The following is a 225969-nucleotide window of genomic DNA, read 5'->3' on the forward strand; positions in this document are numbered from 1 at the left end:
AGCGCCGGGGTGATGGTTTTGTGGTTGTCCGGGTAAGTGACCACGTAGGTGTGCTTGAACACCAGGGCCTGACCGTTGGACAGACCCAGCACCACCAGGTTGTTACCGGCTTGCGCCTGGCCGATGGACGCCACCGTGGCACCAGCGGGCAGAGCCAGGGGCACGCGTTTGATTTCGTCACCCGACTTGGTGGCGAAGAAAATCACCTCACCCTTGTCGGAAACGCGCATGGCCACCTGGTTCTGCTCCTCGATGGCGAGCAGTAGCGGTTTGCCGGCGTCTTGTTGCAGCCAGGCCGGGCTTTGCACTTTCTTCTCGGTCAGCTCGGCACCCTGGAACAGGGGAAACACCACATAACCCAGATAGAAGAAGATCAGCGTGATCGCGCCGAGTACGGAAAGGCCGCCGATCATTACGTACCAGCGCGCCAGATGGTCTTTAAGCGCACGGATACGGCGCTTGCGTTGCAGCTCGGGCGTATTGAAATCAATGCGTCCGGAGGAGGAATTCGCAGTCATGGGGGAATTTGCCAGATCGTTCATGCGCACACCCTAGCGGCTCTGTATGACAGAAACATGACAAAGCAGTGACGCAAAAAACCCACTGACCAATGACACGAAGTGCGCATAGGAACAGCGGGCTTGCGAAATGCCTGGCCGAGGATCACCCAACCAGGCTTTTGTCGTTGCAAGGAGCGGCATGGGCCGCCCCGGCGGGTCTTACAGACCCAGGTCTTTCAGAGCTTTTTCGGCAACCTTGGCTGGCAGCGGGATGTAGCCGTCTTTCACGACAACTTGCTGGCCTTGCTGGGACAGAACCATCTTCACGAACTCAGCTTCCAGCGGAGCCAGAGGCTTGTTCGGTGCCTTGTTCACGTAGACGAACAGGAAGCGCGACAGCGGGTAGGAACCGTTCAGAGCGTTCTGCTCGTTGTCTTCGATAAACTCGCCGCCTTCTTTCTTGGCCAGAGCAACGGTACGGACGCTAGCGGTTTTGTAACCGATACCCGAGTAACCGATGCCGTTAACCGAGGAGCTGATCGACTGCACAACCGAAGCGGAACCCGGTTGTTCGTTGACGTTGGCTTTGTAGTCGCCTTTGCACAGGGCTTCTTCTTTGAAGTAGCCGTAGGTGCCGGATACCGAGTTACGGCCGAACAGTTGGATTGGCTTGTTGGCCAGGTCGCCGGTCAGGCCCAGGTCGCCCCAGGTCTTGATGTCTTTCGAGCCACCGCACAGGCGGGTAGCGGAGAAGATGGCGTCAACCTGGGCCATGGTCAGGCCTTTGATCGGGTTGTCTTTGTGCACGAATACGGCCAGGGCATCGACGGCTACCGGAACGGCGGTCGGCTTGTAGCCATATTTGGATTCGAACGCTTGCAGCTCAACGTCCTTCATCTTGCGGCTCATCGGGCCCAGGTTGGCGGTGCCTTCGGTCAGAGCGGGTGGCGCGGTGGAGGAACCGGCAGCCTGAATCTGGATGTTGACGTTAGGGTAGAGACGCTTGTATTCCTCAGCCCACAGAGTCATGAGGTTGGCGAGGGTGTCGGAACCAACGCTGGACAGGTTGCCGGATACGCCGGTGGTCTTGGTGTAGGCCGGGATCGACGGGTCAACAGCGGCAACCGCGCTTGCGGTGGCGACGCCAGCGGCGACAAAAGTCAGGGCCGCCATCAAACGCTTAAGTTTCATGCCTTGCTCCTAGCAGGATAGGGTTGTGATGGAACGGGCCTAAGTATCTGCAGGCCGTGTGAAGACTCTATGACCCAATTGTGACAATTGGATGAATGGCCATCATCGAAGACCACGCGCTTTCCTTTAATTGATCCCTTGGCAACGACCCGGAGACTGCCCCATGCAATTCGCTCGTTTACTGCCCTTTACCCTGCTCGCAGTAGCCTGCAGCAGCTGCGCCGAGAACAGCCCGCAAACCACCAGCGTGGGCTATGGCCCCAACCCGCAATTGCCAGCACCGGAATCCAGCCTGTTGCCCACGGTGAACATCGCCAAGGCGGTGGGCTGGCCGGCCGGTGCCAAACCGGTGGCCGCCGCCGGTACCCAGGTGAATGCCTTTGCCGAAGGTCTTGATCACCCGCGCTGGCTGTATGTGTTGCCCAATGGCGATGTACTGGTTGCCGAGAGCAACACCCCGCCGCCGGAAGAAGACCCGGGCTTCAGCATGAAGAATTTCGTTGCCGGCAAGATCATGGAAAAAGCCGGTGCCGGCGTGCCCAGCGCCAACCGCATCACCCTGCTGCGCGATGCCGACCACGATGGCGTGGCGGAAATCAAAAGTGCCTTTATCGAAGACCTGCACTCACCCTTCGGCATGGCGCTGATCGGCAACGACCTGTATATCGCCAATGCCAATGCTCTGGTGCGCGTGCCTTATGTCACCGGACAAACGCAGATCAGCGAGCCGCCGACCAAAGTCACGGCGTTGCCCGCCGGCCTGAACCATCACTGGACCAAGAATGTGATCGCCAGTGCCGACGGTAAAAGGCTCTACGTCACCGTCGGCTCCAACAGCAACGTTGGCGAAAACGGCCTGGATATAGAAGAAGGCCGCGCGGCGATCTGGGAGGTGAACCCCAGCAGCGGCGACAAACGCCTGTTCGCCAGCGGCCTGCGCAACCCCAACGGCCTGGCCTGGGAGCCGACCACCGGGGCGCTATGGACCGCCGTGAACGAGCGCGACGAGCTGGGCAACGACCTGGTGCCGGATTACATCACCTCGGTAAAGGACGGCGGCTTCTATGGCTGGCCCTACAGCTACTACGGCCAGCATGTGGATGAGCGGGTCAAACCGCAAAAGCCGGAACTGGTGGCCACGGCCCTGGTACCGGATTACGCGCTGGGCGCGCACACCGCCTCATTGGGCATCGTGTTTGGCCAGAAGAGCGCGCTGCCGGAGCGCAAGGACGGGCTGTTCGTCGCCCAACATGGCTCCTGGAACCGCGAGCCACGGGCCGGCTACAAGGTGATCTTCGTGCCGTTCAGCGCCGGTATGCCCAAGGGTCAGCCGCAGGATGTGCTGACCGGCTTCCTCAATGCCGAAGGTGAAGCCCAGGGCCGCCCGGTGGATGTCATCAATGACAACCAGGGCAACCTGCTGGTGACCGACGATGTCGGCAACAAGGTGTGGCGAGTCAGCGCTTCGAAGTAAGCAGGTACAGACCGGCCCATGGGGGTCGGTCCTCACCCGCGTCGGTATCAGCCCGCCGAAAATCGCGTAGGCCACGGTTGTAGGTTAACCGCCGCCTGAAGCAGCACGCCGCTGGCGAGAAGGAATACCACGACACGCACTGATCAGACTGATCAGCAAGCGGGGCAACGCCTACAGCGCAGCGTCCCGCCTGAGAGCGCCGAAGCGGCTATAGCCCCTTCAGGAACCGGCCTTCGACATGTACAGAAACAGGTGCCGCCCCCGCTGAAACGCTCGGCTGGTTAGCGCCAGCTCAGCGGTTTGACCCCAACAAGTGCCGGGAAATACCGTTGCGCCCAAGCCACGTTGAGCAGTGCGTTGATGCGCGCTATCGACGACTTCAAGTCATGGCTGCGCCAACCCAGAAAGGCACTTCACAACATGACGATATTGAGTAGCGCGCAAGAAGCGGTAGATACCGTTGCCAACCAATCCATTCTTGCCGCCCAGCAACAAACCTTTGCGGTAGGTGGCGCGATTATCGACAACGCATCCGGCGAAGTGATCGCGGCGCGGCACAACAACGCGCTGATGCCTTTTCCGGGTAGCAGCGCGGGCTACTTTCTATTCCACGACCCGACCGCCCATGGCGAGCGTCAATTGGTGGACTGGTATTACGCAAACCGCGGACCGTTGAAGCTTCCCCACCCCGAGCAACTGACCATCGTGACCAGCCTGGACCCCTGCGCCATGTGCGCGGGTGCCCTGTTGACCGCGGGATTCAATGTGGCGGTGAGTGCCCTTGATAGCTACGCCGGAATCAACCATACCGGCCAGTTCGACTTCCTGGCGCTGCCACCGAAGATGCGTCAGAAAGCCCAAGCAACCTGGGCGTATTACGCGGTCTCGGTACCCGTGAATCGTCCCGGCCAAGGGTCGAAAAGTGCGGTATTTGCAGCGCAGCCCATCAATGCCGCGACCTATTACCTGACCAGCTCGATTTTCGCTGCCAGCGTCATTGCCCTGCGCTCAGCGAGCAATCACAGCGGCGTGGACCCGTCGCAACTGCAAGACCCGGCCACGCTGCCGGCCAATAGCCCGGTGCGCCGCGCGTTAGCCCATCTCAGCCCTTATGCATTGACAGTGCAAAGCACCAATCCCCGCGATCCGGGCGCGGAATTGGCCGAACCACTGTTGGCCGCTGCGCAGCAAAGCTGCGTTTTCAACGCGGTCGCGCTAATCGATGCCTTCGGCAATCTGCTCGCCTGCCTGGGCGGTGCAGAGGGCAAGTCGCCGATTCGCACGGCCTTTATGGAGATCACCCGCCACTATGCGGTGATGCGCTGGACGCTGATGAATGACCCCCACCCAGCGGTACGTGCCGAGGCGGCGCAGTACCTGACGCACCCCAAATACGGGACTTATGTTTACCTGTATGCGCCGGACCCAGCCACGCCACAGGCCGTGATGGAGTTCGGTGCCTACGGTTCGACCATGGAAGGACCGGTGCCGCAGAACTACCCCTCCAACCTGCAATATGTGCTGCTGCCCGACACCACCACGGCACAGGCCGTGGCACAGCTGGCCCAGCGCTTACCGCCGTTCTATACCCAGAGTGTGCAGGTCGCACCCAGCCAGGTGCTGAGCGCTGACCTGATCAGCGCCGTTGAACAGGGCGTGGCCCGGATCAGCGCTTCGACATGAGCAGATAGAGGCCCACACAGAAGCCCAGGCCGCAAAGCGCCGCCACGTAGTAGGCCGGCCCGAGCGGGTCGGTCTTCAACAGCAGGGTCACCAGCATCGGGGTCAGCCCGCCGAAAATGGCGTAGGCCAGGTTGTAGGAGAACGACAGCCCGGAAAACCGCACCACCGGCGGGAAGGCATTGACCATCACAAAGGGCACGGCACCGATCATGCCGACGAACAGGCCGGTCAGGGCATAGAGCGGGAACAGCCACTCCGGGTGGCTGCTGATGCGGGTATAGAAGGTCCAGGAACTGGCCAGCAGCAACAGACTGCCGATGATAAACACCTTGCTGGCACCAAAACGGTCGGCCAGGGCCCCGGCACCGACACACCCCAGACTGAGAAACACGATGGCCAGGCTATTGGCCTGCAAGGCCGTGGCCGCATTGAAGCCGTAAACGGTTTGCAGCAGGGTCGGGGTCATCAGGATGACCACGATGATGCCAGCCGACAGCACCCAGGTAAGCAGCATCGATAGCAGAATCGCGCCACGGTGATCGCGTACCACCGCCTTCAGCGGCACTTCCTCGGCCAGCGCCTTGCGCTGTTGCAGCTCGGCAAACACCGGGGTTTCGTGCAGCCAGCGGCGCAGGTACACCGAGAGCAGCCCAAACACCCCACCCAGCAGGAAAGGCCCGCGCCAGCCGTAGGCCAGCAGCTCTTCGGGGGTGAACAGGCTGTTGAACAGGGTGGCGACCAGCGAGCCAAGCAGGATGCCGGCAGTCAGCCCCGAGGTCAGGGTGCCGCAGGCGTAGCCGATATGGCGCTGCGGTACATGCTCAGCAACAAACACCCAAGCACCCGGCACTTCACCACCGATGGCCGCGCCCTGGATCACCCGTAAAATCAGCAGGGCGATGGGTGCCCACATACCGATCTGTGCGTAGGTAGGCAGCAAGCCCATCAGCAAGGTCGGCACGGCCATCATGAAAATGCTCAGGGTGAACATCTTCTTACGCCCCAGCAGGTCACCGAAGTGAGCCATGACGATGCCGCCCAGGGGGCGGGCCAGATAACCGGCGGCAAAGATGCCGAACGTTTGCATCTGGCGCAGCCAGTCGGGCATCTCTGCGGGGAAGAACAGCTTGCCGACCACGGCGGCGAAGAACACGAAAATGATGAAGTCGTAAAACTCCAGGGCGCCGCCTAAGGCCGACAGCGACAGGGTTTTGTAATCGCTGCGGGTCAGCGGTCGAGTAGCGGCAGGGGTGGGCAAGGCGGCGGTGGGCATAAAGGTAGGCTTCTCATCGTCTGACAGCGCGGCCGCAGCGGGCTCGAGCCCCGCGCGGCAGGGGCGCACGATAGCAAATTGCAACAAAGAACCGTAGGTTGCGGTGGATATCGAAGTTTTCCGGTCAATTCCGAGACTGGGCAGTCGTCGTACGAGCGATCCCTATATATACTGCGGCCTGTCTGCGTCTGGCCCTGGCTAGAGCGGCCGGGTCTTCTGCGAACCCAACTTGCGGCCTGTTAGCCGAGTGAGCAGTCAAGCCCGAGACTGACCACATCCAATAAGAGTGACGGGTAAGAGGCTCCCTAGGCATGATCGAACTCGAACAAGAAGACCCAACGCCGCAGGGCGATCTGGCGCTGCAAATCACCGCGCTGCCCCGCGAAACCAACGGTTTCGGCGATATCTATGGCGGCTGGCTGGTGTCGCAGATGGACCTCGCCGGTACCGCGATGGCCAGCAAAGTGGCAGGCGGACGGGTTTCCACCGTGGCCATCGACCGCATGGCCTTTCTCGTGCCGGTTGCCGTCGGCGCGCAGCTGTCCTTCTATAGCCAGACCCTGGAAATCGGTCGCAGCTCGATTCAGATGCTGGTGGAAGTGTGGAGCGATGACCCGCTCTCCAGCGAATGGCGCAAGGTCACCGAGGCCGTATTCGTGTTTGTCGCCATCGATGGCAGCGGCCGCACCCGGCCGGTACCGCGCCGCTAAATTCCCCTTACCTCCGGATTCCGCCCTATGCCCAACAGCGCCCCACAAGTCGAACGTGTCGAGTTGGATGAACTGGTGTGCTGGCGCATTCGCACCGCCCAGGCCGAGTTGCTGGTGACGCAGCAAGGCGCGCAGGTGCTGCGCTATCAACCCCATGGCCAGCAGCCGGTGATCTGGCTTAGCGAACAGGCCGCGTATAAAAAAGGCCAATCGGTGCGCGGCGGCGTGCCGGTGTGCTGGCCCTGGTTTGGCGACCTGGCGCGCAACCCCGAGGCGGTTCAGCAGCTGCACGGCAGCGGTTCGGCACCCGCCCATGGCACGGTACGCGGCCTGGACTGGCAGCTGCAGGGCATCGATCAGGACGCCGATGGCGTCACCCTGCGCTTCACCTTCCCTACCAGCACCCTGGCCTTCTTGCCGAGTGGCGTCGAACTGAGCCTGGATGTGCGCCTTGATCAGCGCCTGACCCTGAGCCTGACCACCCGCAACGGTAGCGAACAGCCGCTGACCTTCAGCCAGGCGCTGCACACCTACTTTGCCGTCGCCGATATCCACCAGACCCACCTCGAAGGCTTCGACCAGACCCGCTATATCGAAACCCTGGAAGACTGGCAGGAACGCCAGCAGCAGGGCGCCATCACCTTTACCGGTGAAACCGACCGCATCTACCTGGATGTGCCGGCACAGGTCAGCATTGTCGATCCGCTCTGGCAGCGGCGCATTCACCTGGCCAGCAGCGGCTCACGCTCGGCCGTGGTGTGGAACCCCTGGATCGCCAAGGCCCAGCGCCTCAGCCAGTTCGCCGCCGATGCCTGGCCGGGCATGCTGTGCATCGAAACCGCCAATGTGCTCAACGATGTCGTCAGTCTGGTGCCGGGGGCGCAGCACAGCATGGCCGTTACGCTGTGGGCGGAGTCGCTGTAACGAGGGCGGCGAAAGCCTCTCTCACGGGAGTTCACCTATCCCGCTTTCCAGTGTCACGCCAGGCTTTGCCCAGTGCTCGCTTGCCAATAGCCCGGCGCTGTACTGCAATGCGATATCACTAAAACCTTTGCGTCCGGCGCCATGCCCATAAAATTCAGCGTTTCCGCCGGCAAGAACGGCCTGGAAGAAACCGGCAAGCGCTCGCTGATGCGCCTGATCCTGGTCAGCACCGGCGTGGTGCTCAGCAGCTTCTGCATCCTGCAATTTCTCGCCGGCAACCCGCTGACCGCCACCTTCGAGTTGCTGGCCAGCGCCGTGCTGATGTGGGGCGGCTGGAAGATCGTCGGCGTGCGCAACCTGACGCCGTGGATCTACCTGTACCTGATCCCGACCTTCGGTTTTCTGCTGTACATCATCGTCATGCCGGCCGCCTCCACCACCGCCTACGTGTGGATTTACATCATTCCCCTGCTGTCGTACCTGCTGCTTGGGCGCGTGCGCGGTTTCCTGCTGAGCACGCCCTATGCCCTGACGGCCATCGCGCTGTATTTCGACAAATACCCGTTGCCCGGCAACTCCGCGGGCATGATCGATGTGCTCAACGCCGTGCTGTGCGGGGTGATGATCATCATCTTCGTGCACCTCTACGAAGCCCGCCGCGCTGCCGCTTACGACGAGCTGGCGCGCCAGGCGCAAACCGACGCGCTGACCGGCGTGGCCAGCCGTGGCAGCTTTCAGCAAGCGCTGGAGCGCAGCCTTCAGGAGGCCGAACGTAGCAATGTGCCGCTGGTGCTGGTGATCATCGACATCGACCACTTCAAGCGGGTCAATGACTGCTTCGGCCATGACGCCGGCGATCAGGCGCTGATGCATATCTGCGACGGCCTGCTGCTACGCCTGCGGGTCACCGACAGCCTGGGCCGTCTGGGCGGCGAGGAGTTCGGCGTGATTCTGCGCAACACCGACCTGGCGGCCGCCACGCCATTGGTGGAAACCCTGCGCCAACAGATCGCCAGCAACCCACTGCTGTATGGCGAACACAGCATTGCCCTATCGGCTACCTTCGGCCTGGCCCAATGGCCCGCCGATGGCCACAGCGCCAGCGAGCTGTATCGCTGCGCCGACCAGCGTCTGTACCGCGGCAAAGAGCTTGGGCGCAATCGCCTGGTGCTGAGCAACGTTCAGCCCTAAGGCCTGCGCCCCCCTGCCAAAGGCGCATCGGCAGGACTGGGGTTTTGCCACAGACTAAGGGCACGCATGCGGCACCCACTCGAACAAGAAGCCTCTGATGCAGATCGATGAAGAACTGACCCTGAAGAAGCTGGAGACCTTTCTGGTCTTTATGCGCACCAGCAATCTGTCGCGCGCAGCGGCCGAGCTCAATACCAGCAATGTCAGCGTGCACCGGGCCATTCACTCGCTGGAGAGCGCGTTGCGCTGCCCGCTGTTCAAGCACGAAGGGCGCAATCTGACGCCACTGGAAAGCGCCTATGTGCTGGAAGAACGCGCTCAGAAACTGATTCAGGAGCTACTCGACACCGTACGCCTGACCCGCGAAGCCGCCGGCTTTTCCGCCGAACGTTTCAAGCTCGGTTCGTTGTATTCACTCACGGTGAAAACCGTGCCGCAGCTGATCATGGGCCTCAAGCTGCGGCGCAGCGAGCTGAATATCGACCTGACCCTGGGCTCCAATGTCGACCTGTTCTACCGTCTGAAGAATATGGAGCTCGATGCCATTCTGGTGTCGCTGGATGAAGGCGTCAGCGACCCCGACTGCTCGCAGCTGCCGCTGTTTGCCGACGATATCTTTCTTGCCGTACCCAATGACTCGCCCTTCGCCAACCAGGCGGAAGTGGACCTCGCCGACCTGCGCGAATCGACCTTTATTACCCTGACGCAAGGCTTTGCCACCCACCGCGACGGTGGCCGGGTGTTTGCGCAGGCGGGGTTCGAGCCCAAGGTGGCGATGCAGGTGAATGACATCTTCACCTTGCTCAGCATGGTCAGTTCCGGGGTGGGTTATGCCTTGCTGCCGGGGCGGATTGCCGCGGTCTATGAGAATCGCGTGAAGCTGATTGCGCTGCAGGCGCGCTACCGCCTGCAGCAGCATATCGGCGTGGTCTTTCTGAAAGCCAAAGAGCGCGACCCCAATCTGCTCGCGCTCCTTGCCGAATGCCGCATGTATAGCCTGAAACAGAACGCCTGAGCCTTAGCCGAGCAAACCCCGCACGCAGAAATACAGCAGCGATGGGCCGAGCAGACAGCCGAGGCCGGTATGGAAGGTGGCCGTCAGCGCACCGTAGGGCACCAGACGCCGGTCGGTCGCCGCCAGGCCCGCGGTAACCCCGCTGACGGTGCCCGCCAGGCCGCCAAAGACCATGGCCGAACGCGGGTTGTCCAGGCCGAGGAAACGCGCCGATACCGGGGTAAACACCATCACCAGAATCGCCTTGATCAGGCCGGCGGCAATGGACAAGGCCATCACATCGGAGCTTGCGCCGATTGCCGCGCCGGTAACCGGGCCAACGATATAGGTCACAGCGCCGGCACCAATGGTGGTCATGCTGATCGCATCCCGATAACCGAAGGCCCAGGCCACCGTGGCCCCGACAATAAACGGCAGCACGGTGCCCAGCAGCAGCGCCACCACACCAATCAGCCCGGCTTTGCGCGCCTCGGTGGCTTGCACTTCGAAGGCCGTGGCGACAATGGCGAAGTCCCGCAACATGGCACCGCCCATCAAACCGATACCGGAAAACAACGCCAGGTCGGCCAGGCCTTTCTGCCCGCCGGTGAGTGTGCCACCCACCCAGGCGAGGATCAGCCCGATGACAATGGCAATGGCCGAACCGTGTATGCGGCCAAACGTCAGGTGTTTGGAAAGAATGATCGACAGCCACATGATCGCGCCGACAGCGGCAAAGGCGGTGATCAGGCCGTTATGTTCCAGGGCGTTCGCGATGATATCCAACATGCTTAGCGCCCCCCTGCCGGGCTGGCGGCAATGCCGCTCAACTCGGGCTCATCGGGCAGCGGTTCACCCTTGTTGGTACGGCTGATAAGGGCAATGGTGCAGCCGCAGAGCAGCACCGAACCCACCGCAGCCAGCAGCGCCACGGGGCCGCCGTGCAGCGCGGCAACCACGTTCTGCTGGGCCGCCATGGCGACCACCACGGGAATGTACATGGCACCCCAGAAGCCGACACCCAGCTCGCAGTCTTTGCTCATGCCGCCGTGGCGCTGCATATACAGCCGCGCACAGATCAGCAGGAGCATGGCGATACCCACACCGCCGACATTGGATTTAACGCCCAGCAACACCCCCAGCAGGTCGCCGAGGATGACGCCGGCCAGGGTGCAGATGGCCAGTAGGGCCACGCCATAAATGATCATGTTGTTGTCCTCATTACATTAAGTCGAAGTTGTTGTTTTTGTGCTTCGAAACGCATGTGTTATGAGCGCCGGCCTACCTCCTGACGCAACAAGGCGCCCAGCGAATCCAAACGGTTGCCCTGGAAGGCCAGCACCGTTCCTTGAACAAAAACCCGCCGCGCCAGAACGCTGAGCACAGCGCCAGGCGGCAGTTCGATATGCAGCCGCACGCCGCGCTCGTAGGCGGTTTGCAGGGTGCTGTGCCAGTCGACGATACGGCCCATATTGCCGGCCAGATCGTCACGCAGGCGCTCGGGGTCGCTGAGCAGGCGGGCAGAGCTGCCACTCAGGTAGCCGATGGCGGGGCGCTGCATCGGTATATCGGCAAACGCCTGTTGCAGCTGCCGGGCCGGCTCCGCCAGCAACGGGCAATGGGACGGCACGCTCACCGCCAGAGCTTTGCACATGCCCGCCCCTTGGGCCCTGGCCAGCGCCGCGACCTGCCCCATGGCACTGTGGCTGCCGGCAATCACCAGCTGGTTGGCAGCATTGATATTGGCCAGATAAACCGGCTGATGCGGACGATGAACCCGGGCCAGTAATGCCTCCAGCGTTGTCAGGTCGAGGCCGACGATGGCGGTCATACCGAAGCCGCTGGGGTAGGCGTTCTGCATCAGTTCTGCGCGCAGCGCCACCAGGCGCACGGCATCGGCAAACTCCAGTGCCCCGGCCACCACGGCCGCGGCGTAAGCCCCAATGGACAGCCCGGCAACGTAATCCGGGGCGCAGCTGCGCTCGATCAACAACCGCGCGCAGGCCACGCCGGCAATCAGTAACGCCAGCTGCACCGCACGGGTCGAGCGCAGCGCTGCGGCGCTGTCGAGGGCCAGAACATCCTCGGCCAATACCTCGCTGGCCAGGGCAATGTGCGCCCGCACCTGGGGCTCGTCCGGCAACTGATGGAGCATGCCGACCTGCTGCGCGCCCTGACCTGGAAATACCATCAGGCTGCTCATACCAGTGGCTCCAGGGCCTGCCAGGGGTCTTCGACCAGCGCCGCGCCCGTCGCGCTTTTCAGCAATACCCGCGAGGCAGCCCCGGCCCATTCGCGCAGCGCCACGGCACCGTGCGGGGTCTCCAACTGCACATCGACACGGCAATCGACCGCATCGAATAGCTTCAGCCAATCGCGGGCGACACTGCGGCTCATGGCGGTTGGCGTACGCAGCAACAGATCAAGATCACTGGCGCTGTGCAGCACAGCAATACCGGTCGCCAGCGCAAAACCGACGCTGCCCGTAACGCCCCAGGAAAGCGGCTGACTATCGAGCCGCGGGCGCAGTGCAGCAAGGGCCAGCAGGGCTGGCCAAGATCCATGTGCCGGTTGGCGGGCCGCCTGTTCCGGAGTGATACAGGCACGCACCTGATGTTGGTGCAGCTCGGTGGCATAACGCTGTTCACGACGGGCACCGCGAATACCTACGGCCAGCCAGCCGCTGGCCAGGCGCTGACGGCGCACCACCACCGGCTGCCCCTGCGCCAATACCTGCCGGGCCCAGTCCGGAGCCTGCGCCGGTAGCAGGTGCGGGCCCATGCCCCAGAGCAGATCGTGAGGGACGGGTTGAGCGCTGTCTGTGGTCATCGTTTCACCCTCCTGCCCGGTGCTTTTGCGTATGTGTGGTGCCACTTTCCCCAACCCTCTCGTTGGCCATCCGGCGCAACCAACCCGTGCTGCTACGACCCTGACGGATCGCTTTGGTCGGCCTGACCGCCCCATCCCTGACGAGAGGGCTGGGGGAAGTGGCACCGGGTATTACCACTGCTGGTCGAGCAACTCGCGCACCCGCGATGAGGCCTGGCGATTGACCGCCCCGAGGCGACCCCGCAGATCGGTACTGCTGCCGATATCGACCAGGGCTTGTTGCAGGCACTCACGCACGCTGGCCAGGTCGGCCGTGCTCGGCTGCTCGATCTGCTGCACCGCCAGGCTGCGCCAGAGCAGACCCAACGAGGCGTAGCTATCCAGGTCGTAGGCCATCGGCGGCACGCTGGCGGCCAGCACTTCCAGCTCGTCAACGCTGCGCAAGGTAATCCGTGCGGCGGCGGCCTTGCCCATGGCGTGCACCATCACCCCGGGGTCGCGCAGGGCGATCAAGCGTTGCGCCTGGTAGCCATGGGCGAGGAAGGCACCGGACATCGCCTTGCCCACCAGCAGCGCCAGCGACGGGTGGCCGGCCAGACGTGCCCTGGCGTAACTGTCGACTGCCGCCGCCAACGCCTGGTGAATGCCCAGGGCCTCCTCGCGGCGTCCGTAGGCCTGACTGGGAACATCCACCACCGCCACCAGTGCACGCTTTTGCGCCAGGTCGCGATCAGCCTCGATGGCTTCGTCCACCGCCTTGGCCAGGGCCCAGCCCTCAAGCACGCCTACCTCACCGGAACGGGCGCGGGGGAAGGGGTTGTGCGGGTCTGGAACCACCGCGATAAAACGCGCGGCGCGGTTGCCCAATTCACCATCGATGACCATCAGCGAAGCCGGGAAACCGGCCAGTTCGATCCCACCGGCCAGGCCGCGCAGCCAGTTCACGCCACGGGTGCTGTTCATTGCATGACTCCTTGATAAAGGGCGCGAACGGCGGCGGCATCCAGTTGCTGACGGCCATCCACCTCGCTGAGGCGCTGCAGAAACCAGGCATGCCGGCGGCTGCGGGGCAACGCTGGATTGCCGCGGGCGAACAGCGTGCGCAATTGACTGCCGATGGCGTCGATATCGTCCGCCACATAGGCGTCCACCAGACCACTGGCAAAACGCTGCTCGCCGCCGGTCAGGCTCCAGATAAAGGGACGGTCGCGGGAGTCGTACTCCTCGATTCCGGCTTCCTGTTCGATCACCTGCGGACCATTGAGCCCCAGGCGCGCCTCCTGAGTGACCAGCAGGTAGCTGCATAAGGCCGCAGCAATCGACATCCCGCCAAAACAGCCCACCGGCCCGGCGACCACGCCGATCACCGGTTGGTAGTGGCGCAGCTCGACAATCGCCGCCTGAATCTCGGCAATGGCGGCCAGGCCCAGGTTGGCCTCCTGCAAGCGCACCCCGCCGGTTTCCAGCAGCAACACGGCCTGGGTGGCGATGCCGCGACGATTGTCTTGCGCCGCCAGCTCCAGCAGGCCGGCGATCTTGGCACCGCCGACCTCGCCCATGCTGCCGCCCTGAAAAGCCCCCTCGATGGCCGCAATCACCGTGGCTTTACCATCTACTCTGCCCTTGCCGATAACCACCCCATCGTCGGCCTGGGGCACGATGCCCTGCTTGGCCAACCAGGGCGAGTGCAGGCGGTCAAAGGGCCCGAGCAACTCGCGGAAACTACCAGCGTCGAGCAGGGCGCGGGCCCGTTGACGCGCACCCAGTTCGACGAAACTGCGGCCCGCGAGCAGGCGGCGGATGTTTTCTTCAGCAGTCATGGCCCAACTCCTCCAGCGCCTGTTCCAGACGCAAGCGCACCACGCCGGGTGAAGCGCCGAAATCGTGAATTTCAATCTGCAGTGCCGGCACTGTCCGCTCGTTGAACAGGCGCTCGAACAGGTGCTGCCAGCGCTGGGCGCTGCCGTTTACCGAGGTCACCACCTGGATCGACAACTTGCCCGCCAGGCCCGGTTCCAGCAGCACCTCCAGGTCACCGGAGCCGACACAACCCACCAATGCCCGGCCGCGCGCCGGTGGCCCGGCGGAAAACTCGAAAGACAGGGTTTCCATGGTTCACAGGCTCCCGGTTTGGCCGCTGACGCGGTCGATAAAAAGACAGGCAGCGAGCAAATCCGCCGCGCCACCCGGTGAGGCATTGAGCCCCAACAACTGTTGTTCCAGCAGGCGCAACTGACGACGCCCGTCGAGACTGGCGCTGCCGCCGGCATCCAGTACCGCCTGCGCGCCCTGCTGCATGGCCTGCAGACCGGGCCAGCCGGCGCGCCACAGCACGCAGGTATCAGTGAGGGTGGTCATGATCGCCAGCAACGCATCCAGGCGGGCGTTCTGCTCGCCGCTGCCGGCGGCGCGGCTGCGCTGCAACTGCGGCAACGCCTGCTGCATCACCGCCGGAAAGCCCAGCTGCGCCTGCTCGCGGGCACCTCGAACCCCGTAACGCTGCGCCACCTGGGCACCATGGCTGGCGCTGCGCGGCCCGAAGCGATCATCCAGCAGCGCCAGGCGCGCCGCCCGCAGGCTCAACTCGGCGGCACTGCAAGGCTCAGGCTGCAACGCCCGGGCGGCGACCAACAGCCCCAACGCCCAGATCGCCCCGCGGTGGGTATTCACCCCAGCGGTGGTGCGCAGCATGGCGGCCTCACCCTCGCGGCCGATGCGGCCCAGGGCTTCGCGCAGGGGCAGGCCGATTTCAGCGAATGCCAGGGCGGCATCGGCCATTTCCTTGAAGGTTGGCCACAGCGCCAGCGCCGAGGCATGCATCAGCCCCAGGTGCAGATCCTGATGCGCGCCATTGCCACGGCGGTCGACCAAGCCTGGCTTGGGCGACAGATCCGCTTCATCGATCAGTGCTTCCACCGCCTGGTCGGCCAGACGCTCGGCCAGGCTCAGGCGGCTGTGTTGCGCAACTAATGCGTTCATTTACCAGCTCCTGAATTTGCCCGGAGGGGTGTACAGACCGCCAGACCAGGCGACCAGCTCGGCGATGCTTTTCGCCGCGAGCAGCTCGCGACTGGCGTCGGTACGGCGGATGCCGAGGTCCTCGGGCAGCGCAATCAAGCCTTCACGGCGCATGCGCGCGGTGTCTTTGGGGTTGTGGCGCAAGCCGATGCTGGTGACCCCAGCCACGGCGGCGATCATCCCCCGGCGCTCTTCCAGGCTGCGGGCCTTGTACAGGTAGGCGATGCCTTCTTCGGTCAGCAGGTGGGTGACGTCATCGCCGTAAATCATGATCGGTGCCAGCGGCATGCCGCTTTTCTTCGCCACCTCGATGGCATCGAGGTTTTCCACAAAGGTTGGCTTGCCGCCTTCCTGGTAGGTTTCCACCATCTGCACCACCAGTTTCTTGCCGCGCTCGAGCATCGGCACGTCGCCTGCGCCATCGGCCTGGCGCATATCCAGCCAGGCCGGGGTTGGATGGCGACGGCCGCGGGGGTCGTGGCCCATGTTCGGCGCGCCGCCAAAACCGGCCAGACGGCCACGGGTGACGGTGGAGGAATGACCATCGCCATCGACCTGCAGGGTGGCACCGATAAACAGATCCACCGCGTACTGCCCGGCCAGCTGGCACATCATCCGGTTGGAACGCATGGAGCCGTCCCGCCCGGTAAAGAACACGTCCGGGCGCTGGGCGATATAGCCCTCCATACCCAGCTCGGTGCCGAAGCAGTGCACGCTCTGCACCCAGCCGGTTTCGATGGCGGGGATCAGGGTCGGGTGCGGGTTGAGGGTCCAGTTACGGCAGATCTTGCCCTTCAGTCCGAGGGATTCACCGTAGGTGGGCAGAATCAATTCGATGGCGGCGGTGTTGAAGCCGATACCGTGGTTCAACGACTGCACATTATGTTTTTCATAGATGCCACGGATCGCCATCATCGCCATCAACACATGCACGGGTTTGATATGGCGAGGGTCGCGGGTGAACAGCGGCTCGATATAGAAAGGTTGGTCGGCCACCACCACAAAATCGACCCAGGAGGCGGGGATATCCACCCGCGGCAAGTCGCTGACCTCATCCACCAGTTGGTTGACCTGGACGATGACGATGCCGTCACTGAACGCCGTCGGTTCCACCAGCGCGGGGGTGTCTTCGGTGCTGGGGCCGGTGTAGATATTGCCGTGGCGGTCAGCCATAAAGCCGGCCACCAACGCGACGTTGGGGATCAGGTCTACCAACAGGCGCGAATACAGTTCGATGTAGGTGTGGATCGCGCCCACTTCCAACAGACCGTCTTCGAGCAGCTGGCTGATGCGCAGGCTTTGTGGCCCGGCGAAGGAGAAATCGAGTTTGCGCGCAATGCCGCGCTCGAACAGATCCAGGTGCTCGGCGCGGCTGACGCTGGGCATGATCATATGCAGATCGTGCAAACGCTCGGGGTCGGCCTTGGCCAGGGAGCGTGAGAGGAAGTCCGCCTGCTTCTGGTTATTGCCCTCCAGCACCACCCGGTCGCCGGGAGCGATCAGGGCTTCAAGTGCCGCGACTATCTTGTCGCTGGGCAGAACCACGCCATCGGCGAGGGCGCGCACCGGATCGAGGCGTCGGGCTTTTTCAGCACGACGACGCGACCACTGCGGCGGTGGGGAGATTGTTGTTGTCATGATAGGTCCACGATTTCCGCTGTCGTGGCACTACCTTAGGGAGGGCTACCGGAGCCATCAATCAAGCCCGGCGACGCATCGTTACGCCCAGGTTAACGAATCAACCCAGGGCCGTATCGAGGAACATCATCACCGCAAAACCCGCCATCAAGCCCAGCGTTGCCGGGGTCTGATGGCCGTTGCGGTGGGTTTCCGGAATCACTTCGTGGGACACCACAAAGATCATCGCGCCCGCCGCCAGGCCCATGCTGATCGGATAGGCCAGGGCAAAGCCGCTGGATACGCCAATGCCGATCAGTGCGCCCAGGGGCTCCATGGCACCGCTGAGAATCGCCAGCACCGCCGACTTCAGCGACGACATGCCCGTGGCGCGCAGGGCCATGGCCACAGCCAGACCTTCGGGGATGTCCTGAATGGCGATGGCGGTGGTCAGCGGCAGGCCGACGTTCATATCGCCACCTGCAAAGCTGACGCCAATGGCCATGCCCTCGGGAATGTTATGCAGGGTCACCGCCAGCACGAACAACCACACCCGATTTATGCGCTCGGCTTCCGGGCCGCACGGGCCGGTGCTGTCGTGTTCATGGGGGGTGAAGCGGTCGAGGCCAAGCATCAACAGCACGCCAAGACCGAGACCGACCACCACGGTCAACGCCGCCATCGGGCCATTGCCGGTGATCTCTTTGGCCGCCGCCAGACCCGGCAGAATCAGCGAGAAGGAACTGGCGGCGAGCATCATGCCGGCGGCGAAGCCGAGCATGGTGTCCTGGGTACGGGCTTTGATCGAACCGAGGGTCAGGGCAAACACTGCACCCAGGGCCGTGGCAGCAAAGCCGGCGAGGCCGCCGAACAACGCGTACTGCAGATGACCTGAGCCATCGCCTTGAAAGGCGTTGTAGATGCTCGCCACCAGCAACACCAGCACGGCCAGGCCGGCGGCGGCGAAACCCACGGTGGTAAAGGGGTGGTTGTGGGCCTGGTTGAACCAGGCGTTACGCATGGCAATCATGGAAGTTGGCATCGCGGTGACCAGGGTTAAATGGACTGGTCGCCAGAGTAAAAGCTATCGCCGATTTATGGCCATAAGAAAAAATCTATTACGGCCTAACAGCCTCTATTTATAAGTCGGCTTCCGTCACCGCACGTACATTGCTGGCATCCAGAGCGTAGGCGGCATCGGCCAGGTCATTGCTGACCTTTTCCACCTTCAGCGTGCCGGTTACCCACAGCGGGTTGTAGATATCGTCGAGCTTCAGGCCCTTGGGGTAGCGCACCAGCACCATCTGGTTCGGTGGTGGTGGCGGTACGTGGATGCAGGCACCCGGGTAGGGCACCAGGAAGAACAGGGTGCTGCGGCCTTTGGCATCGGTTTCCAGCGGCACCGGGTAGCCGCCGATGCGGATGTTCTTGTTGTTCATGGCGGCGACCGTGTTGGTCGAATACATCACCGCCGGCAAGCCTTTCTCCTGCTTCAAGCCGCCCTTGCTGCTGAACGTGCCGTCACCTTCCGGGGTGTTGTGGCTGATCTCCGGCATCTCCTCCAGCGCCTTCTGATCGGACTTGGGCATCAGCGCCAGCCAGTCGGTTTCCGGGAGCTGCGCGTGGGCGAAACCACTGAGTAACAGCAGGCTGAACAGTAAGCGGCGCATGGACAAACTCGGCTGGGATAAAGAGGCGGCGAGTCTATCAGCCGCCTATCAGCAGGTGCAGACCCAGCAGGCCCAAGCCGATAAAGAACACCCGCTTGAACAGCACGGCGCTGATGCACTGCCGCAACCACTGACCCAACAGCATGCCGGCCAGGGCGGGTAGCAGCGCCAGCAGCGAAGCCCCCAGTTCGCCGCTGCCCACTTCGCCACGCCAGAACAGGCCGGCACCCAGTGCCAGGGTGGAGACGGTAAACGACAGACCCAGCGCCTGAACCAGCTGATTACGTTGCAGGCCGAGGGCTTGCAGATAGGGCACGGCAGGAATCACAAACACCCCCGTGGCCGCCGTGACGATGCCGGTTAGCAGGCCGCACAACGGCCCCAGCCAAACCTCGTGGCGTTCAGGCACACGCAGCGGCGGCAATAACAAACCACTGATGGCGTAGAGCAATAACGCACCGCCCAGGGCGCGGGTCATCTCCTCGCCCGCGCCCAAGCCCAGCCACCCACTGCCCAGCCCGGTACCGATCACTATCAACAGCAGCAGCGGCCAGAGCCGGCGCACCAGCGCTTTTAGCGCTCCGCCAAACGCCAGCTGCCAAAGGTTGGTGACGGTGGAAGGCACCAGCAATAGCGCCGCAGCCTGAGGCGGCAACATAGCCAGACCGAGCAGCCCCATGGCCACCGTAGGCAAGCCAAGGCCGATCACGCCCTTGACCGTACCGGCCAGCAAGAACGTCACCATCACCAGCAGTGACAGGACCGGGCCCAGGTTTTGGTAGAAATCGAGATATGTCGTCATGGCACCATCCTGCGCCCGCAGCCTGCCGGTGAAAATCTGCCAGTTACGCAGTCAGCCTCTGGCATAGACTGAGGCTAAGGAAGTTCCGGGGACGGCCATGCACTTTGATCTGATCGACCTGCGCCTGTTTGTGCGCATTCTTGAAGCCGGCAATATCACCGCCGGTGCCAGCCGTTGCCATTTGTCCCTGGCCTCGGCCAGTGCGCGGATCCGCGCCATGGAAAGCTCCCTGGGCAGCGCGTTGCTTGAGCGCGGTCGCCGTGGGGTCAGCGCCACCGCGGCCGGCGAGGCCTTGGCCCGGCATGGGCGCTTGATCCTGCAACAGGTCGAGCACTTGCAGTTCGACCTGGCCGACTACGCCAAAGGCTTCAAAGGCCAGGTGCGCCTGCTGTGCAATACCACGGCGCTGAGTGAGTACCTGCCAGAGCTATTGGCCGACTTTCTCGCCAGCCACCCCCATATCGATATCGACCTGCAGGAACAGCCGAGCCTGCGCATCCTCCATGGCATCCGCCAGGGCGCGGCGGATATCGGCATCATTTCCGATGCAGTAGACAGTAGCGGCCTGCAAACCCGGCCGTTTCGTCGTGACCCGCTGGCCCTGGCAATGCCAATGAACCATCCGCTGGCCGGGCGCGACGTCGTGCACTTCAGCGAGACGCTGGATCACGAATTTGTCGGCCTGGCACTGAACAGCGCTCTAGCGATTTATCTGGAAGAACAGGCACTGCATGCCGGCCGACGTTTGCGCATTCGGGTGCGGGCCGAGAGTTTTGATGGGGTGTTGCGGATGGTTGCGCGTGGCGCAGGACTGGGCGTGGTGCCACAGGCGGCAATCGAGCGCTGGCAAGGTGCGGCGGGTTTTATCAGCCTGCCGATAAGCGACTCGTGGGCACAGCGCAAGTTGCTGCTGTGCGCCACGGATTTCGCCGCCCTGCCGGGCTATGCGCGAACCTTGCTGGAAGCGCTTACTTCTTCTTGATCAGGCCGTAGATCACCAGCAACACGATGGCACCAACCACGGCCCCGACAAAGCTGGCACCTTCGCCAGCCTGGTACAGACCCAGGGCCTGACCGCCGTAAGTGGCCGCCATCGAGCCGGCGATACCCAGCAGGATGGTCATGATCCAGCCCATGCTGTCGTCGCCCGGCTTCAGAAAACGCGCCACCAGGCCCGCGAGAAAGCCGATAAAAATGGTGCCGATAATGCCCATGGGAAATCCTCTGTGAATGACAGGTGCCGACACTGGCACCCTGAGATCAGAGGGTAGGGGGCGGGGGAGGTTCCATGTTTGAAAGGCAGCGTTCGATCGGAAATTCTGGATCCCAGCCTGCGCTGGGATGACGGTGCATGAAGCACAAACTTCCGTCTCCCCAGCGCAGGCTGGGGCCCAGAATTCAAAGCCGGATGCTTACTTGCTCAGCGCCCGCACCTTGAAAAACCGCGCACGAATGACGGTGCATGAAGCACAAACTTCCGTCTCCCCAGCGCAGGCTGGGGCCCAGAATCCACAGCCGGATGCTTACTTGATCAGCGCCCGCACCCTGGAAAACCGCGCACGGATGGCGGTGCATGAAGCACAAATTTCCGTCACCCCAGCGCAGGCTGGGGCCCAGAATCCACAGCCGGACGCTATTTGATCAGCGCCCGCACCCTGGAAAACCGCGCACGGATGACGGTGCATGAAGCACAAACTTCCGTCGCCCCAGCGCAGGCTGGGGCCCAGAATTCAAAGCCGGATGCTTACTTGATCAGCGCCCGCACCCTGGAAAACCGCGCACGGATGACGGTGCATGAAGCACAAACTTCCGTCACCCCAGCGCAGGCTGGGGGCCAGAATCCACAGCCGGACGCTTACTTGATCAGCGCCCGCACCCTGGAAAACCGCGCACGGATGACGGTGCATGAAGCACAAACTTCCGTCACCCCAGCGCAGGCTGGGGCCCAGAATTCAAAGCCGGACGCTATTTGATCAGCGCCCGCACCCTGGAAAACCGCGCACGGATGACGGTGCATGAAGCACAAACTTCCGTCGCCCCTGCGCAGGCTGGGGCCCAGAATTCAAAGCCGGACGCTATTTGATCAGCGCCCGCACCCTGGAAAACCGCGCACGGATGGCGGTGCATGAAGCACAAACTTCCGTCTCCCCAGCGCAGGCTGGGGCCCAGAATCCACAGCCGAACGCTTATTTGATCAGCGCTTGAACCTTGGCTACCTGCGCATCCAGCGTGGCGCGGTCAGCGCTGCGCACGGTGGCATGGCCGACCTTGCGACCAACCTTGAACGCCTTGCCATAGTGGTGCAAATGGCAGTCATCAATGGCGATCACCTGCTCCACCGCCGGCACTTCGCCGATAAAGTTGAGCATCGCGCTTTCGCCCAGCTTGGCGGTCGAGCCCAGGGGCAAACCGGCCACAGCGCGCAGGTGGTTTTCGAACTGGCTGCACTCGGCACCTTCGATGGTCCAGTGCCCGGAGTTGTGCACACGCGGGGCAATTTCGTTGGCCTTGAGGCCACCATCGACTTCGAAGAATTCAAAGGCCAGCACGCCAACGTAATCGAGCTGCTTCAGCACCCGGCTGACGTAGTCTTCGGCCAGGCCTTGCAGCGGATGCGCGGTGCTGGCGATGGACAGGCAGAGAATGCCGTTCACATGGGTGTTGTGCACCAGCGGGTAGAAACGGGTTTCGCCATCACGGGCACGCACGGCCACCAGCGACACTTCGCCAGTGAAGGGCACAAAGCCCTCCAGCAAGCACGGCACACTGCCCAGCTCGGCAAAGGTGCCGACTACGTCTTCAGCTTTGCGCAGTACTTTCTGGCCCTTGCCGTCATAACCCAGGGTGCGGGTTTTCAGCACGGCCGGCAGGCCGATGGCGGCAACAGCGGCGTCCAGATCAGCCTGGGACTGGATATCTGCGAACTCGGGCGTAGGAATGCCGAGGTCTTTGAACATGCTCTTTTCGAACCAGCGATCACGGGCGATGCGCAGCGCTTCGGCGCTCGGATACACCGGCACGAACTGCGACAGAAAGGCCACGGTCTCGGCCGGTACGCTTTCGAATTCGAAGGTCACCAGGTCCACTTCATCGGCCAGTTGGCGCAGGTGTTCCTGGTCGCTGTAATCGGCGCGCAGGTGCTCGCCGAGGGCGGCGGCACAGGCGTCGGGCGCCGGATCGAGAAAGGCGAAGTGCATCCCCAGCGGGGTGCCTGCCAGCGCCAACATGCGACCCAGTTGGCCGCCACCGATTACACCGATTTTCATCTCAACAGCCCCATTCGAACTCAATCACAGCGGCGCCTGGCACCGCATAAAACCCGCCGCCAATCAGGCGATGCGCGGGTCCGGGTTATCCAGCACGCTGTCCGTCTGCTCGCTGCGAAATTGCTTCAGCGCGGCATGGAACTGCGGGTGTTGATGGCCAAGGATGCTGGCCGACAGCAGGGCGGCGTTCACCGCACCGGCCTTGCCGATAGCCAGGGTGGCGACCGGAATGCCAGCCGGCATCTGCACGATCGACAGCAGCGAGTCGACGCCCGAGAGCATCGACGACTGCACCGGCACGCCCAGCACCGGCAGGTGCGTTTTCGCCGCACACATACCTGGCAAATGGGCAGCACCGCCAGCACCGGCGATGATCACCTGAATGCCACGGCCTTCGGCTTCTTCTGCGTATTGAAAGAGCAAATCCGGGGTGCGGTGAGCGGAAACAACCTTCACTTCGTAAGGGATGCCCAGCTTCTCCAGCATATCGGCGGTGTGGCTAAGGGTGGACCAATCGGACTTGGAGCCCATGATCACGCCAACCAGTGCGCTCATCGTCGTGCCTCTTCTCATTGGCGCCTGGCGGCGCGGCAAAAACTAACAAGCCACGCTGGAAAACCAGGCGTGGCTTGTATGCGAAGACCGGAGCGAAGCCGGCCAAAGGCCGCGCAGTATAACGTAAAGGTTGGCGCTGGGAGTACCCGCGAAAAACGACCGTTTGGCAGGGCATTTTGGCCATGCGCAACCCGTAGGAGCGGCTTTAGCCGCGATGCTTTTCATCAGTGCCCAGTATCGCCGCTTTCAGGCCCGACCCTTCGCGGCTAAAGCTGCTCCTACGAACTTTCGGTGCCTGCGCCGGCACCCGCTTCGAGCTTGCGCCAGAGCAGGCGGATCGCGGCTTTGCGCACCAGGGCGCAGCGGTACAGGCGGATTTCCAATGGCAGTTGCCACTGCGGGCCGCCACATTCCACCAGTTCGCCGCGAGCCAGTTCGGCGCCGATGCTCAGCCGCGGCACCCAGGCCACGCCCAGCCCCTGCAACGCCATGCTCTTTAAACTGTCGGCCATCGCCGTTTCGTACACGGTGGTGGAGCGCAAGCCACGCTGACGCAGCAAAGCATTCACCGAGCGGCCGAGAAACGCGCCAGCGCTATACGCCAGCAGCGGCACACTCTGCCCGCTATCTAGGTCGAACAGCGCTTTGCCCTCAGCGTCCACGCCACACACCGGCAACATTTCGCTGCGCCCCAACAGCATCGAGGGGAAGATTTCCGGGTCCATCTGCAACGCCGCATCCGGGTCATAGAAGGCCAGAATCAAATCGCAGGCACCCTCGCGCAGGGCATGCACGGCCTCGCCGACGTTGGTCGCCACCAGGCGGCTGGCGATATTCAGCCCTTCATTGCGCAATCGCGCGATCCAGGCCGGAAAGTAACTGAGGGCCAGGGAGTGAGCGGCAGCGAATTGCAGCACCTCGCCCTGCTGGCCTTCCAGATGATGCAGATGGCGCACCACTTCACCCAGTTGCTCGATCACGCTGCGGGCGGTGACCAGAAACAGCTGGCCGGCTTCGGTCAGTTCAATCGGCGTGCGCGCGCGGTTCACCAGGGTCAGGCCAAGGGATTCTTCCAAACTGCGAATACGCCGACTGAAGGCTGGCTGGGTAACAAAGCGCTTCTGCGCCGCCTGGGAAAAACTGCGGGTGCCGGCCAGGGTCACGAAGTCTTCCAGCCATTTGCTTTCCAGGTTCATACAGGGGCTCGCATCGCGGGATCGGAGACAGGGTATTACGCTCGCCAACAAGCGGCGGTCACAGCGGCATTATGCCGATTGTGCATACCCCAGCGTTTAACAGCATTGGCCTAAAAATGCGCTCATCCCTAGTCTAGCCGGCATCGCGGCCTAGCCCGTGCCTACCCTGAGATGAACCTCATCATGTCTCCTGTTGCATCATCGCGCATCGAAAAAGATCTGCTTGGCACCCTCGAAGTTCCTTCCGACGCTTACTACGGCATTCAGACCCTGCGGGCTGTGCACAACTTCCGCCTGTCCGGCGTGACGCTGTCGCATTACCCGAAACTGGTGGTTGCCCTGGCGATGGTGAAACAGGCGGCCGCCGACGCCAACCAGCAACTGGGCCACCTCAGCCCGGCCAAACACGCGGCCATCAGCGAAGCCTGTGCCCGTCTGGTGCGCGGCGAGTTCCACGATCAGTTCGTGGTCGACATGATTCAAGGCGGTGCCGGCACCTCGACCAACATGAATGCCAACGAGGTGATCGCCAACATCGCCCTCGAAGCCATGGGCCACAACAAGGGCGAGTACCAGTACCTGCACCCCAACAATGACGTGAACATGGCGCAGTCCACCAACGACGCCTACCCCACCGCCATTCGCCTGGGTCTGCTGCTCGGCCACGACACCCTGCTGGCCAGCCTCGACAGCCTGATCCAGGCCTTTGCCGCCAAAGGTGAAGAGTTCAGCCATGTATTGAAGATGGGCCGCACCCAGTTGCAAGACGCCGTGCCGATGACCCTTGGCCAGGAATTCCGCGCCTTCGCCACCACCCTGGGTGAAGACCTGGCGCGTCTGCGCAGCCTGGCACCGGAGCTGCTTACCGAAGTGAACCTGGGCGGCACCGCCATCGGCACCGGCATCAACGCCGACCCGGGCTACCAGCACCTGGCGGTGGAACGCCTGGCGCTGATCAGCGGCCAACCGCTGGTACCGGCCGCCGACCTGATCGAAGCCACCTCGGACATGGGTGCCTTTGTGCTGTTCTCCGGCATGCTCAAACGCACCGCCGTGAAGCTGTCGAAGATCTGCAACGACCTGCGCCTGCTGTCCAGCGGCCCACGCACCGGCATCAATGAAATCAACCTGCCGGCGCGTCAGCCCGGTAGCTCGATCATGCCCGGCAAGGTCAACCCGGTGATTCCGGAAGCGGTCAACCAGGTGGCCTTCGAAGTGATCGGCAACGACTTGGCGCTGACCATGGCGGCCGAAGGCGGTCAGCTGCAACTGAACGTGATGGAGCCCTTGATCGCCTACAAGATCTTCGACTCGATCCGCCTGCTGCAACGGGCCATGGACATGCTGCGCGAGCACTGCATCGTCGGCATTACCGCCAACGAAGAACGCTGCCGTGAACTGGTGGAAAGCTCCATCGGCCTGATCACCGCGCTGAACCCCTATATCGGCTACGAAAACGCCACGCGCATTGCCAAGCAGGCGCTGGAAAGTGGTCGTGGCGTACTGGAATTGGTGCGTGAGGAACAACTGCTGGATGACGCCAGCCTGGCCGAGATCCTGCGCCCGGAAAACATGATTGCCCCGCGTCTGGTGCCGCTCAAAGCAGCGGTCTGACGCCACCCCGCTACACAGTCACCAGGCATTGGGGCCACTCATCCCAAGCCCTTCAGGGAGATACAGCGCAAGCTGTGTCTCCTTTTTTTATGCCGCTTGGAGTGCCCCGTAGGAGCGGCTTCAGCCGCGATGCTCTTGGCCATCAAAAGCATCGCGGCTGAAGCCGCTCCTACAGGATCGTGTCGCCAACAAAAACTAAAACACCGACCAACCAATGCGCTGGCTCAACAACTCCAACGCCGCCATCCCCACCAGCGAATTACCCGCCGCATTCAGCTCCGGCGACCACACGCACACGGTAAACCGCCCCGGCACCACCGCGACAATGCCGCCGCCCACCCCGCTTTTACCCGGCAAACCAACCCGATAGGCAAAGTTGCCCGCCTCGTCATACAGCCCGCTGGTGGCCATGATCGAATTCACTTGCTGGGTTTGCCGTGGCGTCAGAATCTGCTCGCCGCTGTGTTTGCAGAAGCCATCGTTGGCGAGAAAACAGAAGGCGCGGGCCAGGTCGATGCAATTCATACGCAGGGCGCAGTAGCTGAAATAACTACGCAGCACCGCCTCTACATCGTTATGGAAATTGCCAAAAGACTGCATCAGGTAGGCCATCGCCGCATTGCGCGCGCGGTGCTGATACTCCGACTCGGCCACATGGCGATCCACCGTCACTTCCAGGTTGCCCGACAGCCGCCGGACAAAATCACGCATCGACAACACCGGCGCAGCAAAGCGCGACTGGTTGATATCGCAGATCACCAGGGCCCCGGCATTGATAAAGGGGTTACGCGGAATGCCGCGCTCGAATTCCAGCTGCACCAGCGAATTGAACGGCTGCCCGGATGGCTCATGGCCAAGGCGCTGCCAGATCGCCTCCCCCGAATGCTCGATGGCCTGCACCAGGCTGAACACCTTGGAAATACTCTGCACCGAAAACGGCGTATGGGCATCGCCGGCGCAGAACAGCTCGCCGTCATTGCCATATACGGCGATGCCCAACTGCGCAGCGGGCACCTCAGCCAACGCGGGGATATAGCTGGCCACTTTGCCCTGGCCAATCAGCGGGCGGACTTCATCGAGAATTTCGGTTAGCAAGGCTTGCATGGAAAGGCTCCGTGGCGACCTTGGCTAGACGCTCATTTTCTGTCTGGCATCACCTACGAACCTAACGGCTAACCAGAGCGCCGGATCGGCCGCTCCCCCAGGTTGGGCGATCTCGTAGGAGCGGCTTCAGCCGCGATTCCTGGAAAAGGCGATTACGCCCTCCAAGCCTTTTTCAGCGCACTCAACGCCGTTGCGATGTGCTCCTCACTTACCCCGGCAAAACCCATCACCAGCCCGGCGCGTTCGTCTTCAGTGCCGGGTGAGTCGGGCAGCCAGTAGTCGCTCAGGGCATTCAGTTCGACGCCCACCGCCGCGGCCTTGGCCACCAACTCCAGCTCGCGCTTACTGCTGCTGACCCGCACGCTCAGGTGCAGCCCGGCATCCACTTGCGGCAAGGGTTGGCAACCCGCCACGTCGCCCGGCCAGCCTTTGAGCAGGGCGTCACGACGGGCCTGCGCCGCTCTACGCATACGGCGGATATGCCGCTGAAAGTGCCCGGCGGCAATAAATTCGGCCATCACCGCCTGGGTGCCGATTTCCGAGTGGCGCACCCCCAGGGCGCGGACCTGACTGAAGGCTTCGGTGAGCGTCGGCGGTACCACCAGATAGCCGAGGCGCAGGCCAGGGAAGGCGATCTTGGAAAAGGTCCCGACGTACAGCACCCGGCCATGCTGATCCAGCGCGGCCAGGGGCGACAGCGGCGTGCCGCGGTAGCGGTACTCGCCGTCGTAGTCGTCCTCGACGATCCAGGCCTGTTCCCGCGCCGCCCATTCCAGCAGCTGCAAACGGCGCGGCAGCGACAGGGTCACGCCGGTGGGGTATTGGTGCGAAGGGGTGACGTAGGCCAGGCGGCATTCTTTCAAGCTGGCCAACTGGCGAGTATCGAAGCCTTCTTCGTCCACAGCTACGCCGTGCAGGCGTGCGCCGGCCAGGGCGAAGGCTTTGCCGGCGGCGCGGTAGCCGGGGTTTTCCACCGCCACGCGATCACCGACGTTCACCAGCATTTGTGCACACAGGCTGATGGCTTGCTGCGCGCCGCTGGTGATGATCACCTGGCCTGGGTCGCAGAGCAGGCCGCGACTATTGCGCAGATAAGCGGCGATCAGCTCCCGCAACTGCGGATCGCCGGCGGCATCGGCATAACCCAGGCTGGCCATCGGCGGGCGGCGCCAGAAGTTGGCTTGCAGGCGCGCCCAGGTGTCGAAGGGAAACAGGTCGAAGGCCGGAATGCCCACCCGAAAAGCCCGGGGCGCATCCAGACGGGGCGGCGGCAGATGCTCGGTCTGCAAACGCTGGAGCAGATTGCTTTGCGCCGCTACGGCAGGTTTGGCCAGCGCTGGGTTTGCCTTGCCGCGAGCCTTGGTCGCCAGCTCGGCCACATAAGTACCATCGCCAATCCGCCCTTGCAGGTAGCCCTCGGCATACAGCTGGTCATAGGCACGCACCACGGTATTGCGCGACACGCCCAAGGCTTCGGCCAGATCGCGGGTAGCGGGCAGACGCACCAGGCTACCGAGCTGGCCGCCGAGAATGCGTTCGCGCAGGGCCTGATACAGCTGGCGCGACAAGCCTTGCTTGCGGTCCAAGTGGATGCCGGAAGGGTCGAAGGGTAAGGGCGTCGGTGACATAACGAGGATCTCGTAGGAGCGGCTTTAGCCGCGATGCTTTTGGTACCTGTGAGGGCCAATCGCGGCTGAAGCCGCGCCTACAGGGACCTGCAAAGCTCCACCCAACCTACATTGGCTCCATGAAATTTGCCATAAATGGCTCTTACAACAGACCAATAGCTGCCCTAGGATCACTCCATCTGCTGGAGAGCCACCATGTACACACCCGCTGCATTCCGTGAAGAAGACCTGCCCACCCTGCATGCACAGATGGTGCAGACACCCCTGGCGATTCTGGTCAGCCAGGATGAGAGCGGCATGCAGGCCAGCCATCTGCCCTTGCTGCTGGTGCCTGGCGAGGGCCGCTTCGGTACCCTCAAAGGCCACTTCGCCAAAGCCAACCCGCAATGGAAAAGTTTCCAGGCCGGTGCCGAGGTGTTGGTGATTTTCCCTGGCGAGCAGGCCTATATCAGCCCCGGTTACTACCCAAGCAAGGCCGAACACGGCAAAGCGGTGCCGACCTGGAACTACATCGCCATCCACGCTTATGGCCATGCCGAAACCTTCGACGACCCGCAGCGCCTGCGCCAGCTGCTCAGCGAGCTGACCCGGCACCACGAGCAGGGCCGCCCCCAACCCTGGACCCTCGAGGAAGCGCCGCCGGCCTATATCGACAGCATGCTGCGCGCCATCGTCGGTTTCGAACTGCCCATCGAACGCCTCGACGGCAAATGGAAGCTCGGCCAGAACCGCGACAAAACCGACTACGACAGCGTGCGCAGCAACCTTGCCAGCAGCGGCCTGAACAACGAAGCCGAACTGGCCGCCCGTATGCCACCCCATGCCTCCGCCTGAAGGATCGACCATGAGCACCCTGGAAATTCGCCCCATCAGCGCCGCCGACCACGCCGCCTGGCTGCCCTTGTGGCAGGGCTACCAGCGCTTCTACAACACCGTGATCGCCGATGAAACCAGCGCCATCACCTGGCAACGTTTTCTCGACGGTGGCGAACCGATCAACGCCGCGCTGGCCTGGCAGAACGGTAAGGCCGTGGGCTTGGTGCACTTTATCTACCACCGCTCCACCTGGACCGTCGGCAACTACTGCTACCTTCAGGACCTGTATGTGCAGGAAGGCATTCGCGGCGGCGGCATCGGTCGCCAGCTGATCGAACATGTGTACGCCGAGGCCAAAGCAGCCGGCGCTTCCCGCGTGCATTGGCTGACCCACGAGAGCAACACCGATGCCATGCACCTGTACGACAAAGTGGCCGACCGTTCCGGCTTCGTGCAGTACCGCAAACTCTTCGCCTAATTCGCCAGGAATCGCCCCATGAGCCTTACCCCGCCCCTCAATTGGAAGCCCGTCGCCGCCCCCAGCCGCGACGCCTTGCAAGGCCGCACCGTGCGTCTCGAAGCCCTCGACCCGGCGCGCCATGGCGACAACCTGTGGGTGGCCTTGCAAGGCCCCGGCTGCGACCCGCTGCTGTGGGATTACCTGCCCTACGGCCCCTTCACCGAGCGCGCCGCGTTCGACACCTGGCTGAGCAACAACGCCGCCAGCAAAGATCCGCTGTTCTTCGCTGTGGTCGAGCAAGCCAGCGGCCAGGTGCAAGGCCTGCTCAGCTACCTGAGCATTGCGCCGGCGCACGGCAGCATCGAGATCGGCCATATCTGCTATGGCCGCGTTATGCAGCGCAGCGTGCAAGCCACCGAGGTCATCTACCTGCTGGCCAGGAATGCCTTCGACCACGGCTACCGCCGCCTGGAATGGAAATGCAACAACGGCAACGCCCGCTCCAAACGCGCCGCCGAACGTTTCGGTTTCAGTTATGAAGGGCTGTTCCGTCAGCACCTGGTGGTCAAAGACCGCAACCGCGACACCGCCTGGTACTCCATCATCGACAGCGAATGGCCAGCGATTGCCAAGGGCTATGAGCGTTGGTTGGCGGTGGATAACTTTGATGCGCAGGGGCAGCAGATTCAGGATTTGAAGGCGTTGCGCGAGGAATAACTTTCGCCTCACACCGTCATTCCCGCGTACGCGAGAATCCAGAATCTCGTGTCGAACGTAGACATTCGTACAGTCTTCAACTCTGGGCCCCAGCCTGCGCTGGGGCGACGGTGGTGGGTGGCGATTCTGGCGTACCGCCTCGTCAACTGTTTGTAACAAGTCGCACGCATAGTCGCCGCACTTTTCTAATAAGAGCGGTGCGCGTTATGCCATTCCACACCTCCAGCTTCCGTCTGCTACCCCTGGTCATCGCCCTGCAAGCCGCCAGCATTGGCGTGGCGCAGGCCGCCGATTTCAGCGTGGCTCCGGGCACCACCGACACCAGCGCGAAAACCCTGACCACCGGCAATACCGGTAGTGTCGGCAGCGGCGCCAGCCTGAATGTCAGCACCGGCACCTCGGTGGACATCACCGGCACCAGCGGCACCGTGACCCTGAACAACAGTGGCACCATCAGCAATGCCGCCGGCCGCGCCATCGATAACAACACCAATGGCGTCAGCATTGTCATCAACAACAACGGCACGATCTCTACCGTCAGCAGCGATGCCCTGCGCCTGAACAAGGCCAACTCGTCGCTGGTGCTGAATAACAACGGCACCATCAAGGTCACCGGTAGCGGCACCAGCGGCGGCCAGGCGCTCGACCTGCGCGGTGCCGACGGCAGCGGCACCAAGGTGATCAACAACGGCTCGGCCACCAACAGCAGCGCCGTAATCTCCTCCAGCAACGACGACGCCCTGCGCCCAGGCAGCAACACCACCATCAACAACTACGGCACCATCATCAGCACCGGTGTGGTCAACACCAAATGCCCGGACTACATCAGCGCCTGCGGCAGCGCGGCCAGTGCCATGGACGCCATCGACTCGAAACTGGCTGTCACTGTCAACAACTGGGGCAGCATTTCCGGCCCCCGCCACGGCGTGACCTCCGATGCCGGCGTCACCGTGACCAACTACCAAGGCGGGCAGATCATCGGTCGCAACGGTTCGGGCGTGGGCAGCGATGGCGTCGGTACGGTGGTGAACTACGGTTTGATCAGCGGCCGTTATGCCGGCGCCGGCAAGGTCTATGAACACCTCGGCGGCAGCACCGGCTACAGCACCGCCAACAACGGTGATGGTGACGGCGTGGATATCGACGGTATCGCCAACATCAGCAACTACGGCCGCATCGAAGGCCTGGGTGCCGGCGGCGTCGACTCCAGCGGTTTCCCCAACGGTGCCGACGGTATCGCCGCCGGTGGCGGCAGCATCACCAACTACGCCGGTGGCGAGATCTTCGGCCAGTCCAAAGGCATCCTTATCGACGACGGTGCCAACGGCACCTCCATCGCCGCCCAACGCGGCACGGCATCAGCGGTCGGCGGCGTGGCGACCATCACCAACGGCGGCAGCATCATCGGTGCCGACAGCACGGCCATCGGCCTGGTCGGCAACTTCGCCGACAGCCTGACCAACCTCTCCGGCGGGGTGATTCGCGGCGGCACCCAGTCGGTGCGCGTCGACCAGTTGAATAGCACCACCGCCGCCGCAGCCGTGCAAATGGGCGCGGGCAACGACAGCCTGAGCAACGCCGGCTCCATCGTGGGCCTCAACGGCCTGGCGGTGGATATGGGCACCGGTGATGACAGCCTGACCGTGCTCAGCGGCGGCACCTTTGGCGGTCTGGTGGACGGCGGCGCGGGCACCGATACCCTGACCCTGGGTGGCAGCGGTAGCGGCACCTTCGGCAACAGCCAGAACTTTGAAACCCTGACGGTCTCCGCTGGCAAGTGGACGGTCAGCAGCACTGACTTCAGTGCCGGCGGCAGCGTCGCCAGTGGTGCCAGCCTGATCAACCAGGGCAGCATCGGCGGCACCCTCAGCGTGGCCAGTGGTGCCAGCTACGGTGGCAGCGGGCGGCTGGGCAGCCTGCAACTGAGCAGCGGCTCGACCTTCAACTACGCGCTCAACACCAGCGGTGCACCGGTGCAGTTAAGCGGCAGCGCCACCTTGGCCAACGCCACCCTCAACCTCACCGCCAATGGCAGTGGTTACGCCCAGCACAGCAGCCTGCTGACCGCGGCGGGCGGGGTGACAGGCCAGTTCGGCACGGTGACGAATAACTTCGCCTTCCTGACCCCGACCATCACCTACACCGCCAACTCGGTAGAGCTGGAACTGAAACGCAACGACACCGCCTTCGCCGCCCTGGCCACCACCGACAGCGCGCGCAACCTGGCCAACAGCCTGGCCAGCCAGAGCAACAACAGCCTGTACAACGCCCTGCTGACCAGCAACAGCGCCACCGCCAGCCAGGCCCTGGAACAACTCTCCGGTGCCAGCAACGCCAGCATGGCCGCCGCCACCCTGGCCGGCTCCAGCCAAGTGAGCACGGTGATGCAAGGTGCCATGAGGCAGCTTGGTGGCTTTGGTAGCAGTCTGCAGGCTTCGATCCTGCGGGATGACGGTCCGCAGCTGGTGGCCGTTGGCGTGCCCAATGAAGCCCGTGGCCTGCACGATCCGAAAGCCGCTGGCCGTCTGTGGGTACAAGCGCTCGGCAGCCATGGCACGGTGGATGGCGAACATGGCAGCAGCGATGTCGATCAGAACACCGGGGGCACGCTGTTCGGTGCGGACTGGGCACTGAACCAGGACTGGCGCCTGGGCGTGGTCGGTGGCTACTCGCGCACCGATATCGACGCAGGCCAGGGCGCTTCCGGGGATGTCGACAGCTACCACGTCGGCGTCTACGCCCTGACCCAGTTCGACCAATTGGCCCTGCGCCTGGGCGCGGCCTACAGCAGCCACGACGGCGAGAACAAACGCCGGGTCAGCTTCGCCGGCGTCGACGACAAACTGCATGGCAGCTACGACGCCGACAGCCAGCAAGCCTTCGCCGAACTGGCCTATCAATACGCCAGCGGACACCTACTGGCCGAGCCGTTCGCCAGCCTCGGTTACCAGCGTTACAGCCGCGATGCCTACAACGAAAAGGGTGGCGACTCGGCGCTGCACGTCGATGACCAGGACCAGGACAACCTCAGCAGCACCTTTGGTATCCGCATCGCCCGTCTCGACCAGTTCGCCAACGGCATGAGCTTTACCCCACGCATGAGCCTCGGCTGGCGCCATACCTATGGCGACGTGGATAGCCAGACCCGCCAGGCATTTATCAGCGGCGGCAGCGCCTTCAGCGCACAAGGTACGGCGCTGGATCGCAATACCATGCTGCTGGAAGCAGGCTTTGATGTGGGCATCACAGCCACCCAGAGTCTGGGCCTGGGTTATGCCGGGGAAATGGGCAGCAACGCGCAGAACCATGGCGTGATTGCGCAGTGGCAGTTGGCGTTTTAATCGACTTGCGATGAACTCGTAGGAGCGGCTTCAGCCGCGATGCTGTTGATTGTTCAAGAGCATCGCGGCTGAAGCCGCTCCTACGGGGAGTGTCGATTTACTCGATCTCGAACAGGCCATTGCTGATCGGCCCAACCGTGAGCCGCTGGCGGATATCTTCGTCAATCCGCGGATCATCCGGCCGGTACAGCATCACCTGGCGGTAGGCGTTAACCCGGTTGATCTCTTCCCCCAGGTACTCCCACACCACCCGGGTGCAGGCCGGAGTGCGGCGGTCGCCGCTGGACACGCCGGTCTTCAGCCCATTCAAGCGGGTAATCCGGCTCTTGTAGCTGGGAATCAGGATGGTCTGGCTCATCTCGTTAAGGGTCAGCGACTCGTAGTCGATGAGAAACACCCGGTCCTGCAGGTGAAACGCCGCGCCCAGATAACGGCAACGCACCCAGTCTTCAGCCTGCACATTGCTGCTGGCCGAGCGCTCCTGGCGTTCCTGGCGCTCGAACAGAAAGGTGCCGCGCTCTTCACGCAAATGCACCAGCGACAGCAGGATGGTGCCCGGCACCGACATGCAGTTGGAGTATTCGAAGTAGTAACCGCAGTAACGCGACAGGCTGGTGGAATGCTCGCGCAGCGGCTGCAGCAGATTGGCGAGCGGGTCGTTGCTCGGCGTATTGCTGGTATCGGCCAGACGTGCACCGATCAGCCGGGCGAACTGTTCCGGCGGCAGGCTCAGTTCGTATTCCTCGACGCCGAAGAAATCACCGATGCGTTTGCGGTTGTAGCTCGTCGGCTGGCTTTGCCCGCTGAGGTACTTGTTGAACTGCGCACGGTTGATCGACAGCAGCCGGCAAACCTCCGCAATAGAGCGGTAGTGGCTGCACAGCAGTTTCAGATTGATGCCCAGATTGTCCGACACAACGTCGCCCTCCCATGATGCTAGCGGCGCGACTATAGCATCAACTCGCATCACATCGAATCGACCCGCGAAATTGCCTACACGGCGAGCACTGGCCAACCATGCGCCCCACGAATTTTTCGAACAGTTTTATCTGCCAGCTGTACTGCCGTACCTGTTAGCTGCAACCCCACCGCTGCATTCGAACAATAAGAGTCGAGGAAACCTCCCATGCTTGAAATGCTCAATGACTTCCTGTCCGGCAAGCTGCTGATCGTGCTGATCGTCGGCCTGGGCAGCTACTTCACCATCCGTTCGCGCTTTGTGCAGTTCCGCCATTTCGGCCATATGTTCAGCGTGTTCAAGCAGTCGTTGCGTAGCAGTGGCGGCCAACTCAGTTCGTTCCAGGCGCTGATGCTGAGCCTGGCCGGCCGCGTTGGTGCGGGCAACATCGCTGGTGTCGGTATTGCCGTGACCCTCGGTGGTCCGGGTGCAGTGTTCTGGATGTGGGTCACCGCGCTGGTGGGCATGTCCAGCAGCTTCTTCGAATGCTCCCTGGCGCAGCTGTACAAGCGCGCCGACGGTGACGGCCTGTATCGCGGCGGTCCGGCTTACTACATTCAGCACGGCCTGAAGCTGCGCTGGATGGCCATGGTGTTCGCCGTGCTGTTGCTGGTGACCTACGGCTTCGCCTTCAACGGTCTGCAATCGTTCACTGTCACCCACTCGCTGCAGAACGCCTTCGGCTTCCCGGTGCAGTACACCGGTATCGGTCTGGCCGTGCTGCTGGGCCTGGTATTTGTTGGTGGCATCAAGCGCATCGCCTCGGTTTCCGACCTGCTGGTGCCGGTGAAAACCCTCGCCTATATCGGCGTGACCCTGTACGTGATCTTCACCCAGATCGACCTGGTGCCGGGCATGCTGATGACCATCGTCAAGAGCGCCTTCGGCCTTGAGCCTGCCTTCGCCGGCCTGCTCGGCAGCGCCATTGTGATGGGTGTAAAACGCGGCGTGTTTGCCAACGAAGCGGGCCTGGGCAGTGCGCCTAACGTTGCCGCCGTGGCCAGCGTTGAGCACCCGGTTGCACAAGGCGTGGTTCAGGCATTTAGCGTGTTCCTTGATACCTTCGTCATCTGCACCTGCACCGCGTTGCTGATCTTGCTCTCCGGTTTCTACACCCCAGGTTTTGAAGGCGACGGCATTGTCCTGACCCAGAACTCCCTGGCAGCGGTAGTCGGCGACTGGGGTCGTATTTTTGTCAGCGTGGCGCTGAGCCTGTTTGTGTTTACCTGCATCCTCTACAACTACTACCTCGGCGAAAACGCCCTGCAGTTCCTCCTCGGCAAAAGCCGCACGGCGCTGCTGACCTACCGTGGTCTGGTGCTGGCGCTGATCTGCTGGGGCTCGATGCAGAACCTCTCCACCGTGTTCGCCTTTGCCGACATCACCATGACCTGCCTGGCCTTCGTTAACCTGATCGCCCTGGCCATGCTGATTAAAGTGGGTCTGCGCCTGATGCGCGACTACGACGAGCAACGCAAAGCTGGCGTCGCCACCCCGGTGTTCGACGCCCGTAAATTCGCCGATCTGGACCTGGATCGCGATGCCTGGCCTACCACGCCACAAGCGCAGGCCAGCAGTGAAGCGGTAGATGGGCGGTTGGCTACCAGCCACCGATAAACCCACGCTTCACTTTTCAATGGATGCCGCTCCCGTTAACGCGGGCGCGGCATTCTCGTCTCTGGTGGCTGGGCATGTATGCTGACCCTGATCGCGGCTGAAGCCCCTCCCACAGGGACGTACGATCCCCTGTGGGAGGGGCTTCAGCCGCGATGCTCTTCTTCTAAAAACAAGGAATTCGCATGAAGCTCTTCGTGCTCTACACCGGCGGCACCATCGGCATGCTGCAAACCGCCCAGGGCCTGGCACCGGCTGGCGGTTTCGAAGCGCGTATGGGCGAGCACCTGCACAGCCTGTCGCCACGCGTGGCTATCGACTGGCAGTTCCACGAACTGCTGCCGCTACTCGACAGCGCCAATATGAGCCAGGCCAACTGGCTGGCGATGCGCGATGTGATTGTCGAGGCCGTGGCCCATGGTGCCTTCGATGGTGTGCTGGTACTGCATGGCACCGACACCCTGGCCTACAGCGCCGCCGCCTTGAGCTTTCTGCTGCTGGGTCTGGAGGTGCCGGTGGTACTGACCGGTTCCATGCTGCCGGCCGGTGCCGAGGGCAGCGATGCCTGGGGCAATCTGCTCGGCGCCATGCAGGCATTGCAGGCTGGCGTCAGCCCCGGCGTGCATCTGTATTTCAATGGCCAGCTGCTGCATGGCGCGCGGGTGAGCAAACTGCGCAGCGAAGCCTTCGATGCCTTTACCGTGCAACCGCGCCTGCGTGAAGGCGAACGTGCCGACGCTATTCCGGCGCAGCTCGACTACCGGGTAAAACGCCAGCCAGTGAATATCGCCGTGCTGCCGCTGTACCCCGGCGTACTCGCCAGCCATGCCGAAGCGCTGCTCAATACCGGCGCGCAGGCGTTGCTGCTGGAGTGTTATGGCGTGGGCACCGGGCCTTCGGATAACGCGCAATTACTGGCTGTGTTGAAAGACGCCCATGACCGTGGCGTGGTGCTCGCGGCCATCAGCCAGTGCCCGCAGGGGCATGTGGAGTTCGGGGTGTATGCAGCCGGTAGCGCGTTGCTCAGCACCGGGCTGATTTCGGCCGGTGGCATGACCCGTGAAGCGGCGCTGGGCAAGCTGTTTGGCTTGCTGGGGGCGGGGTTGAATCAGACGGATGTGGAGCAGTGGTTTGCGCTCGACCTGTGTGGTGAGCGGGTTTCGTAAAACAAACCTGGATGGCGTAGGAGCGGCCGGCCGGCCGCTCCTACAGAGACCGAAGTTTTTACGCCTCGATTTCCACTAGCACTTCACCCGGATTCACCCGGTCGCCCTTGGCCACGTGAATGGCTTTGACGGTACCGGCAATCGGTGCCTGCACTTCGGTTTCCATCTTCATGGCTTCGGTGATCAGCACGGCCTGGCCGGCTTTGACCACGTCGCCTTCTTTCACCAATACATCAACGATATTGCCCGGCATGGTGGTGCTGACATCGCCAGGGGCGCTGGCGTTTTTGCGTTTGCTGCCACCGGCACCGCCGACGAATTCGTTCAGCGGTTCGAACACCACCTCTTCCGGCATTCCATCGATGGACAGGTAGAAGTGCCGCTTGCCGTCGGTTTTCACCCCGACGCCAGTGATATCCACGCGGTAGCTTTCGCCGTGTACGTCGATGACGAACTCGGTCGGTACGCCTTCGCCGCCGGCGCTGGCCACCCGCCCGGCTTCGGGGATCGGCAACAGCACTTCCGGGGTCAGGGTGCCGGCCGCGCGCTCTTCGAGGAACTTGCGCCCGATGTCGGGGAACATGGCGTAGGTCAGTACGTCTTCAGCGGACTTGGCCACCGAGCCGATCTCGGCGCGCAGTTTGTCCATTTCCGGCTTGAGCAAATCGGCTGGGCGCACGTCGATCAGCTCTTCGTTACCGATGGCCTGACGCCGCAGTTTTTCGTCCACCTGACCCGGCGCCTTGCCGTAGCCGCCTTGTAGATACAGCTTCACTTCGTTGGTGATGGTTTTGTAGCGCTCGCCGGCCAGCACGTTGAAGAACGCCTGGGTGCCGACGATCTGCGAAGTCGGGGTTACCAACGGCGGATAGCCGAGGTCTTTGCGTACCCGCGGAATCTCGGCCAGCACTTCGTTCATGCGGTTCAGCGCGCCCTGCTCTTTGAGCTGGTTGGCCAGGTTGGAGATCATTCCGCCCGGTACCTGGTTGACCTGCACACGGGTGTCGACGCTGGTGAATTCGCTTTCGAACTGGTGGTACTTCTTGCGCACGGCGTAGAAGTACAAACCGATTTCCTGCAGCAGTTCCAGGTTCAGACCGGTATCGAATTCGCTGCCTTTAAGGGCCGCCACCATCGACTCGGTGCCCGGGTGGCTGGTGCCCCAGGCGAAGCTGGAAATGGCGGTGTCGATATGGTCGGCGCCGTTCTCGATGGCCTTCAATTGGCACATGGCGGCCAGGCCAGCCGTGTCATGGGAGTGGATAAACACCGGCAGCGATTGCTCGGCCTTCAGCGCTTTCACCAGCTCGCCGGTGGCGTAGGGGGTGAGCAGGCCGGCCATGTCCTTGATCGCCACCGAGTCGCAGCCCATGGCTTCCATCTGCTTGGCCTGGGTGACGAAGGCCTCGATGGTGTGCACCGGGCTGGTGGTGTAGGCGATGGTGCCCTGGGCGTGTTTGCCGGCGGCTTTCACCGCTTCGATGGCAACCCGCAGGTTACGCACGTCGTTCATGGCGTCGAAGATGCGGAACACGTCGATGCCATTCACCGCCGCCTTGGCGACAAAGGCTTTGACCACGTCGTCGCTGTAGTGGCGGTAGCCCAACAGGTTCTGGCCACGCAAAAGCATTTGCAGGCGGGTGTTGGGCAAGGCCGCGCGCAGTTGGCGCAGGCGTTCCCACGGGTCTTCCTTGAGGAAGCGCACGCAGGCGTCGAAGGTCGCGCCGCCCCAGACTTCCAGCGACCAGTAGCCGACTTTGTCGAGCTTGTCGCAGATCGGCAGCATGTCTTCAGTGCGCATACGGGTGGCCAGCAGCGACTGGTGGGCGTCACGCAGGATGGTGTCGGTTACATGGATCTTCTTGGACATTTACGTATTCCTCACAGGCCGGCGTGGGCGGCAATGGCGGCGGCGATGGCCAGGGCCAGCTCTTCGGGTTTGCGCTTGACCGAGTAGTTGGTCAGTTCCGGGTGGGCTTCAACAAAGCTGGTGTTGAATTGCCCGCTGCGAAATTCCGCGTTACGCAGAATCTCCTGGTAGTAGGCGGCGGTGGTTTTCACCCCTTGCAGGCGCATGTCGTCCAGCGCGCGCAGGCCGCGGTCCATGGCCTCTTCCCAGGTCAGCGCCCAGACCACCAGCTTCAGGCACATGGAGTCGTAGTAGGGCGGAATGGTGTAGCCGGTGTAGATCGCCGTGTCGGTGCGCACGCCGGGGCCGCCGGGGGCGTAGTAGCGGGTGATCTTGCCGAACGAGGGCAGGAAGTTGTTCTTCGGGTCCTCGGCGTTGATCCGAAATTGCAGGGCGAAGCCACGGTACTGAATGTCTTCCTGCTTCACCGACAACGGTAGGCCGGAGGCGATGCGGATCTGCTCGCGAACGATATCGATGCCGGTGATTTCTTCGGTGATGGTGTGTTCCACCTGCACCCGGGTATTCATCTCCATGAAGTACACCTCGCCCTCGGCGAGCAGGAACTCCACAGTACCGGCGTTCTCGTAACCCACGGCCTGGGCGGCGCGCACGGCGAGGTCGCCGATATAGGCGCGCTGTTCCGGGGTCAGCTGCGGGCTGGGGGCGATTTCGATCAGCTTCTGGTTGCGACGCTGGATCGAGCAGTCGCGCTCGTACAGATGCACGGTGTTGCCGAAACTGTCGGCGAGAATCTGCGCTTCGATGTGCTTGGGGTTGACGATGCACTTTTCCAGAAACACTTCGGCGGAACCGAAGGCCTTGGTGGCTTCCGAGATCACCCGTGGAAAGGCCTGCTCCAACTCTTCACGGCTGTTGCAACGACGGATACCACGGCCGCCGCCACCAGACGTGGCCTTGAGCATCACCGGGTAACCGATGCGGTCGCCTTCGGTGAGGGCTTCGTGGATATCCGCCACATTGCCTTCGGTACCCGGGGTCACCGGCACACCCGCCTTGATCATGCTGCGGCGCGCTTCGGTCTTGTCGCCCATACGGCGGATCACTTCAGCGGACGGGCCGATAAACTTGATCCCGCGCTCGGCGCAGATATCCGCCAGCTCGGCGTTTTCCGAGAGAAAACCATAGCCGGGGTGCAGGGCATCACAGCCGGTTTCTACCGCCAGGTTCACCAGCTTGCGCGGGTTGAGGTAACCGGCCAGCGGCTCCTCGCCAATGCTGTGGGCTTCGTCGGCGCGCTTGACGTGCAACGCCATGCGGTCGGCATCGGAATAAATCGCCACCGAGCGAATGCCCATTTCGGCGCAGGCGCGCACGATACGGACGGCAATCTCGCCACGGTTAGCGATCAGGATTTTCTTGATCACGGAAGCTGGCCCTCAGCCGGTTGAACGGGGCAACGCCAGAAGCGTCAACGTCCCGACACCGTAGCCCCATGTAACAATTACCTAAAATGATTAATTATTGGGATGACCATAAGTAAAGCCTTATAGTTGCCCGACCGGACAGCCAGACAAGGGCCGATAGCCATGCGTAAGTCATTGCTGCGTATGACATTACGTCAGCTGCAAGTTTTCCAGGCGGTATGCGAAAGCCGCTCGTACAGCCGCGCCGCCGAGGAAATTTCCCTGACGCAACCTGCGGTTTCCCTGCAAATTCGCCAGCTGGAAGCGCTGATCGGCCAGCCGTTGTTCGATTACATCGGCAAAAAGCTCTACCTCACCGAAGCCGCCGAAGCCTTGCTGCGGGCCAGCAGCGATATCTTCGGCCGCCTGGAAAGCCTGGATATGCAGCTCTCGGACTTGCAGGGTTCGCTGCAGGGCCAGCTCAACCTGGCGGTGGAATCCAGCGCCAAGTACTTCGTGCCGCACCTGTTCGCGGCATTCAAGCGCCAGTACCCGGAAGTGAATCTGCAACTGGTGGTGGTCAACCATGCGCAAACCATCCGCCGGCTAAGTGCCAATCGCGATGACTTGCTGATCATGTCCCAGGTGCCGCAGGACATGTCGCTGGAGTTTTTGCCGTTTCTGGATAACCCGATCATTGCTGTGGCACCGCCCGAACATCCGCTGCTGGCGCACAGCAACCTCAAGCTCGCCGACCTGTGCGCCTGGCCGCTACTGGTCCGTGAGCCCGGTTCAGGCACGCGCAAAGCCATCGAGGATTACTGCCACCAGAAGCGCGCGCACTTCCAGCAGACCATCGAGCTGGGGTCGATGGAGTCGCAACGCGAAGGGGTGATTGCCGGGCTCGGCATTGCTCTGCTGTCGCGCCACGCGGTGCGCCGCGAACTGGAAAGCGGCGCTCTGCGTGAGCTACCGGTGGCAGAACTGCCGTTGATGCGCAGCTGGTGCCTGGTGCACCCGCGCGGCAAATACCTGTCACCGGTGGCGCAAACCTTCTTCGCCTTTATCCGCGCCGAGCGCGCGCAGATCAGTGGGTTGGCGGCCCGCTTCGGCGCGGTGCCTGGCTAGCGGCGATGTAGTGGGCGGCGAGCAGATCGGGGAAGTCGGCCAGTTCCAGTTGCAGGCGGCGCTCTTCGGTGAAGTCTTCGATGGCGCGGCGGTAGGCCATGCGGCGTTGGTCTTCTTGCTGGCGTTTGGTTTTGGCGGCGCTGTTTGCGTAGGGTTGTGCTTCATCCAGATAACGAGTCATGTGTTTGCTCCCATCGTTGGATTCGGGAGTATCAGAGTGGGGGGTGAAGACGACAGTCGTGTGCCAGGTCGATGAACATCCGATGACTGTGGCTGAAAAGCATCGCGGCTAAAGCCGCTCCTACGGATTGCGCGCTCTGTAGGAACGGCTACAGCCGCGATGCTTTTGATCTGCACAAAAAAACCCGCTGGCGCGGGCTTTTTCATTCGAGCATCGAGTCAGTCGGCGCGGGCATCGTCCGCCGCTTTCAGCGACTTGGGCGACAAGCGCAAACTGCGCAAGCTGCGCTTCACACTCTTCAGGTGATTGACCAGAGTCGGCCCACGGGCCATGGCCACGCCCATCGCCAGCACGTCGATCACCACCAGGTGGGCGATGCGCGAGGTCAGCGGGGTGTAGATCTCGGTGTCTTCCTGCACGTCGATGGCCAGGTTGACGGTGGACAGTTCGGCCAGCGGCGTTTGGCTCGGGCACAGGGTGATCAGCGTGGCGCCGGTTTCACGCACCAGGTTGGCGGTGATCAGCAGGTCTTTCGAACGCCCCGACTGCGAGATGCAGATGGCCACGTCGGTGGGCTTCAGGGTAACCGCCGACATTGCCTGCATATGCGGGTCGGAGTAGGCCGCGGCGGTCAGCAGCAGGCGGAAGAATTTGTGCTGGGCATCGGCGGCCACTGCGCCGGACGCACCAAAGCCGTAGAACTCCACGCGCTGCGCTTGTGAGCAGGCGGCGATGGCGTGTTGCAGGGCTTTGGGGTCGAGCTTTTCGCGCACTTCGATCAGGGTGTGCAGGGTGGTGTCGAAAATCTTCAGGCTGAAGTCGGCGACCGAGTCATCTTCATGGATCGCGAACTGACCGAAGCTGGCACCGGCGGCCAGGCTTTGCGCCAGTTTCAACTTGAGGTCCTGGAATCCGGTGCAACCGATGGCTCGGCAGAAGCGCACGATGGTCGGCTCGCTGATGCCGACGCTGTGGGCCAGATCCGCCATGGAGCTGTGCATCACGGCCGCAGGGTCGAGCAGCACGTGATCGGCGACTTTCAGCTCCGACTTTCGTAACAGGTGACGCGACTGGGCAATGTGTTGCAAGAGGTTCAAGGGTTTGGCTCTTTTGATGAGTTATGATCGGCCGGGCCGGGTTGTAGCGCGCGTGTAGTTATACTACATGACCTCCCCGACGCCCAGCCAAACCACGCACTGCGGGCAAAAAGCCCTGTGTTACGCCGGAGGGCCCCCGTGTTAACGATTCCTTGCGACATGCTGGTGTTTGGCGGCACCGGTGACCTGGCGCTGCACAAACTGCTGCCAGCGCTCTACCACCTGCACCGCGACGGCCGCCTGCACGAGGGCACGCGTATTCTCGCCCTGGCCCGCAGCCCGATGGTCCGCTCGGCCTATCAGGCGCTGGCCGAACGCCGTTGCCGCGCGCAAGTGGCGCGTGCCGATTTCGATGCCGCCACCTGGGCGAGCTTCGCCGAACGCCTGGACTACTTCCCTATCGATGCCTCACAAAGCGCCGATTTCGGCCGTCTGGCCCGGCATCTCGGTCCGGCCGGCGAGCGGGTACAGGTGTTCTACCTGGCCACCGCGCCGAATCTGTTCGAAGACATAGCCCGCCACCTGCAAGTGGCAGGTCTGGCCGGCCCCAACGCGCGCATCGTGCTGGAAAAACCCATCGGCCATTCCCTGGATTCGGCCAAGGCGATCAATGCTGCGATTGGTGCGGTGTTCGATGAGTCGCGGGTGTTTCGTATCGACCACTATCTGGGCAAGGAGACGGTGCAGAACCTGATGGCCCTGCGCTTTGCCAATATGCTGTTCGAGCCGCTGTGGCGCAGCGGGCATATCGACCATGTGCAGATCAGCGTGTGCGAAACCCTCGGCGTGGAAAACCGTGGCACCTACTACGACCGCTCCGGGGCCATGCGCGACATGGTGCAAAACCACCTGCTGCAGCTGCTGTGCCTGGTGGCCATGGAAGCACCGGCACGCTTTGACGCCGAATCGGTGCGCGATGAAAAACTGAAAATCCTCCAGGCGCTGAAACCGATTCAGGGCATGGATGTGCACGACAAGACCGTGCGCGGCCAGTACACCGCCGGCAAGATCGGCGGTCAGGAAGTGCCGGCCTATTACTTCGAAAAAAACGTCGATAACGACAGCGACACCGAGACCTTCGTCGCCCTGCAAGTGGCGATCAACACCTGGCGCTGGGCCGGCGTACCGTTCTACCTGCGCACCGGCAAACGCCTGGCGAAAAAGACCTCGGAAATCGTCATCCACTTCAAGCAGGTGCCGCACCTGCTGTTCGACAACACCCAACCCAACCGCCTGATCATTCGCCTGCAACCGGAAGAGCGCATCAGCCTGCAACTGATGGGCAAGACCCCGGGCAAAGGCATGCGCCTGGCACCGGTGGAACTGGACCTCAACCTGGCCCAGGCCTTCCGCCAGAAACGCCGCTGGGACGCTTACGAGCGTTTGCTGCTGGATGTGATCGAAGGCGACTCGACGCTGTTTATGCGCCGCGACGAAGTGGAAGCGGCATGGAAATGGGTCGACCCGATTCTCAAGGGCTGGCAGGACAACTACCAGGACCCACGGCCCTATGCCGCTGGCAGCAATGGGCCGGAACAGGCGCAGAGTTTGTTGGAATTGCAGGGGCGTAAGTGGGCCGAATGAAGAAAGGCAATCGCGGCTAAAGCCGCTCCTACCGATTGTGCGTTCTCCTAGGAGCGGCTTTAGCCGCGATGCGGTTGATCTTATTGCTTCACCAACTCCGGAATCTGCACCGCCAGTTTGGCGTTGTTCAACGGCGCGCGAATAAACCCGCGCTGGGTGCCATCCGGGCCGATCACCACCAGATTGCCGCTGTGGTCGACGGTGTAATTCTCTTTGCTGGTATCACCCGGAATAAACGGAATGCTCACCGCATTGGCGAGTTTCTGGATATTCGCCAGCTCACCGGTCAGGCCCTGGAATTGCGGGTCGAAGTAGCCGAGGTATTTTTTCAGCTGCTCGGGGGTGTCGCGGTTGGGGTCGACGCTCACCAGCACCACCTGCAGGTTATCCACCGCCTCTTTGGGCAGCTTGGTTTTCAGCTCGCGCAGTTGCGCCAGGGTGGTGGGGCAGATATCCGGGCAGAAGGTGTAGCCGAAGAACAGCAGACTCCATTTGCCTTTCAGTTGATTCACCACCACGGGCTCGCCCGCCTGATTGGTCAGGGTCAGGTCCGGCAGGGTGCGGCTTTGCGGCAACAGAATGATGCCGGCATCGATCATCGCTGCCGGGTCGCCGTGGCCTTTGCCACTGAGCACGCGGTTGACGGTCAGGCCGAATACCAAGGCAACGATGGCGACAAGAATGGCGACGGTAATTTGCTTGCGGGTCATAGGCTGGGCAGCTCGACAGTTCGAAAGGCAGAAGAGACTTTAGCGGACAACGGCGGTCATGCAGTGTGACCGGCTGCCACGGTACCCCATCCACTGCGCCAACCCAATCTGCCATGTGTTTCAGCAACGCAATGCAAGAGCGGCGCTGTTCCGGCCGCGCCCCGTTCACTCCTGGCCGCACTCACCGAGCGCTCGTTAGCTGAGCAAAAAGTAGTGGTCCACCAGCAAGGCGATAAACAGCAGAAACAGGTAGTAGATGCTGTATTTGAAGGTCTTGATTGCCGCATGGGGTTTGCTGTCGAAATACAGCACCCAGCTCCATTGCAGAAAGCGCGCGCCGAGGGCCACGGCGCAGGCCAGGTAGAGTACGCCGCTCATATGGATGACATAGGGCATCAGGCTGACCGCCAGCAGCACCAGGGTGTAGAGCACGATATGCACCTTGGTGTAATGCTCGCCGTGGGTCACCGGCAACATGGGGATATCGGCCTTGGCGTATTCCTCTTTGCGGTGGATAGCCAGGGCCCAGAAATGCGGTGGGGTCCAGGCGAAGATGATCAGCACCAGCAACAGCGGCTCGGCGCTGATATGCCCGGTAACCGCCACCCAACCCAGCAGCGGCGGTGCCGCGCCGGCCAGGCCGCCGATCACGATGTTCTGCGGCGTGGCGCGTTTGAGAAAACCGGTGTAGAGCACGGCATAGCCGAGCAGGGAGGCGAGGGTCAGCCAGGCAGTGAGTTCGTTGGTAAAGGCCAGCAGTACCACCAGCCCCAGCACCGACAACGCCATGGCAAAGGTCAGCGCCGCCACCGGCGATACGCGCCCTTCGGCGAGCGGACGTTTATGGGTGCGCGCCATGACCGCATCGATGCGCCGATCCACCACATGGTTGACCGCCGCGGCACCGCCAGCACACAGGGCGATGCCCAGGTTGCCGAACACCAGCACCGTCCACGGCACCCCGGCACGCGTGGCGAGGAACATACCGACCAGCGAGGTGATCAGCATCAGCACCACCACCTTGGGCTTGGTCAGCTCCAGGTAGTCGCGCCAAAGCGCTTGGCTATGTCCAGCGCTGAGTAGAGTAGCCATGGCGTCTCTCCTTCTTGTTCTTATAGGTTCAGGTCGCCGACTGGCGAACCCAATTTTTTGCCGCTGCGGCCGCCGGATAAGCGACTGCCCGCAAGCGGTAATTCAGTAAAACCAGGGTCAGTAACAGCAGCGCACCACCGGCGTTGTGTGCGACAGCCACGGCCAGCGGCAGGTGCAGCAGCACGTTGCTGACCCCCAGGCTGATCTGCACCGCCAGGGCCAGCACCAGCAAGCCCGCCAGACGCCCGTGACCACCGCGTTGCAGCTGCCAGGCGAGGGCCAGCAACAGCAGGGTCACCAGCATGGCACCAAGCCGATGGGTGAAATGGATGGCGGTGCGCGCATCGCTATCGAGCTGGCCGCCCAGGTAGTTGGGGCCGATGTGTTGGCTCAGGTGAAAGCCATTGGCGAAATCCATCTCTGGCCACCATTGGCCATGGCAGGTGGGCAGGTCGATACAGGCGACCGCCGCGTAGTTGGAGCTGACCCAGCCACCGAGGGCGATCTGCCCGATCACCGCGAGCAAACCCACAGCCGCCAAGCGACGCAGCTGCAGCGGCACGCTGGGCAAACTCGCCAGGCGCCCGGATAGCCGCAAGCTCAGTAGAAACAACAACGACAAGGTGGTGAAGCCGCCGAGCAAATGGGCGGTGACCACCTGCGGCCAGAGCTTGAGAGTGACCGTCCACATACCGAACGCGGCCTGGGCCACCACCACGCCGAGCAGCAGCAGCGGCAGTTTCAGCGGTTGCCCTGGCTGGCCACGACGACGCACGGCCACTGCCGCCAAGGCCAGGATCAGCAGCCCGAGGCTGCCGGCGAAATAGCGGTGGATCATCTCGTTCCAGCCCTTGTGCGCCTCCACCGGAGCATGGGGGAAGTTGGCTTCGGCATGGGCCAGTTGCGCCTCGCTGGCCGGCACGCTGATAAAGCCATAGCAGCCCGGCCAGTCCGGGCAGCCGAGGCCGGCGTGGGTCAGGCGGGTATAGGCACCAAGCAGCACCACCACCATTGCCAGAACAGTGGCTAACAACGCTAGGCGGAATCCGGGTTTGGCCATCGTGTTCCCCTCAGCGTTTAGCCGATATTCGACAATTTCAGCAGCAGGCGCAGGTCGTTGAGGATCGCCTTGCCCTTGGTTTTCGCGTCGTAGCGCAGCACCAGGTTGCCGTGGGGGTCGATCAGCCACAGTTGCGGTTCGGCACCGGTGGCCGGGGTGGTTTTGCTGTAGGCCTGGGTGTCGAGGCCGTAGCGGTCCAGGCGCGGATAGTCGCGGGCCAGCTCGGCGTTATAGGCCTCGCTGACCGGTTGCGCAGTGGCCAGACCATGGGTAGCGCGGGAGGCTTCGCGGCCCAGGCCGATCTGGATCTGCCGGGCCAGGTACACCAGCTGACGGCAATCGTCGGCGCAGGCGGCGGGCGCAGTCACCACGATCTGCCAGGTGTTGCCTTCATCACCCTGAATACCCAGATCGGTGCGGCTCTGGCCGTTGCCGATCAGCTCGCCGCTGTAGTTGCGGCCCTCCGGCACCCAGAAGCGAAACTGGTACATGCAGGTGGCCAATACCATCGGGCCGATGGTCAGGGCCAGCAGCAGAATCAACTGCAAACGGCCCTGACGACGCGGCGGTACTTGCTGTTCTGGCGCATGGGACATAGGCATGGCTGGATTCATGGTTGCTGTTCTCCCAGAAGTGGCTCGCGCTTGGGCGCTGCGTGAAAACCGAAATAGATAAACAAACCGAGCAACGCTGCCGCCAGGGCAAACCACTGCACGGCATAGGCCTGGTGCCGCTCCGGCCCCATGGCCACTACCGGCCAGTCGGCCTGGTAGGCCGCCGCGCCGGGTTCCAGGCGCACTTCATAGGCCAGCCCGGCGCGGCCCAGTTGCTGCCACAGCACTTGCGGGTGCACGGCGTTGACCAGCAGCGGCCATTGGTTGCTCGGCCCATCGGCTTGCAGTTGAAAGGTGGTGCCGGGTGGCACATAGACCCAGGCATCGAGGTTCTGCAGCGCAGGCGGCGTACCGAACTGCACCGGGGTGCGGCGATCCGGCCAGGGCAGCCAGCCGCGATTGACCAGCAGCCAAAGGTCGCTGGCCTGGTCGTAGAAGGGTTGCAGCAGTTCGACACCGACCTTGCCCTCGCGGGTGCGGTTGTCCAGCAGCACGCTGTGTTGTTCGTCGAAATGGCCGCTCAGGTGTACCCGGCGATAAGCCGGATCAGTGCTCCGTTCAAGCTCGAGAATGCCCATCGGCTCGGCCGTGCGACGGGCTTCGTAACTGGCCAGCAACTGACGTTTTTCTTCGGCCCGCGCCAACTGCCAGAAACCCAACAGCACCAGCATCGGCAGCAGCACAGCCACCACCAGGGTCGGCAGCCAGCCGGGGCGAAACCGCCTCATCGGACGCGCCCGGACTGCGGCGGGTGACTGGCTATACTCCACGGCATTCCCCTTCCCCATTGGCGAGACTCACACCATGCTCAAAGCGGCAATCGTGTTCATGCTGTTGGCCACCATCGTCAGCCTGTTCAGCGGCTTGGTTTTTCTGGTCAAAGACCAGGGCAACTCGTCGCGCCTGGTCAATGCCCTTACCGTGCGGGTGGTACTGGCTGCTGCCACATTGGCGTTGGTGACCTGGGGCTTCTACAGCGGCCAATTGGTCACCCACGCGACCTGGTAACTCTTCCCCTAGGGCGAATACACCGAAGGTGTATCCGCCGCTACACAGTGTGTCGGGCCAATGCGGCCACCCTCTGCAACGCTGAATCGGCGGATACCGCCTGTGGCGGTATTCGCCCTACGACCTGCGCCGCCAGAGCAACGCGTTACAACACATAAACGAAGATAAACAGCCCCACCCACACCACATCGACGAAGTGCCAGTACCAGCTGGCCGCTTCGAAACCGAAGTGCTGTTTCTCATCGAAATGGCCACGCAGGATGCGGATCAGCATCACCGAGAGAATCAGCGTGCCGATGGTGACGTGGGCACCGTGGAAGCCGGTGAGCATAAAGAAGGTTGCGCCGTAGATGCCCGAGCCCAGGGTCAGCCCCAGCTCGTGGTAGGCCTCGACATACTCGGTAGCCTGCAGGGCCAGAAAGCACAGGCCGAGCAGAATGGTCAGCCCCAGCCAGGCCTTCAGTGCGCCGCGCTTGCCATGGCGCAGGGCGTGGTGCGCCAGGGTCACGGTAACGCTGGAGCTGACCAGCAAAATGGTGTTGATCAGCGGCAGATGCCAAGGGTTGATGATGTCTTTTGGCGCAGGGAACAATTTGGGGTCCGGGGTGTGCAGCAGCGGCCAGGTGTATTCGAAGTTCGGCCAGAGCATATGCGCGACACCCTTGGCACCTTCGCCGCCGAGCCATGGCCCGGCCCAGGTACGCACGTAGAACAGCGCGCCGAAGAAGGCGATAAAGAACATCACCTCGGAGAAGATGAACCAGCTCATGCCCCAGCGGAACGAGCGGTCCATCTGCTTGCTATACAGGCCTGAGCGGCTCTCTTTGACCACCGTGCTGAACCAGCCGAACAGCATGTAGGCGACCAGCAAACCACCGATGGAAAAAATCAGCGGGCCGTGGGATTCCGGGCGGGCGGCTTTCAGGTCGTTGAACCAGGTACCCAGGCCATACATGGTGGTCAGCATGCCGATGGTGGCAATGATCGGCCACTTGCTCTGGGCGGGAACGTAGTAGTGCTCGTAATCGGAGTTGGGGCTCTTTGGCAGGGCCTCGTCGTGCGTCGCCATCTTATTGTTCTCCTTGTTTTACACCGCTTACTTGGCCGCGATCGGCGCATGGCGAGCAGTGATGTCGAACAGCGTGTAACCGAGGGTCAGGTGGTAGACATCCTTGGGCAGATCACGGTCGACGATGAAGCGCACCTTCATTTCTACGCGTTCACCGGGTTGCAACACTTGCTGGTTGAAACAGAAGCAGGCGGTCTTGTGGAAATAGGCCGCTGCTTCCGACGGCACGATGCTCGGAATCGCCTGCGCCGCCATGGGTTTGTCGGTGGGGTTCTGGGCGATAAAGGTCATCTCGTTGACCGCACCCGGGTGCACCGTCAGGTCGGCGGCCACCGGGTGAAAGTCCCAGACCATATCGGCGGCGTTAGTGGCGAGAAACTGCACCTTCACCTGCCGCGCTTGGTCCACTTGTTGCTGGGCACCCGCGTACTGCCCGGCAGTTTTGCCGTTGATGCCGAAGGCCTTGCACATCACGTCGTAGATCGGCACCAGGGCAAAACCGAAGGCGAACATCACCACCACCAACAGCAGCAGGCGGGTAACCAGTTTCTTGGTGGCGATGCCTTCGCTCATGGCGGGCTCACTTCACTTCCGGTGGGGTGGAAAAGGTGTGGTAAGGCGCTGGCGATGGAATGGTCCACTCCAGACCATCGGCACCATCCCACGGCTTGGCCGGTGCGGGTTTGCCGCCACGGATGCACTTGATCACGATAAACAGAAAGAGGAACTGGGTGGCCCCGAAGCTGAAGGCACCAATCGACGACACCATGTTGAAGTCGGCGAACTGCAGGTTGTAGTCCGGAATCCGCCGCGGCATGCCGGCCAGACCGACAAAGTGCATGGGGAAGAAGGCCATGTTCATGCCCACGAACGACAGCCAGAAATGCAGCTTGCCGAGGGTTTCGTCGTACATGTGGCCGGTCCACTTCGGCAGCCAGAAATAGGCTGAGGCGAAGATACCGAAAATCGCCCCGGGCACCAGCACGTAGTGGAAGTGCGCCACCACAAAGTAGGTGTCGTGGTACTGGAAGTCCGCCGGGGCGATGGCCAGCATCAACCCGGAGAAGCCGCCGATGGTGAACAGAATCACGAAGGCCACGGCAAACAGCATCGGTGTTTCAAAGGTCAGCGAGCCCTGCCACATGGTGGTCACCCAGTTGAACACCTTGACCCCGGTGGGCACGGCGATCAGCAGGGTGGCGTACATAAAGAACAGCTCGCCCACCAGCGGAATACCCACCACGAACATATGGTGGGCCCAGACGATAAACGACAGGAAGGCAATCGACGCCGTGGCGTAGACCATCGAGGTGTAGCCGAACAGCGGCTTGCGCGAGAACGCCGGAATGATCGAGCTGACGGCACCGAAGGCCGGCAGAATCATGATGTACACCTCGGGGTGACCGAAGAACCAGAACACATGCTGGAACAGCACCGGGTCACCGCCACCGGCGGCACTGAAGAAGCTGGTGCCGAAGTGGATGTCCATCAGCATCATGGTCACGCAGCCGGCCAGTACCGGCATCACCGCAATCAGCAGGAAGGCGGTAATCAGCCAGGTCCAGACGAACAGCGGCATCTTCATCAGGGTCATGCCGGGAGCGCGCAGGTTGAGGATGGTGGCGATCACGTTGATCGCGCCCATGATCGAGCTGATGCCCATCAGGTGGATGGCGAAGATAAAGTAGGTGACGCTTTCCGGCGCGTAAGTGGTGGACAGCGGCGCGTAGAAGGTCCAGCCGAAGTTCGGGCCGCCACCGGCGGTGAACAGGGTGCTGATCAGCAGACCGAAGGCCGCCGGCAGCAGCCAGAAGCTGAAGTTGTTCATCCGCGGCAGGGCCATGTCCGGTGCCCCGACCATCAGCGGAATCATCCAGTTGGCCAGGCCGACGAAGGCCGGCATCACCGCGCCGAAGACCATCACCAGGCCGTGCATGGTGGTCATCTGGTTGAAGAACGCCGGTTCGACGATCTGCAGCCCTGGCTGGAACAGCTCGGCACGGATCACCATGGCGAACGAGCCGCCAATCAGAAACATGGCGAAGCTGAACCACAGGTACATGGTGCCGATGTCTTTATGGTTGGTGGTCAGTACCCAGCGCATCAGGCCCTTGGCGGGACCATGGTGGCCGTGGTCGTCTGCGTGCCCAGCATGGCCAGGCTCTATCACTGCACTCATGATGGGTCTCCTATTTCTGCGCCTGTTTCAGGGCCAGAACGTCTTTGGGGGTGACCATGTCACCGACGTTGTTGCCCCATGCATTGCGTTCGTAAGTGATCACCGCGGCGATATCGACTTCCGACAATTGCTTGCCAAAGGCGGCCATGGCGGTGCCCGGCCGGCCGAAGAACACGGTGTGCAGGTGGTCCTCTTTTGGCCCGGTGGCCACCTTGGAGCCCTTGAGTGCCGGGAACATCGGCGGCAGGCCCTGGCCCTCGGGCTGGTGACAGGCGGCGCAGGTGGTGTGGTAGATCTTGTCGCCGCGCTCAACCAGTTCTTCGCGGGTCCATTCCTTGCTGGTCAGCTCTTTCATGGCCAGCGCTTCCTGCTTGCGCTCATCCAGCCATTTGGCGAAATCCTCTTTGGATTTGACCTCGACCACGATGGGCATAAAGCCGTGGTCCTTGCCGCACAGCTCGGCGCATTGGCCACGGTAGATGCCGGGCTTCTCCACCTTGGTCCAGGCTTCGTTGACGAAACCGGGAATGGCGTCGCGCTTCACCGCCAGGGCCGGCACCCACCAGGAGTGGATCACGTCAGCGGCAGTGATCAGAAAGCGCACCTTGGTGTTGGCTGGAATCACCAACGGCTGGTCGACTTCCAGCAGGTAGTGCTCGTCTTTGGGTGCCTGGTTATGGATCTGCTCGGTGGGGGTGGCCAGGTTGCTGAAGAACTCCACCTCCTGACCGAGGTACTTGTAGTTCCACTTCCACTGGTAGCCGGTAACCTGGATATCCAGCTCCGACTCGCTGCTGTCGTAAATGTTGATCAGCGTCTTGGTTGCCGGAATGGCCATCACCACCAGAATCACGAAGGGTACGACGGTCCAGAGAATCTCTACCGTGGTGCTTTCATGGAAGTGGGAGGCAACCTGGCCAGTGGAGCGGCGATGCACCAGCATCGACCAGAACATCGCGCCAAACACCACGATGCCGATAACGGCGCAGATCAGAAAGATGGTCATGTGCAGATCGAACACGGCGTTACTGGTTGCCGTTGCGCCCTGCGTCATATTCACCGTCCAGGCAGCTTGCGCCTGACTGAATACCGACCACAGCAGGAGGCCCATCCAAACTCGTGGATGTCGCATCATTGCGGGTTCCCCTTATCGTTCTTGTTATCCCGCCGGCTGTGCCTGCGGCCAAGGGAGCGTCGAGCTAGAAAACTGACTTAGCTGTCGCACCCTCGCCTTGCCGTGGCTCAGTCCGGGTTCATCAGGTCATGTGTTTCGACTCGGAGTATAGCCAGCGACTTCCACCTCGCAACGTCGAAGCAAAAATCGCCACGGGCAGCCAGAGCTTGAGCTAAAGCCCCCGGTTCTATTGGCTTGGGCAAAGGTGTAACGCTGGCGTTATAACGGCTTTGCTTGTAAGAAATATGTAATTATGACGATCTCGTCTGAGCACCATCCGACCGCCAGCTAATGTGTGAGTCTTCGATCTGTTTCATCCGTGAGCAGATTCGCCGCTCACCCCATGTCCTTTGTTCGGGAGCAGTCATGAAAACCGCCGCATTGCGCGAGCTGATTCAGCGCGCACAGCAACACGAAGCTGAGAGCGCCCAACTGGCCAACCAGCTCGAAGGAAAGATCGCCGCCTTGCACCGTGCCATTCGCCTGCCGGCGGCTGATGAAAAAGCGGCGCTGGTGCGTTTTGTCGCCGCTTATATCGATCAGGTGCCGGATATTCTCGACGCTGCCAATCAGGTAGCGCGTGACGCTGGCATCGAAGAACAGATCAAGCCAGTGCTGAGGGTCGCCGAGGAATTCTTCCTCCACCCACCGGCGCTGATGGCCGGCCATGAAGGCCTGGACGGCATGCTCGACGAAGCCTACCTGGCCCATCGCCTGGTGGAAGAGGTGAATGACCGCTATATCACCCACTTGGGCCAGCCGTTGATCCCGCTGGATACCACCGTGGCCAACCTGATCGCTCACCAGCTGATCGGCGAGCCCTTCGCCAATGAGCTGGACGAGGCCGTACACCACGCGGTGGATGGCATGCTCGAGGCGAGCATCTTCGAACAGGAATCGGTGCAGGCGTATCGCGACCGCCTGAGCAGCCCCAATACCCACGCGGCATGGCAGCAATGGCCGTGCCTGTCGCGGCAGCTGGGGGTGGAGTTGCAGTTGCAGGACGCGGTGTAGGTTGGGTTGAGCGCAGCGAAGCCCAACCTACACCGCAGCCCGCCGCCCAAATCTTTCCAACAGGACGCTGTCAGCCCTCACGCGTTCTGGCTTGCAGGTGTGGGGGGCGAACCCTTGTGTATCGTTGGGCTTCGCCTTTGGCTCAACCCAACCTATGCGATGCTTTTATTGCGGCGAATAGCGCGGCCGCGGTGTGGCCATCGGAATCGGGCTGCTGCCATCCAGCGGCAGAAACTCGGCCCGCTCGGCGTCATAGGCGCGGATTTCGCTGGTGTCGATGCTGTACACCCAACCGTGAATAAACAGCTGCCCGCTGGCCATGCGCGAAGCTACCGAAGGGTGGGTGCGCAGATGCTGCAGTTGCGCCACCACGTTCTCTTCAGTGAGCACGCCGAGGGTTTCGTGCTCGGTGCCGCAGCTGCAGTTGTCCGCCACCATGATCTTCGCCACCTCGGCATGACGCAGCCAGGCTTTTACCGTGGGCATCTTTTCCAGGGTGTCGGGGTTCATCACCGCGCGCATGGCACCGCAATCGGAATGACCGCAAACAATGATGTGGTGGACGCCGAGCGCCAGCACCGCGTACTCGATGGCGGTGGAAACCCCACCGTTCATTTGCCCATAGGGCGGCACCACGTTGCCGACGTTGCGGGTGACGAACAGGTCGCCCGGCGAGCTTTGCGTGATCAGTTCAGGAACGATGCGCGAGTCGGCGCAGGTGATAAACATCGCCCGTGGGCGCTGGGCAGTGGCGAGCTTCTGAAACAGCTCCTGCTGGTCAGGAAACACCTCAGTGCGAAAACGCTGAAAGCCGGCAACGATCTGCTGCAACGCCTCATCGGCGCCCTCACCTTGGGCCTGGTCGAGACGGTCGAGATTCTGTTGGTCGCGCGTGTTCATGAAGGACTCCTGAGCGAGAAACGGACCTGAAAGACTATAGGCCGACATTGTTCCAGCTCAGCGGGGCTTTCTCAACGCGTGCAATCGTCACCGCCGGTATCGGCGGGCATCCCCCCCCGTCTTTGCTTTTCATGCCATCAAGCCAGCTGTCCGCTGCGGCGTTGCTGCCGTCCACCTGGGCCATGATGCTGTTCTCAATGCCCTGGGTGAATGTCAGGTTGGTCAGCAGCTTCGCCACGTTACGGGCACGCCTGTGCATAACCTTTGCGGATCAGGGTGTAAACACTGCCGCTGGCAGCGAAGTATTTCTCACCGCCGGTAAGATATTTCAGCTTGAATTGCACGTTCATCGGGTGCGGGGTCCAGCCCAGGAAGGTGATAAAACGCTCGCGTTTCACCGCCGGGACAACCTCGGACAACATCGCCGGTTCACTGGGCTCCACCAGCTTCCATTGGCGCAGGTCGAACTCGTTTTTCGTGATGATTCCTGCAGCGACTGGTTGGCCGATGCGCCGGCACCGATGCCGTAGATGTTGTGGTCGAACTTGTCGGCAAACTTGGCCAGATCGGCGTAGTCATGCACGCCGGCGGCATACACGTAATCCGCTACAGCCAGCGGGAACTCTGCGCCTTCGAGGTTTTTCCGCAGTTGCTCGACGGTAGCGGTTTTCCCGAGCTGGACGTAGTGCGCCTGCTGCGCCGGCATCCAGTTGCCGAGAAATACCTTCACCAAAGCCTCTTTCAAACCACCGAAAATGATCGGCTGGGGCCAGGGTGTCGACCTTGGCTTGGTAGCCCATGCCGTCGAGCAGAAAACCGGCGGTCGCGGTGGTGACGGCGACGTCCCTCCAACCCGGATCGGCCAGGCGCGCGGTGTCACAGCGTTGCGCCGCCTGGGCGCTGGCCAGACCGCGGGCCAATAGGCCGACCCCGATGCTCAGGTGTGTGCACAAAGCTGTGGATAACTTGGTGGATAAGCGCAGCGAAACCCATCGATTTGGGTAACGATGGGTTTCGCTGCTCTACCCATCCTACGAGGCGTTTCCTATACTGCGCGGGCCGGCAAGGACTGCTCTGGCACCCTTATCCTCTGCCTTGTGGACCGTCCTTGTGAATATTCGCCCTGCCCTCGCCCGTTTGCTGTTTTGCAGTCTGTTCGCCATCAGCGCCGTGTCGGTCGCGGCAGAGAAGGTCTCAGTCAAAACTCAGCCTCTCAAGGTTCAGGAGCTGGCCTCCGGCAGCGCCCTGCTGGTGGATCTGAAAACCAATGAAGTGCTGTATTCCAGCAACCCTGACAAAGTCGTGCCCATCGCCTCGGTAACCAAGCTGATGACCGCCATGGTCACCCTGGATGCCAAGTTGCCGATGGACGAAGTGCTGCCGGTGCAGATTCAGGACGTGAAAGAGATGCGCGGGGTGTTCTCGCGGGTCAAGGTCGGCAGCCTGGCCAGCCGCCATGAAATGCTCTTGCTGGCGCTGATGTCCTCGGAAAACCGTATGGCCGCCAGCCTGGCCCACCACTACCCGGGCGGCGTGCCAGCATTCGTTGCCGCCATGAATGCCAAGGCCAAAGCCCTGGGCATGGCCCATACCCGTTATGTGGAACCCACCGGCCTTTCAGAACTGAACGTATCCAGCGCCAACGACCTGGTCAAACTGCTCAAGGCCAGCCAGCAATACCCGCTACTGGGCCAGCTCAGCACCACCCAGGAAACCACCGCCAGCTTCAAGAAACCCAACTACAGCCTGGGTTTTCGCAACACCAACCACCTGATCTACAAAGCCAACTGGAGCATCCAGTTGACCAAGACCGGCTTTACCAACGAGGCCGGCCACTGCCTGGTGATGCGCACCATGATGAACAACCGTCCGGTGGCCTTTGTGGTGCTGGATGCCTTTGGCAAATACACCCATATCGCCGATGCCGGGCGCTTGAAGACCTGGGTGGAGACGGGCCGGGTGTCGCCGGTGTCGGCGGCGGCGCTGGCGTACAAGCGTTCCAAGCAAGGGGCGCATCAGCTCGCGGCTGAGTAATTCGGTTGCAGGAAATCGCGGCTGAAGCCGCTCCTACAGGGAAAACTCGATCTGTAGGAGCGGCTTCAGCCGCGATACTTTTTTAGCCCTTCATCTTCTCGCTGACATAGTCCAGAAAGCAGGTAATCCGCGAAGCCAGCGCCGTGTTGCGGTAGTACACCGCATGAATCGGCTGCTGCACCTCTACGGTGTGCGCTTCCAGCACCTGCACCAGCGTCCCGTCGTCGCGGTCCTGGCGTGTCATAAAGTCCGCCAAACACACCAACCCCGTACCTTCCAACGCCAACTGCCGCAGCGTTTCGCCGCTGGAGGCCTTGATGGTCGGCGTTGCCTGCCAGTACTGGCCGAGGGCATGGCGCAATGGCCACTGGTTGAGGGTTTCCGGCTGGGTAAAACCCAACAGGCTGCGCTCGCTCAACTCTTCCACCGTTTGCGGTGTGCCGAACTGCTGCAGATAACCGGGACTGGCCAGCACCCGCAGGCGATTGCTGCCCAGCGGCCGGGCATGCAGGGTCGAGTCGCGCAGCGGGCCGATGCGAATGGCCAGGTCGGTGCGCTGTTCGATCAGATCGATGATCTGGTCGCTGCTATGCAGCTCCAACTCGATCTCCGGATATAGCGCGCGAAAGCCGGCCACCAGCGGCACTATCACATGCAGCATAAAAGGCGACGCCGCGTTCACCCGCAGACGCCCGGCCGGCCGTTGGCGGCGCAGGGCCATCTGTTCCTCGGCATCTTCGACGCTGGCCACGATCCGCCGCGCCTGCTGGACAAAGGCGCGACCTTCTTCCGTCAGCTCCAGACGCCGCGTAGTGCGGTGCAACAGGGTGACGTCGAGCTTTTCTTCCAGACGACTGAGAGCACGGCTGACCCCCGAGGCGGTTTGCCCCAGATGCTCGGCCGCAGCGGTGATGGAGCCACTGTCGACCACGGTGGCGAGGGCGAGCAATTCGTCGAGGGTGGTTTTCATTGTTGACCCTGAGTCAATAAGCACGCCCGAACGCAGGCGATTTGTGCACAAGTGTGGCGCGAAATTAATGTCCGGAACCAGACGGTCGACATAAAAGAGTGGCTTGAACGGCTTATTCAGCGTCGATGAACCCGAGAACTGGCTCAAGAACAACAAAACCTCCAGGTTTTCTTCAACCCACTAGCCCCCTTTGCATGCCCCTTGGGTTATCCAAGGAACTGGAGTGTTCATGAACGAATGGTTTGGCAATATCAGCGTAAATCGCAAACTTGGCCTGGGCTTCGGCCTGGTCTTGGTACTCACCGTGATCCTTGCCGTCACCGGCTGGAGCAGCCTGGGCAGCCTGATCAACCGCAGCATGTGGATGGGCGACATCGCCAAGCTGGATGCCGCGCTCACCAAGCTGCGCATCACCCGCCTGCAATACATGATCGCCAACGGCGACGAAGCCATCGCGGCGACGGTGCAAACCACCCTCGAAGGTTTTGCCAGCCAGCAGAAGAGTCTGCTGAATACCTTCAAGAGCCCGGAAAACCTCAAGCTGCTCAACGAGCAGACCGCGCAGATCGAGGCCTACCAGAAGTCCCTGAACGCCATGCGCGCCGGCTATATCGCTAACAACAGCGCCCGCACCGAAATGGGCAGCAATGCCGAAGACGGCCTCAAGCTGCTCGACGGCCTGCAACAAAGCGCGCTGCAGATGCCTGGCGATGACCCGACGCGTTTCGACGCCTTTGTGACCATTACCAAGGCCCGTGAGCAGCTGATCCTGGCGCGCTATGAAGTGCGCGGCTACACCGCCAACCCGACCACCGACACCGAACAGAAAGCCATCAAGCAGCTGGACGCTGCTGTCGCCGGGCTGGAAAGCCTGAAAGGCCCGTTCGGCGCCAGCCATGCGGCCGACCTGCAGAAGCTGGAAACCGATCTGGAAACCTACCGCGCCGCCTTGGGCCGCTTCAAAACAGCCACCGACAACATCGCCCAGGCCCGTAAGGAAATGACCGATCAGGGTGCGGCGATCGTCAAGCTCAGCGAAGAGCTGAACAAAATCCAGATCTCCCGCCGCGATGAAGAAAGCGCCGCTGCCCGCCAGATGCAACTGGGTGCCACCCTGCTGGCGCTGCTGTTCGGTGTACTGGCCGCCGTACTGATCACCCGCCAGATCACCCGCCCGCTCGCCGACACCCTGGCGGTGGTGCGGCGCATTGCCGACGGCGACCTGACGCAGAATCTGCAGGTCACCCGCCGCGATGAACTGGGCGTGCTGCAGCAAGGTATCCAGCGCATGGGCGCGACCTTGCGCGATCTGATTGGCGGCATCCGCGACGGGGTTACGCAAATTGCCAGCGCTGCCGAAGAGCTGTCCGCCGTAACCGAGCAGACCAGCGCCGGGGTCAACAGCCAGAAGATCGAAACCGATCAGGTGGCCACCGCCATGCACGAAATGTCGGCCACTGTGCAGGAGGTGGCGCGCAACGCCGAAAACGCCTCGCAAGCCGCCAGCCTCGCCGACCAAGAAGCCCGCGAAGGTGACCGCGTAGTGGCTGAAGCCATTGCCCAGATCGAACGCCTGGCCGATGAAGTCGCGCGCTCCACCGACGCCATGCTGGTGCTGCAACAGGAAAGCGACAAGATCGGCAGCGTGATGGACGTGATCAAAGCCGTGGCTGACCAGACCAACTTGCTGGCCCTCAACGCCGCCATCGAAGCTGCCCGTGCCGGGGAAGCCGGTCGTGGTTTTGCCGTGGTCGCCGACGAAGTGCGCAGCCTGGCCCAGCGCACGCAGAAATCCACCGAAGAAATTGCCGGCTTGGTGTCCGGTCTGCAAAGCGGCACCCAGCAAGTTACCAACGTGATGAACAACAGCCGTACCCTGACCGACAGCAGCGTGCTGCTGACCCGCAAAGCCGGCACCGCCCTGGAAAGCATCACGGCCACGGTGAGCAACATCCAGTCGATGAACCAACAGATCGCCGCCGCCGCCGAAGAGCAAAGCGCGGTGGCCGAAGAGATCAGCCGCAGCATCCTCAACGTGCGCGACGTGTCGGAACAGACCGCCGCCGCCAGCGACGAAACTGCCGCTTCCAGCGTTGAGTTGGCGCGGTTGGGCGGGCAGTTGCAGGAGTTGGTGAGCCACTTCCGGGTGTAATGCGCAGACCGCATAACGGCTATCGCGGCTGAAGCCCCTCCCACAGAAAACGCGGTCCTTGTGGGAGAGGCTTTCGCCTCGATTCCTGGAAAAGGTAAAACCGAAAAAACAAAAAACCGCCATGTCCTTTCGGGCATGGCGGTTTTTTATTGAGCGAAGCGGCGGTTATTTACGCGCGCCACGTACCCCTTCGGCCAATTCGGCGCACAGGCCCAGTACGCCTTTGACGGCCTCCTGCGAGCTGCCGGCGTTGGCGATATGGTCGATCAACGCCGAACCTACCACCACACCATCGGCCAGACGGGCGATGGTCGCCGCGTGTTCGGCGGTGCGGATGCCGAAGCCGATGCTGATCGGCAGATCGGTGTGGCGACGCAAGCGGGCCACGGCCTGTTCAACATGCTCCAGGGTGGCGGAACCCGCCCCGGTCACCCCGGCCACCGACACGTAGTACACGAAGCCCGAGCTGCCGTTGAGTACGGTAGGCAGGCGCTTGTCGTCGGTGGTCGGCGTGGTCAGGCGGATAAAATCCAGGCCGGCGGCTTGCGCCGGATCGGCCAGGTCGAGGTTATGTTCCGGTGGCAGGTCGACGACGATCAGACCATCCACACCGGCTTCTTTGGCGTCAGCGATAAACGCCGGTACGCCGTATTTGTGAATGGGGTTGAAGTAACCCATCAGCACCAGCGGGGTATCGCTGTTGCCGGCGCGGAATTCGCGAACCATCTGCAGGGTCTTTTTCAGGTTCTGCTTGGCGGCCAGGGCGCGAATATTCGCGAGCTGGATAGCCGGGCCGTCGGCCATCGGGTCGGTGAACGGCATGCCCAGTTCGATCACATCGGCGCCGGCATCCGGCAGGCCTTTGAGAATTTCCAGGGAGGTTTCGTAGCCCGGGTCGCCGGCGGTAATAAAGGTCACCAGGGCGGCACGGTTCTGTTGTTTCAGTTCGGCGAAACGGCTTTGCAGACGGCTCATATGTGTTCTTCCTGTTCGTCGAAGTGGTGCATGACGGTTTGCATATCCTTGTCGCCACGACCGGACAGGTTCACCACCATCAGGTGATCTTTGGGCAGCTTGGGTGCGCGCTTGAACACTTCAGCCAGGGCATGGGCGCTTTCCAGCGCCGGGATGATGCCTTCCAGACGGCAGCATTTATGGAATGCGGCGAGGGCTTCGTTATCGGTGATCGAGGTGTATTCGACGCGGCCGATATCGTGCAACCAGGCGTGTTCAGGGCCGATACCGGGGTAGTCGAGCCCGGCGGAAATCGAGTGGGCGTCGATGATCTGGCCATCGTCGTCTTGCAGCAGAAAGGTGCGGTTGCCGTGCAGCACGCCGGGTACGCCGCCGTTCAGGCTGGCTGCGTGTTTGCCGGTTTCGATGCCGTGACCAGCGGCTTCAACGCCGATGATCTGCACGTCTTTGTCATCGAGGAACGGGTGGAACAGGCCCATGGCGTTGGAGCCGCCACCGATGCACGCCACCAGGGAGTCCGGCAGGCGGCCTTCCTGGTCTTGCAGCTGGGTGCGGGTTTCCTTGCCGATCACGGCCTGGAAGTCACGAACCATCGCCGGGTAAGGGTGCGGGCCGGCCACGGTGCCGATCAGGTAAAAGGTGCTGTCGACGTTGGTGACCCAATCGCGCAGGGCTTCGTTCATCGCATCTTTCAGGGTGCCGGTGCCGGCGGTGACCGGAATCACTTCGGCACCCAGCAGCTTCATGCGGAACACGTTGGCCTGCTGGCGATCGATGTCGGTGGTGCCCATGTAGATCACGCAGTCCAGGCCGAAACGTGCAGCGACGGTGGCAGTGGCCACGCCATGCATGCCGGCGCCGGTCTCGGCGATGATGCGTTTTTTGCCCATGCGCCGCGCCAGCAGGATCTGCCCGATGCAGTTGTTGATCTTGTGCGCGCCGGTGTGGTTCAGCTCTTCACGCTTGAGGTAGATCTTCGCGCCGCCGCAGAACTCGGTCAGGCGCTCGGCGAAATACAGCGGGCTAGGGCGGCCAACGTAGTCACGCTGGAAGTAGGCCAGTTCCTTGAGGAAGGCAGGGTCTTCCTTGGCTTTTTCGTATTCGGCGGCCAGATCGTGGATCAGCGGCATCAGGGTTTCGGCAACGTACTGGCCGCCGAACGAACCGAACAGGCCGGTGGCGTCGGGGCCGGTGCGGTAGGAAGTCTGGGTCATGGTGGGCTCCTGCTGGAAGCTGGATTTCGATGGCGTTCACTGTAGGCGCGACTTTTCCGCGAATAAAGCGATAAGATCGCCGCCACCTGTTAGAAAAACTCACAGATCAAGCCTGCAGGTTTTTAGCCATGGCCCGCGACCTCCCCCCCCTTAACGCCTTGCGCGCCTTTGAAGCGGCGGCGCGCCTGCTTAGCATCAGCAAAGCGGCACAGGAGCTGAACGTCACCCACGGTGCGGTCAGCCGGCAGATACGCGTGCTTGAAGACGACCTGGGGCTGGCCTTGTTCGGCAAAGACGGGCGCGGCTTAAAACTCACAGATGCCGGTAGTCGATTGCGCGACGCCAGCGGCGAAGCCTTCGAGCGTTTGCGCAGCGCCTGCGCCGAACTGAAGCAGCAGACGGCAGATGCGCCGTTGGTTCTGGCCTGCCCGGGCAGCCTGTTGGCGCGCTGGTTTATTCCGCGTCTGGATCGGCTTAACCGCGCGTTGCCCGAACTGCGCCTGCAACTGTCTGCCAGCGATGGCGAGCTGGACCCGCGCCGGCCGGGCATCGACGCCACCCTATGGTTTGCCGAGCCGCCGTGGCCGGCGGATATGCAGGTGTTCGAACTGGCGGTGGAGCGCATCGGGCCGGTGCTAAGCCCGCGTTACGCAGGGTATGCCGCGCTTGAACAGGCACCCTCGCAGCGCCTGATCGGGCAGGCGTTGTTGCACACCACCTCGCGTCCCCAGGCCTGGCCGCAATGGGCGCAGAGCCAAGGCATCAATCGTGGCGAGTTGCAGCTGGGACAGGGCTTCGAGCATTTGTATTACTTGCTGGAAGCAGCGGTGGCCGGATTGGGTGTGGCGATTGCGCCACAACAATTGGTGGCCGATGAACTGGCAGCGGGCCGACTGGTAGCGCCTTGGGGCTTTGTAGAAACCACGGCGCGCCTGGCGCTGTGGGTGCCGGCGCGCACGCCGTCGGCACGGGCTGCCAAATTGGCGCAGTGGTTGGCTCAGGAGCTGTCCGTAGGAGCGGCTTCAGCCGCGATTCCTGGAAAAGCCAATCGCGACTGAAGCCGCTCCTACGGGGAAACCGGCGGAGCCACTCAATCAGTCGTTATTACGGAACAGCAAGTAACCCGCCAACGCCACCACACCCAGGGCCAGGCTGGCCGAAGCTACTGGGTGCTCACGAGTCAGATCACGGGTGACAACGCCCGCCTGGTAGGTCTTTTCCTTTACATCCGCGTAGGTGTCGCTGAGCAGATCGCGGGAGTGGCCCAGCACACGCTCGGCACTGGAGCGCAGGCTCTTCAGGGACTTCTGCGACTCTTCGCTGACTTCACTTTTCAGGCTGTCGAGGCTGGAGATCAAGTGTTCGATCTCGGTTTCGATGCTGTGCAGGGATTTGTTGCGCGACGCAAAAATAGCCATGGTCAGTCTCTCCGTTCGTTCATAGGGGCGTACGAGGTGTGACTGCGCTCAACTTGGAAAGTGCAGCTAATCTGAACTTATCCGGCGCCACGCGGGACTCACTCAGTAAGCGCACTAGCCCATAAGAGAGGACAACAGCATGTCGGATCATCGCACCTACAAACTGATTGAAATCGTTGGTTCTTCGCCCTCCAGCATCGAAGAAGCAATCCAGAGCGCCCTGGCCGAAGCGGCCAAAACCGTGCGCAATCTGGACTGGTTCGAAGTGCTGGAAACCCGCGGTCACATAGTTGACGGAAAAGTCGGCCATTATCAGGTCACCTTGAAAGTCGGTTTCCGCATCAGCGATAGCTGATCCGCTGTATTTCTGCATGGCGACTCACCGGTCGCCGGCACTCACCGGGGCTGGCCCGGTGTTGCTTTTGGCGGCCGACGGTCGTCAATTTTGCTGCTCGAGGTTTGGCGTGCTGTTCGAGCATTTGTCGTTACCAACGAGGGAGCGTTACCCATGAAGAAAGTGATCCTGGCCCTAGGCCTGTTAGCTATGGCCGGCTCGGCCTTCGCGGCGCCAAAACCCTGCGAAGAACTGAAGTCGGAAATCGATGCAAAAATCCAAGCCAAGGGCGCCAAGTCCTACAGCCTGGAAATCGTTGAGAAAGGCAGCGCTGGCGACAAGCAAGTGGTTGGCAGCTGCGATGCAGGTAGCAAAGAGATCGTCTACCAGCGCAATTGATCGCGCCTAGACACTGTCCAGCCGGCGCCCTTGTGGCGCCGGTTTTTTTGTAGATTGGGTTGAGCGCTGCGAAGCCCAACGTGGCAACCGCAGATTAAGATTACCAACCCCTCACACGTCGTCTTCGTTGGGCTTCGCCGTTGGCTCAACCGAACCCGCGTTTGCCCCCGGCAGCATTCGCGCAGTAGAGTAAGCCCCACTGAAACAGTCGGGTATTACTGTTTTTCTCTCTTCCGATTCTCTTGTCCCGGCTGGGGAAATCGCGCTCGGAGTGCTGTATGAAGTCCCTTTCCGATATCAAAATTTCCGTTCTCGACCTGGCACCGATTCGCGCCGATGGCGGCCCGCAACAAGCGCTGCGCAACTCCCTGGCGCTGGCCCAGCATGCAGAAAAACTCGGCTTCACCCGCTTCTGGGTGGCCGAGCACCACAATATGGATGGCATCGCCAGCTCGGCCACTTCGGTGTTGATCGGCTATCTGGCCGCCGGCACCAGCACCATTCGCCTTGGTGCCGGCGGCGTGATGCTGCCCAACCACGCGCCACTGGTGATCGCCGAGCAGTTCGGCACCCTGGCCACCCTCTATCCCGGCCGGATCGACCTGGGGCTGGGCCGCGCCCCCGGTGCCGATCAATACACCGCCCATGCCCTGCGCCGCGAGCGCTCCGGCAGTGCCGACGATTTCCCCGAAGACCTCAGCGAACTGCAGGCCTACCTCGGCCCACTGACGCCCAATCAACGGGTTATCGCCATGCCAGGCTCGGGCACCCAAGTGCCGATCTGGTTGCTCGGTTCCAGTCTGTTCAGCGCCCAGCTGGCCGGTATCCGTGGCCTGCCCTATGCCTTTGCCTCGCACTTTGCTCCGCGGCTGATGCATGAGGCGATTCGCGTGTACCGCAATCACTTCAAGCCCTCGGCGGTGTTGGACAAGCCCTATGTGATGCTGGGCGTGCCCTTGCTCGCCGCCGACACCGACGAGCAGGCGCAGTACCTGGCCACCAGCGCCTATCAGCGCATCCTGGCCTTGCTGCGCGGCCAGAGCCTGGTGCAGAAGCCGCCGGTGCAGAGCATGGAAGGCCTGTGGCTGCCCCATGAGCGCCAGGCCGTGGGCGAGTTCTTTGGCTTGGCGATGGTGGGCGGGCCGGAGAAGATCCGCAGCCATATCAACCAGCTGCTGGAACAGACCGACGCCGACGAGCTGATCTTCACCAGCGATATGTACGACTTTGTCGACCGTCTGCATTCCTACGAAGTGCTGGCCAACCTGCGTTAAGCGCGGAAAAAATCCGAACCACTGCCGCGCCAGTGCCTCTGAACCCTATACCCCAAGGCAAGGAGAACCCAGATGAAAAAGACAGCATCGGCCCACTGGCAAGGCGGCATCAAAGACGGCAAAGGCACCATCTCCACCCAGAGCGGGGTGTTGAACAAAAGCCCTTATGGCTTCAACACCCGCTTTGAAGACAAGCCGGGCACCAACCCGGAAGAACTGATCGGTGCAGCCCACGCGGGGTGTTTTTCCATGGCCCTGTCCAAAGAGCTGGGCGATGCCGGGATGACCGCCGAAAGTATCGATACCCAGGCCGAAGTCACCCTCGATAAAGCCGACGGTGGTTTTGCCATCACCGCTGTGCACCTCAAGCTCAATGCGAAAATTCCCGGTGCCGACCGTGAAGCCTTTGAGAAAGCAGTGGAAAGCGCCAAAACCGGCTGCCCGGTTTCCAAGGTGTTGAATGCGCAGATCACCCTGGAAGCAACGTTAGAGAACTAAACGACCAACACACTGAGTAAAAACCATCGCGGCTAAAGCCCCTCCCACAGGAAATCGAGACTCCCTGTGGGAGGGGCTTTAGCCGCGAGCTTTTGATTCTGCCGTTCCGGCTTTAAGCCGCTCATAGCGATCCAACAGCGGCTGTGTGGTCAAGCCATGCACGGCAATGCTCAAGGCCACCACCGACAGCGTCAGGCCAATCGCCTCTTGCGCCGCCGGCCCTTCCAGCCCGTGGTTAAGCACATAGGCCAGGTAGTACAGGCTGCCGATACCGCGAATGCCAAACCAGCCCATCAGCCAGCGCTGGCCGTTATCCAAGGCTTGCCCGCGCACCAGGGCGACCACGCTCAAGGGGCGGATCACGCAGAACAACGCCAGGCCCAGGGGCAGCGCACGCCAATCCCAGTGAAAAGCCAGCAACGCCCCCAGCAAGGTGACCAACAGCACCTCCAGCACCCGCTCGACGATATCGCCAAAGGACAGAATCTCGCCCATCAGCAGGCCGGCGACCACCTTGGGTTCGTTGGTGTCGCTGACCTGTTCCTTGATCTGCTCCAGGTTGCCGCCCTCCTTGGGGATGGCCGATGCCACTTCCTCGGCAGGCACGCTGGAGTGGTCCGAGGACAGCACTTCGGCATGGCGCAGGCCGATCCCCGCCGCGAAGGCCGCGAGAAAACCCAGCGCACCCACCGTTTCCGCCAGCCAGTACGACAGGGCAATCAGGGCCATGGCGAGAAAGTCATTGGGCGAGATGGCCGCATCCTTGTGCCGGGTGCGCAGGTAGATAGCGGCGCGGCCAACGCTACGACCGAGCAGAAAGCCGATCAGCAGCCCCGCCGGTATGGCCCACAGCAAGCGCTGCAGCGCCCAACCGCCAAGCCAGTCAGCGCTGCTGCCGTCATGCTGAATCCACAGCAAGGCAAACAGCACAAAGGGGAAGGCCACCCCATCATTGAAGCCCGCCTCGCCAGACAGGCCGTAGCGCACGCGGTCGAGATCGCCGGCGTGGTTGACCTGCACCAGGCTGGCCAGCACCGGGTCGGTGGGTGCCAGAATCGCGCCGATCAGCATCGCCAGGCCCACGCTCAGCCCCAGGCCGTAATGCCCCAGCAACGCCACGCCGGCAATACAGGCGAGCATCACCGGCCCGGCCAACAGATAGGCACTGCGCCAGGCTGGATCGGCAAAGCTCAGGCGCAGTTTCATCCCGCCACTGAACAGAGAAAACAACACGGCGATTTCGGTGAGGTGTTCAAGCCAGCCGGCCACCTCGGCAAACTTCATATGCCAGAGCCCCAGGCCCAACGGGCCGATGGCCAGGCCGAATGCCAGGTACAGGGTCGAGGTGGTAACGGGTAACCAGCGCAGGTAGGCCGAGGCCAGGGTGAGAATCAGCAAAATGCTGCCAAGCACCGCCATCCAGTGCAGAAAGCTCATAAGCCGACGTGCCCCAGGGTGCTTGGCGAGTCGGAATGACGGCGCGCTACCTAGGTTCGAGGCAGGGTGAGGGGTTAGGTTCAGCAAGATCAACGGCATCGCGGCCAACGCCGCTCCTACAAACCGCTCACCGTCGCAGGAGCGGCTTCAGCCGCGATCCCTGGAAACGAAGATCGTGGCTCACAGCGGCCCGCACTTATCCACCGTCACTTGCTTGAGCGGCTTGCGCGGCAGCGCATACAGCCAGGCCTGGGTGCTCATGGCCACCGGCCGGGCTTCCAGACGATAACGCTGGCCGGCAACAAAGTCGTACTTCACCTTGAGATGACAGGTGATGGTGCGGGGGTTGCCCATGGTGCCGCCGCCACCGCCGTTATCCACATCGAACTGAAAACGCGCCCGCAGTTCGTGAGCGCCCGGGGTGACCTGGAAAAAGCGCCCATCGCTGACTTTTTTGCCATCCAGTTTTTGCGCCATCAAGGTGTTGCCCGGCGTGCTGTACAGCTCGATCCAGGCCTGCTGCGGATCAGCCTGCGGCAAGGCGGCCGCGCAGGCGCTAAGGGGCAGGGCGCAACACAGAAAAGGCATCAGGCGCATGGCGATCTCGTGGCTAACGGTGAGGGGCAATCATGCTGTCATTCATAGTTGCCCGCAACGGCCTCTACACCTCGCCGCAGCGGCTTTCCCTGGCTCGTGCCAGCAACTGGTGCTGCTGGTCATACAGCTTGGCCCAGGGGCGAAAGCCAATGCTGCCGGCCACCAGCTTGTAGCGCTGGCCGGCAGCAAATTGAGGGTAGTCGAGCTTGAGCACGCAGGTGCGTTCCAGGCCCTGGCTGGCGGGACCGATATTGCTCGGCGCTACGGCGAACTGCAGGCGCATATGCAGTTCGTGCTGACCGGGGCTGACCTGGAAATAGCGATCATCTTCCAGCTCGTTGGCATCCACCTTGGCGGCCTGCAGGGTGTTGCTTTCGCTGGTGCGCAGATCGACCCAGGCCTGGCTGGGGTCGGGTGTGGGCAGCATGGCGCAACCGCCGAGGCTGAGCAGGCTGGTGGCGAGCAGAAGAGGGCGCATGGTCGGGCTCCGTGGTCGGTCTGGTTTTTATTGCTTTCGCGGCAAGCTGGCTGGAGCGCGCTGCCGGGATGGGGTAGGTTCTGCGGCGTGCTGCCATGTTTCCTTCCAGCCCCTGCCCGGATCGCCCGATGCCGCCCTGCTTATCCTGGTTACTCGACCTGCCGCGTTGGCGCTGGGTTCCGCTGCCCCTGGTTTTGCTGCTGAACGGTTGCGGCTATTACGGCCAATTGCTTAGCGGTCAGGTCGACCTGTTGGCCCGCCGTGAACCCATCAGCGAACTGCTGGCGCAGCCCGATCTCGACCCACAACTGCGCAAACGCCTGGTGCTCGCCGAAGATGCCCGCGCCTTCGCCAGCCGTGAACTGGCTTTGCCGGATAACCAGAGCTACCGCCTGTACGCCGACCTGGGGCGGCCCTATGTGGTGTGGAATCTGTTCGCTACCGCGGAGTTTTCCCTGGAGCCACAAACCCATTGTTTCCCGATTGCCGGCTGCGTGGCCTATCGCGGTTTCTATGAGCAGAACCGCGCCCGCGGTGCGGCGGCCTTGCTCAAACAGGAGGGGCTGGATACCTATGTGGCCGGCATCGAGGCCTATTCCACCCTGGGCTGGTTTGCCGACCCGCTGCTCAACACCATGCTGCGCTGGGACGACCAGCGCTGGGTGGCGGTGATCTTCCATGAGCTGGCCCATCAGCAGTTCTACTTGCCGGGGGACACCGCCTTCAATGAGTCCTATGCCAGCTTTGTCGAGACCGAAGGGCTGCGCCAATGGCGCCGGGCCCGTGATCTGCACGCCCCGGAAAACGGCATGCGCGAGCGCCAACGGGAGCAATTCAGCGCCTTGGTGCTGGCCAGCCGCGAGCGCCTGCAAGCCTTGTATGCCAGCGGTAAAACCGCGCAGCAGATGCGCGCCGGCAAAGCCGCCGAGTTCGACCGTCTGCGGGCTGAATACCAGGTGCTGCGCACCCGCCAATGGGCCGGCGATGGCCGTTACGACGCCTGGATATACAGCCCGCTGAACAACGCCAAGCTGTTGCCCTTTGGCCTGTATGACCAATGGCAGCCGGCGTTTGCCGCGCTGTTCAGGGAGCAGCAGGGCGACTGGCCGCGCTTTTATGCCGCGGTGAAAACCCTCGGCCAGCTGCCGGAAAGCGCGCGGCAAACCCGGCTGGCGCAGCTGCAACGGGAACAAACCGAAGCGGCCAACTGAGCAAGCGCCGCTTAGCGCTGAAAGGCCGCGTGCAGTTCGGCCAGGGTACGGAAATGGTAAGTCGGCTTGGCCGCCTGGATTTCCTCCTCGCTGCCAAAGCCATAACCCACTGCCACCGACTCCAGGCCATTGCTGTGGGCACCGATCAGATCGTGCTTGCGGTCGCCGATCATCAGGGTCTGGCTAGGGTCCAGTTGCTCCTGCTGCAGCAAGTGGGCAATCAGCTCGACCTTGTTGGTGCGGGTGCCATCCAGCTCGCTGCCGTAGATCACCTTGAAGTGCTTGGCGAAGTCGAAATGGCGGGCGATTTCGTGGGCGAATACGTGAGGTTTGGAGGTGGCGATATACAGGGTGCGGCCCTGGGCATTGAGCTCGCTCAGCAGTTCATTGACGCCGTCGAACACCAAGTTCTCGTAGAGCCCGGTGACCTTGAAGCGCTCGCGATAGAAGTTCACCGCCTGCCAGGCCTTGGCCTCGTCGAAGGCGTAGAACTGCATAAAGGCTTGCAGCAGCGGCGGGCCGATAAAGTGCTCGAGCTTGGTCAGATCCGGCTCATCGATACCGAGCTGGGCGAGGGCGAACTGAATGGAACGGGTGATGCCTTCACGCGGGTCGGTGAGGGTGCCATCAAGGTCGAAGAGGATGGTTTGCTGGTGCATAGAGAGGCGCGGCCCGAGGTTCAGGGGGCGACATGATAACCCACGTGATGCCGGCGATCTCCGTAGGAGCGGGCTGCGCCGCGAGTGGCCGGGCCTGGCAACTCAGCTCGCGTATTCAAAAGCATCGCGGCTAAAGCCGCTCCTACGGGGAAGGGGTTATGCATTCAGCTGCGGCTGCAAGGTCACCGCCAACCAATCCATAAACACCTTCACCCGTTGCGGCAGATTGCGCCGGTGGGCGTAGAGCAGGGTGACGCTCATCGGCGCCGCCACCCATTCCGGCAACACTTCCACCAATTCGCCGCGGGCCAGGCTCTCGCGTTTGCCCGCCACCGGTGCCTGGATAATGCCAAAGCCGGCCAGGCAGGCGGCGTTGTAGCAGTCGGTGTTGTTTACCGTCACCGTGCCGGCCATGGGCAGGCCGTGGCGCTTGCCGTCCTGCTGGTATTCAAAGCCCGCCGAGCGCGAGCCGAAGTTGGACACGTAATGCACCAGCCGGTGGTTGGCCAGATCGGCCAATGTGCGCGGCGTGCCATAGCGTTCGAGGTAGGCCGGGCTGGCGTAGTTGGCCTGACGCAGAGCCCCAAGCGGGCGCGCCACCAGGGTGGCATCGGGCAGTTCGCCCACCCGCAGCACACAGTCGAAACCCTCGCGCACCAGGTCGACACGGCGGTCGGTGGCGCTGAGTTCCAGTTCGATATACGGATGCAGGTCGCTGAATTCCGCCAGATGGGGCAGCACATATTCACGCGCGGTCACGGTCGGCAGGTCGATGCGCAGCCGTCCGCGCAACACGCTCTGGTCCTGGCGAAACAGGCTTTCCAGTTCGTCCACCTGATCGAGCATGTCCTTGCAGCGTTCGTACAGCACCAGGCCGTCCTGGGTCGCCTGCACCTTGCGCGTGGTGCGCTGCAGCAGGCGTGCGCCAAGCAACTCTTCCAGCAAGCGCACATGTTCGGAGACCGTGGATTTGGGCAAGCCAAGGCTTTCGCTGGCCTGGGTAAAGCTGGCCAGTTCAGTGACACGGGCAAAGGTTTTGTACAGGTCGAGCTTGTTCATGGTGCCGCCTATTGTTCGGCTGAACCGCATGGTTTGTGCAGATTCTTCGTCTTTATCGACTTATAGCCAAACCCTACAGTGGCCTGGACCTCACCGCCAGCCACTTCCGGAGATACCCACCATGACCCGTAAAATCGCACTGATCACCGGCGCCAGCCGCGGCCTTGGCAAAAACGCCGCTCTACACCTGGCTGCCCAGGGCGTCGACATTATCGGCACCTACCACAGCCGCCAGGACGAAGCGCAGGCGCTGCTGCGCCAGATCGAAGAGGCCGGCGGCCGCGCCGTAATGCTGCAACTGGATGTCGGCGACAGCGCCAGCTTCGCCGCCTTTGCCGACAGGGTGCGCAGCGCCCTGGCCAGCCACTTCGAACGCGACACCTTCGATTTTCTGCTTAACAACGCCGGCATCGGCATTCACGCCAGCTTTACCGAAACCAGCGAAGCGCAGTTCGACCAGCTGGTTAATATCCAGCTCAAGGGCCCGTTCTTTCTGACCCAGCGCCTGCTGCCGCTGCTCGCCGATGGCGGGCGCATCCTCAATGTGTCGTCCGGGCTGGCGCGTTTTGCGCTGCCGGGTTACGCGGCCTATGCGGTGATGAAGGGCGGCATCGAAGTGCTGACCCGTTATCAGGCCAAAGAGCTGGGCGCGCGTGGCATCAGCGTCAACACCATCGCCCCGGGTGCCATCGAGACCGATTTTGGCGGCGGCGCAGTGCGTGACAATGCAGCCCTGAATGCCATGGTTGCCAGCAATACCGCCCTGGGCCGCGTGGGCCTGCCAGACGATATCGGCGCCGCGATTGCCCTGCTGTTCAGCGAGGGCAGCCGCTGGATCAATGCGCAGCGGATTGAGGCGTCGGGTGGGATGTTTTTGTAACGCTTTTGCTCTGGGTAGGAGCGGCTTCAGCCGCGATGCTCTTGATCTCAAAGCATCGCGGTTGAAGCCGCTCCTAATCACTCGACCCTACTGGTCATACCCTTCGGCCAAGTGCTGGTCCTTCAACCGCACATAATTCGCCGCGCTGTAGGTAAAAAACGCCCGCTCCTTATCGGTCAGCGGGCGGGCTTGTTTGGCCGGGCTGCCGACATACAGAAAGCCGCTCTCCAACACGCGCCCCGGCGGCACCAGGCTGCCGGCACCGAGGATCACATCGTCCTCGATCACTGCGCCATCCATCACTGTCGAGCCCATGCCGATCAGAATCCGGTTGCCCAGGGTGCAGCCGTGCAGCATCACCTTGTGGCCGATGGTCACGTCATCGCCAATCAGCAGCGCAAAGCCATCGGGGTTGAACGGCCCGGCATGGGTGATATGCAGCACGCTGCCATCCTGCACGCTGGTCCGCGCGCCGATGCGGATGCGGTGCATATCGCCGCGGATCACCGTCAGCGGCCAGACCGAGCTGTCCTCGCCCAGTTGTACGTCGCCAATCACCACCGCCGAAGCGTCGACAAAAACCTTTGCGCCCAGCTGCGGCGTCACGCCCTGGTAAGTTCGAATTGCCACGATAGAAACCTCTGAGGCTGCGTTGAGGGTTGATTGTAATTAAGATGGCGCCATATCTGCTGGATAGAACCCTTAACGGGCCAGCCTGAATTCATTGCCTCAAAGGTGACCGTCGTGAGCGAGACCAACCCTCTACTGCAAGCCTTCGACCTCCCACCCTATTCCTCCATCCGCCCCGAGCATGTCGAACCCGCCGTCGACACCTTGCTGCGTGAAGGCCGCGAAGCGCTGGCCAAGTTGCTCGCCGAACAGCCACAAACCCCGAGTTGGGACGGTCTGGTGCTGGCCCTCGATGAACAAGGCGAGCGCCTGGGCCGTGCCTGGAGCCCGGTCAGTCACCTGAACGCAGTATGCAATAACGCCGAACTGCGCCAGGCCTACGAGGCCTGCTTGCCCAAGCTGTCGGAATACTGGACCGAGCTGGGCCAGAACCGCGCCCTGTTCCAGGCTTATGAAGCCCTGGCCAACAGCCCGGCCGCCACCAACTTCGATGTGGCGCAAAGCACCATCCTGCAAAACGCCCTGCGCGATTTCCGCTTGTCCGGTATCGACCTGCCGGCGGCCGAGCAGCAGCGCTACGGTGCCATCCAGATGAAACTGTCCGAGCTGGGCAGCCGTTTCTCCAACCAATTGCTCGACGCCACCCAGGCATGGACCAAGCACATCCTCGATGAAGACGCCCTGGATGGCCTGCCGGATTCGGCCAAGGCGCAAATGGCCCAGGCCGCTGCCGGCAAAGAACTGGACGGCTGGCTGATCAGCCTGGAATTCCCCAGCTACTACGCGGTGATGACCTACGCCAACGATCGTGCCCTGCGCGAAGAGCTATACGCCGCCTACTGCACCCGCGCCTCCGACCAGGGCCCGAATGCCGGCAACAACGACAATGGTCCGGTGATGGCCGAGATCCTCGACCTGCGTCAGGAGCTGGCCAAGCTGCTGGGTTTTGCCAACTACTCCGAGCTGAGCCTGGCCACCAAAATGGCCGAGAACAACGAGCAGGTGCTGACCTTCCTGCGCGACCTGGCGCAGCGCAGCAAGCCGTTTGCCGCCCAGGACCTGAGCGAGCTGAAAGCCTATGCCGCCGAACAAGGCTGTGCCGATCTGCAAAGCTGGGACGTGGGCTACTACAGCGAGAAACTGCGCGAGCAGCGCTACAGCATTTCCCAGGAAACCCTGCGCGCCTACTTCCCCATCGACAAGGTGCTGACCGGTCTGTTCGCCATTGTGCAGAAGCTGTATGGCATCGAAATCGCCGAGCTGAAAGGCTTCGATACCTGGCACCCGGATGTGCGCCTGTTCGAAATCAAGGAAAACGGCCAGCACGTCGGCCGCTTCTTCTTCGACCTCTATGCCCGCGCCAACAAGCGCGGCGGTGCCTGGATGGATGGCGCGCGCGACAAGCGCCGTACCGCCGCCGGCAAGGTGGTCAGCCCGGTGGCCAACCTGGTGTGCAACTTCACCCCGGCGGTGGGTGATCAGCCGGCGCTGCTGACCCACGATGAAGTCACCACCTTGTTCCACGAATTCGGCCACGGCCTGCATCACTTGCTGACCCGCGTCGAACACGCCGGTGCCTCGGGCATCAATGGCGTGGCCTGGGACGCAGTGGAGCTGCCAAGCCAATTTATGGAGAACTGGTGCTGGGAGCCGGAAGGCCTGGCGCTGATTTCCGGTCACTATAAAACCGGCGAAGCGCTGCCCCAGGACCTGCTGGAAAAAATGCTCGCGGCAAAGAACTTCCAGTCCGGGCTGATGATGGCCCGCCAGGTGGAGTTCTCCCTGTTCGACTTCGAACTGCACGCCACCCATGGTGACGGGCGTTCGGTGCTGGACGTACTGGAAGGCATCCGCGCCGAGGTGTCGGTGATGCGTCCGCCGGCCTATAACCGCTTCCCCAACAGCTTTGCGCATATCTTTGCCGGCGGTTATGCAGCCGGTTACTACAGCTACAAGTGGGCCGAAGTACTGTCTGCCGACGCCTTCTCCAAATTCGAAGAAGACGGCGTACTGAATGCCGAAACCGGCCGCGCCTTCCGCGAGGCGATTCTCGCCCGCGGCGGTTCGCAGGCACCGATGGTGCTGTTCGTCGACTTCCGTGGCCGCGAGCCGAGCATCGATGCCTTGCTGCGTCACCTCGGCCTTAGCGCGGAGGCAGCGTAATGGCGATCGGCAAAAAACGTTTTATCGCCGGTGCCGTGTGCCCGGCGTGCAGCGAGAGCGACAAGATCCAGATGTGGGACGTGGACGGCACGCCGCACCGCGAATGTGTGGCCTGCGGCTACGCTGATACTTTGAACGAACAGGGCCAGTCGGTACCCAGGGAACTGGGCACGCGGGTCAATAAGATCGCGGTGAAGCAGGCTGATCCCAAGGTGCAGGGCGTGCAGTTTTTCCCTAATCCAAAGCTGAAGAAACCCACCGAGTAAAAAGGACAAGCCCGCCATGTGGCATGTGGTCTGTGGTGACAACGCGGTACCCGGGGTCACCCAGGTGGCGGGCACGGAGCTGTCGCTACAGGTGCTGCGTGATGACCTGGCCGTCGGCCCGCTGGCGGATATCGACCGCCCACCCTGCACCCAGCGGGTGGCGTTCTGGCAAGCGCTGTGGCCCGCGGCGGTGCAGCCGGTGCCGGACTTCAGCGGCGGCCTAAGTGATGACCTGGCCTGGCTGAACGGGCTGGCCACGCATGCCGAGCCGGTCACGCTCTGGCATGGCGACAGTGCCGCCGAACAACTGATGCTTTGCCGGGTGGCCGCCGCCCTGCGCCACAGCCATCTACCCTTTTTTGAAGTGCCCTGCGGCACCGGCGATAGCCGCGTGGCCTGGCGCAAGGCGGTGGCCATGCATGCGCCGGATGAATTGCTGAAGCTCTATGAGCCGCGCCTGGTAAGCCCGGCGCGGCGTCAGCAGCTGGCGGCGCAGTGGCAGCAGGCCGTGGCTGAAACCGCGGTAGTGCGGCGCTGGTTCAATGGCGAGTTTCACGGCGAAGACTACCGGGCCATCGACAACGCCCTACTGAATGCCTGCGGTGCCCAATGGCAACCGCTGGCGCGGGCGATGGCGGAGGTGATGGGACACTGCGACGGGTTTTTTGCTACGGACTTTTTTCTGTTCTGGCGCGCGCGGGAATTGGCCAGGGCGGGGCGGTTGCAGCTGTCGGATGATGCCGAGGTTCACCCCTATACCGAGTTGAGTATCCGCAAACCTTCCTGAACCCACCGCCGTCCCAGCGCAGGCCGGGACCCATAAATTCGGCTGGGACGCGCATTTGCGCAAGACGCAGCATTCTGGATCCCAGCCTTCGCTGGGATGACGCGGACAGGGCCAAAACCGCCGCCGCCCCCAGCGGCTTCTGGAATAAAGCTGATGGACGCAAATACCTCCGTCGTCCCAGCGCAGGCTGGGACCCAGAATTTCGGCTGGGACGCGCATTTGCGCAGGACGCAGCATTCTGGATCCCAGCCTTCGCTGGGATGACGCGGACAGGGCCAAAAACCGCCGCCCCCAGCGGCTTCTGGAATAAAGCTGATGGAGGCAAAAACCTCCGTCGTCCCAGCGCAGGCTGGGACCCAGAATTTCGGCTGGGACGCGCATTTGCGCAAGACGCAGCATTCTGGATCCCAGCCTTCGCTGGGATGACGCGGATAGGGCCAAAACCGCCGCCGCCCCCAGCGGCTTCTGGAATAAAGCTGATGGAGGCAAAAACCTCCGTCGTCCCAGCGCAGGCCGGGACCCAGAATTTCGGCTGGGACGCACAGTTGCGCAAGACGCAGCACTCTGGATCCAGCCTTCGCTGGGATGACGCGGATAGGGCCAAAAACCGCCGCCCCCAGCGGCTTCTGGAATAAAGCTGATGGAGGCAAAAACCTCCGTCGTCCCAGCGCAGGCTGGGACGACGCGGATAGGATCAAAAACCCCCGCCGCCCCAGCGGCTTCCGGGATGACGGTGTGTGGATCTACCCGCGGCGAAAAAACTCCCCCGGCGTGCATTCGAACTGCTGGCGAAACGCGGCAATAAACGCGGACGTCGAGTCATACCCACAGCCCAGCGCCACATCCGTTACCCGCGCACCCTGTTCCAGTGGCGATAGCGCACCGAGCAAACGCAAGCGCTGCCGCCAGGCGCGAAAGGTCAGGCCGGTGTCGCGCAAAAACAGGCGGCTCAAGGTTTTCTCCGAAGCACCCAATTGCCCGCTCCATTCGCTCAGGCTGCGGCCATCGTCGGGATGCGCCTGCAGATGCCGACACAGCTGCTGCAGGCGCGGATCGGTGGGCAGCGGCAGCGACAGCCGTACTTCTTCGGCGCTGCGCAATTGGTCCAGTAGCACCTGCACCAGCCGGCCATCGGCACCGTCTTGCTCATACTCCACCGGTAAGGCGGAAAAGCGGCTGATCAATTCGCGGGTCAGCGGGCTGACGCTCAGCACCCGGCAATGCGCCGGTGCCCAGGCGGTGACGGCGCAATCCAGATACAGGCCGCGCAGTTCGGTATGCGGCGAGCTGATCACTTCATGTTCCAGGCCGGCGGGAATCCAGATCGCCCGCTGGGGCGGTGCGACAAAACTGCCGGCGTCGGTGTGCACATGCAGCACGCCCTGAATCGCATAGGAAAGTTGCACCCAGGGATGGCTATGCCGCGGCGTACTGACCTGCAGCGGCAGGGATTCGGCGCGGGCGAACACCGGCCGCGGCAAGCCAGCCATATCGGGAACCCGGCGCTGGCCGAGAGGTTGGGAAGGAATCTGTCCGTTTGCCGGCATATTCTGACTTTCTGGCGTTAGTCGGTAATTGCCTGCCACGGTAAAGTCCCCGCCTATTCTTTGGCAACCCGCTCGGTACCACGCCTATGGCCCGCTCCCGCCTGCTTCCGGACAACTTCACCCTGACCCTGATCGCCGTCGTCGCCACCGCCAGCCTGCTGCCATGCAGCGGCCAGACCGCAGTGGCCTTTGGCTGGATCACCAACATCGCCATCGCCCTGCTGTTTTTTCTGCACGGTGCCAAGCTGTCCCGCGAGGCGATCATTGCCGGCGCCGGGCATTGGCGTCTGCATCTGCTGGTATTCAGCTGCACATTTATCCTTTTCCCGCTGCTCGGTCTGGCGCTGAAGCCGGTGCTGTCGCCGGTGGTGGGCAAAGAGCTGTATATGGGCATCCTCTACCTCTGCGCGCTGCCCGCTACCGTGCAGTCGGCGATTGCCTTCACCTCGCTGGCGCGCGGCAATATCCCGGCGGCCATTTGCAGTGCGGCGGCTTCCAGCCTGTTCGGGATTTTTCTTACGCCGCTGCTGGTGGCCCTGCTGCTGAATGTGCACGGCGATGGCGGCTCCACCGTCGACGCCATTGTGAAGATCAGCGTGCAATTGCTGCTGCCGTTTATTGCCGGGCAGATCGCTCGCCGCTGGATCGGCAGCTGGGTGGCGGCCAATAAGAACTGGCTGCGCTATGTCGATCAGGGCTCGATTCTGCTGGTGGTTTACACCGCTTTCAGCGAAGCGGTAATCGAAGGTCTCTGGCACCAGGTGCCATTGCCCAAGCTGCTGGGCCTGGTGCTGGCCTGCTGTGTATTGCTGGCGCTGGCCCTGACCATCGTGCACCTGCTGGGCAAATGGCTGGGCTTCAATATGGAAGACCGCATCACCATTCTGTTCTGCGGCTCGAAAAAGAGCCTGGCCACCGGCGTGCCGATGGCCCAAGTGCTGTTTGCCGGCGGTTCCATCGGCCTGCTGATTCTGCCGCTGATGTTGTTCCATCAGATTCAGCTGATGGTCTGCGCGGTGCTCGCCCAGCGCTTTTCCGAGCGCAGCGAGACAGATGAAACGCAGATTGCCGAGAGCCGCTGAGCGGAAAATTCTTAACAGCGGCTGGCGTGTGTTCGCTGGATAAATTACTGTACATACATCCAGTAATCTATCCGCGGATACGCCCATGTCGCAGTTTCTCCCGCCACGCGGCCGTGGCACGGCCAGCAACCCGCACAACCGTTTTGCCGCCACCCGCTCGGTGCGCGAAGACGATGGCTGGTATCAGGAAGAAACCCCGCTGACCTTTACCACCGAGGTCCGCGCGGAATTCGCCAAAAGCGTGATCACCCGCAACAACTCCCCGGATGTCGGCTTCGACCGCTCGGTAAACCCCTATCGCGGCTGCGAACATGGCTGCATCTACTGCTTCGCCCGGCCCAGCCATGCCTACTGGGACCTGTCCCCGGGCATCGACTTTGAAACCAAGCTGATCGCCAAAACCAACCTCGCCAGCCGCCTGGAAGAACAGCTGCAAAAGCCCGGCTATGTGCCGGCCCCCATTGCCCTGGGCATCAATACCGACGCCTATCAGCCCATCGAACGCGAACACCAGCTAACCCGCCGCAGCCTGGAAATCCTCCTGCGTTACCGCCACCCCGTGCATATCATCACCAAGAGCTCGCTGATCCTGCGCGACCTCGACCTGCTCAGCGAACTGGCCAGCTGCAACCTGGTGAGCGTGGCCTTCAGCATGACCACCCTGGACGACGAGCTGAAACGCATCATGGAGCCGCGCACCGCCTCACCCAAGGCACGGCTGCGGGCGATGAAAGAACTGCATGAAGCCGGAGTACCGGTCAGCGCCCTGGTGGCACCGGTTATTCCGATGATCAATGACATGGAACTGGAACAGATCCTCGCCGCCGCCAAGGAAGCCGGGGCGCGCTCAGCCGGTTATGTCCTGCTGCGCCTGCCGCTGGAAATCGCCGAACTGTTCGAAGAGTGGCTCAACAGCCATTTCCCCGACCGCGCCGCCCATGTGATGAGCCTGATTCGCCAGTCCCGCGGCGGCAAAAACTACGACAGCCGCTTTGGCGTGCGGATGAAGGGCGAGGGCATTTTTGCCGAGCTGCTCAACCAGCGCTTCAAGCTGGCGATCAAGCGCCTGGACCTCAACCGGCGAGGCGATATTGGTTTGGATTGCAGCCAGTTTTGTCCGCCGGGGGCGCAGCTGAATTTGTTGTAGCGGTAGCGCTGAGCGATAAGGGAGTCAGGTTGAAATTTGCGAAAATAAATCCGGAAAAAAGTTTGGGTAACGCACGCATACGGCCACGAGAGCCAGGCAACAAGCAGTCTTTATTGAATTTTTACCCGCATACATATCCGAAATAGGAACCGACGCAAGGAGGTTACCCTTGTGCCAGGTGCATCACTGAATCTGCTGCTAATACTGGGCAGCGGCCAAACTCACGCGTTATGGTTAGCCGCTCCAGCCCCTCCGTTTCTGGTAGCCCAGCATGGCCCGTACATCGCGAATCACCGACCCGTCCTACGAGTTGATGGATGACCACGAAGGCCATTCGCTGATCTATCGCCAGCATGGTTTTCCCAGTCCCCTGGTGCGCTGGCACTTCCATAAGGAATACGAGCTGCACCTGATCGTCGCCAGCTCCGGCAAGGTGTTTATTGGCGACTACATCGGCAACTTCGCCCCCGACACGCTGTTTCTCACCGGCCCCAATCTGCCGCATAACTGGATCAGCCAGGTGGCCGCCGATGAGGTGTATCCGCAGCGCGACATGCTGGTGAACTTTACCGATGAGGTACTCGATAACGGCAGCGCGGTTTTTTCCGAGTTGCAGGGCCTGGCACCGTTATTGGGCCGCGCCCAGTACGGCATCGAGTTCCGCTGCCCGCGACTGATCACCGAAGCCCGCGGCCTGATGCAACGGATTGCCGATTCCAGTGGCATGACCCGACTGGGCCACTTTCTGATTCTGATGGAGCTGCTGGCCGCCACCGAGGACTACCAGTTGCTCTCCGGCGTACGAGCCGCCGGGCTGGCCGATGAAAGCAATGTCGAGCGTATCAACCGCGCGGTGGACTTTATCTTTCAGCACTACGTGCAGGAGCTGTCTCAGGAGCAGGTGGCCGAGCAGTTGGGAATGACCCCGACCTACTTCTCGCGGTTCTTTAAACAGGCCACCGGGCGGGGCTTTGTCGAGTTCGTCAATCGCTTGCGGGTGAGCAAGTCCTGCGAGCTGCTGAGCACCAGCGACAAGCCGGTGACCGATGTGTGTTTCGAGTCGGGGTTCAGCAATGTGTCGAACTTCAACCGCCGCTTTCAGCAGCTCAAAGGTATGACTCCATCCGGTTACCGCCGCCTGGTAACGCAACGGATGACCGAGCAAAACCTGTACTGATTCACAGCCTGCGCAACTCCGCACCCACCGATAAGCCCCGTACTGAAGCGCCTGAGCGCGCTTTTCGGTATGAATTCGCCTACGACACAAGTGCAAAAAAGTATTGGTATAGGTGCAGGCGAGGCGTTGTTCGTCCTGGCCAGCACGCGTGTAATCGGTCCCGGTCAAACAAAAACAATAATGTCTTGCGCAGCCGACCTGGCCGCCAAGAGGAGTTCAACACCATGAACCACACGCTCAAGGCACTGGTTGCCGCCCTCTGCTTGTCTTCGTCCGCCGCGACCCTGGCGGCCGAAACCCTGACCATCGCCACGGTCAACAACAGCGACATGATCCGTATGCAAAAGCTCTCGAAGACCTTCGAAGAGCAGCATCCCGATATCAAACTGAAGTGGGTGGTTCTTGAAGAGAACGTCCTGCGCCAACGCCTGACCACCGATATCGCCACCCAGGGCGGGCAATTCGATGTGCTGACCATCGGCATGTACGAAGCCTCGTTGTGGGGGGCCAAGGGTTGGCTGGAACCGATGAACAATCTGCCGGCCACGTACGACCTCGACGACGTATTCCCCTCGGTGCGTGAAGGGCTGTCCGCCAAGGGCCAGCTATACGCCCTGCCGTTTTATGCCGAAGCCTCTATTACCTATTACCGCACCGATCTGTTCAAGGCCGCCGGCCTGGAAATGCCCGAGCATCCCACCTGGGAACAGATCGCCGGTTTCGCGGCCAAGCTGAACAAGCCCGAGCAGGACCAATACGGCATCTGCCTGCGCGGCAAAGCCGGCTGGGGCGAGAACATGGCCCTGGTGACCACTGTCGGCAATGCCTTTGGCGCGCGCTGGTTCGATGAAAAATGGCAGCCGGAATTCAGTGGCAACGAATGGAAAAACGCGCTGAGCTTCTACGTCGAGACCATGAACAAATACGGTCCGCCGGGCGCTTCCAGCAACGGCTTCAACGAGAACCTGGCGCTGTTCAACAGCGGCAAGTGCGGTATGTGGGTGGACGCCAGCGTCGCTGGCTCGTTCGTTACCGACAAGTCGCAGAGCAAGGTCGCCGACCACGTCGGCTTTACCTACGCGCCCAAGCAGGTCACTGACAAAGGTGCCTCATGGTTGTACTCGTGGGCACTGGCCATCCCCACCAGCTCCAAGGCCAAAGATGCGGCGAAAACCTTTAGTGCCTGGGCCACCTCGAAAGAGTACGGCGCTCTGGTGGCGGAAAAAGATGGCGTCGCCAACGTGCCGCCAGGCACCCGCGCGTCCACCTACAGCGACACCTACATGAGCGCGGCACCATTCGCCAAGGTCACCCTGGAATCGCTGAAAGCCGCCGACCCGACTCACCCCGGCGTACGCCCAGTGCCCTATGTGGGCATCCAGTTGGTGACCATTGCGGAGTTCCAGGCGATTGGCACACAGGTGGGCAAGTTGTTCGCCGCCGCTCTCACCGGGCAGATGCCGGTGGACCAGGCGTTGGCCGCTGCGCAGACCAGCACCGAGCGCGAGATGAAGCGCGCCGGTTATCCGAAGTAGTAAGCCTCACCTGTAGAAGCACCTCCTTCGGCCACGCTCCCCCGTGTGCCGAAGGCCTTTGCTACCCATGGAGTTAGCCATGCATTCCTCGGCTCTCGACACCGCCGCCGGCACACCTGTCGCCGCCCCTCAGGCAAAGCGCCGGGCGTTGAAGCCTGGCTGGTTTCTGGTCAGCCCTTCGGTCGCCCTGCTGTTGTTATGGATGATCGTGCCCCTAGGCATGACCCTGTATTTCTCGCTGATCCGCTACAACCTGTTGTCGCCCGGCGAGAACGAATTTGTCGGCCTGGAGAACTTCGAGTTCTTCGTCACCGACCCAGGTTTTATGCCCGGTGCCCTGCACACCCTCACGCTGGTGGGCAGCGTGTTGGCCATCAGCGTGATCCTCGGCGTGCTGATCAGCGCCTTGCTCGAGGCCTGCGAATTCTGGGGTCGTGGCATTGTGCGGGTGCTGCTGATCTCGCCGTTTTTCATCATGCCAACCGTCAGCGCGCTGCTGTGGAAGAACCTGATTTTCCACCCGGTGTCGGGCATTCTCGCCGCCATCTGGAAGTTCTTCGGTGCCCAGCCGGTGGACTGGTTGGCGCATCACCCACTGCTGTCGATCATCGTCATCGTGTCCTGGCAGTGGCTGCCGTTCGCCATCCTGATTCTGATGACCGCCATGCAGTCACTCGACCAGGACCAGAAGGAAGCCGCGCGCCTGGATGGTGCCGGCCCCATCGCGATTTTCTGGCACCTGACCCTGCCGCATCTGGCGCGACCGATTGCCGTGGTGGTGATGATCGAGACGATTTTTCTGCTCTCGGTATTTGCCGAAATCTTCACCACCACCAGCGGTGGCCCAGGTTACGAATCCACCAACCTGGCGTACCTGATCTACAACCAGGCACTACTGCAATTCGATGTGGGCATGGCCTCGGCGGGCGGCCTGATCGCCGTGCTGATCGCCAATATCGCCGCCATCATCCTGGTCCGGATGATTGGCAAAAACCTCACCGACCAACCGTAACAGGAGCCTGACGATGCTGACCCTCAAGCAATCCCGGCGCCTGCACAGTGTGGTGGTGGGCACCTTGTCCTGGGCTGTGGCGCTGCTGATTTTCTTCCCGATCTTCTGGATGATCCTCACCAGCTTCAAAACCGAGATGGATGCCATTGCCACGCCGCCGCAGCTGTTCTTCGTGCCAACGCTGGAGAACTATCTGCATATCAACGAACGCAGCGACTACTTCAGCTTTGCCTGGAACTCGGTGCTGATCTCATTCTCCGCCACCCTGCTGTGCATGCTGATTGCGGTACCGGCGGCCTACTCCATGGCCTTCCATGAAAGCCGCCACACCAAGCGCACCTTGCTGTGGATGCTGTCGACCAAGATGCTGCCGCCGGTGGGCGTGCTGATGCCCATCTACCTGCTGTGCAAAAGCATGGGCCTGCTCGATTCGCGCATCGCGTTGATCGCGATCTACACCCTGATCAACCTGCCGATTGTGGTGTGGATGGTTTACACCTACTTCAAAGATATCCCCGTGGATATCCTCGAAGCCGCGCGCCTGGATGGCGCCACCACCTTCCAGGAAATCGGTCGCGTGCTGTTGCCGATTGCCCGTGGCGGGCTGGCCTCGACCATGTTGCTGTCGCTGATCCTGTGCTGGAACGAAGCGTTCTGGTCGCTCAACCTGACGTCCTCGGCCGCCGCCCCCCTCACTGCTCTGGTGGCTTCCTACTCAAGCCCGGAGGGGCTGTTCTGGGCCAAGTTGTCCGCCGTCTCCACCCTCGCCTGCGCGCCCATTCTGATTTTTGGCTGGATCAGCCAGAAGCAGCTGGTGCGTGGCCTGTCTTTTGGTGCCGTGAAATGACCGGCCTGGTTTCCAAGGAGTGCTTTTATGGCTGATCTCAGCATTCGCAATTTGCAGAAAGGCTTCGATGGCCACGCCATCATTCAGGGCATCGACCTTGATGTGCGCGACCGTGAATTCGTGGTGTTTGTCGGCCCCTCGGGCTGCGGCAAGTCCACGTTGCTGCGCTTGATCGCAGGGCTGGAGGAAGTCACCAGCGGCAGCATCGCCCTGGACGGCAAGGACATCACCGACCTCGCCCCCGCCAAACGCGACCTGGCCATGGTGTTCCAGACCTACGCGCTGTACCCGCATATGACCGTGCGCAAAAACCTGTCCTTCGCCCTCGATCTGGCGCGGGTGGACAAGGCGACCGTAAAGGCCAAGGTCGACAACGCCGCGCGCATTCTGGAGCTTGAGCGCCTGCTAGAACGCAAACCCAAGCAGCTCTCTGGTGGCCAGCGCCAGCGCGTGGCGATTGGTCGGGCGATTGTGCGTAACCCGAAAATCTTTCTCTTCGACGAACCGCTGTCCAACCTCGATGCCGCCCTGCGGGTACAAACGCGCCTGGAGTTGGCGCGCCTGCATAAAGAGCTGAAGGCGACGATGATTTACGTCACCCACGATCAGGTCGAGGCCATGACCCTGGCCGACAAGGTGGTGGTACTCAATGGCGGGCGCGTGGAGCAGGTCGGCTCGCCGCTGGAGCTGTACAACCATCCGGCCAATCTGTTTGTCGCGGGTTTTCTCGGCACGCCAAAGATGGGTTTTTTGCGTGGCACGGTGGGCAGCGTGGATGGCGGCAGCTGCGAGGTGCAGCTCGACGCCGGCGCCAACCTGCACCTGCCGCGTGTGGCGTGTGGGCAGCGCGCCGGTGGCAGCGTGACCCTGGGCGTGCGCCCGGAACATTTCAATATCGTGCCGGCCGGTCAGGGCCAGCTGCAGGTGATTGCTGACGTCAGCGAGCGCCTGGGTAGCGACACCTATTGCCATGTGCGCACAGCGTCTGGCGAAAACCTGACCATCCGCGTGCGCGGCGATTTTTCGCCCACCTACGGCCAGCCGTTGGAGCTGGCCTTCGACACCGCCCACTGCCATCTCTTTGATGCCACTGGCGCTGCCATCGACAAACGCAGCGCTGCCGAGCAGGCCGCGTAAGGATTTTTTATGAAACTCAGCCGTTCCAATCTGCGCCGCTTGGTGCCCTATATTGCCTTGCCCGCTTATGACCTCGGCGCGCGCCGGCAAGGCATCGCCCATATCGGCGTGGGCGGCTTTCACCGCGCGCACCAGGCGATCTATACCGAAGCCTTGCAGAACCAGGGCAAAGACCTCGATTGGGGCATCTGTGGCGTTGGCCTGCGTGCCGAAGACCGGCCGATGCGCGATGCGCTCGCCAGCCAGGATTACCTCTACACCCAGGTTGAATTGGGCGATACGCCAAACCTGGAAGTGCGCGTCGTCGGCGTGATCGGCACCATGCTGTTGGCCGAGGATTCGACCCAGGCGCTGATCGACAAACTGGCCGAGCCGGCGATCCGTATCGTCTCGCTGACCATCACCGAAGGCGGCTACTGCATCGATGACGCCAGCGGCGAATTTCTCGCCGACCTGCCGGCCATTCAGCACGACCTGGCCAACCCGCAGGTGCCGACCACCGTGTTCGGTTTTCTCTGCGCCGCCCTGGCCAAACGTCGCGCCAATGGCACGCCGGCATTCACCCTGATGTCCTGCGATAACCTGCCGCACAACGGCGCGGTCACCCGCAAAGCGTTGCTTAGTTATGCGCGTCTGGCCGATGCCGAGTTGGCCGAGTGGATCGCCGCCAATGTCAGCTTTCCCAATGCCATGGTCGATCGTATTACGCCGATGACCAGCGATGCCCATCGTCAGCAACTGGCCCGCGAACATGGCATCGACGACGCCTGGCCGGTGGTCTGCGAACCGTTCCTGCAATGGGTGCTGGAAGATCAGTTCGTCAATGGCCGGCCGGCCTGGGAAGAGGTGGGCGTACAGTTCACCGACGATGTGTCGCCCTATGAAGAGATGAAGATCAAGCTGCTCAACGGCAGCCATCTGGCCCTGACCTACCTGGGTTTTCTCAAGGGCTATCGGTTTGTCCACGAGACCATGAACGACCCGCTGTTCCGTGGTTATGTGCGGCGCTTTATGGACCTCGACGTAACGCCACAACTGGCACCGGTACCGGGCATCGATCTGAGCGATTACAAAGACACCCTGATCGAACGCTTTTCCAACCAGGCCATTGCCGATCAGTTGGAGCGCGTGTGTTCCGACGGCAGTTCGAAATTCCCCAAATTTATTGTGCCGACCCTCAATCGCCTGATTGCCGATGGTGCCGAGCTGGATCGCGCCGCATTGGTGGTGGCGGCCTGGGCCTTGTATCTGGACGGCGTGGACGAGCAGGGCACCCGGTACCGCATTGCCGATCCGCGTGCCGACTGGGCGCAAGGGTTGGTCGCCGACAAGGCCAGCCTCACCGCGCGCTTGCTGGGTGCGGAGCTGGTGTTCGGGCCGGCGATCCCGGCCTCAGCAGCATTTGTCGCCGCCTTTGAACGGCAGCTGCATAACCTGCGCACCCTGGGGGTCAGCGGCACCTTGCAGACACTGCTGGACGGCGCTGTTCAACGCGATTCGCTGCACCACCAGCGCTGAGGGTTGGCCATGGCTTTTTACCTCGGCATCGATTGCGGCACCCAAGGCACTAAAGCCCTGGTGCTCGACGCCGCCACCGGCCAGGTGCTGGGTGCCGGTGGCGCGCCCCATCGACTGATCAGCGGGCCCAATGGCCATCGCGAACAGCAGCCAGTGGACTGGCTGCATGCCTTGGAGCAGGCCACCCGTGCGGCGCTGGCCGAGGCCGGGATATCCGGCCAGGCCATCGCCGGCCTTGGCGTTTCCGGCCAGCAGCATGGGCTGGTACTACTCGATGCCCAGGGCCAGGTGCTGCGTCCGGCCAAGCTCTGGTGTGACACCGAGTCGGCGGCCGAAAACCAGCGCCTGCTGGATTACCTTGGCGGCGAGCAAGGCTCACTGGAGCGCCTGGGCGTGGCCATCGCGCCGGGCTATACAGTGTCGAAGCTGCTGTGGACCAAGGACCATCATCCCGCCATCTACAGCCGCATCGCCCATATTCTGCTGCCCCACGATTACCTGAATTTCTGCCTGACCGGCCGCTACTGCAGCGAATATGGCGACGCTTCCGGGACCGGCTATTTCAATGTGCGCACTCGCCAGTGGGACCACGACCTGCTGCGCCATATCGACCCCAGCGGCCGCCTGAACAATGCCCTGCCGACCTTGATTGAAGCCGGTGAAAACCTGGGCAGCTTACTGCCGGAAATCGCCCAGCGCCTGGGCCTCAATCCGCAGGCGCTGGTCGCCAGTGGAGGCGGCGACAATATGATGGGAGCCATCGGCACCGGCAATATCAGTCCAGGTGCCATCACCATGAGCCTGGGCACCTCAGGCACGCTGTACGCCTATGCCGAACAGCCGCAGATCAGCCCACATGCCTCGGTAGCGACCTTCTGCTCCTCATCCGGCGGCTGGCTGCCGCTGATTTGCACCATGAACCTGACCAACGCCACGGGCGCCATCCAGCAGTTATTGGAACTGGATCTGGCCAGTTTTGGCTGCCTGGTTAGCCAGGCACCGATTGGCGCGGAAGGTGTGCTGATGCTGCCCTTTCTCAATGGCGAACGGGTGCCAGCCTTGCCCACTGCCAGCGCCAGCCTGTTGGGCCTGACCAGCGAGAACCTCAACCGCGCCAACCTCTGCCGCGCGGTGCTGGAGGGGAGCTGCTTCGGCCTGCGTTATGGCCTGGATTTACTCCGCGCCAGTGGCATACAAGGCCGCGAAATCCGCCTGATTGGCGGTGCGGCGAAAAGCTCGGTGTGGCGACAGATAGTCGCCGATATCATGGCCACGCCCCTGGTGTGTCCCCAACACACCGAAGCAGCGGCCCTGGGTGCGGCAATTCAAGCGGCCTGGAGTGCGGGCGAGGGCAGCCTGGCGGCGCTCTGCCAGCGCTGCGTCAGCCTCGATCCGCGCACCATCACCCGCCCGGACCCGGCCGCCAGCGCCGCCTACGAGCCGGTGTACCAGCGTTACCGGCAGCAGGTTATGCAGCTGCAATAAGCTATCCACACTTTTTTGCGTTTCAGGAGTTCGATATGTACCTGGTTTGCGGTGAAGCCCTGTTCGACTTTTTCACCCAGGCGGCCGGCACGCGCAGCAGCGAGCTGGACTACAAAGCCATCGCCGGTGGGTCGCCCTTCAACGTCGCGGTCGGCCTGCGCCGGCTGGGGGTGGAATCGGCCTTGTTTGGCGGACTGTCCAATGACTTTCTCGGCGCTCGTTTGCGCCAGGTGCTGGAGGAAGAGGGCGTAAGTGAGCAGTTTCTGCACGCCTTCGATTTGCCCTCCACCATGGCCATGGTGGCGGTGGATGGCAACGGCCAGCCGCATTACTCCTTCCGCGGCGAAGGCTGCGCCGACCGCGCCCTGCGCAGCGAGCACCTGCCGGTGCTTGGCAGCGAGGTGCGCGGCCTGCACGTGGGCTCGTTCTCGCTGGTGGTGCAGCCGATTGGCGACACCCTGCTGGAACTGGTGCGGCGTGAAAGTGGCCAGCGTCTGATCAGCCTCGACCCCAACGTACGTCTGAACCCGCAGCCGGATGCCGCGCTGTGGCGCGAGCGGGTGGAAGAGCTGGCGTTACTGGCCGATCTGATCAAGGTCAGCGATGAAGACCTGAGCTTGCTGTACCCCGATACTGCGCCCGAGCAGATCATCGAGCGATGGCAGCAAGGCCGTTGCCAGTTGCTGGTGATGACCCGCGGGGGCCAGGGCGCGACGGCCTTCAGTCGTCAGCACGGGGTGGTGTCGGTGCCCTCGCGGCACGTGCAGGTGCGCGATACCGTGGGTGCGGGCGATACCTTTCAGGCGGCGCTACTGGCCTGGTTGACCCGCGCCGAGCTGGACAGCCCCGAGGGTCTTGCCCGCTTGAGCCGGGAACAGCTGGATAGCTTGCTGAATTACGCGATGGCAGCGGCGGCGATGACCTGTTCGCGTACGGGGCCAGACCTGCCGTTTCACCATGAGCTGACGGTGTGACAGAGACGCACTGAGCGCTGCCTACAGCTCGAACTGAGTAGGTGCCTGGTCGGCGCCAAACACGGCAAGGTTCATCCGCATCGGCTGGCCGATCCACAGCCCGTGGTCACGGTGATCCACCAGGTCATCGCCGGTGATGGGATGAACAAAGATCGACAGGCCCTGGCGGTGTAACACCAGCCAGGGCAGCAGTTGCGCAAACACCGCCGGGCGCAGCGCCAGTTGGCAGCTCCAGGCGGGATGGGGGCCAAAGATCTTTTCGTGCACACGGCCCATTTTCACCTCGAACAAACGCGCGGCTGCTTCGCAAAGGCTGCGCGCTTGCTCAAGGGTGGCCGCGTCGAAGTAGACATGCGCATGCCAGCCGCGGATACGCTCGGCGCTGTCTTCGTCGTGGGCCATGCTTGCCTCCCCTCAGGCCAATTGGCGGCGTAGTTCGGCCAGCACGCTGGCACTGCCCGGACGCACCCCGCGCCAAAGGAAAAACGCCTCCGCCGCCTGCTCCACCAACATGCCCAGACCATCGACGGTACGCGCTGCACCCTGGTCGCTGGCCCACTGGTTGAAGGCGGTCAGGCCTTTGCCATACATCATGTCGTAGCACAGGGTGTGGCCCGCTTTGATCAGGCTGGGCGAGATCGGCGGCAACTCACCGGCAAGGCTTGCAGAGGTGCCGTTGATGATCAGGTCCACCGGCGCTTCCAGCCAATCGAAACCGCATGCCGCCACCGGACCGAGATCGGCAAACAGGCGGGCCAGCGCTTCGGCCTTTTCCACGGTGCGGTTGGCGATCACCACGGAATGCGGCTGCTCGGCCAGCAGCGGCGCCAGCACACCGCGCACAGCACCGCCGGCACCCAGCACCAGAATGCGTTGGCCCTTGAGGTCGACCCCGGCATTTACCGTCAGATCACGCACCAGGCCGGCACCATCGGTGTTGTCGCCGAGCAGGCCGCCATCGTTCTGTTTGCTCAGCGTATTTACCGCGCCGGCCCGCTGCGCACGGGGCGTCAGGCTGTCGGCCAGTTGGTAGGCCTGCTCCTTGAAAGGCACGGTGACGTTGCCCCCGCAGCCATTGGCAAAGAAGTCGCGGGCAAATGCCGTGAAGCCGTCCAACGGTGCCAACAAGGCTTCATAGCTCAGCTGCTGGCCGGTCTGCTCGGCGAACAGGCGGTGAATCAGCGGCGATTTGCTGTGGCCAATAGGGTTGCCGAATACGCCATAACGATCCATCAGTTCGCTGCCTCACCCAGCCAGTCACGGTCCTGCAGGAAATACTCGGTCAGCCGCGCTTCGGCGCTGCCGGCCTCGGGCTTCCAGTCATAGCCCCAGCGTACGTGCGGTGGCAGCGACATCAGGATCGATTCGGTACGCCCGCCCGATTGCAGACCGAACAGGGTGCCGCGGTCGTAGACCAGGTTGAATTCGACATAGCGGCCGCGGCGGAAGGCCTGGAATTCACGTTGCTGTTCGGTGAACGCGGTGCCTTTGCGCCGTTGCACGATAGGCAGGTAGGCGTCGATATAGGCGTCGCCGATGGCGCGGATAAAGGCGAAGCAGGTGTCGAAGTCCCACTCGTTGAGGTCATCGAAAAACAACCCGCCTATACCGCGTGGCTCGTTGCGATGCTTGATATGGAAGTAGGTGTCACACCAGGCTTTGTAGCGTGGGTAGACATCGGCACCAAAGGGCGCGCAGGCCTGTTCGGCGACGCGGTGCCAGTGCTGGCAGTCTTCGTCGTTGCCGTAGTAGGGGGTCAGGTCGAAACCGCCGCCAAACCACCACACGGCTTCTTCACCTTCTTTCTCGGCAATAAAGAAACGCACGTTGGCATGGGAGGTGGGGATATGCGGGTTTTCCGGGTGCATCACCAGCGACACGCCCATGGCCTCGAAACCACGCCCGGCGAGTTCCGGACGGTGGGCGCTGGCGGAGGGCGGCAGGCCGCTGCCGAAGACGTGGGAGAAGTTGACGCCGCCCTTTTCCAGCACTGCGCCGTTCTCGATCACGCGGGTGCGGCCACCGCCACCGGCCGGACGCTCCCAGGCATCCTCAACGAACCGCGCGCGGCCGTCTTCGGCTTCGAGGGCGGCACAGATACGGTCTTGCAGGTCGAGCAGATAGGCCTTTACGGCCGCGCTACGTTCACTCACGCCATCACCTTCACACACAGATAACCAAGAAGTTTTGCCGCCCCAAGCCACAGGGGGCGGGGCTCGCAGCCCTGACAGGGGCGCAAGCATACCACCGCAGCTGCGCCCTTCGCTGTTGACGCCCGTCAAGCACAGGCGTTGCATAGAGCCCTTTCGTTGCCACAGACCCAGCCAGAGTCAAAGCCATAGGAGGCTCCATGCCCAAGCGCATTCAGTTCGCCAGCCACGGCGGTCCCGAGGTTCTTCAGTATGTCGACTACCAGCCAGCCGCCCCGGGCCCACAGGAGGTGCGTGTGGCCAACCAGGCCATCGGCCTGAACTTTATCGACACCTATTACCGCAGCGGCCTGTATTCGCCGGCCGCGCTGCCTTCCGGGCTGGGTGCCGAGGGCGCGGGGGTGGTCGAGACGGTGGGCAGTGGGGTAAGCCATCTCAAGGTCGGCGACCGTGTGGCCTACGGCACCGGCCCGCTGGGTGCCTACAGCGAGTTGCATGTGCTGCCGGCAGCGCACTTGGTGAAACTGCCGGACAGCATCAGCTTCGAGCTGGCCGCCAGCGTCATGCTCAAGGGCCTGACCGTGCAGTACCTGCTGCGCCAGACCTACCCGCTGCAGGGCGGCGAAACCATTCTGTTCCACGCCGCCGCAGGGGGTGTCGGCAGCATCGCCTGCCAATGGGCCAAGGCCCTGGGGGTGAAGCTGATCGGCACCGTCGGCTCGGCGGCCAAAGCCGAACGCGCCAAGGCCCTGGGTGCCTGGGCGACCATCGATTACAGCCATGAAGATGTGGCAGCCCGCGTGCTGGAGCTGACCGAGGGCAAGAAGTGCCCGGTGGTGTATGACTCGATCGGCAAGGACACCTGGGACACCTCACTGAACTGCACCGCCCCGCGCGGCCTGCTGGTGAGCTTCGGCAATTCGTCCGGACCGGTCAGCGGGGTCAATCTGGGCGTGTTGGCGCAGAAGGGCTCGCTGTTCGTCACCCGTCCGACCCTGGGCACCTATGCCAACACCCCGGAGAATCTGCAGGCCATGGCCGATGAACTGTTCGCCTTGCTCGCCAGCGGCCAGATCCAGGTGGATATCAACCAACGGTTCGTCCTGCAGGATGCCGCTGCCGCCCATATCGCCCTGTCCGGCCGGCAAACCACTGGCTCCACTGTATTGCTGCCGTGAGCCTCAGCTGGCGCGCAGCACCTTGCCGGTGGCCAGGTCGCGAATCACGCTGGGGTTTTTGCGCCCGCCAAGGGCACCGGTAAGCACGGCGTCGAGCTGGTCCGGAAAGTACTGCTGGATGCGTAGGCTGTTGCGCGCCGGCAGCTTGCCGGCCGGGTTGGCCGAAGTGGAAACCAGCGGGCCGACCATGGCACACAGGTCGCGCACCAACGGGTGGTCGCTGACCCGCAATGCCACAGTTTCATGTTCGCCGGTGATCCACGTCGGCAGCATGTTCTGGTGCGGCACCAGCCAGGTGTTCGGCCCCGGCCAGGTGCTGGCCAGACGGTCGATCCACAGTTCCGGGAAGTCTTCGAACAGAAAGTCGAACTGGTGGATGCTGTCGGCCACCAGAATCAGGCCCTTTTCCACCGGGCGCTGCTTGAGCGCCAGCAGACGCTCGACCGCCCGCGCATCCCAGGGATCGCAACCCAACCCCCACACGGCTTCTGTGGGATAGGCGATCACGCCGCCATCGCGCACTACGCGCGCTACCTGTTTGACACGCCAACTGCTGATCATCGCCACCTCGGTGTATGTCGAACTGCCGGCAGTGTACCCAACCGCCGCTTAACGGCCCACCCAGACGCCACCCTCACTGGCCACCCGACCCTCCAGCTCGAGTTCGGTCAGCGCTGCCAATACCTTGGGCAAGGCCCAGCCACTGGCGACGGCCAGCGCCTCACTGCTGTGGGGTGCGGCAAATAGCAGTTGCAACAGCGGGTGCTTGGTCGCCGCTGGCTTGGGTGTGGGTGTGGGTGCCAGGTTCTGCCAGCCGCGCAGGCCTTCAAGGATATGTTCGACACACTCCACCAGCGCCGCGCCATCGCGAATCAGCTGGTGACAACCACGGGCCCCGGGGTGGTGAATAGAACCGGGAATGGCGTACACCTCCCGGCCCTGCTCCAACGCCAGGCGTGCAGTGATCAGCGACCCGCTGGAAGGGCTGGCTTCCACCACCAGCACGCCCAGCGACAGGCCGCTGATAATGCGATTACGCAGCGGAAAGTTGGCGGCCAGGGGCGGGCTGTCCAGGGGCAGTTCGGAAACCAGTGCGCCGCCTTCGGCAATGATCCTGGTCGCCAGCTGGCGGTGACGTGGCGGATACACCTGCTCAAGGCCGGTGCCCACCACCGCAATGGTTCTGCCCCCCGCAGCAAGGGCACCCTGGTGGGCGGCACCGTCGATGCCCAGGGCCATGCCGCTGGTAATCACAAAACCACCGGCCGCCAGGCTGCGGGCAAAGGCGCTGGCGGTGTCCATCCCCGGTTTGGATGCGCGGCGGCTGCCGACGATGGCCAGTTGCGGTTGCTGCAGCAGCACCGGGTTGCCGGCGATAAACAGCATGGGCGGCGCGTCCGGCAAGTCGGCGAGCAGGGCGGGGTAGTCGGGATCGTCCCACATCAACAGATGCTGATCGGGCTGTTGCAGCCAGTGCAGGCTGGCGTTTACCCGTTGGCGCACGGCTTCGTCGCGCCGCGCCGCGGCGCATGCCGGCGGCAGCTTCAATGCACGCCAGGCAGCAGCCGGCGCACTGAGGGCCGAGGAGGCATTACCAAAGGCATTGATCAAGGTGCGAAAACGTCGGCCACCCAGCTCGGGCAAGCAGTGCAAACGCAGACGGGCTTCCAGTTCAGCGGGAGAGGTTTCTGACATCTTGATCATCCTTGATCGAGTTAAGGGATTTTTCCTACATGAGCCCAGAAACAAAAACCCCCGCATTTGCGGGGGTTCGTGTGATTACGGGTTACGTATCTTGTCCATCGTTTCAAGCTGCCTGGTGGCCTGAAGCACCAGACCGTAGCTGAGCTTTTCGTAGGTATGGAACACCATCAGCAGACCGGCGCGTTCGTCCGGGATCTTCACCTGCTCACCGGTGACGCGGTCACGTACGGTTTCGCCAGTCTTGTAGACCGCCAGCACGTTGCCTTCCACCAGACCGTCGCGCTTGCCCTTGTTCAGGGTAACCACGTCGAACTGACCGATCTGCGACACACCACGTGGAACGTCGAGGATCAGGCCACGGATTTCAGTGGTCGGCGCACTCGGCATAAAGGTGGAGTTGACGTGACGCTCTTCGGTGGGGAACAGACGGTCACCGTTGCGCACTTCCTGGGTAGTGCGGCTCAAGGTGAGTGTGGCGACGCCATCTTCCTCGGCGACCACTTGGCCAGAGCCCACGTCATCGGCGTTGATACCAAGGAACTCCTTGGTATCCGGGTCGGTGTAGGTACGGCCCTGACGGAAGATGCCATAAACCGGATGCTGCTCGTCGAAGGTACCGCGAGCGTAGACGCGGTCACCGGCGCCGCTGACTACGCGCTCGGCCGTGCCGGCAACCACGTAGTTGGCTTTGATGAAGTCTTCGTCGCTATCGACAATGCGGTTTTTCAGCAGGAAGCTGTCGATGGCTTCCAGCGGAATGGTTGGAATGGCCTGGGCCATCGGAGTGGTACGAACCTGCGGTGACAGTTTGATGGTGCCGCGCGACTCGCCACGGTTAAGCATCAGACGCGGTTGACCATCGACGTACACCAGGGAGAGCTGGTCGCCCGGGTAGATCAGATGGGGGTTTTCAACCTGTGGATTGGCGTGCCAGATCTCTGGCCACTTCCACGGTTCACTGAGGAACTTGCCGGAAATATCCCAGAGGGTGTCACCCTTGACCACGGTATAGCGGTCCGGATGGCCTTCCTTGAGCTGCACTTCGGCCTGAGCCAAGCCAGTGGCGGCTAGGAGTAGCAGGGCGAGTAGTGATTTCCTCATGCGGTGAATCCCTTTATTATGTGTCTTCACGTAGAACGCCCAAGGGCTGCTCCGAAAGCCTCGGAAGCCGCGGCCTGAAGCCGTTTTTCAATGCTGCTCAGCATATTAGCAGCGGATTTTGACTTTATTCCACAAGTGCATCACACAACGCATATGGCAATCTTAAACATCCTCGAGTTTCCCGACCCGCGCCTGCGAACCATCGCCAAGCCCGTAGACGTGGTTGACGACGCTTTGCGTCAGTTGATCGACGACATGTTTGAAACCATGTACGACGCACCGGGCATTGGTTTGGCGGCCACCCAGGTGAATGTGCACAAGCGCGTGGTGGTGATGGACCTCAGCGAAGAGAAAAACGAACCGCGGGTTTTTATCAATCCCGAGTTCGAATCGCTGACCGAAGAAATGGATCAGTACCAGGAAGGCTGCCTCTCGGTGCCAGGCTTCTACGAGAACGTCGACCGTCCGCAGAAGGTCAGGATCAAGGCGCTGGACCGCGATGGCCAGCCCTATGAACTGATCGCCGAAGGCCTGCTCGCAGTGTGCATCCAGCACGAGTGCGACCACCTCAACGGCAAGCTGTTCGTCGACTACCTGTCTACGCTCAAGCGCGACCGGATCAAGAAGAAGCTGGAAAAAGCGCACCGCCAGCAGGCCTGAGATGCCTCTTCATAAAGGCTTGCTACGGCAAGCCTTTTTTATTTTCGAGACCCAAGTGAGCCCCACATGAGCCAAGCACTGCGCCTCGTTTTCGCCGGCACCCCCGAGTTTGCCGCCGAACACCTCAAAGCCCTGCTCGCCAGCCAGCACGAGATTGTGGCGGTGTACACCCAGCCGGATCGTCCGGCCGGCCGTGGGCAAAAACTGATGCCCAGCCCGGTCAAGCAGTTGGCCCTGGAGAACAATATTCCGGTACTGCAGCCGCCAACCTTGCGTGACCCCGCCGCCCAGGCCGAGCTGGCCGCTCTGAATGCGGATCTGCTGGTGGTGGTCGCCTATGGCCTGATCCTGCCGCAGGTGGTGCTCGATACCCCGCGCCTGGGTTGCATCAATAGCCACGCCTCGCTGCTGCCACGCTGGCGCGGCGCAGCGCCGATCCAGCGCGCCGTGCAAGCCGGCGACGCCGAGAGCGGCGTCACCGTGATGCAGATGGAAGCCGGTCTGGACACCGGTCCGATGTTGCTCAAGGTCAGCACAGCCATTACCCACGAAGACACCGGCGGCAGCCTGCACGACCGCCTCGCCGAACTCGGCCCACCGGCCGTATTGCAGGCCATCGCCAGCCTGGCCGCCGGCACCCTGCAGGGCGAAGTGCAGAACAACGACCTGGCTACCTACGCGCACAAGCTCAACAAGGACGAAGCCCGTCTGGATTGGAGCCGCCCGGCCGATGAGCTGGAGCGCCTGATCCGTGCCTTCAATCCCTGGCCGATCTGCCATAGCACCCTGAATGGCGAGGCGTTGAAAGTGCTGGCTGCGCAACCGGCCGAGGGCCACGGTGCGCCCGGAGAGATCCTGCAAGCCAGCCGCGACGGTTTGCTGGTTGCCTGTGGTGCCGGCGCTTTGCGTCTGACCCGCCTGCAACTACCCGGCGGCAAAGCGTTGAATTTCGCCGACCTGTTCAATAGCCGCCGCGAGCAGTTCGCCGTCGGCACTCTGCTGGGAGCCGGCGCATGAACCCGCGTCTGGCGGCGGCCAATGCCCTGGCTACGGTGCTCGCGGGCAAGGCCTCGCTGAACAGCTCGCTGCCCAAGCAACTGGATAAGGTCGAGGCACGCGACAAGGGCCTGACCCAGGATCTGGCCTTTGGCACCGCCCGCTGGCAACCGCGCCTCAGTGCCCTGGCCGAACGCCTGCTGCAAAAACCCTTCAAGGCGGCCGATCGCGATGTCGAAGCGCTGCTGCTGGTGGGCCTGTACCAACTGCTCTACACCCGCATTCCCGCCCACGCGGCCATCGGTGAAACGGTTGGCGCCGCCGAGAAGCTGAAAAAACCCTGGGCCAAGGGTCTGCTCAATGCCGTGCTGCGCCGCGCCCAGCGCGAAGCGGAAGCCTTGCTGGTGGAAATCGACCACGACCCGATGGCCCGTACCGCCCACCCGCGCTGGCTGCAGAAGGCGCTCAAGGGGTTCTGGCCCGAGCAGTGGGAAGCCATCTGCGCTGCCAACAACGCGCACCCGCCGCTGATTCTGCGGGTCAACCGCCGCCTCGGTAGCCGCGACGAGTACCTCGCCGAACTGCAACGCGTGGGCTTCGAGGCCAGCGCCTGCCCATTCAGTCGCGATGGCATCGTGCTCGCCGAAGCCTGCGACGTCACCACCCTGCCGGGCTTTGCCGAAGGGCGGGTGAGCGTGCAGGACGAAGCGGCACAACTGGCAGCCGATCTGCTCGAACTGGCCCCAGGCCAACGGGTGCTGGACGCCTGCTGCGCCCCCGGCGGCAAGACCTGCCATCTGCTTGAGGCTGAGCCAGCCCTGGGTGGCGTGGTGGCCATCGATCTGGAAGCCAAGCGCCTGGTGCGGGTAAAGGAAAACCTTGCACGCCTGGGGTTGAGCGCCGAATTGATCGCCGCCGATGCGCGGCAGACCGAGGTCTGGTGGGACGGCAAACCCTTCCAGCGCATTCTGCTCGATGCCCCCTGCTCGGCCACCGGGGTGATCCGTCGTCACCCGGATATCAAACTGACCCGCCAGGCCGACGACATTCCCGCCCTGGCCACGCTGCAAGGCGAGCTGCTCGACGCCCTGTGGCCGACCCTCGAAGTCGGCGGCATGCTGGTGTACGCCACCTGCTCGACCTTGCCCACGGAAAACAGCGAAGTGGTCGGTGCCTTTCTCGCCCGCACCCCCGGTGCCCGCGAGCTGGATATCGCCGGCCAATTGGGCCAGCAGCCTCCCGGCCTGAAGCAACCCCACGGTCGCCAGCTGCTGGCGCAAGAGGGCGGTCACGATGGGTTCTATTACGCCAAACTGATCAAGATCGCCGCCTCGGCACGCGGCTAGCGGCAGCCTGTGCAGCCGCTGCCCAGGTCTGCTATTTTCGGGGCCGCTCACTGTAGGTCTAGGGATACACACGGATGAAGATCATTATTCTCGGCGCTGGTCAGGTCGGTGGCACCCTGGCTGAACACCTCGCCAGTGAGCACAACGACATCACCGTGATCGACACCGATGGCGACCGTCTGCGTGACCTCGGTGATCGCCTGGATATCCGCACCATCCAGGGCAAGGGTTCATTTCCTACCGTGCTGCGCCAGGCCGGCGCTGATGACGCCGACATGCTGGTGGCAGTGACCAACAGCGATGAAGTGAATATGGTCGCCTGCCAGGTGGCCTACACCCTGTTCCACACCCCGACGAAAATTGCCCGCGTGCGCGAAGCGGCGTACCTGACCCGTTCCGGTCTGTTCGATAACGACGCCATTCCGGTGGACGTGCTGATCAGCCCGGAACAGGTGGTGACCAATTACATCAAGCGCCTGATCGAGCATCCCGGCGCGCTGCAGGTGATCGACTTTGCCGAAGGCAAGGCGCAACTGGTGGCGGTCAAGGCCTACTACGGCGGCCCGCTGGTGGGCCAGCAACTGCGCCAGTTGCGTGAGCACATGCCCAACGTCGATACCCGCGTCGCCGCGATTTTCCGCCGCGACCGGCCGATCCTGCCCCGTGGCGACACGGTGATCGAAGCCGATGACGAGGTGTTCTTTATCGCGGCCAAAGCGCATATCCGCGCAGTGATGAGCGAAATGCGCCGCCTGGAAGACAACAACAAACGCATCGTCATCGCCGGCGGCGGCCATATCGGCGAGCGCCTGGCGGAGGCCATCGAAAGCCGTTACCAGGTCAAAATCATCGAGATGAATCCGGCGCGCTGCCGTTATCTGTCCGAGACCCTGGACAGCACCATCGTGCTGCAGGGCAGCGCCTCGGATCGCGATCTGCTGGTGGAAGAGAACATCAGTGACGCCGATATCTTTCTGTCGCTGACCAATGATGACGAAGCGAACATCATGTCCTCGTTGCTGGCCAAACGGCTGGGCGCGCGCAAGGTGATGACGCTGATCAACAACCCGGCCTATGTCGACCTGGTGCAGGGCGGCGAGATCGACATCGCCATCAGCCCGCAGCTGGCCACCATCGGCACCTTGCTCGCCCACGTGCGCCGTGGCGATATCGTCAGCGTGCACTCCTTGCGGCGCGGCGCGGCGGAAGCCATCGAGGCGATTGCCCATGGCGATGCCAAATCGAGCAAGGTGATCGGGCGCGCCATCGAAGACATCGCCTTGCCACCGGGCACCACCATCGGCGCCCTGGTGCGTGATGAGGAAGTGCTGATCGCCCACGACGATACGGTGATCGAGTCGGGCGACCATGTGATTCTGTTTCTGGTGGACAAGAAGTACATCCGCGACGTCGAGCGCCTGTTCCAGGTCGGCCTGACGTTCTTCTAAAGGAGCACCCTGATGCTCGACTCGCTGGAAAAAATGCTCGGCAAAGGCGTCGACAACGCCTTGCTGCGCTTCGGCCTGGGCAAGGGCTATCTGGATCTCAACGAGCACGCCACGGCAGCAGAACACCTGCAGCGCTGCGTCGAATTCGACCCCGCCTATTCGGCGGCGTGGAAGTTATTGGGCAAAGCCCATCTGGCGCTGGGTGACTTAGCCGCCGCGCGAACCGCCTGGGAGCAGGGCATCAGCGCCGCGCAAGGGAAGGGCGACAAGCAGGCGGAAAAGGAAATGACGGTGTTCTTGCGCAAGCTCGACAAACTCAGGTGATCCGCAGGTTGGGCTGAGCGCCGCAAACCCTAACGCTGCAACGCTCACGCCCTGCTGGGCTTCGCCTTCGGCTCACGCTGGCTACGCATCGTGCTGAAAGATCAGGCCAACGCCGCTGGGTTCGAAGCGCACCACTTCCAGGCGCACCACGGGGGCTTCTACGGGCAGCCCCTGAACCTGACCGGTGAACACTTCGCCGATGTTCAGCAGGCTCCGCGCATCATCGATCACCACAAATACGCCACTTTCGGAAATATCGCGGGTAGTCACCATCATTTGGCCGTGCACCGGATGGTCAATGCGCAACTGAACCTTGAGGGGGCTGCGGCGGAACTCGCGCTTGTTATCCATGCTTATCCTGTCATGTCCGGGCGTCGGTGCTCAGACAGTAATAGCTATCCGGCGGCGCATCAATACCACTTCTTCTCGCCTTCCGGACGCTTCTTGAAACGCTTCATGGTCCACATGTACTGGCTGGGGTAGGCGCGCACATAACGCTCGACCACCTGGCTCATGGCGGCCACGGCTTCCTGGGTGTCTTCGCTGTACATACCCTCGGGGGCAGCCTCCAGGATCACCTTATAGCCCGAGCCATCCTCCAGGCGCAGGGCATGCAGAAATACGCCGACGGCCTTGCCACCGGCCAGCATGCCGGGGACGAATTTGCTGGTGAGCGCCTGAATGGCCAGGAAGGGCACAAACAGACCGGCCGACAGGCTCGGCTCCGGATCCGCCGGAATACCCACCGAACCGCCTTTGCGCACTTCCTTGATAACGCTGAGGATGCCTTCCTTGGTGGAAGGTGCCACACGGTTGCCCAGTTGCACCCGCTGTTTGCGCAGCAGGTCGTCAACGGCTTTGAGTTTCGGCGGACGGTAGAAAATGATCGGTTTGCACTGGTTGCAGTAGAAGTGGTTGAGCACTTCCCAGTTGCCCAGGTGGCTGGTGATGCCGACCACCCCTTTGCCCGAGGCCAGGGCCGCCTGGAGCACCTCCAGACCTTCCACCTGGCGCACCAGCTTCAGCGATTTTTCTGCCGGCCAGACCCAGGCGCAGGCACTTTCGGTAAGGGTCCTGCCGATATCCATCAGGCTCTTTTTCAGCAGGCGCTCATGGGCGGCGGCGTCCAGCTCGGGGAAGCACTTGCGCAGATTGATATCCGCGACGTTGCGCGAACCATTGGGAAAGCGCCACATCAGCCACCCGATAACCCCGCCCAGGCCTTGTACCGCGCGCCATGGCAACAAGGCGAACAGGCGCAGAAAGCCCACGATCAACGCACCTTTGAACTTCTCCACCGGACATTCCCCGAATTCGAACAGGGGCGCATTGTAACCACCTTGAGGCGGTTCGGTTATCACCGGGAAGGCCGGAGCTCTTTGTAGGAGCGGCTTTAGCCGCGATGCTTTTATAAACAAGAGCATCGCGGCTGAAGCCGCTCCTACAGGAGTTCGTTAGCTGCTCAACTCGGCGTAGCGGCTGCAATCCTGGGTATGGTCCATCACCATGCCGGTGGCCTGCATAAAGGCGTAGCAGATGGTCGGCCCCACGAAGGTGAAGCCGGCCTTTTTCAGCGCCTTGCTCATGGCTTCGGCTTCGGGAGTTACCGCCGGCACATGGCTGCGACCGGCGAAGTGATTGACCTTGGGCACGCCGCCGACAAACGACCAGAGTAACCCTGCCGGGTCCGCCAGCCGCAGCCAGGCCTGCGCATTCTTGCGCGCGGCCTTGAGCTTCAGGCGATTGCGAATGATGCCGGGATCTTGCATCAGCCCTTCTATTTCTTCGTCGCTAAGCGCTGCCAGCCGCTGCGGGTCAAAGCCGAACAACACCTGGCGATAGCGTTCGCGCTTCTTCAATACGGTGATCCACGACAGCCCGGCCTGGAACCCTTCGAGCAGCAGCATTTCGAACAGGTGCGCAGGGTCGCGTTGTGGAACGCCCCATTCCTGGTCGTGGTAGGTGATGTACAGCGGGTCGTCATTGCACCAGAAGCAGCGTGGCATAGGGCTCCTAGGGGAGGGTGAGGGTGGTTTGCGGGGTGAATCGGGTATACTCCCGCCCTTTCTGTCGCAGCCTCAGTACAGGTGAATTTAGTGAGCCAGCCTACGCCTGCCGTGCGCACCTTCCAAGACTTGATCCTCGCCCTCCAACAGTACTGGGCCGAACAAGGTTGTGTGGTGCTTCAGCCCTACGATATGGAAGTCGGCGCCGGCACCTTCCACACCGCCACGTTTCTTCGCGCCGTCGGCCCGGAAACCTGGAACGCCGCCTATGTGCAACCCAGCCGCCGTCCCGGTGACGGCCGTTACGGCGAAAACCCTAACCGCCTGCAGCACTACTACCAGTTCCAGGTGGTGCTCAAGCCGAACCCGGATAACTTCCAGGAGCTGTACTTAGGCTCGCTGAAACGCATCGGTCTCGATCCGCTGGTACACGACATCCGTTTCGTTGAAGACAACTGGGAATCGCCGACCCTCGGTGCCTGGGGTCTGGGCTGGGAAATCTGGCTCAACGGCATGGAAGTCACGCAGTTCACCTACTTCCAGCAAGTAGGCGGCATCGAGTGCTACCCGGTGACCGGTGAGATCACCTACGGTCTCGAGCGTCTGGCCATGTACCTGCAGGGTGTGGACTCGGTCTACGACCTGGTGTGGACCGACGGCCCGTTCGGCAAGGTCACCTACGGCGACGTGTTCCATCAGAACGAGGTGGAACAGTCCACCTACAACTTCGAACACGCCAACGTCGAGAAACTGTTCGAGCTGTTCGATTTCTATGAAAGCGAAGCCAACCGTCTGATCGAGCTGCAACTGCCGCTGCCGACTTACGAAATGGTGCTCAAGGCCTCGCACACCTTCAACCTGCTGGATGCTCGCCGCGCGATTTCGGTGACTGCCCGTCAGCAATACATCCTCCGCGTTCGGGCCCTGGCCCGTTCGGTAGCGCAGAGCTACCTGCAAGCTCGCGCGCGCCTTGGTTTCCCGATGGCGGCGCCGGATCTGCGCGATGAAGTATTGGCCAAGCTGGAGGCAGCAGAATGAGTGCACAAGATTTTCTGGTAGAGCTGGGCACTGAAGAGCTGCCACCCAAAGCCCTGAAAACCCTCGGTGACGCCTTTCTGGCCGGCATCGAGAAAGGCCTGAAAAGCGCAGGCCTGAGCTACAGCGGCAGCCGCGTGTATGCAGCGCCCCGTCGTCTGGCCGTGATCATCGATCAACTGGCCGTGCAGCAGCCGGATCGCAGCGTGAATCTGGACGGCCCGCCCGTACAGGCCGCCTTCGACGCCGACGGCAACCCGACGCAGGCCGCCCTCGGTTTCGCGAAAAAATGCGGGGTGGATATCTCCGCCATCGACCGCAGTGGCGCCAAGCTGAAGTTCAGCCAGAGCATTCCCGGCCAGGCGGCTGTGGGCTTGCTGGCCGGTATCGTCAGCGCCTCGCTGAACGACCTGCCGATTCCCAAGCGCATGCGCTGGGGCGCGCGCAAAGAAGAATTTGTCCGTCCAACCCAGTGGCTGGTGATGCTGTTTGGCAACGACGTGGTCGACTGCGAGATCCTCGCGCAGAAGGCCGGCCGCGAATCCCGTGGTCACCGTTTCCATCACCCGGACAGCGTGCGCATCAGCTCGCCGGCCAATTACCTCGAAGATCTGCGCAGCGCCTATGTGCTCGCCGACTTCGCCGAGCGCCGCAGCCTGATCAGCAAGCGCGTCGACACCCTGGCCGCCGAGCAAAACGGCAGCGCCATCGTGCCGCCGGCTTTGCTCGATGAAGTGACCGCTCTGGTGGAGTGGCCGGTGCCGCTGGTGTGCTCGTTCGAGGAACGCTTCCTCGCCGTGCCCCAGGAAGCCCTGATCACCACCATGCAGGACAACCAGAAGTACTTCTGCCTGCTGGATGGCAATGGCAAGTTGCTGCCGCGCTTTATCACCGTGGCCAACGTGGAAAGCAAAGACCCGGCGCAGATCATTTCCGGCAACGAGAAGGTGGTTCGCCCACGCCTGACCGACGCCGAGTTCTTCTTCAAGCAGGACAAGAAGCAGAAGCTCGATAGCTTCAATGCCCGTCTGGCCAATGTGGTCTTCCAGGCCCAGCTGGGCTCGGTTTTCGACAAGGCCGAACGTGTATCGCTGCTGGCGGCATTTATTGCTGCACGCATCGGCGGCGATAGCCATCGCGCTGCCCGTGCCGGCCTGCTGAGCAAGTGCGACCTGGCTACCGAAATGGTTGGCGAGTTTCCGGAGATGCAAGGCATCGCCGGCTACTACTACGCCCTCAATGACGGCGAGCCGGAAGACGTCGCTCTGGCCCTCAACGAGCAATACATGCCCCGCGGTGCCGGTGCCGAGCTGCCAAGCACCCTGACCGGTTCGGCCGTGGCCATCGCCGACAAGCTGGATACCCTGGTGGGCATCTTCGGCATCGGCATGCTGCCTACCGGCAGCAAAGACCCCTACGCACTGCGCCGCGCAGCACTGGGCATTCTGCGCATCCTGATCGAGAAGAAGCTCGACCTCGATCTGGTCGCCACCATCGGCTTCGCCATCGAGCAGTTCGGCGCCAAGGTCAAGGCCGATGGCCTGGCTGCTCAGGTGCAGGACTTTATCTTCGACCGCCTGCGTGCGCGTTATGAAGACGAAGGCGTGGAAGTGGCGGTGTACCAGGCCGTGCGTGCGGTAAACCCGGTGTCGCCACTGGACTTCGACCAGCGCGTACAAGCGGTGCAGACCTTCCGTGCGCTGCCGGAAGCGCAAGCCCTGGCAGCGGCCAACAAGCGCGTTTCCAACCTGCTGAGCAAGGCCGAGGGCAACGTGGCGGCGAACATCGAAGCGCACTACTTCGATTCACCCAGCGAGTTCTCCCTGAATGCCGCGATTCAGCAAGCCGACCATGCCGTACAGCCGTTGGCGCAAGCCCGTCTGTATAGCGAGGCACTGGCGCAACTGGCCGCCCTTCGTGAGCCGGTGGACGCGTTCTTCGCCGCGGTGATGGTAAATGCCGACGACCCGTCGGTACGTGCCAACCGTTATGCCCTGTTGGCCAAACTGCGTAGCCTGTTCCTGGGCGTCGCCGATATCTCGCTGCTGGGGTAAGCCGTGAAGTTGCTGATACTCGACCGTGATGGGGTGATCAACTACGACTCCGACGCCTACATCAAAACGCTGGAGGAGTGGATTCCGCTCCCCGGTGCCGTCGAGGCCATTGCGCAATTGAGCAAGGCTGGCTGGACGGTGGCAGTGGCCACCAACCAGTCCGGCCTGGCGCGCGGTTATTACTCGGCAGCCGTCCTGGATTCGATGCACGCGCGTTTGCGTGAGCTGGTGGCAGAGCAGGGCGGCGAACTGGGGCTGGTGGTGCACTGTCCGCATGGGCCGAATGACGGCTGCGACTGCCGCAAACCCAAACCCGGCATGCTGAGAACCATCGCTACGCATTACCAGACAGATCTTGCAGACGTTTGGTTTGTCGGCGACAGTCGAGGTGACCTGGAAGCGGCATTGGCCGTCGATTGTCAGCCTGTGTTGGTGAAGACCGGCAAAGGCGAAAAAACCCTGGGCACGGAATTGCCGCAGGGGACGTTGATATTTGACGATTTGGCGGCGGTTGCCGCGCAGTTACTCCACACCCAATAGGCGGGGATTGCCCGCGACGGATAACGCTAAATGTCGATCGTGCTGGCCATCAGAATCTTCCTCTTCTATATCCTCCTCGGCGTCAGCGCCTTGCTCTGGTGCAGCCTGAGTTTCTTTATCGCACCGTTCCAATCCTTTGAAGCGCGCTATCGGTTTATCAACGTCAACTGGTGCCGTTTTGCGGTCACGCTGACCGAAGTGATGCTCGGCATCCGCTACCAAGTGCACGGCGCAGAAAACGTGCCGGCTCAGCCTTGCGTGATCCTCTCCAAACACCAGAGCACCTGGGAAACCTTTTTCCTCTCCTGCTATTTCGCGCCGCTGAGCCAGGTGCTGAAACGTGAGTTGCTGTACGTGCCGTTCTTCGGCTGGGCCATGGCCATGCTCAAGCCCATCGCCATCGACCGCAACAACCCCAAAGCCGCATTGAAAGAACTGGCAAAGCAGGGCCATGAGCGCCTGCAGCAAAAGATCTGGGTGCTGATTTTCCCTGAGGGCACCCGCGTGCCGGCCGGGCAGATTGGCAAGTTCTCCCGCGGCGGCGCTGCACTGGCGGTGAACGCCAACCTGCCGGTACTGCCGATTGCTCACAACGCCGGCGAGTTCTGGCCCAAGCAAGGCTGGGGCAAAACCCCCGGCACCATTCAGGTGAAAATCGGCCCGGTGATGTACGCCGAAGGCACCGGCCCGCGGGCCATCGCTGAACTCAATGAGCGTGCGTTTAACTGGGTAGAGCAAGCTCAGCGCGACATGGGCGCCTTGTATGGCGACAATCCCATCCGCGAAACGCCGGTTCAGCTCTAGCAACCAATTGATTTAAAAAGAAAAGCCCCGGCCAGTGTGCCGGGGCTTTTACGTTAGGCCGATCACTTCACAGATTTTCATCACCCGCCAAGGCTGTAACGCCACGTTAATCAAGCATCCCTACTCTCGGTGTGCTTGAGTATCTCGTCGGTTCAGCGCTGCTGGCAGTAGTCGCGAGAAGCAAATCCTCTTCCTGCCCATCTGCATAAGGATTCTTCAGATGACTACTGCCTTACCTTTGGCGCTGTCCCTCGCCGTGTCCGCGGCACTGCTATCTTTCTCCGCTACCAGCTCGGCCCATGATCAGGACGAGAAAGTCAGCAAGAGTCTGTACAACCGCGAAGCTCGCGGCGATATCACTGAATACGCCGGCGCTCGCCGCGTAGGTCGCGACCTGACCGACTCGATCAAAGCCTCGCTGTCCAATCGCAAGGCCAAGAATGTGATTCTGCTGATCGGCGATGGCATGGGCGATTCGGAGATCACCCTGGCACGGAATTACGCCGAAGGCGCTGGCGGTTACTTCAAAGGCATCGACGCCCTGCCACTGACCGGCCAATACACCCATTACGCTCTGCACAAAGACACCGGTAAACCGGATTACGTGACCGACTCGGCGGCGTCCGCCACCGCGTGGTCCACCGGGGTTAAAACCTACAACGGTGCTCTGGGGGTGGATATCCACGAGAAGCCGCACCAGACCATCCTCGAACTCGCGAAGCTGCGCGGCATGGCCACCGGCAACGTTTCCACCGCAGAGCTGCAGGACGCGACCCCAGCGGCTTTGTTCTCCCACGTCACCGGGCGCAAATGCTACGGCCCGGTGGCCACCTCCGTGCAATGCCCAAGCAACGCCTTGGAGAAGGGCGGTGCCGGCTCGATCACCGAGCAGCTGCTCAATGTGCGTCCTGACGTCACCCTGGGTGGCGGCGCCGCCACCTTCGCGGAAGTGGCCAAGGCTGGTAAATGGTCCGGCAAAACTTTGCGCGACCAGGCTGCTGCCCGTGGCTTCGTACTGGTTGAAGACGCTGCCGCGCTGAAGAAAGTCCGTGTCGCTAACCAGAAGCAGCCGGTGATTGGTCTGTTCTCGCCAGGCAATATGCCCACCCGCTGGACCGGCCCGACAGCTACCTACCACGGCAATCTGACCCAAGCCCCGGTGACTTGCCAGCCAAACACCGCGCGTACTGCCAGCACACCAACCCTGGCAGAAATGACCGTCAAAGCCATCGACCTGCTCAAAGACAACCGCAACGGTTTCTTCCTGCAGATTGAAGGAGCGTCCATCGACAAACAGGACCACGCCGCCAACCCATGCGGCCAGATAGGCGAAACCGTTGACCTCGACGAAGCCGTGCAAATGGCTCTGGCCTTCGCCAAAGCCGACGGCAACACCTTGGTGATCGTTACCGCGGACCACGCGCACTCCAGCCAGATCGTTGCCCTGGAAACCTCGGCCCCAGGTTTGACCCAAGCGCTGAACACCAAAGACGGCGCGGTGATGGCGGTGAGCTACGGCAACTCGGAAGGATCTTCGCAGGAGCACACCGGTACCCAATTACGGGTGGCGGCTTATGGCCCGCACGCGGCTAACGTGACTGGGCTGACGGACCAGACGGACTTGTACTTCACCATGCGTAACGCGCTGGGTCTGAAGTAAGCCGGGTTTAAACGGCCACGGCTGGCCGTTATTCGCGCTTAAAACAAAAACCCCAGCTCACGGCTGGGGTTTTTGTTTATACGGTGTAAACCGGGGCTTAGAAGTCCAGGTTCGACACCGCCAAGGCGTTGGCTTCGATGAAGTCGCGGCGCGGTTCCACTTCATCACCCATCAGGGTGTTGAAGATCTGGTCGGCGCTGATGGCGTCTTCAATAGTCACTTTCAGCATGCGGCGTGCATCCGGGTCCATGGTGGTTTCCCACAGTTGGTCCGGGTTCATTTCGCCCAGCCCTTTATAGCGCTGGATGCTGTGACGCTTGGTGCTCTCGGCCAGAAGCCAGGTGAGCGCTTCTTTGAAGGTGGTAACCGGCTTCTTGCGTTCGCCACGTTTCACGTAGGCACCTTCTTCCAACAGACTGTTCAACTGGTCGCCGAGCGTGGTGACGGTCTTGTAGTCGTTACTGGCGAAGAAATCGCGGTTGAAGGTGACGAAGTTGGAGACGCCGTGGGAAATCAACTCGACTTCCGGCAGCCACAGGTGACGTTCCTGGTCTTCACGCAGGTTGGTTTTGTACACCAGCCCGGATTTCTCCATGGTGCGCAGACGCTCGTTGAGCTTCTCCAACCAGGCTTGCATGCCGGCTTGGTCGCTCAGATTGTCCAGGCTTACGGCCGGCAGGTACACGAAGTGCTCGGTGAGCTCTTGCGGGTAGATGCGCGACAGGCGCTTGAGGGTCTTCATCACCATGCGGTAGTTGTTGACCAGCTTCTCCAACGGCTCGCCGCCGATGCCAGGATCGTTTTCGTTGACGTGCAGGCTGGCATCTTCGAGGGCCGACTGGGTCATGTATTCCTCCATGGCCTCGTCGTCCTTGATGTATTGCTCTTGCTTGCCTTTCTTCACTTTGTACAGCGGCGGCTGAGCGATATAGATGTAGCCACGCTCGACCAGCTCAGGCAGTTGGCGAAAGAAGAAGGTCAACAGCAGCGTACGGATGTGCGAGCCGTCGACGTCGGCGTCCGTCATGATGATGATGTTGTGGTAGCGCAGTTTGTCGATGTTGTACTCGTCACGACCGATACCGCACCCGAGGGCGGTGATCAGCGTGCCGACTTCCTGCGAGGAAATCATGCGGTCGAAACGTGCGCGTTCCACGTTCAGAATCTTCCCTTTGAGGGGCAGAATCGCTTGGGTCTTGCGGTTACGTCCCTGCTTGGCGGAGCCGCCAGCAGAGTCCCCTTCCACCAGGTACAGTTCGGAGAGGGCAGGGTCTTTCTCTTGGCAGTCGGCCAGTTTGCCCGGCAGGCCGGCGATATCCAGCGCACCTTTGCGACGGGTCATTTCCCGCGCTTTACGAGCCGCTTCACGGGCACGCGCGGCGTCGATCATCTTGCCGACCACTGCCTTGGCTTCGTTGGGATTTTCCAACAGGAAGTCGGAGAAGTACTTGCCCATTTCCTGCTCGACCGCGGTTTTCACTTCGGAGGAGACCAGCTTGTCTTTGGTCTGCGAGCTGAATTTCGGGTCCGGTACTTTTACCGAAATGATCGCGGTCAGGCCTTCACGGGCATCGTCACCAGTGGTGGCGATCTTGTGTTTCTTGGCCAGACCTTCCTGTTCGATGTAGGCGTTCAGGTTACGGGTCAGGGCCGAGCGGAAGCCAGCCAGGTGAGTACCGCCGTCACGCTGAGGAATGTTGTTGGTGAAGCAGAGCAGGTTCTCGTTGAAGCTGTCGTTCCACTGCAGAGCGACTTCCACACCCACACCGTCATCACGCTGGACGTTGAAGTGGAACACCTGGTTGACCGCAGTCTTGTTGGTATTCAGGTATTCAACGAATGCACGCAGACCACCTTCGTACTTGAACAGCTCTTCCTTGCCGCTGCGCTCGTCCTTAAGGACGATGCCGACACCGGAGTTCAGAAAGGAGAGTTCACGTAGACGCTTGGCCAGAATATCCCAGCTGAAATGGATGTTCTGGAAGGTTTCGGCGGACGGTTTGAAGTGGATTTCAGTACCGGTTTTATCGGTATCGCCTACGGTGCGCATCGGAGCCTGAGGCACACCGTGCACATAAGTTTGCTCCCAGACTTTGCCGCTTCGACGGACCGTCAGCAGCAGCAATTCGGAGAGCGCGTTCACCACGGATACACCTACACCGTGCAAGCCGCCAGACACCTTATAGGAGTTGTCGTCGAACTTACCGCCGGCGTGCAGCACGGTCATGATGACTTCAGCTGCGGAAACGCCTTCTTCTTTATGCACATCAACCGGGATACCGCGACCGTTGTCGCGCACGGTGATGGATTCGTCCGGATGGATGATGATGCTGATATCGTCGCAATGCCCAGCTAAGGCTTCGTCGATGGAGTTATCGACCACCTCAAAAACCATATGGTGCAGACCGCTACCATCGTCGGTGTCCCCGATATACATACCAGGCCGCTTGCGTACGGCGTCCAGGCCTTTCAGCACTTTAATACTGGACGAGTCGTACGTTTGATTTTCGCTCATGCCTTCACTCCCGATGGTCGTGGGTCTGGGTGATACAACCATGTTCCACGTGGAACATGGCTACCGGCGTATCCGTGCGCCAGCTACCCCGCAACAATTCATGGTCTACACAGGTGATAAATACCTGGCAGTTCAAATCTTCTAATAAACGACACAACGCGTTTCGGTGCTGCTCATCCAATTCGGATGGCAAGTCATCCACCAGGTAAACGCACTGGCCGCGTCGCGCCTGGCTAACCAGATGCCCTTGAGCAATTCGCAGGGCACATACCACTAACTTCTGTTGGCCCCGCGAAAGAATTTCAGCGGCGTTATGACCGCCCAACCGCAACCGCAGATCCGCGCGTTGAGGACCAGCCTGGGTATGACCGAGCTGCTGGTCGCGCTGAAGTGTAGTGTTCAGTACAGTCTGCAAATCTCGGTCTTTATCCCATCCGCGGTAGTAACTGAGGGTCAATCCCTCAAGCTCCACCAGCTCCCGCAAAACCCTTTCGAAAACCGGCTTAAGCGCCTGAATATAACTGCGGCGATATCCATCGATCTCATCGCTGGAAATGCACAACTCGCGGTCCCAGGCGGCCTGCGAAGCGGCGTCAAGTGTACCATGCCGAAGCCATGAGTTTCGCTGCCGCAGGGCCTTCTGGAGCCTTTGCCAGGCCGGCAAAAAGCGAGGTTCCACGTGGAACACTCCCCAATCGAGAAATTGCCGGCGAATCTTCGGTGCCCCTTCCAACAAACGAAAGCTATCCGGGTTGATTACTTGAAGCGGTAAGGCTTCGGCCAACTGCGCGGCACTCTTGGCATTCTGACCATCGATACGAATCTGGAATTCGCCCTGACGATCTCGCGACACACCAAGATTGCTGTGCCCCCCTTCAGCCAAATCGACCTGACCGAAAACCGTGCACGCGTCCTGCTGGTATTGGATAACCGGCAATAAGCGGGCACTGCGAAAAGAACGAGCAAGGCCAAGTAAATGGATGGCTTCCAGCAGGCTGGTTTTACCACTGCCGTTAGCGCCAGAAAGGATATTGATGCGGGGGGAGGGGGAGAGGGTCACCGGGTGCAAATTGCGCACCGCGGTGACCGTGACGCGACTGAGGGACATCTAGGCTCAATTCAGGATCAGAGGCGCATCGGCATGACAACATAAGCGGAGTCGTCGTTGTCCGACTCTTGAACCAGCGCACTGCTGTTGGAATCCGACAGAATCAGGCGAACCTGTTCGGTGGTCATCACACCCAACACGTCGAGCAGATAGCTCACGTTGAAACCGATCTCCAGCGAGCCACCGTTGTAGTTAACGGCCACTTCTTCTTCCGCTTCTTCCTGCTCGGGGTTGTTCGCCTGGATCTTCAGCAAGCTGTTAGCCAACTGCAGACGGATACCACGGTACTTCTCGTTGGACAGAATCGCGGTGCGGCTGAACGCTTCGCGCAGGGCCTGACGGTCACCCAACACCAACTTGTCGCCACCTTTTGGCAGCACGCGTTCGTAATCAGGGAACTTGCCGTCGACCAGTTTCGAGGTAAAGGTGAACTCACCCGTAGTGGCGCGGATGTGGTGCTGGCCAAGAACGATATCGACAGTGCCATCTTGCTCAGTGAGCAGACGCGCCAGTTCGAGAATACCTTTACGCGGCACGATGACCTGATGACGATCGGCCTGTTCAATACCGGCTTCCATCGAGCACATCGCCAGTCGGTGACCGTCGGTGGCGACGGCGCGCAAAATGCCGGTTTGTACTTCGATCAGCATACCGTTCAGGTAATAACGAACGTCTTGCTGAGCCATGGCAAAACTGGTTCGTTCGATCAAACGACGCAGTTTGCTCTGGACCAGGGTAAAGGTGAACGAGCCTGGGCCTTCTTCCACAGTTGGGAAGTCGTTGGCAGGCAGGGTCGAAAGGGTGAAGCGGCTGCGGCCGGCCTTGACCACCAGCTTGGTCTCATCGACGCGGATATCGATCAACGCATCGTTCGGCAAGCTCTTGCAGATATCCATCAGCTTGCGTGCCGGCACGGTGATTTCGCCAGGCTCAGCCGGCTCTTCCAACGTCACCCGACCAACCAGCTCAACCTCAAGGTCGGTACCGGTCAGCGAAAGCTGTTGGCCATCGACCACCAGCAGCACGTTAGACAGCACCGGCAGCGTCTGCCGGCGTTCAACCACGCCAGCGACCAGTTGCAACGGTTTCAACAGGGCTTCGCGTTGAATAGTGAAATGCATGGTCTAGTCCCTTTGCCTCGTGGGCTGCGTAATGGGTCAGGTGGTCAGCGTGCGCAGCAGGTTCTTGTAGTCCTCGCGGATGTCCGCGTCGGATTCCCTAAGTTCAGCAATCTTACGGCATGCGTGCAACACAGTGGTGTGATCACGCCCGCCGAAAGCATCGCCGATTTCCGGCAGGCTATGGTTGGTCAATTCTTTGGATAACGCCATAGCGACTTGTCGCGGGCGCGCCACCGAACGAGAGCGGCGCTTGGACAACAAGTCTGAAATTTTGATTTTGTAGTACTCAGCCACGGTGCGCTGAATGTTGTCGACGCTCACCAGTTTGTCCTGGAGCGCCAACAGATCTTTCAGCGACTCGCGAATCAACTCGATGGTGATATCGCGGCCCATAAAGTGTGCATGGGCGATTACCCGCTTCAACGCACCCTCAAGCTCGCGAACGTTGGAACGAATGCGTTGGGCAATAAAGAAGGCGGCATCGTGAGGCAGATCGACTTTGGCCTGATCGGCCTTTTTCATCAGAATCGCCACGCGGGTTTCCAGCTCAGGAGGCTCGACCGCAACGGTCAGGCCCCAGCCAAAACGCGACTTCAAGCGCTCTTCCAAACCTTCGATTTCTTTCGGGTAACGATCGCTGGTGAGAATCACCTGCTGACCGCCCTCCAGCAAGGCGTTGAACGTGTGAAAGAACTCCTCCTGTGAGCGTTCCTTCTTGGCAAAGAACTGGATGTCATCGATTAGCAACGCATCCACCGAACGATAGAAACGCTTGAACTCGTTGATCGCATTCAGCTGCAACGCCTTGACCATATCGGCCACGAAACGCTCCGAATGCAGGTACACCACTTTGGCGTTGGGATTCTTCTTTAATAGATGGTTACCCACCGCATGCATCAAGTGGGTTTTACCCAAGCCCACGCCGCCGTAAAGGAACAACGGGTTGTAGCCATGCTTGGGGTTATCCGCCACCTGCCAGGCTGCAGCCCGCGCCAGCTGGTTCGATTTACCTTCGACGAAGTTCTCGAAGGTAAAGGTTCGATTGAGATAGCTGGTGTGCTTAAGCGCGCCTTCGACCTGCACGGTACGTTCGGTACGGATCGGAGCGGTCTGCGAACTGGCACCAGCCATCGGGTCGAAACTGGCTCGTGACGGCTCGCTGGAGCCTGCCAACGCAACGGGCTCTTCGCGTGCCGGCGTGCTGACGCTTGCAGCACTCGGCTGCGCAGGTGCCGAAACCGGTATCGGCGTACGTGCTACTGCAGCACGCTTGCTACCTATTAATAAGGAGATCGCCGGTGCCATACCGTCGCTACGCTCATGCAGCAGCTCCAGCAACCGACTCATGTACTTTTCATTGACCCAATCAAGTACAAAACGATTGGGCGCAAATACGCGCAGCTCATCACTGGAGGCTTCAACCTGCAGTGGACGAATCCAGGTATTGAATTGCTGGGCCGGCAGCTCATCGCGTAGAAGCTCTACACACTGCTGCCAAAGTTCCACAGACACAGAAATCCCCTAAGCCAAATAGACCACAAGGGCCAAAACTGCCGGCATTGTACCCACACCAGCGACTAGTTATCCACACGCTGGAACAAGTTTTCCGTGCGTAAAATCAAGGTGTTATTCAATTTTAACCAGTGTAGCAGCGCCGCAAATAAACCCTGTGGATAACAGTGCGTAAACTGGGGGGGGAAAGCCTGGGGAGAACCCGTGGGATAACTGGCCTGTGGATAAAACCCTATTCCATCCCCAGCTTATGCGCAGCTCCGGCACAGCCTGCACACCTGTTCTGGACAGGGTTATCATTCGGCGAAGCCCCCGGTTCTAGTAGGTCTCAGAACCTTATCCACAGAATATTGCTGGCTAAGAGTAGTTAATATTTCAAAAAAGATTTAAATCTCTCTTTCTTATATTCTTTATCTACCAAACTATTCATATCGACAGAATGCTGGTTGGAAATTGACCTGACCGCCTGGTTTCTCTAGAATTGCCGGTCTCTTAAAACGGGGGCCATTCCGGCCCGTTGTCGACCACCCAGGTAACGCACCATGAAACGCACTTTCCAACCAAGCACTATCAAGCGCGCTCGCACCCACGGCTTCCGTGCCCGTATGGCCACCAAGAACGGTCGTGCTGTTCTGTCCCGTCGTCGCGCCAAAGGCCGTAAGCGTCTGGCAGTCTGATAATTCGGCATCGGTGGTGAGTCAAGACTTCGGTCGGGAAAAGCGCCTGCTGACCCCTCGACAATTCAAGACAGTCTTTGACTCCCCCAGCGGTAAGGTTCCGGGTAAGAACGTCCTGCTGTTAGCGCGCAACAACGATCTCGATCATCCCCGCCTGGGTCTGGTCATCGGCAAGAAGAGCGTCAAGCTCTCTGTTGAGCGCAATCGCCTGAAACGCGTAATTCGCGATTCATTCCGCCTAAATCAGGACAACCTGGTGGGCTGGGATATCGTAGTGGTTGCGCGTAAAGGCCTAGGTGATCTGGAGAACACCGAGTTGGCTCACCAATTCGGCAAACTCTGGAAACGCTTGGCACGCAGCAAGCCAAGCCCGGAAGTCCTTCCCGCAGCGGGGGTTACCGACAGTCCCCATGCGTAAACTGGCACTCGCTTCAATCCAAGTTTATCGCTACGCCATCAGCCCATTGATGGCCAGCCACTGTCGTTTTTATCCCAGCTGTTCCTGCTACGCGTATGAAGCCATTGAACACCATGGCTTCATACGTGGCGGCTGGCTGACCCTGCGTCGGTTAGGTCGCTGTCACCCATGGAATCCCGGTGGTTACGATCCGGTTCCAGTCGCCCCCATTTCCCGACCCCCTTCGATGGCCGAGTAATCATGGATATTAAACGCTCGATCCTGATCGCCGCGCTCGCAATCGTGTCCTATGTCATGGTTCTCAAGTGGAACGAAGACTACGGGCAAACGTCCTTGCCGACTGCGAGTACCAACGCCGCGACCAACACCAGCCCGGCGCAGTCCGATGTACCCAGTGCCAACGGTGCAACCGCCAGCGACGTGCCTAGCGCGCCTTCCGCTCAACCCGCCAGCACACCTGCCGCGACTACCGTCGCCAGCAAAGACTTGATCCGGGTTAAGACCGACGTACTTGAGCTGGCCATCGACCCGGCTGGTGGCGACATTGTTCAACTGACGCTGCCGCAATACCCGCGCCGTCAGGACCGCCCGGATGTTCCGTTTCAACTGTTCGATAACGGCAACGAGCGCATCTACCTGGCACAAAGCGGCCTGATCGGTGGTGCCAACGCCCCTGACTCTGCTGCTGACGTTCGCCCGGTTTGGCAAAGCGCGCAACGCAGCTACCAACTGGCTGACGGTCAGAACAGCCTGGCGGTGGATCTCACCTACAGCCTGAACGGCGTCAACTACATCAAGCGTTTTAGCTTCAAACGCGGTTTGAACCCGGAATGCTCGGCCAAAGAACAAGAGCTGAAAAAACCGGGTTGTGTCGATCCTTCGTCCTATCAGGTTGAAGTGCGTTATCTGATCGACAACCAGGGCACCGCCGCCTGGGCCGGCAACATGTTTGCCCAGCTCAAACGCGATAACAGCGACGATCCGTCGAAAACCGCCGCCACCAGCACCGCCACCTATCTCGGCGCGGCAATGGCCACCCACGACTCCGCGTACAAGAAAGTGTCGATGAAAGATATCGACAAGACGCCAGTCAAAGACACCGTGAAAGGCGGCTGGGTTGCCTGGTTGCAGCACTACTTTGTGACCGCATGGATCCCGGGCCAGGATGGTGAGAACACCGTTCAAACCCGCAAAGACTCCAAAGGCAACTACATCATCGGCTACACCAGCCCGACCGTAAGCGTCGCGCCAGGCAGCAAAGGTGAAGTGTCAGCCATTCTTTATGCCGGTCCGAAAATCCAGAAACACCTGGGTTCGCTCGCACCTGGCCTGGAACTGACCGTCGATTACGGCATTCTGTGGTTTATCGCTCAGCCGATCTTCTGGCTGCTGCAACATATCCACAGCATCCTGGGTAACTGGGGCTGGTCGATCATCGTGTTGACCATGGTGATCAAAGGCTTCTTCTTCCCGCTCTCCGCCGCCAGCTACAAGTCGATGGCGCGCATGCGTGCCGTTGCACCTAAACTGGCTGCCCTGAAAGAGCAACATGGCGATGACCGGCAAAAAATGTCGCAAGCCATGATGGAGCTGTACAAGAAAGAGAAGATCAACCCCTTGGGTGGCTGCCTGCCGATTCTGGTGCAGATGCCGGTCTTCCTGGCCTTGTACTGGGTACTGCTGGAAAGTGTTGAGATGCGCCAGGCACCATGGATGTTCTGGATCACCGACCTGTCGATCAAAGACCCGTTCTTCATTCTGCCGTTGATCATGGGCGCTACCATGTTCATCCAGCAGCAGCTGAACCCGGCTCCGCCAGATCCGATGCAGGCCAAGGTGATGAAAATGATGCCAATCATCTTCACCTTCTTCTTCCTGTGGTTCCCGGCGGGTCTGGTGCTGTATTGGGTAGTCAACAACTGCCTGTCCATTGCCCAGCAGTGGTACATCACCCGCAAGATCGAAGCTGCAACCAAGGCTGCCAACGCATAACCCTGGCTTGCTAAGCTGAACCAGCGCCCCGCCCGAGCAATCAGTGGCGGGGCGTTTTGCTATTTGCCTGATGCTATTTGAAGAGAAGCGCGCCATGAGCAACGTCCGAGAAACCATCGCCGCCGTCGCCACCGCCCAAGGGCGCGCGGGAGTGGGCATCGTCCGCGTTTCCGGCCCCAAGGCCAGCGCTATCGCGGAAGCTATCAGCCAACGCCAGCTGAAGCCGCGTTATGCCCACTACGGGCCATTTCACGGCGAGCAGAATCTGGTTCTTGATGAAGGGTTGGCGCTGTATTTCCCCGGCCCCCACTCCTTTACCGGTGAAGACGTCCTGGAGCTTCAGGGTCACGGCGGTCCGGTGGTACTCGATCTGCTGTTGCGTCGCTGCCTGCAGCTTGGCGCGCGGCTGGCTCGTCCCGGGGAATTCAGCGAACGCGCATTTCTCAACGACAAGCTGGATCTGGCTCAGGCCGAGGCCATCGCCGACCTTATCGAAGCCAGCTCCGAACAAGCTGCACGCAATGCCCTGCGCTCGCTGCAAGGCGAGTTCTCACGCCGCGTGCATGGCCTTACCGAGCGCCTGATATCGCTACGCATCTATGTAGAAGCGGCAATCGACTTCCCCGAAGAGGAAATCGACTTCCTCGCTGACGGCCATGTGCTCGCCATGCTCAACGAGGTGCGCAGCGACCTTGCAGCCGTGCAACGCGAAGCCAACCAGGGAGCGCTGCTGCGTGACGGTATGACGGTGGTGATCGCCGGGCGCCCCAATGCCGGAAAATCCAGCCTGCTCAATGCCTTGGCCGGACGGGAAGCGGCTATCGTTACCGAAATTGCCGGCACCACCCGCGATGTGCTGCGTGAACATATCCACATCGACGGTATGCCGCTGCATGTAGTGGATACCGCAGGTCTGCGCGACACCGATGACCAGGTGGAAAAGATCGGCGTCGAGCGAGCGCTGAAAGCCATTGGCGAGGCGGATCGGGTGTTACTGGTAGTGGATGCCACCTCCGCCGAAGCTAGCGACCCATTCGCCCTGTGGCCCGAGTTCCTCAGCCAGCGGCCGGATCCGGCCAAAGTCACCCTGATTCGCAATAAGGCAGACCTTTCCGGTGAAGCCGTCGCTCTGGAGGTCAGCGACGACGCCCATGTCACCATCAGCCTCTCTGCGCGCTCAGCAGCCGGCCTCGATCTGCTACGCGACCACCTGAAAGCCTGTATGGGTTACGAACAGACCGCGGAAAGCAGCTTCAGCGCCCGCAGACGCCACCTGGAAGCGCTAGAGCAGGCCAATCAGTCGCTGAAACATGGTTATGCACAGCTGACGCTGGCCGGTGCCGGAGAGCTGCTGGCGGAAGATCTGCGCATCGCTCAACAGGCTCTGGGCGAAATCACCGGCGCATTTAGCTCCGATGACCTGCTTGGCCGCATCTTCTCCAGCTTCTGCATCGGTAAATAGCGGCAGCCATTGGCTTCGGCCCCGCTTGCAAAGTGCGCAGGCGGGGTTTTTTTATGCCTGAAAAGTAATCAACAGACCAATTTTAAACCCTGTGGATAACAGCCCCTAAGCCCAGTCGATAACCATGGGGCAAAGCTGGGGATGAACCCGCCTGTGCACAACTTGCCCTTCCATCCACAGGCTCAAGGCGGTTATCCAGAATGCTCCGGGGCAGATGATCACAGCCTTATACAATTCCATACACAGCGTGCTTGAGGCCTGTAGCGATCTATCCACAGAAAACAGGCGCATAAGTAATAAACATAAAAACAAAGCTTTAAAAAATTCTCTCTTCTCTTTCTTTATTAACCGAGCGACCTGGACAACCTTCCAGCCAACCTGAGCCATTGGCTATTTTTTGTTCAAAAGGCTTCTTTCAACCCGGCTAAATCCCTATACTTGCCGCCTTTCCGCTTTTCCCCAGTTCGCCGGGTCAGTTAAAAGCCTCCCCCAATTCTCAACAGGCACGAGGTGCGTGGTGGATTTCCCTTCCCGTTTTGATGTCATCGTTATCGGCGGCGGCCATGCCGGCACTGAAGCAGCACTTGCTGCTGCACGCATGGGCGTGAAAACCCTGCTGCTCAGCCACAACGTCGACACCCTCGGGCACATGAGCTGCAACCCTGCCATCGGCGGCATCGGCAAAAGCCATCTGGTAAAGGAAATCGACGCCCTTGGCGGCGCCATGGCAGAGGCCACCGACAAAGGCGGCATCCAGTTCCGCGTGCTCAACAGCCGCAAGGGCCCAGCCGTTCGTGCAACACGCGCCCAGGCTGACCGCATGCTGTACAAAGCGGCCATTCGCGAAACCCTGGAGAATCAACCCAACCTGTGGATATTTCAGCAATCCTGTGACGACCTGATCGTCGAGCAGGATCAGGTACGTGGTGTGGTCACCCAGATGGGCCTGCGTTTCTTCGCCGAATCCGTTGTACTCACCACAGGCACCTTCCTCGGCGGACTTATCCACATCGGTCTGCAGAACCACTCAGGTGGCCGCGCTGGTGATCCACCCTCGATTGCCCTGGCTCAGCGTCTACGCGAGCACCCGCTGCGCGTAGGTCGATTGAAAACCGGTACCCCGCCACGCATCGATGGTCGTTCGGTGGATTTCTCGGTGATGACCGAGCAACCAGGCGATACGCCCATTCCAGTGATGTCGTTCCTCGGCAACAAGGAACAACACCCCCGCCAGGTCAGTTGCTGGATTACCCACACCAACGCCCGCACCCACGAGATCATCGCCGCCAACCTCAACCGGTCGCCGATGTATTCTGGGGTAATCGAAGGCATTGGCCCACGCTACTGCCCGTCGATTGAAGACAAGATCCACCGCTTTGCCGACAAGGACAGCCATCAGGTATTTATCGAGCCCGAAGGCCTGAATACCCATGAGCTGTACCCCAACGGCATTTCCACCTCGCTGCCATTCGATGTGCAATTGGAACTGGTGCGCTCGATTCGCGGCATGGAGAACGCCCATATCGTTCGCCCGGGCTATGCCATCGAGTACGACTACTTCGATCCCCGTGATCTGAAGTACAGCCTGGAGACCAAAGTGATCGCTGGCCTGTTTTTCGCCGGCCAGATTAACGGCACCACTGGGTACGAAGAAGCCGGCGCACAGGGACTATTGGCCGGTGCCAACGCCGCGCTGCGCGCCCAGGGTAAAGACAGCTGGTGCCCGCGTCGTGACGAGGCTTATATCGGTGTTCTGGTCGACGACCTGATTACCCTCGGCACCCAAGAGCCGTACCGCATGTTCACCTCGCGTGCCGAGTACCGTCTGATTCTGCGTGAAGACAACGCCGACCTGCGCCTGACCGAAAAAGGCCGCGAGCTGGGCCTGGTCGATGACCGCCGTTGGGCCGCGTTCTGTGCCAAGCGCGAAGGCATCGAGCTGGAAGAGCAACGTCTGAAAAGCACTTGGGTGCGTCCAAACACACCACAAGGCGATGCCATTGCCGAGCGCTTCGGTACCCCGCTGACCCACGAGTACAACCTGATGAGTCTGCTGACCCGTCCGGAAGTGGACTACTCCGGTCTGATCGAAGTGACCGGCCCTGGCCACGATGATCCTCAGGTTGCCGAACAGGTCGAGATCAAGACCAAGTACGCCGGTTACATCGACCGTCAGCAGGACGAAATCGCCCGCCTGCGCGCCAGCGAAAACACCAAGCTGCCGGCCGATATCGACTACGCCGCCATTGCCGGGCTGTCCAAAGAGATCCAGAGCAAGCTCGGCCAGGCTCGCCCGGAAACCTTGGGCCAGGCCTCGCGGATTCCAGGCGTGACCCCCGCAGCGATTTCCCTGTTGATGATCAACCTGAAAAAACGCTCGGCCGGTCGTGAGCTGGAGCAAAGCGCCTGATGTCCCTGGTAACCCCGCAACACGCCGAAGAATTATCCCGAGGTGCCGCTGAACTGGGCGTCGAACTGAGCGAACAGCAACATAGCCAGTTGCTGGGCTACCTCGCCCTGCTGATCAAGTGGAACAAGGCCTACAACCTCACCGCCGTGCGCGACCCGGATGAAATGGTTTCGCGCCACCTGCTCGATAGCCTCAGCGTGGTGCGCTACGTCGCCGAAGGTGGCAGCACCTGGCTGGACGTCGGCAGCGGTGGCGGCATGCCCGGTATTCCGTTGGCGATCATGTTTCCCGAGCGCCAGTTCACCCTGCTGGACTCCAATGGCAAGAAGACCCGTTTCCTCACTCAGGTGAAACTCGAGCTCAAGCTGGCCAATCTGGAAGTTATCCACAGCCGGGTGGAAGCGTTCGCGCCATCCCAACCGTTCAGCGGCATTTGCTCGCGGGCATTCAGCTCGCTGCAGGATTTTTCCGACTGGACCCGCCATCTGGGTGATACCGATACCCGTTGGCTGGCCATGAAAGGCGTGCACCCGGATGACGAGCTGCAAGCCTTGCCTGCCGACTTTAAATTGGCTGCAACGCACGTCCTCAAGGTTCCCGGTTGCCAAGGTCAGCGTCATCTGTTGATACTGCGCCGCATCATATGATCGGGACTGACGCTGACCATGGCTAAAGTATTCGCCATCGCCAACCAGAAAGGCGGTGTGGCCAAGACCACTACCTGCATCAACCTGGCGGCTTCACTGGTTGCGACCAAGCGTCGTGTGCTGTTGATCGACCTCGATCCACAGGGCAATGCCACCACCGGTAGCGGTGTGGATAAGTTGGCGCTGGAGCATTCGATCTACGACGTGCTGATCGGTGAGTGCGATCTGGGTCAGGCCATGCAGTTTTCCGAACATGGCGGCTACCAGCTACTACCGGCCAACCGCGACCTGACTGCCGCCGAAGTGGCTCTGCTGGATATGCCAGCCAAGGAAAACCGGCTGCGCGAAGCGCTGGCACCGATCCGCGAAAACTACGACTACATCCTGATCGATTGCCCACCTTCACTGTCCATGTTGACGGTGAATGCGCTGGTGGCCGCCGATGGGGTGATCATTCCGATGCAGTGCGAGTACTACGCATTGGAAGGTCTGACCGACCTGGTCAACTCGATCCAGCGCATCGGCAAGCTGCTTAACCCGACGCTGAAAATCGAAGGCCTGCTGCGCACCATGTACGACCCGCGCATCAGCCTGACCAACGATGTCTCCGCGCAGCTCAAGGCGCACTTTGGCGAGCAGCTTTACGACACCGTTATTCCCCGCAATGTACGCCTCGCCGAGGCACCGAGCTTCGGCATGCCGGCCTTGGCGTACGACAAGCAATCCCGTGGCGCTCTTGCCTACCTGGCACTGGCCGGTGAGTTGTCCCGGCGTCAGCGCAGCGCCACCCGAACCGCAAAAGCATAAGGATTATCCATGGCCAGCAAAAAACGAGGTCTCGGACGCGGACTGGACGCCCTGCTGGGCGGTACCAGTGTCAATGCTTTGCAGGAAGAAGCCGCGCAGGTCGATACCCGTGAGCTGCAATATGTGCCGCTGGATCTGATTCAGCGCGGCAAGTACCAGCCGCGCCGCGACATGGACTCCACTGCCCTGGAAGAACTGGCGCAGTCGATCCGCGCCCAGGGTGTGATGCAACCGATCGTGGTCCGCCCTATCGGCAGTGGCCGCTTCGAGATCATCGCCGGCGAACGCCGTTGGCGCGCCAGCCAGATCGCTGGCCTGGACAAGATACCGGCCATGGTCCGCGAAGTACCGGACGAAGCCGCCATCGCCATGGCGCTGATCGAGAACATCCAGCGCGAAGACCTCAACCCCATCGAAGAAGCCGTGGCCTTGCAGCGTTTGCAGCAGGAGTTCCAGCTCACCCAGCAGCAAGTGGCAGAAGCGGTGGGCAAGTCGCGGGTAACCATCACCAACCTGCTGCGTTTGATCTCCCTGCCTGAAGAAATCAAAACCTTGTTGTCCCATGGCGATCTGGAAATGGGCCACGCTCGCGCATTGCTCGGTTTGCCCGCAGAACAGCAGGTAGAAGGGGCGCGACATGTTGTCGCACGAGCCCTGACTGTGCGCCAAACCGAGGCACTGGTTCGCCAGTGGCTGAGCACCAAAGAGAAGCCTGCGGTGGTGACCAAAGTCGACCCCGATATCAGTCGTCTCGAACAGCGCCTTGCAGAGCGCCTGGGCTCTCCAGTGCAGATCAAGCATGGGCAGAAGGGCAAAGGCCAGTTGGTGATCCGCTACAACTCGCTGGACGAATTGCAGGGTGTTCTGGCCCACATCCGCTAAGCTCCGCTACGAAACAATTGCTCATGTAGCGGGTAGTCGGAAATCACTACCGGGCAGTTGAATAGGGGGGGAACGCCCCCTATACTCTGCGCGCATTTTGTCGGCACAAACTATGCCAAGTCGTTGATTGTACGGCGACTGACACCAGAGGCCGAAAGCCGGAGAACAGTGATGGATGCACGCACGCCCAACCGCCTGCCCTTCCATCGTTTGCCGGTGTTTCCCGTGTTGTTCGTTCAACTCGTCGTATTGCTAACCGCAGCCGTCGTGTTGTGGCAATGGCGCGGCACGGTAAGTGGCTACTCTGGCGCGCTCGGCGGATTGATTGCCTGGTTACCGAACATGTATTTCGCCCACAAGGCTTTCCGGTTTACCGGAGCCAGGGCAGCCCAAGCGATAGTCCGGTCTTTTTATGCCGGCGAAGCGGGCAAGCTGATTCTGACGGCAGTGCTGTTTGCACTGACGTTCGCAGGGGTGAAACCACTGGAAGCGCTGGCGGTATTCGGCGTGTTCTTTCTGACCCAGTCGGTCAATTGGTTCGCTCCCCTGCTCACTAGAACAAGATTTTTGAGACCTTAGGGCGTTTGAGGCAAACATGGCAGAACAAACCGCTTCGGGCTATATCCAGCACCACTTGCAGAACCTGACTTTCGGGAAGACGCACACCGGTGATTGGGGCTTTGCCCACACTGCACAAGAAGCCAAAGAAATGGGCTTCTGGGCATTCCACGTTGATACCCTGGGCTGGTCTGTTGCCCTGGGTCTTATCTTCATCCTGCTGTTCCGCATGGCCGCCAAAAAAGCCACATCCGGCCAGCCTGGCGGTCTGCAGAACTTCGTCGAAGTGATGATCGAGTTCGTCGACACCAGCGTTAAGGACAGCTTCCACGGCCGCAACAAGTTGATCGCGCCCCTGGCACTGACCATTTTCGTCTGGGTGTTCCTGATGAACGCCATCGACCTGGTGCCGGTGGACTGGATTCCGAAATTGGCCGCGCTGATTTCTGGCGATCACCACATTCCGTTCCGCGCTGTATCCACCACTGACCCGAATGCCACCCTCGGCATGGCGTTCTCGGTGTTCGCGCTGATCATTTTCTACAGCATCAAAGTCAAGGGCATCGGTGGTTTCATCGGTGAACTGACCCTGCACCCATTCAGCAGCAAGAACATCGCCGTCCAGATCATTCTGATCCCGGTCAACTTCCTGCTGGAGTTCGTCACCCTGATTGCCAAGCCTATTTCGTTGGCACTGCGGTTGTTCGGCAACATGTACGCCGGTGAGCTGGTGTTCATTCTGATCGCTGTGATGTTCGGCAGTGGTCTACTGTGGCTGAGCACCCTGGGTGTGGCGCTGCAGTGGGCATGGGCGGTGTTCCACATCCTGATCATTACCCTGCAAGCGTTCATCTTCATGATGCTCACCATCGTTTATCTGTCGATGGCGCACGAAGACAACCACTGATAGCGCTTACCCGCTGTCAGTGAGCGGCCTCTGCCTGGGGCCGCAAGCAATTTTGCTTTACCGCTTTACCTTAAAAACCTTAAACCAATACGACATAAAAAGTCGGGAGGAAAGATGGAAACTGTAGTTGGTCTGACCGCGATCGCCGTTGCACTGCTGATTGGCCTGGGTGCCCTGGGTACCGCCATTGGTTTCGGCCTGCTGGGCGGCAAGTTCCTGGAAGGCGCTGCGCGTCAGCCGGAAATGGTTCCGATGCTGCAAGTTAAAATGTTCATCGTGGCTGGTCTGCTGGACGCCGTGACCATGATCGGCGTTGGTATCGCACTGTTCTTCACCTTCGCGAACCCCTTCGTTGGTCAACTCGCAGGCTAATCACTCGTTTTCGAGTGATTGGTTTGACGGACAACGAACGAGCGAGGTGTTGGCGTGAACATTAATGCAACCCTGATTGGCCAGTCCGTTGCCTTCTTCATCTTTGTGCTCTTTTGCATGAAGTTCGTGTGGCCTCCGGTCATCGCGGCTTTGCAAGAGCGTCAAAAGAAGATTGCTGATGGACTGGACGCTGCAAGCCGTGCGGCTCGCGACCTGGAGCTCGCCCACGAGAAAGTGGGTCAGCAACTGCGCGAAGCCAAAACTCAGGCAGCTGAAATCATTGAGCAAGCGAAAAAGCGCGCTACCCAGATCGTCGACGAAGCTCGCGATCAGGCCCGTGTCGAAGGTGATCGCCTGAAGTCTCAGGCTCAGGCCGAGATCGAACAGGAACTGAACAGCGTCAAAGACGCCCTGCGTGCCCAACTGGGTGGCTTGGCGATCAGCGGTGCTGAGAAGATTCTGGGTGCCACCATCGACCAAAACGCGCATGCGGAGCTGGTTTCCAAACTGGCAGCCGAAATTTAAGCGAGGGCGCGATCATGGCAGAACTGACCACGTTGGCCCGACCTTACGCCAAGGCAGCTTTTGAGTACGCTCAGGCCCACCAGCAACTGGCCAATTGGTCAGCCATGCTCGGCCTGGCTGCGGAGGTGTCGCAAGACGCCACCGTACAGCGCGTGCTTACGGCCCCGCGTTTGACGAGTACAGACAAGGCCACCGCCTTCATCGAGGTGTGTGGTGACAAGTTCGATGCCAAGGTACAGAACTTCATCCAGGTATTAGCCGAGAACAACCGTCTCGTGCTGTTGCCGCAAATCGCCGAATTGTTCGAGCTGTTGAAAGCCGAGCAGGAAAAATCGGTCGATGTGGATGTAACCAGTGCCTTTGCATTGAACGACGAACAGCAAGACAAACTCGCCAAGGTTCTCAGTGCACGGCTCGGCCGGGAAGTGCGCCTGCACGCTGCGGAGGATGCCAGCCTTATTGGTGGCGTCGTAATCCGCGCCGGCGACCTGGTTATCGATGGCTCAGTTCGCGGCAAAATCGCGAAACTAGCCGAAGCATTGAAATCTTGAGTTTGAAGGGGCAGCAGAGCAATGCAGCAACTCAATCCTTCCGAAATTAGTGAAATCATCAAGGGTCGCATCGACAAGCTCGATGTGGCCTCCCAAGCCCGTAACGAAGGCACCATCGTCAGCGTGTCTGACGGTATCGTGCGGATTCACGGTCTCGCCGACGCTATGTACGGCGAAATGATCGAGTTCCCGGGCGGCGTCTATGGCATGGCCATGAACCTCGAGCGCGACTCCGTCGGTGCCGTGGTTCTGGGCGTGTACCAGTCGCTGGCTGAAGGCATGAGCGCCAAGTGCACCGGCCGCATCCTCGAAGTTCCGGTTGGTCCGGAACTGCTGGGTCGCGTAGTCGATGCCCTGGGTAACCCTGTCGACGGTAAAGGCCCGCTGAACAACGTCGCTACCGACGCGGTTGAAAAGGTTGCACCGGGCGTGATCTGGCGTAAATCGGTCGACCAGCCAGTGCAAACTGGCTACAAGGCCGTCGACGCTATGATCCCGGTTGGTCGCGGTCAGCGTGAGCTGATCATCGGTGACCGTCAGATCGGTAAAACCGCTCTGGCCATCGACGCCATCATCAACCAGAAGAACAGCGGCATCCGTTGCGTCTACGTGGCTATCGGTCAGAAACAATCGACCATCGCCAACGTGGTTCGCAAACTGGAAGAAAACGGCGCGTTGGCTAACACCATCATCGTCGCTGCCAGTGCTTCCGAATCCGCTGCGCTGCAATTCATTGCACCGTACTCCGGTTGCACCATGGGCGAATACTTCCGTGACCGCGGTGAAGACGCGCTGATCGTTTATGACGATCTGTCCAAGCAGGCTGTGGCGTATCGCCAGATCTCCCTGCTGCTGCGTCGTCCGCCAGGTCGCGAAGCTTACCCAGGTGACGTGTTCTATCTCCACAGCCGTCTGCTGGAGCGCGCATCCCGCGTTTCCGAAGAGTACGTTGAGAAGTTCACCAACGGCGCGGTAACTGGCAAAACCGGTTCCCTGACCGCTCTGCCGATCATCGAAACCCAGGCTGGCGACGTTTCCGCGTTCGTTCCGACCAACGTGATTTCCATCACCGACGGTCAGATCTTCCTGGAATCGGCCATGTTCAACTCCGGCATCCGTCCGGCAGTGAACGCCGGTGTTTCGGTATCGCGTGTTGGTGGTGCTGCTCAGACCAAGATCATCAAGAAGCTCTCCGGTGGTATCCGTACCGCTCTGGCTCAGTACCGTGAATTGGCCGCTTTCGCCCAGTTCGCTTCTGACCTGGACGAAGCCACCCGTAAGCAGCTTGAGCATGGTCAGCGCGTTACCGAGCTGATGAAGCAGAAGCAATATGCGCCGATGTCCACCGCCGACATGGCGTTGTCCCTGTATGCCGCCGAGCGTGGCTACCTGGTCGACGTCGAGATCGCGAAAATCGGCAGCTTCGAACAAGCTCTGATTGCTTACTTCAACCGCGATCTGGCCGATCTGATGGCCAAGATCAACGTGAAGGGTGACTTCAATGACGAAATCGACGCTGGCATGAAAGCCGGTATCGAGAAGTTCAAAGCCACCCAAACCTGGTAAGCCGCGATGGGGGCCCAGGCCCCCATCCTGCTGGCCGATAGGTGTACCTATATAGGTGTTGCATGGCAGGCGCAAAAGAGATTCGCAGCAAGATTGCGAGCATCAAAAGCACGCAAAAGATCACCAGCGCCATGGAAAAGGTCGCTGTCAGCAAGATGCGCAGAGCACAAATGCGCATGGCTGCCAGCCGTCCTTACGCGGAGCGTATCCGCCAGGTGATTGGTCATCTGGCCAACGCTAACCCGGAATACCGTCACCCATTCATGATCGACCGCGAAGTAAAGCGTGTGGGTTATGTGGTGGTGAGCAGTGACCGTGGTTTGTGCGGTGGCTTGAATACCAACCTGTTCAAGGCCCTGGTCAAGGACATGGCGGTTAACCGCGAACAAGGCGTAGAGATCGATCTCTGCGTAGTAGGCAGCAAGGGTGCGGCGTTTTTCCGCAACTTCGGCGGCAACGTCGTTGCTGCAATCAGCCACTTGGGCGAAGAGCCGTCGATCAATGATCTGATCGGCAGCGTCAAAGTGATGCTGGATGCCTACCTGGATGGCCGTATTGATCGCCTGTCCGTGGTTTCCAACAAGTTCGTCAACACGATGACGCAGAAGCCGACAGTGGAACAGTTGATTCCGCTGGAAGCCGATCCGGATCAAGATCTCAAGCATCACTGGGACTATCTCTACGAACCCGACGCCAAAGAGCTGCTAGACGGCCTGATGGTGCGCTACGTGGAGTCGCAGGTTTACCAGGCGGTGGTCGAGAACAACGCTGCTGAACAAGCAGCCCGGATGATCGCGATGAAGAATGCGACTGACAACGCCGGTGATCTGATCAGCGATTTGCAGCTGATCTACAACAAGGCACGTCAGGCGGCGATCACCCAAGAGATCTCGGAAATCGTTGGCGGCGCTGCCGCGGTTTGATACCGGTTCAAATATTCAGAGGATCCAGCTATGAGTAGCGGACGTATCGTACAAATCATCGGCGCCGTGATTGACGTGGAATTTCCACGTGATCAGGTTCCGAGCATCTACGACGCCTTGAAAGTTCAAGGCGCCGAAACCACTCTCGAAGTTCAGCAGCAGCTGGGCGACGGCGTGGTTCGTACCATTGCGATGGGCTCGACCGAAGGCTTGAAGCGCGGTCTGGACGTCAACAACACTGGCGCAGCCATCTCCGTACCGGTCGGTAAAGCGACCTTGGGCCGGATCATGGACGTACTGGGCAACCCAATCGACGAAGCCGGCCCGATCGGCGAAGAAGAGCGTTGGGGCATTCACCGCCCAGCACCTTCCTTCGCGGAACAAGCTGGCGGCAACGACCTCCTGGAAACCGGCATCAAGGTTATCGACCTGGTTTGCCCGTTTGCCAAAGGCGGTAAGGTTGGTCTGTTCGGTGGTGCCGGTGTTGGTAAAACCGTAAACATGATGGAGCTGATCCGTAACATCGCGATCGAACACAGCGGTTATTCCGTGTTCGCCGGTGTGGGTGAGCGTACTCGTGAAGGTAACGACTTCTACCACGAGATGAAGGACTCCAACGTTCTCGACAAAGTAGCTCTGGTCTACGGTCAGATGAACGAGCCACCAGGCAACCGTCTGCGCGTAGCGCTGACCGGCCTGACCATGGCTGAGAAATTCCGTGACGAAGGTAACGACGTTCTGCTGTTCGTCGACAACATCTACCGTTACACCCTCGCCGGTACCGAAGTATCCGCACTGCTGGGCCGTATGCCTTCGGCAGTAGGTTACCAGCCGACCCTGGCCGAAGAGATGGGCGTTCTGCAAGAGCGTATTACTTCGACCAAGCAAGGTTCGATCACCTCGATCCAAGCGGTATACGTACCAGCGGACGACTTGACCGACCCGTCGCCAGCGACCACCTTCGCCCACTTGGACGCCACCGTCGTTCTGTCCCGTGACATCGCTTCCCTGGGTATCTACCCAGCGGTAGACCCACTGGACTCGACTTCCCGTCAGCTGGATCCGAACGTGATCGGCCAGGACCACTACGACACCGCTCGCGGCGTCCAGTACGTTCTGCAGCGCTACAAAGAGCTGAAAGACATCATCGCGATCCTGGGTATGGACGAGCTGTCGGAATCCGACAAGCAGCTGGTATCCCGCGCTCGTAAGATTCAGCGCTTCTTGTCGCAGCCGTTCTTCGTGGCTGAAGTCTTCACCGGTTCTTCGGGTAAATACGTTTCCCTGAAAGACACCATTGCTGGCTTCAAAGGCATCCTCAACGGTGACTACGACCACCTGCCAGAACAAGCGTTCTACATGGTCGGCGGCATCGAAGAAGCTATCGAGAAAGCCAAGAAACTGTAATCCCAGCGCCCGGCAACGGGCGCTAATCAGGTTGAGGCAAGCAAATGGCTATGACAGTCCATTGCGATATCGTCAGCGCAGAAGGCGAAATCTTCTCCGGTCTGGTGGAGATGGTGGTTGCGAGCGGTCTCTTGGGTGATCTTGGTATCGCCATGGGTCACGCCCCGTTGATCACTGCTTTGAAGCCGGGCCCGATTCGCCTGATCAAGCAAGGCGGCGACACCGAGGTGTTCTACATCTCCGGTGGTTTCCTGGAAGTGCAACCGAACATGGTTAAGGTCTTGGCCGACACCGTGCAACGTGCAGACGACCTGGATGAAGCTTCTGCTCAAGAGGCCCTCAAGGCCGCTGAGAAAGCCCTGCACGAGAAAGGCGCGGAGTTCGACTACGGTTCCGCTTCTGCTCGTCTGGCCGAGGCCGCAGCTCAGCTGCGCACCGTTCAGCAAATTCGCAAGAAGTTCGGCGGCTAACCCCGCTGGTCTTCATCGCGATCAAGTAAAAGGGTAGCCTTGGCTACCCTTTTTCTTTTTCTGAAAAAGGTATTTCGCCCGCCCGGGCTAGCGCTTCACCTCGTAGTTTGTCGTTATCCGTATAGATAGTTCTTGTGCATTCCTTCGGCTGGGCGCCACGTCCACCGAACCCCTAGCCAACCTGCTCAGGACCCCGCCCCATGTCACTCGATATCGTTATCCTCGCCGCCGGCCAAGGCACCCGCATGCGTTCCGCATTGCCCAAGGTGCTGCACCCCATCGCCGGTAAATCCATGCTGGGACACGTTATCGACACCGCACGGCAGCTGCAGCCGCAGAGCATCCAAGTGGTGATTGGGCATGGTGCGGACAAGGTTCGTGATCAGCTTGCGGCGACCGATTTGAGCTTTGTCCTGCAAGCCGAGCAACTGGGCACCGGGCATGCCGTGGCGCAGGCGCTGCCGAAACTCTCGGCGGAAAAGGTGCTGATTCTCTATGGCGATGTGCCGCTGATCGAAGAGCAAACGCTGCAGCGTCTGCTGGCCCTGGTGAACGAGCAACAGCTTGGTCTGCTCACCGTCGAACTGGCCGATCCCACCGGCTACGGCCGCATCTTGCGTAACGCCCAAGGCAGCGTGCAGGCCATCGTCGAACACAAAGACGCCAACGACGCCCAACGCGCCATCCGCGAAGGCAACACCGGCATCCTCGCCGTGCCGGGCAAACGTCTGGCCGACTGGCTGGGTCGCCTGTCCAATAGCAACGCCCAGGGCGAGTACTACCTCACCGACGTGATCGCCATGGCCGTGGCCGATGGTCTGGTGGTCGCCACCGAACAAGCCAACGACGAAATGGAAGTGCTCGGTGCCAACGACCGCATCCAGTTGGCCCAACTCGAGCGTCACTACCAATATCGCGCCGGGCGTCGCCTGATGGCCCAGGGCGTCACCCTGATCGACCCGGCGCGTTTCGATGTGCGCGGCGAAGTCAGCGTTGGCCGCGATGTGCTTATCGACATCAACGTCATCCTCGAAGGTCGAGTGGTGATCGAAGATAACGTGCAGATCGGCCCCAACTGCGTGATCAAGAACTCCACGCTGCGCCAGGGTGCCATCGTCAAAGCCAGCAGCCACCTGGAAGGGGCCGATTTGGGCGAAGGTGCCGATTGCGGTCCGTTCGCCCGTCTGCGACCAGGGTCGGTACTGGGTGCGAAAGCCCATGTGGGTAACTTCGTCGAACTGAAAAACGCCGTGCTCGGTGAAGGTGCCAAAGCTGGCCATCTCAGCTACCTGGGTGACGCCGAAATCGGTGCGCGTACCAACATCGGCGCTGGCACCATCACCTGTAACTATGACGGTGCCAACAAGCACCGCACCGTATTGGGCGCTGACGTATTTATCGGTTCCAACAGTGCGCTGGTCGCCCCCGTCACCCTGGGTGATGGCGCTACCACCGGTGCCGGTTCGGTGATCACTGCCGACGTTCCTGCTGCCACCCTCGGCGTCGGCCGCGCCAAACAGCGCAATATCGAAGGCTGGAAGCGGCCGGTCAAGAAGTAGGGCGAATATCGCCATAGGCGATATCCGCCGATTCGCGATTCCCCGGAAAACGAAACGACGAATACACCGTTGGTGTATTCGCCCTACGCCGCGCTCCCACAAATTTCCCCTTGACGCAAAACCTTCGGTTTGTTTTGATTCGCGCACTTATCTTTCGAATCGAAACTTACGCATGTCGAAGCGCAACACACCGCAACGTCGCCACACGATTCTTGCCTTGCTCGCTGAGCACGGCGAGGTGAGTGTCGACGAGCTGTCCAAAGCCTTCGCCACCTCCGAAGTGACCATTCGTAAAGACCTCGCCGCCCTCGAAAGCAACGGCCTGCTGTTGCGCCGTTACGGCGGTGCCGTGCCGATGCCGCAAGAGCTGATCGCCGATAGCGCCCAACCCGTGTCCCAGTACAAACAAGCCATCGCCCGTGCTGGTGTGGCCTGTATCAAGGAACACGCGCGCATCATCATCGACAGCGGTACCACCACGGCGGCGATGATTCCCCAGCTCGGCCACAAACCCGGCCTGGTGGTGATGACCAACTCGCTGAATGTGGCCAGCGCCCTCAGTGAACTGGAACACGAGCCGGTGTTGTTGATGACCGGCGGCACTTGGGACCCGCACTCCGAATCCTTCCAGGGCCAAGTCGCCGAACAGGTGCTGCGCTCCTATGATTTCGACCAATTGTTTATCGGTGCCGATGGCATCGACCTGGCCCGCGGCACCACCACCTTCAACGAATTGCTCGGTCTTAGCCGGGTGATGGCTGAAGTCGCCCGCGAAGTGATTGTGATGGTCGAGTCCGACAAGATCGGCCGCAAGATTCCCAACCTGGAACTGCCCTGGAGCAGCATCCAGACCCTGATCACCGATGACCGCCTCGACTTTGAAGCGCGGGCATCCATCACCGCGCGTGGGGTCCACCTGATCTGCGCGGCGCTGCAAGCTTAAGGAGATAACTATGTGTGGCATCGTCGGCGCGGTCGCTGAGCGCAATATCACCGCCATCCTGGTGGAAGGCCTTAAACGTCTGGAATACCGCGGCTATGACAGCGCTGGCCTGGCAGTCTTCAGCACCGACGGTGTGCTCGAGCGCCGCCGCCGCGTTGGCAAGGTCGGCGAGCTGGAACAGGCTCTCGCCGGCGAACCCCTGGCCGGCCGCCTGGGCATCGCCCACACCCGCTGGGCCACCCATGGCGCACCCAGCGAGCGCAACGCCCACCCGCATTTCTCCGGCAGTGACCTGGCGGTGGTGCACAACGGCATCATCGAAAACCACGAGGCCCTGCGTAAGCAACTGCAGGGCCTGGGCTATGTGTTCAGCTCGGACACCGATACCGAAGTCATCGTCCATCTGCTCGACCACAAGCTCAAAGAATTCGGCGACCTTACTGTCGCGCTCAAGGCCACAGTGAAAGATCTGCACGGCGCCTACGGCCTGGCCGTGATCAGCTCCAAGCAACCCGACCGCCTGCTCGCCGCCCGCAGCGGCAGCCCATTGGTAATCGGCCTGGGCCTGGGGGAAAACTTCCTCGCCTCCGACCAGTTGGCCCTGCGCCAGGTCACCGACCGTTTCATGTACCTGGAAGAAGGCGATATCGCCGAAATTCGCCGCGACAGCGTGCAGATCTGGAGCGTCGACGGCCAGCCGGTGGTGCGTGAAAGCGTGCAGTACCACGAAGGTGCCGAGGCCGCCGACAAGGGTGCCTACCGCCACTTTATGCTCAAGGAAATCCACGAACAGCCCAAGGTCGTGCAGCGCACCCTCGAAGGCCGTCTGGGGGCCGACCATGTGTTGGTGCAAGCCTTCGGCCCGCAGGCTGCCGAGCTGTTCGCCAAGGTGCAGAACGTACAGATCGTTGCCTGTGGCACCAGCTTCCACGCCGGCATGGTCGCTCGTTACTGGCTAGAAGACCTGGCCGGCATCCCCTGCCAGGTCGAAGTGGCCAGCGAATTCCGCTACCGCAAGGTGGTGGTGCAGCCGGGCACCCTGTTCGTCAGCATTTCCCAGTCCGGCGAAACCGCCGACACCCTTGCCGCTCTGCGAAATGGCAAGGCCAAGGGCCCGGACAACGGTGGCTACCTGGCCAGCCTGGCGATCTGCAACGTCGGCATCAGCTCCCTGGTACGCGAATCCGACCTGACCCTGCTGACCCAGGCCGGCCCGGAAATCGGCGTGGCCTCCACCAAAGCCTTCACCACCCAGTTGGTGGCGTTGATGCTGTTGACCCTGTCCCTCGGCCAAGTCCGCGGCACCCTGGGGCAAGGCGTAGAGGCCGAGCTGGTGGACGAACTGCGCCGCTTGCCAACCCGCCTGGGCGAAGCCTTGGCCATGGACGGCACGGTGGAGAAAATCGCCGAGCTGTTCGCGGAAAAACACCACGCCCTGTTCCTTGGCCGTGGCGCGCAATACCCGGTGGCCATGGAAGGCGCGCTCAAGCTCAAAGAGATCTCCTATATCCACGCCGAAGCCTACCCGGCTGGCGAGCTGAAACATGGCCCGTTGGCACTGGTAGATAGCGATATGCCGGTGGTCACTGTGGCACCCAACAACGAGCTACTGGAAAAGCTCAAATCCAACCTGCAGGAAGTTCGCGCCCGTGGCGGCGAGCTGGTGGTATTCGCCGACGGTCAGGCCGGCATGAGTAACGGCGAAGGCACTCACGTGGTGAATATGCCGCACATTTCCGACGCCCTGGCACCGATCCTCTACACCCTGCCGCTGCAGCTGCTGTCCTACTACGTGGCAGTGCTGCGCGGCACCGACGTCGACCAGCCGCGTAATCTGGCCAAGAGCGTCACCGTCGAGTAAGCCCACGAGGCTGTGGGTAACCCACTTATCCACAGCCTCTCTCCGCGTTATACCCCCGCTTGCAAATCCCCGCCCCACCCCCTGTCACGAAATGAAAAGCCCCTGTCGTGCGATGAGAAGCACTGGCTTCGGGGCGGTTCTACAGTCCAATCCACGCTATTGGTGGCTAACAACAAGACTGGAGAATAGGCATGGCCAAAGCCGTCCGTTTGTACGAGGCAGGGGGTCCGGAGGTGTTGCGCTACGAGGACGTCGAGGTCGGCGAGCCCGGCCCCAGGCACGTGCGCATTCGTCATGTGGCGGTCGGTTTGAACTATGCCGACACCTATTTCCGCAATGGTACGTATGCGATCCCGCTGCCTAACGGCATTGGCGTGGAAGCTGCCGGTGTGGTGGTGGAGCTCGGTGAGGGAGTGAGCAACGTGGCGGTGGGTGACCGGGTCACCTACACCGGGTTTATCAACACCCTTGGTGCCTACAGCACCGAGCGGCTGATTCCCGCTGCGGCGTTGATCAAGCTGCCGGAAACCATCGCTTTCGAAACCGCTGCGGCGATGACCATGCGCGGTTTGACGTCGGCCTACCTGATGCGCCGTATCCATGCCTTCAAACCGGGTGACACCATTCTGTTGCACGCCGCTGCCGGCGGCGTCGGCCTGATCGTGGCGCAGTGGGCCAAGCTGCTCGGCCTCAATGTGATTGGTACCGTTTCCACCGAGGCCAAGGCCGAAGTGGCGCGTGCCCACGGTTGCGACCACACCATCAACTACGGCGTCGAAGACGTCGCCCAGCGCGTACGCGCCCTGACCGATGGGCGGGGCGTCGATGTGGTGTTCGACAGCGTTGGCAAGAACACCTTCAACGGCTCGCTGGACTCGCTCAAGCGCCGCGGCCTGTTGGTCTGTGTCGGCACGGCTTCCGGGCCGATCCCGCCGTTCGACCCGGTGCTGTTGGCCATGAAAGGTTCGCTGTTCGTTACCCGTCCGGCACTCGCCGACTACATCGCCGATCCGGCGGAAAAGGCCGAGTTGGCCGGCGAGCTGTTCGACCACGTTGGTAGCGGGCGCATCAAGATCGAGATCAACCAGCACTACGCCCTGCAGGACGCGGTGCAGGCTCACCGTGATCTGGAGTCGCGCAAAACCACCGGCTCATCGATTTTCGTCATTTGAGGAGCGTGCCATGCGAGTCGAACAACTGACCTGCGCCATTGGCGCCGAACTGAGTGGCGTAAACCTGGGCGATGTCGCCCGCGACGACGGCCTGTTCGCCGAGATCAAAGCGCTGCTTTTGCAACACAAGGTGCTGTTTCTGCGCGAGCAGGATTTCAGCCGCGCCGAGCACGTGGCGTTTGCCCGTCGTTTTGGCGAGCTGGAGGACCACCCGGTATCAGGCAGCGATCCGGAGCATCCGGGCCTGGTGCGCATCTACAAATCACCGGACGCGGTCAACGACCGCTACGAAAATGCCTGGCACACCGACGCCACCTGGCGCGAAGTGCCGCCCATGGGTTGCGTGCTGCGCTGCGTGGAGTGCCCACCCGTGGGCGGCGACACCATGTGGGCGAATATGGGCCTGGCTTACGAAAACCTGCCGGCTGAAATCAAGGACAAGATCGCCGGCCTGCGCGCCCGCCACAGTATCGAAGCGAGTTTCGGTGCGGCCATGCCGATCGAAAAACGCCTGGCGCTCAAGGCCATGTACCCGGATGCCGAGCACCCCGTGGTGCGCACCCATCCGGAAACCGGCGAGAAGGTGCTGTTCGTCAACGCCTTCACCACCCACTTCAGCAACTACCACACCGCGGCCAACGTACGCTTCGGCCAGGACGCCAACCCTGGTGCCGGCGAGCTGCTGCGCTACCTGATCAGCCAGGTGTACATCCCCGAATACCAAGTGCGCTGGCGCTGGAAACCCAACAGCGTGGCGATCTGGGACAACCGTTGCACCCAGCATTACGCCGTCATGGATTACCCGCCATGCCACCGCAAGATGGAGCGCGCCGGGATCATCGGCGACAAGCCCTTCTAAACCCTTTAGGCCCGTTCCGTTCCCCAACCGTGTCGGGGCGGGCCGCTTTAATAAGAACAAGAGGATTCCCCCATGCAATTCTTCGACGATTCGCTGCACCCCGAAAACATGGAAAAAGTAGTCATCACCGTTGCCCCGTACGGGCCGGAGTGGATGCCTGCGGACTTCCCGGAAGACATTCCGGTGACCATGGACGAGCAGGTGCAAAAGGCCGTGGAGTGCTACGAAGCCGGCGCCACTGTGCTGCACCTGCATGTGCGTGAACTGGACGGCACCGGCTCCAAGCGCCTGTCCAAGTTCAACGAGCTGATCGCCGGGGTGCGTGCGGCCGTGCCGGACATGATCATCCAGGTTGGTGGCTCGATCTCCTTCGCTCCCGAAGGTGAGGGCGAGGCGGCCAAATGGCTGTCCGATGACACCCGCCATATGCTCGCCGAGCTGACCCCCAAGCCGGATCAGGTGACGGTGGCCATCAACACCACCCAGATGAACATCATGGAGCTGCTGTATCCGGAGTACCTGAAGGGTACCTCCCTGGATAACCCGGCCATCCATGCCGCCTACAGCGAAATGACCGTACCGGCCGGCCCGGGTTGGGTTGCCGAGCACCTCAAGCGCCTGTGCGCCAACGGTATTCAGCCGCACTTCCAACTGACCGGCATGCACGCCCTGGAAACCCTCGAGCGCATGGTGCGCAAGGGCCTCTACATGGGTCCGCTGAACCTGACCTGGATCGGTATCGGCGGCGGTTTCGACGGCCCTAACCCGTTCAACTTCTTCAACTTCATTCACCGCGCGCCGGATGGTTGCACCCTCACCTCCGAGTCGCTGCTGAAGAACGTGCTGCCGTTCAACACCATGGCCCTGTCCATGGGGCTGCACCCGCGTGTCGGCAACGAAGACACCATCATCGACCAGCACGGCAAGCGCTTCGGCTCCGTGCAGCAGATCGAGCAGACCGTGCGTGTTGCCCATGAGCTGGGGCGCGAAATCGCCAGCGGCAAAGAAGCCCGTGAGATCTACCGCATTGGCGTGCAGTACGACAGCATCGAGCAGACCCTGCTGGCCAATGGCATGGCGCCTAACCGCCAGGCCGGGCAGAAAGGTGTGCCACAGCGCGGTTGAGTGGATGTAACGACGGCCCCTGCCAGCAGTACTGGGGCCGTCCTCTGTATTCAAGCGAAACGACAACAATAACAATAAGTTGCAGTACAACGAGGAGGCATTCATGGCCTTTCATCACAGCGTGGGCGACGAGGTAGACACCTCGGTCGGCATTCCACGCAGCTATGCCTGGGTCGTCTTCGCCCTGACATTCGGCCTGCTGATTTCCGACTACATGTCGCGGCAGGTACTCAACGCCGTGTTCCCGCTGCTGAAAAGCGAGTGGAGCCTCTCCGATAGCCAATTGGGCCTGCTCAGCGGCATCGTCGCTTTGATGGTCGGCTTGTTGACCTTCCCCTTGTCGCTGTTGGCCGACCGCTTCGGCCGCGTCCGCAGCCTGGCGCTGATGGCGCTGCTGTGGAGCATCGCCACCCTGATCTGCGGTCTGGCCGAGCGCTACGAGCAGATGTTTTTAGCGCGCTTTCTGGTCGGCGTTGGCGAGGCGGCATACGGCAGTGTCGGCATTGCCGTGGTGCTGTCGGTATTTCCCAAACATATGCGTGCCACCCTGGCCGCAGCCTTTATGGCCGGCGGCATGTTCGGTTCAGTGTTGGGCATGGCCCTGGGCGGCACCCTCGCCGCGCACCTGGGCTGGCGCTGGGCCTTTGTCGGCATGGCGCTGTTCGGCTTGGTGTTGGCGGTGTGCTACCCGCTGATCGTCAAAGAAGCGCGGGTGTCGCACACGCGTTTTACCAGCGCCGTGCAACGGGCGGCCGAGCAGGCCACGCACCCACTGCGCAGCCTGTATGCCAGCCGCTCGGTAATTGCTGCCTATATCGGTAGCGGGCTGCAGCTGTTTGTTGGTGGCACGGTGATCGTGTGGATGCCCAGCTACCTCAACCGTTACTACGGCATGGCCACCGACAAGGCCGGGGCCTTGGCCGGCCTGATCGTGCTGTGCAGCGGCGTCGGCATGATTCTCTGTGGCATGCTCAGCGACCGCCTGTGCCGTAACGCCCCGGAGCGCAAAATCGCCTTGGCTATCGCCTATTGCCTGGGTAGCTGCGTGTTGCTGTCGCTGGCCTTTGCCCTGCCGCCAGGCCTGGCCCAATTGGCCTTGATCTGCCTGGGCATGCTGATAGCCACCGGCACCACCGGCCCGGCCGGGGCCATGGTTGCCAACCTGACCCATTACTCCGTGCACGGCACCGCTTTCGCCACCCTGACCCTGGCCAACAACCTGCTGGGTCTGGCACCGGGGCCTTTTATCACCGGACGTCTGTCGGACGTATTGGGCCTGCAGACCGCCTTCCAACTGGTGCCGCTGGTGAGCATCGGTGCCGCCGCCGTGTTCTTTTATGCCCGCCGCCATTACCTGCAGGACATCGCCCGGCTGCGCGGCGAGACCGGCGGGGAGGTAGCCGGCGCGGCCGTGCTGGAGGGTCAATCGTGAACCCTGCCCTGCGCATCGACGTAGCGTTCGATTTCATCTGCCCCTGGTGCCTGATCGGCAAGCGCCAGCTGGAGCAGGCCGTGACCCAGCTGCAGCAAACCTTGCCGCTACAAGAGGTGAGCACCGATTGGCAGGGCGTGCAGCTGCTGCCCGATCTGCCCGCCGGCGGCCAAGCCTTTGGCGAGTTCTACCTGCGTCGGCTGGGCAGTGAAGCCGCCGTGCAGCAGCGGCAGCGGCAAGTGCAGGAAGCGGCGGAGGCCGTCGGCCTGCGGATCCGCTTCGAGCGCATCAGCCGCATGCCCAATACCGCCGATGCCCATCGTCTGTTTCGGCAGGCCGCTGTGCTGGGCAGCCCGCAACAACGTGAGCTGCTGCTCGAGCGCCTGTTCGCCGCACACTTCAACAACGGTGAAGACCTTGGCAACAGCAACACCTTGCTGGCCATCGCCGAAGCCTGTGGTTACTCGCGCGAGGCAATGACGCGCGCCCTGTATGGCGATGGCCGGCCGTACCAGGCGGCGGACGTAAACGCCAGCAGCGTGCCGGAGTTTGTCTTCGACAAGCAGCTGCGCCTGTCTGGCGCGCAACCGGCCGAGTACCTGCTGCGCGCCATGCAGCAGGTACTTGGTACCGCGCAACAACGGAGCGAACGGCCATGAGCAGGCGTTATCCGCTGCCGGCCGCGCAAGTGCCGGTGGCCGGCCAGCGCGTACTACTTGAGTACGGCGGCCACAGCATTGCGCTGTTCAACCTCGACGGTCAGTTTCACGCCATTGCCGACAGCTGCCCGCACCAGGGTTCGTCGCTGTGCGGCGGCCAGTTGCAGGGCCGGGTGATCCAGTGCCGGGCCCACGGCCTGCGCTTCGACCTGGCCAGCGGCTACCTGCTCAATTCGACTGCGCTCAAGGTTGCCACCTATCCGGTGGAGATCGAGGGCGAGCAGATTTTTATCGTTATCGAGGACCCCGCGCCATGAGCGCCATTGCCATCAGCCAACTCAACGACCGCGTCCGCTTGCTGGCGCCGGGTATCACCCTCAGCCTGGTGGTGGCGGCCGCCGCGACCTTTCTTTCCGAGCACTACGGCGCGCCGGTGATGCTGTTCGCCCTGTTGCTGGGCTTGGCCCTGAATTTTCTGGCGGCCGACGGTGCCTGCAAGGCGGGTATCGAGTTCACCGCACGCACCGTATTGCGCATTGGCGTGGCGCTGCTCGGCATGCGCATCACCCTGGAGCAGATCGCCGCCCTGGGCTGGAAACCCTTTGCCCTGGTGGTGATTCTGGTGGTGGTGACCATCGGCTGTTCGGTGCTGGCCGCTCGCGCCCTGGGCTTCCAGCGCCTGTTCGGCATGCTCACGGGCGGTGCCACGGCGATCTGTGGCGCTTCGGCGGCGCTGGCCCTGGCCGCTGCCCTGCCCAATCACCCGAAGAAAGAACGCGCCACCTTGTTTACCGTGATCGGTGTGTCGGCGCTGTCGACCCTGGCGATGATTCTCTACCCGATGATTGCCAACGCCCTCGGCCTGTCGCCGCAGCAGGCTGGGGTATTCCTCGGTGCCACTATTCACGACGTGGCCCAGGTGGTCGGTGCCGGCTACAGCATGTCGCCGGAGACCGGCGATATCGCCACCGTGGTCAAGCTGATGCGCGTGGCCATGTTGCTACCGGTGATCCTCTGTGCGGCGCTGATCACCCGCGCTCAAGGCGTCGAGCCGGGTGCCCAGCGTCCGCCGCTGTTGCCCTGGTTTGCCGTCGGCTTTCTGATTCTGGCCTGCATCAACAGTACCGGCTGGGTACCGGCGCTGGTGCAGGGCGGGGTCAACGAGGCGTCGCGCTGGTGCCTGGTGGTGTCCATTGCCGCGCTGGGCATGAAAACCCAGCTCAAGGAGCTGGCCACCGTGGGCATCAAACCGATTCTGCTGATGGTCGGCGAGACCGTGTTTCTCGTCGTGCTGGTGCTGCTGCTGATGCGCTGGGGGCTGTAGCGGTTCGCCGGCGCCCGGCGCCGGCACAGCCACGGGCATGTCCGGCCCGGCCACCGATAAAAACTATAAAAACAAAAAAAAGGGATGGACGATGCAAAGGATTGTTCTGCTCAGAACTGCTCTTCTAAAAATTGTTCCGGCGTGCCTGCTGGGTCTGCTTTGTCTGCCGGCCCAGGCCGATACCGGCACGGTACGTCAGCTGTACGAACTGGATAGCCACAGCCGGCTGCTCTGCGCCAGCGCCATGCTGTACTACGACCCGCGGGAGCGCAGCCCCGATCCGCGCCTGCTCACCGCCGTATTCCACCACCTCACCAGCCTGGAAACCGACGTGCTGCAACTCGGCCAACCGCCGCAGCTGGTGCAGCCGCTGGCCGCCATGCGCAAGCTTTTCGAACAGCTCGATGGGTTGCCGCGCAGCGAAAGTCGACGGTACCCGGAGCTGATCACTCAGTTACTGGAGCAACGCCAGCAACTGGGTGAGGCCACCGTCCGCCAGCTGGCGCAAGGCAGCACGCAGGAAGCCTTTGGCGAACAGAGCCGCGACCTTGCCGACCTGTTGCTGGACTATCAACTGCGCCGTTACCCATTAGCGAAAAAAGACCGTTGGCAGCTTTCAGCTGAGCGTGTGGCGCAGCTGGATGGCGATATCGAGCGCCGCTTCGATCAGTTGCAAGCGCAACACGCTAGCCAGGCCGAGGCCTTGGCCAAGGTGCGCGGCGCTTACCAGTTTGTCCGCCGGCAAGTGCAACAAGGCGCAGGCGAGGGCGGGGGTGGCACCGAGTTCTACCTCAGTCGTGCCGTGCTGGACCTCGATGAGGTGGCGTTGAACATCCCGCCACAACAGCCCTGAAGCGCCGAACGGTACGCCATGGTCATGAAATGAAAACGCCCTGACAGGCAATGCGAAGCCGGTCTGTTCAGCGCTATCTAAATTAGTTGACTCAAGAGTCGATTTCGCCAGCGCGAGGTTCGCGTACCGGCGTCCCTTGTTTTGCAGGTCGGTGTGCCGACAGGAGTAGCGTGATGCGTATAAATATGCCCGTAAGTGGCCGGGAACGTAGTTTTCCGCCGAACCAACGCTTGATTTCCGCCACCGACACCCACGGCAAAATCACCTACTGCAACGATGCATTCGTCGAGGTCAGTGGTTACAGCCGCGAGGAGTTGATCGGCAGCCCGCACAACCTGGTGCGCCATCCGAACATGCCACCGCAGGTGTTTGCGCACATGTGGGACTACCTCAAGAGCGGCAAGAGCTGGATGGGGGTGGTGCAGAACCGCTGCAAGAACGGCGACCACTATTGGGTCAGTGCCTATGTCACGCCGATCCAGGAAAACGGCAAGGTGATCGGTTACGAATCAGTGCGCGAGTGCGTGCAGCCCGCGCATGTGCGGCGCGCCACGGCGCTTTATGCGCGGCTTATTCGCGGCCTGCCGGCGGCACCGTTGCAAGAGAAACTGCTGGTGTTGGCGCGCTTTCTCCTCCTGCCACTGCTGGCCGCAGTGTTCGGGCCGGCGCTGCTGTATGCCGGGCAGGCCGGCGCGGGTGTGGCGCTATTGGTGGCGTTGGGGTTGGGGCAGGCATTCCTGACCATGGCCTATGTCAAACGCGCGCTGCTCAAAGTCGGCCAAGCCGCACCCAAGGCGTTCGCCAGCGAACTGGTAGCCCGCACGTACACCGATGACAGCGGCGCTGTGGCCCGCCTGCAGCTGGCGCTGATCAGCGAGGGCGCGCGCATCCGCACCGCCTTTGGCTTGCTCGGCGACTATGCCGACCGCACCGCGAGCCAGGCCTCGGAAAATGGCCAGCTGGTGCAGCAAGCCGAACAGGCCCTGCAAACCCAGCGTGGCGAGACCGAGATGGCCGCCACCGCCATGCAGGAGATGGCGGCCTCTATCCATGAAGTCGCCAGCAATGTGCAGCTCACCGCCGAGGAGGCCCGCCAGGTTAATGCACTGGCCCTGGATGGCAGCCGTCAGGCTGAACAGAGTCGGCAAATGGTCGAGAAGCTGGCGCAGACGGTGGAAGGCATCAGCTCTTCGGTGGAAGGCCTGGCCGACCGCGCCAAGTCGATCCAGCAGGCGGCCGATATGATCCGCGCCATCGCCGAGCAGACCAATCTTCTTGCGCTCAACGCTGCCATCGAGGCCGCGCGTGCCGGCGAGCAGGGGCGCGGATTTGCCGTGGTGGCGGATGAAGTCCGCGCCCTGGCTTCGAAAACCCGCGACTCCACGGAGACCATCCAAGGCATCATCGGCGGCCTGCAGGAAGTGACTGCACAGGCCGTGACCATCGCTCGTCAGGGCAGCTCCGAGGCGTTACGGGGCGTGCAGCGGGTTATCGAAACCGAGGCCGCGCTGGGCGGGATCACCCAGGGGGTCGAGCGAATCCAGCAGATGACCGAACAGATGGCCGCTGCCTCGGAGCAGCAGGGTCAGGTGGCGGAAAATATCGCCGAGCAGATCGGCAGCATTTCCCAGGCCTGTGAGCAGAACGCGTTGATCACCAGCCGTTCCGCCAGCCTGGGCGGTGAGCTGGAGTCCACCGCGTTCGCCCTTCGCGAGCTGGTCGTGCGCTTCAATAGTTAAGTAGCGCGGCGCGCCGCTCTCAGCGCTCCTTGCGCGGCGTGCCGTGTTCACTACGCCAGGCGGCGGGCGGCATGCTGAACTGGCCGATAAACCAGCGGGTAAACGAGCTGGGCATCGAGTAGCCGAGCATGTCGGCGATGCGCCCCAGCGAGTAGGCGGGGTTTTCCAGGTAACGGATCACCAGGTCGCGGCGTACGCCATTGATCAGGTCACTGAAGGTTGCCTCGTTCTCCTCCAGGCGCCGTTGCAGGGTGCGCACGTTCATGCCCATGGCCAGGGCAATCTGCTCGATGGTGGCGCGGCCCATGGGCAGTAGCAGGTAGATGGCCTTGCGCACTTCAAACACCAGCGGCGTCTGCTGATCGACGTGCAGGGACTCGAGAAAGCGCTGCGCATAACGCGCCATGGCCGGGTCGGCGTGGGGGTTGGCGACCTCGAAGTCGGCGGCATGACAAACAATGCCGTTGAACTCGCTGTTGAACTCCACTTTATGCCCCAGCACCCGTCGGTGCACTTGCACATCGTCTGGCGCCGAGTGGGTGAAGTTGACGCTGATCGGCCGCCAGTGCGTGCCCAGCAAAGCGGCGCATAGCCGATACATCACGCCGATCGCCAGTTCGTTGCCCTGCCGCCAGCTCAGGCCGGCCTCGGTGACCACTTCCTCGCGGATGATCACCATGCTGCCGGCCTCTTCGATATAGATGGCCAGCGAATCGTTGAGCAGATGGCGATACTGCACCACCACCTGCAACGCCTCGCGCAGGGTGCGTTGGTGGGTCAGCAGCAGGCTGACCGCGCCGAAGTCCGAGAGCTGGCGTGATTCGGCCATGCGCAGGCCGAACGTCTGGCAGCCGCTGGCCGCCGCGGCGTTTTCCAGCACCTGTACGGCTGCGCCAATCGGGATGCGGTGTTCCGGGTCCTGCAGCTGGCTTTTGCTGAGGCCCACGTCATTAAGCAGCGCCTGGGGCTTGAGGCCCAGATGCTGGGCGACCTCCAGGAAATTGGTCAGTACCGCTGCGCGAACCAGTGTTGTCATTGTTCTAGTTCCTACACGGGTGCGGCCGCATTGGCGGCCGTCGCCCATGATGCCCGATGGCCGGACAGACGGTCACCGGGCTGTCATGAAATGAAAAATCGGGCCTGAAAAGCTGACCTTAGCAGCGTTCCGACGGGATAACACCCTGCCGTCGAAACGGCCTACAGCGGATCTGTCATGAATTGCGAAAAGGCTGACGCTTAATGTGAAGCGTGGCGGGGGGCCCGCCTCTACTGTCTGTCACATCCCGGCGTCTGTGCACGCCGAAAACCGGATTGGCAGTCAGGAGCCCGGCGTGGCTAACAACGACAAAGCGTTTACCGTCCTTATCATTCCCGGCCTGCGCGATCACGTTGCCGAGCACTGGCAAACCCTGCTCGCCGCACGGTTGCCGAACTGCCGCAGCGTGCCGCCGCTGGAAACCGACAAACTGAGCCTGGCGGCCCGGGTGGACGCCATTCAGCGCGAGCTGGACGCCATTGACGGTCCCGTGGTGCTGGTTGCCCACAGCGCTGGCGTGTTAATGACAGTGCACTGGGCGGCGCGGCATTCGCGGCCGATCCTCGGCGCGCTGCTGGTTACCCCGCCGGACCTCGACAGCGTGTGGCCGGCCCAATACCCCAGCCCGCAGGTACTTAAAGACAACGGTTGGTCGCCGCTGCCCCGTGGCCGGTTGCCGTTCCCGAGCATTGTCGCGGCCAGCAGCAACGATCACCTGGCCAGCCTGGACGCTGCCCGCGCCATGGCCAGCGACTGGGGTGCCAGCCTGGTCGAGCTTGGCGAAGTCGGTCATCTCAACCCGGCGTCCGGCTACGGCGAGTGGCCGCAAGCCGAGCGCCTGATTCAGGCATTGCTGGACTGACCCGCGCCCGTCGCGCAGGCCAACACCCTTACTCGAAAAGGACCCATTCGACCCAATACCCGCCTGCGCGACCAACCCGCGCGGGCAGCACCTAGCAAGTCCAAAACAATAAAAGCGGAGTCAACGCTATGTACAACAACAACAAGCAGCACCGCCCGCCCCTACGCACCAGCCTGTTGGCGGCGGCCATCACCCTGGCCGTTGTGCCAGTCGTTCAGGCCGTCGAAGTCGATACCGGCAACCCCGACATGTCGGTGCGGTTCGACAACACCGTCAAGTACAACTACGGCGTGCGCACTGAGAGCGCCGATTCGCGCATGCTCGGTACGCCGAACAACAACGATGGTGACTACAACTTCCGCAAGGCCGGAACCAATATCACCAATCGTCTCGACCTGCTGACCGAACTGGATGTGGTCTACCAGAACCGTCTGGGCTTTCGTGTCAGCGGTGCCAGTTGGTATGACAAGGCGTACGACAACGTCGGCTCCAACTCCAACCCCTTCGTTAACGGCAATGGCGACTACTCCGCCATCGTCGGCTGGAATGGCCGTCCGACTGCCCCTACGGTGTTCGGCAGCTCGCACCTGAGCAACCATGCCCAGCGTTACTACAGCGGCCCGTCCGGTGAAATTCTCGATGCCTTTGTGTTCTACAGCACCGAGGTGGGCGAGCAATCGCTGCTGAGCATGAAAGCCGGCCAGCACAACGTGTTCTGGGGTGAAACCATCCTCAACCCGGTGCACTCGATCAGCTACGGCCAGTCCGGGCTGGACCTGGCCAAGCTGGCGGCATCGCCGGGCACCGAGGCCAAGGAACTGTTTGTGCCGCGCAACCAGCTGTCCACCAGCTTCACCCTCAATTCCGAGTGGTCGTTCGGTGCCCAGTACTTCCTTGACTGGGATGCTGCACGCTTGCCGGAAGCCGGCACCTACTACGGCTCTTCCGACCTGATCGGCGAAGGCGCGCAGTCGTTTATTCTCGGTCACACCGGTGGTGCCGGCCTGGCTGGGCCGAATGGCACGCTGAGCAATATCCGCCGCGGCGACGACCTGACCCCGGATAACCAAGGCGACTGGGGCGTAATGGCCAAGTGGTCGCCGGAGTGGCTGGACGGCACCCTGGGCATTTACTACCGCAATACCTCCGACATCCTGCCCCAGGCGGTGCTCGACGCCCGCAAGCTGACCGTCGCCGGTGGCGTGGCGGGGCTGCGTAACTCCATCGAGACCACCTCCTATCGCCTGGCCTACGGCGAAGACATCCATATCTATGGCCTGAGCCTGTCCAAGGACGTCGCCGGGGTCAGCGTCGGCAGCGACCTGAACATTCGCCACGGTATGCCGCTGTCGAGCATCCCGGCGATCTACAGCCCATTGCTGGTAACAGGCGCGGCTGGCGCTGGCTTGTCCCCACGCAATCCCGGTACCGGCGTGGTCAACGGCCAGTTCAAGGAAGGCGAAAGCATGAGCGCCACCGGCGACACCCTGCACTGGGTGGTCAATGGCCTGATGGCGTTGCCCGAGACTGCGTTGTTCGATGCCGCGAGCCTGCTCGGCGAGGTGTACTACAGCAACCTGCTGAGCCTCGATAGCAAGAACGAAGCGCTGTACAAAGGCAAAGACACCTACCGCGGCATCGACAAACCGACCCGCGACAACTGGGGCGTGGCGGTCAACTTCACACCGACCTGGTACCAGGTGTTTCCGGGTGTGGACCTGACTGCGCCAATGTCCATCAACGTCGGGATCGATGGCGTTTCACCGGTTGCCGCCGGCGGTGCCGAAGACACCGGCAACTACTCGCTCGGCGTTGGTGCGGCGATCTATAACCAGTACTACGTCGACCTCAAATACGTGGATTCCTTTGGTGACGCCCAGAAGTGCAAAAACGGCGCTGTCGACGGTGCGCTGCCCAACGCCCTCGACCTGGGCCAACGCAACACCTGCTACGCCGGCGGTTACTCGTCGTTCTCGGGTGGCGGTGCCAGCGGTGAAGACCGTGGCGCGCTATACCTGACGTTTAAAACCACTTTCTGATCCACGAATTGCCCCGCCTCAGTGCAGGAGAACAACAAGATGAAATTCGTGCAAACCGTAATGGCTGCCTCCCTCATCCTGGCCTTGACCGGCCAGGCCCACGCCGCCGTATCCGCTAGCGAAGCGGCCAAACTGGGCACCAGCCTGACCGCCCTCGGCGCGGAAAAAGCCGGCAATGCCGACGGCAGTATTCCGGCCTACACCGGTGGTCTGACCCAGGCCCCGGCGAACTTCAAGGCCGGTGATAGCGTGCGCCCTGACCCCTACGCCGGTGAGAAACCGCTGGTGGTGATCGACGGTAAAAACGTCGAGCAGTACAAAGACCAGCTCACCGCCACTACCGTGGAACTGGCCAAGCGCTTCCCGACCTTTCGCGTCGAGCTCTATCCCACCCACCGCACCGCCGCCGTACCCCAGGCAGTGCAAGACAACAGCCTGAAAAACGCCACCGGTGCCAAGTCGCTGGAAGGCGGGCTGGCGATCGATAACGTGCTGCCGGGCGTACCGTTCCCGATTCCGCAGTCGGGTGCCGAGGCCATGTGGAATTTTCTGCTGCGCTACCAGGGCGTGACCATCGGCACCAAGTACGACTCGTGGAACGTCGATTCCTCCGGTGTCGCCAGCCTGGCCATCACCGGGCAGGCGTTTATCAGCTATCCGATCTACGAGGACATGAGCAAGCCGATCACCGCCAGCGCCACCTACTACCAGATGAAGCTCTACTACACCGCGCCAGCGCGCCGCGCCGGTGAGTCGATCATGCTGCAGGATGCGGCCAACCCGTTGCAGCAACCGCGCCGCGCCTGGCAGTACCTGCCTGGCGTACGTCGGGTGAAGCTGGCCCCGAACCTCGCGTACGACACGCCGAACCCGGGCACCGCTGGTGCCGGCACCTACGATGACGTGTTCGTCTTCAACGGTGCGCTGGACCGCTTCGACTGGAAGCTGGTGGGCAAGCAGGAAATGATCGTGCCCTACAACACCTACCGTCTGACCTACGCCCCTGACGCCAAGGCCATCACTACCCCCAACCACCTGGCACCGGATCTGGTGCGCTGGGAGAAACACCGCGTCTGGGTGGTGGAAGGCACGCTGAAAAGTGGCGCTCGCCACGTGTACGCCAAGCGCCGCTTCTACCTCGACGAAGACAGCTGGGTGGCGCTGGCCTCGGACCAATATGACGCCCGTGGCCAGCTCTATCGCGGCTCGTTTGCCTTCCTCAGCCAGAGCTACGACAAGACCGTGCCGGACTCCACACCCTTCATGATCTATGACCTGGTGGGTGGCTCGTACAACATCAACGGCGTGGTTGGCCCGTACGGTGGTATCCACTACATCGACACGCTATCCAAAGCGCAGTGGTCTCCCGAGTCCCTGGCCGGCGCGGGCATCCGCTGAGTTTCGGGCCACAGGCCCCGCCATCAGTGTCCGTGACGCTACTCCCTGACACGGCGGGACATTGACCCGGCGCCGCAGAGTCCCAAGCCCTGCGGCGCATCTTTTGCCGAGATTGACCATGAGTGATCTATCCAAAGTCCTGATCGCCCTGCTGGGTCTGCTGCTAGGCAGCTTGCCCATCGGCGCACAGGCCGAATTTATCGACGTGCTGGATCTGCCGGCACGTACCAGCGCTCTGGCGCCCATGGCGCCTCTGGCCGATGTCAGCCGTGCCGGCGAACGCTTGGTGGCGGTCGGCCAGCGCGGCCATATTCTTTATTCCGACACAGCTGGCGACCAGTGGCTGCAGGCCCAGGTGGCGGTCAGCAGTGATCTCACTGCGGTGTATTTCCCCACGCCAAAGCTGGGCTGGGCGGTGGGCCACGATGGTGTGATTCTGCACAGCGAAGACGCCGGTGCCACCTGGAGCAAACAGCTCGACGGTCGTCAGATCGGTGCCCTGATGCAGGAGCGCTACAGTGCGATGGCCGCTGCCGCGCCGGACGACGAGCAATGGGCCGCGCGCCTGGCCGACGCCCAGCGCATGATCGATGAGGGTGCCGATAAGGCGCTGCTGGATGTGTGGTTCGCCAACGACCAGCTCGGCTACGCCGTCGGCGTATTCGGCGTGATCCTGCGCACCGAAGACGGCGGCCGTCACTGGCAGCCATTTGCCGATCGCACCGACAACCCCCAGGGTTTGCACCTGAACGCCATCGCCGCCGTCAACGGCGTGCCCTATATCGCCGGCGAGCAGGGCTTGCTGTTGCGCTGGGACGCCGAGCAGCAGCGCTTTGTCGCCTTGCAGACGCCCTATAGCGGCAGTTTCTTCGGTGTCACCGGCAGCGCCAGCGAGCTGCTGGTGTACGGCCTGCGCGGGCATGTACTGCGCAGCGTGGATGGCGGCAGCAGCTGGACCGAACTGGATAACCACCTGCAAAACAGCATCAGCGCCGCGACCCAGGACGCCAGCGGCCATGTGCTGTTGTTCAGTCAGGCCGGCCATGTGCTGCGCATCAGCGCCGATGGCCACACCCTGGAGGCCGTGCCGCAGACGCAAATGGCGCCGATCAGCGCCGCCGAATTCGCCGTCGACCACAGCCTGGTGCTGGTCGGCAGCCGCGGTGTGCGCAGCCAGCGCCTGCCCTAACGAAGTCAACGAGAAACCATCATGGGCAACATCAAACAAGACAGCATGCCGGTGATCCGCGACCTGCGAGATTTCGACCAAAGCAGCGGGCATCTTTTCGAGCGCCTGCTGTTCAACCATCGGCCGTGGTTTATCGCCATCATCGCCTTGGTCTCGGTGCTGCTCGGCTATATGGCGCTGACCCGCCTGGAGCTGCGCCCCAGCTTCGAGAAGATGATTCCGCAAAGCCAACCCTATATCCGCAACTTCCTCGACAACCGCGACCAGCTGCGCGGCCTGGGCAACTCGGTGCGGGTGGTGGTGGAGAACAGTCAGGGCGACATCTTCGACCCGGCCTACCTGGCCGTGCTCAAGCAGGTTAACGACGAACTGTTCCTTACCTCCGGCGTCGACCGTGCCTGGCTGCGCTCGTTGTGGGCACCCAGCGTGCGCTGGACCGAAGTCACCGAAGAAGGTTTTCAAGGCGGCCCGGTCATGCCCGATGGCTACGACGGCTCGCCCGCCAGCATCGAACAACTGCGCCAGAACATCGGCCGCGCCGGTGTGGTCGGCAGCCTGGTGGCCAACGATTTTCGCTCCACCATGCTGGTGGTGCCGCTGCTCGATAAGAACTCCGCCACCGGCCACGGCATCGACTACTACGCCTTCGCCAAAAGCCTGGAAGCGCTGCGCAACAAGGTTGAGCACCTGAATGCCCAAGCCCAGGGCGAGGGGCCTTACCGGGTACGGGTGATCGGTTTCGCCAAGCTGGTGGGCGAGCTGATCGACGGCCTGCTGCAGGTAATGGCCTTCTTCGCCCTGGCGGTGGTGGCCGCCTTCGGCATCATCCTGCTGTATACCCGCTGCGTGCGCAGCACCCTGCTGGTGATCGGTTGCTCGTTGCTGGCGGTGGTCTGGCAGCTGGGTATCGTCGCCTGGCTGGGCTATAGCATCGACCCCTATTCGGTGCTGGTGCCGTTCCTGATCTTCGCCATCGGCGTGTCCCACGCCGCGCAGAAAATGAACGGCATCATGCAGGACATCGCCCGCGGTACCCATAAGCTGATCGCTGCGCGCTATACCTTCCGCCGTCTGTTTATTGCCGGGGTGACCGCCTTGCTGGCCGACGCCGTCGGCTTTGCCGTGCTGATGCTGATCGATATTCCGGTGATCCAGGACCTGGCCATCGCCGCCAGCATCGGCGTCGCCGTGCTGGTGTTCACCAGCCTGCTGCTGATGCCGATTGCCCTGTCCTATGTCGGCGTCGGCACCAAGGCTGCCGAGCGCGCCCTGCGAATCGACACCCGCGCCGAACAGCACCGTGGCTTTGGCCGCATGTGGGACTGCCTGAATCTTTTCACCACCCCGAAGTGGGCCACAGCCACCGTGTTGCTGGCCTCGTTGCTGGGCGTTGGCGGCTTTATGGTCAGCCAGCACCTGCAGATCGGTGATCTCGACCGCGGCGCTCCGGAGCTGCGCGCCAACTCGCGCTACAACCTCGACAACGCCTACATCACCAGCCACTACGCGCTGTCCAGCGACATGTTCGCGGTGATGATCAAGACCCCGCCCGAAGGCTGCCTGAACTACCGCACCCTGGTGCTCGCCGACCGCCTGGCCTGGGAGCTGCAGCAGCATCCGGGGGTGCAGACCACGGTGTCGCTGGTCAACGCGGTACGGCAGATCACCGCCGGCTCCTTCGAGGGCAACCCGAAGATGGCCAGCCTGCAGCGCAACCAGGACGTGCTCAACTACGCCGCCCAGCAGGCCTCGGTAAACGCCCCTGAACTGCTCAACAACCAGTGTTCGCTGATGCCAGTGATCGCCTTCCTCAAAGACCACAAAGCCGAAACCCTGGATGGCGTGGTGGCGATTGCCGAACGCTTTGCCCGCGAAAACAGCACCGAGGACCGCCAGTTCCTGCTCGCCGCCGGCAGCGCCGGTATCGAAGCGGCCACCAATATGGTGGTGCGCGAGGCTAACCACCGCATGCTGCTGTACGTGTACCTGGCGGTGGCGATCTTCTGCCTGATCACCTTCCGCAGCTGGCGCGCCATGCTGGTGGCGTTGCTGCCGCTGGTGCTGACCTCAGTGCTCTGCGAGGCGCTGATGGTGGCCATGGGTATTGGCGTCAAAGTAGCCACCTTGCCGGTGATCGCCCTGGGCGTGGGCATAGGGGTGGACTACGCCTTGTACCTGCTCAGCGTGCAGCTGCACTACCAGCGCCAGGGGCGAACCCTGGGCGATGCCTACCGTAGCGCCGTGGCCTTCACCGGCCGGGTGGTGGCGCTGGTGGGCATCACCTTGGCTGCCGGGGTGGTGTGCTGGGTGTGGTCGCCGATCAAGTTCCAGGCCGACATGGGCATCCTGCTGACCTTTATGCTGCTGTGGAACATGCTCGGCGCGCTGATTCTGATTCCGGCGCTGTCGCACTTCCTGCTGCGTCATGTTGGCCAGAGCAACGCGCCGGTCAGCGACCAACCGGCACCCAGCGTGCAGCGCAAACAGCCGGCACCAGACTGCGTGCGTTAACAGCAATCCATCGGCACCCTGTGCCGTTCGCCGCTCCAGGGCTGGTCGCCGGCCCTGGGAGCGGCGAACCTGAGCACCTCGTTTATGCACAAGGTGCCCGCCATGCAACCCTGGCAAACTCCCGCCGCCATACTTCAAGTACGCCGCCTGCTCACCAGCTACCGCCACTGGTTCGGCCACGAGCTGATCCCCGGTGCCCTCGCGCTCAGCGCCGAGCAACTGGCCGCAGTCGCTTACCACGCCCCTGCCACCCTGCTGTCCCACGGCAACCAGGCCGACCCCATCCTCAACTACGGCAACGCCGCCACCCTGGCGCTCTGGGGTTACAGCTGGGAGGAGCTCACCGCCACGCCCTCGCGGCTCACCGCCGAACCCATGGAACGCAGCGAGCGCCAGCGCTTTCTCGAACAGGTCGGCAGCCAGGGCCATGTCGCCGACTACCGCGGCATACGCATCGCCAGGAATGGCCAGCGTTTCTGGATCGAACAGGCCGCGGTCTGGAATGTGCTGAATGAGCAGGGCGAGCAGATTGGCCAGGCGGCCAGTTTTAGCGAGTGGCAGCTTATCGACTAGGTTGGGCTTCGCCGTCTGAGCCTATCAACTGCAACTATTTCCGCCGCTCGTCCTCTGAAACTTGCAGTTATCTATTACATGTCCTTCTGTAATAGCTGCCCGCCATAATCGGTAGCACTTATGTACAGCGGAGCGTGTGATGAACGGTCTGTATGTTTCAAGAACACTGCAGGCCTGTATCGCCCTTGCGCTGCTTAGCAGTGTCGTGATGGCGCAGCATCAGCGCTTGTTCGAGCGCATCTGGTTCCAGTTCGAACAGGCGAAAAACCCCGGCGGTGCTCAGCTACTCACGCGCTACGAAGTTGATATCGAAGGCCGCACCCTGGGTGATCTCACCAATGTTTCCGCCCTGTCCTTCGACCCCGAGCGCAACACCCTGGTCAGCGTCACCAACCAGCGCCCGCACTTTCTCGAACTGTCCCTGGACGGCGAGCTGTTGCGCAGCATTCCGCTGAAAGGCTTCAAAGATCCGGAAGCCATCGAATACATCAGCCCGGGCGTCTACATCATTGTCGAAGAACGTCGCCGCCGGCTGACGGAAGTGCACATCAACGACGCCACCCGCCTGATCGACATCGACGACCCCGGCAACGCCCATCAACTCGACCTGAGCAGCGTCGGCGAAGAAAACAAAGGCTTCGAAGGCCTGGCATTCGATTCCGTCAACCAGCGCCTGTTTATTGCCAAAGAGCGCGACCCCATGGGCATTTTCGAAGTCAGCGGCTTTATGCAACACGGCCCCGGCCCCCTGCGCCTGCAAGTGCGCACCGACCCCGAACGGGACCAACGCCTGTTCCTCACCGACCTCTCCAGCCTCTACTACGACGTCGCCACCGAACATCTCTGGGCGCTCTCCGACGAATCGAAAATGGTCATCGAACTGGACCAGCACGGTTACCCCGTCAGCAGCCTCAACCTGCGCGCCGGCAACCTCGGCCTGAAGGCCGACGTCCCGCAGGCGGAAGGCATGGCGATGGATCGGCAGGGGGATTTGTATCTGGTGAGTGAGCCGAATCTGTTTTATCGGTTCAGACGGACCGTTAAGTAGCCCAACCTATTCGCTTTCTCCCTTCACCGGCGTGCCGAACCGGCCGCTCCTACGGATTGCGTGTTCTCGTAGGAGCGGCTTTCAGCCGCGATTTGTTTTACGCAGCCTCTTCGCCAGGCACGCCATCGATGCATGCCTGCAACGTGGCATTCGCAGCGCCAATCATAAAGTGGCACGCATGGCTAACCGGTTCCTGCTGGCGAGTGGGCGCATTGGTGATATGCAGGGCCAAGGTTTGCGCTGCGGTGAGCAGGGCGTGGGCGCTGTCCAGGGCATCGGCCAACGGGATGCCGGCGCGCACCGCAAAGAGCGCGTGGCGGGAATCGCCGCAGGGGTAGAACGGAACCTTTGAGGTGTTAGACATGGGGCACCTCCACAAGCGGGAGAGTGCGGGGTGGTGAGGGGATTATTACGGGATGAACGTATTTCATGATGGAACTTCCTTAAGTTAAGAGTGAGTTGCCACCTATCGCTGCTAAACGAATGGGTGGCAGCCGTACGCGGGTTAGCAGACCGGTCAACTTAAGGAAACCCGGCGCACCCGAAGGTGCCCCACGCACGGCCGCCATAACGTGATACCGCAGACGCAAAAAAAGCGCCTGCTGAAACGTATGCGGCGCTTGCGCGCCTTAAGTCGATTCGAGCTGCTAAACCCGATCGCTGAATGGGTCAGCGACGGCGGGACTATAGGACCGGATTCAAAAGGCTCACAAGCCAGGAAACGTACGTTGCGACGTTTCCTACGGCACTCGCATCGTAGCCGGGTGGCCTGGCTTCAGCAAAGGAGCAGGTAAATTCCCGTCATTCCCGCGCAGGCGGGAATCCACACTCTGAAGGCGGACGCCGATTGCCGCCCCGACGATGTTCTACGGACCATTCTGGATACCAGCCTGCGCTGGGATGACGGAGATTTTCGTCCCGAGCACCGTCATCCCAGCGCAGGCTGGGATCCAGCATTTCGCAGACATACGACCTTCATTCCGCGAACAAAGAAGATGCTCTTGCTTGTGATCTGCCCGCCCCACTCGGCCCGCGCCAATGGTCTGAAGGCACACGCCGATTGCCGCGCCGACGACGTTGTACGGCCCATTCTGGATCCCAGCCTTCGCTGGGATGACGGAGGTTTTTGCCCCGAACACCGTCATCCCAGCGCAGGCTGGGATCCAGCATTTCGCAGACATACGACATGCATTCCACGGAAAAAAGAAGATGCTCTTGCTAGTGATCTGCCCGCCCCACTCGGCCTGCGCCAATGGTCTGAAGGCTCACGCCGATTGCCGCGCCGACGACGTTCTACGGACCATTCTGGATCCCAGCCTGCGCTGGGATGACGGAGATTTTCGTCCCGAACACCGTCATCCCAGCGAAGGCTGGGATCCAGCATTTCGCAGACATACGATCTTCATTCCGCGAACAAAGAAGATGCTCTTGCTTGTGATCTGCACGCTCCACTCGGCCTGCGCTGATGCGTCACGCCGGATACGATCTCGGCGTATACACCCAATCCACCGCACTGCCCGCCTTGGCAAAGCGCCGTGTGGTGCTGGAGCCGATGATCACCATGGTGCGCATATCCACCATCTCCGGGCGCAATTCGCCAAGAGTGGTGACGGTGAGTGCCTCGGCCGGCCGACCGATATCGCGGCCCAGTACCACCACGGTTTGCGGGCTGCGCTGTTCGCGCACCACGTCCAGCGCGCGGCCAAGTTGCCACGGCCGAGCACGGGAAATCGGGTTGTAGAAGGCCAGCGCCAGGTCGGCGAGGGTGGCGTGTTTAAGCCGCAGCTCAATCACCTCCCACGGCTTGAGGTTGTCGGAGAGCGAGATCATGCAGAAGTCATGGCCCAGCGGCGCACCCGCTTTGGCGGCGGTGGCCAGGGAGGCGGAAACCCCGGGCAGCACCTGCAAGTCGACCGAGTGCCAGTGTGGATCGCTGCTGGCTTCCAGCGCTTCCAGCACCGCAGCAGCCATGGCGAATACACCAGGGTCGCCGGACGACACCACCACCACGCGCCGGCCGCTGGCGGCCAGTTCGAAGGCGTGGCGCGAGCGGGCCAGTTCTTCGCGGTTGTCGCTGTTGTGTAGCACTTGGTCGGGGCGGAACGGGCCGGCCATGGTCACGTAGGTTTCGTAGCCGAGTACGTCTTCTGCTTCCTGCAGTGCGCGCTTTACGGCGGGGGCGGTGAACTCGGCGGCACCGGGGCCAAGACCGACCACGGTGAGCCGGCCACGGGCTTGGCCGAGGCTGTGGATAACTACAGGTTGATCGGCAATGGCCAGCTGCAGGCCCTGGCTTTCCAGTACGCGGTGAGTCGCGTTGAGTGTCAGTTCATCGTTGAAACGCAGCGGCACGCCGAGGCTGTTGGCGGTGGCGCGCAACGCGTTATCGGCCATTCGCTCGCGAGGGCTCAACAGGCACGCCAGGGCATGAGCGCTGATGCCGGCAGCGGCCAGGCTGTGTTGAATCTGTTCGGCATCGGCCGGTGCATCGAGTACCACCACGCTACGCGGGTGGATCAGCAATTCATCACTGCTGCCGTTGGCATCGGTGCTGATGCGGATGCGCAGTCGGGCATCGTCGGCCAGTGGCAGGCGCGCCTGTTCCAGCCAGGGGGCGTCGCCGTCGATGGTCACGTTTTCGCCGCCGAGCAAGGAGGAGACAAAACGTTTGCCCTGTTCGATATCGCCCAGCACATAGCCGCTGGGTGGGTTGAGCACGCAGGTGTCGAAGCGTAGTTCGCCGCTGGTGGTGATGGCGGGTGCCACCGCCAATGCGGCTGCTATTTCCCGAGCCAGGACATTCACTCCGGCCAGGCCGCCGAGCAGCGGCACCACGGCGCTGCCGTCTTCGGCCACGGCAAGTACTGGCGGCTCTGCACCTTTGGTTTGCAGCAAGGGTGCCAGGCAGCGGATGACGATGCCGGCGGCGCACAGGGCAATGATCGGCCGGTTGCGTTGGTACAGCTCGCGCAGCTGAGTGCCGAAGTCGCTGTAGCCGATATCGGCGCTGACTCGCTCGTTCAGGCCATACACCTGGGCATCTGGATAGCGCGCCTGAATGCGCCGCGCAGTAGCAAGGGCGCCGGTGCCGAGGATGATGATGGCGGGGGACATGGGTAACTCCGAAAGCGGGCTCAGGCCTGCCATTTTTCGCCGGGCACGATGATCAAGGAAAAGTAGGGCGAGGCCATGGGGTCCACTTCATTCAGCGGCACGATGCGCTGGTTTTCCATGGTCGCGCGTTCGACATACCGGGCACGGCCGGCCAGGCCCAGCTCTTCCAGCACGCCCCGCACCTTGTCGAAGTTGCGCCCCAGCTTCATCACCACGGCGGCGTCGGTGGCGGCCAGGCGTTGTTTGAGTTCGTCGGCCGGCAGCACGCCGCTGAGCACGGTCAGGCTCTGGTTGCGGTACACCAGTGGAATGCCCAGTACCGAAGCACCGCCGAGCATCGAGCACACGCCCGGCACCACTTCGGCGGGGTAGCGGCCGGCCAGGCGATCATGCAGGTACATGTAGGAGCCGTAGAAAAACGGGTCGCCTTCGCAGATCACTGCCACGTCGCGGCCGGCTTCCAGGTGCTCGGCAATCTGCTCGGCGCAGGTGTCGTAGAAGTCGCTGATGATGGCTTCGTAGCTCAAAGGCGGAGCGAGCTTTTCAGTGGTCACCGGGTAGACCATGGGCAGGCGTTGCTGCGCGTCGCTCAGGTGCCCGGCGATGATGCCGAAGGCGTTGCCATGCTGGCCGACGGCAACCTTGGCCTTGGCCACGAAGTAGCCGATCACCGGCGCTGACTGCAGCAGGCGCAGGGCTTTGAGGGTGATCAGCTCGGGGTCACCGGGGCCGACGCCAATGCCCAGCAAGCGTCCTTTGGCACTCATCACTCCACCTCCGTGGCCAGGGCGTTGACGGCGGCGGCGGCCATGGCACTGCCCCCGCGGCGACCGCGCACGATCACATAGGGCACGCCGCGGCTGTCGGCAGCCAGCAGGTCTTTGGATTCGGCGGCACCGACAAAACCCACCGGGAAGCCGAGGATCAGCGCCGGTTTGGGCGCGCCGGCATCGATCATTTCCAGCAGGTAGAACAAGGCGGTGGGCGCATTGCCAATCACCACCACGCTGCCCTCCAGATGCTCGCGCCAATGCTCCAGGGCCACTGCCGAGCGGGTGTTGCCCAGCTCGCGGGCGAGGTCCACCACGCCTTCGTTGTTGAGGGTGCAGATGACTGGATTATTGGCCGGCAGGCGGGCGCGGGTGATGCCTTCGGCGACCATCCGCGCATCGCACAGAATCGCCGCGCCGCCCGCCAGGGCCGTGCGTCCGGCAGTGCCGGCACCGGGGGAGAAGCGCAGGTCTTGCACCACATCGACCATGCCGCAGGCGTGAATCACCCGTACGGCGAGTTTTTCCAGGTCGGCGGGAATGCCGCTCAGGTCGGCTTCGGCACGAATGATGGAAAACGAGTGGCGGTAGATTTCCTGGCCATCGCGGATGTACTCAAGCATCAAGGGGCTTCCATGGGGTCGGGCTGCGCGGCCAGGGTGTCGGCGGCTTCAAGGATAGTCAGATTACGCGCCAGCAGCTGGCCGAAACCGGCGCTGCTGCTGTCACGTTGATAAAGGTCGTAGCGACCCTCGGCCACTGCCAGCAGGGTGTGCGGTGCCACATGGGCAGCGGCGCAGGAGCGCGGGCAGGCGCTGAGGTGCACCTGCTCGATCGGGCCGCGCTGGGCGAGTAAATCGGCCAGTAACAGGGCATCGGCTTTGCTTGCGGCCAGGCCTTTGCTGCAGTCGCTGGAGCCGCTGCAGGCGACGATGCGCGCCAGCGGCGCGCTGCTGTCGGTGAGCAGGCCCAGGTCACTCAGGGCTTGTTTCAGCGCGTCGGCATTGGCGGCAGGCACATCGCGCAGCAGCAGGCTTTGCCAGGGCGTGAAGTACAGCGCGTCTTCGCTCAGCCGGGCAACGCCAGCCAACTGTTTCGCGCTGATTCTGCCCAGCACCGGTGCCGCGCCGATATGCACCCGGCCGGCTTGGCGTTGGGCGCGAATGCCCAGATGCGCCCACGGCTCGGCAGCCGGCCGGTGCCACTGCAGCAGCTGCGCATCCTGCTGCAACGGGAAGGGCAGACGGGCTTGCAGTGCAGCAAGAAAGTCGCTGATCGGCATCTGCTTGAGCAGATGGCGCATGCGCGTGTGTTCGGCGCTGGCGTGCTGCAGAAACAGTTCCAGGCAGGCGTTCACCAGCGCCGGCACCTGCTCGGCGTTGACCGCCGCCAGCGCCTCGCCGGGGCTACTCGCCAGGCCGAAGACAAAACGCTGCGGATCAAGCGCACTTATCCACAGGTCATGGTGGTGCTCGAGCATTGCCAGGCTCTCGCCGCCATCCAGTTGCAGGGCAAATTTGGCCGAGAGCTGGTGCAGGGATTGATTGCTTTCCAGCAGGTTCAGCAGTTGCTCGGCAAGCGGACGCACATCCAGAAATTGTTGCGCGTCGACACCCGCGGTGGGGCTGAGCATCAGGTTGCGCACATCATCGGCGGCGGAATTATGGGGGCCCAGTTTGGCGGCCAAGAGTGCGGTGATCAGCGCCTGTTCTTCACCCCCACGCACGCCCCGAATCTGCAAGTTGGCGCGGTTGGTGATTTCCAGCACGCCGCTGGCATGGCGCTCGGCGGCGGCGCTGATGGCCAGGGCCTGGGCCACGCTGAGCCGCCCGCCGGGCAATTTGATCCGGCAGATACCGCCGTCCCGCGCCTGCACAATGCGCAGCAAACCCGGGCACGCGGTATGGCGTGGCAGGGGAGCGCTGGGAGTGGGGCGGGCGTTGTTCAAAAAAGTCACCGGTTCGCCGTGGCTGGCTGTGGGTGCCGGCGAACGCGCTATTATGCCCGCTTTGCCCGACCCCAGGAAAAGCCTGCTGGTCGGCTGGATTGCAGGAGTGCCCATGGCGGCGTGGCTGACAGTGGTGGGAATCGGTGAAGACGGTTACAGCGGCTTGGGCAAACCGGCGCGCCGCGCCTTGCTCGACGCTCGGCTGATTGTCGGCAGCCCACGCCAGCTGGAATTGCTGCCGCACTGCCTGAGCGCCGAGCGCCTGCTGTGGCCGAGCCCCTTCAGCCTCGGCCCGCTATTGGCCGCCCGCGGTACACCGGTGTGCGTGCTGGCCAGCGGCGATCCGATGCTGTTTGGCGTCGGTGCCAGCCTGGCGCGGCAGGTGCCGGCCGAAGAGATGCAGGTGTTCCCGGCACCGTCGTCGTTTTCCCTGGCTGCCGCGCAACTGGGCTGGGCGTTGCAGGAGGTCAGCTGTCTTTCCGTGGTCGCCCGTCCCTTGGCGGCGCTGCATAGCCATATCCATCCCGGCCAGCGCTTGCTGGTGCTGAGCAACGATGGCCGCAGCCCGGCCGCCATTGCTCAGCTGCTGAATGAGCGCGGCTTCGGCGGCAGTCGACTGCGTGTGCTGGAACACTTGGGTGGTCCGTTGCAGCGATCCATCGATGGCCTCGCCAATACGTGGGCCTTGCCGGAAGTGGCTGCATTGAATGTGCTCGCCATCGAGTGTGTGGCAGGTGCCGATGCGCGCTTGCTGCCGCTGACCCCCGGCCTGCCCGACAGCGCCTTTGCCCACGACGGGCAACTGACCAAGCGCGATGTGCGCGCCATTACCCTGGCCCGTCTGGCACCGTTGCCGGGGGAATTGCTTTGGGATGTCGGCGCCGGGTGCGGCTCCATCGGTATCGAGTGGATGCGCGCCCACCCCAGCTGCCGGGCGATTGCCGTCGAAGCCAATGGCGAACGCCAGGGCCTGATTGCGCAGAACCGCGATGCCTTGGGCGTACCGGGTCTGCAGTTGGTCGCCGGTAGCGCGCCGCAAGCGCTGCACGGGCTACCCCAGGCCGATGCGATTTTTATCGGTGGCGGGGTGACCCTCCCCGGTGTGCTGGAGCACTGCTGGGCCAATCTGCGCTCCGGTGGTCGTCTGGTGGCCAACGCCGTAACCCTGCAAAGCGAAGCCACCCTGGTGACCTGGCGCGAAACCCATGGCGGCGAGCTGACCCGCATCAGCGTGGCCCAGGCGCTACCCTTGGGGGAGTTCGATACCTGGCGCGCCGCGCTGCCGATCACCGTGCTGCACGCCGTGAAGCCCTGAGCCATGCGTGACGAAACCGCCGAACAACCCGCGCCGCTGCGTAGCGGCTACACCACCGGCAGTTGCATCACCGCAACCAGCCTGGCGGCGGCGCGGCTGTTGCTCGCGGGGACGGTCAGCGATGCGGTGGAAATCGTCTTGCCCAAGGGCCGCGAAGTGCTGATGCGCCTGGAATTCTGCCGGCCCTTCGCAGACGGTGCCGAGGCGGGAACCTTGAAGGATGCCGGTGATGATCCCGACGTTACCCATGGTGCCCTGGTGTTTGCCCGCGTGCATTTGCGCGCCGAACCGGGCGTGGCGTTTTTCGCCGGCCCGGGCGTTGGCATCGTAACCAAACCGGGCCTGACCCTGCCGGTGGGCGAGCCGGCGATCAATCCGGTGCCGCGGCAGATGATCACCAGCCACTTGCTCAACCTGGCGGCGGAGCACGGCTATGCAGGCGGCTTCGAAGTCACCGCCTGTGTGGAAAACGGCGAAGCGTTGGCGCTGAAAACCATGAACCCGCGCCTGGGCATTCTCGGTGGCCTGTCGATTCTCGGCACCAGCGGCATTGTCCGGCCGTTTTCCTGCGCGGCCTATATCGCCTCGATTCACCAGGGCATCGACGTCGCCAAGGCCAACGGTTTTACCCACCTGGCCGCCTGCACCGGCAACGCCAGCGAAGACTGCATGCGCCGCCATTACCAGCTGGACGATACCGCGCTGGTGGAGATGGGCGATTTCGTTGGCGCCGTGCTCAAGCATCTGCGCGTCGCGCCGGTGGCGAAAATGAGTATCTGCGGTGGCTTCGGCAAGATCAGCAAGCTGGCGGCAGGACATATGGATCTGCACAGCCGCCATTCCAGCATCGACCTGCCGCAACTGGCCGAGTGGGCCGCGGCGATTGGTGCCAGTGCCGAGTTGCAGCAGGCTATCGTCGCCAGCAACACCAGCCAGCAAGCCTTGGGCTTGGCCAGCGCCGAGGGCATCGAGCTGGGTAATGCGGTGTGTGCCCATGCCCTGGCGTTTGCCAAAAGCATCGTGCCCGCCGAGGTCGAGCTTGAGGTGTTCGCCATCGACCGTCAGGGCGGCATCGTCGGTTACGCGGGGGCGCGGCAGTGAGGCCGAAGGTATTGCTGCTCGGTGGCGTCAGTGAAGCGCTGGCGCTCGCCCGGCAGCTGACTACGGACGATATCTACAGCCTCGCCGGCCTCGGCCGGGTGCCGGAGGATTTGCCCTGTCAGGTGCGCGTTGGCGGCTTTGGCGGGGCCGAGGGCTTGGCGCAGTTTGTGGCCGACAACGGCATCGGTTTGCTGCTGGATGCCACTCACCCCTACGCCGCACAGATCAGCGCCAACGCCGCGCAGGCTGCGGCTTTGGCCGGGGTGCCCTGCTGGGCCTTGCGCCGCCCCGGCTGGCAGGCGCAGGCCGGCGATGACTGGCGCGAAGTGGCGGATTGGAGCGAACTTATCCACAGCCTGGCAGCCTTCCGGCGCCCGCTGTTCACCCTGGGCCGCGAGCCGCTGGAACACCTGAACGAAATCCCCGAACAGCAGCACTGGACGGTGCGTTGCCTGCACAGCCAGGCCGCTACCGCGCGGGCGGAAATCATCGGTGCCCGTGGGCCCTTTACTCTGGAAAGCGAGCGCGCATTGTTTGCCCGTTTGCGCTGCGATGTGCTGATTAGCAAGAACAGCGGCAGCCAGGCCACCGAGCCGAAGCTGCAGGTGGCTCGCGAACTGGGCGTGCCGGTGCTGGTGCTGCGGCGTCCCGTGTTGCCCGTGGTGGACCGCGAATTTACTGAGGGGGCGGCCCTTCTCGCCGAACTCGCGGCGCTCGCTTCCGTCGGTGCCTAAGCCTTATTCCAGAGCGGTTGTGGGTGGGCGCTGATTTTTTTCAGTGGTGAAATCTTGGCGTTTTTCGCGCATAGAGTCGGTACCTCTTTCATGTAAAAGAGGTAACGGAAATGAACCGATCAATACCCGCCCCGCGTTGTGCCACACCCTTCTTTGCCTTGCTTGCCGGTGCCTGCCTGAGTGCCGGCCCGACCTCCGCCAGTGCGCAAACCGCAGGCCCTGCGTACGGTATTCCGGCGTCGGCTGGTCAGCCTGTGGTGGTCAGTGTGGCAGCACCGGACACGCCGCCAGTCACCTGCTCCACCTTGCGTCTCAACCCTGCCAATGGTTCTGCCAACGCCTTTATCAATAGCCAGGTCAGCGTCGCTTACTCCAGCGCGAGAGCCGGTGCCTGTGGCGATATCGTGCTCAAGGATGCCGCCGGCAAAACCGTGGCGACCACCCAGGTGTATCGCAGCGAATGGACCAGCCCGCTAGGCGGTGTAGCGGGGTCGCTAACGGTAGAGCCGCTGGCCAACCTGCAAGCCGGGGCGACTTATCAGGTGGCCCAAGGTGGAACGCCGCTGGGTAGTTTCAGTACGGCGGCAAAATCCCTTCCCCGTGGTGAGGCCACACAGGTAACGGATCAGCCGGTGAATTTCGGTGGGCTGCCGAAGCTGGCGCGCATTCCGGTGGCGTCTATCAATAACCTGCTGCTCGAATACCTCGGCAGCGTGCTCCACGACCCTGCACTGGCGAAGACTGCCAATGCCCTGCTGGCCAAGGAATTGCCGCACCTTGCCTATCCGCAGGCGCGCTACAACGCCAGGGTGATGAAAGTCTCCTACACCAGTAGCGGTGCCGGCGGTGTGCCGGTGGTGCTGAGTGGGCTGCTGGTGTACCCGGAAAACCCGGATGGCAGCGCCTTTGATTATTCCAAGGCGGGCATGGTGCTGGGTGAGCATGGGTTCACCAGATCGAGCAAGCCGGCGGTGTCCTCCGCGTCCACGGCGGATTTGATCGTCGGCTTGTTGGCTGCCGGCAAGGGCAATGTGTTTTTCGCCCCGGATCTGATCGGTTTGGGCGATACCGCCACGCTGCCCCAGTCCTATCTGGTTACCCAGGACACCGGCACAGCCAGCCAGGACATGCTGCTCGCCGTGCGCGCCTACTTCAACGCCAAGTTTCCCACCACGCCATTGGGCCGCGATCTGCGCATTGTCGGCGGTTCACAGGGCGGTTTCTCGTCGGTGGCGGTGATGCCGTTCGTTAGTCGTCTGGCGGATATCAAAGGCGTGTATGCCGGTGAGGGGCCGTACAACCTCCAGCAAACCCTGGCGTCTTCCATCCAGGCGATGGCTGGCCGACCCCGTGACGCCTACGCCAAATATGAGGACCTGAGTTTTGTCCCGGATTACCTGCAGACATTGTTGGACGGCTACCGCGCCTACCAGGGCTTCAGCTTCAATCAAGCCGATATTTTCAGCGGCAAGAACCTGAATCCGACTTTTGTGCAGGATTTCGCGGCCGGCAAGTACCCGCTGATGCAGATGCATATGGGGCTCAACAGCCTGGTGGACAACAAGGTGGTGTACAACGCCCCGGCGGCCAAGGTGGTGCTGTTTCACTACAGCAGGGACAGCCTGGTGCCGGCGCGCAATACCCTGGACATGCTCGCCTTCCTGAACAACGGCACCCACTTTCTGGCCAGTGCCAGCCGTGGCGACTGCAAGGAGCGCTCGCTGTTCACCTGGCTGTTTGTGACCTTCAGCCATTCCAAACTGAAAACCCATGTGGTCTGCAGCGTCTATCTACTGGACCGCGCAGTCGGCGAGTTTTAATCGGCGTTTCGCCAGCGGGGGCCTTTCAGCCCTCGCTGTAAAACACCTTATCCTTGTACGGGTACCACCAGTCGTGAATCAGCGGGTTGTTGACCCACACCAAGCCGGCTTCCAGGCGGTCGGTCGGGGTGGGCAGCTACCTGCCGCGCTTCGCCGACCGCTCACGGCGCTGCCTCAGCTCTGCGTCACTTGCTGGCGGATCAGGCTCTGGCTGCCCGTTTGCAGGGCATCTGTGCCAGTATGCAAGCCAATCTCGGCGGCATTGTCGGCGCTCGCGCCATCCTCGCTTTGACCGAATGGCCAGGCTTTCCCGCCCAATTCCCCGCACTAGCGGTTCTGGCGCGCTACTTGCCGTCAATTTGCCATGGACGCAAATGCCATCATTGAGCCATTATTGGCGCACTTTCGATTGGCTGATGTCGGCTTAGCAAGCGCGCTTAGAGAAAACCGGTAATGCCCTCAATTCCTCTGCTGGTGTGTGACGACTCAAGCATGGTGCGCAAGCAGCTGCTGCGCGCCCTGCCGCCCGAATGGGCGGTGTCCGTCACGGAGGTGAATAACGGCAAGGCCGGCCTCGAGGCGATCCGCAAAGGCCTGGGCAAAGTGGTGCTGCTGGACCTGACCATGCCGGTGATGGACGGCTACCAGGTGCTCAACGCGGTCCGTGAGGAAGGCCTGCAGGCGCATATCATCGTGATTTCCGCCGACGTGCAGGAAGAAGCGGTGCGCCGTGTGCTGGAGCTGGGTGCCCTGGCCTTTCTGCGCAAACCCTTCGACCCTGGCGAGTTACGCGCCACTTTGCACCAGCATGGTCTGCTCGCCGTAGCGCAGCAGGACGTTGCCGCCAACGCCCCGGCTGTCGATGGCCCGAGCAGCTTTCGCGATGCCCTGCAGGAAACTGTCAACGTCGCCATCGGCCGCGCCGGTGCGCTGCTGGCACGGGTGCTGGATGTGTTCGTGCAACTGCCGGTGCCCAACGTCAACCTGCTGGAAGTGGGTGAACTGCACATGGCCCTGGCCGACGTGCAGCGCGGCGACGAACACCTGACCGCGATCTGCCAGGGCTATATCGGCAGTGGCATCGCGGGTGAAGCGCTGCTGATTTTCCACGACTCGGAAATCGCCGATATGGCCAGCCTGTTGCACCGCGAGGGCAATGACGGCGGCGATCTGGAAATGCTCTTGGACCTCTCCACCTTGCTGATTGGTGCCTGCTTGTCGGGTATCGCCGAGCAGATCGATGTGGTGTTCTCCCAGAGCCACCCGCAGATTCTCGGCGAGCACCTGGCCATCGAGGAGCTGATTCAAGTGAACAGCCGGCGCAACCAGAAAACCCTGGCGGTAGAGATAAGCTATAGCCTGGAAGGCCACGATATTCACTTCGACCTGCTGATGCTGTTCAGTGAAGACTCAGTGCAGTTGCTGAACCAAAAACTCGCGTACCTGATGAACTAGGCGGCCACCATGAACGAGCCGATCGATCTCAACGAATTCCACTGGCTGCTCGCTATCGTGCAGAGCATCGATGTGGGCGTGGTGGTGTTCGACGAGGACTATCGGGTGCTGGTGTGGAACACCTTTATGGAAAACCGCTCCGGCGTGCAGCCGAGCGTGGCCAATGGCAGTTCGTTCTTTGAGCTGTTCCCGGAAGTGGACAGCAAGTGGTTCCGCAAAAAGGTCGAAGGCGTGGCCGCCCTCGGCACCCCGGCGTTCACTGTGTGGGAACAGCGGCCGTACCTGCTGCGCTTCAAGAACTACCAGCCGATCACCGGTCGTGAAGATTTCATGTACCAGAACACCACGCTGTTTCCGCTGCGTTCGACCAACAGCCAGATCAGCCATATCTGCCTGGTGATTTACGACGTCACCGACGTTGCCAACAACCGCCGGCAGCTGCTTTCGGCCAACGCCGAGCTGCAGAAACTGTCCAGCACCGACCGCCTGACCGGCCTCTACAACCGTGGCCATTGGGAAGAAAGTCTGCAGAAAGAACACGCCCGCCATCGCCGCTACGACAGCACGGCGACACTGATCATGCTCGACATCGACCACTTCAAACGGATCAACGACAGCCACGGTCACCAGGCCGGCGACAAGGCTATCCAGCGTGTCGCCGACTCGATTCGCGAGCTGATTCGCGACGTCGATGTGGCCGGTCGCTACGGCGGCGAAGAGTTCGTGATTCTGCTGCCGGACACCGCCAAGGAAGGCGGCCGGGTGTTTGCCGAACGCCTGCGCCAGCATGTGGCGGCGCTGAAGATCGAGCATGCTGGTGAAGTCTTGCGGATGACCATCAGCCTCGGCGTCGCCGATCTGTCCGTCACCTGCGACCACCATGAGGAGTGGATTCGTTGGGCGGATGAGGCGCTGTATGCCTCCAAAGAAGACGGGCGTAACCGGGTTACGGTGTACGAGTAACCCTCTCGCGAAAACGTACGCCGTCGTCCCAGCGCAGGCTGGGACCCAGGTGCGGAGATAGCACGGCGAACGGTACTTTCCTGCGAGATTCTGGGTCCCAGCCTACGCTGGGACGACGCTGGTCGGCGCAGTTATGGGTGCGATCTCAGGCCGTCGATAGGTAAGTACTCCGCCCCTAACTGCTCCGCCAACACCCGCGCCCGCCCCAGCCGAATCGGCCCGCTTTCGATATCCACCAATACGGTCGGGCAGGCCATAGGCGCCAAGCACGGCCACTCGCGCAAACGCCCATCGGTTATCACCAGCAGCCGCTGTTGTTCCCCCGGCTTGCTGCGCTGCCGCTGCCGCATCCATTCGCTGGTTTGTACTAACCCTTCAATCAACGGCGTACCGCCGCCCGCGCCTAATTCGTTTAGCCACTCCAACATCGCCGCCGAGCTTTTCTGGCCCTGGAACGGCCATTGCGCCTGCATGCCGGTGGCATGCAGCACCGCCACCCGTGCGCGCTGTTGATAGGCCTGTTGCAGCAGTGTGCCGAGCAGGCCTTTGGCTTGGCTGAGGGCACCATGCCGGCGGGTCGAAGCGGAGGCGTCCACCACCAGCACCCACAGCTCCGTCGGCCGGTGGCTACGGGGTTTGCGCAGCAGATCGCCAGCCCGTTTCGGCCGGCCGCGCAGCAGGGTGCCGAGCCAGTCGACAACGCCGATCAGTCCGGCGCGGCTGGTGCCATGGCGGCCACCGGTGAGGTGGCCGGGTCTGGGCAGTGCATCCGCGCCAGTGACCTGTCGCGGGCGGATGCTCAGGGCTTTTTTGGCCAGCGCGGCAGTTCGCGTGCGGCTCCTGTGGGCATGGCCTGGGCGGGTAATTCGCCCCACTGGCCTTCGCCGGCTGCCGCGCTCGCACTGGCGGGGGATTGCGGCGTTGATTGCGGCGGTTGAGCGGCCGCCGGTGGGGTGTGGCGGCGACGGTGCTCCAAGGCAAAGGCCTCGACCGCGTCGATATCGTCAATGCCGATTTGCCCGGCGCCACGCCACGCCGCATGGGCGCGGGCAGCACGCAGCCAGACCAGGTCGGCACGCAAACCATCGACGCCAGCGGCATAGCAGCGCTCAGCGATATCGTTGACGCTGGTGTCGTCCAGGGCGATGTCCATCAGCTTGTTACGCGCCGCCAAACAGCGTTCGCGCAAGGCCTGTTGCGGCACCGCCCACTGCTGCACAAAGGCCTGCGGGTCGGCGTCGAAGGCCAGCCGCCGGCGCACGATTTCCGCGCGTTCGCTCGGTTGCGGCTGCGCGTCGAGAATCACCTTGAGGCCAAAACGATCCAGCAGTTGCGGGCGCAGCTGGCCTTCTTCCGGGTTCATGGTGCCGATCAGCACAAAGCGCGCCGCGTGCTGATGGGAAATGCCGTCGCGCTCGACATGGTTGACGCCACTGGCGGCGACATCCAGCAGCAGGTCCACCAGGTGGTCGGGCAGCAGGTTCACTTCATCCACATAGAGCACGCCGCCATCGGCCTTGGCCAGCAGACCGGGGGAAAACTGCGCACGGCCCTCGCCCAGGGCCGCATCCAGATCGAGGGTGCCGACGATACGCTCCTCGCTGGCGCCCAGCGGCAGGGTGACGAAGTGGCCGCCCGGCAGCAACTGCGCCACGCCGCGGGCCAGGGTGGACTTGGCCATGCCGCGCGGACCCTCGATCAACACCCCGCCAATCGCCGGGTCGATGGCAGCCAGGCACAGCGCCAGCTTTAGCGAGTCAGCGGCGACGACGGCGGCGAGGGGGAATTGAGGGGTCATGGCGATAGCTCTGCGGTTGGCGTAGGAGCGGCTTCAGCCGCGATGCTTGTGATTTTAAGAGCATCGCGGCTGAAGCCGCTCCTACGGAGGGTAGTAGGGTCAGGATTCTTCGCTATCGATCAACAGGTTTTCCAGCGCCTCGCGGTACTCACCTGGCTCTTGCCACAACCCACGCTGCTGCGCTTCCAGCAAGCGTTCGGTGATATCGCGCAGGGCACCGGGGTTGTGTTGCTGGATAAAGGCGCGGGTGTCCGGGTCCAGCAAATAAGCATCGGTGAGCAGCTGGTACTGGTGGTCGTCGATCAGTTCGCTGGTGGCGTCGAAGGCGCACAGATAGTCCACGGTAGCGGCCAGTTCGAAGGCACCTTTGTAGCCGTGGCGCTTCATGCCGGCGATCCATTTCGGGTTGGCCGCCCGGGCACGCACCACGCGATTCAGTTCTTCTTTGAGGGTGCGGATGCGCGGGTTGTCGGCCTGGCTGTGGTCGCCGTGGTAGCTGGCCACCGGCGCGCCGCGCAGGGTTTCCACCGCCGCCAGCATGCCGCCCTGGAATTGGTAGTAGTCGTTGGAGTCGAGGATGTCGTGTTCGCGGTTGTCCTGGTTATGCAGCACCGCCTGCAGGCGTTCGAGCTTCTGCACGAACTGCTCGCGCGCCGGCGTACCGGCATCACCGGCACCATAGGCATAACTGCCCCAGTTCAGATACACCTCGGCCAGATCGGCGCGGGTTTGCCACAGGCGTTCTTCGATGGCGTTCTGAATGCCGGCACCATAAGCCCCCGGCTTGCTGCCAAACACCCGCCAGCCGGCTTCGCGGCGCGCTTGTTCGCTGGCCATACCCTGTTGTTCCAGGCGTTGCCGATCCTGGCGCACACGGGCGGCCAGTGGGTTCATGTCATCCGGCTCGTTGAGTTCGGCCACAGCTTGCACGGCGGCGTCGAACAGGCGGATCAGGTTGCTGAAGGCGTCGCGGAAAAAGCCCGACACCCGCAAGGTCACGTCCACCCGTGGGCGATCGAGCAGGGACAGCGGCAGAATCTCGAAATCCTCTACCCGCTGGCTGCCGGCCTGCCACACCGGACGGACGCCCATCAGCGCCATGGCCTGGGCCATATCGTCGCCGCCCGTGCGCATGGTGGCAGTGCCCCAGACCGACAGGCCGAGCTGGCGTAGATGGTCGCCGTGGTCTTGCAGATGACGTTCAAGCAGCAGGCTGGCGGACTGAAAACCGATGCGCCAGGCGGTGGGGGTGGGCAGATTACGCACATCCACCGAGTAGAAATTGCGCCCGGTGGGCAGCACATCCAGCCGGCCGCGACTTGGCGCGCCGCTGGGCCCGGCCGGTACAAAGGCACCGCGCAAGGCGGCGAGCAGGCCATGCATTTCCGCCGGGCCGCAGGCGTCCAGCGTCGGGGCGACATGCTCGCTTAGAGCGTTCAGCACCGCTTGGGTCTGCTCGCCGTACGCAGGCGGCTTGCCGCTTAGCGTGGCCTCGATCAACTGCACGGCATACAGTTCCAGGCGCTCACGGGTATCGCCGTGGCTGCGCCAGCTGTCGCTGCTGATGGCGGCCAGCACGTCCGGACGCGGCCCTTGCCATACCGTCGCCATCTCGCAATTGAGCGGATTGAAGCCCAGCTGCAGATCCTTGGCCAATGCCTGCAACAGGCTGGCGTTGCGCTCTTTGCCATCGCCACGGGGAATACGTAGCAGGGCCAGCAAGGTGTCCAGCCGCAGACGCCCGGCCGGTGATTCACCAAAAATATGCAAACCATCGCGAATCTGCGATTCCTTCAAATCGCACAGATAGGCGTCCAGCTGCGGCAGCCAGGAGTTGGGGTCGTCGTTGATCTGCAGTTGCAGCTCGCGGTCCAACTGGGTGGCGCATACCAGGGCGAGAATTTCGCCACGCAACTCAATGGCGCGGCGTTCATCCAGCAGCGAGGCATCGTAGTACTCGTCGGCCAGGCGCTCGATATCGCGCAGCGGGCCGTAGCTTTCCGCGCGGGTCAACGGTGGCATCAGGTGGTCGATGATCACTGCCTGGGTGCGGCGCTTGGCCTGCGCGCCCTCGCCGGGGTCGTTGACGATAAAGGGGTAGACGTTAGGCGTCGGACCGAGGATTGCGTCCGGCCAGCAGGTGGCGGACAGACCGACGCTTTTACCCGGCAGCCACTCCAGATTGCCGTGCTTGCCGACATGCACCACGGCATTCATGGCGAAGCTGTCGCGTAGCCAGAAGTAGAACGCCAGGTAGCCATGGGGCGGCACCAGATCGGGGTCGTGGTACACCGCGCTGGCGTCCAGCTGATAGCCGCGCGCCGGTTGAATGCCGACAAAGGTCAGGCCATAGCGCAGGCCAGCGATCATCATGCGGCCGCTGCGAAACATCGGATCTTGCTCCGGCTCGCCCCAGCGTTCGCGCACGGCTTGCTGGTTGGCTTCCGGCAAGCGGGCGAACAGGCGCTGGTAATCCTCAAGCGCCAGGCTTTGCGCGCAGGGGCGCAGATCGAGGGTATCCAGGTCGTTGGTGACGCCGCCCAGCAGCTCGTGGATCAGCGCCGTGCCGGTGGCCGGCAAACCTTCAACCGGGTAACCCTCGGCCTGCAGCGCACGGAGAATATTCAGCGCCGCCGCCGGGGTATCCAGGCCCACGCCATTGCCAATCCGGCCGTCGCGGGTGGGGTAGTTGGCCAGCACCAGGGCGATACGTTTGTCGGCGTTGTCGAGCTGGGCCAGATCAACCCAGCGGCGCGCCAATTCGGCGACAAAATCCATCCGCTGCAGATCCGCCTCGTAGCACACCACATCGCTCTGGCTGCGTTCACTGCGCCAAGCCAGGCCCTTGAAGCTGATGGGCCGGGTGATGATGCGGCCGTCCAGTTCCGGCAGGGCGATATGCATGGCCAGATCGCGCGAGCCCAGGCCCTGCGGATTGGCTTCCCACAGCGGCCGGTTATCCAGGGCGCAGATCGCCTGTAGCACCGGCACGTTGCGGCGGAACGGGCGCAGATTGGGCTGCTCGGGGTTGGACTGGGCGAAACCGGTGGTGTTGATGATCAGGCTGGCGTTGCTCTGGTCGAGCAGCTCTTCGACCACCGCCAGGCACGCCGCTTCTTTCAAACTGGCAACGGCAATGGGCAAGGGGTTCAGGCCCTGGGCGCTCAGGTGTTCGCAGAAGCTGTGGATAAACGCGGTATTCGCCGACTGCACATGGGTGCGGTAGAACAGCAGGCCTACCACCGGGGCACCTGGCTGCCAGCTGGCTTGCCAATCGGCCAAGCCAGCCTTGGCGGCTGTCGGGTGGTACACGCCAACCCTTGGCAGCGCTTGCGGTTCGCCCCAGGGGTAAGCACCGCCGAGCCAGGTGCTGGCCAGGTAATGGAACAGCTGCTGCGCGTTATCCACACCACCCTGGCGCAGGTACTGCCATAGCCGGTCGGCCTGTTCGGCGCTGACGGTACCGAGGGTGCTCAGCTCCGGGTCCGGGCTGTCGTCGCCGGGCACCAGAATCAGCGTGACACCTTGTTGCGCCAACTCCACCAGACGTTCGATGCCATAGCGCCAATAGCTCAGGCCACCGTGCACCGACACCAGAATCACCTTGGCGTGTTGCAGCACTTCCTCGACATAGAGGTCCACCGAGGCATGGTTCTGTAGCTGCGCCGGGCTGGCCAGGCGCAGGCTCGGGTAATGGTCCGGCAGGTTCTGCGCAGCGGCGGCCAGCAGCGACAGATGGGAGTCGCCGGTGCACAGAATCACCACATCCGCAGGGGTTTGCGCCAGATGGGCAATGCCATCGGCGGGCACAAAACCACCGGGTTGGGTGCGTAGCAGGTGCATGGCGGGGTTACGCCAGCGCCGTGCGCAGCTCGTTGCTGATTGCTGCCTGGTCCAGCTCCTGGCCGATGATCACCAGATGGCTGGCGCGCGCTTCATCGCTGCGCCAGGCGCGGTCGAAGTGTTTGTCGAAACGCTTGCCCACGCCCTGAATCAGCAGGCGCATCGGCTTGTTGGGGATGGCCGCGAAGCCCTTGATGCGCAGCACGCCGTGGCGCTCCACCAGCTCGTTGAGGGCGGCCAGCAACTGGGCTTCTTCGACTTCCGGCAGCTCGACGGAGAAAGAGTCGAACTCGTCGTGGTCGTGTTCTTCGTGGTCTTCCAGGTCGTGGTGGGTTTTGCGGCTATCGATATGCAGCTCGGTTTCCGAGTTCAGGCCCAGCAACACCGACAGCGGCAGCACACCGCTGCGCGCTTCGATCACTTTCACCGCTGGCGGCAGTTCTTCCGCCACTTCGGCACGCACTGCGGCCAGGGCTTCGGCGCTGAGCAGGTCGGCCTTGTTGAGGATCACCAGGTCGGCGCTGGCCAGTTGGTCGGCGAACAGCTCGTGCAGCGGCGATTCGTGATCGAGGTTGGGGTCTTCGCGGCGCTGGGCGTCCACCTGATCGGGGAAGGCGGCGAAGGTGCCGGCGGCCACGGCCGGGCTGTCGACCACGGTGATCACTGCATCGACGGTGCAGGCATTGCGGATTTCCGGCCAGTTGAAGGCTTGCACCAACGGCTTGGGCAGAGCCAGGCCGGAAGTTTCGATGAGGATCTGGTCGAGGTCACCACGGCGCGCCACCAGCTCGCGCATCACCGGGAAGAACTCCTCCTGCACGGTGCAGCACAGACAGCCGTTGGCCAGCTCATAGACGCGGCCGTTGGCTTCTTCTTCGGTGCAGCCGATGGAGCATTGCTTGAGGATTTCGCCGTCGATACCGAGCTCGCCGAACTCATTGACGATCACCGCAATGCGGCGGCCTTCGGCGTTGTCGAGCATATGGCGCAGCAGGGTGGTTTTACCGGCGCCGAGAAAACCGGTGACGATGGTGACGGGAAGTTTGGCCAAGCTTTTCATCGGTTGCAGCCCTGTGTGATGCGAGCGAAATCGGATCGGCGGGCTGCGGCGAGGACGGCGGCGAGCAGGGTGCGCGCAGCAGGCGTTCGCTACCGGATCACCCCGCCCGGTTGAATGCATTTCAAGGCAGGTCTCCTGGCTTACGACCTGGCCCGGTAGCGGGCCGCTTTCTTCGCCTTCCCGCACGCGCAGTGGCATAGGAAGAAAGCAGGTCGTTCACAGTTGCGGGGGCAGCCGCGGTTTTTTTCCGCGTTCCCTCTTAGCTCCAGGCCTGAATGGCGTGGAGAACCTCGAAGCGAGCAAGGCTACGCAGTGGCGGGGAATGGGTCAAATTCGGCGAGGGAGGCGAAGATCAAAAACTCGAGGCTGAAGCCTCGATAGGAGCACAACACCGAGCGTTGACCTTTGCCAACGAAAATGGTGTCCTAGCGCGCTGTTTCAGGTGTCTTGCGTCGTCGTGCGCAAGGTGAAACGGGAAGTCGGTGCGCCCTTTGAGGTTAGTCCGACGCTGCCCCCGCAACGGTAGGCGCTTGCTGAAACCCTTCAGCAGCGCGAGCCCGGAGACCGGCCTGAATTCATACCAGTAGGCAAAACCCGCGGTGGGCGGGCGCAAGCCGGAAGTCTGAGTGCGCTCGCATTCGGCTCCTCGTGCGTTCCCTTCTGCTACGTTTTCATTTCCAGTTCAGAGGGAACGGTCATGTCCAGTAGCACCCTTACACATTCTGCCGAGGCCAGCGCCTCGCTATCCCAACGCCTGGTTGTGGCGATTGGTGCCGGCCTGATCGGTGCCATGCTGGTGTATTTCGCCGGCTTCTCCCATATCGAAGCGGTGCATAACGCTGCCCACGATACCCGTCACAGTGCCGCGTTTCCGTGCCACTAAGGGGTAGCTGCGATGATTAAGCGTATTGCCCAGACCGCCGGGTTTGCCGGCCTGTTGGCTGCCCTGTTGCTGACTCTTCTGCAAAGCTTCTGGGTGGCCCCCCTGATTCTGCAGGGCGAGACCTTCGAGAGTGCCGAGCCGGCTACCGAGCAGGTGGTTGCCGAGCATAGCCACGAAGCGGGCGCTGCTGCCCATGAACACGCCCACGAACATAGTGCCGAGGCCTGGGCACCGGAAGATGGTTGGCAGCGCGTGCTGTCCACCACCGGCGGCAATCTGGTGGTCGCCGTCGGCTTCGCCTTGATGCTGGCCGGTCTGTACACCCTGCGTGCTCCTGGCCGTACCCGTGATGGTTTGTTCTGGGGCCTGGCCGGTTTCGCAACCTTCTGCCTGGCACCATCGCTCGGCCTGCCACCCGAGCTGCCGGGCACTGCCGCGGCGGATCTGCAGCTGCGGCAGTACTGGTGGATCGGTACCGCGACGGCCACCGCCGTTGGCCTGGCCTTGCTGGTATTTGCCCGTCACTGGGCGGTGAAAGTGGTTGGTGCGCTGCTGTTGGCGGTGCCCCATGTGATCGGCGCGCCGCAACCTGAGGTGCATTCGAGCCTGGCGCCGCAAGCGCTGGAGCATCAGTTCATCTGGGCTTCGCTGATCACCAATGCGCTGTTCTGGTCGGCCCTGGGCCTGCTGAGCGCCTGGCTGTATCGTCGCTTCGCCGGCAGCAACGCGGTTTAATTCGCCGCTGCTGCCTGAGAACCCGCTGATGGGCATGCCCTCAGCGGGTTTTTTCTTATCTATTGCAGGCGTTTTCTTGTGCCCATCGTTGCGCCTTACATCGCTGGAATCGGTTGCCGCACGGGCTGCAGCGAGGCCGAGTTGCGCCTGTTGCTGGAGCGTACGCTGCACGCCCATGGCCTGAGCCTGGCGGACCTCGCCGGCTTGGCCAGCCTCGCGCACAAACGTCAGGAGCCCGGGCTGCGCGCTTTGGCGCTTAGTCTGGAATTGCCGCTGGCCTGGTTCGCGCCAGAGCAGTTGCAGACGGTCAGTGATCGTATTGGCGAGCACTCCACTATCGCCTTGAGCGCTACCGGCGCGGCCAGCGTTGCCGAGGCCTGCGCCTTGGCCCAGGTCGAAGCGTTAAGCGGCAGGCGCGCGGGATTGCGCAGCAAAAAACACAGCAGTGCCCAGGCCACCGTGGCGGTTGCCGGCATAGAGGAACCCGCATGACGGTCTATTTTATTGGTGCCGGGCCCGGCGATCCGGAGCTGATCACGGTCAAGGGCCAGCGCCTGATTCGCAGTTGCCCGGTGTTGCTGTATGCCGGTTCGCTGGTGCCGGAAGCGGTACTGCACGGGCATAACGCCGACACCCTGGTGAACACCGCCGAGCTGCATCTGGACGAGATCATCGCACTGATCGAAACCGCCCACCGCCAGGGCCAGGATGTCGCTCGCGTGCATTCCGGCGACCCGTCGCTGTACGGCGCCATCGGCGAGCAGGTCCGCCATTTGCGCCGTCTTCAGATTCCCTTTGAAATCATCCCCGGCGTCACCGCCACAGCGGCCTGCGCGGCGCTGCTGGAATGTGAGCTGACCCTGCCGGATATCGCCCAGACGGTGATTCTGACCCGTTATGGCAGCCGCTCGAAAATGCCGGCCGGTGAAGAACTCGGCGATCTGGCCCGGCATGGCACGACCATGGCCATTCATCTCGGCGTGCAGCACCTGGGCAAGATAGTCGCCGAGCTATTGCCGCATTACGGTGCCGATTGCCCGATTGCGGTGGTGCACCGCGCCAGTTGGCCGGATCAGGATTGGGTTGTGGGTACCCTGGCCGATATCGAGGCCGGCGTCGCCGCCAAAGGTTTTCAGCGCACGGCGTTGATTCTGGTCGGCCGGGTGTTGGCGGCCGACGCGTTTGCCGACTCCAACCTGTATCGCGCCGGTCATGCACACCTGTATCGCCCGGCAAGTGAATGACACTTAGCTGACTGTATGGACAAAAAAACCGCCAGCTGCGTATGCCACTGGCGGTTTTTCTACTTTAGCCTCGACGCCACATTCGATTTGGGGCCTGGATATGTCAGCGGTTGAAAACATCACCTACTACCTGGAAATGCACAGCAGCGAGGCCATCCGCGGCAAGCCGCTGCCGGCGGCGTTGAACATCGTCGAATGCGCCATCAAGCAATTCCCCCTTAACCGTTTTCTCTACCAGTTGGTCGGTGGCCCCTGGGAATGGACCGACAAACTGGTGTGGTCCGACCAGCAATGGCGCGACCTGGTGGAGCAAGACAATCACCGCACCTTTGTCGCCTATGAGCAGGGCGCTATCGCCGGCTACTACGAGTTGCAGCGCAGTGCCGACGGTGATGTGGAGATTCTCTATTTCGGTCTGGTCGAGGAGTTCTTCGGCAAAGGCTTTGGCGGTCCGCTGCTGACCCACGCGCTGCAATCGGCCTGGGCCTGGGCCGGTACCAAGCGGGTGTGGGTGCATACCTGCACGCTGGATCACCCGAGTGCCTTGGGTAATTACCAGGCGCGTGGGCTGCAGCTGTACAAGGAAGAGACCGAGGTTTAAGTCTGTCCCAGCCCTCTTGCAGGAGGGGCTTCAGCCGCGACGCTCTTGAAGAGCCACAGCTTCGCGGCTGAAGCCGCTCCTACGGGATTTGCGGCTGTCACAAAATCGGCGAGATCAGTCGCGCAATGCGCATCCCCAACTGACGCAGGCGATGGATATTCTGGTCATCGCCAGCGGCCAGCTCGATGGCCTGGGCAAAGTCGTTCTCCAGCATGTGCTGCACCTCGCGGGCAAAGTCGCCGTCGACGGTGATCAGCATGATTTCGAAGTTCAGGCGGAACGAACGGTTGTCCAGATTGGCACTGCCGATGGCGGCCATTTTCTGGTCAATCAGCAGCACCTTCTGGTGCAAAAATCCTGGTTGATAGCGAAACACCCGTACGCCGGTATGCAGGGCATTGAAGGCATACAGGCTGGAGGCGGCGTACACGGTGCGGTGGTCCGGGCGCGACGGCAGCAGGAGGCGCACATCTACACCGCGCAGCACCGCCAGGCGCAGAGCCGCCGACACTGACTCATCGGGAATGAAATACGGGCTGGTTATCCACAGGCGCTCGCGGGCGCAGTTGATCGCTTCGACAAAGAACAGCGAGCAGGTTTCCTGGGCATCTGCCGGACCGCTGGTGAGCACCTGGCAGAGCTTGCCTTCGCCGCCATAGGCTTCCGGAAGGATCAGCGGCGGCAGTTGGCGGGTGGCCCAGAACCAGTCTTCGGCAAAGGACTCCTGCAGGCAGGCCACGGCCGGACCGCGCAGTTCGACATGGGTGTCGCGCCAGGGTGCCAGCGGCGCTTTCAGGCCCATATATTCGTCACCCACATTCAGGCCACCGACAAAACCGAACTCGCCATCTACCACCACAATCTTGCGGTGGTTGCGAAAGTTCAGCTGGAAGCGGTTGAGTAAGCCGCGGCGGGTGCTGAAGGCGCGTACATCGACGCCGCCGTGGCGCAATGTCTGTGCATACCGCTTGGGCAGTGCATGGCTGCCGATGCTGTCGTACAGCACATACACCGCCACGCCAGCGGCGGCGCGTTCCAGCAGCAGGCTTTGCAGGCGGCGGCCAAGGTCGTCGTCGTGAATGATGAAAAACTGCACCAACACCACCTGCCGGGCCTGGGCGATGGCGGCGAAGACCGCTTCGAAGGTGGCGTGGCCATCGATCAGCAGGCGCACCTGGTTATTCGCCAGGCACGGCATATGGCCCAGCGCCGGCAAGCCGCGCAGGGTTCGGTAGGCGTCGGTATCCTGGGCGGCCAGGGCTTCTTCGGCCCAGGGGCGCCAGTTCAGGCTGCCCATGGCGGTGCGCATTTCGCGGTCGGCCTGGCGGCGGGCGCGGATATAGGCATCGAAGGTGCTGCGGCCGAACACCAGGTAGGGAACTAGCGTCAGGTAGGGGATAAACAACAGGGACAGCGCCCAGGCAATCGAGCCTTGCGCGGTGCGCACGGTAAGGATGGCGTGGATCGCCGCGCAGAACCCCAACACATGGGTCAGGGCTATCAGGTAACCGAACAGCGGTGGAATGATCAGGTCCATGCCAGCTTCGCTTGGGCAATGTGCTGACACGCAATGTGCCGTGCTCAGCTGCAACTGTCACCCTTCGCTAACGTCTACATCAGTGTTCGCCGATGCCATGGCGCACCACCTACCTGCCAGAAGGACCCTGCTTTATGAACATCCGCCTTGTTCTTGCCGCTACTGCCGCACTCTGTGTTTCGCCCTGGCTGCAGGCGCAGCAGCTGCAACCGGGGTTGTGGGAAATCAAATCCACCGCCCTGCAGGTCAATGGCCAGCAACTGCCAGACCTGCAATTGCTGATGGGCAGCCTGCCGCCCGAGCAACGCAAGATGGCCGAGCAGGCGATGGCCAAGCAGGGCGTGGCCATGGCTGGCAACGGGGTGCGTATGTGCATCACCCCGCAGCAGGCGCAGACCGACAGTTTTCCCACCCAGGGCACCCAGGCCGGCTGCAGCCAGCAGATCACCGAACGCACACCGCAGATGATGAAATTCAACGTCAGCTGTCCCCAGGGCAAAGGGCAGGGGCAGACCACTTTTCTCAGTGCGCGGGAATTCGCCACCACCATCAATGGCACCTTTTTGATGGGCGGGCAGAACCAGCAAGGTCGTTCGGAATCCCAAGGGCGCTGGTTGGCGGCGGATTGCTCAAGCTTGCCAAAGCGGCAACCTTGATAAACCGCTAGTTTCACGTGAAACCCCTGCAGCCGCTGGCTTACAGCGATTTCAGGGGTTTTTTTATGGCTGGAAGAAATTGAGCACTTGCGGGAAATTGGTGATTTATTGTTATAGTATAACATCGAAATTGCCACCCACTGAGCTGCGCACAAGCAGCCGGATGAGGACTTCCCCATGCATGACCCCCGATTACCCGTCACCGTGCTGTCCGGTTTTCTCGGCGCCGGCAAAAGCACCCTGCTCAATCACATCCTGCGCAACCGCGACAATCTGCGGGTGGCGGTGATCGTCAACGATATGAGCGAAATCAATATCGATGGCAGCGAGGTGCAGCGCGATGTCAGCCTCAACCGCGGCGAAGAAAAACTGGTGGAAATGAGCAATGGCTGCATCTGCTGCACCCTGCGCGAAGACTTGCTGGAAGAGGTCAATCGCCTGGCCCGCGATGGCCGTTTCGACTACCTGCTGATCGAGTCCACCGGCATTGCCGAGCCGTTGCCGGTGGCGGAAACCTTTACCTTTCGCGGTGAAGATGGCCAAAGCCTGAATGATGTGGCGCGCCTGGACACCATGGTCACCGTGGTCGATGGCCTGAATTTCCTGCGCGACTATCAGGCCGCCGAAAGCCTGGCCAGCCGCGGCGAGGTGCTGGGTGAGGACGACGAGCGCTCGATTACCGATCTGCTGATCGAGCAGGTGGAATTTGCCGATGTGATTCTGCTCAGCAAGATCGACCTGATCTCCCGCGAGGAGCGCGCCGAGCTGCTGGGCATTCTGGCCAGCCTTAACACCCACGCGGAAATTCTGCCGATGGTGATGGGCCAGGTGCCGCTGGGGAAAATCCTCGACACCGGCCGCTTCGACTTCGAACGCGCCGCCCAGGCCCCCGGGTGGCTCAAGGAGCTGCGCGGCGAGCATGTGCCGGAAAGCGAGGAGTACGGTATTGCCTCATACGCCTACCGGGCGCGGCGGCCGTTTCATCCCCAGCGTTTCTACGACTTTATCAACCGTGAATGGAGCAATGGGCGGCTGCTGCGCTCCAAGGGCTTCTTCTGGCTGGCGAGCAAACACCAGGATGCCGGCAGTTGGTCGCAGGCGGGCGGCTTGATGCGCTATGGCTTTGCCGGGCGCTGGTGGCGACATGTGCCCAAAGACCACTGGCCGCAGGATGACGAGGGCGTGGCCACGGTGATGCGCCACTGGAGCGCGGAGGTCGGCGATTGCCGGCAGGAGCTGGTGTTTATCGGCCAGAACATCGACTTCACCCAGCTCGCCGCCGAGCTGGATGACTGCCTGCTAAGCGACGCGGAAATGGCCTCGGGTGCCGACGGTTGGGCGCACTATGCCGACCCATTTGGCGACTGGCACGCAGCCGCCTAGGGCGAAAAGCTCAGCGATCCATCCACACGCCGCGATTCTGCTTTTCGCAGGCGGGCTTGAGGTAGGTGGCGTCGCTGGCCACGCCGTAGTAATGGATATCCTGCTGATACGGGGTGCCCGGCACCTTGGCCGAACGGCATACGCCAAACGAACCCTGTGGGCATTGTTCGACGTAATCCACCGTGACTTTCTGGCCTTGCAAGGTGGGCTGGCAGAAGCCGGTGTGGAACAGGTTGGGCGGGATGCTGCGGTTTTGTTGGCAGACTTTCACGTCCAGGCGTTCCGCCTGGCTATGCACCACACAGGCTTCGGCCAGTACCTGGCCAGACAGCAAAAGCAGCAATGGCAACAGCAGTACGCGCATCGAGGGTCTCCAGCGCCGGAAAATTTGCCGGCGACTCTAGCACGCCAAGGCCCGCGCTTGTGCCTGCAAGGCTTTTCGCCGATGGTTAGGCACCGCGCCTGAATGTCGAGAACCCACGTTGCTCAGTGATATCCCCACGCACCTGATCGCCGGCCCGCTGGGTGCCGGCAAGACCAGCCTGATCCGCCAGCTCCTGGCGCAGCGCCCCGCGGATGAGCGCTGGGCGGTGTTGATCAACGAGTTCGGCCAGATCGGCCTGGACGCCGCGTTGTTGACCACCGCCGACGACGGCATCGCCCTCAGCGAAGTGGCCGGTGGCTGCCTATGCTGCGTCAACGGCGCGCCGTTCCAGATCGGCCTGGCGCGGCTGCTGCGCAAGGCCAAACCCCATCGGCTGTTTATCGAACCGTCAGGCCTTGGCCATCCGGCCGAGTTGCTCCAGCAACTGCGTGAGCCGCCATGGGAAGGGGTGCTGGCGGTGCAGCCAAGTGTGCTGGTGCTGGATGCCCAGGCGTTGGCGGCCGGGCAACCGTTGCCCGCTACCCAACAGGCAGCGCTCGCAGACGCGGGTTTGCTGGTGCTGAACAAAGCGGAAAATCTGGACGCTGAGACGCGCGAACAACTCGCCAGTCGGCTGCCAGCGCGACCATTGTTCTGGACCATCCAGGGTGCGTTGCCGGTGGCCGAGCTGCCGGGTCTGGCCGCCCAGGCCGGAACCGCCAGCGACGCCCTCAAGCTGCCCAACAGCGCCGCCAGTATGGCCAGCGTGTGGCTCGACCCCAGTCAGCCCATCTGCCAGAGCGGTGGCCAGGCCGAAGGCTGGAGCATTGGCTGGCGATGGCACCCGAGCCAGCAGTTCGAACTGATGCGCGTGCAAAACTGGCTGGCCAGCCTGCCCTGGTGCCGTGCCAAGCTGGTGCTGCAGACTAACGCCGGCTGGCTGTCGGCCAATGCCCTGAACGGTGAGCCCTTGCATTGGCAGAGCAGCGAATGGCGCAAGGATTCGCGGTTGGAGCTGATCTTCAGTGCGCCGCAGGATGAGCAGGTGTTGGGGGCGGGGTTTAGGGGGTGCCTGTTGTAAATGCAATCGCGGCTGAAGCCGCTGCTACGAGGTGACGAGGATCGTAGGAGCGGCTTTAGCCGCGAAGCTGTTAACCGGTAAACTCCCGCGCTCGTTTTCCCAGAAGCCCGCCGCCATGACGCCCTTCACCCTCCACTCCTGGTCCCACGCCACGTCAGCCAACTTTACCCTGCGTGGCTGGCACAGCGAACCCACTGGCAAGCCGCTGCTGCATTTCCTGCATGGCAATGGGTTTTGCGGGCGCACTTACGAGCCGATGCTCAAGCACCTGGCGGCAGATTTCGACCTGTGGCTGTGCGATATCCAGGGCCATGGCGACAGCGATCACGGCGGTCGTTTCCATGGCTGGAACCGTAGCGCCGAGCTGGCGGTGGAGGCCTTCGAGGCTGGTCGCGGGCGGTTTGGCGAGGTGCCGCGCTTGGCCCTCGGCCACAGCTTCGGTGGGGTGTTGAGCAGCCTGATTGTGGCCAAGCACCCTGAGCTGTTCCAACGTGCGGTGCTGCTCGACCCGGTGCTGTTTCCGCCGGCGCTGATCGGCGTGATGGCCGTGTCCGAGGTCCTCGGTTTGCACCGTCGCCACACCATGGCACGTAAATCGGCGGCTCGTCGCAAGCACTGGCCGGATCGCGCGGCGGCGTACGCCGGCCTGCATGGCCGCGGCACCTTCAAGGGCTGGGAAGACGCGGCCTTGTGGGCCTATGTGGAGCACGCCCTGAAGCCGGTGGAAGACGGGGTCGAGCTGAAATGCCGACCCAGCCGTGAGGCGGAGATCTTCAGTTCCTACCCGCGGCGGCTGTGGAGTTCGCTGAACAAGATCGTCACCCCCACCGAGATTCTCCACGGGCAGCACAGCTACCCCTTTGTCGCCAAGGCGGTGGCGCGGCTGACGGCGTTGAACAGCCATGTAAGTGCCCAGGTGGTGGCGGGCGGGCACTGCTTTATGCAACAGACACCGCAGGACAGCGCCGAGCGGGTGCGGGAATTCTTGTTGCCGGGGTAGGGCGCGAAGCTGTCAGTGCTGCAGCTTGTCGTGCTTGCGGCGCCAGTCACTGAGTTGCACCACCTGAGCGCTGACGCGCTCGGGGACCACGTCGATCACGCTATCAGGTGCCGCGCGGTGGCTGGCTTCGCCGTCGATCACCACGCTGTCGCCGACGATATTGTGTTGCTCAAGCGGCTGGCCGGGTTTTTCCACAAAGGGGTGCGGTGCCAGTTCGATGCTGCCGACATGCTGGCCGAACATGGTGATGGTGCCGGCATGGCGTTGTTCGCTGGTAACGGTGAATTCGAAGCCGTATACCCGTGCCAGTCGGCGACGGCCGCGGGCATCGGGCAATAGCGCCACTTTGCGCAGCGCCACGTTGTCATCCAGCAGAATCACTTCCATACGCTGACAGTGCTGTTTGACCCGCTCCAGGGCGCGCTCGCGCAGGCCATGGGCATGCCACAGCCAGGCGGCGCCGGCGGCCAGCAACATCAGCACAAACATATTGCCCAGGGTCAGCATGGTGGGTGCGCTCCAACGAGAGCGCCAAGCTTACTCGCCTCCCACCAGGCAACTCCAGCCCATCGGACCGGAGACGCTTATTCAGGCCGGTGCGGTGGTCTGCAGGCCCAGGCGATCAAACATGATCCGGGCGATTTCCCGCTCGCCCATCACCACCAGATCGGCACCTTGTTGCTGCAGGTAATCCACTTCGTCGTCGAAATGGGCGCGGGCGATGATGTCCAGATCGGGGTTGGCCGCCCTGGCATGGATAGCAATCTGCCCGGCTTCCAGACCATTGGGGATGGCGATCAGCAACCAGCGCGCACTGGCCACATTGGCCAGCTCCAGAACCCGGCTGCTGGCGGCGTTGCCATGCACCACGCTGTAGCCGACCTCGCGCAGTTCCTGGGCCTGGGTGCGGTTGTCCTCGATGATCACCAGCGGGACACCTTCTTCGCGCAGGCGGGCGCTGATGCGACTGCCCACCCGGCCGTGACCGATCAGAATGGCATGGCCACTTTCGGTGATGGGCTGGAATTCCTCGGCGGGCACTTCTTCCACGGTGCCGACCGGCGCGGTGTTCTCCCGGGCGTCGAGCCAGGGTTGGATACGGTCGATCAGGGTGAACAGCATCGGGTTGATGACGATGGACAGAATCGCCCCGGCCAGGACGAAATCGCGCGCGGCCTCTGGCACCAGGTCCAGGCCTACGCCCAGGCCGATCAAAATAAACGAGAACTCACCGATCTGCGCCAGGCTGGCGGAGATGGTCAGCGCCGTGCTCAACGGCTTGCCGAAGGCCAGCACAATCAACAGCGCCGCCAGCGACTTGCCGAACACGATGATCGCCAGGGTGGCCAGCACCAGCAGCGGCTCGTTGAGCAGCACCATGGGGTTGAAGAGCATGCCCACCGAGACGAAGAACAGCACGGCGAAGGCATCGCGCAGCGGCAATGAATCTTCGGCCGCCTTATGGCTGTACTCGGACTCGTTGAGGATCATCCCGGCGAAAAACGCGCCGAGGGCGAACGACACGCCGAACAACACTGCCGAGCCATAGGCCACGCCCATGGCAATCGCCAGCACGGCCAAGGTGAACAGCTCACGGGAGCCGGTGCCGGCGCTTTTCTCCAGCAGCCAGGGAATCACTTTGCCGCCGACCACGATCATCAATGCGACAAAGGCCGCCACCTTGGCCAAGGTAATCCCCAGTTGCAGCCAGATGCCCTCGTCGGGCGCTGCATCCTGGCCGCCGAGTACCCCGGCCAGTGCTGGAATCAACACCAGCGCCACCACCATCACCAGGTCTTCGACAATCAGCCAGCCCACCGCGATCTTGCCGCGGCGGCTGTCGATCAGCTGCCGCGACTCCAGCGCCCGCAGCAACACCACGGTACTGGCCACCGACAGCGCCAGACCGAAGATCAGCCCGGCGCCCCAGGGCCAACCCAGCAGCCAGGACAAGCCCATGCCCATCAGCGTGGCGGCAGCGATCTGCACCAGGGCACCGGGGATGGCGATGTTCTTCACCGACATCAGGTCTTTCAGGGAAAAGTGCAGACCGACGCCGAACATCAGCAGGATTACACCGATTTCCGATAGCTCGTTGGACAGGTCTTTGTCGGCGACGAAGCCGGGAGTGAACGGGCCGACCAGCACCCCTGCCAGCAGATAACCGACCAGGGGCGACAAGCGCAGACGGTTGGCCAGGGTGCCGAGGACGAAAGCCAGCACAAAGCCAGTGGCCAATGCTGCAATCAGAGGGGTGTGGTGAACCATGGAATCTCCCGTTTGCTGCGTGATGGGCTGGCCGACGTGCAATGCAGTGTGGGTCAGTCTGAAGCAACGCGCTGCCAGGGCCTGGGCTGGAGGGGAGGCAGCTGAGGCTTACCGTTGGTCGGCGGACGCGTTGCGGGCCACAGTCTATCGCAGCGAACGTGCCAAGCCGGGCGTTGCCTGGTGGGCATTTTTAAACAGGATGTTTAAGGCGGTACAAGAGCATCGCGGCTAAAGCCGCTCCTACGAATTGCCCAGTCCCGTAGGAGCGGCTTCAGCCGCGAGCTTTTGGGGCGTTACGCGTGCTCGGTGTCGTCGCGAATTTCCTGATAGCGCCGCTCCAGCTCCTGGCGCAAATCCCGCCGTTGCTGGGCCTGGCGCACGCGGCGTTTTTCGTCGGCGGTTTGCGGCTCCAGCGGTTGGACAACGATGGGCTTGCCGTCGTCGCCCACCGCCACCATGGTGAAAAAGCAGCTGTTGGTGTGGCGTACCGAGCGTTCGCGGATGTTTTCCGTCACCACCTTCACGCCGATTTCCATTGAGGTGCGGCCGGTAAAGTTGACCGAGGCGAGGAAGGTCACCAGCTCCCCGACATGCACCGGTTCGCGGAAGATCACCTGGTCGACCGATAGCGTCACCACATAGGTGCCGGCATAGCGGCTGGCGCAGGCGAAGGCCACTTCGTCGAGGTATTTGAGTAGCGTGCCGCCATGCACATTGCCAGAGAAGTTGGCCATGTCAGGGGTCATCAAGACGGTCATTGTCAGCTGGGAGTTTCCGGGTTCCATGGTCGTCTCGTAAGGCCAGAGCAGAAGAAGTCCGCCAACCCTAAGGGCCGGCGCCGACCGGCGCAGTTTGCCAATCGCTATTGGAACGATGGAAAGGAATAGCTCGTCACGCCCCGACACGCCATGGGCAACGGAAAAAAATAGGCAAAAGCCGCGCCGGCTAGCGGCTGCCGGCCATGTTCTGCGCGCGGCAGGCGGGCTGTTCTTCGCTAAGGTCGCTGGCACTGCAGGCCAGGCCATAGCGCTGCCGCAGTGCCGCCAGTTCGCCGGCATGCTGTTCCAGAAAGCGGTTGAAACGCTGCAACAACTGCGGCTGGTGCAGCGTGCTCAAGTGATAGCTGGTGCGGGCCAGCGGCAAGCTCGGATCGGCCAGCAGGCTGTCGCTGGCCTCGCCCATGTTCTGCAGTTGCAGGCGCACCACCTCGGCGTTGGCATACAGCGCATCGATGCGCCCGCGCAGGGCCATGCGGATCAGCCCGGCAATATCATTGGCCTCCAGCAGCTGTACCTGACCACTGGCCAGCTCGGCATCCCAGGCTTGCGGGGTGAAGCCGCGCACCGTGCCGAGCCGTTTCACCGCCTGCGGCCCCAAACCCAGGCGCGCATGCAGCACCAGGGTGGCGTCCACCACGTTGATGGCGGCGTGGCTGTAGTGCAGACGCCGATCACCCTTGAGGTCGCGCGACCATTGCGGGTTATCCGGAAAGATCAGATCGAGGTTTTCGCCATTGAGCAGATCGTGGTGCAGGCGATTCAGTGGGCGCGGCAACAGCTCCAGCTGCATGCCCTGTTCGCTGGCGAAGCGTTGCAGCAGTTCCACTGCATAGCCTTCCACCGGCTGCCCCGGTTGGGCGCGGAAGTAGGGCATATAGTCGTGGCTCTCGATACCGACGCGCAGCGTTTCGGCCTGTACCTGGCCGAGCAGCAACAGCGCCGTGAGAAACCCTAAAACCCGCATACCGCACTCCGAAACGATTCACTAACGCCTGGCAGCGGATTGGCCCGCTGCTGCCGGGAAAGCCGTCAGGCCTGAGTCAAATACCAACGCCAGTCCTGCTCGCCCACCTCGCCCATAAACTCGCGGTACTCGGTGTTTTTGATGGCCAGGTAGATCTTTACGTACTGCTCACCCAGCGCTTCCTTCGCCCATTGCGAATGTTCCAGCGCCGTCAGCGCCGTCAGCCAGTCGGTCGGCAGAAACTCGCTGGCCTGGGCATAACCATTGCCGGTGATCGGCGCGCCGGGATCGAGTTGCTGGCGGATGCCGTGCTGGATGCCGGCCAGAATCGCCGCGGCGGCCAGATAGGGGTTGGCGTCGGCACCGCAGATGCGGTGTTCGATATGCCGGCTATTGGCCGGGCCGCCCGGCACCCGCAGTGACACAGTGCGGTTGTTGATACCCCAGGTCAGCGCCAGCGGCGCGTAGCTGTTGGCCTGGAAGCGGCGGAACGAGTTGGCGTTGGGGCAGAACAGCGCCAGCGAATCCAGCAGCGTGGCCATCATGCCGGCGATGGACTGGCGCAGCAGCGGGGTGCCGGCTGGGTCTTCGCTGGCGTAGAGATTGTTGCCGTCGGCATCGGCCAGGCTCACATGCATATGCATGCCGGTGCCGGCCAGGTCGCCAAACGGCTTGGCCATAAAGCAGGCCTGCAGCCCGTGTTTGTTGGCCACGCCCTTGACCAGGCGTTTGTAGCGCACGCCTTCGTCGATGGCTTGCAGGGCGTCGAAGCGATGTTCGAGGGTGATCTCCACCTGCCCCGGGGCATATTCGGAGATCGCCGTGCGCGCCGGCAGACCCTGGGCTTCGCAGGCGTCATACAGATCGTTGAGAAACGGCTGCAGCTGTTCCAGCTCATACACGCCATACACCTGGGTGGCATGTGGACGGGCACCATTGGCCTGCCGTGCCGGCAGCGGCCGACCGTTGTCGCCGCGTTCGCGGTCGAGCAGATAGAACTCCAGCTCCACGGCCATCACCGGGTGGTAGCCCTCGGCTTTCAGGCTATCGATCACCCGCACCAACACATGGCGGGGATCGGCCACGGTCGCTGGCATACCCTGCTGCGGGTGCATGCTTACCTGCACCTGGCCAGTGGGCCGTTCGCGCCAGGGTTGCAGGGTCAGGCTGCCGGGTAGCGGGTAGGTCCAGCAATCGGCATCGCCGACTTCCCAGACCAGGCCGGTGTCTTCGACATCGTCGCCATTGATGGTCAGGCCGAGGATGGTGCTGGGCAGCGGCCGGCCATTGGCATACATGGCCAGCAGTTCGTCGCGGTGCAGCAGTTTGCCGCGCGGCACACCGTTGCTGTCGATGATAAACAACTCGATGCTGCGCACCTGCGGGTTGGCGGCGAGGAAGGCGTGGGCTTCCTGAATGTCGGCGAAGGCCATGCTGGGGTTACCTAATAGATTCACGGGCGCCGGGAAGTGCCAGCAGTTCGGTCAGAGCCTGGTCGAGGGTGCTCAGCAGGCGGTCGACATCGGCCGCCGTAGTGTCCGGGCAGCACAGGGTCATATTGTGAAACGGCGTGATCAGAATGCCGCGGTTGATCAGGTACAGGTGCAAGGCCATCTGCAGCTCGTCATGGAACGCCGCTTCGGCCTCGGCACCAGTGGCCGGCAAACGGCTGCAGAACTGGAACTCGCAGCGCGCGCCCAATTGAGTGACGGACCAGGCCAGCTGGTGTTTGCCGATCAGGGTCGCGAAGCCCTGCGCCAGGCGCTCGGCCAACGGCAACATATGGGCGTAAGCAGCATCGGTCATTACCTCTTCGAGGTTGACGCGCATGCAGTGCATGGCCAGGGCATTGGCCGACAGGGTGGTGCCCATGCCGCTGTGGCCGTGGGCCTGGCCATGACTGCTGGCGCGGCGTCTGGCTTCGAGCATGGCCTCGGCCATGGCGGCGCTGCAGCCGTACACCGAGCACGGCACGCCGCCGGCGATGGGCTTGCCGAGGGTGATGAAATCCGGCTCCAGGTTCCACACCCGGGTGCAGCCGCCAGGGCCGGTGGAAATGGTGTGGGTTTCGTCGATGATCAGCAGGCTGCCGTAACGGCGGGTCAGCTCGCGCAGCTTGGCCAGGTAGCCGGGCGCAGGCAGCACCATGCCGATATTGGTCATCGCCGGTTCGCACAGCACGGCGGCGACGTCCTCGGTTTTCAGTGCCGCTTCGAGCGCCGCCAGATCGTTGAACGGCACGCTGCGGCTGTGTTCGGTAAGGTCATAGGCCTGGCCCAGCAGACCCGGGCGGTGCACGGTACGACCGTCCTGGCAGCGCACCATCACATCGTCCACGGTGCCGTGGTAGCAGCCGTCGAACACCAGCAGGGTCTTGCGCTGGGTGATGGCGCGGGCCCAGCGCACCACAAAGCGGTTGGCGTCGGTGGCGGTGGTTGCCACCTGCCAATAGGGCAGGCCGAAGCGCTCGGCCAGCAGCTCGCCGACCACCACCGCATCTTCACCGGGCAGCATGGTGGTCAGGCCATTGGCACCTTGCTCGGCCAGCGCGCGGGCAATAGGTATCGGGGAATGGCCGAACATGCTGCCGGTGTCGCCCAGGCAGAAGTCCACGTACTCGTGGCCGTCCACATCATAGAAACGTGCGCCCTGGGCGCGGCTGACAAACAGTGGCGAGGGCGTCGACCAATCGCTCATCCAGTGCATCGGCACGCCGCCGAACAGCGAGCCGCGGGCGCGTTCGGCCAGGGCGACGGAATTGGGGTTGGCGGCGAGAAAACGCGCCCGTTCCCGAGCGGAAAATTCGGCGATGGCGCGGTCACTAAGGCCACTGGCGGTCATGGGAAATAGCTCGCTCTAGGTTTCGCACATGCTGATTTGTGATCACAGGTATGTCAAGAGAGGCAGATATTGCATCGAATTCACAATTTTTCTAAGGTTTGTGATCACAAGATCGAAGTATGCTTAGCCTTCCTTATAACCCCCAAGCGGACAAATACCATGACCCACGATTGCAGCCTGACCCTGAACCAGCTCCCGGCACCGCCGGTTGCGGCCAAGTGAGATAGCCATGGCCGAGAACCTACAAGACCTGCTGTATCAGCAACTGCGTGCCGGCCTGTTGGCCGGGCAATTCAAACCGGGCGAACGCCTGAAAATTCGTGACCTTGCCAGTGCCCTTGGCACCAGCCCCATGCCCGTGCGCGCCGCCTTGCAGCGCCTGGTGGCCGAAGGCGCGCTGGAAGGCGAGCCGCAGCGCTCACTGCGCGTACCGGCCATGACCCGTGAACGTTTTCTGCATATCTTCCAGGTGCGCCTGGCCCTCGAAGGGCTGGCCGTGGAAAGCGCCGCCAGCCAGCTGACCAGCGCCGATATGGCGACGCTTGAGGGCTGTGTCGAGCGTATGGAAAGCGCCCTGGAGCGCCGCGATGTGCAGGGCTATCTGAATGACAACAGCCAGTTCCATCTGACCCTCTACAGCGCCTGCGGCAACCCGATATTGCTGCGCCAGATCGAGAGCCTGTGGTTGCAGGTGGGGCCGTTCTTCAATCGGCTGTTTACCGAAGCGGACCTGTCGCTGCGCCTGAATGACTTCCATGACGACACCCTGAAAGCGTTGCGCGCGGGTGACGGCAAAGCGGCGCGCTTGGCCATGGAGCAGGACCTGACGTACTTCGGCCATTTCCTGCTTAACCTGCTGGATCTGGAAGGGGTGCAGAGTCAGGCGCGGGGTTGAAAATTACCGTTACCTTGAAAATTCTGGGTCCCAGCCTGCGCTGGGACGACGGTGTTTTTGACAAAGACATCCGTCATACAGCGCAGGCTGGGACCCAGAATTTGCCTGTGTACGCGGATGTCCGGAGATACCGGTGGCAAACAGTCCCCGCATAACTGTTTCATTCTATTGCCCCCGCCCAGAGCCCCTGCGCGGCGGTGATATGGTCGGACTTTTCCCATAATTCACGGTCGTGAAAAGGAGTCCGACGCCATGCATGCCATCAGCTTTATTCAAGACCTGGCCGTGATCATGCTGGTAGCGGGCATCGTCACCATCGTCTTTCACCGCTTCAAGCAACCGGTGGTGCTTGGCTATATCGTCGCCGGTTTTATCATCGGCCCGCATACCCCGCCCTTCGGTCTGATCCACGACGAGCAGACCATCAAGACCCTGGCCGAGCTGGGGGTGATCTTCCTGATGTTCTGCCTGGGCCTGGAGTTCAGCCTGCGCAAGCTGTTCAAGGTCGGTGCCACGGCCTTTATTGCGGCGTTCCTGGAAATCGTGCTGATGATCTGGCTCGGTTACGAGATCGGCCGCTATTTCGGCTGGAGCACCATGGACTCGCTGTTTCTCGGTGCCATTCTGGCCATCTCCTCCACCACCATCATCGTCAAGGCGCTGGGCGACCTGAAGATGAAAAACGAGCGCTTCGCCCAGCTGATTTTCGGCGTGCTGATCGTCGAAGATATCCTCGGTATCGGCATCATCGCCTTGCTGTCCGGCATCGCCCTGAGTGGCAGCGTGGAGGCCGGCGAGGTGTTTGCCACCGTCGGCAAGCTCAGCCTGTTTATGGTGGTGGCACTGGTCATCGGCATTTTGCTGGTGCCGCGTCTGCTGGCCTATGTGGCCAAGTTCGAAAGCAATGAAATGCTTCTGGTCACCGTGCTTGGCCTGTGTTTCGGCTTCTGTCTGCTGGTGGTGAAGCTTGAGTACAGCATGGTGCTGGGGGCCTTTCTGATCGGCGCGATCATGGCCGAGTCGCGCCAGTTGGCGCAGATCGAACGCCTGGTGGAGCCGGTGCGCGATCTGTTCAGCGCGATCTTCTTTGTCGCCATCGGCCTGATGATCGACCCCGCCGTGCTGGTGGAATACGCCTGGCCCATTGTGGTCATCACCGTTGCCGTGGTGGTGGGCAAAGTGGTGTCGTGCAGCATCGGCAGCGTGATTGCCGGCAACGACGGGCGCACCTCGTTGCGCGTCGGCATGGGCTTGTCCCAGATCGGTGAGTTTTCCTTCATCATCGCCGCGCTGGGCATCAGCCTGCAGGTGACCAGCGACTTTCTCTATCCGGTAGCGGTGGCCGTCTCGGTGCTCACCACCTTGTCGACGCCATACCTGATTCGCGTAGCTGACCCACTGTCCAACAAGCTCGCCGGCGTGGTGCCGCAGCCGGTGGCGCGGGTGTTCGGCATGTATGGCGAGTGGTTGCGCAGTATCCAGCCGCAAGGCGAAAGCGCGGTGTTGGCGGCGATGATCCGGCGGATTCTGTTGCAGGTGGGGGTGAATCTGGCGCTGGTGGTGGCGATCTTCTTTGTCAGCGCCTTCTTCGCCGATCGCCTGGCCCTGCAACTGACGGACTGGGTGCAGGCCGATAACGCGCAGAAGGGCCTGATCTGGGGCGCGGCGTTGCTGTTATCGCTGCCGTTCCTGATCGCCGCCTACCGCAAACTCAAGGCGCTATCGATGCTGCTGGCGGAGATGGGCGTGAAGGCGGAAATGGCCGGGCGCCACACCGCGCGGGTGCGCAAGGTGGTGGCCGAGCTGATTCCGGCGCTGTCGCTGGTGGTGATTCTGTTGCTGTTGATGGCGCTGTCGGCGAGCATTCTGCCGACCCTGGAGCTGCTGGTGCTGATCGCCCTGTTGGCGGCTGGGGTCAGCGCATTGCTGTGGCGCTGGCTGATTCGCGTGCATACGCGGATGCAGATTGCCTTGCTGGAAACGCTGGAACAGCGCGATCCGCATTGAGACTCTGTAGGAGTGGCTTCAGCCGCGATGCACTTGATCTTGAAACGCATCGCGGCTGACGCCGCTCCTACAATATCGCGCATGGCCGGGAAATCAGCTTTCCAGCCACACCTCACGCGCCCATTTCCATACCGAGTCCCAGCTTTCGTCGGTGAGGTCTTCTTCGTCGCCATCCCACAGCAGCACGGTGCCGTCGAGTTCGACGCAGTAGTAATTGCCGTTGTCTTCGCACAGTGGAATCAGCTCGCGCGGTACGCCGAGCGACCAGGCCACCGAAGCCACTTCCGGCAGGTAGGTGTGGGATTGCGGGTCGGTCACGGTGACCGGCTCCAGATGCCCGTACACCACATCGCTGACTTTCAGCAGGAACTCGCGGAATTCGAACGGAATGCTGATCAGCAGTTGCTCTTCGATCTCCACCAGCAACTCTTCATCCGGCAGCTCCAGGGGCACCGGGACCTTCTCGTTGAGTTCACGCAGCTCGTCGATAACTTCTTCCATGGCTGGCTCTTCTCGGGCAATGGGGGGGTGGGTTTATACAGTAGCTGGGCCGAAGAAAAAAACTATCTGCTGGCGGTAAAAGCATCGCGGCTAAAGCCGCTCCTACGGATTGCACAACCTGTAGGAACGGCTTTAGCCGCGATTGGTACATTCAGCGGTGAAGAAAACCTTAGCCGTTAACCACCAACTTGCTCGCCACCGCGTCACCCGAGAAGGTGGTGGTAATGGTCGGGTCGATCAGCCGCGCCGCGCCTACCTTCAAGGCGTACAGCCCGAGCAGCCCGAGCAGGCCGACTACCCAGATATGGTCGAGGAAGTAGTACGCCACCCCGGCACTGACCACGGCCACCACTAGCGGCACGCGGGCAGCTTGCAGGCGGGTGAGTTTTTCCACGTTCATGTTCAGCGTCGCCGGCAGGGCACGGGCAATGCGTTGCAGGGCGTGGGCTTTAACCGTGGCGCTGAGGAATTCCAGGCTCAGGGTTTCGTCCTTGGCACCGTTGTTGTAGGTCAGGCGGATAACGTCGTCGTAGTGATCGCTGGTCACTTTGCTGACGGTGTTGAGGTCCACCAGGGTGCGCGTGGTTTCCACCTTGGCGAGGATCTCTTCGAGGAAGTTGCCATTGAGGCCGCCGCGCTGATAGATCTCCTGCACCTGGTTGCGGTGCTTCTTGTCGAAGCTCAGCGACAGCACATGGTCGCCGTCCAGCACGATCAGGCGGTCGTCTTCGACGTCCAGCCAGCTGTTCTCGGTGTAGAAGCCTTCCGGCAGCTTGCCTTTGGGTTCACGGCCGAACAGCAGGGTGAGGATGATGTTGAGCACCAGCAGGGTCGGCAGAAGCCAGGGCGCGACGTCAAACAAGGCGCGCTCGACGCCGTCTTCGTTAGCCAGGCTCTCGACGATCAGTTGCGGCTTGGCGTTATCCGGTTTGCCATCGGGGTACCAGACTTCCAGCGTCTCGTGGCCTTCCAGCGCGTTGTACGCGCCATAGCTGATCGACTGCTCATGGACGTAGCTGGTGCCGTTGACTTCGTAGGTATAACCAAGGGAATAGACGGTGCGGGTTTTCTTGCGGCCTTTGCGGCCCCGGTATTCCTCTTCCGTCTGCTCCAGCGAACTGACCGTGGCTTGTGCCGCGTTGTGCTGTTTGACCAGTTGGATGGCCGCGACTTGTTCCGGCCCTTTGATGTAGTAGGCCGCGGTAAGGCCCAGTACGGCCAGCACGATCATGCTGACGCGGATCCACAATTTACGTTTTTGCCCAGGGCTGCGTAGCTTCGCCATGCCTTACTCCTTTTTCTAGTTATAAACGTCCTTGAATGCGGGCAGGTTGGCGCTGCCCGTGGCGAGTATCCGGGGAAACATCCAGTAACGACAAGATGAATGTTGCTGAAGAATCGAAAGCATCGCGGCTAAAGCCACTCCTACAAACGCTGCAATCGCGTAGGAGCGGCTTTAGCCGCGATGCTTTTGATCTGGCTGCAAACGCAAAAAACCCGGGCCAGCCCGGGTTTTTGTTGTTGCGCAGAACGCTTAGCTGTTCTGACGGATACCCGCCACCAGCCATGGCGCGTTCTCGCCATTGGCGCGCTCCATGCGCCAGCTTTCGCTGAAGGCTTCGCCCTGGTCGAAACGCGAGGTTTTGACGATGCCGTTGAAGGTCAGGGTGGCCACGGTTTTGTCGGCCAATTCGTCGATACCGTCGAGTTGCGCCTGCAGCTCTTCCACGTAGGTGGACTGGAAGCCGTCGCCCAGATCGGCACGTTCGGTTTTCAGGAAACTGAGCATCTGCGGGGTGACGAACTCGGCGATCTTGTCCATCTCCGCGGCGTCCCAGTGCTGTTGCAGGGCCATAAAGTGCTCTTTGCCGGCCTCGACAAAACGCTGCTCATTGAACCAGCTCGGTGCGTTGATCACCGGCGCTGCGGTTGCAGCACTGCTGCCACCAAAGATCGATTGGGCCGCCGGGATCACTGGCTGATTGGCCGGCAGGTCGCGCTGCATTGGCGCATAACCGCCCACACCAGCCGGCTGGCCGCCGTTCTGCTGACGGCGGCGGGCGGCGATAAAGCGGAAGATCACAAAGGCGATCAGGCCGATTATCAGGAAGTCAAAAATCTGCATGCCCTGGAAGCCACCGCCCATAAACATCGAGGCCAGCAAACCACCGGCGGCCAGGCCGGCCAGTGGGCCCATCCAGCGGGACATGCCGCCGGCAGCGGCTGGCGTTGCAGCGGCTTTGCCAGGTGCGGCAGTCGGACTGGTCGGCGGGGTGGCCTGACGGGTCTGGTGGGTAGGCGCGGAGCCGAAGGATTTACCGCCGCCCATGCGTTTTGCATTGGCGTCGAGGCTGAGCGTCAACGCTACGCAGAGCATCATGGCTAGGCTGATGAAACGCTTCATGGTTCGCAACTCTCTTAAATGGATTCAACGCGCGCCATGTTGCACAGGGCACCGGGTGATGACCAGCAGCAGAATGTTTCCGGATTTATGCCCTGGCGCCTATTGGCTGTCAGGGCGGCAGCCGGGTTTAACGCGCAACTGGTGATCCTTACGTAGGACAATGCTGTGCGGCTTGCCGTTCGTGTAATCGAAGTTACGGCTGAACCAGGCCGCCGATTGCGCCAAGCTGGCGTTGATCGGCGGCACGGCGAACTCCCAGTAGGGGTCGTCGTCCATCCGGCAGTCGCCACGCAGCTGATAGCGCGGCGCATCGTCGGCCACGCCAGCGGCCTGGGGCTCCGCTTGAAACGGCATGCTGATCAGCACCAGGCCTTCGCTGCCGTCGTTTTGATACTGGAACAACAGCTCGTTGCCGCGTATATCCAACAGCCCTTTGCCGACGCGCTCGAAGCCGAACGGTTGGGTCTTTATCAGGTAACCGGCGCTGCGCAGGTACACCCAGCCGGGTTTGCTGTTATCGAACGGATTCGCCGGGTAGGGCACGGTTTCCAGGTAATCCAGGCGCAGTTTGCCCGCCGCATCGGAATACAGACGGAACAGCTCATAAGCGCCTTCGCCGCGCGCTTTGATCAGCGCCTCGCCGTCGCCAATCGGCAGCACTTCCTGCAGACGCAGGTCTTCGCCCATGGTGCTGGCGATGGCGCGATGCAGGGCTTTGCCCTGGCGCAATTGATAAATCACCTGCTCGATGGGCACCTTGCCGTTCTGCGGGCGATAGGCGAAACGCAGTTCCTCCAGCTGCCACTGTGGGCCCTGGGTGATCACCCGGGTTTTCGCCGGCAGCACACAGCGTTGCTGGCGCATGGCGGCAGTGATGCCGGGAAAATCCTCGTTCAGGCAGAGGTCCTCGGCCATTACCGTTTGCATCGGGTAGGGTTCTTTACCGGCGTCAAGGCGGGGATTGGGGTTGGTCGCGCAGGCCTCGGGTTCGGCATCGAGGGTGTCGCTGCTGTCGTCGAAACTCGGGCTTTCGGCATAACCGAGGTCTTCCGGCGCGCGCGGCTGGCGGCCCAGGTCCGGCTCGCGCAGGCCCACATACCAACGCTGCAAGGCCGGGCGTGGCAGTTGCTGGCTGGCTTTCAGGCGCAGTTGCGGCGCAGGGCTGGCCAGCCATTCGAAATTGGCCTCGAACCAGGCCGGGCCGTCCTGAAAGCGCAGGCTCTCCAGAGTCGACTCCTGGATAGTGGCGTACACCAGCGGATGGGTGAACTCGAACCGCGGCAGCACAAAGCAGGCTTTGGCCAGGGGCAGCTCGGCCAGCGGTTTGCCCTGGCTGATGCTCAGCGCACGAATAAAGGAAGACGGCCCGCGGTAACCCTCTTCGCCCAGCAGGGCGATATCGCCGCGTACATCCAACAGCACGCCGGCACCCACATCCACCACCCGCAGCGGGCTGAGCTGCACCAGTTGCAGGTGACCTTCCTGCTGCACCGACACCCAGCCAGCCATGCGCGCATCGGTGAACCAATTCTGGGTGACGTCCTTGAGCAGCAGCTGGCCGCTCAGGCGATTGTCTTGCACATGCAGACTGGCCAACTGGTAATTGCCGTCGATGCCGAACAGCACTAGGACATCGTTGGGCCCGGCGCTGACCGCGTCCCAGAGCGTGCCCAGGCGATCCTCGGTCCCGGCAGCGCCGATGGCTGTGGCGAGTTTTTCGTCACTGAGGGTGCGGCCGTTCATGCGCAGGGTGAAGCTCACCTCATCGCGCAGCATGCCGGTGTTCCAGTCGCGGTTCTGGCTAACCTTGCGCTCGACCGACAGCGCTGGGCCGTCTTTACCAAACCAGGCGGCCCAGGCGCTATGTGGAAGCAGAAAGGAAGTGAGCAAAGCCAATACAGGAGTGAAACGCACGGCGAGAATCCTTTCGACCGGAAAAAGCATCGCGGCTAAAGCCGCTCCTACGGGTTATGCGTAACCCGTAGGAGCGGCTTTAGCCGCGATAGGTTCTAACAGAAAACGCAGGGCTCAAAGCGGTTCGAGCTTGGCATACCCCATCATCAGCCACTTACTGCCCTCAGCCGCAAAGTTCACCTGCACCCGCGCCTGCGCGCCGGCACCTTCGAAGTTAAGGATCACGCCTTCGCCAAACAGGGCATGTTTCACTGCCTGGCCGAGACGGAATTCGGTATCCGGCACTTCGGCATTGGCGAACATGCTGCTGGTGTTTGCGCCCTTGTTGCTGCTGCCGTACGGGCGGCTGACGCTGTTGGACAGGCGCACTTCCTGGATCAGCGCCGGTGGCACTTCGCGGACGAAACGCGAGACCTTGTTGTAGGTTTCGCTACCGTACAGGCGACGGGTTTCGGCGTAGGTCAGCACCAGGTTCTGCATGGCCCGGGTAATGCCCACATAGGCCAGGCGGCGTTCTTCCTCAAGGCGGCCGGGTTCTTCCAGGCTCATCTTGTGCGGGAACAGGCCTTCTTCCATGCCCACCAGAAACACCAGGGGGAATTCCAGGCCCTTGGCGCTGTGCAGGGTCATCAGCTGCACGCTGTCTTCGTGTTCGTCGGCCTGGGTGTCGCCGGCCTCCAGCGAGGCATGGCCGAGGAAGGCCGCCAGCGGGCTGAGGTCGTCTTCTTCGTTGTTCTCGAAGTTGCGCGCGGCGCTGACCAATTCCTCAAGGTTTTCCACCCGGGCCTGGCCTTTTTCGCCTTTTTCTTCCTTGTGATAGGTAATAAGGCCGGACTGCTCGATGACCGTCTGAGTCATCAGGTGCAGGGGCATATCCATGACCTTGGCAGCCAGATTCTCGATCAGCTCGATAAAACCGCCCAGGGCAGTCGCCGCGCGGCCGGTAACGCCTTTGTTGGCGACCAGTTGGCGCAAGGCTTCCCACATCGACAGGTCGCTGTGGCGCGCGTGGTCGCGGATCGCTTCGACGGTTTTCTCGCCAATGCCACGGGCCGGCACGTTGATCACCCGTTCCAGGGCCGCATCGTTGCCACGGCCTTCGAGCAGGCGCAGGTAGGCCATGGCGTTCTTGATTTCGGCGCGTTCGAAGAAGCGCTGGCCGCCATAGATGCGGTAGGGAATCTTCTCCCGCAGCAAGGCTTCTTCGAGCACCCGCGATTGGGCGTTGGAGCGGTACAGAATGGCGATTTCACTGCGCAGCAAGCCGTTCTTGCGCAGGTTGTCTTCGATGGTTTCCACCACGTAACGGGCTTCGTCGTGCTCGTTGAACGCGGCGTACAGGCTGATGGCATCGCCTTCCCCGCCATCGGTCCACAGCTCTTTGCCCAGGCGTCCGCTGTTGTTGACGATCAGCGCGTTGGCCGCCTTGAGGATGCTCGCCGTGGAGCGGTAGTTCTGCTCCAGGCGGATGGTTTGCGCATCCGGGAAGTCGCTGGAGTACTGGTGAATATTTTCGATCTTGGCCCCGCGCCAACCGTAGATCGACTGGTCGTCATCGCCCACCACCATCAGGCTGTCGCCGCCTTTGCCGAGCAGGCGCAGCCAGGCGTATTGCACGGCGTTGGTGTCCTGGAACTCGTCCACGAGGATATGGCGGAAGCGGCGCTGGTAGTGCTCCAGCAGGCCTGGGTGGTCGCGCCACAGGTCGAGGGCGCGCAGCAGCAGTTCGGAGAAGTCGATAACCCCGGCGCGCAGGCAGGCCGCTTCGTAGGCCTCGTAGATGCTGCGCATGGTGGCCAGGAACATATCGCCGCTGGGCTGGATATGTTTGGGCCGCAGGCCTTCGTCTTTCTGGCCATTGATAAACCACTGGGCCTGGCGTGCCGGCCAGCGTTGTTCATCCAGGCCCAGCTCGCGGATCACCCGCTTGACCAGGCGTTGCTGGTCGTCGCTGTCGAGAATCTGGAAGCTCTGGCTCAGCCCGGCTTCCTGCCAGTGCGCCCGCAACAAGCGGTGCGCCAGGCCGTGGAAGGTACCCACCCACATGCCGGCCGGGTTCAGCCCCAGCAACTGCTCAATGCGATGACGCATCTCGGCAGCCGCCTTGTTGGTGAAAGTCACCGACAGAATCGAATGCGGCGAGGCGTTTTCCACCTGGATAAGCCAGGCGATACGGTGCACCAACACACGGGTTTTGCCGGAACCAGCGCCGGCCAGGACCAACTGACGCCCAAGCGGGGCAGCTACTGCCTGGCGTTGAGCGTCGTTGAGGGAATTCAGCAGAAAGGAGAGATCGTCGCGCATCGCGGCATTCTAGGGGGCCGGGGTGGTCAGGGCAAACGTGGCAAGACCAATGCGTGCACCGACGACCGGCCGGTCAGCCCGAGGCGTAGTGGCGGCCTATCGAAAGTAATGGGTATTCACGGCGAAAATGCCGTGATTGAGCCTTGGGCGATGGGCGCGGCTTGTGTATGCTCCGGCCACGACTAGGCATAACCATTACAAGAAAAGGGCCTATGACCGCTAATTCCAGGCTACCTCTCGAACTGCCCCTGGCAGAGACCGATCGAGACATCCGCCAGCTGTTTGCCACCGACATCGCCGTAGAACGCACTCGTTTGTTATACGAGGGCTCACGCATTCCCACCCTGTTTATGCTGCTCTGCGCGCTGGCCTGTGCCTATTTGCTATGGGCACCGCGAGGTGATCTGCTGCTCGCCGGCTGGTTGGTCGGCGTGGTGGCGCTGGCAGTGCTGCGCTTGATCCAGGTGGCCGCCTTTAACGCTGCGTTGCCCTCGCGCCAGGCCAAACCGATGTGGCGGCAGATGTTTCTGCTCGGTGCCTTTGCCTCGGGCGTGGCCCTGGCGGTGGGGGCGATTGCCCTGGTGCCGCCGGATGCGTTTTTCGAGCAGGTACTGATGTTCGGCCTGATCAGCGCCGCGATTCTTTCCGCTAGCGTCGCCTACGCCGTCAGCCTCACCGCTTTCCTCACCTTCGCCTTGCCCTGCCTGGTGCCGTCGGTTGCTTACCTGTTGCTCAATGGCGAGCTGCTGCAGCAGGGCTGGGGCGTACTTGGCCTGATTCTGTTTGGTGCCTTGCTGGTGGTGGCCTGGCAGATCAACCGCCTGGTGCAGCGCAGCCTGGTGCAGCGTTTCCATAACCAGGCGCTGATCAGCCGCCTGGAACATGCCAAAGGCCAGGCCGAGGGCCTGAATGGCGAACTGGCCCGCGAGATCGAACAGCGCTGCCGCGCCGAACGCGAACTGCGCGATGCCCACAACGACCTGGAAATGCGCGTGGCCCAGCGCACCCTGGAACTGGATGCCGCCAGCCATGCCCTGAGCAAAAGCGAAGCGCGCCTGGCCCTGGCGCTGGAGGCCAGCGAGCTGGGGATGTGGGACTGGAACCTGATCAGCGACGAAGTCCACCACTCGCGCCTGAAAGAAATCTTCGGCCTCGACCCCGAAGGCATCACCGTGATGCTGCGCGACCTCAAGCCGCGCCTGCACCCCGAAGACCTGCCGTTGCTGCGCCGCACCCTGGTGGAGCATATGAAGGGCCTGTCCGACGGCTACCAGATCGAATACCGCGTGCGCCACGCCAGCAACCAATGGCTGTGGATCGAAGACCGTGGCCGCGCCGTCGAGCGCGATGCCAGTGGCCGTGTCACGCGGATGCTTGGCACCCGTCGGGATATCACCGCGTGGAAAAGCCGCGATGAAGAACAGCGCCTGGCCGGCATCGTGTTCGAGGCGGCCAGCGAAGGCATCATCATCCTCGACCCGGACTACAAGGTGCTGGCGGTCAACCAGGCCTACAGCGACGTTACCGGCTACAGCGCCGAAGAAGTTCACGGCCAGAGCGTGGCGCGGATGATCGGTAGCCGCGACACCCGCCGCCAATACGAAGTGATCCGCCAGGAGCTGGAACACAGCGGCAAATGGCAGGGCGAGCTGGTGGAAACCCGCAAGAACGGCGAGCTTTACCCGCAATGGCTGCAACTCAACGTGGTGCGCGACAGCCGTGGACGGGTCAGCCATATCGTCGGCTTCTTTGCCGACCTGACCTCGCGGCGCGAAGCCGAAGAGCGCCTGCGGTATCTGTCGCATTACGACGAACTCACCGGTCTGGCCAACCGCACCCTGTTCAAGGGGCGGCTGCATGAAGCCTGTCAGCGTGCCCGCCACGGTGACCGGACCCTGGCGCTGCTGCACATCGACCTCGACCGCTTCAAGATGCTTAACGACAGCCTCGGCCATGAAGTGGCCGATCAGTTGCTGCGCCAGATGAGCCGCCGTCTGACCCAGGCGATGCCGGAAGCCGACACCCTGGCACGGCTGTCCGGCGATGAGTTCGCGGTGATCCTCGACAGCTACGGCAGCCTGTCCAACCTTGCGCGATTGGCCAGCCGCCTGCTGACCAAACTGCGCATGCCGATGACCGTGGGTGGGCAGGAGCTGGTGGTCAGCGCCTCCATCGGTATCAGCCTGCTGCCGGACAACGCGCGGGAAATCAGCGCGCTGATCAGCCAGGCGAACATGGCCATGCAGCACGCCAAACACCTGGGCGGCAACACCTTCCAGTTCTTCACCGACAACCTGCAGGCCTGCACCCTGGAGCGTCTGCAACTGGAAAACCAACTGCGCAAAGGCATCGAGCTGGGGCAGTTGGAAGTCTTCTACCAACCGAAACTGTGCCTGGCCAGCGACACCCTGGCGTCGGCCGAAGCCTTGGTGCGCTGGCGTCACCCGGAGCTGGGCCTGGTGCCGCCGAGCGACTTTATCGGTCTGGCCGAAGAAACCGGGCTGATCGCTCCGATTGGTGAGTTTGTCCTGCGTCAGGCCTGCCGCCAGGCGCGGGAATGGCAGGTGCTGGGGCTGGCGGACATCCGCGTGTCGGTCAACCTCTCGGTGCATCAGCTGCGCCAGGGCAACCTCACCAGCCTGGTGCGCCAGGTGCTCGACGAAACCGGCCTGGCACCGCATTTGCTCGAGCTGGAGCTGACCGAAAGCCAGCTGCTGGATAACGTCGAGAACGTCATCAGCACCTTCCACCAGCTGCGGCAGATGGGGGTCAAACTGGCCATCGACGACTTCGGCACCGGTTATTCGTCACTGAGCTATCTCAAGCGTTTCCCGGTGGATTTCGTGAAGATCGACCAGTCGTTTATCCGCGACCTGTCGGCCAACGGCGAAGACGCCGCCATTACCCGCGCCATTATCGCCATGGCCCACAGCCTGGAGCTGAAAGTGGTTGCCGAAGGGGTGGAAACCCAGGCGCAGATGGACTTCCTCAAAACCCAGCGCTGCGACGAGCTTCAGGGCTTTCTGATCAGCCGGCCGTTGGCGGCGGAGCATTTTGTGAAGTTGCTGCGGGAGCAGAGCAGTATCGCGTCCTGATAGGCACCCACCCATCAATCACCGTCATTCCAGCGAAGGCTGGAATCCAGAATCGACCAGGCATTCACCGACCAATCCGAAATTCTGGGTCCCAGCCTACGCTGGGACGACGGTGGTGGGTTCATCAAGTGCGACACCTTCGTGGTTTTTTCCGTACCTGCTGCACAATTTCAGCCTTCCCTTGTGGCGCTTTCGCCAGCCTGTGCCAGAGCGCGCAATTCCTCCACGGCAACCTCGCCATCATGCGCGGCCGCACGCGCCCTGCGTGGTCAACGATGAGGAGAGCCGACATGCTCAAGAAGTACCCCCGCCTGCTGACGGCTTTGGCCTTGGCCTCGGCCACCCTGTTGCCGAATGCCGCCCTGGCCCTGAGCGTGGGCGAGGCCCAGGTGTTGTCCAGCCTGAGCCAGCCGCTGCGGGCGCAGATCGACCTGCAAGGCGTGCGTGAACTGGGCCCCGAAGAGCTGAAAGTGCGCCTGGCCTCGCCGGAAGCCTTCAAAAAAGCCGGCATCGAGCGCGATGGCGCGGTGCTGGCGCTGCAGTTCGAGACCAAGCTCAATGCCAAAGGGCAGAGCATGATCCGGGTGACCTCCACCCGCCCGATCACCGAGCCGTACCTGAATTTCCTCGTCGAAGTGGTTTCCCCCGACGGCCTGCAGCTGCGTGAGTACAGTCTGCTGATCGACCCGCCGAACTACGCCTTTGCGGCACCAGCCCCTGTCAGTGCGCCAGTCGCCAGTGCCGCCCCAGCGGTGAAAGCCAAGGCACCGGTTGCAGCTCCAGCCGTTGCCGCCACAGCCCCTGCAGCCGCTACTGCGCCAGCGGTCGCGGCCAGTTCGACGGCAGAAGGCCCGGTCGCCGGTGGCCAGTACCGCACCCGTAACAACGACCGCCTGTGGGATATCGCCCAGGCCATCCGTGGTGACGCCTCGCCGCACCAGGCCATGCTGGCGATTCAGCGTATGAACCCGGACGCCTTCAACAACGGCGATATCAACCGGATGAAGACTGCGCAAAACCTGCAGCTGCCCAACCGCGAACAACTGCACGCCACGGGTCGCACTGAAGCGTTGGCCCAACTCGATGCGCGCAAACGCAGCGAAGCCGGCAGTGCCCCCGCCACCCCAGCGGCCAGCGACAAACTCAGCCTGGTTGGCGAGCAGGGCAGCGGTCGTGCCGAACATAAAGACGGTGCCAAAGGCAGCAAGGCCGCGGCCAAGCAGGAAGCCGACAACCGTCTGGCAATCACCCAGGAAGAGCTGGCCCAGGCCCGTCGCGAAGGTGAAGAACTGTCCAGCCGCGTGGCAGACCTGCAATCGCAGCTGGATAAACTGCAGCGCCTGATCGTACTCAAAGACAGCCAACTGGCCGAACTCACCGCGCGTCTGGCCAAGCTCAACAGCGAAGCTGAAGCCAAGGGCGAATTGGCTCAGGTACAGCCAACCGCCAATCGTTGACGCGGATCTCCTGGGTAGGTACCGCCAACCCAGGAAACAAAAGCTCGCGGCTGAAGCCGCTCCTACGGATGGTGCGATTCGTAGGAGCGGCTTTAGCCGCGAGCTTTTTTGTTTACGCAGAAACCTAAAATCCCGCACCGGCTGGGTAAGCCGGCGCAGGGCACCGAAGTGCGCTAGGGAAGGCGCGCGCCGCTGGGCGGATAGCCCTCGCAATGGATGCGGCACGCGTGGCGTTGGCAGCGACTCGGGTGAGTGCCGCCTCGGCCAGGGTCAGGCCCTTGCAGCAAGAGCCTGGGTGCGGCCCGAAGGCCGCGGGGTTCAATTCAAAATTCCATCTCAAAACATCCGTCGTCCCAGCGTAGGCTGGGACCCAGAATCTTGCAGGATTTGGTTCAATCCGAAATTCTGGGTCCCAGCCTACGCTGGGACGACGATGCGTTGGTTTAGCCAATCGTCATCAACGACGCATTACCCCCCGCCGCAGCGGTGTTGATGCTCAGCGCGTGCTCGATCAACAGACGCTCCAACGGAATATCTGTCTCGCCTTTGTTCAGGCCATGCACACCGATGATTGCGCCTTTGCGTTGCGCCGCCAGTTCGCACACGGCGCGCAGCTGATCGGAGTCGCCGTGGTGCAGGATGGCGTCGAAGCTCAAGGCGCTGCTGCTCCAGTCGCTGATCAGTTGGATGCGTTTCTGCACTTCTTTGGGCAGTGCCTTGAGCAGTTCCTGGGTCAGTGGCTGCTCTTGCCAGATCACCTGGCTACCAACCGCCAGGGCGGCCGCCAGTTGCACCAGCAGTTCGCTGCGCTCTTCCGCCAGGCACAGCACGTGCTCACGTGGCAGCAGGCTGTAGGTGTTGCGCTCGCCAGTCGGGCCGGGCAGTACATGCACGCTGCCGCTTTGCGCCAGTTCGTTGAACTGCGCGCTGAGCGCGGCCACATCCGGTTCCTGCTGCGCGGCCCAGTCGTCGAAGGCCTGCAGAGCCTGGCTCTGTTCGGCGGGCAGCTTGCTGGAGCCGCTCAGTTGTTTGGCCACGGCGTCCTGCGGACGGGTGGACAGCAGGCGGTACATATATAGCGGGCCGCCGGCTTTCGGACCGGTGCCGGACAGACCTTCACCGCCGAATGGCTGCACGCCGACCACCGCACCAACGATATTGCGGTTCACATACAGGTTGCCGACCTTGGCAGTGCTCACCACCTGGGCGATGGTCTCGTCGATGCGGGTGTGCACGCCGAGGGTCAGGCCGTAGCCGCTGGCATTGATCTGCTCCAGCAGGCTGGCCAGGTTGGCGCGCTGGTAGCGCACCACGTGCAGCACCGGGCCGAAGATCTCCCGTTGCAGCTCGCTGAAGCTGTCCAGCTCGATCAGGGTCGGCATCACAAAGGTGCCGCGTTTGATCTCGTCGCCTTTGGCGCGGGCGGCCTGGAACACCGTGCGACCTTTTTCGCGCATCGCGGCGATATGCGCTTCGATACCGGCCTTGGCTTCGGCATCGATCACCGGACCGACGTCGGTGCTCAGGCGCTCGGGGTTACCGAGGACGTATTCGGCCATGGCACCCTTGAGCATATCGATCACCCGGTCGGCCACATCTTCCTGCACGCAGAGCACACGCAGGGCCGAGCAACGCTGGCCGGCGCTGTCGAAGGCCGAGCTGACCACGTCCACCACCACCTGCTCGGTGAGGGCCGAGGAGTCGACGATCATGGTGTTGAGGCCGCCGGTTTCGGCGATCAGCGGAATGGTGCGGCCCTGGGCGTCCAGGCGGCCGGCGATATTGCGCTGAATGATGCCGGCCACTTCGGTGGAACCGGTAAACATCACGCCACGCACCCGCTCATCGGCAATCAGACGGGCACCGACGCTTTCGCCACGGCCCGGCAGCAGTTGCACGGCACCGCCGGGAACCCCGGCTTCGAGCAGAATGCGCACGGCCTGGGCGGCGATCAGCGGCGTTTGCTCGGCCGGTTTGGCCAGTACGGTGTTACCGGCAGCCAGGGCAGCGGCGACTTGGCCGGAGAAAATCGCCAGCGGGAAGTTCCATGGGCTGATGCACACCACCGGGCCCAGTGGGCGGTGGCTGTCATTGCTGAAGAAATCACGCGCCTGGGCGGCGTAATAACGCAGGAAGTCCACCGCTTCACGCACCTCGCTGATGGCGTTGGCGAAGGTCTTGCCGGCTTCACGCACCAGCAGGCCCATCAGTTGCTGCATTTCCGCTTCCATCTGGTCGGCGGCGCGTTCCAGTACGGTGGCACGTTCGTCCGGCGTGGTGGCCTGCCAGATCTGCCCGCTGGAGACCGCGCAGAGCACCGCACTTTTGATATCGGCTTCGCTGGCTTCACTGACATGGCCGACGGTGTCGCGGTGGTCGGAAGGGTTTTTCACCGCTTCGGCGGCACCCGGTGCCGGGGTGTCGCAACCGAGCATCGGCAGCGCCACATAACGGTTGTTGGTGCTGCTCAGCAAGGCGGAGGACAGCGAACCCAGACGGTGTTCGTTGGCCAGGTCGATGCCTTCGGAGTTCAAGCGGGCGTCGCCGTACAGGGCGCGCGGCAGGGCGATTCGCGGGTGCGGCAGGCCCAGGCCACCTTCGGCGGCGGCCATCTGCTCGATCTGCGCCACTGGGTCTAGCACCAGTTCTTTGATCGAGATGCTGTGGTCGGCGATGCGGTTGACGAACGAGGTATTCGCGCCGTTTTCCAGCAGGCGGCGAACCAGATAGGCCAGCAGGGTTTCATGGCTGCCCACCGGAGCGTAGATACGGCACGGTCGGTTCAGCTTGCCATCGGCCACCTTGCCCACCACTTGCTCGTACAGCGGTTCGCCCATGCCGTGCAGGCATTGGAACTCGTACTGGCCGGGGTAGTAGTTCTGCCCGGCGAGCTGGTAGATGGCCGACAACGAATGGGCGTTGTGGGTGGCGAATTGCGGGTAGATGGCTTCTGGCACGGCGAGCAGTTTGCGCGCACAGGCAATGTAGGAAACGTCGGTGTACGGCTTGCGGGTGTACACCGGGTAGCCTTCCAGGCCGTCGACCTGGGCGCGTTTGATTTCGCTGTCCCAGTACGCGCCCTTCACCAGACGGATCATCAGGCGATGGCGGCTGCGCTTGGCCAGATCGATCACATAGTCGATCACATACGGGCAACGCTTCTGGTAGGCCTGAATGACAAAACCGATACCGTTCCAGCCAGCCAGCGATGGGTCAAAGCACAGGCGCTCGAGCAGATCCAGCGACAGCTCCAGGCGGTCGGCTTCTTCAGCGTCGATATTCAGACCGATGTCGTATTGCTTGGCCAGTTGCGTAAGGCTGAGCAGGATCGGGTACAGCTCATCCATCACCCGCTCGTACTGCGCGCGGCTGTAGCGCGGGTGCAGTGCCGACAGCTTGATGGAAATGCCCGGGCCTTCATAAATGCCACGGCCGTGGGAGGCCTTGCCGATGGCGTGAATCGCCTGCTCGTAGGAAGCCAGGTAGCGTTTGGCATCGGCGTCGGTGAGGGCCGCTTCGCCGAGCATATCGTAGGAGTAACGGAAGCCTTTGCTTTCCATATTGGTGGCGTTGGCCAGCGCTTCGGCGATGGTTTCGCCGGTAACGAACTGCTCGCCCATCAGGCGCATGGACATGTCCACGCCCTTGCGAATCAGCGGCTCGCCGCCTTTGCCGATCAAGCGGTTGAGCGACGTGGCCAAGCCGGCTTCGTTGTGGGTGGCCACCAATTTTCCGGTGATCAACAGACCCCACGAAGCGGCGTTGACGAACATCGACGGGCTGTTGCCCAGGTGCTGGCTCCAGTTGCCGTTGCTGATCTTGTCGCGGATCAGCGCGTCACGGGTGGCCTTGTCCGGAATGCGCAGCAGCGCCTCGGCCAGGCACATCAGCGCGACACCTTCTTGGGAGGACAGGGAAAACTCCTGCAGCAAGCCCTGCACCAGGCCCTGACGGCCACCGGCATTTTTCTGGTTGCGCAGTTTTTCCGCGATACCCATGGCCAGCTTGTTGGTGGCCTCGGCTTGTGCCTTCGGCAGACGGGCCTGCTCCAGCAACATGGCCAGCGCTTCCGGCTCCGGGCGACGGTAAGCGGAGGTGATGGCGGCGCGCAGCACTGATTGCGGCAGGATGCTTTCGGCGAAATCCAGGAAGCATTGCAGGCCCTGATCGCTCAGGGCTTCCAACGGCTCTTCACCCAGGGCGGCAGCGATACCGGACAGTTCCGGCGGAGTCAGACCGCCTTCCAACTGTTCCAGGTAATTGAAGATCGCCTGCTTGATCAGCCAGTGCGGCGTGCGGTCGATCGACTGGGCTGCCAGCTTGAGACGCTCGCGGGTGGCGTCGTCGAGTTTTACGCCAAGGGTGGTAGTGGCCATTGGTTTTTCCTGAAGGGTCGAGCCCGGCGGTGGGAAAACGGCTGCGCGCAGTCGGGCAGCGTTTTTCACAGCGCCTGTGCGGTGCAAATTCAGCGTGGATTAAACCCGCTGGAAGTCAAAGGTGCAACTAGGCGCAACCATTTTTTGCCGAAGCGCTGTAAGCCTTGATTTGCGCGGTTTAGCGAGACGTTACCTTTCTGCACTCATGCGGTGCGTCGCGGCATTGGTGGGGTTTTCGTTGCTACAAAATGGATCGTTTCAGACGGTTTTGGGGAAAAGGTGCAACCCGAATTCCCGGGGAAGAATTCGACGAACGTACACATCCACGCGAAGCGAACCGTGGGCGGTTACGCTTGTCTTCTCTGCGCGCGCCCCATTGGAAGGTTATATGCCGTCAACATTGATACGCAGTGAATGGCTGCTGGTTTTCGCCGCCTTGGCGCTGGCCGGGTGCGGCTCGCGCACGGTGCAGCCGCCACAACCCAGCCCGGCGGAAATCCACAGCAAGGTGCTGAAACTGCTGCCGGGCACGCTCAGCGACCGCTCCGGTTGGGCCACGGACATTCAGGTGGCCTTCACTACCCAGAAGCTCGACGCCAGCAGCGAAAACCTCTGTGCCGTGCTGGCGGTTACTGAGCAGGAGTCCACCTTCCAGGCAGACCCTCAGGTGCCCGGCCTGGGCAAGATCGCCCGGCAGGAAATCGACCGGCGCGCCAGCCGTCTGCACATTCCGGGTTTTCTGGTGAGCGCCGCGCTGCAACTGCCATCGCCCACCGGCAAGACCTACAACGAACGCCTGGCGGCCGTGCGCAGTGAAAAACAGCTGAGTGCGATCTTTGATGACTTCATCGGCATGGTGCCCCTGGGCGGGCAACTGTTCGGCACCTTCAACCCGGTGCATACCGGCGGGCCGATGCAGGTGAGCATCGCGTTTGCCGAACAGCACGCGCGCGAGTACCCCTATAGCTACAACGGCAGCCTGCGTCAGGAAGTGTTCAGCCGCCGCGGCGGAATGTACTTCGGCATCGCCCATTTGCTCGGTTACCCAGCCGACTACGCTGAGCCGCTGTACCGCTTCGCCGACTTCAACGCCGGCTGGTACGCCAGCCGCAACGCCGCGTTTCAGCGTGCAGTCAGCCAGTTGACCGGCATCGAACTGGCGCTGGATGGCGACCTGCTGGTGCCCGGCTCCCTGCTGCCCAGCTCCACTGAAAAAGCCCTGCGCACCTTGGGAAAACGCCTGGGTGCCAGCGACACCGCGCTGCGCCGCGCCCTGGAAAAAGGCGAAACCCTGGAGTTCGAAGACACCGACCTGTATGCCGACCTGTACCAACTTGCCGACCAGCGCGCCGGCAAGCCGGTGCCGCGCGCAGTGCTCCCCGGCATCACCCTGCAAAGCCCGAAGATCACCCGTAAGCTCACCACAGCCTGGTTCGCCCAGCGCGTGGATGAGCGTTATCGGCGCTGTTTGCAGCGACCAGGGCAGTAAGCGCCAAGCTCGGTATAAACGCGCCACGGTTTGGATTTTTCAGGGGTGAATGGATGAAGTCTGCTGCGATTGCGACTTTGCTACGTCACAACAACCGTAAGGCTTTCTGGCTGTGAGGGCTGCTTAATTAAAACCTTTCTTCTTGATACCTGGCCCTATCTGCTGCTGTTTGCATTTGGAATTCTGCTCCTGACTCACCACAACGACCTTGCTGTGGGTTTGCAGAGTCGGACTGGAGCGGGCGGCAAAGGCTTGTTCGCGCTCGGAGAAGATACCCAGCGCATCTTCGGCTGCATCGCCGTCGTTATTGCTGCGGTGAAAATCAGCAAACGCCAAAAGCCGCGCTGACTCTGCGCCGCGTATTTCCTGTATCCAGCAGCTGCTCTATACCTATATTCAGGCTCGCCGAAAGGCGATTATCCGCCTTGCGCCAGTCGCCGCTTCCAGTACGAATCGGTAGATTGGCTAACGGGCAATAAGGCCTGAAAAAACTCAGTGAATTTTCCGCAGCAGTAGCGCTCCAAACCCGCAGTGACTCGTGGGCACGGTCGCAGGTTTTCGGGGTGGGGTAGGACGATGTCTTTTCTAATGGACAGCCACGCATGCGCAGGCTGGAGCGGGGAGATGGCTGAGCGCATCCGTGCGTTCGACTGGTCGGGCACCGACCTGGGTGCCATCGATACCTGGTCCAAAAGCCTGTGCACCAACGTGCAGATGCTGTTGGCATCCCCCGTGCCCCTGGTGATGCTATGGAGCCGCCCCGGCTACATGATCTACAACGATGCCTACGCCGAGTTCGCCGGCGGCCGCCACCCCTATCTGCTTGGCACCCCGGTGGAGCTGGGCTGGCCGGAAATCGCCGAGTTCAATCGCAATATCGTCAACGTGTGCCTGGCCGGCGGTACCCTGGCCTATCAGAAAAAAGACCTGATCCTGCTGCGCAACGGCCAGCCGGAAGAGGTCTGGATGGACCTTTATTACAGCCCGGTAAGCGACGATAACGGCACCCCCGCCGGCGTTATCGCCATAGTGGTCGAAACCACGGCCCATGTGATTTCCGAACGTCAGCGCAATGAAGCCGAAAGCGCGTTTCATGCCGCCGATGAGCGCTTGCAACTGGCCCTCAACGCCGGTGCCTTGTTGGGCTCCTTCGTCTGGGATGTCGCCAACAATCAGCTGTCCGGCGATGAGCGTTTTGCCCGCACCTTCTCCTATCCGCTGGATCAGCCGCTGGACGATCTGCCCATCGAGGGTGCCAATGCGGTGATCCACCCCGACGACTTCCCCCGCGTCGACCGCCTGGTGCAATACACCCTCGAACAGGGTGGCCCGTATAACGCCGAGTACCGCATTCGTCGCCCCAATGGCGACTACCTGTGGGTGCAAGCGAGCGGGCGCTGTGAGTTCGATGAGCACGGCAAAGCGCTGCGCTTTCCCGGGCTGATTTTCGATATTCATGAACGCAAGGTGGCCGAAGAATCGCTGCTGCAACTGACCCGCACCCTGGAGCAGCGGGTGGAGGCCGAAGTGCAGGCGCGCTCGGAAGTTGAAGCGCGTCTGCGTCAGGCGCAGAAGCTGGAAGCCATCGGTGGCCTTACCGGCGGTGTGGCCCACGACTTCAACAACCTGCTGCAAGTGATCGCCTCCAACCTGCACCTGCTGGCCCGCCAGGAACCGGACAACGCCAATGTGCAGCGGCGCTTGGGCTCGGCGCTGGCAGCGGTGGAAAAGGGCGCAAAACTGTCCTCGCAACTGCTCGCCTTTGCCCGCCAGCAACCGCTGTCGCCGGCGGTGTACAGCCTGCGCAGCCTGTATGACGGCCTGGGCGAAGTGCTGCAACGGGCCTTGGGCGAGATGATTCATATCGACCTGCAGCTGACCGCCGATCCCTGGAGCGTGCACCTGGACCGCAATCAGCTGGAAAACGCCCTGCTCAACCTGGCGCTCAACGCCCGCGACGCCATGCATGGCGAAGGCACCATCCGCATTCACGCCGATAACGTGGTGCTGGACGCCGCTTTCTGCGAAGGCAAAGAGATTGTGACGGGTGACTACGTGCACCTGTCCATCGCCGACAGCGGCGGCGGTATGAGTGCCGATGTGCTGGGGCATGCCTTCGAGCCCTTCTTCACCACCAAACCCAACGGCCATGGCACCGGGCTGGGCCTGAGCATGGTGTTTGGCTTCGTCAAACAGAGCGGCGGTCATATCGATATGACCAGCCAACTAGGCCTGGGCACCACCGTGCACCTGTATTTCCCGCGCAGCACCCTGGCGGAAAACCTTCAGCCTGCGACGACCCCGATAGCGTTCCAGGTGGCCGGCGGGGAAACCATTCTGGTGGTGGAAGACAACGCCGACGTGCGCTCCACCGTTGACGAGCTGTTGCAGCAGCTGGGCTACAAGGTGCTGCTGGCTGCCAATGGCGATGGGGCCATGGAAGTTCTGCAAAGCGGCGCGCATATCGACCTGATCTTCACCGATGTGGTGATGCCCGGCACGGTCAAAAGCGCCGACCTGGCCGCCTGGGCCAAGCTGCAGCAGCCGGTGATTCCCGTGCTGTTCACTTCCGGCCACACCCGCGACATCATCTCCCGCAACCACCAGCTCACCCCGGACATCCACCTGCTGAGCAAGCCCTATGGTCCGCAGGCGTTGATGGATATGTTGCAGTCGGTACTCAGCAAACCGGCCTGACAGCGCAGCTTCGATTCAACCTGTGTCACGTTTTGCCCTGCTAGTGGTCGATTAGCCTGAACTCCTGGCCAGCGGCGGGAGTCGGAGCCATGTGTGTGTAATTCTGGATACAAGCGTGTGGAAAGAAGAATTGAAGCGAGCCGGCCGGGCACAGCGGTCGGCAGAGGGCAACGCATGACTGAACTACAAAGCACTGACGAGCTGCTCGAAGAGCTCTTTGGCGACCCCCAGGCCGCTGCGGCGGCGCGAGCGCGGCTGACCCAGCCGGCGCAACGGCATGAAGACGTGCAGCTGCAACTCGACCCGGAAGTGCTTAAAGCCTTTCGCGCGGCTGGTGGCGATTGGCAACAACGCATCAATCTGGCGCTGAGCACCTGGTTGGTGGAGAACGATCCGAAGCAGATGCACTGCGTGTAGACGTCCGCTTGCGAATAAGAACGGGGCCCTTCGAGGCCCCGTTTTTTATTGGCTTATACCGCTGGGGGGCAGGCGTCCATGAGGGCGCGGGCCATCTCGCTGCCCCCCGGAACAACGACGGAGCGAGGGTCTCCGCTCCGTCGTTGCTCCAGGGGCCGTCCCGATGGGCCATCCATGGCCCAACGTGACTCTCGCGGCTCCCGGCCGCTCGACCCGGGCACTCAAGGCCGCACTCGATTGGGCCCGGCAAAACCACGCCACGCTGATTCGCGTGTGGAACGAACAAAACGGCAGGACAGCACCATGAACAGCAAATTACGCATAACCGCCGTTGAGCCGGCACCCGCCAGCCAGGCATTGCGCATTACCTGGAACGATGGTCGCGTGCTTGGCGTGAACCTGGCCGAGCTGATCAGAACCTTCAGCGTATTGGCACCCTTACAGGATGCCGAACTGTTCAGGCAGGTGCAGGTAGGCGAGTGGGGTTTCGATCTGGTCTGGCCGGGCGATATCGAACTGGCCGCCGCGACGCTCTATCGGTTGGCCCTGGAGCAAGCGGGAGAAGCCATGCCCAAGGGTGCTTTCAAGGAATGGATGCAGCGCCATGGCTTGTCCTTGACGGGCGCTGCTGAGGCATTGCATCTGACGCGTCGCACCATCACCGCCTATAGTTCGGGCCCCAATCCCATCCCCTATCACATCGCTCTGGCGTGCATGGGCTGGGAGGTGCTTCAGGGCAAGCGTATATCCGCCGCTGTGAGTGAGGAGCGCGGAGGTTATGAGATTGACCGCGCCGCCAGCGAGGGGAGGTCGCCTGGGGGCAAGTCTGCACCGGTGGTCAGGGCCAAGCGCAAAGGTTGAAGGCACGCCTACCCTACCTTCTTGCGCCCCATCGCCAACGCATCCGCGAGCGGCCGCGGCCGCCCCAGCAAATAACCCTGCACCTTGTGCACTCCCAAGATCCGCAAGGTGTCGAGCTCCTGCTCGGTTTCCACCCCTTCGGCCACCACGCTGCTGCCGGTTTCCCGGGCAAAGGCAATCAACGATGACGCCAGCGCCCGGCGTTTGAAGTCGTGGTCGATGCCTTGGGTAATGCTCATGTCGAGCTTGATGATGTCCGGGCTCAGTTCGAGGATATGACGCATGCTGGCGTAGCCCGCGCCGGTGTCGTCGATGGACAGCCGCACGCCACGCTGGCGCAGCGGTGCCAGCGCCTGTTCGAGGCGCACATAGTCGGCCACGGCAGCATGTTCGGTGATTTCCAGCACCAGCCGGCGCGGCGGCAGGTCTTGTAGAAAGGGGTTCAGGCGGCCGCTGTAAACCAGTTGCGGCGAGCAGTTGAGGGCCAGGTAGGTGTGCTCCGGCAGGTCGTTCAGGGCTCTGACTGCCCGCTGAATGGCGCGCAATTCCAGGTCGACACCGAGGCCGGCATCGGCGGCTTCGAGAAACCATTGATCGGGGCTGCGCTGGGGTTGGGTGTTAAAGCGCGCCAAGCACTCCCAGCCGCACAGCTCCAGGGTCTGCGCGGCAAGAATGGGTTGGTAGACGATGGTCGGCTGGTCGCTGGCCAGCACTTGCGAGATGCGCCGGTGCTTTTGCACGCGGTCGCGTACGCGTTTGAGTTCGCTGTCCAGCTGGTCGGCGATCAGGTCGGCGAATACCCGCATCACGCTGATATCGCGCTCACTGAGGGTGGCATCGGCGGTGTAGCCGAAGCAGCAGAGGGTGCCGTAGAGGCGGCCATCGCTGAGCCAGATGGGCACGCTCAGGTGGGCACCGATGGGCAGCGCGGTGGTTTCCGGCAGCTCCATGGCCTGCGGACACAGCGCGGTGTCGGCGATCAGCTCGGGTAGCAGGCCGTCGACCACCCGCTGGCAGTAGCCGGCTTCGGGCGGCAGGGTGTCACCGGGTTTGATGGGCGCGGGGCCTTCGGCATCGACATGGGTGAACACCCGGTCTTCGACGCGAAACTGCGCGATAAATGCCACGTCCAGCCCCAGGTGCGTGCGCAGGGCTTTGATTACGCGGTCGATGTAGCTGGAATCTGAAACCCCTTGCGGCCTTAGCGCGATAAGGTCAGCGAGTTGCACGGCAGTCATTCCATGAGCCTCCAAATACGGACATCACCTGAAACTAAAGCCCGAAACCCCGCGGCTGGCCAATGGCGGCGGCAGATTCTGCAGTGTTTGCGACCGGATGCAGGCGAGTTCCAAACGGCGCGGCCCTGTGTTGCCTGTGGATCGCATCCGGCGCAGAAAGTTGAAGGAATCGGGCAACTCGGCGACGGGTTACCGCTAGCTCAGCGGCGCGAACAGGCCCTGCAGCCAGTGGCAAAACATCTGCACGCTGGGACTGCTGCGCTGGTCGTCGGCGACCACCAGGTAGAAGGTTTCACTCAGTGGCACCGTGTGATCGAAGGGCCTGACCAGCAGGCCGGCGGCCAGGTAGTCGGCGCAGGTCAGCGGGTCGCCGATGGCGATGCCCTGGCCGTCGATGGCCATGCTCAGGCAGGTGAGGGAGTCGTGGGCGGTAGTGGCGCGCGAGCTTTCATAGGCCAGGGCGTTGGCGCTGGCCAGCCAGCGCCGCCAGGTGCTGCGGTCGCCTTCGTGGATCAGGGTGTGATGGAGCAGGTCGGCTGGCGTGTCAAGAGCCACAGGGCCGCTAAGCAGCGCCGGGCTGCACACCGGAAACTCTTCCATGCGCAGCAGGGGCTGGGCAGTGAAACCCGGCCATGGCGGGCTGCCAAAAATGATCTGCACCTCGACACCAGCGCCCAGCTGGCTGCCGGTGAGGCTGAACATCGAGGCACCGAGCTTGAGCTCCAGTTCGATATCCGGGTACTGCGCACGAAACTGCGGCAGGCGTTTGACCAGCCAGGTGTGGGCGAAGGCACCATCGACAAACAGCGCCAGGGTGCGAGCGCTGGGCAGTAGCTCGGCGGTGGCGCGCTGGATCTGCTGCATGGGTTTGTGGATCTGCTGCAAGTAGCGGTGGCCGTTATCGCTCAGGGCCAGGCCGCGGTTGGTGCGGTGGAACAGCTGCACACCGAGTTGCGCTTCCAGCTGCTTGAGCTGGCGGCTGACGGCCGATTGGGTCAGGCACAGTTCTTCGGCGGTGCGGCTGACATTCAGGTAGGTGGCCGCCAGCATAAAGGTGCGCAACGCATCGAGGGACGGAAAGCGGTTCATGGCGGGGCTCGGCGCAGTTTTGGTATGCGTGCCAGTCATACCAGGCATGCTGTTTTTTTGATATCCCCAGGCTTGGGCTTTTTGCCACTCTGAGCCCCATGCAGATGCCCGCCAGCGGGCGCGATCAGGAGGATAACGGGGTGTTACAGCTGTTCAAGGAAACGCGCGGGGCGCTTTATCACGGGCTGGCCCTGGCTTATGTGCTGGCGGGTTATGGCCTGGGTATCGTCGGGTTGTTCAGCCCGCACCTGGCGATCAACCTGCTGGCCATGCTCTGGCTGGCCCACGCGATGGTCATCGCCGGCTACCTGCTGCATGAGTGCGCGCACAACACGGTGTTCAAAAACAACGAGCACAATGCCCGCCTGGGCAAGCTGCTGACCTGGGTGACCGGCAGTTGCTACGGCACCTATGAAGACATCCGCTTCAAGCACTTCCGCCACCATGTGGATAACGCCGACATCATCTGGTTCGAGTACGACAAATGGTTCGCCCGCCATCCGTTGGTGCTGAAAACCATCCAGCTGCTGGAGTGGTTTTATATCCCCGCCCATGACGTGCTGATGCACGGGGTGATGGTGTTTGGTGCCTTTATCATTCCCCAGCGCCGCAGTCAGCGCCTGCGCAATCTGAGTTTCATTGTGCTGCGCGGCAGTCTGTTTGCCGCTTTGCTGTGTTTTTTTCCCTTCGCGGCGTTGCTCTACGCGGTGGCCTACCTGCTGATGATGACGGTGCTGCGCTTTATGGATGCGCCGCAGCATGACTACGGCGGCACCCCCACCCTGTTCGAGAAAGCACCGGCACCCTTCAAGGGTGACCGCTCTTATGAGCAGGCGCATACCTTCAGCAACCTGCTATCGGTGCGCCATCCCTGGGTGAATGTGCTGGTACTGAACTTCGGCTTTCACAACGCCCACCACGCCAAACCGACCACGCCCTGGTACCGCCTGCCGGCGCTGCATCGCGAGCTGTATGGCGCTGAGCGCAGCATGCTGATTCCGTTCAGGGCGCAGTTGAAAAGTTTCCACCGCTTTCGGGTGTCGCGGGTGGTGATGATGGAAGGTCCGTCGGCGGATTCGCCGGACTATCTGCCGCTGCTGCAAAGCGGGCATATCAGTGGTGGTAACGCCGCTTCGTTTTTGACTTCCTTCTGACGGCGGCCCTATGCAAAAACTAGAGGTGTTTCAATCGCTGTGGGGTATGGAGCTCAAGCATCCGAGCGAGCCTGAACGCAGCCATGAAGAGAACTTCGCCATGGCTGCCGAAGCGGGCTTTGCCGGCATCTGCCTGGACCCCAATACCGACGAATTGGCCTATTACCGCGAGACCGTGCCGCTGTTCGAAAAGTACCGGCTGAAAAGCATGGTCAACCTGTTCCCGCGGCGTATGGACGAGATGCAGCCGTTGCTGGATTTCGCCCGTGAGGTGAACGCGGCCAAGGTCAACACCATCGCCCAGGTCATGCCGGTGAGCGTGGCTGGTGCCATCCCGCTGATCAATCGCTGGCTCGAACAGGCGCGCGAAAACGGCTTCGAGCTGCTCTTCGAAACCCACCGCAACGGCATTCTCAACGACCTGTATTTCACCCTCGAAGTGCTGGATGCGATTCCCGAATTGCGGCTGACCGCCGACCTCTCGCACTTCGTGGTCGACCGCGAGTTTCCACTGCCGATCAGCGCCCGCGACCAGGGTTTTATCCAGCGTATTCACGAGCGCACCGACTGCTTGCAAGGGCGGATCGCCACCGCCGAGCAGGTGCAGATTCAGATCGGTTTTGCCCAGCATCAGCCCTGGGTGCAGCAGTTCAAAAACTGGTGGAAGGAAGGCATGGCCAACTGGCGCGCGCGCAACCCGGCCGCTGCCACCTGTGTGTTTCTCTGCGAGCTGGGGCCGCCGCCTTACGCCATTACTGGTGCCGATGGCCTGGAGCTGTCGGACCGCTGGCAAGAGGCGCTGACCATCAAGCAATGGGCCGAGGAACTCTGGGCCGAACTGGAGGCCGAGCAAGTGTCCTGAAGCTCACCGCTCAAGCTGGCGTCAGACCGGCCTATGCGTTGCTGATTTGTACTGCCCGTTTCACACAACAACTAAACCATTGACGGGGTAGGCAGGCATGAGACTGATCGCATTGGGATTGCTGGTGGGCATGGCGTTGCCGCTGCACGCCGAAGAGAAGGTGGTGAATATCTTCAACTGGGGCGATTACGTCGGCCCCCAGGCACTCAAGGATTTCGAAGCCGAAACCGGCATCAAGGTGCATTACGACACCTTCGACAGCCTGGAAATTCTGGAAAGCAAACTGCTCACCGGGCGCACTGGCTATGACGTGGTGTTCCCCACCAACACCATCGTTGGCCGCCTGTTGCCGGCCAAGGCCCTGCAGCCGGTCGACCCGCAACAGCTCAAGGGCCTGGAAAACATCGACCCGCAAATTCTCGGCAAATTTGCCCAGCTCGACCCCGGCAACCGCTACGCCGTGCCCTACACCTGGGGCACCACGGGTTTAGCGATGAACCTGCAGGCGGTGCAAAAGCGCATCCCTGACGCCCCCCTCGACAGCCTCGACCTGCTGTTCAAACCCGAGTACGCCAGCAAGCTCAAAGACTGCGGCATCGCCATTCTCGATGCCCCGCAGGAAGTCATCGCCATTGCCCTCAACTACCTGGGCAAATCGCCCTACAGTCAGGCCCCGGCCGACCTCAAAGCGGCGCAACAGCTGCTGGCCAAACTGCGCCCCAACGTGCGCTATATCGGCTACGGCACCCTGAGCACGGACCTGGCCAACGGCAATATCTGCCTGGCCCTGACCTACAGCGGCGATGCCAGCACCGCCCAGGCGCAGATCGTCGAGACCAAGCAGAACTTCGAAGTGATCTATCGCATTCCCCGTGAAGGCACCCTGCTGTGGGCCGACTCCATGGCCATGCCCGCCAACGCCCCGCACCCGGAAGCGGGCAAAGCCTTTATCGAATTTATGATGCGGCCCTCGTCCATGGCGGAACTGACCAACGCGCTGTACTACGCCAACGCCAACCAGGCCTCGTTGCCGTTGCTCGACAAGGCTGTGAGCGAAGACCCGAACATCTACCCGCCGCAACAGGTGCGGGCCAAGTTGTTCAGTGAGGAAATGCTGCCGGCCAAGGTACTGCGCGAGCGCACCCGGGCCTGGGCGGATTTTCGCGCGCAGAAATAAGATCAACAACTTCGCGGCTGAAGCCGCTCCTACAGATAGTGCGATTCCGTAGGAGCGGCTTCAGCCGCGATGCTTTTTGCTTTAGCTGAACGAACTGCTGTTTCAGCACGAAGCGGCCGGTGGCTCAGGATCTTGAACAGCGTCAAGTTGGTGCAACTTCCCAACACCGCCCTCACCACTCTCGCGGTATGTAGGGCGTAAGCAAATCCGAACCCAGCCAACGCACCGGCGCTGGAGTCACCAGCGGCGGACCGGCGTGATAGCTGCTGGCCTGTTCGGGATTGCCGCTGCCGTCGTACGTGGCCAGCGCGGGATACGGGAACACCGGGCGACTGGCGCCGGTGGCGGCATTTCGGCTAAGGATCACCTCGGGGGCCTGGCCCTGTTCCACCCAGTTGATCAGCGGGGTGAGCAGGTCGATCTGCGCCAGACCTTCACCGCCGCCGCAGTGGTACATGCCGGGCAGCATAAACAGGCGCTCGAACGATTCGGTGGTGGTCATGCCCAGCTGTTTTTGCAGCGCCTCGTGGTAGGCAATGCTGTTCAGCGGGGTGATGTGCTGGTCCGACCAGCCATGCCAGAGCAGCAGCTTGTGCCCGGCGTCGGCAAAGGCGGAAAGGTCGGGATTGCTGGCGTCGTACAGCGGGTGGGAGATGCGCAGCTTATCCAGGGTAGCGCGCTCGAAAAGCAGGTCCGACGGGCGAAATCCAGCCGCCGGATTAGGCTCGAACACCACGCTACTCAGCGCCTCTGTTGCCACCAAGTGGCTGCGAGTGGGCTGGTCAGCCTCATAGGGCACGAACAGCCCGGCCCAGGCCAACTCGGAGCCCGGCTGCGGGCCGCCGAGGGTCAGGCGTTCGCCGCTCTTTGGGTCGCGCGGGCCGTCGTACAGGCGCTGGGCGGCGGCGATTTCCGCGCTGCTCAGGCAAGTCGACGGCGGCTCACCAGGCTTGCACAGCAACACGCTGAGGTCTATCTGACAGGCGCGTGGGTCATTGAGCAGACCATCGACCTGACCATCCAGGCCATCGCATTGCTTGAGCACGGCCTGGTGCAGCAGCGGCAATTTCGCCGCCAGCAGAATCGGTTGGCCCGCCCCATCCAGATTGGCCGCGGCCTGCCACGGATGATAAAGGCCGTTCTGCACCACAAAAATCAACGAAGGTGCCCCAGCGAGAATGCCGTCGAATTCCTGTGGGTAACGTTGGGCCTCCATCAGTGCTTCACGGCCGCCATCCGAACAGCCGCTGAAATAAGAAAATCGCGGCGCTTGCCCATAGAAGCGCGCGATCAGCTGCTTCGCCGCCAGGGCCGTGAGGTGCACACCGCGGTAGGCGAAATCGACGCGTTGCTGCGGATCATGGCCAAAAGCGCCGCCCGGGCTCTGGTGGCCCATATCGGTCGCCGCCAAAGCGAAACCGCCGCTGGCCAACGGAGCACAGCCGTCGGCGGCAAACGGGCCGAAATTGATACTTCCACAGAACCCACCACAGCCCAGTTGCAGGTAGCGCCCGGTCCAGCTGTGCAGCGGCAATTGCAGGCGAAAGCCGATGTGAGGGGCGAGCACGCCTTCGACGTCGCACACGGCAATGTCCTTGGCAGTGCTTTCGACGGCGCTGCGCACCTGGCTGCCAGGGCCGCCGATGGCGCTGAGGTCGGCACCGGCCAGCGCGGCGCAGGCCATCACAGGTTTGCCCATGGGCTGGGCGCTGGCGAACCCAGAAACGATTACCAGCAGGAGCAGCACCCAGCGGAACACGTGCTCAGGCCTCCCGGTACAAGCGGTTGAGCAGGCTCAAGAGCTGTTGGCGTTCGTCAGCGTCGAGGGCGGCGGTGGCATCCAGGTCGCTTTGTACCACCACGTCCTTGAGGGTTTTCAGCAGTTGCTCGCCGGCCTTGCTGAGAAACAGACCATACGAGCGCTTGTCCGGATTGCTGCGCACGCGCATGGCGAGGCCGCGCTCTTCGAGCTTGTTGACCATCAGCACCGCCTGCGGCGGCTCGATGGCCAGGGCCTTGGCCAGGTCGGCCTGCATCAGCCCGGGGGCCTGTTCGATGATGGTCAGGGCGGTGAACTGCGCCGGGCGGATGCCGTGGCTTTCCAGGCGAGCGCTGAGGTGTTGGGAAATCTTCAGCTGCACCCGCCGCATCACATAACCCACCAGGTTTTCCAGTGCGCTGTCGAGCAGCGCCGGCTCGGCCGCGGGCACCTGGGCTTTGGGTTTGCGGGGCATGGCTGAGGTCCTGGGGGCGGGTAACTGGTTAGGCATGTTAATAATTTTTTCGGTGGGCTGCACGGCGGATGCAAATATTTAGTTATTTTCATTAATCATGCACCCACACCTTACCGCTCTAAATTGGCCTTGTAGACCGAGTAAAGTGCAATTGTCAGGCTGGCCGCTTACCCGATGATTCGTTATCTCAACAAATATAGTTAATTGACATAACTAAAATATCGGCTTAA

203 protein-coding genes, 3 pseudogenes and 2 riboswitches (1 of these 208 cut by a window edge) are annotated in these 225969 nt (G+C 62.1%); of the genes and pseudogenes, 116 read left to right on the forward strand and 90 right to left on the reverse strand.

What is annotated here, in order from left to right; genetic code table 11:
* Together ACVW0Y_RS06400 and ACVW0Y_RS06405 are read right to left on the reverse strand one after the other, a co-directional pair.
* Positions 1-230 carry the 5' end (the start) of an ABC transporter permease subunit gene (locus ACVW0Y_RS06400; protein ID WP_457437165.1) on the reverse strand. It extends 1747 nt beyond the left edge of the window, so the window shows 230 of its 1977 coding nt (coding positions 1-230); it begins with the start codon at positions 228-230; its stop codon lies beyond the left edge, outside the window.
* A gap of 489 nt (positions 231-719) precedes the next feature.
* On the reverse strand, positions 720-1691 hold the full coding sequence (locus ACVW0Y_RS06405; protein WP_457436853.1) for a phosphate ABC transporter substrate-binding protein PstS family protein: 972 nt from the start codon (positions 1689-1691) through the stop codon (positions 720-722).
* A gap of 163 nt (positions 1692-1854) precedes the next feature.
* Between ACVW0Y_RS06405 and ACVW0Y_RS06410 the strand changes: the two genes are divergently transcribed.
* Both ACVW0Y_RS06410 and ACVW0Y_RS06415 read left to right on the forward strand, forming a co-directional pair.
* Positions 1855-3165, forward strand: a complete 1311-nt coding sequence (locus tag ACVW0Y_RS06410; RefSeq protein WP_457436855.1) for a PQQ-dependent sugar dehydrogenase — start codon at positions 1855-1857, stop codon at positions 3163-3165.
* A gap of 420 nt (positions 3166-3585) precedes the next feature.
* Positions 3586-4848, forward strand: coding sequence for a nucleoside deaminase (locus ACVW0Y_RS06415; protein ID WP_457436857.1), 1263 nt, complete (start codon positions 3586-3588; stop codon positions 4846-4848).
* Here ACVW0Y_RS06415 and ACVW0Y_RS06420 read toward each other — a convergent pair.
* A complete protein-coding gene (locus ACVW0Y_RS06420) occupies positions 4832-6121 on the reverse strand; it encodes an MFS transporter (protein ID WP_457436859.1) in 1290 nt (429 codons plus the stop codon). The two genes, ACVW0Y_RS06415 and ACVW0Y_RS06420, sit on opposite strands and share 17 nt — an antisense overlap.
* 311 nt (positions 6122-6432) lie before the next feature.
* Here ACVW0Y_RS06420 and ACVW0Y_RS06425 point away from each other — a divergent pair, with 311 nt between their 5' ends.
* The 4 genes from ACVW0Y_RS06425 (at position 6433) to ACVW0Y_RS06440 (ending at position 9961) form a co-directional block, all read left to right on the forward strand.
* A complete protein-coding gene (locus ACVW0Y_RS06425) occupies positions 6433-6831 on the forward strand; it encodes an acyl-CoA thioesterase (protein WP_108095192.1) in 399 nt (132 codons plus the stop codon).
* Positions 6832-6858: 27 nt separating this feature from the next.
* Complete coding sequence (locus ACVW0Y_RS06430; RefSeq protein ID WP_457436860.1) at positions 6859-7755, forward strand: D-hexose-6-phosphate mutarotase; 897 nt, start codon at positions 6859-6861, stop codon at positions 7753-7755.
* Between the two features lie 141 nt (positions 7756-7896).
* Positions 7897-8946, forward strand: a complete 1050-nt coding sequence (locus ACVW0Y_RS06435; RefSeq protein ID WP_457436861.1) for a GGDEF domain-containing protein — start codon at positions 7897-7899, stop codon at positions 8944-8946.
* A 97-nt stretch (positions 8947-9043) separates the two neighbouring features.
* The gene (locus ACVW0Y_RS06440; protein ID WP_457436862.1) at positions 9044-9961 is read left to right on the forward strand and encodes a LysR family transcriptional regulator; all 918 of its coding nucleotides are present in this window, start codon (positions 9044-9046) and stop codon (positions 9959-9961) included.
* 3 nt (positions 9962-9964) lie between these two features.
* On the opposite strand, the gene madM is transcribed toward ACVW0Y_RS06440, so the two are convergent.
* The 12 genes from madM to ACVW0Y_RS06500 all read right to left on the reverse strand — a co-directional run bounded on the left by madM (position 9965) and on the right by ACVW0Y_RS06500 (position 19876).
* The gene (gene madM / locus ACVW0Y_RS06445) at positions 9965-10729 is read right to left on the reverse strand and encodes a malonate transporter subunit MadM (protein ID WP_457436864.1); all 765 of its coding nucleotides are present in this window, start codon (positions 10727-10729) and stop codon (positions 9965-9967) included.
* Positions 10730-10731: 2 nt separating this feature from the next.
* Positions 10732-11148: a malonate transporter subunit MadL gene (gene madL / locus ACVW0Y_RS06450; protein WP_457436865.1), complete on the reverse strand. Its 417-nt coding sequence runs from the start codon at positions 11146-11148 to the stop codon at positions 10732-10734.
* 59 nt (positions 11149-11207) lie between these two features.
* Positions 11208-12143, reverse strand: coding sequence for a malonate decarboxylase subunit epsilon (gene mdcH, locus ACVW0Y_RS06455; RefSeq protein WP_457436867.1), 936 nt, complete (start codon positions 12141-12143; stop codon positions 11208-11210).
* Positions 12140-12769, reverse strand: a complete 630-nt coding sequence (locus tag ACVW0Y_RS06460; protein WP_457436869.1) for a malonate decarboxylase holo-ACP synthase — start codon at positions 12767-12769, stop codon at positions 12140-12142. The genes mdcH and ACVW0Y_RS06460 overlap by 4 nt, the downstream gene beginning before the upstream one ends.
* 171 nt (positions 12770-12940) lie before the next feature.
* A complete protein-coding gene (gene mdcE, locus ACVW0Y_RS06465; RefSeq protein WP_457436870.1) occupies positions 12941-13732 on the reverse strand; it encodes a biotin-independent malonate decarboxylase subunit gamma in 792 nt (263 codons plus the stop codon).
* On the reverse strand, positions 13729-14589 hold the full coding sequence (locus ACVW0Y_RS06470; protein WP_457436871.1) for a biotin-independent malonate decarboxylase subunit beta: 861 nt from the start codon (positions 14587-14589) through the stop codon (positions 13729-13731). The genes mdcE and ACVW0Y_RS06470 overlap by 4 nt, the downstream gene beginning before the upstream one ends.
* Complete coding sequence (locus ACVW0Y_RS06475; RefSeq protein ID WP_457436872.1) at positions 14579-14881, reverse strand: malonate decarboxylase subunit delta; 303 nt, start codon at positions 14879-14881, stop codon at positions 14579-14581. The genes ACVW0Y_RS06470 and ACVW0Y_RS06475 overlap by 11 nt, the downstream gene beginning before the upstream one ends.
* 3 nt (positions 14882-14884) lie before the next feature.
* Positions 14885-15748 (reverse strand): triphosphoribosyl-dephospho-CoA synthase, encoded by an 864-nt coding sequence (locus ACVW0Y_RS06480; protein WP_457436873.1) that lies wholly within the window; start codon positions 15746-15748, stop codon positions 14885-14887.
* Positions 15749-17425 (reverse strand): malonate decarboxylase subunit alpha, encoded by a 1677-nt coding sequence (mdcA, locus tag ACVW0Y_RS06485; RefSeq protein ID WP_457436874.1) that lies wholly within the window; start codon positions 17423-17425, stop codon positions 15749-15751. It lies immediately after the preceding gene.
* Between the two features lie 100 nt (positions 17426-17525).
* A complete protein-coding gene (locus ACVW0Y_RS06490) occupies positions 17526-18446 on the reverse strand; it encodes a ZIP family metal transporter (protein ID WP_457436875.1) in 921 nt (306 codons plus the stop codon).
* Positions 18447-18543: 97 nt separating this feature from the next.
* On the reverse strand, positions 18544-19074 hold the full coding sequence (locus tag ACVW0Y_RS06495) for a DUF3299 domain-containing protein (RefSeq protein ID WP_457436877.1): 531 nt from the start codon (positions 19072-19074) through the stop codon (positions 18544-18546).
* 37 nt (positions 19075-19111) lie between these two features.
* The gene (locus tag ACVW0Y_RS06500) at positions 19112-19876 is read right to left on the reverse strand and encodes a sulfite exporter TauE/SafE family protein (protein ID WP_457436878.1); all 765 of its coding nucleotides are present in this window, start codon (positions 19874-19876) and stop codon (positions 19112-19114) included.
* Between the two features lie 97 nt (positions 19877-19973).
* Between ACVW0Y_RS06500 and ACVW0Y_RS06505 the strand changes: the two genes are divergently transcribed.
* Positions 19974-20858: a LysR substrate-binding domain-containing protein gene (locus ACVW0Y_RS06505; protein ID WP_457436879.1), complete on the forward strand. Its 885-nt coding sequence runs from the start codon at positions 19974-19976 to the stop codon at positions 20856-20858.
* Here ACVW0Y_RS06505 and ACVW0Y_RS06510 read toward each other — a convergent pair.
* Positions 20845-21090: a GlsB/YeaQ/YmgE family stress response membrane protein gene (locus ACVW0Y_RS06510; protein WP_457436881.1), complete on the reverse strand. Its 246-nt coding sequence runs from the start codon at positions 21088-21090 to the stop codon at positions 20845-20847. The two genes, ACVW0Y_RS06505 and ACVW0Y_RS06510, sit on opposite strands and share 14 nt — an antisense overlap.
* Before the next feature lie 423 nt (positions 21091-21513).
* Here ACVW0Y_RS06510 and ACVW0Y_RS06515 point away from each other — a divergent pair, with 423 nt between their 5' ends.
* Positions 21514-21849, forward strand: a complete 336-nt coding sequence (locus ACVW0Y_RS06515) for a hypothetical protein (RefSeq protein WP_457436882.1) — start codon at positions 21514-21516, stop codon at positions 21847-21849.
* Positions 21850-22062: 213 nt separating this feature from the next.
* On the opposite strand, the gene ACVW0Y_RS06520 is transcribed toward ACVW0Y_RS06515, so the two are convergent.
* From ACVW0Y_RS06520 to ACVW0Y_RS06530, 3 genes are all read right to left on the reverse strand, one after another.
* Complete coding sequence (locus ACVW0Y_RS06520) at positions 22063-23142, reverse strand: 5-(carboxyamino)imidazole ribonucleotide synthase (protein ID WP_457436883.1); 1080 nt, start codon at positions 23140-23142, stop codon at positions 22063-22065.
* A 63-nt stretch (positions 23143-23205) separates the two neighbouring features.
* Positions 23206-23697 carry a 5-(carboxyamino)imidazole ribonucleotide mutase gene (gene purE / locus ACVW0Y_RS06525; protein WP_457436884.1) on the reverse strand — a complete coding sequence of 164 codons (492 nt, stop codon included), beginning with the start codon at positions 23695-23697 and terminating at the stop codon, positions 23206-23208.
* Positions 23698-23975: 278 nt separating this feature from the next.
* Positions 23976-24893, reverse strand: coding sequence for a LysR substrate-binding domain-containing protein (locus ACVW0Y_RS06530; protein WP_457436885.1), 918 nt, complete (start codon positions 24891-24893; stop codon positions 23976-23978).
* A 183-nt stretch (positions 24894-25076) separates the two neighbouring features.
* On the opposite strand from ACVW0Y_RS06530, the gene aspA reads away from it, so the two are divergent.
* On the forward strand, positions 25077-26507 hold the full coding sequence (aspA, locus tag ACVW0Y_RS06535) for an aspartate ammonia-lyase (protein ID WP_457436886.1): 1431 nt from the start codon (positions 25077-25079) through the stop codon (positions 26505-26507).
* A gap of 195 nt (positions 26508-26702) precedes the next feature.
* On the opposite strand, the gene glsB is transcribed toward aspA, so the two are convergent.
* Both glsB and pdxR read right to left on the reverse strand, forming a co-directional pair.
* A complete protein-coding gene (gene glsB, locus ACVW0Y_RS06540) occupies positions 26703-27611 on the reverse strand; it encodes a glutaminase B (RefSeq protein WP_457436887.1) in 909 nt (302 codons plus the stop codon).
* Between the two features lie 152 nt (positions 27612-27763).
* Complete coding sequence (gene pdxR, locus ACVW0Y_RS06545) at positions 27764-29239, reverse strand: MocR-like pyridoxine biosynthesis transcription factor PdxR (RefSeq protein ID WP_457436888.1); 1476 nt, start codon at positions 29237-29239, stop codon at positions 27764-27766.
* A 195-nt stretch (positions 29240-29434) separates the two neighbouring features.
* Here pdxR and ACVW0Y_RS06550 point away from each other — a divergent pair, with 195 nt between their 5' ends.
* The 4 genes from ACVW0Y_RS06550 (at position 29435) to ACVW0Y_RS06565 (ending at position 34573) form a co-directional block, all read left to right on the forward strand.
* Positions 29435-30073 (forward strand): FMN-binding negative transcriptional regulator, encoded by a 639-nt coding sequence (locus tag ACVW0Y_RS06550; RefSeq protein WP_457436889.1) that lies wholly within the window; start codon positions 29435-29437, stop codon positions 30071-30073.
* Between the two features lie 10 nt (positions 30074-30083).
* On the forward strand, positions 30084-30533 hold the full coding sequence (locus ACVW0Y_RS06555) for an N-acetyltransferase family protein (RefSeq protein WP_457436890.1): 450 nt from the start codon (positions 30084-30086) through the stop codon (positions 30531-30533).
* Positions 30534-30551: 18 nt separating this feature from the next.
* Complete coding sequence (locus tag ACVW0Y_RS06560; protein ID WP_457436892.1) at positions 30552-31232, forward strand: GNAT family N-acetyltransferase; 681 nt, start codon at positions 30552-30554, stop codon at positions 31230-31232.
* 206 nt (positions 31233-31438) lie between these two features.
* The gene (locus ACVW0Y_RS06565; protein WP_457436893.1) at positions 31439-34573 is read left to right on the forward strand and encodes an autotransporter domain-containing protein; all 3135 of its coding nucleotides are present in this window, start codon (positions 31439-31441) and stop codon (positions 34571-34573) included.
* Positions 34574-34670: 97 nt separating this feature from the next.
* Here the strand turns inward: ACVW0Y_RS06565 and ACVW0Y_RS06570 are convergent, their stop codons facing one another.
* Entirely contained in the window at positions 34671-35489 is an 819-nt protein-coding gene (locus tag ACVW0Y_RS06570) for an XRE family transcriptional regulator (RefSeq protein ID WP_457436894.1), read from the reverse strand.
* A 210-nt stretch (positions 35490-35699) separates the two neighbouring features.
* Here ACVW0Y_RS06570 and ACVW0Y_RS06575 point away from each other — a divergent pair, with 210 nt between their 5' ends.
* Positions 35700-37148 (forward strand): alanine/glycine:cation symporter family protein, encoded by a 1449-nt coding sequence (locus ACVW0Y_RS06575; protein WP_457436895.1) that lies wholly within the window; start codon positions 35700-35702, stop codon positions 37146-37148.
* Positions 37149-37330: 182 nt separating this feature from the next.
* Complete coding sequence (locus ACVW0Y_RS06580) at positions 37331-38311, forward strand: asparaginase (RefSeq protein WP_457436896.1); 981 nt, start codon at positions 37331-37333, stop codon at positions 38309-38311.
* Between the two features lie 58 nt (positions 38312-38369).
* On the opposite strand, the gene oadA is transcribed toward ACVW0Y_RS06580, so the two are convergent.
* Together oadA and ACVW0Y_RS06590 are read right to left on the reverse strand one after the other, a co-directional pair.
* Positions 38370-40181: a sodium-extruding oxaloacetate decarboxylase subunit alpha gene (gene oadA / locus ACVW0Y_RS06585; RefSeq protein ID WP_457436897.1), complete on the reverse strand. Its 1812-nt coding sequence runs from the start codon at positions 40179-40181 to the stop codon at positions 38370-38372.
* A gap of 11 nt (positions 40182-40192) precedes the next feature.
* Positions 40193-41608, reverse strand: coding sequence for an acetyl-CoA carboxylase biotin carboxylase subunit (locus ACVW0Y_RS06590; RefSeq protein ID WP_110615482.1), 1416 nt, complete (start codon positions 41606-41608; stop codon positions 40193-40195).
* 162 nt (positions 41609-41770) lie between these two features.
* Between ACVW0Y_RS06590 and ACVW0Y_RS06595 the strand changes: the two genes are divergently transcribed.
* Positions 41771-42715, forward strand: coding sequence for a LysR family transcriptional regulator (locus ACVW0Y_RS06595; RefSeq protein WP_457436898.1), 945 nt, complete (start codon positions 41771-41773; stop codon positions 42713-42715).
* On the opposite strand, the gene ACVW0Y_RS06600 is transcribed toward ACVW0Y_RS06595, so the two are convergent.
* Entirely contained in the window at positions 42675-42896 is a 222-nt protein-coding gene (locus tag ACVW0Y_RS06600) for a PA3496 family putative envelope integrity protein (RefSeq protein ID WP_457436899.1), read from the reverse strand. The two genes, ACVW0Y_RS06595 and ACVW0Y_RS06600, sit on opposite strands and share 41 nt — an antisense overlap.
* A 218-nt stretch (positions 42897-43114) precedes the next feature.
* A complete protein-coding gene (gene hexR / locus ACVW0Y_RS06605; RefSeq protein WP_108095141.1) occupies positions 43115-43993 on the reverse strand; it encodes a transcriptional regulator HexR in 879 nt (292 codons plus the stop codon).
* Between the two features lie 159 nt (positions 43994-44152).
* On the opposite strand from hexR, the gene zwf reads away from it, so the two are divergent.
* The gene (gene zwf / locus ACVW0Y_RS06610; protein ID WP_457437167.1) at positions 44153-45577 is read left to right on the forward strand and encodes a glucose-6-phosphate dehydrogenase; all 1425 of its coding nucleotides are present in this window, start codon (positions 44153-44155) and stop codon (positions 45575-45577) included.
* A gap of 80 nt (positions 45578-45657) precedes the next feature.
* Here zwf and ACVW0Y_RS06615 read toward each other — a convergent pair whose 3' ends face one another.
* From ACVW0Y_RS06615 to ACVW0Y_RS06635, 5 genes are all read right to left on the reverse strand, one after another.
* The gene (locus tag ACVW0Y_RS06615; RefSeq protein WP_457436900.1) at positions 45658-46287 is read right to left on the reverse strand and encodes an SCO family protein; all 630 of its coding nucleotides are present in this window, start codon (positions 46285-46287) and stop codon (positions 45658-45660) included.
* A 195-nt stretch (positions 46288-46482) separates the two neighbouring features.
* Entirely contained in the window at positions 46483-47379 is an 897-nt protein-coding gene (gene cyoE / locus ACVW0Y_RS06620) for a heme o synthase (protein ID WP_457436902.1), read from the reverse strand.
* A 28-nt stretch (positions 47380-47407) separates the two neighbouring features.
* Positions 47408-48439 (reverse strand): COX15/CtaA family protein, encoded by a 1032-nt coding sequence (locus ACVW0Y_RS06625; protein ID WP_457436903.1) that lies wholly within the window; start codon positions 48437-48439, stop codon positions 47408-47410.
* A gap of 17 nt (positions 48440-48456) precedes the next feature.
* On the reverse strand, positions 48457-49035 hold the full coding sequence (locus tag ACVW0Y_RS06630) for a hypothetical protein (RefSeq protein ID WP_457437169.1): 579 nt from the start codon (positions 49033-49035) through the stop codon (positions 48457-48459).
* A 14-nt stretch (positions 49036-49049) separates the two neighbouring features.
* Positions 49050-49781, reverse strand: coding sequence for an SURF1 family protein (locus tag ACVW0Y_RS06635; RefSeq protein ID WP_457436905.1), 732 nt, complete (start codon positions 49779-49781; stop codon positions 49050-49052).
* A 76-nt stretch (positions 49782-49857) separates the two neighbouring features.
* On the opposite strand from ACVW0Y_RS06635, the gene ACVW0Y_RS06640 reads away from it, so the two are divergent.
* Positions 49858-50061 (forward strand): twin transmembrane helix small protein, encoded by a 204-nt coding sequence (locus tag ACVW0Y_RS06640; RefSeq protein ID WP_457436906.1) that lies wholly within the window; start codon positions 49858-49860, stop codon positions 50059-50061.
* Between the two features lie 145 nt (positions 50062-50206).
* On the opposite strand, the gene ACVW0Y_RS06645 is transcribed toward ACVW0Y_RS06640, so the two are convergent.
* The 4 genes from ACVW0Y_RS06645 to coxB are packed head-to-tail and all read right to left on the reverse strand — an operon-like array spanning position 50207 to position 54444.
* Positions 50207-51130: a cytochrome c oxidase subunit 3 gene (locus ACVW0Y_RS06645; RefSeq protein ID WP_457436907.1), complete on the reverse strand. Its 924-nt coding sequence runs from the start codon at positions 51128-51130 to the stop codon at positions 50207-50209.
* Positions 51131-51157: 27 nt separating this feature from the next.
* Positions 51158-51703, reverse strand: a complete 546-nt coding sequence (locus ACVW0Y_RS06650; RefSeq protein WP_457436908.1) for a cytochrome c oxidase assembly protein — start codon at positions 51701-51703, stop codon at positions 51158-51160.
* A gap of 7 nt (positions 51704-51710) precedes the next feature.
* Positions 51711-53309 (reverse strand): cytochrome c oxidase subunit I, encoded by a 1599-nt coding sequence (ctaD, locus tag ACVW0Y_RS06655; protein ID WP_457436909.1) that lies wholly within the window; start codon positions 53307-53309, stop codon positions 51711-51713.
* A gap of 10 nt (positions 53310-53319) precedes the next feature.
* Positions 53320-54444: a cytochrome c oxidase subunit II gene (gene coxB, locus ACVW0Y_RS06660; protein WP_457436910.1), complete on the reverse strand. Its 1125-nt coding sequence runs from the start codon at positions 54442-54444 to the stop codon at positions 53320-53322.
* A gap of 405 nt (positions 54445-54849) precedes the next feature.
* On the opposite strand from coxB, the gene ACVW0Y_RS06665 reads away from it, so the two are divergent.
* Positions 54850-55497: a hypothetical protein gene (locus ACVW0Y_RS06665; RefSeq protein WP_457436912.1), complete on the forward strand. Its 648-nt coding sequence runs from the start codon at positions 54850-54852 to the stop codon at positions 55495-55497.
* Between the two features lie 165 nt (positions 55498-55662).
* Here the strand turns inward: ACVW0Y_RS06665 and ACVW0Y_RS06670 are convergent, their stop codons facing one another.
* Together ACVW0Y_RS06670 and ACVW0Y_RS06675 are read right to left on the reverse strand one after the other, a co-directional pair.
* Entirely contained in the window at positions 55663-56397 is a 735-nt protein-coding gene (locus ACVW0Y_RS06670; protein WP_457436913.1) for a carbonic anhydrase, read from the reverse strand.
* A 34-nt stretch (positions 56398-56431) separates the two neighbouring features.
* Positions 56432-57380: pseudogene (locus ACVW0Y_RS06675) on the reverse strand (glycine betaine ABC transporter substrate-binding protein).
* 127 nt (positions 57381-57507) lie between these two features.
* Between ACVW0Y_RS06675 and pbpG the strand changes: the two are divergent.
* A complete protein-coding gene (gene pbpG / locus ACVW0Y_RS06680; protein WP_457436914.1) occupies positions 57508-58431 on the forward strand; it encodes a D-alanyl-D-alanine endopeptidase in 924 nt (307 codons plus the stop codon).
* Between the two features lie 82 nt (positions 58432-58513).
* Here pbpG and ACVW0Y_RS06685 read toward each other — a convergent pair whose 3' ends face one another.
* A complete protein-coding gene (locus ACVW0Y_RS06685) occupies positions 58514-59401 on the reverse strand; it encodes a LysR substrate-binding domain-containing protein (protein WP_457436915.1) in 888 nt (295 codons plus the stop codon).
* Between the two features lie 364 nt (positions 59402-59765).
* Here ACVW0Y_RS06685 and ACVW0Y_RS06690 point away from each other — a divergent pair.
* Positions 59766-60698 (forward strand): annotated as a pseudogene (locus ACVW0Y_RS06690) (methyl-accepting chemotaxis protein); the annotation flags it as partial.
* Positions 60690-61553: a methyl-accepting chemotaxis protein gene (locus ACVW0Y_RS06695; RefSeq protein ID WP_457437171.1), complete on the forward strand. Its 864-nt coding sequence runs from the start codon at positions 60690-60692 to the stop codon at positions 61551-61553. The pseudogene ACVW0Y_RS06690 and the gene ACVW0Y_RS06695, both read left to right, overlap by 9 nt.
* 165 nt (positions 61554-61718) lie before the next feature.
* Here ACVW0Y_RS06695 and trpA read toward each other — a convergent pair whose 3' ends face one another.
* Positions 61719-62528 carry a tryptophan synthase subunit alpha gene (trpA, locus tag ACVW0Y_RS06700; RefSeq protein WP_457436916.1) on the reverse strand — a complete coding sequence of 270 codons (810 nt, stop codon included), beginning with the start codon at positions 62526-62528 and terminating at the stop codon, positions 61719-61721.
* Positions 62525-63742 (reverse strand): tryptophan synthase subunit beta, encoded by a 1218-nt coding sequence (trpB, locus tag ACVW0Y_RS06705; protein ID WP_457436918.1) that lies wholly within the window; start codon positions 63740-63742, stop codon positions 62525-62527. The genes trpA and trpB overlap by 4 nt, the downstream gene beginning before the upstream one ends.
* A gap of 128 nt (positions 63743-63870) precedes the next feature.
* On the opposite strand from trpB, the gene ACVW0Y_RS06710 reads away from it, so the two are divergent.
* Positions 63871-64800: a LysR family transcriptional regulator gene (locus ACVW0Y_RS06710; RefSeq protein ID WP_457436920.1), complete on the forward strand. Its 930-nt coding sequence runs from the start codon at positions 63871-63873 to the stop codon at positions 64798-64800.
* Positions 64801-64836: 36 nt separating this feature from the next.
* On the opposite strand, the gene ACVW0Y_RS06715 is transcribed toward ACVW0Y_RS06710, so the two are convergent.
* On the reverse strand, positions 64837-65160 hold the full coding sequence (locus ACVW0Y_RS06715; protein WP_457436921.1) for a DUF883 family protein: 324 nt from the start codon (positions 65158-65160) through the stop codon (positions 64837-64839).
* A gap of 139 nt (positions 65161-65299) precedes the next feature.
* Between ACVW0Y_RS06715 and ACVW0Y_RS06720 the strand changes: the two genes are divergently transcribed.
* The 4 genes from ACVW0Y_RS06720 (at position 65300) to ACVW0Y_RS06735 (ending at position 67665) form a co-directional block, all read left to right on the forward strand.
* Positions 65300-65515: a dodecin gene (locus ACVW0Y_RS06720; protein ID WP_457436923.1), complete on the forward strand. Its 216-nt coding sequence runs from the start codon at positions 65300-65302 to the stop codon at positions 65513-65515.
* Positions 65516-65668: 153 nt separating this feature from the next.
* Entirely contained in the window at positions 65669-65893 is a 225-nt protein-coding gene (locus ACVW0Y_RS06725; RefSeq protein ID WP_457436925.1) for a DUF1161 domain-containing protein, read from the forward strand.
* Positions 65894-66171: 278 nt separating this feature from the next.
* On the forward strand, positions 66172-67167 hold the full coding sequence (locus ACVW0Y_RS06730) for an LLM class flavin-dependent oxidoreductase (protein WP_457436927.1): 996 nt from the start codon (positions 66172-66174) through the stop codon (positions 67165-67167).
* A gap of 72 nt (positions 67168-67239) precedes the next feature.
* The gene (locus ACVW0Y_RS06735) at positions 67240-67665 is read left to right on the forward strand and encodes an OsmC family protein (RefSeq protein WP_457436928.1); all 426 of its coding nucleotides are present in this window, start codon (positions 67240-67242) and stop codon (positions 67663-67665) included.
* A 78-nt stretch (positions 67666-67743) separates the two neighbouring features.
* On the opposite strand, the gene ACVW0Y_RS06740 is transcribed toward ACVW0Y_RS06735, so the two are convergent.
* From ACVW0Y_RS06740 to ACVW0Y_RS06750, 3 genes are all read right to left on the reverse strand, one after another.
* Complete coding sequence (locus tag ACVW0Y_RS06740) at positions 67744-69102, reverse strand: cation:proton antiporter (protein WP_457436929.1); 1359 nt, start codon at positions 69100-69102, stop codon at positions 67744-67746.
* 180 nt (positions 69103-69282) lie between these two features.
* The gene (locus tag ACVW0Y_RS06745; protein WP_457436931.1) at positions 69283-69729 is read right to left on the reverse strand and encodes a PA0061/PA0062 family lipoprotein; all 447 of its coding nucleotides are present in this window, start codon (positions 69727-69729) and stop codon (positions 69283-69285) included.
* A 34-nt stretch (positions 69730-69763) separates the two neighbouring features.
* Positions 69764-70177 (reverse strand): PA0061/PA0062 family lipoprotein, encoded by a 414-nt coding sequence (locus ACVW0Y_RS06750; protein WP_457436932.1) that lies wholly within the window; start codon positions 70175-70177, stop codon positions 69764-69766.
* A 128-nt stretch (positions 70178-70305) separates the two neighbouring features.
* Between ACVW0Y_RS06750 and ACVW0Y_RS06755 the strand changes: the two genes are divergently transcribed.
* Positions 70306-71388: an aminopeptidase gene (locus tag ACVW0Y_RS06755; RefSeq protein WP_457436933.1), complete on the forward strand. Its 1083-nt coding sequence runs from the start codon at positions 70306-70308 to the stop codon at positions 71386-71388.
* 11 nt (positions 71389-71399) lie between these two features.
* Here ACVW0Y_RS06755 and ACVW0Y_RS06760 read toward each other — a convergent pair whose 3' ends face one another.
* On the reverse strand, positions 71400-72047 hold the full coding sequence (locus tag ACVW0Y_RS06760) for an HAD family hydrolase (protein WP_457436935.1): 648 nt from the start codon (positions 72045-72047) through the stop codon (positions 71400-71402).
* A 156-nt stretch (positions 72048-72203) separates the two neighbouring features.
* Entirely contained in the window at positions 72204-73106 is a 903-nt protein-coding gene (locus ACVW0Y_RS06765) for a LysR family transcriptional regulator (RefSeq protein WP_457436936.1), read from the reverse strand.
* 121 nt (positions 73107-73227) lie between these two features.
* Between ACVW0Y_RS06765 and ACVW0Y_RS06770 the strand changes: the two genes are divergently transcribed.
* Positions 73228-73986 carry an SDR family NAD(P)-dependent oxidoreductase gene (locus tag ACVW0Y_RS06770; protein ID WP_457436938.1) on the forward strand — a complete coding sequence of 253 codons (759 nt, stop codon included), beginning with the start codon at positions 73228-73230 and terminating at the stop codon, positions 73984-73986.
* A gap of 87 nt (positions 73987-74073) precedes the next feature.
* Here the strand turns inward: ACVW0Y_RS06770 and ACVW0Y_RS06775 are convergent, their stop codons facing one another.
* Complete coding sequence (locus ACVW0Y_RS06775) at positions 74074-74616, reverse strand: gamma carbonic anhydrase family protein (RefSeq protein ID WP_457436940.1); 543 nt, start codon at positions 74614-74616, stop codon at positions 74074-74076.
* Between the two features lie 114 nt (positions 74617-74730).
* Here ACVW0Y_RS06775 and prlC point away from each other — a divergent pair, with 114 nt between their 5' ends.
* Genes prlC through ACVW0Y_RS06790 form a run of 3 tightly spaced genes read left to right on the forward strand, consistent with a single transcriptional unit; the run spans position 74731 to position 77832 of the window.
* Entirely contained in the window at positions 74731-76779 is a 2049-nt protein-coding gene (gene prlC, locus ACVW0Y_RS06780) for an oligopeptidase A (protein WP_457436941.1), read from the forward strand.
* Positions 76779-77045, forward strand: coding sequence for a YheV family putative zinc ribbon protein (locus tag ACVW0Y_RS06785; protein ID WP_457436943.1), 267 nt, complete (start codon positions 76779-76781; stop codon positions 77043-77045). The genes prlC and ACVW0Y_RS06785 overlap by 1 nt, the downstream gene beginning before the upstream one ends.
* Positions 77046-77061: 16 nt before the next feature.
* Positions 77062-77832 carry a DUF3658 domain-containing protein gene (locus tag ACVW0Y_RS06790; protein ID WP_457436945.1) on the forward strand — a complete coding sequence of 257 codons (771 nt, stop codon included), beginning with the start codon at positions 77062-77064 and terminating at the stop codon, positions 77830-77832.
* Between the two features lie 743 nt (positions 77833-78575).
* Here the strand turns inward: ACVW0Y_RS06790 and ACVW0Y_RS06795 are convergent.
* Positions 78576-79379, reverse strand: coding sequence for an AraC family transcriptional regulator (locus ACVW0Y_RS06795; protein WP_457436946.1), 804 nt, complete (start codon positions 79377-79379; stop codon positions 78576-78578).
* Between the two features lie 86 nt (positions 79380-79465).
* On the opposite strand from ACVW0Y_RS06795, the gene ACVW0Y_RS06800 reads away from it, so the two are divergent.
* The 10 genes from ACVW0Y_RS06800 to ACVW0Y_RS06845 all read left to right on the forward strand — a co-directional run bounded on the left by ACVW0Y_RS06800 (position 79466) and on the right by ACVW0Y_RS06845 (position 91293).
* Positions 79466-80461: a bile acid:sodium symporter family protein gene (locus ACVW0Y_RS06800; protein ID WP_457436948.1), complete on the forward strand. Its 996-nt coding sequence runs from the start codon at positions 79466-79468 to the stop codon at positions 80459-80461.
* Between the two features lie 85 nt (positions 80462-80546).
* Positions 80547-81608 carry a PA0069 family radical SAM protein gene (locus tag ACVW0Y_RS06805; RefSeq protein WP_457436949.1) on the forward strand — a complete coding sequence of 354 codons (1062 nt, stop codon included), beginning with the start codon at positions 80547-80549 and terminating at the stop codon, positions 81606-81608.
* Positions 81609-81879: 271 nt separating this feature from the next.
* Positions 81880-82785, forward strand: coding sequence for an AraC family transcriptional regulator (locus ACVW0Y_RS06810; protein ID WP_457436951.1), 906 nt, complete (start codon positions 81880-81882; stop codon positions 82783-82785).
* Positions 82786-83009: 224 nt separating this feature from the next.
* Positions 83010-84320, forward strand: coding sequence for an ABC transporter substrate-binding protein (locus ACVW0Y_RS06815; protein WP_457436953.1), 1311 nt, complete (start codon positions 83010-83012; stop codon positions 84318-84320).
* 79 nt (positions 84321-84399) lie between these two features.
* A complete protein-coding gene (locus ACVW0Y_RS06820; RefSeq protein ID WP_457436954.1) occupies positions 84400-85332 on the forward strand; it encodes a carbohydrate ABC transporter permease in 933 nt (310 codons plus the stop codon).
* A gap of 13 nt (positions 85333-85345) precedes the next feature.
* Entirely contained in the window at positions 85346-86179 is an 834-nt protein-coding gene (locus ACVW0Y_RS06825) for a carbohydrate ABC transporter permease (RefSeq protein WP_457436956.1), read from the forward strand.
* Between the two features lie 27 nt (positions 86180-86206).
* Positions 86207-87316 carry an ABC transporter ATP-binding protein gene (locus ACVW0Y_RS06830; protein ID WP_457436957.1) on the forward strand — a complete coding sequence of 370 codons (1110 nt, stop codon included), beginning with the start codon at positions 86207-86209 and terminating at the stop codon, positions 87314-87316.
* 9 nt (positions 87317-87325) lie between these two features.
* Positions 87326-88834 (forward strand): mannitol dehydrogenase family protein, encoded by a 1509-nt coding sequence (locus ACVW0Y_RS06835; RefSeq protein ID WP_457436958.1) that lies wholly within the window; start codon positions 87326-87328, stop codon positions 88832-88834.
* Between the two features lie 9 nt (positions 88835-88843).
* Positions 88844-90319, forward strand: coding sequence for a xylulokinase (gene xylB, locus ACVW0Y_RS06840; RefSeq protein ID WP_457436959.1), 1476 nt, complete (start codon positions 88844-88846; stop codon positions 90317-90319).
* A gap of 35 nt (positions 90320-90354) precedes the next feature.
* A complete protein-coding gene (locus ACVW0Y_RS06845) occupies positions 90355-91293 on the forward strand; it encodes a carbohydrate kinase family protein (protein WP_457436960.1) in 939 nt (312 codons plus the stop codon).
* A 21-nt stretch (positions 91294-91314) separates the two neighbouring features.
* Here ACVW0Y_RS06845 and ACVW0Y_RS06850 read toward each other — a convergent pair whose 3' ends face one another.
* The 3 genes from ACVW0Y_RS06850 to hemF are packed head-to-tail and all read right to left on the reverse strand — an operon-like array spanning position 91315 to position 93446.
* A complete protein-coding gene (locus ACVW0Y_RS06850) occupies positions 91315-91695 on the reverse strand; it encodes a DOPA 4,5-dioxygenase family protein (protein WP_457436961.1) in 381 nt (126 codons plus the stop codon).
* Between the two features lie 12 nt (positions 91696-91707).
* The gene (gene aroE / locus ACVW0Y_RS06855) at positions 91708-92526 is read right to left on the reverse strand and encodes a shikimate dehydrogenase (protein WP_457436962.1); all 819 of its coding nucleotides are present in this window, start codon (positions 92524-92526) and stop codon (positions 91708-91710) included.
* Positions 92526-93446: an oxygen-dependent coproporphyrinogen oxidase gene (gene hemF, locus ACVW0Y_RS06860; RefSeq protein ID WP_457436963.1), complete on the reverse strand. Its 921-nt coding sequence runs from the start codon at positions 93444-93446 to the stop codon at positions 92526-92528. Before hemF ends, aroE begins: the two co-directional genes overlap by 1 nt.
* A gap of 197 nt (positions 93447-93643) precedes the next feature.
* Here hemF and ACVW0Y_RS06865 point away from each other — a divergent pair, with 197 nt between their 5' ends.
* A complete protein-coding gene (locus ACVW0Y_RS06865) occupies positions 93644-94621 on the forward strand; it encodes an NADPH:quinone reductase (protein ID WP_457436965.1) in 978 nt (325 codons plus the stop codon).
* 3 nt (positions 94622-94624) lie between these two features.
* On the opposite strand, the gene ACVW0Y_RS06870 is transcribed toward ACVW0Y_RS06865, so the two are convergent.
* From ACVW0Y_RS06870 to ACVW0Y_RS06880, 3 genes are all read right to left on the reverse strand, one after another.
* On the reverse strand, positions 94625-95182 hold the full coding sequence (locus ACVW0Y_RS06870) for an L-threonylcarbamoyladenylate synthase (RefSeq protein ID WP_457436966.1): 558 nt from the start codon (positions 95180-95182) through the stop codon (positions 94625-94627).
* 48 nt (positions 95183-95230) lie between these two features.
* Positions 95231-96316, reverse strand: a complete 1086-nt coding sequence (dprA, locus tag ACVW0Y_RS06875; protein ID WP_457436967.1) for a DNA-processing protein DprA — start codon at positions 96314-96316, stop codon at positions 95231-95233.
* Positions 96317-96400: 84 nt separating this feature from the next.
* Positions 96401-97426: a LysM peptidoglycan-binding domain-containing protein gene (locus ACVW0Y_RS06880; protein WP_457436969.1), complete on the reverse strand. Its 1026-nt coding sequence runs from the start codon at positions 97424-97426 to the stop codon at positions 96401-96403.
* A gap of 153 nt (positions 97427-97579) precedes the next feature.
* On the opposite strand from ACVW0Y_RS06880, the gene def reads away from it, so the two are divergent.
* The 5 genes from def to ACVW0Y_RS06905 all read left to right on the forward strand — a co-directional run bounded on the left by def (position 97580) and on the right by ACVW0Y_RS06905 (position 102200).
* A complete protein-coding gene (gene def / locus ACVW0Y_RS06885; protein ID WP_457436970.1) occupies positions 97580-98086 on the forward strand; it encodes a peptide deformylase in 507 nt (168 codons plus the stop codon).
* Between the two features lie 66 nt (positions 98087-98152).
* Entirely contained in the window at positions 98153-99103 is a 951-nt protein-coding gene (gene fmt / locus ACVW0Y_RS06890; protein WP_457436972.1) for a methionyl-tRNA formyltransferase, read from the forward strand.
* The gene (gene rsmB / locus ACVW0Y_RS06895; protein WP_457436973.1) at positions 99100-100428 is read left to right on the forward strand and encodes a 16S rRNA (cytosine(967)-C(5))-methyltransferase RsmB; all 1329 of its coding nucleotides are present in this window, start codon (positions 99100-99102) and stop codon (positions 100426-100428) included. Before fmt ends, rsmB begins: the two co-directional genes overlap by 4 nt.
* A gap of 74 nt (positions 100429-100502) precedes the next feature.
* Complete coding sequence (gene trkA, locus ACVW0Y_RS06900; RefSeq protein ID WP_108095227.1) at positions 100503-101876, forward strand: Trk system potassium transporter TrkA; 1374 nt, start codon at positions 100503-100505, stop codon at positions 101874-101876.
* 9 nt (positions 101877-101885) lie between these two features.
* Positions 101886-102200, forward strand: coding sequence for a tetratricopeptide repeat protein (locus ACVW0Y_RS06905; protein ID WP_457437174.1), 315 nt, complete (start codon positions 101886-101888; stop codon positions 102198-102200).
* An 81-nt stretch (positions 102201-102281) separates the two neighbouring features.
* Here ACVW0Y_RS06905 and ACVW0Y_RS06910 read toward each other — a convergent pair whose 3' ends face one another.
* From ACVW0Y_RS06910 to ACVW0Y_RS06920, 3 genes are all read right to left on the reverse strand, one after another.
* Positions 102282-102551 carry a PilZ domain-containing protein gene (locus ACVW0Y_RS06910; RefSeq protein WP_457436975.1) on the reverse strand — a complete coding sequence of 90 codons (270 nt, stop codon included), beginning with the start codon at positions 102549-102551 and terminating at the stop codon, positions 102282-102284.
* Positions 102552-102610: 59 nt separating this feature from the next.
* Positions 102611-103498, reverse strand: coding sequence for a lysophospholipid acyltransferase (locus tag ACVW0Y_RS06915; protein WP_457436976.1), 888 nt, complete (start codon positions 103496-103498; stop codon positions 102611-102613).
* 156 nt (positions 103499-103654) lie between these two features.
* Positions 103655-104206: a DNA-3-methyladenine glycosylase I gene (locus ACVW0Y_RS06920; RefSeq protein ID WP_457436978.1), complete on the reverse strand. Its 552-nt coding sequence runs from the start codon at positions 104204-104206 to the stop codon at positions 103655-103657.
* A 90-nt stretch (positions 104207-104296) separates the two neighbouring features.
* Between ACVW0Y_RS06920 and glyQ the strand changes: the two genes are divergently transcribed.
* The 5 genes from glyQ to phoA all read left to right on the forward strand — a co-directional run bounded on the left by glyQ (position 104297) and on the right by phoA (position 110299).
* Positions 104297-105244: a glycine--tRNA ligase subunit alpha gene (gene glyQ / locus ACVW0Y_RS06925; RefSeq protein ID WP_457436979.1), complete on the forward strand. Its 948-nt coding sequence runs from the start codon at positions 104297-104299 to the stop codon at positions 105242-105244.
* Positions 105241-107295, forward strand: coding sequence for a glycine--tRNA ligase subunit beta (glyS, locus tag ACVW0Y_RS06930; RefSeq protein ID WP_457436980.1), 2055 nt, complete (start codon positions 105241-105243; stop codon positions 107293-107295). The genes glyQ and glyS overlap by 4 nt, the downstream gene beginning before the upstream one ends.
* A gap of 3 nt (positions 107296-107298) precedes the next feature.
* A complete protein-coding gene (gene gmhB, locus ACVW0Y_RS06935; RefSeq protein WP_457436982.1) occupies positions 107299-107835 on the forward strand; it encodes a D-glycero-beta-D-manno-heptose 1,7-bisphosphate 7-phosphatase in 537 nt (178 codons plus the stop codon).
* A 30-nt stretch (positions 107836-107865) separates the two neighbouring features.
* On the forward strand, positions 107866-108639 hold the full coding sequence (locus tag ACVW0Y_RS06940; RefSeq protein WP_457436983.1) for a lysophospholipid acyltransferase family protein: 774 nt from the start codon (positions 107866-107868) through the stop codon (positions 108637-108639).
* A 220-nt stretch (positions 108640-108859) separates the two neighbouring features.
* Positions 108860-110299, forward strand: a complete 1440-nt coding sequence (gene phoA, locus ACVW0Y_RS06945; protein ID WP_457436984.1) for an alkaline phosphatase — start codon at positions 108860-108862, stop codon at positions 110297-110299.
* A 97-nt stretch (positions 110300-110396) separates the two neighbouring features.
* Here the strand turns inward: phoA and gyrB are convergent, their stop codons facing one another.
* Genes gyrB through dnaA form a run of 4 tightly spaced genes read right to left on the reverse strand, consistent with a single transcriptional unit; the run spans position 110397 to position 116555 of the window.
* Positions 110397-112814 carry a DNA topoisomerase (ATP-hydrolyzing) subunit B gene (gene gyrB, locus ACVW0Y_RS06950; protein WP_457436985.1) on the reverse strand — a complete coding sequence of 806 codons (2418 nt, stop codon included), beginning with the start codon at positions 112812-112814 and terminating at the stop codon, positions 110397-110399.
* Between the two features lie 4 nt (positions 112815-112818).
* The gene (gene recF / locus ACVW0Y_RS06955) at positions 112819-113922 is read right to left on the reverse strand and encodes a DNA replication/repair protein RecF (protein ID WP_457436986.1); all 1104 of its coding nucleotides are present in this window, start codon (positions 113920-113922) and stop codon (positions 112819-112821) included.
* A gap of 17 nt (positions 113923-113939) precedes the next feature.
* On the reverse strand, positions 113940-115043 hold the full coding sequence (gene dnaN, locus ACVW0Y_RS06960; protein ID WP_457436988.1) for a DNA polymerase III subunit beta: 1104 nt from the start codon (positions 115041-115043) through the stop codon (positions 113940-113942).
* A gap of 36 nt (positions 115044-115079) precedes the next feature.
* A complete protein-coding gene (gene dnaA, locus ACVW0Y_RS06965) occupies positions 115080-116555 on the reverse strand; it encodes a chromosomal replication initiator protein DnaA (protein WP_457436990.1) in 1476 nt (491 codons plus the stop codon).
* 542 nt (positions 116556-117097) lie between these two features.
* On the opposite strand from dnaA, the gene rpmH reads away from it, so the two are divergent.
* From rpmH to ACVW0Y_RS07115, 30 genes are all read left to right on the forward strand, one after another.
* On the forward strand, positions 117098-117232 hold the full coding sequence (gene rpmH, locus ACVW0Y_RS06970) for a 50S ribosomal protein L34 (RefSeq protein WP_002551315.1): 135 nt from the start codon (positions 117098-117100) through the stop codon (positions 117230-117232).
* 16 nt (positions 117233-117248) lie between these two features.
* The gene (gene rnpA / locus ACVW0Y_RS06975) at positions 117249-117650 is read left to right on the forward strand and encodes a ribonuclease P protein component (protein ID WP_457436991.1); all 402 of its coding nucleotides are present in this window, start codon (positions 117249-117251) and stop codon (positions 117648-117650) included.
* Positions 117643-117888 (forward strand): membrane protein insertion efficiency factor YidD, encoded by a 246-nt coding sequence (yidD, locus tag ACVW0Y_RS06980; RefSeq protein WP_457436992.1) that lies wholly within the window; start codon positions 117643-117645, stop codon positions 117886-117888. Before rnpA ends, yidD begins: the two co-directional genes overlap by 8 nt.
* A 2-nt stretch (positions 117889-117890) precedes the next feature.
* Positions 117891-119642: a membrane protein insertase YidC gene (gene yidC, locus ACVW0Y_RS06985; RefSeq protein ID WP_457436994.1), complete on the forward strand. Its 1752-nt coding sequence runs from the start codon at positions 117891-117893 to the stop codon at positions 119640-119642.
* A gap of 94 nt (positions 119643-119736) precedes the next feature.
* Positions 119737-121104: a tRNA uridine-5-carboxymethylaminomethyl(34) synthesis GTPase MnmE gene (gene mnmE / locus ACVW0Y_RS06990; RefSeq protein ID WP_457436996.1), complete on the forward strand. Its 1368-nt coding sequence runs from the start codon at positions 119737-119739 to the stop codon at positions 121102-121104.
* Between the two features lie 517 nt (positions 121105-121621).
* Complete coding sequence (gene mnmG, locus ACVW0Y_RS06995) at positions 121622-123514, forward strand: tRNA uridine-5-carboxymethylaminomethyl(34) synthesis enzyme MnmG (protein ID WP_457436997.1); 1893 nt, start codon at positions 121622-121624, stop codon at positions 123512-123514.
* Entirely contained in the window at positions 123514-124161 is a 648-nt protein-coding gene (gene rsmG / locus ACVW0Y_RS07000) for a 16S rRNA (guanine(527)-N(7))-methyltransferase RsmG (RefSeq protein ID WP_457436998.1), read from the forward strand. The genes mnmG and rsmG overlap by 1 nt, the downstream gene beginning before the upstream one ends.
* 18 nt (positions 124162-124179) lie before the next feature.
* On the forward strand, positions 124180-124968 hold the full coding sequence (locus tag ACVW0Y_RS07005; protein ID WP_457436999.1) for a ParA family protein: 789 nt from the start codon (positions 124180-124182) through the stop codon (positions 124966-124968).
* A gap of 9 nt (positions 124969-124977) precedes the next feature.
* On the forward strand, positions 124978-125850 hold the full coding sequence (locus ACVW0Y_RS07010; protein WP_457437001.1) for a ParB/RepB/Spo0J family partition protein: 873 nt from the start codon (positions 124978-124980) through the stop codon (positions 125848-125850).
* A 171-nt stretch (positions 125851-126021) separates the two neighbouring features.
* Complete coding sequence (locus ACVW0Y_RS07015; protein WP_457437002.1) at positions 126022-126429, forward strand: F0F1 ATP synthase subunit I; 408 nt, start codon at positions 126022-126024, stop codon at positions 126427-126429.
* 16 nt (positions 126430-126445) lie between these two features.
* Positions 126446-127315, forward strand: a complete 870-nt coding sequence (atpB, locus tag ACVW0Y_RS07020; RefSeq protein ID WP_457437004.1) for a F0F1 ATP synthase subunit A — start codon at positions 126446-126448, stop codon at positions 127313-127315.
* 114 nt (positions 127316-127429) lie between these two features.
* The gene (gene atpE / locus ACVW0Y_RS07025; protein ID WP_002555987.1) at positions 127430-127687 is read left to right on the forward strand and encodes a F0F1 ATP synthase subunit C; all 258 of its coding nucleotides are present in this window, start codon (positions 127430-127432) and stop codon (positions 127685-127687) included.
* A gap of 54 nt (positions 127688-127741) precedes the next feature.
* Positions 127742-128212 carry a F0F1 ATP synthase subunit B gene (locus ACVW0Y_RS07030; RefSeq protein WP_457437005.1) on the forward strand — a complete coding sequence of 157 codons (471 nt, stop codon included), beginning with the start codon at positions 127742-127744 and terminating at the stop codon, positions 128210-128212.
* A gap of 14 nt (positions 128213-128226) precedes the next feature.
* Positions 128227-128763, forward strand: coding sequence for a F0F1 ATP synthase subunit delta (locus ACVW0Y_RS07035; protein WP_457437006.1), 537 nt, complete (start codon positions 128227-128229; stop codon positions 128761-128763).
* 21 nt (positions 128764-128784) lie between these two features.
* Positions 128785-130329: a F0F1 ATP synthase subunit alpha gene (gene atpA, locus ACVW0Y_RS07040; protein ID WP_457437007.1), complete on the forward strand. Its 1545-nt coding sequence runs from the start codon at positions 128785-128787 to the stop codon at positions 130327-130329.
* 62 nt (positions 130330-130391) lie between these two features.
* A complete protein-coding gene (atpG, locus tag ACVW0Y_RS07045) occupies positions 130392-131252 on the forward strand; it encodes a F0F1 ATP synthase subunit gamma (protein ID WP_457437008.1) in 861 nt (286 codons plus the stop codon).
* A 30-nt stretch (positions 131253-131282) separates the two neighbouring features.
* Positions 131283-132659 (forward strand): F0F1 ATP synthase subunit beta, encoded by a 1377-nt coding sequence (gene atpD / locus ACVW0Y_RS07050; RefSeq protein ID WP_457437010.1) that lies wholly within the window; start codon positions 131283-131285, stop codon positions 132657-132659.
* Positions 132660-132703: 44 nt separating this feature from the next.
* Positions 132704-133129 (forward strand): F0F1 ATP synthase subunit epsilon, encoded by a 426-nt coding sequence (locus tag ACVW0Y_RS07055; RefSeq protein ID WP_457437011.1) that lies wholly within the window; start codon positions 132704-132706, stop codon positions 133127-133129.
* 200 nt (positions 133130-133329) lie between these two features.
* On the forward strand, positions 133330-134688 hold the full coding sequence (glmU, locus tag ACVW0Y_RS07060) for a bifunctional UDP-N-acetylglucosamine diphosphorylase/glucosamine-1-phosphate N-acetyltransferase GlmU (protein ID WP_457437013.1): 1359 nt from the start codon (positions 133330-133332) through the stop codon (positions 134686-134688).
* A gap of 172 nt (positions 134689-134860) precedes the next feature.
* Positions 134861-135631, forward strand: coding sequence for a DeoR/GlpR family DNA-binding transcription regulator (locus ACVW0Y_RS07065; RefSeq protein ID WP_457437015.1), 771 nt, complete (start codon positions 134861-134863; stop codon positions 135629-135631).
* Positions 135632-135641: 10 nt separating this feature from the next.
* Positions 135642-137492, forward strand: coding sequence for a glutamine--fructose-6-phosphate transaminase (isomerizing) (glmS, locus tag ACVW0Y_RS07070; RefSeq protein WP_457437016.1), 1851 nt, complete (start codon positions 135642-135644; stop codon positions 137490-137492).
* A 191-nt stretch (positions 137493-137683) separates the two neighbouring features.
* Entirely contained in the window at positions 137684-138664 is a 981-nt protein-coding gene (locus ACVW0Y_RS07075) for a quinone oxidoreductase family protein (RefSeq protein WP_457437018.1), read from the forward strand.
* Between the two features lie 10 nt (positions 138665-138674).
* A complete protein-coding gene (locus ACVW0Y_RS07080) occupies positions 138675-139523 on the forward strand; it encodes a TauD/TfdA dioxygenase family protein (protein WP_457437020.1) in 849 nt (282 codons plus the stop codon).
* Positions 139524-139595: 72 nt separating this feature from the next.
* The gene (locus tag ACVW0Y_RS07085; protein ID WP_457437021.1) at positions 139596-140648 is read left to right on the forward strand and encodes a 3-keto-5-aminohexanoate cleavage protein; all 1053 of its coding nucleotides are present in this window, start codon (positions 139596-139598) and stop codon (positions 140646-140648) included.
* A 103-nt stretch (positions 140649-140751) separates the two neighbouring features.
* The gene (locus tag ACVW0Y_RS07090) at positions 140752-142080 is read left to right on the forward strand and encodes an MFS transporter (protein ID WP_457437023.1); all 1329 of its coding nucleotides are present in this window, start codon (positions 140752-140754) and stop codon (positions 142078-142080) included.
* Positions 142077-142739, forward strand: coding sequence for a DsbA family oxidoreductase (locus ACVW0Y_RS07095; protein ID WP_457437024.1), 663 nt, complete (start codon positions 142077-142079; stop codon positions 142737-142739). The genes ACVW0Y_RS07090 and ACVW0Y_RS07095 overlap by 4 nt, the downstream gene beginning before the upstream one ends.
* Positions 142736-143056: a Rieske (2Fe-2S) protein gene (locus ACVW0Y_RS07100; protein ID WP_457437026.1), complete on the forward strand. Its 321-nt coding sequence runs from the start codon at positions 142736-142738 to the stop codon at positions 143054-143056. The genes ACVW0Y_RS07095 and ACVW0Y_RS07100 overlap by 4 nt, the downstream gene beginning before the upstream one ends.
* Positions 143053-144063, forward strand: a complete 1011-nt coding sequence (locus tag ACVW0Y_RS07105) for a YeiH family protein (protein ID WP_457437027.1) — start codon at positions 143053-143055, stop codon at positions 144061-144063. Before ACVW0Y_RS07100 ends, ACVW0Y_RS07105 begins: the two co-directional genes overlap by 4 nt.
* A gap of 91 nt (positions 144064-144154) precedes the next feature.
* Complete coding sequence (locus tag ACVW0Y_RS07110; protein WP_457437029.1) at positions 144155-144916, forward strand: hypothetical protein; 762 nt, start codon at positions 144155-144157, stop codon at positions 144914-144916.
* A gap of 173 nt (positions 144917-145089) precedes the next feature.
* A complete protein-coding gene (locus ACVW0Y_RS07115; RefSeq protein ID WP_457437031.1) occupies positions 145090-146655 on the forward strand; it encodes a methyl-accepting chemotaxis protein in 1566 nt (521 codons plus the stop codon).
* Between the two features lie 19 nt (positions 146656-146674).
* Here ACVW0Y_RS07115 and ACVW0Y_RS07120 read toward each other — a convergent pair whose 3' ends face one another.
* Complete coding sequence (locus ACVW0Y_RS07120; RefSeq protein ID WP_457437033.1) at positions 146675-147691, reverse strand: AraC family transcriptional regulator; 1017 nt, start codon at positions 147689-147691, stop codon at positions 146675-146677.
* Between the two features lie 295 nt (positions 147692-147986).
* Between ACVW0Y_RS07120 and ACVW0Y_RS07125 the strand changes: the two genes are divergently transcribed.
* The 7 genes from ACVW0Y_RS07125 to ACVW0Y_RS07155 all read left to right on the forward strand — a co-directional run bounded on the left by ACVW0Y_RS07125 (position 147987) and on the right by ACVW0Y_RS07155 (position 157311).
* Positions 147987-148553 carry an RBBP9/YdeN family alpha/beta hydrolase gene (locus ACVW0Y_RS07125; RefSeq protein WP_457437036.1) on the forward strand — a complete coding sequence of 189 codons (567 nt, stop codon included), beginning with the start codon at positions 147987-147989 and terminating at the stop codon, positions 148551-148553.
* Between the two features lie 128 nt (positions 148554-148681).
* The gene (locus tag ACVW0Y_RS07130; RefSeq protein WP_457437038.1) at positions 148682-150592 is read left to right on the forward strand and encodes a DUF1302 domain-containing protein; all 1911 of its coding nucleotides are present in this window, start codon (positions 148682-148684) and stop codon (positions 150590-150592) included.
* Between the two features lie 39 nt (positions 150593-150631).
* Complete coding sequence (locus tag ACVW0Y_RS07135) at positions 150632-151990, forward strand: DUF1329 domain-containing protein (protein ID WP_457437040.1); 1359 nt, start codon at positions 150632-150634, stop codon at positions 151988-151990.
* A 118-nt stretch (positions 151991-152108) separates the two neighbouring features.
* Entirely contained in the window at positions 152109-153179 is a 1071-nt protein-coding gene (locus ACVW0Y_RS07140; protein ID WP_457437042.1) for a WD40/YVTN/BNR-like repeat-containing protein, read from the forward strand.
* A 21-nt stretch (positions 153180-153200) separates the two neighbouring features.
* Positions 153201-155690 carry an efflux RND transporter permease subunit gene (locus ACVW0Y_RS07145; RefSeq protein ID WP_457437044.1) on the forward strand — a complete coding sequence of 830 codons (2490 nt, stop codon included), beginning with the start codon at positions 153201-153203 and terminating at the stop codon, positions 155688-155690.
* A gap of 102 nt (positions 155691-155792) precedes the next feature.
* Positions 155793-156263, forward strand: a complete 471-nt coding sequence (locus tag ACVW0Y_RS07150) for an MEKHLA domain-containing protein (protein ID WP_457437046.1) — start codon at positions 155793-155795, stop codon at positions 156261-156263.
* 139 nt (positions 156264-156402) lie between these two features.
* Positions 156403-157311: an SdiA-regulated domain-containing protein gene (locus ACVW0Y_RS07155; RefSeq protein WP_457437048.1), complete on the forward strand. Its 909-nt coding sequence runs from the start codon at positions 156403-156405 to the stop codon at positions 157309-157311.
* 97 nt (positions 157312-157408) lie between these two features.
* Here the strand turns inward: ACVW0Y_RS07155 and ACVW0Y_RS07160 are convergent, their stop codons facing one another.
* The 5 genes from ACVW0Y_RS07160 to cobG form a co-directional block, all read right to left on the reverse strand.
* Positions 157409-157675 (reverse strand): DUF3077 domain-containing protein, encoded by a 267-nt coding sequence (locus ACVW0Y_RS07160; RefSeq protein ID WP_457437050.1) that lies wholly within the window; start codon positions 157673-157675, stop codon positions 157409-157411.
* Between the two features lie 1106 nt (positions 157676-158781).
* Positions 158782-160425, reverse strand: a complete 1644-nt coding sequence (gene cobJ, locus ACVW0Y_RS07165; RefSeq protein WP_457437052.1) for a precorrin-3B C(17)-methyltransferase — start codon at positions 160423-160425, stop codon at positions 158782-158784.
* Between the two features lie 20 nt (positions 160426-160445).
* On the reverse strand, positions 160446-161195 hold the full coding sequence (locus ACVW0Y_RS07170) for a precorrin-2 C(20)-methyltransferase (protein WP_457437054.1): 750 nt from the start codon (positions 161193-161195) through the stop codon (positions 160446-160448).
* The gene (locus tag ACVW0Y_RS07175) at positions 161192-161818 is read right to left on the reverse strand and encodes a precorrin-8X methylmutase (RefSeq protein WP_457437056.1); all 627 of its coding nucleotides are present in this window, start codon (positions 161816-161818) and stop codon (positions 161192-161194) included. Before ACVW0Y_RS07175 ends, ACVW0Y_RS07170 begins: the two co-directional genes overlap by 4 nt.
* Positions 161818-163143: a precorrin-3B synthase gene (gene cobG / locus ACVW0Y_RS07180; RefSeq protein WP_457437058.1), complete on the reverse strand. Its 1326-nt coding sequence runs from the start codon at positions 163141-163143 to the stop codon at positions 161818-161820. Before cobG ends, ACVW0Y_RS07175 begins: the two co-directional genes overlap by 1 nt.
* Positions 163144-163255: 112 nt before the next feature.
* On the opposite strand from cobG, the gene cbiE reads away from it, so the two are divergent.
* From cbiE to ACVW0Y_RS07210, 6 genes are all read left to right on the forward strand, one after another.
* Positions 163256-164458 (forward strand): precorrin-6y C5,15-methyltransferase (decarboxylating) subunit CbiE, encoded by a 1203-nt coding sequence (gene cbiE / locus ACVW0Y_RS07185; protein ID WP_457437060.1) that lies wholly within the window; start codon positions 163256-163258, stop codon positions 164456-164458.
* A 3-nt stretch (positions 164459-164461) separates the two neighbouring features.
* A complete protein-coding gene (locus tag ACVW0Y_RS07190) occupies positions 164462-165559 on the forward strand; it encodes a cobalt-precorrin-5B (C(1))-methyltransferase (protein WP_457437062.1) in 1098 nt (365 codons plus the stop codon).
* Positions 165556-166293 carry a cobalt-precorrin-6A reductase gene (locus tag ACVW0Y_RS07195; RefSeq protein ID WP_457437064.1) on the forward strand — a complete coding sequence of 246 codons (738 nt, stop codon included), beginning with the start codon at positions 165556-165558 and terminating at the stop codon, positions 166291-166293. Before ACVW0Y_RS07190 ends, ACVW0Y_RS07195 begins: the two co-directional genes overlap by 4 nt.
* A 110-nt stretch (positions 166294-166403) precedes the next feature.
* The gene (locus ACVW0Y_RS07200; protein WP_457437066.1) at positions 166404-168113 is read left to right on the forward strand and encodes a hypothetical protein; all 1710 of its coding nucleotides are present in this window, start codon (positions 166404-166406) and stop codon (positions 168111-168113) included.
* 453 nt (positions 168114-168566) lie between these two features.
* Positions 168567-169568: a response regulator gene (locus ACVW0Y_RS07205; RefSeq protein WP_457437068.1), complete on the forward strand. Its 1002-nt coding sequence runs from the start codon at positions 168567-168569 to the stop codon at positions 169566-169568.
* A gap of 9 nt (positions 169569-169577) precedes the next feature.
* Positions 169578-170531: a sensor domain-containing diguanylate cyclase gene (locus tag ACVW0Y_RS07210; protein ID WP_457437071.1), complete on the forward strand. Its 954-nt coding sequence runs from the start codon at positions 169578-169580 to the stop codon at positions 170529-170531.
* A gap of 131 nt (positions 170532-170662) precedes the next feature.
* On the opposite strand, the gene ACVW0Y_RS07215 is transcribed toward ACVW0Y_RS07210, so the two are convergent.
* The 4 genes from ACVW0Y_RS07215 to cobW all read right to left on the reverse strand — a co-directional run bounded on the left by ACVW0Y_RS07215 (position 170663) and on the right by cobW (position 177232).
* Entirely contained in the window at positions 170663-171349 is a 687-nt protein-coding gene (locus ACVW0Y_RS07215; RefSeq protein ID WP_457437176.1) for a vWA domain-containing protein, read from the reverse strand.
* Positions 171331-172329, reverse strand: a complete 999-nt coding sequence (locus ACVW0Y_RS07220; RefSeq protein WP_457437073.1) for an ATP-binding protein — start codon at positions 172327-172329, stop codon at positions 171331-171333. Before ACVW0Y_RS07220 ends, ACVW0Y_RS07215 begins: the two co-directional genes overlap by 19 nt.
* A 99-nt stretch (positions 172330-172428) precedes the next feature.
* Positions 172429-176172, reverse strand: coding sequence for a cobaltochelatase subunit CobN (cobN, locus tag ACVW0Y_RS07225; RefSeq protein WP_457437075.1), 3744 nt, complete (start codon positions 176170-176172; stop codon positions 172429-172431).
* Positions 176173-176179: 7 nt separating this feature from the next.
* The gene (cobW, locus tag ACVW0Y_RS07230) at positions 176180-177232 is read right to left on the reverse strand and encodes a cobalamin biosynthesis protein CobW (protein ID WP_457437077.1); all 1053 of its coding nucleotides are present in this window, start codon (positions 177230-177232) and stop codon (positions 176180-176182) included.
* A gap of 108 nt (positions 177233-177340) precedes the next feature.
* Positions 177341-177540: riboswitch (cobalamin riboswitch) on the reverse strand.
* A 115-nt stretch (positions 177541-177655) separates the two neighbouring features.
* Positions 177656-177819, forward strand: a riboswitch (cobalamin riboswitch).
* A gap of 110 nt (positions 177820-177929) precedes the next feature.
* On the opposite strand from cobW, the gene ACVW0Y_RS07235 reads away from it, so the two are divergent.
* From ACVW0Y_RS07235 to ACVW0Y_RS07255, 5 genes are all read left to right on the forward strand, one after another.
* A complete protein-coding gene (locus tag ACVW0Y_RS07235; protein WP_457437079.1) occupies positions 177930-178115 on the forward strand; it encodes a CbtB domain-containing protein in 186 nt (61 codons plus the stop codon).
* Between the two features lie 12 nt (positions 178116-178127).
* Entirely contained in the window at positions 178128-178850 is a 723-nt protein-coding gene (locus tag ACVW0Y_RS07240; RefSeq protein WP_457437081.1) for a CbtA family protein, read from the forward strand.
* Positions 178851-178928: 78 nt separating this feature from the next.
* Complete coding sequence (locus ACVW0Y_RS07245; RefSeq protein WP_457437084.1) at positions 178929-179342, forward strand: cobalamin biosynthesis protein; 414 nt, start codon at positions 178929-178931, stop codon at positions 179340-179342.
* Positions 179339-180094, forward strand: coding sequence for a precorrin-4 C(11)-methyltransferase (gene cobM / locus ACVW0Y_RS07250; RefSeq protein ID WP_457437086.1), 756 nt, complete (start codon positions 179339-179341; stop codon positions 180092-180094). The genes ACVW0Y_RS07245 and cobM overlap by 4 nt, the downstream gene beginning before the upstream one ends.
* Before the next feature lie 100 nt (positions 180095-180194).
* Complete coding sequence (locus ACVW0Y_RS07255; RefSeq protein WP_457437088.1) at positions 180195-180695, forward strand: GNAT family N-acetyltransferase; 501 nt, start codon at positions 180195-180197, stop codon at positions 180693-180695.
* A gap of 97 nt (positions 180696-180792) precedes the next feature.
* Here the strand turns inward: ACVW0Y_RS07255 and cls are convergent, their stop codons facing one another.
* Positions 180793-182232 carry a cardiolipin synthase gene (gene cls, locus ACVW0Y_RS07260; protein ID WP_457437090.1) on the reverse strand — a complete coding sequence of 480 codons (1440 nt, stop codon included), beginning with the start codon at positions 182230-182232 and terminating at the stop codon, positions 180793-180795.
* A gap of 134 nt (positions 182233-182366) precedes the next feature.
* Here cls and ACVW0Y_RS07265 point away from each other — a divergent pair, with 134 nt between their 5' ends.
* Positions 182367-182888, forward strand: coding sequence for a DUF3617 domain-containing protein (locus tag ACVW0Y_RS07265; RefSeq protein ID WP_457437092.1), 522 nt, complete (start codon positions 182367-182369; stop codon positions 182886-182888).
* Positions 182889-183065: 177 nt separating this feature from the next.
* On the forward strand, positions 183066-184271 hold the full coding sequence (gene zigA, locus ACVW0Y_RS07270) for a zinc metallochaperone GTPase ZigA (protein WP_457437094.1): 1206 nt from the start codon (positions 183066-183068) through the stop codon (positions 184269-184271).
* A gap of 10 nt (positions 184272-184281) precedes the next feature.
* Here the strand turns inward: zigA and ACVW0Y_RS07275 are convergent, their stop codons facing one another.
* Positions 184282-184635, reverse strand: coding sequence for an NADH:ubiquinone oxidoreductase (locus tag ACVW0Y_RS07275; protein WP_457437096.1), 354 nt, complete (start codon positions 184633-184635; stop codon positions 184282-184284).
* A gap of 118 nt (positions 184636-184753) precedes the next feature.
* Here ACVW0Y_RS07275 and ACVW0Y_RS07280 point away from each other — a divergent pair, with 118 nt between their 5' ends.
* Both ACVW0Y_RS07280 and ACVW0Y_RS07285 read left to right on the forward strand, forming a co-directional pair.
* Entirely contained in the window at positions 184754-185716 is a 963-nt protein-coding gene (locus ACVW0Y_RS07280) for a CobW family GTP-binding protein (RefSeq protein ID WP_457437098.1), read from the forward strand.
* 115 nt (positions 185717-185831) lie between these two features.
* Positions 185832-186716, forward strand: coding sequence for an alpha/beta fold hydrolase (locus ACVW0Y_RS07285; protein WP_457437100.1), 885 nt, complete (start codon positions 185832-185834; stop codon positions 186714-186716).
* Positions 186717-186890: 174 nt separating this feature from the next.
* Here the strand turns inward: ACVW0Y_RS07285 and ACVW0Y_RS07290 are convergent.
* The 6 genes and pseudogenes from ACVW0Y_RS07290 to ACVW0Y_RS07315 all read right to left on the reverse strand — a co-directional run.
* Positions 186891-187223 (reverse strand): annotated as a pseudogene (locus ACVW0Y_RS07290) (DUF3301 domain-containing protein); the annotation flags it as partial.
* A gap of 81 nt (positions 187224-187304) precedes the next feature.
* A complete protein-coding gene (gene ybaL, locus ACVW0Y_RS07295) occupies positions 187305-188984 on the reverse strand; it encodes a YbaL family putative K(+) efflux transporter (RefSeq protein WP_457437102.1) in 1680 nt (559 codons plus the stop codon).
* A 293-nt stretch (positions 188985-189277) separates the two neighbouring features.
* Positions 189278-189769: an acyl-CoA thioesterase gene (locus ACVW0Y_RS07300; protein ID WP_457437104.1), complete on the reverse strand. Its 492-nt coding sequence runs from the start codon at positions 189767-189769 to the stop codon at positions 189278-189280.
* A 160-nt stretch (positions 189770-189929) separates the two neighbouring features.
* On the reverse strand, positions 189930-190727 hold the full coding sequence (locus ACVW0Y_RS07305; RefSeq protein ID WP_457437106.1) for a substrate-binding periplasmic protein: 798 nt from the start codon (positions 190725-190727) through the stop codon (positions 189930-189932).
* A 65-nt stretch (positions 190728-190792) separates the two neighbouring features.
* Entirely contained in the window at positions 190793-192160 is a 1368-nt protein-coding gene (locus ACVW0Y_RS07310) for a glutamine synthetase family protein (RefSeq protein ID WP_457437108.1), read from the reverse strand.
* 7 nt (positions 192161-192167) lie between these two features.
* Positions 192168-193568 (reverse strand): aspartate aminotransferase family protein, encoded by a 1401-nt coding sequence (locus ACVW0Y_RS07315; RefSeq protein ID WP_457437110.1) that lies wholly within the window; start codon positions 193566-193568, stop codon positions 192168-192170.
* Between the two features lie 229 nt (positions 193569-193797).
* On the opposite strand from ACVW0Y_RS07315, the gene ACVW0Y_RS07320 reads away from it, so the two are divergent.
* Both ACVW0Y_RS07320 and ACVW0Y_RS07325 read left to right on the forward strand, forming a co-directional pair.
* Positions 193798-194463, forward strand: coding sequence for a GntR family transcriptional regulator (locus ACVW0Y_RS07320; protein ID WP_457437112.1), 666 nt, complete (start codon positions 193798-193800; stop codon positions 194461-194463).
* Positions 194464-194715: 252 nt separating this feature from the next.
* On the forward strand, positions 194716-196470 hold the full coding sequence (locus ACVW0Y_RS07325; RefSeq protein WP_457437114.1) for a cation:proton antiporter: 1755 nt from the start codon (positions 194716-194718) through the stop codon (positions 196468-196470).
* Between the two features lie 93 nt (positions 196471-196563).
* Here the strand turns inward: ACVW0Y_RS07325 and ACVW0Y_RS07330 are convergent, their stop codons facing one another.
* From ACVW0Y_RS07330 to uvrD, 5 genes are all read right to left on the reverse strand, one after another.
* Positions 196564-196971, reverse strand: coding sequence for an SMI1/KNR4 family protein (locus ACVW0Y_RS07330; protein WP_457437116.1), 408 nt, complete (start codon positions 196969-196971; stop codon positions 196564-196566).
* Between the two features lie 169 nt (positions 196972-197140).
* On the reverse strand, positions 197141-198256 hold the full coding sequence (locus ACVW0Y_RS07335) for a hypothetical protein (RefSeq protein WP_457437118.1): 1116 nt from the start codon (positions 198254-198256) through the stop codon (positions 197141-197143).
* 249 nt (positions 198257-198505) lie between these two features.
* Positions 198506-199375, reverse strand: a complete 870-nt coding sequence (locus ACVW0Y_RS07340) for a Tim44 domain-containing protein (RefSeq protein ID WP_457437120.1) — start codon at positions 199373-199375, stop codon at positions 198506-198508.
* A 99-nt stretch (positions 199376-199474) separates the two neighbouring features.
* A complete protein-coding gene (locus ACVW0Y_RS07345) occupies positions 199475-201289 on the reverse strand; it encodes a hypothetical protein (RefSeq protein ID WP_457437122.1) in 1815 nt (604 codons plus the stop codon).
* A gap of 114 nt (positions 201290-201403) precedes the next feature.
* Positions 201404-203593 carry a DNA helicase II gene (gene uvrD, locus ACVW0Y_RS07350; protein WP_457437124.1) on the reverse strand — a complete coding sequence of 730 codons (2190 nt, stop codon included), beginning with the start codon at positions 203591-203593 and terminating at the stop codon, positions 201404-201406.
* 212 nt (positions 203594-203805) lie between these two features.
* On the opposite strand from uvrD, the gene ACVW0Y_RS07355 reads away from it, so the two are divergent.
* Positions 203806-206688, forward strand: a complete 2883-nt coding sequence (locus ACVW0Y_RS07355; RefSeq protein ID WP_457437126.1) for an EAL domain-containing protein — start codon at positions 203806-203808, stop codon at positions 206686-206688.
* A gap of 290 nt (positions 206689-206978) precedes the next feature.
* A complete protein-coding gene (locus ACVW0Y_RS07360; RefSeq protein ID WP_457437128.1) occupies positions 206979-208145 on the forward strand; it encodes a type IV pilus assembly protein FimV in 1167 nt (388 codons plus the stop codon).
* 443 nt (positions 208146-208588) lie between these two features.
* On the opposite strand, the gene putA is transcribed toward ACVW0Y_RS07360, so the two are convergent.
* Complete coding sequence (gene putA / locus ACVW0Y_RS07365; RefSeq protein ID WP_457437130.1) at positions 208589-212521, reverse strand: trifunctional transcriptional regulator/proline dehydrogenase/L-glutamate gamma-semialdehyde dehydrogenase; 3933 nt, start codon at positions 212519-212521, stop codon at positions 208589-208591.
* Between the two features lie 388 nt (positions 212522-212909).
* Here putA and ACVW0Y_RS07370 point away from each other — a divergent pair, with 388 nt between their 5' ends.
* Positions 212910-214010 (forward strand): DUF1615 domain-containing protein, encoded by a 1101-nt coding sequence (locus ACVW0Y_RS07370; protein WP_457437132.1) that lies wholly within the window; start codon positions 212910-212912, stop codon positions 214008-214010.
* A 123-nt stretch (positions 214011-214133) separates the two neighbouring features.
* On the opposite strand, the gene ACVW0Y_RS07375 is transcribed toward ACVW0Y_RS07370, so the two are convergent.
* Positions 214134-214346 carry a hypothetical protein gene (locus ACVW0Y_RS07375; protein WP_457437134.1) on the reverse strand — a complete coding sequence of 71 codons (213 nt, stop codon included), beginning with the start codon at positions 214344-214346 and terminating at the stop codon, positions 214134-214136.
* 240 nt (positions 214347-214586) lie between these two features.
* Between ACVW0Y_RS07375 and ACVW0Y_RS07380 the strand changes: the two genes are divergently transcribed.
* The 3 genes from ACVW0Y_RS07380 (at position 214587) to ACVW0Y_RS07390 (ending at position 217985) form a co-directional block, all read left to right on the forward strand.
* Entirely contained in the window at positions 214587-216707 is a 2121-nt protein-coding gene (locus ACVW0Y_RS07380) for a PAS domain-containing protein (RefSeq protein WP_457437136.1), read from the forward strand.
* A gap of 174 nt (positions 216708-216881) precedes the next feature.
* Positions 216882-217124, forward strand: a complete 243-nt coding sequence (locus ACVW0Y_RS07385; RefSeq protein WP_457437138.1) for a BrnA antitoxin family protein — start codon at positions 216882-216884, stop codon at positions 217122-217124.
* Between the two features lie 303 nt (positions 217125-217427).
* The gene (locus ACVW0Y_RS07390) at positions 217428-217985 is read left to right on the forward strand and encodes a DUF2442 domain-containing protein (RefSeq protein WP_457437140.1); all 558 of its coding nucleotides are present in this window, start codon (positions 217428-217430) and stop codon (positions 217983-217985) included.
* Positions 217986-217993: 8 nt separating this feature from the next.
* Here the strand turns inward: ACVW0Y_RS07390 and ACVW0Y_RS07395 are convergent, their stop codons facing one another.
* Together ACVW0Y_RS07395 and ACVW0Y_RS07400 are read right to left on the reverse strand one after the other, a co-directional pair.
* Positions 217994-219223 (reverse strand): sensor domain-containing phosphodiesterase, encoded by a 1230-nt coding sequence (locus tag ACVW0Y_RS07395; RefSeq protein ID WP_457437142.1) that lies wholly within the window; start codon positions 219221-219223, stop codon positions 217994-217996.
* A 195-nt stretch (positions 219224-219418) separates the two neighbouring features.
* Positions 219419-220312, reverse strand: a complete 894-nt coding sequence (locus tag ACVW0Y_RS07400) for a LysR substrate-binding domain-containing protein (protein WP_457437144.1) — start codon at positions 220310-220312, stop codon at positions 219419-219421.
* Between the two features lie 98 nt (positions 220313-220410).
* Between ACVW0Y_RS07400 and ACVW0Y_RS07405 the strand changes: the two genes are divergently transcribed.
* From ACVW0Y_RS07405 to ACVW0Y_RS07415, 3 genes are all read left to right on the forward strand, one after another.
* The gene (locus ACVW0Y_RS07405) at positions 220411-221466 is read left to right on the forward strand and encodes a fatty acid desaturase family protein (RefSeq protein ID WP_457437146.1); all 1056 of its coding nucleotides are present in this window, start codon (positions 220411-220413) and stop codon (positions 221464-221466) included.
* Positions 221467-221476: 10 nt separating this feature from the next.
* Entirely contained in the window at positions 221477-222328 is an 852-nt protein-coding gene (locus ACVW0Y_RS07410) for a sugar phosphate isomerase/epimerase family protein (protein ID WP_457437148.1), read from the forward strand.
* Between the two features lie 97 nt (positions 222329-222425).
* Complete coding sequence (locus tag ACVW0Y_RS07415; protein ID WP_457437150.1) at positions 222426-223505, forward strand: polyamine ABC transporter substrate-binding protein; 1080 nt, start codon at positions 222426-222428, stop codon at positions 223503-223505.
* 172 nt (positions 223506-223677) lie between these two features.
* Here ACVW0Y_RS07415 and ACVW0Y_RS07420 read toward each other — a convergent pair whose 3' ends face one another.
* Both ACVW0Y_RS07420 and ACVW0Y_RS07425 read right to left on the reverse strand, forming a co-directional pair.
* Positions 223678-225264, reverse strand: coding sequence for a tannase/feruloyl esterase family alpha/beta hydrolase (locus tag ACVW0Y_RS07420; protein WP_457437152.1), 1587 nt, complete (start codon positions 225262-225264; stop codon positions 223678-223680).
* Positions 225265-225268: 4 nt separating this feature from the next.
* A complete protein-coding gene (locus ACVW0Y_RS07425) occupies positions 225269-225739 on the reverse strand; it encodes a MarR family winged helix-turn-helix transcriptional regulator (protein WP_457437154.1) in 471 nt (156 codons plus the stop codon).
* Positions 225740-225969: the final 230 nt, after the last annotated feature.

This window comes from Pseudomonas sp. TE3786, from assembly GCF_054057335.1.

Excerpts from the sequence above, each read along its gene's own strand:
- ACVW0Y_RS06810 (WP_457436951.1), top strand. The coding sequence starts at position 81,880 with ATGGCCCGTACATCGCGAATCACCGACCCGTCCTACGAGTTGATGGAT.
- ACVW0Y_RS06765 (WP_457436936.1), bottom strand. The coding sequence starts at position 73,106 with ATGAACAAGCTCGACCTGTACAAAACCTTTGCCCGTGTCACTGAACTG.
- zigA (WP_457437094.1), top strand. The coding sequence starts at position 183,066 with ATGCATGACCCCCGATTACCCGTCACCGTGCTGTCCGGTTTTCTCGGC.
- zwf (WP_457437167.1), top strand. The coding sequence starts at position 44,153 with ATGCTGGTGTTTGGCGGCACCGGTGACCTGGCGCTGCACAAACTGCTG.
- glyS (WP_457436980.1), top strand. The coding sequence starts at position 105,241 with ATGAGTGCACAAGATTTTCTGGTAGAGCTGGGCACTGAAGAGCTGCCA.
- cls (WP_457437090.1), bottom strand. The coding sequence starts at position 182,232 with ATGGACCTGATCATTCCACCGCTGTTCGGTTACCTGATAGCCCTGACC.
- atpE (WP_002555987.1), top strand. The coding sequence starts at position 127,430 with ATGGAAACTGTAGTTGGTCTGACCGCGATCGCCGTTGCACTGCTGATT.
- oadA (WP_457436897.1), bottom strand. The coding sequence starts at position 40,181 with ATGTCCAAGAAGATCCATGTAACCGACACCATCCTGCGTGACGCCCAC.
- ACVW0Y_RS07035 (WP_457437006.1), top strand. The coding sequence starts at position 128,227 with ATGGCAGAACTGACCACGTTGGCCCGACCTTACGCCAAGGCAGCTTTT.
- yidD (WP_457436992.1), top strand. The coding sequence starts at position 117,643 with ATGCGTAAACTGGCACTCGCTTCAATCCAAGTTTATCGCTACGCCATC.
- ACVW0Y_RS06740 (WP_457436929.1), bottom strand. The coding sequence starts at position 69,102 with ATGAGCTTTCTGCACTGGATGGCGGTGCTTGGCAGCATTTTGCTGATT.
- ACVW0Y_RS06830 (WP_457436957.1), top strand. The coding sequence starts at position 86,207 with ATGGCTGATCTCAGCATTCGCAATTTGCAGAAAGGCTTCGATGGCCAC.
- ACVW0Y_RS07355 (WP_457437126.1), top strand. The coding sequence starts at position 203,806 with ATGACCGCTAATTCCAGGCTACCTCTCGAACTGCCCCTGGCAGAGACC.
- ACVW0Y_RS06530 (WP_457436885.1), bottom strand. The coding sequence starts at position 24,893 with ATGAACCTGGAAAGCAAATGGCTGGAAGACTTCGTGACCCTGGCCGGC.
- ACVW0Y_RS07235 (WP_457437079.1), top strand. The coding sequence starts at position 177,930 with ATGTCCAGTAGCACCCTTACACATTCTGCCGAGGCCAGCGCCTCGCTA.
- ACVW0Y_RS07205 (WP_457437068.1), top strand. The coding sequence starts at position 168,567 with ATGCCCTCAATTCCTCTGCTGGTGTGTGACGACTCAAGCATGGTGCGC.
- ACVW0Y_RS07010 (WP_457437001.1), top strand. The coding sequence starts at position 124,978 with ATGGCCAGCAAAAAACGAGGTCTCGGACGCGGACTGGACGCCCTGCTG.
- ACVW0Y_RS07320 (WP_457437112.1), top strand. The coding sequence starts at position 193,798 with ATGGCCGAGAACCTACAAGACCTGCTGTATCAGCAACTGCGTGCCGGC.
- def (WP_457436970.1), top strand. The coding sequence starts at position 97,580 with ATGGCAATCTTAAACATCCTCGAGTTTCCCGACCCGCGCCTGCGAACC.
- glmS (WP_457437016.1), top strand. The coding sequence starts at position 135,642 with ATGTGTGGCATCGTCGGCGCGGTCGCTGAGCGCAATATCACCGCCATC.
- ACVW0Y_RS07400 (WP_457437144.1), bottom strand. The coding sequence starts at position 220,312 with ATGAACCGCTTTCCGTCCCTCGATGCGTTGCGCACCTTTATGCTGGCG.
- ACVW0Y_RS07100 (WP_457437026.1), top strand. The coding sequence starts at position 142,736 with ATGAGCAGGCGTTATCCGCTGCCGGCCGCGCAAGTGCCGGTGGCCGGC.
- ACVW0Y_RS06785 (WP_457436943.1), top strand. The coding sequence starts at position 76,779 with ATGGCGATCGGCAAAAAACGTTTTATCGCCGGTGCCGTGTGCCCGGCG.
- ACVW0Y_RS07175 (WP_457437056.1), bottom strand. The coding sequence starts at position 161,818 with ATGCTTGAGTACATCCGCGATGGCCAGGAAATCTACCGCCACTCGTTT.
- ACVW0Y_RS06640 (WP_457436906.1), top strand. The coding sequence starts at position 49,858 with ATGCTCAAAGCGGCAATCGTGTTCATGCTGTTGGCCACCATCGTCAGC.
- madL (WP_457436865.1), bottom strand. The coding sequence starts at position 11,148 with ATGATCATTTATGGCGTGGCCCTACTGGCCATCTGCACCCTGGCCGGC.
- trpB (WP_457436918.1), bottom strand. The coding sequence starts at position 63,742 with ATGACCCAGACTTCCTACCGCACCGGCCCCGACGCCACCGGCCTGTTC.
- ACVW0Y_RS06800 (WP_457436948.1), top strand. The coding sequence starts at position 79,466 with ATGGCCCGCTCCCGCCTGCTTCCGGACAACTTCACCCTGACCCTGATC.
- ybaL (WP_457437102.1), bottom strand. The coding sequence starts at position 188,984 with ATGGTTCACCACACCCCTCTGATTGCAGCATTGGCCACTGGCTTTGTG.
- ACVW0Y_RS06850 (WP_457436961.1), bottom strand. The coding sequence starts at position 91,695 with ATGGCCCACGACGAAGACAGCGCCGAGCGTATCCGCGGCTGGCATGCG.
- ACVW0Y_RS06770 (WP_457436938.1), top strand. The coding sequence starts at position 73,228 with ATGACCCGTAAAATCGCACTGATCACCGGCGCCAGCCGCGGCCTTGGC.
- ACVW0Y_RS06625 (WP_457436903.1), bottom strand. The coding sequence starts at position 48,439 with ATGGCCAAACCCGGATTCCGCCTAGCGTTGTTAGCCACTGTTCTGGCA.
- ACVW0Y_RS07005 (WP_457436999.1), top strand. The coding sequence starts at position 124,180 with ATGGCTAAAGTATTCGCCATCGCCAACCAGAAAGGCGGTGTGGCCAAG.
- ACVW0Y_RS06670 (WP_457436913.1), bottom strand. The coding sequence starts at position 56,397 with ATGAACACGCGCGACCAACAGAATCTCGACCGTCTCGACCAGGCCCAA.
- ACVW0Y_RS07075 (WP_457437018.1), top strand. The coding sequence starts at position 137,684 with ATGGCCAAAGCCGTCCGTTTGTACGAGGCAGGGGGTCCGGAGGTGTTG.
- xylB (WP_457436959.1), top strand. The coding sequence starts at position 88,844 with ATGGCTTTTTACCTCGGCATCGATTGCGGCACCCAAGGCACTAAAGCC.
- ACVW0Y_RS06835 (WP_457436958.1), top strand. The coding sequence starts at position 87,326 with ATGAAACTCAGCCGTTCCAATCTGCGCCGCTTGGTGCCCTATATTGCC.
- recF (WP_457436986.1), bottom strand. The coding sequence starts at position 113,922 with ATGTCCCTCAGTCGCGTCACGGTCACCGCGGTGCGCAATTTGCACCCG.
- ACVW0Y_RS07150 (WP_457437046.1), top strand. The coding sequence starts at position 155,793 with ATGCAACCCTGGCAAACTCCCGCCGCCATACTTCAAGTACGCCGCCTG.
- ACVW0Y_RS07410 (WP_457437148.1), top strand. The coding sequence starts at position 221,477 with ATGCAAAAACTAGAGGTGTTTCAATCGCTGTGGGGTATGGAGCTCAAG.
- ACVW0Y_RS06710 (WP_457436920.1), top strand. The coding sequence starts at position 63,871 with ATGGCCCGCGACCTCCCCCCCCTTAACGCCTTGCGCGCCTTTGAAGCG.
- atpG (WP_457437008.1), top strand. The coding sequence starts at position 130,392 with ATGGCAGGCGCAAAAGAGATTCGCAGCAAGATTGCGAGCATCAAAAGC.
- ACVW0Y_RS06870 (WP_457436966.1), bottom strand. The coding sequence starts at position 95,182 with ATGATCAGCAGTTGGCGTGTCAAACAGGTAGCGCGCGTAGTGCGCGAT.
- ACVW0Y_RS06760 (WP_457436935.1), bottom strand. The coding sequence starts at position 72,047 with ATGCACCAGCAAACCATCCTCTTCGACCTTGATGGCACCCTCACCGAC.
- ACVW0Y_RS07405 (WP_457437146.1), top strand. The coding sequence starts at position 220,411 with ATGCAGATGCCCGCCAGCGGGCGCGATCAGGAGGATAACGGGGTGTTA.
- ACVW0Y_RS06805 (WP_457436949.1), top strand. The coding sequence starts at position 80,547 with ATGTCGCAGTTTCTCCCGCCACGCGGCCGTGGCACGGCCAGCAACCCG.
- ACVW0Y_RS06505 (WP_457436879.1), top strand. The coding sequence starts at position 19,974 with ATGCACTTTGATCTGATCGACCTGCGCCTGTTTGTGCGCATTCTTGAA.
- ACVW0Y_RS07160 (WP_457437050.1), bottom strand. The coding sequence starts at position 157,675 with ATGTCTAACACCTCAAAGGTTCCGTTCTACCCCTGCGGCGATTCCCGC.
- trkA (WP_108095227.1), top strand. The coding sequence starts at position 100,503 with ATGAAGATCATTATTCTCGGCGCTGGTCAGGTCGGTGGCACCCTGGCT.
- ACVW0Y_RS06580 (WP_457436896.1), top strand. The coding sequence starts at position 37,331 with ATGAAGCTCTTCGTGCTCTACACCGGCGGCACCATCGGCATGCTGCAA.
- ACVW0Y_RS07315 (WP_457437110.1), bottom strand. The coding sequence starts at position 193,568 with ATGACCGCCAGTGGCCTTAGTGACCGCGCCATCGCCGAATTTTCCGCT.
- ACVW0Y_RS06615 (WP_457436900.1), bottom strand. The coding sequence starts at position 46,287 with ATGACCCGCAAGCAAATTACCGTCGCCATTCTTGTCGCCATCGTTGCC.
- ACVW0Y_RS06630 (WP_457437169.1), bottom strand. The coding sequence starts at position 49,035 with ATGTCCCATGCGCCAGAACAGCAAGTACCGCCGCGTCGTCAGGGCCGT.
- ACVW0Y_RS06475 (WP_457436872.1), bottom strand. The coding sequence starts at position 14,881 with ATGGAAACCCTGTCTTTCGAGTTTTCCGCCGGGCCACCGGCGCGCGGC.
- aroE (WP_457436962.1), bottom strand. The coding sequence starts at position 92,526 with ATGGATCGTTATGGCGTATTCGGCAACCCTATTGGCCACAGCAAATCG.
- ACVW0Y_RS07330 (WP_457437116.1), bottom strand. The coding sequence starts at position 196,971 with ATGGAAGAAGTTATCGACGAGCTGCGTGAACTCAACGAGAAGGTCCCG.
- ACVW0Y_RS07200 (WP_457437066.1), top strand. The coding sequence starts at position 166,404 with ATGAACCGATCAATACCCGCCCCGCGTTGTGCCACACCCTTCTTTGCC.
- atpB (WP_457437004.1), top strand. The coding sequence starts at position 126,446 with ATGGCAGAACAAACCGCTTCGGGCTATATCCAGCACCACTTGCAGAAC.
- ACVW0Y_RS06815 (WP_457436953.1), top strand. The coding sequence starts at position 83,010 with ATGAACCACACGCTCAAGGCACTGGTTGCCGCCCTCTGCTTGTCTTCG.
- mdcH (WP_457436867.1), bottom strand. The coding sequence starts at position 12,143 with ATGAGCAGCCTGATGGTATTTCCAGGTCAGGGCGCGCAGCAGGTCGGC.
- ACVW0Y_RS06440 (WP_457436862.1), top strand. The coding sequence starts at position 9,044 with ATGCAGATCGATGAAGAACTGACCCTGAAGAAGCTGGAGACCTTTCTG.
- ACVW0Y_RS06600 (WP_457436899.1), bottom strand. The coding sequence starts at position 42,896 with ATGACTCGTTATCTGGATGAAGCACAACCCTACGCAAACAGCGCCGCC.
- ACVW0Y_RS06555 (WP_457436890.1), top strand. The coding sequence starts at position 30,084 with ATGAGCACCCTGGAAATTCGCCCCATCAGCGCCGCCGACCACGCCGCC.
- ACVW0Y_RS06430 (WP_457436860.1), top strand. The coding sequence starts at position 6,859 with ATGCCCAACAGCGCCCCACAAGTCGAACGTGTCGAGTTGGATGAACTG.
- coxB (WP_457436910.1), bottom strand. The coding sequence starts at position 54,444 with ATGATGCGACATCCACGAGTTTGGATGGGCCTCCTGCTGTGGTCGGTA.
- ACVW0Y_RS06410 (WP_457436855.1), top strand. The coding sequence starts at position 1,855 with ATGCAATTCGCTCGTTTACTGCCCTTTACCCTGCTCGCAGTAGCCTGC.
- ACVW0Y_RS07135 (WP_457437040.1), top strand. The coding sequence starts at position 150,632 with ATGAAATTCGTGCAAACCGTAATGGCTGCCTCCCTCATCCTGGCCTTG.
- ACVW0Y_RS06550 (WP_457436889.1), top strand. The coding sequence starts at position 29,435 with ATGTACACACCCGCTGCATTCCGTGAAGAAGACCTGCCCACCCTGCAT.
- glsB (WP_457436887.1), bottom strand. The coding sequence starts at position 27,611 with ATGCAAGCCTTGCTAACCGAAATTCTCGATGAAGTCCGCCCGCTGATT.
- ACVW0Y_RS07120 (WP_457437033.1), bottom strand. The coding sequence starts at position 147,691 with ATGACAACACTGGTTCGCGCAGCGGTACTGACCAATTTCCTGGAGGTC.
- putA (WP_457437130.1), bottom strand. The coding sequence starts at position 212,521 with ATGGCCACTACCACCCTTGGCGTAAAACTCGACGACGCCACCCGCGAG.
- aspA (WP_457436886.1), top strand. The coding sequence starts at position 25,077 with ATGTCTCCTGTTGCATCATCGCGCATCGAAAAAGATCTGCTTGGCACC.
- ACVW0Y_RS06910 (WP_457436975.1), bottom strand. The coding sequence starts at position 102,551 with ATGGATAACAAGCGCGAGTTCCGCCGCAGCCCCCTCAAGGTTCAGTTG.
- ACVW0Y_RS06825 (WP_457436956.1), top strand. The coding sequence starts at position 85,346 with ATGCTGACCCTCAAGCAATCCCGGCGCCTGCACAGTGTGGTGGTGGGC.
- ACVW0Y_RS06795 (WP_457436946.1), bottom strand. The coding sequence starts at position 79,379 with ATGCCGGCAAACGGACAGATTCCTTCCCAACCTCTCGGCCAGCGCCGG.
- ACVW0Y_RS07425 (WP_457437154.1), bottom strand. The coding sequence starts at position 225,739 with ATGCCCCGCAAACCCAAAGCCCAGGTGCCCGCGGCCGAGCCGGCGCTG.
- ACVW0Y_RS07265 (WP_457437092.1), top strand. The coding sequence starts at position 182,367 with ATGAACATCCGCCTTGTTCTTGCCGCTACTGCCGCACTCTGTGTTTCG.
- rsmB (WP_457436973.1), top strand. The coding sequence starts at position 99,100 with ATGAACCCGCGTCTGGCGGCGGCCAATGCCCTGGCTACGGTGCTCGCG.
- ACVW0Y_RS06685 (WP_457436915.1), bottom strand. The coding sequence starts at position 59,401 with ATGAAAACCACCCTCGACGAATTGCTCGCCCTCGCCACCGTGGTCGAC.
- ACVW0Y_RS07080 (WP_457437020.1), top strand. The coding sequence starts at position 138,675 with ATGCGAGTCGAACAACTGACCTGCGCCATTGGCGCCGAACTGAGTGGC.
- cbiE (WP_457437060.1), top strand. The coding sequence starts at position 163,256 with ATGGCGGCGTGGCTGACAGTGGTGGGAATCGGTGAAGACGGTTACAGC.
- pdxR (WP_457436888.1), bottom strand. The coding sequence starts at position 29,239 with ATGTCACCGACGCCCTTACCCTTCGACCCTTCCGGCATCCACTTGGAC.
- ACVW0Y_RS07335 (WP_457437118.1), bottom strand. The coding sequence starts at position 198,256 with ATGGCGAAGCTACGCAGCCCTGGGCAAAAACGTAAATTGTGGATCCGC.
- ACVW0Y_RS06730 (WP_457436927.1), top strand. The coding sequence starts at position 66,172 with ATGAAGTCCCTTTCCGATATCAAAATTTCCGTTCTCGACCTGGCACCG.
- rpmH (WP_002551315.1), top strand. The coding sequence starts at position 117,098 with ATGAAACGCACTTTCCAACCAAGCACTATCAAGCGCGCTCGCACCCAC.
- ACVW0Y_RS07210 (WP_457437071.1), top strand. The coding sequence starts at position 169,578 with ATGAACGAGCCGATCGATCTCAACGAATTCCACTGGCTGCTCGCTATC.
- ACVW0Y_RS06880 (WP_457436969.1), bottom strand. The coding sequence starts at position 97,426 with ATGAGGAAATCACTACTCGCCCTGCTACTCCTAGCCGCCACTGGCTTG.
- mdcA (WP_457436874.1), bottom strand. The coding sequence starts at position 17,425 with ATGACAACAACAATCTCCCCACCGCCGCAGTGGTCGCGTCGTCGTGCT.
- ACVW0Y_RS07015 (WP_457437002.1), top strand. The coding sequence starts at position 126,022 with ATGGATGCACGCACGCCCAACCGCCTGCCCTTCCATCGTTTGCCGGTG.
- ACVW0Y_RS06750 (WP_457436932.1), bottom strand. The coding sequence starts at position 70,177 with ATGCGCCCTCTTCTGCTCGCCACCAGCCTGCTCAGCCTCGGCGGTTGC.
- ACVW0Y_RS06920 (WP_457436978.1), bottom strand. The coding sequence starts at position 104,206 with ATGCCACGCTGCTTCTGGTGCAATGACGACCCGCTGTACATCACCTAC.
- ACVW0Y_RS06645 (WP_457436907.1), bottom strand. The coding sequence starts at position 51,130 with ATGGCGACGCACGACGAGGCCCTGCCAAAGAGCCCCAACTCCGATTAC.
- dprA (WP_457436967.1), bottom strand. The coding sequence starts at position 96,316 with ATGTCAGAAACCTCTCCCGCTGAACTGGAAGCCCGTCTGCGTTTGCAC.
- ACVW0Y_RS07360 (WP_457437128.1), top strand. The coding sequence starts at position 206,979 with ATGCTCAAGAAGTACCCCCGCCTGCTGACGGCTTTGGCCTTGGCCTCG.
- ACVW0Y_RS06435 (WP_457436861.1), top strand. The coding sequence starts at position 7,897 with ATGCCCATAAAATTCAGCGTTTCCGCCGGCAAGAACGGCCTGGAAGAA.
- ACVW0Y_RS06695 (WP_457437171.1), top strand. The coding sequence starts at position 60,690 with ATGGGCGCGACCTTGCGCGATCTGATTGGCGGCATCCGCGACGGGGTT.
- ACVW0Y_RS07140 (WP_457437042.1), top strand. The coding sequence starts at position 152,109 with ATGAGTGATCTATCCAAAGTCCTGATCGCCCTGCTGGGTCTGCTGCTA.
- ACVW0Y_RS06790 (WP_457436945.1), top strand. The coding sequence starts at position 77,062 with ATGTGGCATGTGGTCTGTGGTGACAACGCGGTACCCGGGGTCACCCAG.
- yidC (WP_457436994.1), top strand. The coding sequence starts at position 117,891 with ATGGATATTAAACGCTCGATCCTGATCGCCGCGCTCGCAATCGTGTCC.
- madM (WP_457436864.1), bottom strand. The coding sequence starts at position 10,729 with ATGTTGGATATCATCGCGAACGCCCTGGAACATAACGGCCTGATCACC.
- ACVW0Y_RS06595 (WP_457436898.1), top strand. The coding sequence starts at position 41,771 with ATGCGTAAGTCATTGCTGCGTATGACATTACGTCAGCTGCAAGTTTTC.
- ACVW0Y_RS06425 (WP_108095192.1), top strand. The coding sequence starts at position 6,433 with ATGATCGAACTCGAACAAGAAGACCCAACGCCGCAGGGCGATCTGGCG.
- ACVW0Y_RS07115 (WP_457437031.1), top strand. The coding sequence starts at position 145,090 with ATGCGTATAAATATGCCCGTAAGTGGCCGGGAACGTAGTTTTCCGCCG.
- ACVW0Y_RS07380 (WP_457437136.1), top strand. The coding sequence starts at position 214,587 with ATGTCTTTTCTAATGGACAGCCACGCATGCGCAGGCTGGAGCGGGGAG.
- gyrB (WP_457436985.1), bottom strand. The coding sequence starts at position 112,814 with ATGAGCGAAAATCAAACGTACGACTCGTCCAGTATTAAAGTGCTGAAA.
- ACVW0Y_RS06510 (WP_457436881.1), bottom strand. The coding sequence starts at position 21,090 with ATGGGCATTATCGGCACCATTTTTATCGGCTTTCTCGCGGGCCTGGTG.
- ACVW0Y_RS07340 (WP_457437120.1), bottom strand. The coding sequence starts at position 199,375 with ATGAAGCGTTTCATCAGCCTAGCCATGATGCTCTGCGTAGCGTTGACG.
- ACVW0Y_RS06560 (WP_457436892.1), top strand. The coding sequence starts at position 30,552 with ATGAGCCTTACCCCGCCCCTCAATTGGAAGCCCGTCGCCGCCCCCAGC.
- ACVW0Y_RS07395 (WP_457437142.1), bottom strand. The coding sequence starts at position 219,223 with ATGACTGCCGTGCAACTCGCTGACCTTATCGCGCTAAGGCCGCAAGGG.
- mdcE (WP_457436870.1), bottom strand. The coding sequence starts at position 13,732 with ATGAACAGCACCCGTGGCGTGAACTGGCTGCGCGGCCTGGCCGGTGGG.
- ACVW0Y_RS06520 (WP_457436883.1), bottom strand. The coding sequence starts at position 23,142 with ATGAAAATCGGTGTAATCGGTGGCGGCCAACTGGGTCGCATGTTGGCG.
- cobW (WP_457437077.1), bottom strand. The coding sequence starts at position 177,232 with ATGAAAAGCTTGGCCAAACTTCCCGTCACCATCGTCACCGGTTTTCTC.
- ACVW0Y_RS07220 (WP_457437073.1), bottom strand. The coding sequence starts at position 172,329 with ATGACCCCTCAATTCCCCCTCGCCGCCGTCGTCGCCGCTGACTCGCTA.
- ACVW0Y_RS06650 (WP_457436908.1), bottom strand. The coding sequence starts at position 51,703 with ATGAGCGAAGGCATCGCCACCAAGAAACTGGTTACCCGCCTGCTGCTG.
- ACVW0Y_RS07110 (WP_457437029.1), top strand. The coding sequence starts at position 144,155 with ATGCAAAGGATTGTTCTGCTCAGAACTGCTCTTCTAAAAATTGTTCCG.
- ACVW0Y_RS06415 (WP_457436857.1), top strand. The coding sequence starts at position 3,586 with ATGACGATATTGAGTAGCGCGCAAGAAGCGGTAGATACCGTTGCCAAC.
- ACVW0Y_RS06495 (WP_457436877.1), bottom strand. The coding sequence starts at position 19,074 with ATGCGCCGCTTACTGTTCAGCCTGCTGTTACTCAGTGGTTTCGCCCAC.
- cyoE (WP_457436902.1), bottom strand. The coding sequence starts at position 47,379 with ATGGCTACTCTACTCAGCGCTGGACATAGCCAAGCGCTTTGGCGCGAC.
- rsmG (WP_457436998.1), top strand. The coding sequence starts at position 123,514 with ATGTCCCTGGTAACCCCGCAACACGCCGAAGAATTATCCCGAGGTGCC.
- uvrD (WP_457437124.1), bottom strand. The coding sequence starts at position 203,593 with ATGCGCGACGATCTCTCCTTTCTGCTGAATTCCCTCAACGACGCTCAA.
- fmt (WP_457436972.1), top strand. The coding sequence starts at position 98,153 with ATGAGCCAAGCACTGCGCCTCGTTTTCGCCGGCACCCCCGAGTTTGCC.
- ACVW0Y_RS07325 (WP_457437114.1), top strand. The coding sequence starts at position 194,716 with ATGCATGCCATCAGCTTTATTCAAGACCTGGCCGTGATCATGCTGGTA.
- cobN (WP_457437075.1), bottom strand. The coding sequence starts at position 176,172 with ATGCACCTGCTACGCACCCAACCCGGTGGTTTTGTGCCCGCCGATGGC.
- phoA (WP_457436984.1), top strand. The coding sequence starts at position 108,860 with ATGACTACTGCCTTACCTTTGGCGCTGTCCCTCGCCGTGTCCGCGGCA.
- ACVW0Y_RS06500 (WP_457436878.1), bottom strand. The coding sequence starts at position 19,876 with ATGACGACATATCTCGATTTCTACCAAAACCTGGGCCCGGTCCTGTCA.
- ACVW0Y_RS07130 (WP_457437038.1), top strand. The coding sequence starts at position 148,682 with ATGTACAACAACAACAAGCAGCACCGCCCGCCCCTACGCACCAGCCTG.
- ACVW0Y_RS06470 (WP_457436871.1), bottom strand. The coding sequence starts at position 14,589 with ATGACTGCTGAAGAAAACATCCGCCGCCTGCTCGCGGGCCGCAGTTTC.
- ACVW0Y_RS07255 (WP_457437088.1), top strand. The coding sequence starts at position 180,195 with ATGTCAGCGGTTGAAAACATCACCTACTACCTGGAAATGCACAGCAGC.
- ACVW0Y_RS06635 (WP_457436905.1), bottom strand. The coding sequence starts at position 49,781 with ATGAGGCGGTTTCGCCCCGGCTGGCTGCCGACCCTGGTGGTGGCTGTG.
- ACVW0Y_RS07390 (WP_457437140.1), top strand. The coding sequence starts at position 217,428 with ATGAACAGCAAATTACGCATAACCGCCGTTGAGCCGGCACCCGCCAGC.
- glmU (WP_457437013.1), top strand. The coding sequence starts at position 133,330 with ATGTCACTCGATATCGTTATCCTCGCCGCCGGCCAAGGCACCCGCATG.
- ACVW0Y_RS06480 (WP_457436873.1), bottom strand. The coding sequence starts at position 15,748 with ATGAACGCATTAGTTGCGCAACACAGCCGCCTGAGCCTGGCCGAGCGT.
- ACVW0Y_RS06575 (WP_457436895.1), top strand. The coding sequence starts at position 35,700 with ATGCTTGAAATGCTCAATGACTTCCTGTCCGGCAAGCTGCTGATCGTG.
- ACVW0Y_RS06405 (WP_457436853.1), bottom strand. The coding sequence starts at position 1,691 with ATGAAACTTAAGCGTTTGATGGCGGCCCTGACTTTTGTCGCCGCTGGC.
- ACVW0Y_RS06865 (WP_457436965.1), top strand. The coding sequence starts at position 93,644 with ATGCCCAAGCGCATTCAGTTCGCCAGCCACGGCGGTCCCGAGGTTCTT.
- ACVW0Y_RS07370 (WP_457437132.1), top strand. The coding sequence starts at position 212,910 with ATGCCGTCAACATTGATACGCAGTGAATGGCTGCTGGTTTTCGCCGCC.
- ACVW0Y_RS07190 (WP_457437062.1), top strand. The coding sequence starts at position 164,462 with ATGCGTGACGAAACCGCCGAACAACCCGCGCCGCTGCGTAGCGGCTAC.
- ACVW0Y_RS07275 (WP_457437096.1), bottom strand. The coding sequence starts at position 184,635 with ATGCGCGTACTGCTGTTGCCATTGCTGCTTTTGCTGTCTGGCCAGGTA.
- ACVW0Y_RS06565 (WP_457436893.1), top strand. The coding sequence starts at position 31,439 with ATGCCATTCCACACCTCCAGCTTCCGTCTGCTACCCCTGGTCATCGCC.
- trpA (WP_457436916.1), bottom strand. The coding sequence starts at position 62,528 with ATGAGCCGTCTGCAAAGCCGTTTCGCCGAACTGAAACAACAGAACCGT.
- ACVW0Y_RS07105 (WP_457437027.1), top strand. The coding sequence starts at position 143,053 with ATGAGCGCCATTGCCATCAGCCAACTCAACGACCGCGTCCGCTTGCTG.
- ACVW0Y_RS06460 (WP_457436869.1), bottom strand. The coding sequence starts at position 12,769 with ATGACCACAGACAGCGCTCAACCCGTCCCTCACGATCTGCTCTGGGGC.
- ACVW0Y_RS06735 (WP_457436928.1), top strand. The coding sequence starts at position 67,240 with ATGAAAAAGACAGCATCGGCCCACTGGCAAGGCGGCATCAAAGACGGC.
- ACVW0Y_RS06665 (WP_457436912.1), top strand. The coding sequence starts at position 54,850 with ATGAAAACCGCCGCATTGCGCGAGCTGATTCAGCGCGCACAGCAACAC.
- ACVW0Y_RS07385 (WP_457437138.1), top strand. The coding sequence starts at position 216,882 with ATGACTGAACTACAAAGCACTGACGAGCTGCTCGAAGAGCTCTTTGGC.
- ACVW0Y_RS06715 (WP_457436921.1), bottom strand. The coding sequence starts at position 65,160 with ATGGCTATTTTTGCGTCGCGCAACAAATCCCTGCACAGCATCGAAACC.
- purE (WP_457436884.1), bottom strand. The coding sequence starts at position 23,697 with ATGAGCGCACTGGTTGGCGTGATCATGGGCTCCAAGTCCGATTGGTCC.
- ACVW0Y_RS07155 (WP_457437048.1), top strand. The coding sequence starts at position 156,403 with ATGAACGGTCTGTATGTTTCAAGAACACTGCAGGCCTGTATCGCCCTT.
- ACVW0Y_RS07305 (WP_457437106.1), bottom strand. The coding sequence starts at position 190,727 with ATGCGGGTTTTAGGGTTTCTCACGGCGCTGTTGCTGCTCGGCCAGGTA.
- ACVW0Y_RS07310 (WP_457437108.1), bottom strand. The coding sequence starts at position 192,160 with ATGGCCTTCGCCGACATTCAGGAAGCCCACGCCTTCCTCGCCGCCAAC.
- ACVW0Y_RS07240 (WP_457437081.1), top strand. The coding sequence starts at position 178,128 with ATGATTAAGCGTATTGCCCAGACCGCCGGGTTTGCCGGCCTGTTGGCT.
- ACVW0Y_RS06720 (WP_457436923.1), top strand. The coding sequence starts at position 65,300 with ATGTCGGATCATCGCACCTACAAACTGATTGAAATCGTTGGTTCTTCG.
- ACVW0Y_RS06755 (WP_457436933.1), top strand. The coding sequence starts at position 70,306 with ATGCCGCCCTGCTTATCCTGGTTACTCGACCTGCCGCGTTGGCGCTGG.
- ACVW0Y_RS06420 (WP_457436859.1), bottom strand. The coding sequence starts at position 6,121 with ATGCCCACCGCCGCCTTGCCCACCCCTGCCGCTACTCGACCGCTGACC.
- ACVW0Y_RS07090 (WP_457437023.1), top strand. The coding sequence starts at position 140,752 with ATGGCCTTTCATCACAGCGTGGGCGACGAGGTAGACACCTCGGTCGGC.
- ACVW0Y_RS07065 (WP_457437015.1), top strand. The coding sequence starts at position 134,861 with ATGTCGAAGCGCAACACACCGCAACGTCGCCACACGATTCTTGCCTTG.
- atpA (WP_457437007.1), top strand. The coding sequence starts at position 128,785 with ATGCAGCAACTCAATCCTTCCGAAATTAGTGAAATCATCAAGGGTCGC.
- ACVW0Y_RS06820 (WP_457436954.1), top strand. The coding sequence starts at position 84,400 with ATGCATTCCTCGGCTCTCGACACCGCCGCCGGCACACCTGTCGCCGCC.
- ACVW0Y_RS07415 (WP_457437150.1), top strand. The coding sequence starts at position 222,426 with ATGAGACTGATCGCATTGGGATTGCTGGTGGGCATGGCGTTGCCGCTG.
- ACVW0Y_RS07055 (WP_457437011.1), top strand. The coding sequence starts at position 132,704 with ATGGCTATGACAGTCCATTGCGATATCGTCAGCGCAGAAGGCGAAATC.
- dnaN (WP_457436988.1), bottom strand. The coding sequence starts at position 115,043 with ATGCATTTCACTATTCAACGCGAAGCCCTGTTGAAACCGTTGCAACTG.
- ACVW0Y_RS07300 (WP_457437104.1), bottom strand. The coding sequence starts at position 189,769 with ATGGAACCCGGAAACTCCCAGCTGACAATGACCGTCTTGATGACCCCT.
- atpD (WP_457437010.1), top strand. The coding sequence starts at position 131,283 with ATGAGTAGCGGACGTATCGTACAAATCATCGGCGCCGTGATTGACGTG.
- ACVW0Y_RS06940 (WP_457436983.1), top strand. The coding sequence starts at position 107,866 with ATGTCGATCGTGCTGGCCATCAGAATCTTCCTCTTCTATATCCTCCTC.
- ACVW0Y_RS06490 (WP_457436875.1), bottom strand. The coding sequence starts at position 18,446 with ATGCCAACTTCCATGATTGCCATGCGTAACGCCTGGTTCAACCAGGCC.
- ACVW0Y_RS06845 (WP_457436960.1), top strand. The coding sequence starts at position 90,355 with ATGTACCTGGTTTGCGGTGAAGCCCTGTTCGACTTTTTCACCCAGGCG.
- ACVW0Y_RS06725 (WP_457436925.1), top strand. The coding sequence starts at position 65,669 with ATGAAGAAAGTGATCCTGGCCCTAGGCCTGTTAGCTATGGCCGGCTCG.
- ACVW0Y_RS07145 (WP_457437044.1), top strand. The coding sequence starts at position 153,201 with ATGGGCAACATCAAACAAGACAGCATGCCGGTGATCCGCGACCTGCGA.
- ACVW0Y_RS07085 (WP_457437021.1), top strand. The coding sequence starts at position 139,596 with ATGCAATTCTTCGACGATTCGCTGCACCCCGAAAACATGGAAAAAGTA.
- ACVW0Y_RS07285 (WP_457437100.1), top strand. The coding sequence starts at position 185,832 with ATGACGCCCTTCACCCTCCACTCCTGGTCCCACGCCACGTCAGCCAAC.
- ctaD (WP_457436909.1), bottom strand. The coding sequence starts at position 53,309 with ATGAGTGCAGTGATAGAGCCTGGCCATGCTGGGCACGCAGACGACCAC.
- cobM (WP_457437086.1), top strand. The coding sequence starts at position 179,339 with ATGACGGTCTATTTTATTGGTGCCGGGCCCGGCGATCCGGAGCTGATC.
- cobJ (WP_457437052.1), bottom strand. The coding sequence starts at position 160,425 with ATGTCCCCCGCCATCATCATCCTCGGCACCGGCGCCCTTGCTACTGCG.
- mnmE (WP_457436996.1), top strand. The coding sequence starts at position 119,737 with ATGAGCAACGTCCGAGAAACCATCGCCGCCGTCGCCACCGCCCAAGGG.